The organism is Ralstonia sp. GX3-BWBA, from assembly GCF_003290055.1.
In the GTDB taxonomy this organism is placed as follows: Bacteria; Pseudomonadota; Gammaproteobacteria; order Burkholderiales; family Burkholderiaceae; genus Ralstonia; species Ralstonia holmesii.
The window spans coordinates 169634-393754 of the sequence record NZ_QMKS01000012.1; the positions used below are offsets into that span (position 1 = coordinate 169634).

A 224121-nucleotide genomic window follows, 5' to 3' on the forward strand; every position below is an offset into this window, starting at 1 on the left:
CGGGCGATGCGACCCAGTAGGCGGTCAGCGTTTGCGGTGCATCCTCGGCGTCCTTCATCGACGCGCGCGGAATCTCCACCGTCTGCACGCCCAATTCTGCTGATGATGGCGCACGCGCAGCCGGCATGTCAGGCAAGGCGCCTTCGGCGTCCGGCGTCGGTTGTGCAGCGGCGTGCAGCGCCAGGGCGCTTGCTAGCGCCGCCAGCACACGGAGCGATGTACGCATCACCGGGCATTCCGGGCGCATTGGCCCGTTTGCGGATCGAACATCACCGGCCAGGCTTCGTCATAGATGCCGGGCGTGCAATGCGCTTCGCAGTTGGCGTGTGCCAGCGTGACGCGGCGTGGGTCCTGCCAAACCATCAGCGTGCACTTGCCGTAGCGCTCGCGCAGCTCGATGCTGGGGCGGCGCTTGGTCTGCTGGAACGTCGACAGGTCGAACTGACACGAACCGCGCCGGCCGACCCACAACTGCCATTGCATGGCGCTGACGTTGTTGTCGGCCACGGTGAGCGTCGCCTGCTCGCGGAAGCCGTCTTCCTCGGTCTGGTTGCAGTAGCCGTTGATGTCGATGCGGCGGTCGGAGATCGGCGGCGGCTTCGACGGGCGGCTGATGCCCGGAATGGACGGCAGCGGAATCGGCACGCACGCCGCCAGCAGGCCGGCAGCAAGCGCCAGCCCGAGTGCAGTGCGGATGCGGTGGTTCATGCGTGCCTCCTGCGCGGAGCGGGTACGTCGGAACGGGCCTCAGGCCGCCGGCTGGCGGTTGTGCCAGTCGGTCGCCTGCTGGAACGCATGCGCAATCTGCAGCATGCGTGCCTCTTCAAAATAGTTGCCGATGATCTGCAAGCCAACCGGCAAACCGTTGGCGCCGAAACCGGCCGGCACGCTCATGCCCGGCAGGCCAGCCAGGCTGGTCGACAGCGTGAAGATGTCGGCCAGGTACATCTGCACGGGGTCGCTCGTCTTCTCGCCCAGTTTCCAGGCGACAGTCGGGGCAACCGGCCCCATGATCACGTCGCATTGGCGATTGGCACCGGCCAGCACGTTCTGGAAATCCTGCGCGATGATGCGGCGGATCTTCTGCGCCTGGAGGTAATAGGCGTCGTAATACCCGTGGGACAGCACATAGGCGCCCACCAGGATGCGGCGCTTGACCTCCCAGCCAAACCCTTCGGCGCGGGACTTGCGATACATGTCGGCCAGATCGCGGTATTCCGCCGCGCGGTGGCCGTAACGCACACCGTCAAAGCGCGACAAGTTGGACGACGCCTCGGCCGGGGCGATCACGTAGTACGTCGGGATCGACAGTTCGGTCTTCGGCAGGCTGATGTCGACCAGCGTGGCGCCGAGCTTTTCCAGCTCGGCCAGCGCGGCGCGCACCGTGGTGCGCACGTCCTCGGCCAAGCCTTCGCCAAAATACTCCTTGGGCAGACCAATGCGCAGGCCGGCCAGCGGGCGCGCAGCATCGGCGCCTTGCAGCGGCTGGCCGAGCAGGCGGCCGAAGTCTTCCACGTCGCCACCGCGGCCGGGTTCCAGACTGGTGGAATCGCGCGGGTCGAAGCCAGCCATGGCAGACAGCAGCAGCGCACAATCTTCGGCCGTGCGCGCCATCGGGCCTCCCTGATCCAGCGACGAGGCAAAGGCGATCATGCCGTAGCGCGACACACGGCCGTACGTCGGCTTGATGCCCGTGATGCCCGAGAACGATGCCGGCTGGCGGATCGAGCCGCCCGTGTCCGTTCCCGTTGCAGCGGGCGCCAGATCGGCCGCCACCGCCGCCGCCGAGCCACCCGACGAGCCGCCCGGCACGTGCTCGACGTTCCAGGGGTTTTTGACCGCGCCGAAGGCCGAGTTCTCATTGGACGAGCCCATCGCAAACTCGTCCATGTTGGTCTTGCCCAACGTCACCATGCCGGCCGCGCCCAGGCGCTCGACGACGGTGGCGTCAAACGGGCTGGTGTAATTGCCGAGCATCTTGGAGCCCGCCGTGGCGCGCCAGCCGCGCGTGACGAACACGTCCTTGTGCGCAATCGGCACGCCGGTCAGCGGCGCCCCGTTACCGGCTGCGATGCGCGCGTCGGCGGCCCGGGCCTGGGCAAGCGTTGCCTCGGCGTCGACGTGGGTAAAGGCGTTGAGGTGCGCCCCGGCCTCGATGCGCGACAGGTAATGGCGCGCCAGTTCCTCCGCCGAAACCTCCTTGGCGGCGAGTTGGGCGGACAGGGCTTTGATCGTGGATGCGGTCATCGAATACGTTCGGATGGGCTGCCGGCAAGCGCCGGCGACGTCGAATGGAGTGGGTTCAAGGCAGGCGCGGGAGCGCCGTTTACGCGGATTACTCGATCACCTTGGGCACGAGGTACAGGCCTGCTTCGGTGGCCGGCGCGCATTGCTGGTAGTCCGCGCGGCGGTCGGCCTCGGTGACGGCATCGTCGCGCAAGCGCTGTGCTTGCGCCTGAACTTGCTCGATCGGGTGGGCCATCGGCTCAATGCCGGTGGTGTCCACGGCCTGCATCTGCTCGACCAGCGAGAAAAACTGGTTGAGCTGGGTGAGGGTCTGCGCGGCCTCGCCTTCGGAGACTTCGATACGGGCGAGGTGGGCGATGCGTTTGACGTCGGAGAGTTCGAGTGCCATCGGAATGGGTCAGTGAGTGCAGCGGCGGGCGGGCAACGTACGACAAGCGACGGCTACTGCGCGCAAGGGGCGCCCAGGTTGGGCCCTGGCAGCGCCGATTTGCCGCAATTTTGGCGCCAAACGCCCGCCGAATACCCGCAGAGTGCCCGAATTATAAGGTATGATTGCCGACTAAATTTCTAAGTCAGCAGGCGACTTCGTGCAGTCACGGACCCTCTGATTAAGTACCCCGGGAACCTCCCGGCAGTCGCACCGTCAGCATCAGGCGACACTTAATCAAAGGTTCCTTGGGGGCCCCCTCTCCGGGCAGCCCAGCCTCGGCAGGATGGCCAGTGCCACGGCACCCCACCGTCGATCACCACGGAGCCCGCGACATTCCCGGGAGCGCAGTAGCAGGATCGGACCGCATGGCATGCCCGTGCGAGGTCTGCGCGTTGGTGCAGCCGTTGCGCCGCAGTCCTGCTGCTGGGCCGCCCATGACTCGAAAAACAGGATTCATTCGATGTTCGGCTTTTTGCGCAGCTATTTCTCCAACGATCTCGCGATCGACCTCGGCACCGCCAACACCCTGATCTACGTCCGCGACAAGGGCATCGTCCTTGACGAGCCGTCGGTGGTGGCCATTCGCCAGGAAGGTGGCCCGAACGCCAAGAAAACCATCCAGGCCGTCGGTAAGGAAGCCAAGCAGATGCTGGGCAAGGTGCCGGGCAATATCGAGGCGATCCGCCCGATGAAAGACGGCGTGATCGCCGACTTCACCGTCACCGAGCAGATGCTCAAGCAGTTCATCAAGATGGTGCACGACACCAAGCTGCTGCGCCCGAGCCCGCGCATCATCATCTGCGTGCCGTGCGGGTCGACCCAGGTCGAGCGCCGCGCCATCCGTGAATCGGCGCTCGGCGCCGGGGCGTCGCAGGTGTACCTGATTGAAGAGCCGATGGCCGCTGCCATTGGCGCCGGCCTGCCGGTGTCGGAGCCGTCGGGTTCGATGGTGGTGGACATTGGCGGCGGCACCACCGAGGTGGGCATCATCTCGCTGGGCGGCATGGTCTACAAGGGCAGCGTGCGCGTGGGCGGCGACAAGTTCGACGAGGCCATCGTCAACTACATCCGCCGCAACTACGGCATGCTGATCGGCGAACAGACCGCCGAAGCCATCAAGAAGGAAATCGGCTCGGCCTTCCCGGGTTCGGAAGTGCGCGAAATGGAAGTGAAGGGCCGCAACCTGTCGGAAGGCATTCCGCGCGCCTTCACGGTGTCGTCCAACGAAATCCTGGAAGCACTGACAGACCCGCTGAACCAGATCGTCTCCTCGGTGAAGATCGCCCTGGAACAAACCCCGCCTGAACTGGGCGCCGACATTGCCGAGCGCGGCATGATGCTCACCGGCGGCGGCGCGCTGCTGCGCGACCTCGACCGCCTTCTGGCCGAAGAAACCGGCCTGCCCGTGCTCGTGGCCGAAGACCCGCTGACCTGCGTGGTGCGTGGCTCGGGCATGGCGCTCGAACGCATGGACAAGCTCGGCAGCATCTTCTCGTACGAATAACGGGACCATGCGCCGCGCCGATCCGCGTTCCGCTGTTGTGACCGATTTCGTGACTACGATTGTGGTCACGCCAGCCGCCTTCGCGGACCGCTGAGATGCGTCTTGCGCCGGTGCGCCGTGCTCCGCCCGCCAAGGGCTTGGGCACCGCACCAGCGCCACACCCAATCTGTTGCCGGCAGGCCGTTGACCTTGACGTTGACCGTCACGCGTCTGCCGTGCCCATTTGAAGCGTCCGGGTCATGGATTACTCCCCGCCGCCCCTCTTCAAGCAGGGCCCGTCCGCCACCGCGCGGCTGGTCGCTTTGCTCGCGCTCGCGCTTGCGCTGCTGGTGATCGATGCCCGCATGTCCGTGCTGGGCGTGGTCCGGCAAGTCGTGTCGGTCATCCTGTACCCCGTCGAGCGCCTGGTTCTGATCCCGCGCGATACGGCACGCGCCGCACTCGAATACACGCAATCGTCCACCAAGCTGGCTGTTGATAACCGCAGCCTGCGCGAATCGGCCGTTGCCCAGGCGCAGCAATCGCTGCGCGCCTCGCAGCTCGAAGCCGAAAACCGCAATCTGCGTACGCTGCTCAATCTGAAACAGCACGCGGCGGTGCCCACGGTGGCGGCGGAAGTCCTCTACGAGGCGCGTGACCCTTATACGCAGCGCATCGTGATCGATCGCGGCTCCAAGGACGGTGTGCGCGCGGGCTACCCGGTCATCGATGATCGCGGCGTGGTTGGTCAGGTGACGCGCGTGTCGCTGTTTGAATCGCAAGTCACGCTGCTGACCGACAAGGACCAGGCGATTCCCGTGGAGGTCGTGCGCAACGGCCTGCGCAGCGTAGCCTTTGGCGGTGCCCGACCGGGTGCGCTGGACCTGCGCTTCATGGCTGCCTCGGCCGATCTGCAGCAGGGCGACCTGCTGGTCACGTCCGGGCTGGATGGCGTCTATCCTGCGGGCCTGCCGGTGGCTCGTATTTCGCAAATCGAGCGCAAGGCCGACACCGCTTTCTCGCGGGTGGTCTGCGAACCGGTGGCCGGCATCCGCAGCAACCGGCACCTGCTGATCGTGAAGTACGAATCGGGCTTCCCGCCGCCGACGGATCTGTCGCCGGCGCCAGTGCCCAAGGGCAAGAACGCTGCACGCAACGCGCGCGAAGAGAAGGACCGCGCTGCACGCGCCGCCGCCGAGGCCAATGTCCCGGGCCCCGCGCCCGCAGCTGAAGAAAACGCTCCGCCGCCGCGCCCGACCGACGCCGACGGCAATCCGCTGGACACCGATTCAGCGCAAAAACGCTGAAGCGAGGCCATCGATCATGAACTCGCCCCAATATCTGCTGCGCCCGGTCAACCCGGGCTTCATCGCTTTCAGCTTCGTGCTGGCGTTCCTGTTCAACCTGATGCCGTGGGGCCACATGCAGTGGATTCCCGATCTGGTGGCACTCGTGCTGGTGTTCTGGAACATCCATCAGCCGCGCCGCGTGGGCATGGTGGTGGCCTTCCTGCTGGGTCTGTTGATGGACGTGCACGAAGCGCGCCTGCTTGGCGAACACGCGATGGCGTACACGATGCTGTCGTACTTCGCGATCACGATTCACCGGCGCGTGCTGTGGTTCTCGGTGCTGTCGCAGGCGCTGCATGTGCTGCCGCTGCTGGTGCTGGCGCACGCCGTACCGATCGTCATCCGCCTGCTGATGGGCGCGCACCTGCCGGACTGGCAGGTCATCCTGCCACCGCTGATCGAAGCCGCCTTGTGGCCGTTCGCAAACGCGTTCCTGCTGGCGCCGCAGCGGCGCCCGGAGAGCGTCGATGAAACTCGGCCCATCTAAGGCGGCCGATCTGATGCACCCCGCTATTCGCCCTCACCTGGCATGACCGAAATCCGCAACGTCGAGCAGGAGCTGTCGCGCTTCCGCCTGCGGCTGGCGGCAGCCGCCCTGTTCGTGCTCGTCTGCTTCGGGCTGCTGCTGGCGCGTTTCTTCTGGCTGCAGGAGGTCAAGCACGAGCAGTATTCGGCCAAGGCGGAGGACAACCGCATCTCGGTGGCGCCGATCGAGCCCAATCGCGGCATCATCATGGACCGCAACGGCGTGGTGCTGGCGCGCAACTATTCGGCGTACACGCTGGAGATCACGCCGTCCAAGCTGCAGGACACGCTGGACAACACCATCGACCAGCTTGCCCAGGTGGTCGATATCCAGCCGCGCGACCGCCGCCGCTTCAAGCGCCTGATGGAAGATGCGCGCAGCTTCGAAAGCCTGCCGATCCGCAGTCAGCTGACCGATCAGGAAGTGGCACGCTTCTCTGCGCAGCGCTTCCGCTTTCCGGGCGTGGACGTGCATGCGCGGCTATTCCGCCAATACCCGCTGGGCGACTCGGCATCGCACGTGATCGGCTACATCGGCCGGATTTCCGAGCGCGACCTGGACCGCATCGACAACATGAGCGATGCCAACAGCCAGCCCGGCGTGGCGTATGACCCGCGCAAGGATTCCAACAACTACAGCGGCACGGAATACATCGGCAAAGTCGGCATCGAACAGAGCTACGAGACCGAGCTGCACGGCCTGACTGGCTACGAAGAGGTGGAAGTGAGCGCGGGCGGCCGGCCGATCCGCACGCTATCGACCTCGCAGGCAACGCCGGGCAACAACCTGATCCTGTCGCTCGATATCAACCTGCAGCGGCTGGCCGAGCAGCTCTTCGGCAACCGCCGCGGCGCACTGGTGGCGATCGAACCCGAAACGGGTGACATCCTCGCCTTCGTCTCCAAGCCGACATTCGATCCGAACCTGTTCATTGAAGGCATCGACAGCGCGACCTGGGGCGAGCTGAACAACTCGCCGGACAAGCCGCTGCTGAACCGCCCGCTGCGCGGCACGTATCCGCCCGGCTCGACGTACAAGCCGTTCATGGCGCTGGGCGCGCTCGAGCTTGGCAAGCGCACGCCGCAGTGGGGCATGGCCGATCCCGGCTCGTTCACGCTGGGTAACCACACGTTCCGCGACGACGTTCCGGGCGGCCACGGCTGGGTCGACATGTACCGGTCCATCGTGATGTCGTGCGACACGTATTACTACCGGCTCGCCAACGACATGGGCGTCAATGCCATCCACGATTTCATGAAGCCCTTCGGCTTCGGGCAGGTCACGGGCATCGACATCGAGGGCGAGCGCACCGGCATCCTGCCGTCCACCGACTGGAAGCGCAAAGCCTACAAGCGGCCCGAACAGCAGAAGTGGTACGACGGCGAAACCATCTCGCTGGGCATTGGCCAGGGCTACAACAACTTCACCATCCTGCAGCTCGCGCATGCGATATCGACGCTGGCAAACAACGGCGTGGTGATGAAGCCTCACCTGGTGAAGGCGGTCGAAGATTCGCTGTCCAAGTCGCGCGCGCTGACGGTGCCGACAGAGAGCTACCGGATCCCGCTCAAGCAGGCGAACATCGACGTGATCAAGCGAGCCATGGTGGGCGTGAACCAGGCCGGTACGGCAGCCAAGGCGTTCATCGGTGCGCAATACGTGTCGGCGGGCAAGACGGGGACGGCGCAGGTGTACTCGCTGGGCAAGAACGAGAAGTACAACCACCACGCCATTCCCGAAAACAAGCGCGACCACGCGCTGTTCGAGGCGTTCGCGCCGGCGGACCATCCGAAGATCGCGCTGGCACTCATCGTGGAAAACGCCGGCTTTGGTGCCGCGTCGGCCGCGCCAATTGCACGTGCGGTCATGGACTATTACCTGACCGGCAAGTGGCCTGCAGAACTGGCTGCCACCGCGCCGAAGCCCCAGCAGCAACCGCCGGTGGATACGCCCAGCGTGTTCTCGACCGGCAAGACGGCCACCATTGCCAGCGCGACGGCTGCGCCCCAAGTGGCTGCAGAGGCGGCGTCCGGGGTGGCTGCCGCTTCAGGCGTGTCAGCCCCCGCCGCCAGTGCCGTGGTCGCCGCTTCGGCGCCGGCCGCATCGTCGGTGGCATCAGGCGCCACCCGCAGCGCGCCGCCGCTGTCGCCCGACCTGGTGGCACCGGCCCTGCGCGAAGCCGGCACCAGCACCGAAGCTATCGCCCCGGCCACGCTGGACGCCCAGGTGCTGCAAGCGCTGTCGCATGCACAACCGGCACCCGAACTGCCACCGCGCGGACGTGGCAACGCTGCCGCACCGGCGGCGGCCCCGGCGACCACGCCAAAGGGCGCGAAGGACGCCAAGCCGGGTAACAAGCCGGCGCCGAAGCCCGCGCAGAAACCGGCCTCCAAGCCGGCCGCACCCTGATATTTGCGCTTGAGGATCTCGCCATGGACAAACTGGACAAGCGCCGCATATTCAACATCATCAAGTCGCTCTTCACCGGCTTCGATGGCCCGCTGGCGCTGATCGTCTTCCTGCTGCTCGGCACGGGATTGGTCGCGCTGTATTCGGCCGCCATCGACATGCCGGGCCGGGTGGAAGACCAGGTCCGCAACATCCTGCTGTCGTTCGTGCTGATGTGGATCATCGCCAACCTGCCGCAGCAAACGCTGATGCGCTTTGCGGTGCCGCTCTACACCGTCGGCGTGGCGCTGTTGATCGGCGTGGCGGCGTTCGGGCTGATCCGCAAGGGCGCGCGGCGGTGGCTCAATATCGGCGTGGTGGTACAGCCTTCCGAGATCATGAAGATCGCCATGCCGCTCATGCTGGCGTGGTACTTCCAGAAGCGCGAGGGCGTGATCCACTGGTATGACTATCTGGCGGCAGCCTTGCTGCTTCTGATTCCCGTGGGACTGATCGCCAAGCAGCCGGACCTGGGCACCGCGCTTCTGGTGCTGGCGGCAGGCATCTACGTGATCTACTTTGCCGGGCTGTCGTGGCGGCTGATCGTGCCGGTACTGGTGATTGCTGTCACGGCGATCACGCTGGTGGTGTCGTTCGAATCGCGCATCTGCGCTCCTGGCGTGAACTGGCCGATCCTGCACGACTACCAGCAACACCGCGTGTGTACGCTGCTCGACCCGACCACCGACCCGCTCGGCAAGGGCTTCCACACCATCCAGTCGATCATTGCCATCGGCTCGGGCGGCGTGACAGGCAAGGGATGGCTGAAGGGTACGCAAACCCACCTGGAGTTCATCCCCGAGAAGCACACCGACTTCATCTTCGCGGTGTATTCGGAGGAGTTCGGGCTGGTGGGCAACGGCGTGCTGCTGTTCCTGTATCTGCTGCTGATCTTGCGTGGGCTCTTTATTGCAGCCAATGCCGGGACGCTGTTCGGGCGCCTGCTGGCTGGGTCGATCACGCTGATCTTCTTTACTTACGCCTTCGTCAACATGGGCATGGTGAGCGGCATCCTGCCTGTCGTGGGTGTGCCGCTGCCGCTCATCAGTTACGGGGGGACGGCGCTTGTCACGCTGGGCATGGGCATCGGCATCCTGATGAGCATCGCCCGGCAGAAACGCTTCGTGCAGACCTGACAAAACGGCCGCCAGAATTTGGCGGCCGTTTCGTTTTCAGGCGGCGATGGCTTCTTCGCGCAGCAACCTTCGCAGCACCTTGCCCGTTGCGGTAGCGGGCAGCGCATCATGGAACTTCACGCGCCGCGGCACCTTGTACGGCGCCATGTTGTCGCGCGACCAGGCAATCAGCTCGGCTTCCGAGAGCGTCACGCCGTTCATCGGCACCACGTGCGCGCAGACGACTTCACCTTTGTCCGGATCGGGGATGGGCGTCACGGCCACTTGGCGGATGCCCGGGTGGCGCGAGAGGAGCGCCTCGACCTCTTCCGGAAACACGCTGTAGCCCGACACCTTGATCATCTCCTTGATGCGGCCCTGCCATTGCAGGTAACCGTCGGGCGAGACCTGGCCGATATCCCCAGTGCGCAGAAAGCCGTTGTGCAGGACGGCGCGCGTGGCCTCGTCGCGCTGCCAGTAGCCACGGAACACGCCCGGGCTGCGGATGGTGATTTCGCCCGCCTGGCCGGGGGGCAGTTCGGCGCCGGTATGCGGGTCGACGATGCGTACCTCGGTCTGCGGGACGATCTTGCCGTGCCACCCCCAGCGTGGCGCATCGGCAGGCGTGATGGCATCGCAGGTGTGGGTTTCCGACAGGCCATAGGCGGCTTCATAGATGCGGCACTGCGGGCCGGCAAAAGCACGCCACTGCTCGGCAATGGCTTCGGTCAGCGTGACGCCGAAGCTGGTGCATGGGTTGGCCACCAAGGATTCCATGCGGTACTGCGCGGCGTCCGGATGCGCCATGACGGCCAGGTTCATTGGCGTCATGCTGTACCAGCGTGTCACGCGGTAGCGGTCGATGGCCTGCAGCACGGCCAGGGGATCGAACCGATAGAGCAGGATGGTCGTCGCACCGGAATACAGCATCACGTTCATGCCCATCAGCATGCCGGCGATATGGGACAGCGGCGCCACCGCCAGCATCACGTCCGAAGCATGGATGCCGCTGACCTGCACCGTGACAGCGGTCTTGTACAGCGCGTTGCGGTGCGTAAGCATGGCGCCCTTCGGGCGGCCTGTGGTGCCCGAGGTGTAGACCATCAGCGCCACTTCGTCGAGGTCAACGGTGATGGCAGCCACGGCATCGCGCTCGGCCACATCCACGGGTTCAGCCATGAGTTGCATCAGGTCGAGCTGCGCGGCGCCCGGCTTGTTCCTGAGCGGCGGAGCAGACGAGGCATCGGCGGCAATCAACTCGGGCGGCACGGCCAGCGCCTTGCGGCACGCGGGCTGCGAAGGCTGCAGATCGGCATAGCGCGTGGTAATGACAGTCGTGACAGACGTACCCGGTCGCGCGGCCTCGACAATCGGCATCAGGTCGGCCGCCGCCACCAGAATCTTGGCGCCGCAATCGGCCAGTTGGTCGCGCAGTTCGTGCTGACGCGACAGCGGCCCGCAGGGCACGACGATGCCGCCCAGCTTGGCCGTGGCCAGATGGGCCACGATGGCTTGCGGACAGTTGTGCAGAAACAGCGCAACGCGATCGCCGCGTGTCACGCCCAACCGCTGCAACTGCACCGCCAGCCGCGTCGAGGCCTGGTCCAGCTCCCGCCAGCAGATCGTGCGGCCGTACCACAGCAGCGCGATGCGCTCGGGCGTCTGCTGCGCATGATGGGCGCAATACCGGTGCAGGGGCATCTCGCCCGCCAGATAATTGACCGGTTCGCGGTTCTGGATGGTCATGTGGTGTCTCCTCGGCCGCCGGCATCGCGGGGCGACACATCGGCCGTGATGGCTGCCCTCGTTGCGGGGCGCTCATGCGGGTCAGGGTTCGCGGCATCCATTGGTCGAGTATGGCGAAGCCATATGGCCACCGCCGCACCGATTTGCGCAAGACCGCGTTCCACCCACGATTCGGGTCAAACATGACCTCGCGCAAGACGAATCCCAAAAAATCTACCGCTCGGTATAGAGTCTCTGCGCAAATCTGCTGTTGCGTCAATCGGTGAGAAGTCGGATACGCAGCCCTGGCAACAAAACATCGCAAACGTAACTGGGGCGGCATTCTCACATGAGCGTGCACTCACATTCAAGGAACGTCCCTAGGCAGTGAATTGCTTGTGTCAATATTAAACATTTGCTGTCACGACAGATTTGTTCTATTTTTGACAACAAATTATGTGAGAGGCTGGAATGGATCGTTTGCAGTCGATGCGGGTGTTTTCCAAGGTGGTGGAGCTTGGCAGCTTCGCCCGGGCGGCCCAGCATCTGTCGATGAGCAATGCCGTGGTCACACGTTACGTGGCCGACCTTGAGGCGCATCTCGGCACGCGCCTGCTCAACCGCACCACGCGCAGCCTGTCGCTGACCGACGTGGGCGAAACCTACCTGCAGCGCTGTGCGCAGATCCTGCTCGACATTGACGAGGCGGAATCGCTCGCCACGTCGCGCAGCCAGGCACTGGTCGGTGGCCTGCGCATCGTTGCCCCTGTCATGTTCGGGCTGCATGTGCTCCCGATGTTGCTCGCGCGCTTCCAACAGCTTTATCCCGAGGTGACGTTTGACGTGGCGCTGTCCGACCGCCCGATCGACATCGTCGAGGACGGCCGCGACGTCGGCATCATGGTCTCGGAACTCGGCCTCGGCTCGCACCTGGTGGCGCGCCGCATGATTTCCGCCGAGATGGTCATGGCAGCCACTCCCGCTTATCTCCGCCAGCATTCCACGCCGCAGCGCGCCGAAGACATTGCCGAGCACCGAGTCATTGCGATGTGGCACCCGCAATTGCGCCACGAGTGGGAGATGAGCACCGCCGACGGCCAGTCGATTTCGGTGCCGGTGCAGCCCTCGCTCGTCACCAGCAACGCCGAACTCATGCACCGCGCGGTGCTCGCCGACATGGGCATCGCGATTCTGTCGTCGTACATGGCCCGGCCGGACCTGGAGTCTGGACGCCTGGTGCGCGTGCTGCCGCAATACAAGCTGCCGCATCGGTCGCTGTCGCTGGTGTATCCGAGCCGCAAGTTCCTGCCGACAAAGGTACGCACGTTCATCGATTACATGCTGGCCCAGGCGATGGAGGTCAAGCACAGCGAGGCGCGCGCCGGCCGAGGCCTGAGCGAAGCCGCATAAGCCACGCCCTATCGCCAAAGCAAAACGGGAGGACAGCGTCCTCCCGTTTGCGTTGGTCCCTGCGAAACCGCGTTCAGGTCTCGCTGGTGCTTTCCTCGTCGGCCTCGGTTTCAGCGGCTTTCTTGCGTGCCGGCGCCTTCTTGGCTGCCGTCTTGCCTGCGGTCTTGGCCGGCGCCTTCTTGGCGGCAGGCGTTTTAGCCGCAGCGGTCGTCTTCTTCGCCGCGGTCTTGGCGCCGGGCTTGCCCTTGCCTTCGCCGCGCGGCTCGAATTCGAAGCCGATCTTGCCGTCCGGTTGCTTGACCAGGAACGCCTTGAAGTTGCGGCCCGTGCGCGCCGACTTGAAGCCGGTCAGCAAGTCGGTCTTGCCCTCGGCCAGCAGCTTGGCCAGCTGCTCGCGGCTGATCTCCTGCTGCAGGATGATCTTGCCGGTGGTGAAGTCGCAGGTCTTGGGCTGCGCCACAGCGTTTTCGCACACGTACTTCAGGCCGTGCTCGTAGACGTTGCCGTTGCACTTGGGGCAGTGGCCGACGCTTTCCTGACCCGAGAAATCGACCGGCTCGCCATCGTCTTCGTCGTTCTGGCCGAAGTCGAACTCCATCTTCCAATGACCATCTTCCTGCGCCAGCTTGAGGATGGCCGCAAACGGACGGCCCATCTTGCTGCGGAAGCCCTGCAGCGGGCCGATGGTCTTGTTGGTCAGCAACTCCTCCACCTCGTCCAGCTCGAACTGGCGGCCACCCGGAATCTTGCTGATCGAGAAGTCGCAGTGGCTGCAGGCGAAGCGGCGGTAGTTTTCCTTGACCACGTGGCCGCATTGCGGGCACGGCGTGGAAAGCGTTGCGTAGTCGCCGGGGATGGTGTCGCTGTCGTATTCCTTGGCGCGTTTGACGATCTGCTGCGTCATCTGCGCGATCTCGCGCATGAATTCGTCGCGCTCCAGCTGACCACGCTCGATGAGGGAAAGCTTGTGCTCCCAGCCGCCGGTCAACTCCGCTTGCGTCAGTTCCTCCACGCCCAGGCCACGCAGCAGCGTCATCAGCTGGAACGCCTTGGCGGTCGGGATCAGTTCGCGGCCTTCGCGCACAAGGTACTTTTCCGTCAGCAATCCTTCGATGATGGCCGCGCGGGTGGCTGGCGTGCCCAGGCCCTTGCCTGCCATGGCTTCGCGCAACGCATCGTCGTCGACGAGCTTGCCGGCGCCTTCCATGGCGGAGAGCAGCGTCGCTTCGTTATAGCGTGCGGGCGGCTTGGTGGTGAGGCCAACCGGCTCGATCTTGTCCGTCTTGACCTTCTCGTCCTTGGCGACCGGCACGAGGTTCGCATCTTCGCCCTGCGCCTCGCGGCCGTACACGACCAGCCAACCCGGGTTCACCAGCACCTTGCCTTCGGTCTTGAAGTGATGCCCGGCCACCTCGGTCACGCGCGTGGTGACCTGGTATTCGGCCGCCGGGAAGAACACCGCCAGGAAGCGGCGCACCACCAGGTCGTACAGCTTCTGCTCCGGCTCCGACAAATTCTTCGGTGCCTGCAGCGTCGGGATGATGGCGAAGTGATCGCTGATCTTGCTGTTGTCGAAGATCCGCTTGTTCGGCTTGACCCACTGGTTGGCGAGGATCTTCTTCGCGTGCGTCAGATAGTTGGGCGAGCTTTCGCCCAGCATGTCCAGCGTCTGCTTGACCGTGCCCAAGTAGTCTTCGGGCAGCGCGCGCGAATCGGTACGCGGATAGGTCAGCACCTTGTGCTTTTCGTACAGCGCCTGCGCCAGGCCCAGCGTGTTTTTGGCCGAGAAGCCGAAGCGGCCGTTGGCCTCGCGCTGCAGGCTCGTCAGGTCGAACAGCGCCGGCGACATCTGCGTCGACGGCTTCGATTCTTCCGTCACGGTGCCCGGCTTGTCGCGGCACGCAGCCACGATGCTTTTGGCCTCGGCCTCGCTCCAGAGGCGCGAATCGCGCTGCTCGGGGTCGAACTCGTTCCTCTTGAACTTCGGGTCGAACCAACGGCCTTCGTACAAGCCGGCCGCGGCGATGAATTCAGCGCGCACTTCCCAGTAATCGCGCGGGACGAAGCGTTTGATCTTCTCTTCGCGCTCTACCACGATCGACAGCGTGGGCGTTTGCACGCGGCCCACGGTGGTCAGGAAGAAGCCGCCACCCTTGCTGTTGAACGCAGTCATGGCGCGCGTGCCGTTGATACCGACCAGCCAGTCGGCCTCGGAACGGCAGCGGGCAGCATCGGCCAGCGGCATCATGTCTTCGTTGCTGCGCAGCTTGCCAAAGCCATCACGGATGGATTGCGGCGTCATCGACTGCAGCCACAGCCGTTTCACCGGCAGCTTGGTGTTCGCGTGTTGCGCGATCAGGCGGAAGATCAACTCACCTTCGCGCCCCGCGTCACAGGCATTGATCAGGCCGGTCACGTCCTTGCGCTTGATCAGCCGCGTCAGCACCTTCAGGCGCGATTCCGACTTGGCGATCGGGCGCAGGTCAAAGTGCGGCGGGATCACCGGCAGATGGGCGAAGCTCCATTTCCCGCGCTTGACTTCGTATTCGTCGGGGGCAGCAATCTCGACCAGGTGGCCAACCGCCGAGGAGAGGACGTAGTCGTCGCTCTCAAAGTACTCGTCGTGCTTGGTGAAGCCACCCAGCGCGCGCGCGATATCAGCGGCGACCGACGGTTTTTCGGCAATGATGAGAGCCTTGGACATGTGAGCGGATCCTGGCGATCGCAAGTAATCGGGTAAAGAAGAAGTCGCTTTTCTATAGCGACCGTTCGCGTGTTTTTTTTAGAGTCTTATGGCAACGCCTGCCGACTTCAAGTGCCCCGGGCGCTTGTCAGCGCGCTCGGTGGGACGCCATCAATCACCGGTCGGTCGCAAATTTGGCCGCCAATCATAAGCGCGGTTCCTTTTCAGGCGCAATAGAGTGGCGCATGCATCGCTTAGTGTTGTCAAGACCGGCGATCACGCCGATTCCAGCAGCCAGCCTCGCAAGTCCGGGGCCGATGGCACTACGGGAGCAACGCCCAGATCACGCGAAAGCAATCCCTCAACAACTCCCGGGTGAGGCAAGACTGGGCCGAAAAACAACACATCGCTCCCACGCTGCACTAGCAGGGTTGGGAAGTTTTCAACGTCGTAATCGCCCAGCGCGTCGGCATGGTCTTCGACATCGACCCAGACGAAGCAGTACTCCGGATGCCGTTCCGCCATCTCGGTGAAGGTCTTGCGATAGCTGCGGCACGTGCCGCACCACTCGGCGCACAGGCACGCCACCAGCAGTTGCCCCGAGCGAATGCGCGCGTGTAGCGTGGCGGCGTCGGTGTCAGGCGAGAGCAGTGGCATGAAAAAAGGCGCTAGGCGACCAGCGGAGTGACGGTGGGGTCGCGCTTATTGTAGGCACGCTTTCACGGAAGCCGCAGGAAGCGCCCGCCGGGCTGACGCTCCACGCGGCCATCCAGCTCCAGCGCCAGAAGCTGTGCAGAGAGCGCAGCAGCAGCTTGGCCGGTGCGCTCACACAAGGTATCCAGATCGACGGGATCAAAACCGAGCGCGTCGAGCAATGCAGTTTCGAAAGCACTTGGCGCCGGGCGCGCGGCTGCGCCCGGCGCGGCCGGGGACGCCTCGGCCGAGGCCGCGCGCGTCGCACGTTTGGCCGGCGCAGCAGCACGCCCCCAGCCAAGTTCATCGAGGATATCGGCAGCGGTTTCCACAAGCTTGGCACCTTGCTTGATCAGCAGGTGGCAGCCCTTGGCCAGCGGCGAATGGATCGACCCCGGAATCGCAAACACATCGCGCCCCTGCTCGGCCGCCAGCCGCGCGGTGATGAGCGAGCCAGACTGCGCCGCGGCTTCTACAACCAGAAGCCCCCGCGCCAAACCCGAGATCAGGCGATTGCGGCGCGGGAAGTTCTCGGCACGTGCGCCCATCCCCAGCGGGTATTCAGAGATGATCACGCCAGCCTCGGCAATGCGATGCGCCAGCGCCCGGTTACGGGCCGGGTAAACAATATCGAGCCCCGTACCCACGACTGCGATGGTGCTCCCTGGGCCTGCGAGCGCGCCCTCATGCGCTGCCGCATCGATGCCGAGCGCCAGGCCTGACACAACCGTCACGCTCGCCATCGACAGCGCCTGGGAAAACGCGCGCGCGTTGTCGATGCCGGCTGCCGTGGCGCTGCGCGCGCCCACCACGCCCACCGCCGCTGCACGCAGCAGCGAGGCATCGCCCTTGGTGTAAAGCAAGGTCGGCGGGTCCGGCAGTTCGAGCAAGCGGGGCGGATAGCCGCGATCGGCCAGCGTGTAGATGGCATTGCCGGGCTCATTCACCCAGGCGACGGTGCGCTCGATCAGCGCCGCAAGCGTGTCGTCGGGCTCGGCGAGCACCGCGCGCGCTTGCCGCTCGGGCAGCACCTTGGCGAGCGTGGCATACGGCTGGGCAAAGATGTCTTGCGGCAACCCGAAGGCCGCCAGCAACTGCCGCGCGGCGACGGGCCCAACGCCGGGGGTTTCAGTCAGACGCAGCCACGCGGCCAGTTCAGCCGGATCGCGCGTACAGGAAAGGGAAGCTGTGGAATCGGCCGCGGCGGGCGCCGCGACCTGGGATGCATCGGTCAAATCAAGGACTGCGTTAGCGCGTAGTTCAAGGTTGCGGCGACATCGGGTTGCTGACGCTGTCGCCCACTTCCACGGCGTTCGATGCGTCCGTCACCAGCGCATAGGCTACGTGCGGGAACACGCGGAACACGAAGGCCAGGCCGTAGCGCTCTGCGGGCAATTGCACGGCCTCATTGCCGGCCGTCGCGTCCTTCACGACGGCGCCAGCGCGCGCCAGCGACAGCACGTGGCCCGGCTCAAGCCCCTGCTGGCTGCCGATGTTCAGCACAACCACCTGGTCGGTGCCGCCAAAGCGCACACCACCCGTTACCTTGGCGACCGCGCCGTGCACGTCGCCTTCCGGCGCATGCGGCACATAGCGCACCGGCACGCGCGGCGGCAGTGGCATCAGTTGCGAGCCGACGCCCATTTCTTCCTTGGACGACAGCACCTCCATCTTGGTCACGGCCTGCGGGCCGGTCGCCGCACGCACCACGCGCAGCGTACCGAGGAAGTCGGCTTCGTAGCCGAGCACGTTGCCCGTCACGGGGTCCTTGAGCGGCCGGACCGGGCGATACGCCTGCCATTCGGCGCCGGCCTGGCCGCCTTCACCTGTGGGCAAACCGCGGGCGTAGGCGTTTTCGCCCTTGCCCAGATAAACGCGGCCCTCGGGCAGCGAGAAGATGCGCGCCGGCGTGGCCAGCGTTTCTTCATCCACCACGATCGGCTGGGTCAGGAAGGGCTCGATGGCGGCGGAGGGAATGCTGGAGATGGCGTCGCCATCTTGTCCCGACACGCGGGTATGCGGCGACAGGCGCACCGTGCTGCCATCCGCCGATGCCGGCGAACTCGACAGCCAAGCACGGCCATTGGCGTGATGCAGATACAGGATCTGGCCCGGATAGATCAGATGCGGATTGCGGATCTGCTCGCGGTTCATGCCCCACAGCTCGGGCCAGCGATAGGGCCGCTTGAGGTATTTACCCGAGATTGCCCACAGCGTGTCGCCACGGCGCACGGTGTACTGCGCGGGCGCGGTGGCGGACAGTTCGGATTCCGGGATGCCCGCTTGGGCAGCCGTCGCGGCCTGCGCCTGTTGCGCCGGCGTCACAGTGCGCTCGGCGGCGTGGGCGGCGCCCATGCAGAAAAGCGCTGCCGCGGCAACCGCCGAGAGGGCGCAAACGTAAGGCTGGCGCGCTTTCGTGGCGGTTTGCATGGCGGGCTGAGAGAGCATCGGTGTGTTACGATGGCGCATTATTCTATGAAGAATCGGCGAGTGGTCCGCGTGCCTGTTCGACGCCTCACCGCCGCAGCTGTACGCAGTTCTGCGTCGCAGCAAGAGGGGTATGGCATCCAACATTCGTCAGGCTTTTTCCTAAGCCATGTGGCGGATAGCGCCCCCGATTCTGCATGACATTCCAAGCGATCGCAATTGAAGGCAACCCCTCGTTAGCGTGGCCTTCTGCAACCGTTGTTGCCAAGCATCATGGCCCTACTGAATATCCTGCAATACCCTGATCCGCGGCTGCACAAAGTCGCCAAGCCGGTTGCCGTTGTCGATGACCGCATCCGCAAACTCGTGGCGGACATGGCCGAGACCATGTACGAGGCGCCCGGCGTTGGCCTGGCCGCCACGCAGGTCGACGTGCATGAGCGCGTGATCACCATCGACGTGTCGGAATCGCGCGACGAACTGCGCGTGTTCATCAACCCCGAGATCATCTGGGTAAGTGATGAGCACAAGGTCTGGGACGAAGGCTGCCTGTCGGTGCCCGATATCTATGACAAGGTCGACCGCCCGGCCCGCGTGCGCGTGCGCGCACTGAACGAGAAGGGCGAAACCTTCGAGCTGGAGGCAGACGACCTGCTGGCGGTGTGCATTCAGCACGAGATGGATCACCTGATGGGCAAGGTATTCGTCGAATACCTCTCGCCGCTCAAGCAGACGCGCATCCGCTCCAAGCTCAAGAAGCATCAACGCGACGCGGTACCGCAGCGTTGAACGCCTTCCCATGCCTGCCGACGTCGGCGCGCACCCTCCCTCCCGCTGATGCCGATCGCTCCCGCTGACGCAGGCACGCACGCCAGCCCGCGCCGCCTGTCGGCACTGCTGGTGCGGCATTGGCGTGCTGTCGTCCTGCTGATGTTGTGCGCGTATTTCGTTGCGGGCACGTTCTGGCGCGCACCCTGGAAGGCCGACGAGCCGTATTCCTTCGGCATCGTCATCAACATCATCGAGCGTGGCGACTGGGTCGTTCCCAACGTCGCCTTCGAGCCGTTCGTCGAGAAGCCCCCGCTGATGTACTGGACGGGCGCGCTGGCCGCGCTGGCGCTGCCCGACATGCCGCCGCACGAAGCGGTGCGCGTGGCGGTGCTGTTCTGGATGGCGCTGACATGCTGGGCGGTCTGGCGCACGGCGCGCCTGCTGCGAAGCGAAGCGCGCGACTGGCGCTTGCGCGTCGGCGCAGACCTCGCACGCGGACGGCCGGGGCTGACCCTGGCCGCACGCCGCGAAGCCGGGCTCGACGCCGGCGGCGCTGCGCTGCGCGACTATGCGTTGGGCGCGCTGCTGCTATTTGCCGGCTGCGTCGGGTTGGTTGAGCACGTCCACAAGTTCATTGCCGATGTCCCGCAACTGGCCGGCACCGCGATCGCCCTGTATGGCCTCGTGCGCTTCGTCAAAGAGAGCGAAGCCGGGGGCGCAAAGGGCGTCGACGTGCTGCATCCGGCATTGTGGTTCGGCACGGGCATCGGTGTGGCGTTCCTGGGCAAGGGCGTGCTCGTGCCTGGGCTGTTCGCCATCACCCTGCTGGCGGCGATCGCACTGCTGCCGGATTTCCGCAACCGCCAGGCATGGCGCTTCTATGGCCTCTCGCTGCTGGTGGCGTTGCCGTGGCTGGTGATCTGGCCGGCCATCTTCTGGCGCGAATCGCCGGACTTGTTCATTGAATGGTTCTGGGTCAACAACCTCGGCCGCTTCTTCGGCTTCTCGCATCTGGGTGGCGAGAAAGGGTCGCTAGCGACGACCGTCCGATCGATCTTCCTGACCGGCACGCCCGCGGTGTGGCCAGCGGTGGCCGTGTTGGGCGTGTCGCTGTACAAGCTCGTGCGGCAACGTGGGCACGGCGCGCGCACGGCGTGGCTACTGCCGTACCAGGGGCACTTGGTCGTTGCGTTGTTCGTGCTGGCCACGATTGCCGTGGTGCTGCGCTCGGCCGTACTGCGCGATGTGTACCTGATGCCGCTGCAACCCGCCTTGGCTTTGTTAGGTGCGCCGATGCTTCTCCTGATTGCGCCCGCGTGGCGCGCGCGTGCATGGGGTGCGGCGGTGACGTTGTTTGGCGCGCTCGGGCTGGTAGTCTGGGCCGTGTGGGGCGCCCTCGTGACCAGCGGCGGGCAACTGTTGCCGAGCTGGCTGGCCAAAATGCTGGGCCGCGTGCTGCCGTTGCCGTATGACATGCTGATCCATCCGGTCGCCGTATTGGCGGCGGGGGGCATTACGGCGCTGTGGGCTGCCTGCGTGTGGCTGCGGCCGGCGCGCTCCGGCGTGGTGGCGTGGGCGGCGGGCCTGGGCATGGTGTGGGGCCTGCTCGGCACCCTGCTGATGCCGTGGGTGGACGATGCCCGCAGCTACCGCCCGCTGTTCCAGGCGATCAAACCGGTGCTCGAATCTGCGCAGATCTGCGTGGCCACGCGCGGCATGGGCGAAAGCGAACGCGCCCTGATGCACTACGAAACCGGCGTGCGACCCGTCAAATGGCTCCTGGGTCACAGCGGTGCCGGCGACGCTCACCACCCCAACCCGACCGCACGCACCTGCGACCTGATCCTCGTGCTCGAAAAACGCCCGGAACATGCCCGCCGCCGCCCCCACGGCAATAACTGGGAAATGGTGTGGCGCGGCAGCCGCCCGGGCGACACCAACGAAACCTTCTCGCTGTTCCAGCGGCGCAGTAATGGCGTGTCCGAGGCGCTGCCGTCGCCCGAGCCCATCGTGCCGCTGACCGACACGCCGCATCGCGGCCGTCGCTAAGCCCAATGCGCTACGCTGTCGTGTAGCGCGCTTCCCTCTCGTTTTCGGTTTTCCATCCATGACGTCCACCCTTCGTGTAGCGTTTGCCGGCACGCCTGAATTTGCGCAGATTGCCCTGGCGGCGATCCATCAGGCCGGCTTTCCCGTCGTTGCCGTGCTGAGCCAGCCGGATCGCCCGGCCGGGCGCGGCATGCAATTGCAGGCAAGTCCCGTCAAGCAGTACGCCGTGACGCATGGGTTCGCGCCGATCCTCCAGCCGCCGTCGCTGCGTCGCACGGGCAAGTATCCACAGGAAGCCACCGAAGCCATCGACGCCCTGGCCGCCCAGCGTCCTGACGTGATGGTCGTTGCCGCTTACGGGCTGATCCTGCCGCAGGAAGTGCTCGACCTGCCGCGCTTTGGCTGCATCAATATCCATGCGTCGCTGCTGCCGCGCTGGCGTGGCGCCGCGCCCATCCATCGCGCGATCGAAGCGGGCGACGCCGAATCGGGCATCACCCTCATGCAGATGGATGCGGGCCTGGACACCGGTGACATGATCGCCATGGAACGCGTGCCCATCGGCCTGACCGACACGACGGCCACGCTGCACGACACGCTGGCCGCGCTCGGCGGACGCATGGTGGTGGAGGCGCTCGCCAGACTGGCGCAAGACGGCAAGCTGGACGCCACGCCGCAGCCCGCCGAAGGCATCACCTACGCGGAAAAAATCGCCAAGGACGAAGCCACGCTGGACTGGTCGCGCCATGCCGCCGCGCTGCTGCGCCAGGTGCATGCGTTCAATCCGTTTCCCGGCGCATCGGCCGCGCTCGATGGCGTGACGATCAAGTTCTGGCAAGCGCAAGCGCTGGCCGACCGACCGGCTGATGCCGAACCCGGCACGGTCCTGGCCGCCAACGCCGAGGGCATCACCATCGCCTGCGGCGCCGGCGCGCTCCGCGTGACCCAGTTGCAGAAGCCTGGCGGCAAACGCCTGCCCACACGCGAATTCCTGCAAGGCCTGGCAATCGAGCCTGGCCAACGCTTCGCATCGCGCGGTTAACCGACCCATCTATGTATATAGAGAAGAGGATTTCGCCATGACCGCGCTGGGCATCGTCAATCTGCCGCTCTTCATGCTGGCCGTGTTTCTGCTGAATGTGACGCCTGGGCCCGACACGGCCTACATCGTCGGGCGCAGCGTTTCGCAAGGACGGGCAGCGGGGCTGCTGTCGGCGCTAGGCGTATCGGCGGGCTGCTGCGTGCACGTGCTGGCAGTGGCGTTCGGGCTGACGGCGCTGCTGGCGGCATCCACCGTGGCCTTCACGGTCATCAAGGTGGTGGGCGCGGCGTACCTGATCTACCTGGGCGGCCGCATGCTGCTGGCGCCGCCCGAGCGCGACGACGCCCCCGTCGAAGAAGGGGAAGCTTCCGCCGCCAAGCGCCCGCGTCCGCTCAAGTCTCTGTTCATGCAGGGTTTTCTCACCAATGTGCTGAATCCGAAGGTCGTGCTGTTCTTCCTGTCGTTCTTCCCACAATTCGTCGACCCACACGCCGCGCACAAGGCGCTGGCGTTCCTGGCGTTGGGTGCGGTGTTTATTGTCATGTCGACGATCTGGAATAGCCTGGTGGCGTGGGTGGCCGCCAGCGTCACGCGCCGCGTGGCGGGCAAGCCGGGCATCAAGCGCTGGCTCGATCGCGTTGTCGGCACGGCATTCATTGGGCTTGGCGCACGGCTGGCGTTCACCACCCGTTGATGGGTCAAGCGTCATCTGCGGCGAAATATCGCGCAAATATCGCGCAAATCCCGCGCAAACCCTTGAATTTTCAGCGATTATCGCGATCTAACAAAGTCGTAAAATCCGAGACCCACAGGAGCCACGCCCCCATGTTCAACTGGATCAAGACCTTCATGCTGATGGCAGCGATCACCGCGCTGTTCATCGTCATCGGCGGCATGATCGGCGGACGCAGCGGGATGATGCTGGCGCTGCTGTTCGCGCTGGGCATGAATTTCTTCTCGTACTGGTTCTCCGACAAGATGGTCCTGCGCATGTACAACGCGCAGGAAGTCAACGAGACCAGCGCGCCGCAGTTCTATCGGCTGGTGCAGGAGCTTGCCGGCCGCGCCGGCCTGCCCATGCCGCGCGTCTATCTCATCGACGAGGCCCAGCCCAACGCCTTCGCCACCGGCCGCAACCCGGAGCACGCCGCCGTGGCCGCGACCACCGGCATCCTCAATATCCTGTCGGAACGGGAGCTGCGCGGCGTGATGGCGCACGAGTTGGCGCACGTGCAGCACCGCGACATCCTGATCTCGACCATCTCGGCCACGATGGCCGGTGCGATCTCGGCGCTGGCCAACTTTGCCATGTTCTTCGGCGGCCGCGACAGCGAAGGCCGCCCGACCAACCCGATCGCCGGGATTGCGGTGGCGATCCTGGCGCCGCTGGCGGCAGCGATGATCCAGATGGCGATTTCCCGCGCCCGTGAGTTCGAAGCCGACCGTGGGGGCGCCACCATCAGCGGCGACCCGCAGGCGCTGGCTTCGGCGCTGGACAAGATCCACCGCTATGCCGCCGGCATTCCGTTTGCCGCCGCTCAAGCCCACCCCGCCACCGCGCAGATGATGATCATGAACCCCCTGCACGGCGGCGGCCTGGCCAACCTGTTCAGCACGCACCCGGCCACGGAAGAGCGCATCGCGCGCCTAATGCAGATGGCGCAGACGGGGCAATATCCGGCGTAAAAGCGGCTGCCCGGCCGGGCGCTTCCTTTATACTTCCGCAGTCCGCACGAGCCCGCCCATCGCGGGCTCGTTGCATTTTTGTTCGCCTGATTTCCTGCTGCCCGATGCGCCTGCCGCCCGATTCCCTCGCCCACGCCTTGTCGCTTGCCGCTGTTGCACTGGGCAAGCTGCGGCAGGGCATGGCATTGCCCCAGGCCATTGACGCCGTGTGCCAGGGCCAGCCCGCACCGGTGCGGGGTGCCGTCCAGGATCTCGCATACCGCGCCACGCGCTGGCTCGGCAGCACCGACTGGCTGATCCGCACGCTGATCCCGCGCCCACCTGCCGAAGGCGCCGCCAACCTGCTGCACGTGGCGCTCGCGCAATTACTGGACGATCCGCTGCCGTACGCGCCGTTCACTGTGGTGGACCAGACCGTCACGGCCGCATCGGCCGACCCGAAGCTTTCGCACGGCAAGGGCATGGTCAACGGCGTGCTGCGCCGCTTTTTGCGCGAGCAAAATACGCTGGTCGCAGACATGCAGGCAGACCCGTCGGCCGCCACCAACTACCCGATGTGGTGGATCGACGCCGTGCGCAGCGCGTATCCCGACGCGTGGCGAGCCATCCTGGCCGCCGGCAATCGCCGGCCGCCGATGGTGCTGCGCGTGAACCCGCGCCGCGTTGCCATCGACGCGTATCTCGCACGCCTGGCCGAAGCTGGCATCGAGGCCGAGCGCATCGGCGAACAGGCCGTACGCCTTGCGCGCGCCGTCCCCGTTTCCGAACTGCCGGGTTTCGCAGACGGCGATGTCTCCGTGCAGGACGCCGGTGCGCAACTGGCGGCAACGCTGCTCGACGTGGCACCCGGCCAGCGCGTGCTCGATGCCTGCGCCGCACCCGGTGGCAAGACGGGCCATCTGCTTGAGCTGGCTGACCGCCTGGACGTGACGGCGCTTGAGTCGGATGCCGCGCGCGCCGTGCGCATCAGCGAAAACCTCGCGCGCTTGGACCAGACCGCCACCCTCTGCATCGGCGATGCGGCCAAGCCCTCCACTTGGTGGGACGGCCGACCATTCGACCGTATCCTGGCCGATGTGCCGTGCTCGGCCGCCGGCATCGTGCGGCGCCATCCGGACATCCGCTGGCTGCGTCGTCCGGCCGACCTCAAGGCGCTGGCCGGCCTGCAGCGAGACATCGTGCGCGCCCTCTGGGCATGCCTGAAGCCGGGTGGCAAGTTGGTTTATGTCACGTGTTCGATTTTTCCGACGGAAGGCGAAGACCAGGCCCAATGGTTTGAACGCCATCTGGAAGATGCGATACGATTGCACGCGCCCGGCCAGTTGCTGCCGGTCTCGTCCGATGCGGCGCAGGCCAGCAGGTTCGCCCCCGGCGCGGCGCCCTTGCCGCTCGATCACGACGGCTTCTTTTACGCGGTTTTCCAGAAACGGCCCTGATGCACCGACCGTTGTGACTGTCATCCTTCGCCCATCGATCCGGCTGCTGCAATCCCGGTTCCGGCAGATTCTGCAACGACTGGTCACGCTAGTCGCATTGGGCATGCTGTTCCTGTGGTGCCCGGTCACGGCATCCGCACAATCCATCGAAATCAACCGGGCCCAGCTCGAATACGCCGACGGCGGCTGGAACCTCTCCGCCGATTTCGATTTCGATCTGCCCAGCAACCTCGAAGATGCGGTGAACAAGGGCATCGCGCTCTACTTCCTCGTCGAATTCGAGCTGATCCGCCCGCGCTGGTATTGGTTCGATGACCACGCCATCAGCGCCACGCGCGTGGTGCGGCTGTCGTATCACCCGCTTACGCGCCAGTACCGCGTGTCGACCGGCGGCCTGCAGGTGCCGTTCTCGCGTCTGAAAGACGCCGTCGACTTCATGCAGCACGTGCGCGGCTGGCGCGTGTTCGAGCAACGCGCCGTCAAGTCCGGCGAGACCGTGCAGGCCGAAGTGCGCATGCGCCTGGACGTGACGCAGTTGCCCAAGCCGTTCCAGATCAACGCCGTCAACACGCGCGACTGGAATCTCAGCTCCGAATGGAAGCGCTTCAGCCTGCTGGTGCCGAATGAGCCGCCGCCAGCCCCCGCGCCCGCACCTGCGGCGCCACCGGCCAGCGCACCGGCATCTTCCCCGCCGGCTTCCGGCTCGGCGGGCCTGTCGCCCAATCCGGGCTGGGGCATGAGCGCCGGCCCGTCCAGCGCAGGCCCGCTGCTGGCGCCCGCCAAATGATCTTCGATCGCAGCTACAAGCGGCTGCTCTATCAGGTGGTGGCGGGCACCATCGTCTTCCTTGCGATCGTGTTGGTGGGCCTGCTGGCTGCCGCATCGGCCAACACCGAGTTCTTCGACCGGTATTTCACGCTGCTCTACAAGGTCAACCTCGTCATCGGGGTGCTGCTGGTGGTGATTATCGGCGGGCTGATGCTGGCGCTGGCACTGCGCGCGCGGCGCGGCAAGTTCGGCACGCGGCTGATGACCAAGCTGGCGGTGTTCTTCGGCGTGGTGGGCGTGCTGCCGGGGGTGCTGATCTATCTGGTGTCGCTGCAGTTCGTGTCGCGCAGTATCGAGTCGTGGTTCGACGTGAAGGTCGAATCGGCGCTGGAGGCGGGCCTCAACCTCGGCCGCTCGACCATGGACACGGCGCTGGCCGATCTGCAGAACAAGGGGCGCCTGATCGCGGAGCAAGTGGGCGATGGGTCCGCCTCGGCCACGGCCATCACGCTCAATCGATTGCGCGAGCAGTTCGGCGTGCAGGAGGCGACCATCTTCACCGCCAGTGGTCGCGTGATCGCCACCGCGTCGAACACCTACGACACGCTCGTCCCGAACCTGCCCGATCAGGCGGTGCTCGAACAGGCTCGCGCGCCGGGCGGCTATGCCAGCCTGGAAGGCGGCAGCGATAGCGAAACCGATAGCGCCTCCGCGCAGGCCGCCTCGGCACCTGCGGCACGCAACAACAGCCGCCGCAGCGATCTGTATCAGTTGCATGTGGTGGTGGCACTGGGCACGTCGTCCCGCGACGAGCCCGCCCTGGGGCTGAACACGCCGGCGCGCAAATGGGCCGGCACCGGTTTGCTGGCAGATCGCCGGCCGGAAGATGGCAGCAGCACGTCGCGCGGCTTCGGCCTCATCGGCGAAAGCGGCCGCGACGAACGCTTCCTGCAGCTCGTGCAGCCGGTGCCGCAGGCGCTCGCCCGCAATGCTGACGCCGTCCAGCGCGCCTATCAGGAATACCAGGAGAAAGCGCTCGGCCGCACGGGTCTGCGCAAGATGTACATCGGCACGCTCACGCTCACGCTGTTCCTGGCGGTGTTCATCGCGGTGATGTTGGCGCTGCTGCTGGGCGCGCAGTTGGCACGACCGCTGCTAATGCTGCTCCAGGGCACGCGCGAAGTGGCCGAAGGCGATCTCTCGCCCAAGCGGGAACTGCATACGCGTGACGAACTGGGTGTACTCACCCAACAGTTCAACCAGATGACCCGGCAGCTTGCCGACGCGCGCCGCGCCGTGGAGCAGAATCGCGCGGCACTCGAGCAGTCGAAAGCCTATCTTGAGAGCGTACTGACCAACCTGACCGCGGGCGTCTTCGTGTTCGACCATCGCTTTGTACTGCTGACTGCCAACCCGGGTGCCGAACGCATCTTCAAACAGCCCTTCGGCGCGTGGGTCGGCCAGGCGCTGACCAGCATCACGCCGGTGGCAGCCTTCGCGCCGGTCGTCGAACAGGCCTTCGCTGAACAAGACGCAAGCACAGCCGCCGGCGGCGCAGTGGCCCACTGGCAGAAGCAGGTCGAAATTCCGCTCGAAGACGAAGACGAACCCCTCACACTGCTGGTGCGTGGCACGCGCCTGCCCGGCCCGTCGGTGGGCTCGCACGGCACCGAACGCGGCTATGTGGTGGTGTTCGACGATATTTCCGACGTGATCTCGGCGCAGCGCTCGGTGGCGTGGGGCGAGGTTGCGCGGCGCCTCGCACACGAAATCAAGAATCCGCTCACGCCCATCCAGCTCTCGGCCGAGCGCCTGGAGATGAAGCTCTCACCCAAGCTGTCGGATGCCGACGCCGAGGTGTTGCGACGCGGCGCCACCACCATCGTCAACCAAGTGTCGGCGATGAAGCGCATGGTCGATGACTTCCGAGACTACGCCCGCACGCCGCCGGCCATGCTGCAGGAGTTGGACCTCAACGCGCTTGCCGCCGAAGTGCTGCACCTGTACGGCATCGATCACCCTGACCGCCGCGATCATCCCATCATCGAGGCCAAGCTGGGCGCCAATCTGCCGCTCATCAAAGGTGACCCGACGCAACTGCGCCAGGTCATCCACAACCTGCTGCAGAATGCGCAGGACGCCGTGGCCGAGAATGAAGCGGCCGGGCGACCCGCTCCGCATGTCATGTTGCAAACTGACACGGTAGAATACGACGACGCCTCGGGCGCGCGGCGGCAAGCCGTGCGGCTTGCGATCGCGGACAATGGCGGCGGGTTCTCTTCCCGCATCCTCAACCGCGCCTTCGAGCCGTACGTCACGACCAAAGCCAAGGGCACAGGATTGGGCTTGGCCATGGTGAAGAAAATCATGGACGAGCACGGAGCGCGTATCGAATTGCGCAACCGCCAATCCAGCACAACATCGGGCACATCGGGTACCGACATCGTCGGCGCCCAGGTTTCCATACTGTTCGTAAAACTCGCGTAGCGCGGACGGCAATCCCGCCGCACATAGAGGAAAAGCATGGCCACCATCCTCGTTGTCGACGACGAAATGGGTATCCGGGAGTTGCTCTCCGAAATCCTCGGAGACGAAGGGCACGTTGTTGAAGTCGCCGAGAACGCTCAGCGCGCGCGCGAATACCGCGCGAACGCAACGCCCGACCTCGTCCTGCTCGATATCTGGATGCCGGATACCGACGGCGTGACGTTGCTCAAGGAATGGGCGTCACAAGGTCTGCTGACCATGCCCGTCATCATGATGTCGGGCCACGCCACCATCGACACCGCCGTCGAGGCGACCAAGATCGGCGCGCTGAATTTCCTGGAGAAGCCCATCGCACTGCAGAAGCTGCTGACGGCGGTGGAGCAGGGCTTGTCGCGCAGCAAGGAAAAGCCGCGCTCGGCAACGCCGGCTGCCACACCCGCGGCGGGACTCGCAGGTGCCATGCCCAACGCCGCAGCAGGAGGTACGCCTGCCGCGCTCGATCGCACCGATATCAATGGCGTACCGACCCGCGCAGCCGAGGGCGGCGGCATGCAGTTCTCGTTCGACATGCCGCTGCGCGAAGCGCGCGACCTGTTTGAGCGCGCCTACTTCGAATACCACCTGCAGCGCGAAGGCGGCAGCATGACCCGCGTGGCCGAAAAAACCGGCCTGGAGCGGACCCACCTGTACCGCAAGCTCAAACAACTGGGCGTCGAACTCTCTCGCAGCAAGGGCGAGCCCGCCGCCTGATCATCAAAGTGCCCAGAGATGCTTGACGACTGGGCACCAACCCTGTCATACTTGCCTTTCTTTGCTTGGCCCGGTAGCTCAGTTGGTAGAGCAGCGGATTGAAAATCCGCGTGTCGGTGGTTCGATTCCGCCCCAGGCCACCAAAATTCTTCGCACTTCAAGATCGATCGATTTTGCAGGGCAACAAAAAAGACCTCCTCGCGAGGTCTTTTTTCATTTCTGCGGTGCAATTCGCCCGCACCCGCCATCTCCCGATTTGCCGCGCCAGTCGCCGATCTGCGGCGCAGTGTCGCACCCACAAAAAATGTACCCGCACCTCTTGACGCAGCGCAGCTCAGGGTATACCTAGCAGCGTAAACTGCGCCAAACTGTCGCAGGTCTCGGTATAGTGACTCAACGCTATCAAACGGCAAGCACAAGGAGATTCTCCATGGCACTCGTTGGCACCGGTCACCACCACTTCCATTTCCACGCTTTCGACGGCATCAGCCGCAAGACGCGGTTGACGTGGTTGCGCAATGCCGCAGCGCTGACGTGTTTGATGGCCCTCGTCGCGGCCATGTGGGTTGGCGGCAATCTGTCGGCGTTGATGCATACGCCGCTCATGAGCGGGGTTTCGTCGCTGGGCGCGGTAATGATTCTGGCCTGCACGTGCATGGCGCTGAGCTTGCTTGGACTGATCGGCGCAGGCTTCTTCCAGTTCCGCATGGAACAGCTCGACGCCCCGGCAACCTGAGCCGCGCGCATCACACATCCCTGACGGAGGCTTCGGCCTCCGTTTTTGTTTGCCCATTACGGCCGCACGCCTTGAGGTGCGGCCGTTTTGTTTTCGTGCGCGGCCCCAAGGGTGAATCCGATATTGACTCAACTGTTTCAGTTGCGTAGTTTACGAAACAATTGAATCAATGCGATCACCTTATGACGTTCGATGGGCTCATGCAAACGCTGCGCGACCGCGCCGGCGATCTCTCTCCGCAACTGCAGCGTGCCGCCATGTTGCTTGAGACGCACCAGCACGACATCGCCCTGCTTTCGATGCGGGACCTGGCGCGCCGCTGCGACCTGCCGCCGGCCACGTTCTCGCGTCTGGCGCGCGCGCTGGGCTTTGATGACTTTGCCGCGCTGCGCGATATCTGCGTGAACCACCTGCGCCAGCAGGCCGACGGCTTTGCCGGCCGCGCCAACGCGCTGCAGGGCGACGATGCGGCAGGCGCTTCGGAGGCCGAACGCATCGGCATGGCCATCGGCGCGCATGTGCAGTCGGCGTTTTCACCAGCCAACCTGGCGGCGCTGGATACCGTGGCCGCTGCTCTCTGCAAGGCGCGCCGGGTCTATCTGCTGGGCGCGCGCAGTTGCCTGGCGCTAACGCATGCGTTCGGTTACGCCGCTCAACTGTTCGACGACAAGGTCACGCTGTGCGCCGGCAGCGGCAACACGCTGGCCGACCCGCTGCGCTTTTGCGGCGACGGCGACATCGTCGTGGCCGTCACCTTTGATCCGTACACGCGCGAAGTCATCGAGGCGATGCAGTACGCGCATGCGCGCGGTGCGCGCCTCGTGTATGTGACCGACAGCGCCATTGCCCCCGGTGCCGAGTTGGCGTGGCAACAGCTCGTCGCGCCCGTCGCCATTCCGTCGTTCTTCCATTCGCTGGCCGCGCCCATGGCGCTGCTCGATGCGCTGCTGATGACGTGGTTCCGCCACGCCGGCCCAACCGCGCTCACGCACCTTGCCGACAGCGACGCCCAGCTCAAGCAACAAGCCGCCTACGTGCGCAGCGCCCGCCGCAGTGAAGCGGCAGTCGCCGTGCCGCCCACCCAACGTTGAACCATCCCGACCGTCCATGACACCGTCCACCACCTCCGTCTTCCACCGCGACCCGCGCAAGACGCTGCCCATCGCTGTCGGCGGCGAGGGCATGACCCTCATCGACTCCGACGGCAAGCGCTACCTCGACGCCTGCGGCGGTGCCGCCGTCTCGTGTCTGGGCCACGGCCATCCGCGCGTGGTGGACGCCATCTGCAAGCAGGTGCGCGCGCTGGCCTATGCGCACACTTCGTTCTTCACGACAGACGTGGCCGAAGAACTGGCTGCGCGCCTGACCGCGGCTGCGCCGGGTGATCTGGATCACGTGTACTTCGTCTCTGGCGGTTCCGAAGCGATCGAGGCGGCGCTCAAGCTGGCACGCCAGTACTTTGTCGAGATTGGACAACCGCAGCGCCAGTACTTCATCGCGCGGCGTCAGAGCTATCACGGCAACACGCTGGGCGCGCTGGCGATCGGCGGCAACGCGTGGCGCCGCGAACCGTTCCTGCCCCTGCTGGTGCCGGCACACCATGTCTCGCCGTGCTATGCGTATCGCGAGCGCCTGGATGGCGAAAGCGACGCGCAATACGTGCAGCGTCTAGCCGATGAACTGGACGCGAAGATCGTCGAACTCGGCACGGAAAATGTCGCGGCCTTCGTCGCCGAGACGGTGGTGGGCGCCACGGCCGGCGCGGTGCCGCCCGTGGCCGACTACTTCCGCAAGATCCGCACGGTGTGCGACCGTCACGGTGTGCTGCTGTTGCTCGATGAAGTGATGTCCGGTATGGGCCGCACGGGCTATCTGTTCGCATACGAGGAAGATGGCGTGGTGCCAGACATGGTCGCCATTGCCAAGGGGCTGGGCGGCGGGTATCAGCCGATCGGCGCGACGCTGGTGAATCGCCGCATTTACGACGCGATCACGAACGGCAGCGGCTTCTTCCAGCACGGCCACACTTACATTGGCCACGCCACGGCGTGCGCGGCGGCACTGGAAGTGCAGAAGGTGATCGAGGAAGACAACCTCCTCGCCAACGTGCAGGCGCGTGGCGAACAACTGCGTGCGGCGCTGCGCGCGCGCTTTGCCGACCACGCACATGTGGGCGACATACGCGGGCGAGGGCTGTTCGTCGGCGTGGAGCTGGTGGCGGATCGCGCGACCAAGGCGCCGCTGGCGCCAGCATGCAAGACGCACGCACGCGTGAAGGCTGAAGCCATGCAGCGCGGCCTGATGGTGTATCCGATGGGCGGGACGATTGACGGCCGGCGCGGCGACCACATCCTGCTGGCACCGCCGTTCATTGCCAGCGCGCAGGACATCGACGCCATCGTCGAGCGGCTGGGCGATGCGGTTGACGCCGCCACCGTCAAGGCGCAGGAGGCCGCATGGTGACCAAACCCATCGCCATCGCCGTGGCGCCCAACGGGGCGCGCAAGACGCACGCCGATCACCCCGCGCTGCCGATCACGCCCGACGAACTGGCCGCCTGCGCGCGCCAATGTGTGGATGCCGGCGCCGCGATGCTGCATCTGCATGTGCGCCGCCCAGACGGCACGCATAGCCTGGCGCCTGACGACTACCGCCCGGCCATCGCCGCCGTGCAACGCGCCGTGGGCGATGCGCTGGTGATTCAGATCACCACCGAGGCCGTTGGCATCTACACGCCCGAACAGCAAATGGCCTCGGTACGTGCGCTGCAGCCGGAGGCGATATCCGCCGCGCTGCGCGAGCTGGCGCCCGATGCGGCGCACGAGGCGGAAGCGGCGCGCTTCTTTGGTGAGCTTGCTGCCACGCGCACGGCCATCCAGTACATCCTCTATTCCGCCGACGACGTGGTGCGCTACCGCGACCTGCGTGCGCGCGGCGTGCTGCCCGACACACCGCATTGGGTGCTGTTCGTACTCGGCCGCTACAGCGCAGGCCAGCGCTCCGATCCGTCGGATCTGCTGCCCTTCCTGCAGGCGTGGGCTGACGGCGGTGACATCACCGCCAACGTACCGTGGGCGATGTGTGCATTCGGCCCGCGCGAAGCCGAATGCGCGCTCAGCGCGGCGCTGCTCGGCGGCCACGCGCGCCTGGGGTTCGAAAACAACATGGCGCTGCCCGACGGCAGCACGGCGCCCGACAACGCGGCACTCGTCACCAACCTGCGACGGCATCTCGACGCGCTGCATCGGCCGGTGGCCAGCGCCGCAGAGCTGCGCAGCTGGTTCGGCCGCTAGACGCTCCGCACTCATCACCACGAAGCCAAAGCACAGACGGCCGCAACACAACAGGCCGCGCACCACAACCATTGGAGGAAGTATGCGTTTGACCACCCGCTGTATCCGATCCATCCCGCTAGCGCTGGCCAGCCTGCTCGCGATCAGCGCGCACGCGCAGGCCCTGGACGGCACGCTCAAGAAGATCCAGGACAGCAACACGATCCTGATCGGCGTGCGCGAGTCGTCGATTCCGTTCTCCTACCGCGACAGCAAGAACGAGATCGTCGGTTTCTCGGCTGACCTCTGCTCGCGCGTGATCGACGCCGTCAAGAAGAAGACGGGCAAGCCCAATCTGGACATCAAGCAGATTCCGGTGACGTCGCAGAACCGGACATCGCTGGTGCAGAACGGCTCGGTGGATCTGGAGTGCGGCGTGACTACGCACCTGAAATCGCGCGAGCAGCAGACGGCGTTCTCGACCACCTTTTTCATCGCCGGCACGCGCCTGCTGACCAACGTGAAATCGGGCGTGAAGGACTTCCCTGACCTGGCGGGCAAGTCGGTCATCACCAACGCGGGCACGACGTCGGAACGCATCCTGCGCAAGATGAACGACGAGAAGAAGATGAACATGAACGTGATCAGCGGCAAGGATTACGGTGAATCGTTCCTCACGCTGCAAAGCGGCCGCGTGGCGGCGTTCATGATGGATGACGTGCTGCTGGCCGGCGCACGCACGCTGGCACAAAAGCCTGACGACTGGGTCGTGACCGGCACGCCGCAATCGTTCGAGGCCTACGGCTTCATGCTGCGCAAGGACGATCCGCAGTTCAAAAAACTCGTGGACGACACGATGATCGGCGTGATGAAGAGCGGCGAGATCAAGACGCTCTACGCCAAGTGGTTCGAAAAGCCGGTGCCGCCCAAGAACCTGAACTTCAACTTCCCGATGAACGATCAGTTGAAGGCGCTGTACGCCAATCCGAGCGACACGCCGTTCGAGTAAGCGGCCGCACGGCCGGCTCTGGGTGGCAGCTCAGACGCCGGCCTGCGCAACGGCCTCGATGCGGGCCTGATGCACGGCTTGTTTGATGTGCGCCGGGTTGTCGGCATAGCGCTTGGCGACGGCGCCCGCGTCGATGGATGCCGCGGCTTGGAGCGCGCGCAGCAGACGCGCTGTCTGCGGATAGCTGCGGCCTTCAAACCCGAGACGGCCGCGTGCATCTGCCTCGCACGCCTGCAGGGCCTGACGGAAACGATCGGGCTTGCGCAGCGCATCGCAGCGTTCCAGCAGGCGTACCAGCGCCGCTGCATCAAAGCCGTCACAACGATGGATGTTGCCGTGCTCGCGCGCAACCACCAGCGCCAGTTCGCGGCACTCGGTGGGCACGCGCAGGCGCTGGCACACCGCGTCGATAAGGGGCACGCTGCGCTCTTCGTGGCCGATGTGGCGCGGCAGGATGTCCTCAGGCGTCGTGCCCTTGCCGAGGTCGTGCACCAGCGCGGCAAAGCGTACCGGCAGCGACGTCGCCATCGCTGCGGCCGTTTCGATCACCATCATGGTGTGCACGCCGGTATCGACTTCGGGGTGATAGTCGGCGCGCTGCGGCACGCCCCACAGCCGGTCAAGCTCTGGCAGCAGGCGCACCAGCGCACCGCAATCCCGCAGCACGGCAAACATGCGCTGCGGATGAGCCTCCATCAGGCCGCGGGCAATTTCCTGCCACACACGCTCAGGCACCAGCGCATCGACTTCGCCGGCCTGCACCATGCGCTGCATGAGCGCGTTGGTTTCGGGCGCGACATGAAAGTCGGCAAAGCGCGCAGCAAACCGCGCCAGGCGCAGGATGCGCACCGGGTCTTCCATGAACGCATCGGATACATGCCGGAACGTGCGCGAGGCCAGGTCAGCCTGTCCTCCATACGGATCGACGACGGGGCCGACCAGCGCGCCGTCTTCCGCCACGCGCTGCGCCATCGCGTTGATGGTCAGGTCGCGGCGGATGAGGTCGTCTTCGAGCGTGACGTCCGGCGCGTAGTAGACCGAGAAACCTTTGTAGCCGGCAGCCGTCTTGCGCTCGGTGCGGGCGAGCGCATATTCGGCATGCGTGGCCGGGTGCAGGAACACCGGGAAATCCTTGCCGACGGCACGAAAGCCACGCGCTTCCATGTCTTCGGGCGTGGCCCCGACCACAACGTAGTCCCGGTCCTGCACCGGCAGCCCGAGCAGCGCGTCACGAATGGCGCCGCCCACGGCATAGACATCCAGTCCGTGCGTGGCCGGATCGACGATGGCCTCGGTCTGTGCTGCGCGTTCCGTCATTGATTGGCGGCAACCAGCGTGTCTTCGTCCGGTGCGGTGCGATACGGCTCGTCGTCGGCGAGGAAGTCATGCTCGGCGCGTGCGCCATCAATCCACTCCTGCATGGCGGGCAGGTTGAGGATGTAATCGGCGTAGGTCTTTGCGGCCTCCGGCAGACGCACGCCGTACGTGGCGAAGCGGCTGACCACCGGCGCGTAGAACGCATCGGCCACCGTGAAGTGTCCGAACAGGAACGGACCTTCCGCTGCGTACTTCTGGCGCAGCTCGGTCCACATGGCTGCAATGCGGTCGATGTCGCGCTGCACGGCCACGTTCCAGCCCATGCCGGGCAGCACGGCCGTCACGTTCATCGGCATGTTGTTGCGCAGGTTGGTGAAGCCGCTGTGCATTTCAGCGCAGATCGAGCGGGCGTGCGCGCGGGCTTTCGGGTCTTGCGGCCACAGTTGCGCGCGCGGAAAGCGCTCGGCCAGCGTCTCGCAGATGGCGAGCGAATCCCACACGTTCATGTCGCCGTCCACCAGCACCGGCACGCGGCCGGCCGGCGAATGACGTGCCACGTCGGCGGCAAAGGTCTCGCTCAGCAGGCGCACGCGGATCTCTTCGAACGGAATGCCGGCCTGCTTGGCGAGCAGCCACGGGCGTAGCGACCACGACGAATAGTTCTTGTTGCCGATGACCAGTTTCATGATTCCCGTCCTTGGAGAGTGCACAGCAATTGTTGTGGGAGCCCGCCAGCATCGCGCGGGAATGCCGGGGCGCTCTAGTCTTGTTGTATCGGAAGCGGCGAGCGGCAGCGCGAAGGCGAACAAACCATTCTAGCCTTGCGCTGCACCGCCACAAAATGAAACGGATTGGCCACGGTTGTGAAGCGGATTCACAAACGCGCCAATACTCCGGGTTTCCGTAGCGCCTAGCGATGGACCCTTGTGCGTGCCGCACGCAATCCGCGGTCCGGCCCAAAACCGGCCAGCGCAGGCAGCATTACCGCTTCCATGCCGAGCGGGTGGATGCCGAGTTCCGGGGCGACCGGTTCCATGCTGACATTGTCCACGCGCATGGAGTCGAGGTTGTCCCGCGAGATGGGCGCGCCTGGCAGATGCTCAAGCAACGCGGCCTGCATACGGCCCAAGCCTTCGGGAAGTGGCACGATCCAGCGCGGGTGGCCGCTGGCACGTCCGGCAAAGCGCATCAGCTCCGCCAGGGTGTAGACGCGCGGCCCGACCAGCGGATAAGCATGCCGGATCGTCGCGGGCTTCTTGAGCGCATTGATGAACGCGGCGGCCACGTCATCCACGTATACAGGCTGGAAGCGCGCGTCGGCACAAGCCAGCGGCACAAACGGCGCCATGCGCTGCATGCTCGCGAACAGATTCAGGAAATGATCTCGCGGGCCGAACACCACCGACGGACGGAACACCGTCCAGTCAAGCTCGCTGTTCATGACCACGCGTTCGCCGTCGCCCTTGCTGCGCAGGTACATCGACGGGCCGGCGGGGTCGGCGCCCAGCGCGCTCATGTGCAGCAGCCGGTTCACGCCATGGCGTCGGCATGCGGCGACGATGCGGCGAGGCAGATCGACATGCACGCGCTGGAAATTCGGCCCGTACGGCATCTCGCGCGCATCCTGCAGCACCCCGACGAGGTTGATGACGGCACAGTGCTCGCCGCCGCGCTCGGTCAGCGCCAGAAACAGCGCGTCGAGGGCATCGTCGGCGTAGATGTCGGCGTCCATCACGTCCACACGCGGCAGCAGCGTGAGGTTGTGTGCGCGGGCAGACTCAGGATCGCGCGTGGGCACGATGATCCGGCCCTCGGGTAGGCCGGGCGCGGAAAACGTCTCCGTCACCAGCCGTGAGAGCAACTGCGAACCGATAAAACCGGTACCGCCAAAGACGAGCAGATTGGAGGGCTGCATGGAGGCGTCTCCAAGACGGGAGGGGGCAACACCACAATACATCCCGAAGGCGATCGCCTCCAAGATATGTCGATGCGGCGTGCTGCGAGCCACACTTCTGTGCGCCAGCCAGCGCACACACCCAAGAAAAAACGCCCGCGTTGCGGCGGGCGTTTGATGTGACGGCGGGATGACGATCGGGGCGCTTATGGCAGGTCGTCCGGCGTCACGGATTCGGGCGCCACCTTGCCAAGGCGATCCTTCAGCGACTGCGGGCGGCCCGTCAGCAACGCGCCGTAGTACGTCGCGTTCGACAGCACGTTTTTCACATACGTGCGGGTCTCGTTGAATGGAATCGTCTCGGCGAAGATCGCACCTTCCACCGGCCGCGCGAGCGTCGAGCGCCAGCGTTTCGGGCGGCCGGGGCCCGCGTTGTAGCCGGCGGTAGCCAGGGTGATCGAACTGTCCAGGTTGGTCAGGATCATCGACAGGTAGGCCGTACCCAGCAGCACGTTGGTATCGATGTCGCTCATCTGCGAAACGCGGAACCCCGGCAGGCCGATCTTCTTGGCGATGTGCTTGGCGGTTTCCGGCATCACCTGCATCAGGCCCGAGGCGCCCACCGACGACCGCGCATCCATGATGAAGCGCGACTCCTGGCGGATCAGGCCGTAGGCCCAGGCAATGTCCAAGCCCACGGCATCGGCGTTGCGCTGCACCACGCTGAGGTACGGCGTCGGGAAGCGCAGCGAGAAGTCGTGCTCGGTCTTGGTCTTGTCCGCCGAGTTGACGGTGCGATCGAGCAAGCCCAGCTTGCGGCCATATTCGGCTGCGGCGAGCAACTCGCGGTCGCTCATGTTGCGCAGCTCCCAGTTCCACTCACGGTTGCCCTCGAAGCGCAGATTCAGGTCGTACAGCTTCTTGGCCCGCCCAAAGCCCGGGTGGTTGCGGCCCATCACGTCGATCTCGGCGTCGGTCACGGTCGTGCGCGGCGGCACGGTGATGCGCTGGCCGAGTTCTTCCTGCGCCAGCTGGCCATAGAAATTGAACTGGCCTGCGATCGCCTGGAACTGCTGGCGGGCCTCATCGTTGCGGTTGTCGGCCTTGAGTGCACGGCCGTACCAATACGTCCAGGCGGGATCACGATCGCGCAGGCTGGGGCGCATTTTTTCAATGGCCTGGCGCACCATCTTCCAGTCACCCGCGCGCAGGGCAGTGCGCACACGCCACTCCTGCGAATCGTCCGACAGGTAGGCATCGCCGCCGAGCGTCATCTGGCGGCGGTAGGCATCCAGCGCATCGGGTGTCTGCTTCTTGGCGGCGTACTGGCCGATCACGCCCCAGCCCGCGCCTTGCTCTTCACGCGACAGGCCGCCGCTTTGCGCCAGCAGATACGCCGTCGCCTGGGACGGATCATTGCGTGCCATGCGCGTCACGTTGGCCAGCGTGTCGTTGTCCACGCGATCGCCCTCGGCCAGCACCGCCGCAATGCGCGATGCCTGCGTGACGAGGTTCTGCTCCAGCGACAGCCGCGCCGCAAACGCCACATCTGCACGGGTGAACTGCTTGGACTGCGCCAGATAGCCGATCAGGTCGACACAGCCTTCGCCATAGCCTTTGGGATCCGACAGCGTGCTGCGCGCATCGGCGGCCACGTTCTGGCCCTTCATGGCGCGCGAGAGCAGCGCATAGCACTCGACCTGCGTATCGTCCTTCAGCACGAAATTGGGGTACTCGGCATCGAAGGTCGCCCAGTCGCGCTTCTTGCCGAGCACGAGCAGCCAGTCGTTGCGCAGCCGGTCGGCAATCGCCTCGCCCTTGTAGCGCTGCAGGAACGAACGGATTTCGTCTTCCGGCGCATCGGTGCGGGCATAGCCGCTGGCATCGAACAATTGCGGCTTGATGCGGAAATACTGCACGTACGACTGGATCGGGTAATCGGAGAGGCTGTCGGCCAGCTCCCAGCTGCGCGACACATCGTTGCGACGCGCAGCGTTGCGCAACTCGACAAACGCATCGTCCGGATTGGCCGGAATGCCTTGCGGCGCCTGGCGCTTGGCGGCCATCGCCAGCGGCGTCGTGCCGACCACGCTCATGCCGACCATGCCTGCAAAAGCCAGCGCTACCGCGCGATATACTGCCTTGGCCTTCAATGTCATCTCCTGCCCCATCCAATCACTGTTAGGTCCGCCGAATTATCCCATGTCAGCCTTAGCGCCAATTCACGATCCGACTGCGCGGCCCGATCTTGGCACTGCGATGCTCGCCGTACACGTGTACGACTGCGCTTCTCGCACCAACCTCGGGCCGCTCGCTACGGATCGTGAACCGGCGAGAGGCCACATCCAATGAGTACGCACGATCCGGCCAATCCCACCACGCCAATCGAATCGCGCCGCACGCTGCGCACCATGTTGCTCGATGCACGCGCTGCACTGCCAGACCACGTCGCACACGATGCCGCGCTGGCGCATCACCTGGCTGGGTTGCTAAACGCACTGCCCGTCAAACGCCTGGCCGCCTACTGGCCAACGCAGGGAGAGTTCGATGCGTTGACCGTGCTGGGCCATTGGCTGGCGGCCGACGCTACGCGCCATGCACTGCTGCCTGTGGTGACTGACAAGTTTTCTCCCCTGCAGTTTCGGCGATGGACGCCCGATTGTGAAATGATCCCGGGCGCTTACAACATCCCCATCCCCCGCTCGGGCGAGATGGAAACGCCCGATGCCTTGCTGATTCCGTGCGTGGGCTTTGATGGGCAACGCTATCGCATCGGCTACGGCGGCGGCTTCTATGACCGCACACTGGCTGCGCTGCATGCCGCCGGGCACCGTCCGCGCACGATTGGCGTGGCGTATGAGGTCAACCGCGTGGATTCCATCGCACCGCAACCGCACGACATCGCGCTGGACTGCATCGTCACCGAGCGCGGCGCGTTTTAACCCTGCACAGGAAGCCCATGTCCCACACGCTGAAAACCGTTGCCGACCTTGAAGCCGTGTATGGCGCCCCGAACCCACGCTCGCTGCTCAAGGAGATCGACCACCTGAACGCCGACTACCGCGCGTTCGTAGAGGCGTCGCCGTTCATCGTGCTGTCGTCGGTGGGCGCGCAAGGCACGGATGCTTCGCCGAAGGGCGATGCGCCGGGCTTCGTGCGCATCCTCAACGAACGCCTGCTGGCGATTCCCGATCGGCCCGGCAACAACCGCATCGACAACCTGCGCAACATCGTCGAAGACGGGCGCGTGTCGGTGCTCTTTATCGTGCCGGGCGTGGGTGAAACGTTGCGCGTCAATGGCACGGCCACTATTTCGGCTGACCCGGAATTGCTTGCATTATTTGTCGTGCAGGGCAAGCTGCCGCGCAGCGTAATCCTCGTGCAGGTGCAGACGGTGTATTTCCACTGTTCGAAGGCGCTGGTGCGCTCAAAGCTTTGGGAGCGCGGCGCGCGCGACACCAAGCTCGCCGTGCCCACCGCAGGCAAGATCCTGCAGCACATCAGCGGTGGCGCATTTGATGGCGACGCCTACGATCGGGAATTGCCCGAGCGCCTGAAGACAACGCTGTACTGAGCGTTCAGCGCTTGGCTGTCTTTTTTGCGGCAACCTTTTTGGCAGGCACTTTCTTGACTGCGACCTTTTTGGCCGCCGTTGTCTTTGTGATCTTCTGGGCCTTGGCAGTCTTTGCTGCGGCGCGCTTCGGCTTCGCCGCCTTCGCATTCGCGTCACGCAACGCGGCTTCAATCGCCAGCCGTGCCCAGTCGCGCAACGGCTGCCCGCCGTCGAGCGCCTCTGCCGGCGTGCTCAGATAGCCGGTCATGCTGATGGCGCGGCCGTTGCGCTCGTAACTGAACGGTGTGCATTTTTCAGCGAGAAAACGTTCGCGCGTGAGATCGTCCACGCGCAGGTAAGACGTGCCGCGCAGCACCAGCGCAAAGACGATGTCGTCGTAATACAGCGCCGCACCGCTGAACATCCGGCGCGCGCGGATCTCGCCGATTTGCGCGGCGAGCGGCCGGAGTTCGTCAAGCAACCAGGCGATCAGCGGATCGGGTGCGGCTGCCATGACGATCTCCTTTGCTTTGCTGCTTTCTGCTTACAGGCCCAGACGCTGCCAGATGGCGCGCGTGGAACCGGCGGCGTTGAGCGTGTAGAAGTGCAGGCCCGGCGCGCCGCCTTGCAGCAGGCGGTCGCACATGGCCGTCACCACGTCCAGGCCGAAGGCGCGGATCGATTCACGGTCGTCGCCGAAGCCCTCGAGGCGCTTGGCGATCCAGCGCGGCACTTCCGCGCCGCACATCTCGGAAAAACGCATGAGCTGCGACGAGTTCGTGATCGGCATGATGCCGGGCACGATGGGCACTTCTACGCCGAGCTTGCGTGCGTCGTCCACGAACTGGAAGTACGCGTCCGCGTTGAAGAAGTACTGCGTGATGGCGGAGTCGGCACCGGCCTTCACCTTGCGGGCGAAGTTCTCCAGATCGTGCCGCGCCGAGCGCGACTGCGGGTGGTATTCCGGATAGGCCGCCACTTCGATGTGGAATGCCGCGCCGGTTTCCTGGCGGATGAATTCGACCAGCTCGTTGGCGAAGCGGAATTCACCGATCTCGCCCATGCCCGAGGGCATGTCACCGCGCAGCGCAACGATGCGGCGGATGCCGTGCTCGCGATACGTGTTGAGGATGCCGCGAATGCTCTCGCGTGACGAGCCGACACACGACAGGTGCGGCGCCGCTTCGATGCCTTCGCGCTGGATTTCCACCACGGCGTCGAGCGTGCCCTGCTGCGTGGTGCCACCCGCACCGAACGTCACGGAGATGAAGCGGGGCTTGAGCGGCGAAAGCTGCGCGCGTGTGTTGCGCAGCTTCTCGGCGCCTTCCGCCGTCTTGGGCGGGAAGAATTCGAAACTGAATTGACGATCTTGCATGACAGAAACCTTAAGCCTCGCGCAGCAGCAGGCTCGAGAGCAGCCACGAGATCACGCTGTACAGGATGGAGCCCAGCAGCGCCGCGCCAAAGCTTGCCACCTGGAAGCCTGCCAGCAGGTTGCCGACAAACAGGAACAGCAGCGCGTTGATGATGAAGATGAACAGCCCGAGCGTGAGCAGCGTCACCGGCAGGGTGAGGATCACCAGGATCGGGCGGATCAGCGTGTTGACCAGACCCAGCACGAGCGCCGCGATCAGCGCGGAGCCGAAGCCGTTGACATGGATGCCTTTGAGCAGATAGGCGACAAGAAGCAACGCCAGCGCGTTGATGACCCAGACAGCGAGCAGTCTCATGGAGGAGTCCTCGGTTGGAGAGCCGGCGGCTGGGAATGCCGCCGGCAGGTACGGCTTAGTAGCGGTAGTGGTCAGCCTTGTACGGGCCTTCCTTGCTCACGCCAATGTATGCGGCTTGCTGGTCGGTCAGTTGGGTCAGTTGCGCATTCAGCTTCTTGAGCTGCAGGCGCGCGACCTTCTCGTCCAGATGCTTGGGCAACGTGTAGACGCCCACCGGATACTTGTTCGAGCCCTTCTGCGCTTCCGTCCACAGCTCGATCTGCGCGATGGTCTGGTTGGCGAACGAGCTGCTCATCACGTACGACGGGTGGCCCGTGGCGCAGCCCAGGTTCACCAGGCGGCCCTTGGCCAGGATGATGATCTTCTTGCCGTCGGGGAAGATCACGTGATCGACCTGCGGCTTGATCTCTTCCCACTGGTACTTCTCAACGGAGGCGATGTCGATCTCGTTGTCGAAGTGGCCGATGTTGCAGACGATGGCCTGGTCCTTCATCTTGGCCATGTGGTCGTGCGTGATGACGTGGTAGTTGCCCGTGCAGGTGACGAAAATGTCGCCGTGCTCGGCGGCGTAGGCCATCGTGACCACGCGATAGCCTTCCATGGCGGCCTGCAGTGCGCAGATCGGGTCGATCTCGGTCACCCACACCTGCGCCGACAGCGCGCGCAGTGCCTGTGCCGAGCCCTTGCCCACGTCGCCGTAGCCGGCCACGATCGCCACCTTGCCGGCGATCATCACGTCGGTCGCGCGCTTGATGCCGTCGACCAACGACTCACGGCAGCCGTACAGGTTGTCGAACTTGCTCTTGGTGACCGAGTCGTTCACGTTGATGGCCGGGAAGCGCAGTTCGCCGCGCTGGGCCATCTGGTACAGGCGGTGCACGCCCGTGGTGGTTTCTTCGGTCACGCCCTTGATGGCGTCGAGGTTGCGGCTGTAGAAGGTCGCGTCCTTGGCCAGCTTTTCCTTGATGGCCGCGAACAGGAAGGTTTCTTCTTCGCTGGTGGGCTTCGAAATGACGGAAGCGTCCTTTTCAGCCTTGGCGCCCAGGTGCAGCAGGATCGTTGCGTCGCCGCCGTCGTCCAGAATCATGTTCGGCGTGCCGCCGTCGGCCCATTCGAAGATGCGGTGGGTGAAGTCCCAGTATTCCTTGAGCGACTCGCCCTTGAACGCAAACACCGGCGTGCCCGATACGGCGATCGCCGCGGCAGCGTGGTCCTGCGTGGAGAAGATGTTGCAAGAGGCCCAGCGCACGTCGGCGCCCAGCGCCTTGAGCGTCTCGATCAGCACGGCGGTCTGGATGGTCATGTGCAGCGAGCCGGCAATGCGCGCGCCCTTAAGCGGCTGGCTCGCGGCAAACTCGTCGCGAATCGCCATCAGACCGGGCATTTCGGTCTCGGCGATGGCGATTTCCTTGCGGCCCCAGTCAGCCAGCTTGATGTCGGCGACGAGGTAATCGTGTTTCAGTTCGGTGACAGCGTTCATTGGATCACTCCGGAAAAGATGGGTGACCGCACGCAGGGAGATAACCACTGAGACGAGGCCCGCGCGGGGGCCCCGGATAGATGCGTTCTCGCCATCGTGTCAGCCACGATACTGCGAGCGCCGTTTGAACTTCCGAGCCTGGCGGCCGCCCCGTCTGAACTTGGGCCGGTCGTTGCAACGCTCCTCGGAATGGGCTGGATTGTAGCGGATTCGGCCGTCCGCCACCACGGCCGTTCATTGCTCCAGCAGCACGTTCAGCATCCGCTGCGGATTGGCCAGAAAGTCACGCGTGACCTGAAAGTGCTCGGTCTCTTCATAGGCGACGCGCCGAATGCCGTCTCCGTCACACTGGTAGATCCACGCGTCCGGATACGCCATCAGGATGGGCGAGTGCGTGGCGATCACGAACTGGCTTTCCGCTTGCACCAGATCGTGCAGGCGCGTGAGCACGGCCAGTTGCCGTTGGGGCGACAGCGCCGCCTCTGGTTCATCGAGCAGATACAGGCCATTCGGGCCGAACCGGTTCATCAGCAGCGCGAGAAACGATTCCCCATGCGATTGCGCATGCAGCGATCGGCCGCCGTAGGAATCGATCACGCGCCCGCCAAGGCCCGGCTCCCCATCCATCTGCTGGATATTCGTGGCCACGTTGAAGAAACTCTCGGCGCGCAGGAAGAACTCGGTGCGCGGCTTGCGAAAGCCCCTGGCAATACGCAGATGCGCGTGCAACTCGGAGTGCGACGCGTGGGTGCTGAAATTGAAGTTGCGCGACCCACCCTCGGCGTTGAAGCCAAGCGCCACGGCAATCGCCTCCATGAGCGTGGATTTGCCTGAACCGTTCTCTCCGACGAGGAACGTGACCTTGGGATGCAGCTCCAGCGTATCGAGCGCGCGCACGGCGGGCAGGCTGAACGGATACGCGTCGAACGCGGCAACGGTGTCGCGCCGCAGCGTGACGTGGCTGACGAATTGGCGGGTGAGCATGGGGGGCGTGGAGCAAATCGCAGATGCCGCATCGTATCGCGCCGCATGCTGGCTCGGGACCCGTTGCCTGCTCAGGCAACCGAGCCTCCGTAGCGCGCATCACGCCGCAGTGTCAATGCGCTGTCACAGGCAAACCTTGCGATCCGGTTAGGAAGTGGCGCACCCGAATCACGGACATGCAACACGCGGCCACCAAAGTGCCGGGCATCGTTCAGGGAGCCAACGATGCACAACCATAAATTCACGAAGTACGCCGCCGCTGCGGCCGCTGCACTGGCCATGGCTGCGTGCGGCAGCGACGGCACGTCCAGCAACGCCGGCAGCGCCGCACCGGACGCCAACACACCGTCAACCGGACCAACCAAGAACGTCGTGTTCTTCCTCGGCGACGGCATGGGCATGACCACCATGACCGCCGCGCGCATCTACAAGGTGGGCGAAGACGGCGAACTGACCATGGACACGCTGCCGGAAACCGGCTTCGTGCGCACCTTCTCGAACAACGCGCAGGTGACCGACTCGGCGCCGTCGATGTCGGCCTACATGACCGGCGTAAAGATGAACAACGAGGTCATCTCCATGTCTGCGGACACGATGGCCTATGACGCGGGCGGCAAGGATTACCTCTCGGGCGCCGACAGCACCTGCCCGAGCGGCAACGGCAAGCCCGTCACGACGCTGCTCGAACTGATGAAGGCGGCAGGCTATGGCACGGGCGTGGTCACCACCACGCGCATCACGCACGCCACGCCGGCCGCCACGTATTCGCACATCTGCCACCGCGACGGCGAGAACACCATCGCCGCGCAACTCACGCCGGCCGGCAAGGGTTTCAACGCCACGCTGGGCGATGGCGTGGACGTCGTCTTCGGCGGCGGCCGCAAGCACTTCCTGCCGAGCACCGCTGGCGGCGCGCGCACCGACGGCCGCGACCTGATCGCCGAACTCAAGGCAGGCGGCTATCGCTATGCCAGCAACAAGGCCGAGTTCGACACGCTGCAAGCCACCGACAAGAAGGTCGTGGGCCTGTTCACCAGCAGCCACATGTCCTACGACCTGGATCGTGATCCGAGCAAGGAACCGAGCCTGGGCGAGATGACCAACAAGGCCATCGACGTACTCGCCGCCAAGAAGAAGGGCTTCTTCCTGATGGTGGAAGGCGGCCGTATCGACCACGCGCTGCACGAGACCACCGCCCGCAAGGCACTGCAGGACACGGTGGCGTTCGACTCCGCCATTCGCGGTGCGATCGACAAACTCAACACGATCGACCCGGGCCTGAAGAACACGCTGATTGTCGTGACGGCCGACCACGACCACACGCTGGTGCTCAACGGCTACGCCAAGCGCACGGGCCCGACCAGCGACAGCAACCCCGGCGTGCTGGGCCTGCTGAAGAACTACGTGACGGGCGCCAACGCTACCGACACGGGCGGCAACCCTTTCACCATCATCGGCTTCGGCACCGGCGAGAACCGCCCGGCCACGCGCGGTGCGCTGACGGATGCGGCCGTGTACGACAAGACGTATCACCAGGAAGCCGTGATTCCGGTTGCGCCGGGCGGCGAAACGCACGGCGGCACCGATGTCTTCATCGGCGCACGCGGCCTGGGTGCCGAGCGCTTTACCGGCACGATGGACAACACCGAGGTCTTCGGCCTCATCAAGCAGGCCGTGGGTCTGTAAGAGGGAGAGGGCAATCATGAACAAACAATCGAACCGCATCCCGAATCGCGTCATTCAAGCCGGCCTGCTGGCGCTGGCAGCCGGTGCCTGTGTCCAAGCACACGCCGCCGGTGAAGCCAAGAACGTGATCTTCTTCCTGGGCGACGGCATGGGCCCGACCACCGTCACCGCCACGCGCATCTACAAGGTGGGCGAGGCCGGCCGCCTGACGATGGAATCGCTCAAGCGCACGGCGCGCATCAAGACGTACTCGAACGATGCGCAGACCACCGACAGCGCACCGTCGATGTCGGCGTACATGACCGGCGTGAAGATGAACAACGAGGTCATCTCCATGTCGGCCGACACCAAGGCCAGCGATGCCACGGGCAAGGGCTACGTGAGCGGTGCAGACAGCACGTGCCCCGCCAACAACGGCACGCCGGCCGTGACGCTGCTGGAACTTGCCAAGGCTGCCGGCAAGTCGGTGGGCGCGGTCACGACCACGCGCGTGACGCATGCCACGCCGGCCGCCACGTACTCGCACATCTGCCACCGCGACGGCGAAAACCAGATCGCCGCGCAAGGTGCACCGGGCAACACGCTCTACAACGCCGCGCTCAAGGATGGCCTGGACGTGCTGCTGGGCGGCGGCCGCCGCCACTACCTGCCGCAAGGCACGACTGGCAGCAAGCGCACCGACACGACCGACCTGACCGCGCAGTTCCAGACCGCCGGCTACACCTATGTGACCACCGGCACGGCACTCACCGCCGTCAACCCGGCCACGACGACCAAGCTGCTCGGCCTGTTCAACCTGGACCACATGAACTACGAGCTGGACCGCAAGAAGAACAATGTGGACGAGCCCAGCCTGGCCGACATGACCGAGAAGGCCATGCGCGTGCTGCAGAAGAACGGCAAGGGCTATTTCCTGATGGTGGAAGGCGGCCGCATCGACCACGCGCTGCACGGCACCAACGCCAAGCGCGCATTGGAAGACGCCGGTGCATTTGACGAAGCCATCAAGCGCGCGCTGTCGATTGCGGATCTGTCCAACACGCTGATCGTCGTCACGGCCGACCACGACCACACGATGACGATCAACGGCTACCCCCGCAAGGGCAACCCGATCCTGGGCGTGTCGAACGACATCAAGACCGGCCAGCCGCAATTGGCTGCGGACGGCCTGCCGTACACCACGCTGGTGTTCGGCAACGGCGGCACGACGCGCAAGGCGACACGCGACAACGTGGCCTCGGTCGACACGGCTGCAGACGATTACCTGCAGGAAGTGGGCGTGCAGCTCGGCACGCCTGGTTCGGAAACGCACGGCGGCGGGGATGTGATGCTGTTCTCCTCTGGTCCGGGCAGCACACCGCTGAAGGGCACGCTGGACAACACGAAAGTGTTCGGCGTGGTCAAGACGGCCATGGGCCTCTGATTCCTGCGTTTCCATTGATGCGCATGCCGAGGCAATCGGCATGCGCTTTTTTCGTTTCCGCTTTCCCGCTTTTCCGATCCCGAATCCGCATGAACCGATCCGCTCGTTTCCTACTTTCGTTCGCGCTCGCCGCGCTTGCCGGCACGGCACAGGCTGCCGGCCCCGCTTCGTCCAACTCGCTCACCGCCCTGCGCGTCGAACACCAGATGTCGTCGCTCGGCACCGACGGCATCCAGCGCGACGTCCGCTTTGCCGAGCGCGTCTATCGTCAGGGCGACCGCGTCTGGATCGCGCGAGAACTGCCGCCCGCATCGGCGCACGCCGAACATGACCACGCCAACACCCACGCCGGCCACAAACACGCCGACACCGACACCGCCCCGCGCTGGATCGAACGCGACGCCAAGGGCGCGTTGACCGTGCGCGTGGTAAGCGAATCGCAGCAGAAGAACTACGCCGTGGAACCGGCCGAATATTCCAACATCGGCTTCGACGGCTCATGGGCGACGGCCTATCACCTGCTCGACCCCGCCGCGCTCAAAGGCATGCGCGCCGACGGCCCCGCGCGCAATGGCGTGCAGACTTACCGCTCAACGCAGGGTGAGCGCACTGTCACCGTCGATTGGGACGTGGCCGGCCAATATCCGCGCCGCGTGGAATCGCGCAACGCCACCGGCACGCAACGCAAGCTCACACGCGTGACGGCATTACCGGCGCCGGCCGCAGCGCCGTGGGAACGCGCCCAGCGCTACGCTGCCGCCGATTACACCGACCTGATGGACTGACACCCGGCACTCGCCACGCGGCGTGCATGTGCCAGCGGCATCGGACTGATGACCCACCGGGCCCGGCAGCCCGAAATGCCGGCCCGGCCTCCCCACGTCGGTCCGGTCTCGATAGCGCTATAGTGCGAAACACCCCCCAAACATTCGCACGACATGACGATCACCGACCCGACCCTCGCTGCGTTTGCCGCTCCCGCCTCGCACGTGCCGCGCGTGCTCACCATCGCCGGTTCGGACAGTGGCGGCGGTGCGGGCATCCAGGCTGACCTGAAGACATTTGCCGCGCTCGGTTGCTACGGCATGTCGGCCATCACGGCCATCACCGCGCAGAACACGCTGGGTGTGACGGCGGTGGAATCGCTCACACCCGACATCGTCGCCGCACAGATCGATGCCGTGACAACCGACATCGGCGTGGACGCCGCCAAGACCGGCATGCTGGGCACGCCACAGGTGGTGGAGGCCATCCTCTCCGCGTTGGACCGTCACCCGATCGCCAACCTCGTCGTCGATCCGGTCATGGTCAGCACCAGCGGCGCGCAGCTCGGCAGCGATGCCACGGCGCAGGCGATGGCGAAATGGCTGTTCCCCCGCGCGCTGCTCGTCACGCCGAACCTGCCCGAGGCCAGCGCACTGCTCGGCCGCGAGGTGCGCACCGCCGACGACATGCTGCCCGCCGCGCGCGATCTGCTGGCGCTTGGGCCCCGCGCCGTGCTGCTCAAGGGCGGGCATCTGGCCGGCGCATCAACCGCCGGCGAAGACGGCGTGCTGCAAGACGTGCTCGTTACCGCCGACGGCACCGAGCGCATCTACGCCCACACCTACATCGACACGCCGCACACGCACGGCACGGGCTGCACGCTGTCCGCCGCCATTGCCGCGCACCTGGCGCGCGGCGACGCGCTGGAAGTGGCCATCGAAGCGTCACTCGACTACCTGCTGCATGCCATCGGCGCGGGCCGGCATCTGGCGCTCGGGCGCGGCGCGGGTCCGTTGAACCACGGGTTCGCGCCGCGGCCGCTCGCCGCACCGCGTTCGCTTGAAGTGGATGTCGAGGAAGACTGATCAGGGGAGCTGCCATGAAACGCCTGCCGATCATGCTGGTTCGCCACCTTCCGGTGGCTGCACTGTGCGCACTGCTTGGTGCCTGCAATGGCTACATCAGCCTGGGCTCGGGCATCGGCAGCGCCTTCTCGATCGGCGGCACGTTGAGCGGGTTGCCCGGTGGCCAGTCGATCGTATTGCTCAACAACGGCCGCGATTCGCTCACGCTGGCCGCCAACGGCCCGTTCGTGTTTGGCGGACTGATACCGTTCGACGGCAGCTACGTGGTGACGATCAGTGTGCAGCCCGCATCGGCCAACTGCGTGGTGACCAATGGCAGCGGCACGGTCAATGGCGATGTGAACAACGTTCAGGTGACGTGCCAGCCGCGTTGAACCCGTCTGATAACGGCCTCATGGAACGTTAGCCTTGTTGCCGTCAGTCCGCTCCCCAAACCAAGCCCAGTACGCCCGGTTCTCGCCTCGTGCGCGGGGCCAGTACGTCACCGGCGGCTTGGGCTGCCAGCCCGGCGGCGGACCGATCAGCACTGCCCAGCTATCGGTCGCGTCGGCCACGCTGGTGACGACGGCACTCTTGCCGCTCTGGTTGGCATACGCCGCCGCAAATCCAGCATTGACGGCAAAGCTTGCAGCCCGGGCCGGGCCCTCCATGTGTTCAGCGACGCTGTACACGTTGGCGATCTGGTCCAGGTCAGGCCATTGCTGGTGGATAGCGGCGCGCAATGGCCCCATCAAGGATGTGACATTGCCGGCATGCTTGGGCACGTCGTAGTAGACGCGTTCGACCGGGTGCTGTTCTGAGGCCTGTGCTTGCACGGCTTGCATGAGCCCCGTCCACGCCCCACCGGGGTTGGCCGCCTTGTTGCCAATGGCGCCTTGGTGCCGATGCGGGGTGTAGATCGAAGCCAGCGCTGTGTAGCCCCAATCCGCACTCGGGTGGCCGAGGATCAGCAGGGCGGTGTTTTCGTTGGTCTGCTCGCCCATGGGGTAGTTCGGGGCGTCTACGTTCCACACCCACACCAGCTTGTCGGGGTGTTGTGCCAGGAACTTCAGGGCGTCTTGCAGGTTGTAGAAACCCACGTTGGTATCGCCCGCCGACACCGTTACGTTAGGCAACCTGCCGTCAGGGTTGAGCAGCATGCTCCTGGCTTGTGAGTCCCGTGCAATTTCATGAAACACAAGCCGCCGCACGGCCAGCAGTGACAAGGTGCGTTCGCCGATGATCATTGAGGGAAGGACGCGCGTACCACGCACAGTCTTGCCCTCCCGGTCTTTGTGCAGGGTGACCCAGTAGTCGCGCATGCGCTCTTCAGCGTGGGCGGCATCGTAGGCAAGGTAGCTTGGCGCCGGAACCCCCATCTCCCGTTGCTCGCGGAGCATGGCATCCAAGCCGGTGTCCTTCGCATTGCCGTTGATGTACGTGGGTGTGTTCAACCACTCGCGCGGCAACCCAAAGAACACGTTCGGGTCGAAGTAATTGGGGCGGCCGGTGCCCCGCTTGAGGGAATAGAAGTAGTTCGGGTTCTCAAGGTAGTCGTTAAAGGTGTTCAGCGGAGCAGTAATCAAATCGCTTAACGCCGTCGCGAATTCATCTCGCTCCACGTGCGGCAAGTCTTCTAGCCGCAGGCGGCGAGGCACGCCACTGGTCACCTGGCCCACCGCGTCGCCCAGCTTGAAGCGCTTCGCTTGCAAATCGTCGTCATTGGGCTGTGCGAGCCCTTGTGCCCACAGCAGATTCCATTGAGTGGGGTAGCTTCGGCGCATCAGCGGGTTGAGCCATTGCACCCCAAGCAGGACGGCGGCGGGGGCCTGGCCCGAATCAACCTGTTGCGCTTGCGTTTGCATGCGAGGCCAGGCGATGGGTTGGCGGTAGTAGGTTTTATTGGTCGGCATCTGGACTCCGGATTGACAGGCGGTAAGCAACAGGCAGGCGACGGCTAGCGCATGGGTGGCAGCACGCCTGTAAGCGATGAGATGAAATGAATCGCGCATGTGGGTTCCTCAGGCGTAGCGTGGTCCGCCTGGCGGCATGTGGAGGGCATCAAAGCGCCCCGGGTTGCGCGCGTCAGCAATGCCGATGGCCTTAACTGCCCCTTGATTGGCATCCAGCAGCTCGTGTTTGGCCAGTGCGCTCCCCCGATAGATCGCCTCTTTGGTGTTGTAGTAAGTGAATTCATCGTCCAGGTCGATGTTTCGCCCCTTCGGGCATTCATCCGTTTTCTCTGGCTTGCACCACCGCCAATCCGCCATCCGCCGTAACTGGTTCATCAACAGTTCATCGAAGTGGCACAGGCCCACGTCCACGTCATAGGCGAGCACATGTTCGGCATGCATGGCGTTGGTGAGGATGGTGGAGTGGTTGGTAGCCTGTGCGTCTTCGCCGTCCTTCATCAAGGTCGTGCGCTCTTGCTGTTCGAAAGCGCCAAACTTCGTGCCACGCAAGGTGTGGTGTTGTGCAGCGTTCATCTTCTCGACATCGCCTTCCGCAAAGGGCACGCCCTTCCTGACGGTGCCGTCGTCGTTGTAGAGTTCGCGCCGCGCGCGCTGGCGCACCCCGGCGTTCTGGTCGTAGCGCATGGCGGCTTCGGTGGCGGCATTGCCGTAGCCGGTCTTGCGTTGCTCGGCGTAGGGGTCGAACTGCCCTGCGGGGATGCTCCGCTTGCGGTTCAGCGCATCGCTGGCGGATTCCTTGTACTGGTTGAAGGGGCCGATGGTGCGAACGCCATCCGGATGTGAGGTCTCGCCGGGTCGGGGCTTGCCGTGCGGCAAGTAGACGGCCCGGGGAACGATGCCACCACTGGGCACCTTGGGGGCATTGACGAGCACGGTCCAGCCATCCGCTGGGTCGGCATTGACGTTGGTGGCGCCCTTGACTGCTTGGCCACCCCACATGAGGGCTTGGATCGGAACACCTGCAGCGCTGGCGAAAAGCTTGCCGAAAATGCTCTTGCGCGAATCTCCCCAGATTCGGGCGAAGGAAACACCCGCGGTGTCGGGGGGCGGCGTCCAGAAGGTGGGCTTGGTGTTCTGCGGTTTGAAGGTGCCGGCGGCGTCATCCCAGCCGCTGCCCACATCGGCGGGCGTGGCGCCGATGGTGTCGTGCCAATAGCGGTAACGGTAGCCCGGTTCTGCGCCCACCTCGTACGGGGTGCCCGGCTTGGTTTGCGCCCAGACGCGTTGGAACAGAATGTCCTGAGCCCCGGTGGCTCGCACATCCTCGTCGTTCAAGCCAAGCCAGCCCATGCCTTGGACGGGTGAGACGGAGATGACGCGGTCGTGCGGACAGCAATAGAGGAAGACGCGCCCGCGGGTCTGGTGGTCTGCGCTGTCCTGGGCGGCAGTACGCGGGGCGTCGCCATTTTTGGGGCAGACGTTGAATCCGAGCTGATCCACGGCGTGGTGGCTGTAGTGCTGGGCTCGGTCCTGGAAGTGGCGCGCGATGTCAAAGAAGCCCTTGAGGCCGGCAACGCGCGCGTCGTAGGTGACGCGGCCTGCGCCGTCAAATTGGCTGAAGTTATCCAGGCGACTACCCCGCAGGCTGTAAGGCGGGTTGGCCAGAACGTAGGTGTCGGCTACGCCCAATGATTGGAACTCGCGGTGGTTGGCGCCGAAGTAGGCGGAGGCCAAGCCCACCATGTTGCCTTGGCTGTGGCAGACGACTGTGATGGGGCAATCGCGCTCGAAGATGTCGCGGTGCAGCTCTCGGATGCGGGAGATAAGCTTGGCCAGCCGCCAGGCGGCAAAGGCCTGGTAGTGGCGCGTGGGAGCGCTGTAGATTTGGCGGTCGCTGGTTTGCAGGTGCTGGAGTTCAAACAGACCGCCCAACACTTCGCTGTCGGTGCCCTTACCGAACAGATCCGGCAGAGCGGAGGCGCCATTGACGAACGGACCGCCGCCCCAAGCGTTTTTCTCGTCGAGCAGAATACTGCCGCCCACACTGGCAAGCTCGTTGCGGATGGTGCCGTCTTCCTGGACCACGTCTTCGCTGCTGGCTTTGTAGCCCCAGCGAAAACGGATGACGGGGCTGGTGCCGGTGCCAGGTTGAACGAAGGTATTTGCTTTGAGGTCGTCCGATATATAGCCGTCTTCAGTTAGTTCGGCTGTATAGCGCATGGGGCGCAGCTTGCCGCTCTCCTTAGGGTAGGCGACCTGTTCGTCGTTGCGTTGCAGGCGGGCATTGAGCCCCTTGCAAAGGCCTTCCTCTGCGGCGTCGAACCATTCGCCGGTGGAATTGACGCCATGCACGAAGATGATGACGCCGGGCAGCGGGGCGGGGTAGACGACCTTGCGGCATGGGCCGCCGGGTAGGGTGATGTCCGTCACCTTGATGCCGTAGAAAGAGCGGCGGCGGGCGGTGACGGTAGTTTCGGGCAGAGCCTGTTCAGGGATAGTCATCGTGCAGGACCTCAGGGTGGAAGATGCAAACGCACACAGATCCACCAGTGTCGGAGCGTCGCGCACGAGATCGACGAGACTCAACACTCTTTGACTTCATCGCCTCCGAGGCCTGCCCGCAATGAACAACGACGGGATATGTCCAACGCGGTAATTAGTCGAGAACGCAGGAGAAAAAAAGCGCGGCTCTCGTCCGCGCTTTTTTCTTGGCCACACCGATGTCACGCCGATGCCGCTGCCTGCTCCTTCGTCCACTTCTCCATGCGCTTGGCCATCTCATCGGGCGCCACGTCTTCCACATGCGTTGAGACCGTCCACACGTGGCCGAACGGGTCTTTGAGCGTGCCGGAGCGGTCGCCGTAGAACTGGTCCACCACCGGGCGCACTTCCGTGCCGCCGGCCTTCAGGGCATTGGCAAATACGGCGTCGACGTTGGGCACGTAGATCATCATTCCGACCGACGTGCTCTGCAGCGTGTCGGGGCTGGCGCAGGCCATGTTGGGGAATTCATCGGCCATCATGATGGGGGAATTGCCGATGCGAATCTCAGCGTGCGCGATGGTGCCGTTGGGGCCGTTCATACGCATGATTTCGGTGGCGCCGAAGGCCTGCTTGTAGAAATCGATCGCCTTTGCGGCGCCTTTGATGCTCAGGTACGGGGTGACGCTGTGGTAACCCTCGGGGATGGGCTGGACCGCCATGTCTTGTCTCCTGCAGCGTGTTTTGGAAAGCCGCTGCGGCAACGACCGCAGCGGCGCACGAACAGGATAGGTCAGCGGAAAAGCGCTTGCGTGTCGAAACCCGTAGGACGTGCTGCCCGCGATGCTCAGGGGCGCACGTGCGCCGCGAACGTCGCTTGCAGCGCGTCGACCGCAGCCGGCACATCGGCCGCCTGGGTGATGGCACGTACCACCGCCACGCTGCCCACGCCGGATTCCAGCACGCGCGGCATCGCTGACAGATCGATGCCGCCGATGGCCACCAGCGGCGGGGCCGGCACGCACGTGCGCATGGCGGCCGCGTACGCGAACAAGCGGCCGAGGCCCTGCGGCACGGTCGGCATGCTCTTGGTGGGCGTGGCAAACACGGCACCGAGCGCAAGGTAGCTGGGGTTCAGCGGTGCGACGCGTAGCATCTCGGCAAAGCCGTGCGTGCTGATGCCAAGACGCAAACCGGCCGAGCGGATCGTCACCAGGTCAGCATCGTCGATGTCTTCCTGGCCGAGGTGGATGCCGTAGATGCCACTGTTGGGCACCTCAGCGTGAACATCCAGCGAGACTTGCCAGTGGTCGTTGATGAACAAGCGCGTGGCGCTGCCGCGCGCCGCTGCTTCCGCGCGGCGCACTTGGTCAACCACCGCCTGCGCATCGTCCGACTTGAAGCGCAGTTGCACCGTCGGCACCTTGAGCGCGACGAGGCGCTCGACCCACTCAGCGTCCGGCACGACAACGTAGACGCCGAGCTGTGTAGGACATGGCGCAAACGCGAGGTCCGCCGCAGTCGGGCATGGCAACGCCGGTTCGAGCACGCGGGGCAGGGCGTTGAAGCGAGTCGGCCAAGCCAGCGCGTCGGCGTTGCCTTCGGCGATCCACGCGCGCGCCACGCACAGCGCATCGCGCGGCTCGAATGCCAGCGCGAGTGCCGCGCCGAAGATGGCGGCAAAGCGCGTATCGAATGCATCGCCTTGTGCCGCCGATGCGAAGCGGTACATACCGAGGCGGTCGTGCACGGTGTCGATGCGCTCCGCGCCGTCCGTCTCGCTGAGTACGACAGCTGCGCCGGCAGCGCGGGCGCGTTCGGCCTGTGCGGCGTTGGTGGTCAGCAGAACCGTTGCGGCGGTCGTCGCCTCTTCAGCACGGTCGGTCACGCTCCAGGCATGCGGCGCGCGACCAAAGGCTTCCACATGGCGATCGATGATCTGCGCAGCCAGTGCGGCCGCCTCCGGCCACGCGGCCGAAAAACGCAAAGCGGATGCACTCATGCCTGCTTCTCTTCCGCATGCCAGAACGGCAACCCGACAACCGGCGTGCTGGCCTGCGCAACATCACGCTCAGGCATCGGGCCAGACAGGCGCGCGAGCCGACCGGCCTGCGTGGCCATCGCAAACGCCTGCGCCATCGCCACGGGGTCGCCCGCTTGCGCGACAGCGGTGTTCAGCAGCACGGCGTCATAGCCCCATTCCATGACTTGCGTGGCGTGCGACGGTACACCCAGGCCCGCATCGACGATGAGCGGCACGTTGGTCAGGCGCTCGCGCAGCAGGCGCAAGCCGTACGGGTTGGTGGGCCCGCGGCCGGTGCCGATGGGCGCGGCCCACGGCATCAGTGCTTGGCAGCCAACGTCGAGCAGGCGGCGGCACAGCACGAGGTCTTCGGTGCAATACGGCAGCACCTTGAAGCCATCGCGGATGAGGCGTTCGGCCGCGGCGGGCAGGGCGAGCGTATCGGGCTGCAGCGTGTAGTCATCCCCGATGACTTCGAGCTTGATCCAGTCGGTCTCGAACACTTCGCGCGACATCTGCGCGAGCGTGTAAGCCTCGTCGGCGGAATAGCAGCCGGCGGTGTTCGGCAGCACGGGCACGCCGAGTTCACGCAACATCTTCCAGAAGCCGGCGCCCCCTTCGGGCGAGCCGGCGCTCTGGCGGCGCAGCGCCACCGTCAGCATGGCCGGGTTGGACACGCGCACCGCGTCTTCCAGCGCTTGCGGCGAGGGATACCGCGCCGTGCCGAGCAGCAGGCGCGAGGCGAAGGTTTCGTCGTACAGGCGCAGCGGGTCAGCCACGGTGGAAAGATTCGTAGTGGTCATCAAAGACTCCTAGCCGCCCACGACGGGCTGCACGAGCGCAATGCGGTCGCCCGAGTTGAGCGCGTGCTGCGCATGGCGCGCCTTGGGCACGAAGTCGCCATTCACCGATGCGGCAAACGGCGGGGCGATCTGCAATTGCGGCGTGGCCGCACCAATGGCGTCGGCCAGCGTGCTGCCCGCAGGCAGCGCGAGCGACAGATCGTTGAGGGTGACGTTCAGCGTCATGACAAAACAGGTTCGGGGGATGCGGCGCCAGCGAACAGCGCAGGCCATTCGCAGTCGTCCGTATCGAAGGCACAGCCGTCCAGCACGTCGCACGCCGCTGCCACCGCGGCTTGGGTGACGGCGGGCGCGATCATGTAGCCGTGCCGGTACAGGCCGTTGACCGAGAGCGTGCCAGCGCCGTCCCAGCGCAGCGCGGGGCGGTGGTCCGGCAGCGTCGGACGGCACTGCGTGTTCAGTTCCAGCACGCGCGCCTCGCCAAACGCGGGGTGCACGGCGTAGGCCGCAGACAGCAATTCCAGCGTAGAGCGCACGCTTGCCGGCGACATGTCGTCGGATTCAAGCTCGGTCGCACCGATCACGTAGACATTCCCCGGCTTGGGCGCGATGTACAGCGGATAGCGCGGATGCAGCATGCGCACCGGCCGCGTGAGCGACACGTCGGGCGCATGGATGCGCGCCACCTCGCCGCGCAGGCCACGCAAACGCGGCCATTGCGGCTTGGCACCCAGGCCACGGCAATCGAGCACGAGGCGCGCGCCAAGCCCTGCAGCGGCCAGCGCGTCGGGGCTCGGATCAGCAACTTCCGTGTTCCAGCGCAGTTGCACGCCCAGCGCTTCGAGCTCGGTCGCCAGCGCATCCAACACGCCGCGCGGGTCAAGCTGACCTTCGCCCGCGAGATACAGCCCTTGCGTAAAGCGTTGCGCAAGAAGCGGCTCGAGCTGGGCAATGCCTGCTGCGTCTACGGCACGCAGATCGGCGGCCACGCGCTCGGGCGGCGCGGCATTGCGCACGTGGTTGGCAAACAGCGATGCCTCTCCACGGTCTGCCGCATGCCAAACCACCAGCGTGCCCGCCTCCTGGAAGAAGACCGGCGTGCGCAGCTTGGGCAACCAATCGCGCCACAGCGCCAGGCTCGCCAACCCCAAATCGACGACAAAACGATCGGCCACGGCGGCCTCGGCCAGTGGCGCCAGCATGGCGGCAGCAACATACGCCGCGGCACCGCTGCCGTCACGCGGGCCGCGCTCCACCACGGCAATGCGCGCGGGGGGCACCCCCGTTTGCGCGAGTTGCCAGGCACACAGGCGGCCAGCGAGGCCGCCACCGAGGATCGTTACGTCGAATGAAGTCGAGGTTGGCATTGCACCGGTTGGTTAGCTGTAGATCTTGCTGCCGCTCTTGCGGAACTCGATCGACTTCTCTTCCATGCCCGCAGTTGGGTTAACTGCTGCGGCAGTGGCGTTGGCGTCGAGCGTTGCCGCGTAGTCGCGCACTTCCTGCGTGATCTTCATCGAGCAGAACTTCGGACCGCACATCGAACAGAAATGCGCGATCTTGGCGCCCTCGGCCGGCAGCGTTTCATCGTGGAAGGCGCGTGCCTTCTCCGGATCGAGGCCGAGGTTGAACTGGTCTTCCCAGCGGAATTCGAAGCGTGCCTTTGACAGCGCGTTGTCACGCAGCTGCGCGCCCGGCCAGCCCTTGGCAAGGTCAGCCGCGTGCGCGGCGATCTTGTAGGTGATGATGCCTTCGCGCACGTCTTCCTTGTCCGGCAGGCCCAGGTGCTCCTTGGGCGTGACGTAGCAGAGCATGGCGGTGCCGTACCAGCCGATGTTGGCTGCGCCGATGCCGCTGGTGATGTGGTCATAGCCCGGGGCGATGTCGGTCACCAACGGGCCCAGCGTGTAGAACGGGGCTTCGAAGCAGTGCTTCAGCTCTTCGTCCATGTTGGCCTGCACGCGTTGCAGCGGCACGTGGCCCGGGCCCTCGATCATGACTTGCACGTCGTGCTCCCACGCCTTCTTGGTGAGTTCGCCCAGCGTGTGCAGCTCGCCGAACTGCGCGGCGTCGTTCGAGTCAGCAATGCAACCGGGGCGCAGACCATCGCCCAGGCTGAACGACACGTCGTACGCCTTCATGATTTCGCAGATCTCGTCGAAGTGCGTGTACAGGAAGTTTTCCTTGTGATGCGCCAGGCACCACTTGGCCATGATCGAACCGCCACGCGAGACGATGCCCGTGATGCGGTCGGCCGTCAGCGGCACATAGCGCAGCAGCACGCCCGCGTGGATGGTGAAGTAGTCCACGCCTTGCTCGGCCTGTTCGATCAACGTGTCGCGGAACATCTCCCACGTCAGGTCTTCAGCCACGCCGCCGGTCTTGTCCAGCGCCTGGTAGATCGGCACCGTGCCGATGGGCACCGGCGAGTTGCGCAGGATCCATTCGCGCGTCTCATGAATGTGCTTGCCGGTGGACAAGTCCATGATCGTGTCGGCACCCCAGCGGATCGCCCACACCATCTTTTCCACTTCCTCGGCCAGCGACGACGTCACTGCCGAGTTGCCGAGGTTGCCGTTGATCTTCACGCGGAAGTTGCGGCCAATGGCCATCGGCTCCAGCTCGGTGTGGTTGATGTTGGCGGGGATGATCGCGCGGCCTGCAGCGATTTCTGCGCGCACGAATTCCGGCGTGATGTCTTCCGGGCGCTGCGGCAGGTTGGCGCCGTACGAGAAGCCCGGATGTTGCTTGAGCAGTTGGCGGTACTCGGGCTTGTCTTGCAGCGCTTGCAGGTTCAGCGACTCACGCAGCGCGACGTATTCCATCTCGGGCGTGATGATGCCGCGACGCGCATAGTGCATCTGGCTCACGTTGGCGCCGGCCTTGGCGCGGCGCGGCTTGGAGATGTGCGAGAAGCGCAGGTGCGCCGTGGTCGGGTCGTTGGCACGCGTCTGACCGTATTCGGACGACAGCCCCGAGAGGATTTCCGTATCACCGCGCTCCTCGATCCACTTGGCACGCAGCGGGGCCAGACCGGCCTTCAGATCAATGTGCACGTCCGGATCGGAGTACGGGCCCGAGGTGTCGTACACCGGCACCGGCGGGTTCAGCATCTCGCCCTTGTCGGTGCGCGTGGCGGTCTGCTTGATGGTGCGCATCGGCACGCGGACATCCGGGCGGCTGCCGACGATGTAGGTCTTGCTGGAGGCCGGATAGGCGAACTTCTGATCGAGCTCGGACTGCAGCGAGTCGAACGATGCGGCGGGGGCGTTTTTGGCTTGGGGCATGGTCTCGTCCTAGATTCTGTGGCCTGGTGGAGCAGGCAGTGGACGAAACCGGGAGAGGTGGCGTGACCCGAAGAACTGAGGGGGTGGCTGCCAGAGACTACGCGGTGTTCTGAAACTTCCCACGCCGGTACGAACCGGATCGGGTGCGAAGGGACTCTCTCAGCCGCACGGCCCATCCGTACGGCACCCCTGTTTCATCCAACGAGGCTGAATTTAAGCACAGGGCTGCCGGCGTTGCCAGCACGAAAACCAATGAGGTGACAGTCGACGGGTCATTTCAGTCCAAACCGCCACGCAATGTGCGGCGGCGCGCACCGGCGCATCCCGCCTTGATCTTGCGCAACCCCGCTGCGTTTCACCTATGCGACGCTCAATCCCTTTTCTATTGCATTGCGGCACTGCCGCTGGGAGTTGTCATGCTGGAGCGTCGGTTCACACTCGCGGGGCGCAGCCTCGTACCCATCGTGCAGGGCGGGATGGGCGTGGGTATTTCGGCGCACCGGCTGGCCGGCGCCGTGGCGCGCGAAGGCGGCGTCGGCACCATCGCCAGCATCGACTTGCGGCATCACCATCCGGACCTCATCGCCGCGACCGAGAAATCGCGCGACAAGGACGCCATCAACGCCGCCAACCTCGTCGCGCTGGACCGCGAAATTCGCGCCGCGCGTGAAGGCAGCCAGGGCAACGGCATGATCGCCGTGAATGTGATGAAGGCGGTGGAATCGCATCAGGCGCTCGTGCGCCAGGCGTGCGAGAGCGGCGCGGATGCCATCGTCATGGGCGCGGGGCTTCCGCTCGACCTGCCCGAGATGACCGCCGAGCACCCGAAGGTCGCGCTGATCCCGATTCTTTCCGACTCGCGCGGCGTGGGCGTGGTGCTCAAGCGGTGGATGAAGAAGTCGCGCTTGCCCGATGCGGTGGTCATCGAGCATCCGACGCACGCCGGTGGCCACTTGGGTGCGGCCCGCATCGAAGACCTGCGCGACGAGCGCTTTTCGTTTGCGCGCGTGCTGGACGAATGCCGCGAACTGTTCATCAAGCTGGGGCTGGCTGCGGAACAGATTCCGATCATCCTCGCGGGCGGTATTGATTCACACGTCAAGGTAAAGCACTGGCTCGACAAGGGTGCCGCTGCGGTGCAGTTGGGCACTGCGTTTGCCGTGACGGAAGAGGGCGATGCGCACGTGCGCTTCAAGCGGGTGCTGACGGGCGCGGAGCAAGGCGATATCGGCGAGTTTGTCAGCGTGGCTGGGTTGCCGGCGCGGGCAGTGATGACGCCGTGGTTGTCTCGTTATCTGTCGCGTGAAAGCGCGCTGCAAGCCAAAGCCAAGGTGCGCGATTGCCTGCAAGGGTTCGATTGTTTGCAGACATGCGGGCTGCGGGACGGGATTGGGAAGGTCGGGCAGTTCTGCATTGACCTGAAGCTTGCGCAGGCGCTGCGTGGGGATGTGGAGCGCGGGCTGTTTTTCCGCGGTGCGGGCAAGCTCCCGTTTGGGCAAGCGATTCGACCGGTGCGGGAGTTGATGCATTACCTGCTGACTGGGGAAAAGCCGGTGGAATCTTCGACGGCTACCTGATGCGCTGACATCTCGTCCGAAAAAAAAGCCAGCCCGAAGGCTGGCTTTTTGTTGGGCGCTTACTACCGATTGGCTCAGAACGGCGCAGCAAACGTCAACCGAATCCCCTGCTGCAAACCGCCCATCCCCGCCATCACGCTGTAGTCCAGCCCAAACGTGAGCGGCCCGGTGCGGAACTTCGTTCCCAACCCGATCTGCATGCGATCGCGCCCAAACGGCGTACCCGGCACGTAGTAAGCCGGGCCCGCCGATGCCAGATCGGCATACGCCAACCCTGCATTGCTCTGCCCGTTGAAGTCGTGCTGGTATTCCACCCGTGCGAACGGCAGGAACGTGCCCCACTTGGTCTTCTGCGTGTATTCCGCACGCAGGCCGAGCGTGCCGGATACCGTTGTCACCGTCTGGTCGAAATACGTCAGCGCATTGATGCCGGCGCCCGATTCGGTGAACTGATCCAGCGTCGATTGCGAGACCGACAGGCGCCCGTAAGGCGAGATCAGCCAGGTGCGATCGCGATGCTCATAGCCGGCCGACACGGAGGCGAACACTTGCTTGCCGTTGCGCTTGCCGGTGGCGAAGTCGTTGGAGTCCGTCACCCAGCGGCGCGAGTCGAAACTGAGCGTGCCAAAGCCGGCCACACCATCGACGAACAACGAAGGCAGCGGGCGATAGCTGCCGTAGAGCGCAAGGCTATAGCTGTCGCCCGTGCTCTTGGTGCCCGCGTTGCCGATGTCGGTGGAGTCACGCCCATAGCCGAAGCCGCCCCCGATCGAGAGCTGATCGGACACACGGTAATCCGCGCCGGCCGTCACGCCGCCTGTGGTGAAGCGGAAACCGGAGCGTTGCGTGCCCGCGTTGGCGAAACCAAAGTCCAGCGTACCGGCGCTCCAGAATGCGAGATTCGGATCGGTGTTGTCCGGGCCCGCGCCGGCTGCATCAGCACCGGGCAGATCGGGACCCGCATCGGCGTTCGACTTATCGGTGTTGCCGTTCGTCGCATCGGTGTTGCGCTTGCCGCGCGCGAATGGCCGCACGCCCTGACCGTCACCGCGCATGCAGGCATCGTGCGCGGCAATGCCGGCCACATCCTGGCAACGCGCTTGCATGTCCACGCGCTGGCCCGGCATGGCGACAGTCAAACCGTTGCCTGACGGTGCCCGGCCAGTGCCATGCAGCGCTTCCAGGCGACGGTTGTAGTTGTCGATCTGCGTGGTGGCAAAGCGACGCGCGGCCTGCACTTGCGCGTTGATCAGACCTGCCACATCCGGGTCGGCCGAGGGGTCCTTGCGCGGCGCCACGCTCACCTGCACCGTTGCCGGCGTCGAGGTGGCAAACGCATTGGACAGCGTGTACGTCAGCACGGCCTGGCCGCTGTAGGTGCCCGACGGGGTGAAGTTCAGCACATAGGTCGATGCCGCCGCAGCCGGGCTCCTCACGCCCGCCGGCGTCTGCACAGCCTTCTGCACGATAGTGGCCGTGCCGGCGTTGGCCGGCACTACCGACACCAGCGTCGCCGCCGTGAAGGGGCCACCCGTGGCGCCTTCGGTCAAATCCACACTCACCGCCTGGCCCGACGACGTGGTGGCCTGCTTCTGCGCCACGGCAATCGGCACCGCGTTCACGTTGACCGTCACGGGAATCGGCGCCGACGTGCCGGCCGTGTTGATCAGCGCATAAGTGAAATTGACTGCGCCGGAGGTGGTCGGGGTCGGCGTGTAGACGATGTCCAGACCGTTGACGACGGCAGTGCCGCTGGCAGGCGGACTGACAATCGCGATGGACGAGAACGGACCACCCGTTGCATTGGCCGTTGCATGCAGCGTAATCGGTGCCGTTGACATGGTGGTGGCCGTGATTGCCGGCGCGGTGCCAATCACCTGGCCCACCGTGATCGTATAGCTGCGTGTACCGCTGTACGGAGCGCCGGTGCCGGTACTGCTGTCAGTTGCCCTCACAGTGAATGTGCTGCTGCCCAGCGTAGTGGGCGTGCCTGACAGAACGCCTGTGCTGGCGTTCAGACTCAGGCCCGCAGGCAACGTACCCGTGGTGACGGCGTACGTGTAGGGCGCGGTGCCGCCGGTAGCGCTGAAGGTCTGGCTGTAGGCCGTGGTGACCTGGGCCGACGTGGCGGCCGCCGGATTCACTGTTACCGTGGGCGCACCGATGGTGACGCTGTATGCACGGCTGGCCGTGAAGCTATTGGCATCCGTCGCCGTGACGGTGAAGTTGAACGTTCCGCCAGCGGTGGGCGTACCCGACAGGACGCCGGTGGTGCTCAGGCTCAGGCCAGCCGGTAAGGCGCCTGCCGTCACAGCATAGGTGTACGGCGCGGTGCCGTTGGCTGCCGTGATGGTTTGGCTGTACGCCGATGCAATCGCCGGGTTGGGCAGCGTGGCCGGCGATACCGTCACGCTAGGCGCGGCGATGGTGAGCGTATAGACACCGCCTACCGCAAACGGAGCGCCCGTCCCCGTCGAACTGTCGGTAGCGGTGACGGTGAAGCTGACCGTGCCGGCCGTTGTTGGGGTCCCTGCCAGCGTGCCGGTGGCGCCGTTCCACGTCAGGCCCGCGGGCATGGTGCCGCTGTTGACTACGAGGCCATAGGTGTATGGGCTCGTACCACCACTTGCCGTGAAGTTGCGGCTGTACGCAGTGCCTGCCACACCGCTGAGAGAACCCGAGGCCGGCGTGATGGTCAAGGTGGGCGACCCAATCGTCAGCGAGTAGGCACGGCTACCCGTGTAGGGGCCGGTTCCGGTACTGCTGTCAGTCGCGGTGACGGTGAAGTTGAACACCCCGCCCGACGTGGACGTACCCGACAGCGTGCCGTTACTGGACAGCGTCAGCCCCGCCGGCAGCGAACCCGCCGTGACGGCATATGTGTAGGAACCTGTGCCGCCGCTGGCCAAGATGGTCTGGCTGTAAGCCGTAGCGACGGTAGCGCCCGGCAACGTGCTCGGGCTCACCGTGACGGTGGCAGCGTTGACCGTCAGGCTGTACGCACGCGAGCCGGTATAGCTGTTGGCATCGGTGGCCGTGACGGTGAAGTTGAAGGTGCCGCCCGCCGTGGGCGTACCAATGATCGCCCCGGTGCTGCTGTTCATGCTCAGGCCCGCTGGCAGGGCACCGGCCGTCAGCGCGTAGCTATAAGGCGCGGCACCCCCGCTGGCCGTGGCAGTCTGGCTGTAGGCGGCGCCGACAGTTGCCGCACTCAGTGTGGTGGGCGACACAGTAATGGTGGGTGCCGAGGTAGTCAGCGTGTAGGTGCCAGACGTGCTGTACGGCCCCGTGCCCGTTGCGTGGTCGGTGGCAGTCACCGTGAAATTGACCACGCCCGTGGTGGTGGGCGTACCGGACAACACGCCGGTGCCGGTGTTGAACGAGAGACCGGTCGGCATCGTGCCGCTATTGACGGCAAGGCTATACGTGTATGGCGCCAGGCCGCCACTGCCTGTGAAGGTCTGGCTGTAGGCCACGCCGGCCGAAGCGCTGAGACTGCCCGATGCCGGTGTGATCGCCAACGTGGGCGCATTGACGAGCAGCGAATAGGCACGGCTGCCGGTATACGGGCCGCTGCCGGTACTGCTGTCGGTGGTGGTCACGGTGAAGTTGAACGTGCCGCCCGCCGTGGGCGTCCCCGACAGCACGCCGCCAGAACTGAGCGTGAGGCCAGTCGGCAATGCTCCGGAAGTGATGGCGTAGGTGTAGGCCGCCGTACCGCCGCTGGCCGTTATCGTCTGGCTATATGCCGTGGCAACGGTGGCATTGGTCAGCGCGGACGGCGAAAGCGTAATCGTCGGTGCGGCGACGGTCAGCGTGAGCGTGCCGCTGGTCGCGGTAAACGGACCGGTGCCTGTGCTGCTGTCGGTGGCCGTGACGGTGAAGTTGAACGTACCGCCCGCCGTGGGCGTGCCCGACAGCGTGCCGTCGCTGGCCAGCGAGATGCCGGTGGGCAGCGCGCCCGACGCGATCGTGTAGGTATAGGGCGCCGTACCGCCGCTGGCGGAAGCCAGTGTTTGGCTATAAGCCGTACCCACCGTGCCGGCTGCAGGCGAGGAGGGCCCATACGTGACGGTCGGATTCGACACGGTGACAGTCACGGTGGCCGGCGCGGACGTGCCACCCGCGTTGGTCGCCGTGTACGTGAATGAGTCCGAGCCTGAGTAGGACGCGCTGGGCGTGTAGGTGATCGACGTGCCCGACGCGGTGGCTGTGCCGTGCGCTGCCTGCGTTGCAACGGCCACGCCGGTCGGCGCGCCGCCGGTAATGTTCAGCGTGACGGGGTTGCTTGTACTGCCGTGCGCAACGGTGGTGCTGACCGCGTTCGCAACAGGAGGCGCCACAAAGGTGTATTGGTCGGCGGCGCTGATCGCGCTGGTTCCATTAGCGTTGGTTACGGTGACGTCAACAATGCCGGCCGCCCCTGCGGGCGAGGTGGCCGTGATCTGCGTGGCGCTATCAACAGTGAAGCCGGTTGCGTTGGTTGCACCAAATTTGACGGCCGTAGCGCCGGTGAAATTGGTGCCGGTAATGGTGACGGAGGTGCCGCCGGCTGTTGTGCCTGCGGTGGGGGAAATGCTGGTTACCGTGGGCGAGGTCGGGATGACGGTAATCGTCAAGAAACCTGTCGCAGTCCAAGCCCCACCGTTATCCGTGATGAAGAACGTCGCCGTATCAGTGCCGCTGAAAGAGGGGCTTGGTGGCGTGTAGACAAAACCGTTGGCGGCACCGCCGCCGCCGGGAACGTTCGCGAAGATATAGAACGTGCCGCCTTGCGTGGTCGGCGTAGTAACGGCACCCGAGGTGGAGTTGAAGTTCTGGCCAGAGCAACTTCGGCTTGCCGGACCTGCAAGGGAAGCTTCCCGTGGGACAAGGGCAGGGCCCAGGGCTCACCAACCGCCTGATCGGTCAGCAGTTCGGCGTCGACAGCGTGACGTTGACGACTGATCAGATTCCGGGCCACAACCACGCCATCAACTGCACCAGTGCGGCGGCCACCACCATTACGCCCGGCCCCAGCACACTGCTGGCGACCGTACCGAACGCACAGGGCTTCTACGACGCCGGCACGGCAAATCCGCCGGGCAAGGCCGCACTGGCCCCCCAGACGATCGGGCAGACCGGTGGCAATCAGCCACATACCAATCAAATGCCGACGGCCTCCATCAACTACATCATTGCCACCGCGGGCATCTACCCGTCGCAAGGCTGAGTCGAAAAAGGGAACCCCATGTCTGATCAATTCCTCGGAGAGATCCGGGTCTTCGGCTTCAACTTTGCCCCGGTGGATTGGGCAGCCTGCGACGGCGCGATCATGCCGATCTCACAGAACACCCCGCTGTTCTCGATCCTGGGCACCATGTATGGCGGCAACGGCACCAGCACGTTCGGCTTGCCCGACCTGCGGGGGCGCGCAGTAATGGGCACGGAGCAGAACGGCGTGCCGAACGAGTTGCAAGGCTCGTCGACGGTCACGCTGTTGAGCGCGGAGATGCCCGCTCACACCCACACCGCATACGGTGACAACAGCCGTGCAGCTTCACAAACTGCAGCAGGCCGTCTGCCGTCGCGCTTCCAGGTGACATTCAACCAGGCGTTCATCGCGACGGATTCGTCCCCGGCCCTCACGACCCTGTCCCCGCAGGCGGTCGGCATAGCCGGCGGCAGTCAGCCGCACGAAAACATGCAGCCATACCTGGTGATGAACTACTGCATCGCCCTGCAGGGTGCTTGGCCGACGCGTCCGTAAGCCGAGCCCTCGTGGCGGACCGGTCGCGCATGTCGCACCGGTCCGCCTTTCGGCTCCTCGATTTCCGCATCCGTCTTTTCGTTGCCCCCATGACCCTTTCCGCCGAACTGTTCCAGCCGCATGTCGGCACCGCCTTCTCTGTGCTCCAGGAGCCTGGCCAGATCCCCAATCCGCAGTTCACTCTGCGACTGAACGAAGTGACCACACCCGCGGCACGCCCGGGCCAGCAGGCGTTCTCGCTGTTCTTTACAGGCGATACCTCGTTCACGCTGCGGCAGGGCACGTACTTCCTGCAGCACGACACGCTGCCCGAACAGGCGATCTTTCTGGTACCGGTCGAACGCAGTGCCGACGGCTTCCGGTACCAAGCCTGCTTCAACCTCAGCTGAGGCACCGCATGCCCGTCTTCCGCATTGACCGGCCCGGCACCACGCTGCGCCCCCTGACCGACGCAGACCAGCCCTTCCTCCTGCACCTCTACGGCACCACCCGCGAGGCCGAACTTCAGGCGACCGGCTGGACCGATGAACAGAAAGCGCAGTTCGTCCGGATGCAGTTCGATGCGCAGCAACGGGCGTACTTTGCCTATCCCGACGCGGAGTTCTTCGTGATCGAGCAGGACGGCATACCCGCCGGGCGGATCTATCTGCAGCACCGCCGGGAAGCCCTGCTGATCATCGATATCTCGCTGGTGCCGGAGCAGTGCGGTTCGGGCATCGGCAGCGCGGTGATCTCTGCTGTGTTTGCGCAGGCCTGCGCTTCAGGAAAACGCGTGCAGATTCATGTGGAGCGCTTCAACCCCGCTCAGCGTTTGTATCAGCGAATGGGGTTTCGGCTGGTGGAGAACAAGGGCGTGTATCTGTTTCTCGAGTGGGATGGCGCCGCCAGGCAAGCGGCAACCGTATAGAAATCACCCTCCACCCACCCCCAGCACCAGTGGTCTACCATGGCCCACACAACCAAAAGCACCACGCCAGGAGACTCCCAATGCCCACCGAGGCCACCCACCGCGTCTTCAACCAGGTCACGGACCTGACCGGCTTCAACCCCTTGACGTCCGACACCACGTTGCAAAGCGCACTCGAACGCCTGGGCGGCGGCTGGAACGCCAGCGCGCTGCAAGCCTTCGGTGATCAGCTCGGCGCCCCCGAGACGCTGCGGTGGGCTGCCGAGGCCAACACATACCACCCCGAACTCCACACCCACAGCCGCACCGGCGAGCGCATCGACGCCATCCGCTTCGACCCCGCCTGGCATGCGCTGCTCGGTTTGATGCGCAGCCAGGGGCTGCAGGCGTTGCCCTTTGCCGAGCCGCGCGCGGGCGCATGGGCCGCCCGCACGGCGGGCTATTACATGCAGGCGCAGATCGAATCCGGCACGCTGTGCCCGGCGACGATGACGTTCGCGAGCATTCCCGTGCTGCAGAAAGAGACCGCGCTGTTTGCCGAACTGGGCCCCCGCCTCTACGCCCGCGAACACGATGCACGCGATCTGCCGTGGCGCCAGAAGACCGCCATCCTCGTCGGCATGGGGATGACCGAAAAGCAGGGCGGCTCCGATGTGCGCAGCAACACCACGGTGGCAACGCCCCTGCGCGGCGAGGGCCGTGGCGCCACATACGCGATCACGGGGCACAAGTGGTTCTTCTCTGCGCCGATGTGCGATGCACACCTGGTGGTCGCGCGCATGGGCGCGGAAGACGGGCCGCTGTCGTGCTTCTTCGTGCCGCGCTTTCGCGACGATGGCAGCAAGAACCCAATCCAGATCCAGCGCCTGAAAGACAAGCTCGGCAACCGTTCCAACGCCAGCTGCGAAGTGGAGTTCCGCGGCGCAGAGGGCATCCTCATTGGCGAGGAAGGGCGCGGCATTCCAACCATCATCGAGATGGCCACGCATACGCGGCTGGATTGCGTGATCGGCAGCGCGGCCATCCTGCGCCACGCGCTGATGCAGGCGCTGCACCACGCAGGGCATCGCATGGCCTTCGGCCGCCTGCTGGCTGATCAACCGCTCATGCGCAACGTGCTGGCCGACCTCGCGCTCGAATCGCAAGCCGCGACCTTGCTGATGATGGAACTGGGCAGCGCGTTCGAGCGCGCAGACGTCGATCCGCTGGCCGCGGCATGGAAGCGCATCGTCACGCCCGCCGCCAAGTTCTGGGTCTGCAAGCGCGCCATTGAGGCGACCGGCGAGGCGATGGAAGTCTGGGGCGGCAACGGCTATGTGGAAGAAGGCCCGATGGCGCGCCTGTACCGTGAAGCGCCGGTCAATTCCATCTGGGAGGGCTCGGGCAACGTGATGTGCCTGGACGTGCTGCGCGCCATCGCCCGCACGCCGGACGACGCACTGCGCCTGATGCACGACATTGGCGAGCGCGCGCAGGGCCACCGTGCCGTGCGCGCGGAGCTGGCGGCGCTGCAGGCGATGCTGCACCAGCCCGGCGACATTCAGGAGACGTCTGCCCGCCGCATCGCGCAGGGGCTGGCGCTCACCGCACAGGCCGCGCTGATGCTGGCCCATGCCCACCCCGACGACGCCGAGCGCTTCATCGCCAGCCGCTTCCATCATCAGCATGGCCGCGTGTTCGGCACGCTCGACGGACATGCGCAGGAGTTGGGTGCGGTGCTGCAACGCGCGTGGCCCGTATGAAGATTCTGTGAAGAGAAACGCGGGAAGTCCGGCGTGAAAGCGGGATGAAAGACCACATCGCCTAGGGTAGGGGAGCCGCGCGAGCGCGCCGGCACCAGAAAAATAACCAGACAGGAGACATTCCGTGCCGCACCCGACCCGCGCATTGCTCGCGGCCGGCCTGGCGTTGTGCACTTTCCAGGCGTTGGCTGCATCCCCCGTGCTTGACCGCATCCGCGATACCGGCGCCGTCCGGCTGGCGTATCGCGAGAACTCCGTACCGTTCTCCTATGTCGATGGCGGCAAGCCGGTGGGGTATTCGATCGACCTCTGCGCGCGGCTGGTCGACGCGATCAAGGTGGCGGTCAAGCGGCCGGACCTGAAGGTGCAGTACGTGCCCGTGACGCCAGCCACGCGCATCGCCGCCATCACCGAGGGCCGCGCAGACCTCGAATGCGGTTCGACCAACAACACGCGCGAGCGCCGCGAGAAGGTAGCGTTCACTATCCCGCATTACATTGCCAGCAGCCGCATGCTGGTGAAGACCAGTTCGGGCATCCACCGCTGGGAAGATCTCAACAACAAAACGGTGGTCTCCACGCGCGGCAGCACGAACGGCGGGCAGATCCGCGCGATGGCCGACGCGCGCGTGCTCAAGGTCAACGTGGTGGAGGCCCGCGACCACGCTGAAGCCTTCGGCATGGTGGCGGCCGGCAAGGCCGATGCGTTTGCGATGGACGATGTGCTGCTCTATGGCTTCCGGGCGACGTCGCCCAACCCGGCGGACTACGCGGTCGTCGGCAGCAACCTGGCTGTGGCGCCGTACGCGATCATGCTCGGCAAGGACGACGCCGAGTTCAAGAAGGTGATCGACCTGGCGATGTCACGCACGATCCTCGATGGCGAGGCGGAAAAGCTCTACAAGAAGTGGTTCCAGCAGCCCATTCCGCCAAATGGCGTGAAGCTGGAGATCCCGATGAGCTTCCTGCTGCGCGACTCGTTCAAGTTCCCCACCGACAAGGTGGCGGACTAGCGCAACGCTTATCAACCATGCACCGAGAAGGTGCTTGAGGGTATACCCGTATTCAGCGCATAATGCGCGCCCATGGCGGCGCGTGACATTGCTTCACGTTTTGGCATTCCCGGGGGGAGTGACGGCGCGCCCCAGCCAATGCTGCGCAGCCGGGCGGATATCGCCCGGCAATCGATTGCGCGCACGGCCGCGTCGATAGGGCCCCGATGCGGTCGGCTGGCCACTAGAAGCCCGAACCTCTCCTAGGACCTTTGACGATGCCGTTCGCTGCGCGCACGTGGCTGCTGGCCGCGCTTGCCATTCCTGCTGCTGTTTCCACCGCTGTCTTCCCGTCCAACGCCGTTGCCGCCACCCCGACGCTCGATCGCATCCGCGATTCGGGCACGGTGCACGTGGCGTATCGGGAAGACTCGATTCCGTTTTCGTACCTCGATGGCACCAAGCCTGTCGGCTACACGATCGATATCTGCTCGCGCCTGATCGATACGATCAAGACCTCGCTCAAGCGCCCGGACCTGAAGGTGCAATACGTGCCGGTGACCGCCGCCACGCGTATGGACGTGGTCGCTTCGGGCAAGGCCGACCTGGAATGCGGCTCGACCAACAACTCGCGCGAGCGCCGTGAGAAGGTCGCCTTCACCATTCCGCACTACATCACCAAGGGCCGCATGCTGGTAAAGGCTGGCTCGCCGATCCAGCAATGGGAAGATCTGAACGGCAAGACGGTGGTGGCCGCGCGCGGATCGACCAATGCCGACCTCGCACGCAAGCTCAACGAGACGGGCATGACGATGCACGTGGTGGACGCCAACGACCTGCGCAGCGCCTTCGCCATGCTGGCCGATGGCCGCGCCAATGCATTTGCCGGTGACGACATCCTGCTCTCGGGCATGCGCGCCACCGCGAAGAACCCGGCTGACTACCGCCTGACGGGCAAGACGCAGCTTGTGTCGTCGTACGCGATCATGCTGAGCAAGCAGGACCCGGAGTTCAAGAAGCTGATCGACCAGTCGATGACGCGGCTGATTGTCGATGGCGAGGTGCCGAAGCTCTACAAGAAGTGGTTTCAGCAGCCGATTCCGCCGAATGGGGTGAATCTGGAGGTGCCGATGAGTTATTTGCTGCGGGATTCGTTTAATACGCCTACGGATAGTGCGGGGAACTAATGTCTTGCTTACGCGGGGTGGCTATGGATGGTGTTGGTGCATCCCTTGTTTCATCCCCTGCCGGGGCTGACTCACTTTCTTTGTCTTGCCAAAGAAAGTAAGCATAGAAAGGCGCGCCCGAGATGGCGACTTCCCCTTGAATTTATGTCGCAGAGAGGGGAAGGGAAAAACTCGCTTCGCTCAGACAGTTTCCCTTCCTTTTCCTCTCTGCAACAGAAATTCAAGGCGCCATCTAGGGCTCCAACGGCCACACCGTCGGTGTGCGGAGGGCGACGCTACGGTTCATCGCCCTGGTCGTTTTTAGTGCACCTCGGCCGGTGCTGCTTGCGCCGGGATGCTGCTCACCACATTCAGCGTCGGGCGTCCGCCTTGGCGCATGAGGTCGGCAGCGCGCTCGGCGATCATGATGATGGGGGCGTTGGTGTTGCCGCCGATCAGCGTGGGCATGACCGAGCCGTCGATCACGCGCAGGCCCGTGAGGCCGCGCACGCGCAGTTCCGGGTCGACCACGGCCATGGCGTCGTCCGCACTGCCCATCTTGCAGGTGCCGACGGGGTGGTAAATGGTGTCGGCGTGCTGGCGGATCAGCGCACGCACGGCTTCGTCGTCGGAGCCATCGCCGCGGATGTTCCCGGAATACAACTCACGCCCGCCTAGATCGGCCAGCGGCCGTTGCGCGAAGATGCTCTTCACGGCGCGGAAGCCGGCAAGCATGCCGTTCATGTCGTCGGGGTCGGATAGGAAACGCGGATCGATCAGCGGTGCGTCGCGCGTGTCGGCGGTGGCCAGGCGCACTTCACCACGGCTCTTTGGGCGCAGCACGCACACGTGGCATGAATAGCCGTGGCCGTAGTTGAACGTGCGGTTATGGTTGTCGGCCATGGCCACCACGAAGTGCAGTTGCAGATCGGGATCGGCCAGATCGGGCCGGCTCTTGATGAAGCCGCCGGCTTCGGCAAAGTTGGTCGTCAGCATGCCGCGACGCTCGCGCCGGTAGCGCAGGATCTGGCCCAGCATGTGGGCGCTGCCGCGCGCGGAATAGCCGATCAAATCCAGGTTGAAGACTTTCTTGTGCAGGATGATGTCGAGGTGATCCTGCAGGTTCTGGCCGACGCCGGGCAGGTCGTGCACGACAGGAATGCCAAGCGAGCGCAGATGCTCCGCTGGGCCCACGCCCGAGGCCATCAGCAACTGCGGCGACCCGAACGCCCCTGATGAGACGATCACCTCGCGACGTGCGCGCAGCGTTTCAGTGCGCCCGCCGCGCTCCACCGTCACGCCTGCCGCGCGCTTGCCCTCAAAGACGATGCGCAGTGCCTGTGTGTCGGGCATCACCGTGAGTTGGCGGCGGTTGCGGCTGAAGGTGGCGTCTGTCTTGTCCCCGCCATGCAGATAGGCGCGCGCGGCGTTCCAGCGCTCGCCGTTGTATTGCGTGACCTGGTATGAGCCGACGCCTTCCTGGTCGGGACCGTTGAAATCGTTGTTGCGGCGGTAGCCTGCTGCCACGCCGGCATCGACAAAGCGTTGTGCGATGGGGTTGCCGGTGCGCAGGTCGCTTACGTGCAGCGGGCCGGTGCCGCCGTGCAGCGCGTCGTCATCGCGGCCAGCAAAGCGTTCGTTGCCTTCGGAGCGCTTGAAGTAGGGCAGCACATCGCTCCAACTCCAGCCGGTGCAGCCAAGCGTCGCCCAGTGGTTGTAGTCGCTGGGCGTGCCACGGATGTAGATCATCGCGTTGAGCGACGAGCTGCCGCCCAGCCCCCGCCCGCGCGGCTGATAGCCCTGACGCCCGCCCAGCCCCGCTTGCGGCACGGTCTGAAATCCATAGTTGCGTTTGTTCTTGAACGGCAGCGACGCCGCGCATCCGGCTGGCACCCATACCGAGAGGTGATGGTCGTGCGGCCCGGCCTCCAGCAGCGCGACGGTCACGTCGGGGTCTTCGGTCAGCCGGCTGGCAAGCGCGCAACCGGCTGAGCCTGCGCCGACGATGACGTAGTCGAAAGTGAGCGCGGATGTCTGCGATTCGGTGGCCATGGGTGTCTCCGGATGGTTTTCTAATGGGCGAGCGACGCCGCCGGCTTATTGCCGGTCACGAGTTCACATCCTAGGCGCGCCGGGTTGTTTCAAACGACCGGGCTTACCCGCATTAGAGGCATCGTTCGATGTCATGCAACAAAGCGACGGGAGGCAGCACCCAAACCCTTGAGCTGACGCCAACGGCAGGATATTGCATTGCAGCAATTCAGGGCTGGCACACGGTTGCGCGCGCTCACGCGGGCCGGGCATGCCGCACACCGGGCGGCTGTATCAGACCGTCGCCAAGGCGTCTGCCGACCATACTGCTTTGCAATTGCGCCGATCCGCCAACCTTGCCAGGAGCCCCCCATGCAACCTGCCGATCTGCCCGCCCCGCACCTGCTTCGCGTGCAGCAGACCTTTGAAGCCATGCGCGCTGCCCACCAGGCCGACATGCTGCCTGCCTGGCCTGTGCGCCGCGACCGCCTGATGCGTCTGAAGCGCGTCGTCATGGACAACCGCGACGCCATCGCGCAGGCCGTCAGCGCAGACTTCGGCAACCGCTCGCGGCAGGAGACGGACCTGCTGGAGATCTTCCCGAGCGTGGACGGCATCAAGCATGCGCTCTCGCACGGCAAGCGCTGGATGCGCGTGCAGCGCCGGGGCGTGAGCCTGTGGTTCCGGCCCGCCAGCACGCGGCTGATTCCGCAACCGCTGGGCGTGGCCGGCATCGTCGTGCCGTGGAACTACCCGATCTACCTGACCATCGGGCCGCTGGTGTCTGCGCTGGCGGCGGGCAACCGCGCCATGGTCAAGCTGTCGGAATACACGCCGCGCTTTTCCGCCCTGTTTGCCGATCTGGTCGAGCGCACCTTTGCCGCTGATGAAGTGGGCGTCGTCAATGGCGATGCCACCGTGGCCGAGGCGTTCTCGCGACTGCCGTTCGACCACCTGTTGTTCACGGGCTCGACCAACGTCGGCCACCACGTCATGCGCGCCGCGGCAGACAACCTCACGCCGGTCACGCTGGAGCTGAGCGGCAAATCACCCACGATCATCGGGCCCGATGCGGATTTCGACCGCGCGGTAGAGCGCACGCTGGTGGGCAAGCTGCTCAACGCCGGGCAGACCTGCGTGGCGCCCGACTACGTATTGCTGCCCGCCGGCACCGAGCAGCGTTTTATCGATGCGGCACGCAAGCTGGTCGGCAAGATGTACCCCGACATGGCGCGCAACCGCGACTACACCACGCTCATCAGCCCACGCCACTTCCAGCGCATGGCCAGCCTGGCCGACGAGGCTCGCGAGCAGGGCGCGCAGATCCTGCCGCTGACCAACGCCATGCCCGACGAAGGCACGCGCCAGTTTCCGCCCGCGCTCATCACGGGCGGCACCGAGGCAATGCGTGTGATGCAGGAAGAAATCTTCGGCCCGCTGCTGCCGCTGGTGCCGTATCGCACGCTGGACGAAGCGCTGGACTACATCAACGCCCGCCCACGGCCCCTCGCGCTGTACCTCTTCGAGCGCAACGGCGCCACGGTCGACCGCGTGATGGCCGGCACGATTGCCGGCGGCGTGTGCATCAACGAGACGCTGCTGCACGTGGCGCAGGACGACCTGCCCTTTGGCGGCGTGGGCGCCAGCGGCATGGGCGCGTACCACGGCATCCACGGGTTCGAGCGGTTCTCGAAGATGAAGCCGGTGTTCCGGCAATCGGCCATCAACGGGCTCGGTCTTTTCCGTGCGCCGTACGGCAGGACGTTCGAGGCGATGATGAAGCTCTTGGTGCGCTGATCGACGGGCACCCGATCACGGCTGCCACATCGGCACGATCGAGACGGCCAGCAGCATGCCCAGCACCGCATTGAGCACACGCCACTGGCGCGGCGTCTTCAACAGCCGCGCCAGCACGATCCCGGCCGCGCACCACAGCGACAGCGACGCCAGCGCGGCCAACCCAAAGGTCGCGCCCAGCAGCGCCGCCAGCTGCAGCGGGCCGCTGACCAGCATCGCAAACGAAGCCGCCGCGCCCAGCGCCATCGCCCAGCCCTTGGGGTTCAGCCACAGCAGGCAGGCGCCGCCAAACAGCGTGGTCGGCACCGTGGCGGCGGCATTGAGATTGGGCGGACCGCTGCGCGCCACTTTCCACGCCAGCCACAGCAGATAGGCCGAACCCGTCCCCTTCATCACCAGCAGCAGCCCCGGCGCAGCCATCAGTAACCCGGCCAAGCCCGCTGCCGCACCCGCGGCCAACGAAGCCAGCCCGACGGCAATGCCCACCATGAGCGGAATCGAGCGCCGAAACCGGAATTGCGACCCGGAGGCTGTCGCCAGCGTCGTGGCCCCGCCCGGCGACACGGTAGACACCACGGCAAACAACACCAGCGGCGCGATGGAGGAAAACGCTTCGACGGCCATAGTCGGCACTCTTGGGTGGTGACGGATGGCCCACTGTAGAGCGCGCAAAACCATTAGCAAATCGAAGGTTTTTGATGCAGCCCATTAGCATCTAGAATGCTTCGATGGCCAAGAACCTCGACATCACCCTCGTGCGCACCTTCATTGCCGTGGCCGAAAACGCCAGCATGACGGTGGCCGCCAACGCGCTGCACCTCACGCAGGGCGCCGTCAGCCAACAGATCAAGCGCCTCGAAGACGCCTTCGAATGCCGCCTGTTCGAGCGCGACGGCCGGCGGCTGGAACTCACCCACGCGGGTGAGCGCTTCCTCGGCCGCGCCAAACGCCTGCTCGCGCTCAACGACGAGATCTGGGCCGACATGGCCGCCCGCCCGCTGCAGGGCCCGGTGCGCCTGGGCGTGCCTTACGACCTCGTGGGCACCATCTTCCCGCCGATCTTCAAGGCGTTTACCGAGGCGTGGCCGTCGGTGGAGTTGACCATCGTGTGCGGCACCTCGCCGGAGCTTGCGGAAGGCATTGCGCGCGGCGAGCTGGACGTCGCCGTGGTCGAGGCCCCGGTGGACGAAGCCACGGGCGAATGCCTGTGCGTGGAACGCCTGGTGTGGGTTGGCCCGCGCGGCGGCAACGTGCATGCGAAACGGCCGCTGCCCCTGTCGATGGTGGATGAGAGCTGCGCCTTCCGCGCCCGCGTGCTGAAAGCCCTGGGCGAGCACGGCATCGAATGGCGCACGGTGTTCGAGAGCGGCAACATTGAAGCGACCACCGCCACGGTGCGCACCGGGCTGGCCGTCACGGCATGGCTGACGCCGACGGTGCCGGCGGACCTGGACATCCTCGGGCCTGAAGCTGGCCTGCCTGAACTGCCGATGTTTGCGATCAGCCTGCTGTTGCCCGCGCAAGGTGCGAGCGCGGCTGCGCTGGCGTTGGCCCAGTGCGTGCGCGACGGGTTCTCTACGCGGCAGCGGGTGGGGGAGCGGCGCGCCGCCTGACCCGTGGCCGGCAGTTACAGCCCGCCGCCTTCGATCTGCACGCGCCCATTCGGCGTATCGAGCACAAGCGTCAATGCCGGTCGCGCCGCCTCGGTCAATTCGACGTATCGGTTCTCCGGTTCGGAAGCATTCCAACCCAGCCCCTGAAGCTTTGCGCGGATGGCCGGCATCTCCGGATGTGCGAGTTGGAATTGGTTCAGGCGCAGCCCAACGTCCTGCATCCGGTCGACCGGGCTTTGGCCACCTGACCAGTCGATCAGCGCGGGCCAGCAACCGCCCGCTTCCGCTTCACCGTCCTTGCGGTGGAAGAAATGCCAGCGCAAATCGCCACGCGTCACTTCTAGCAATTCGTGCTGCGGTAATTCGCTTACGTTGCGCGCCAGATCCGGAACGCTCGCGACCCATCCGAACAGCCGGGGCGCCTCTTCCAACGTGCCTTCCCGCGTCAGGCGGTCGAGCGCAAACCAGCGCGTCCTGTTGGGCGGCGGCGCCTCGGGGTCGATGGCGATGAACTCCAGAAAGACGCCGGGCGCGACGCGTGTGACCAAGTTGTGCGTGCCCATCAAGGGATGCTTGCCGCCTGCAGGCAGCGCGACGCCAAACAACTGCGAGGCATACGCCTGCGCCTGGTCGAGGGATTGCGCGACGAACGCAATGTGATCGAGCTTCAAAATGGCTCCCGCTGTATCGGTCTGAAACCGGAGAGCCCAGCATGCCACAGCGCCTTTCAGGGCGTTGCAGCCTCGTGCCGGCATCCCCGCCCGTCTCGGGGACGTGTCTATCTGTTCTTATGCGGCGGAGACCCGCCGGCGCTCAATGGCGGCCAACACCTCCCACGTGTGCGGGTCCACGTCGCTCCCCCCGAGCGACATCGACAGATACGCGTCGATGGCATCGATAAAGCCTTTCACGAATGCCTGCGGATACGCGTGTTCCGAGAAGTACGTGAGCTGCTCGCGCAGCCTGCCGGGCCGGCAATGACCGGGGTCGCGCATGACGCTGTGCGTGCGGCACAGAAACGCGCGTGCCGAGACCGCACCGTCAAGGTAGATGCGGTTTTGGGTCAGAGACATGCGGCACCTCCCGGTTGCGTGGGGTGCACGCAGCGCCAAGGGGGAGGAGAGGGGTAAGACGCGGGGCGATGCCCGCTGAGTGCGGTAGCCATGGGGCCTCCTGTGGTGATTGCAGGAGACCCGCCATTCGCTGCGAAACGAGGGTGGCGGGCCTGACGACAGGGTTCGCAGACCGGCCTCCTATCCCAGCATTGCCGGCAGACCCGAAGGTCTCCCTGCCCGGCCCGCCATGAAAAGCATAGGCGTGCACAAGCACCGGACACGAAAACGCCGCGCGGAGGCGGCTGTCCGTCTGGGAAAAAAGGGAGGAAATGGGCTGCGAAACCCGGTCACCGTTGGTGCGGTGACGGTGGGGATTATAGCGATCGGATACATCCATCCTATTCGTAATATTTCGCCAAATCCCGCATGGCGCTTCGTTCGGCCAAGAGAATCCTTGAGGACTAACACCCACGAGGAGGCTGACTTGAGGCGCAACTTTCTGAAGAAGGGCGATGGATCAACCGCCGGAGCTGAAGTGCTTGAAGGCGAGGAAACCTGCACGCACAACGGTACCGCGCTGACATTCATTGGGGCCAAGGTCTATTGCTACGCATGCAAGACCGTTGGCTTGATCGCTGCACAAGGGCCGCGATGGCCCGATTTCATGATGGAGAAAGAGCAGGCACTTGAAGGGGATATCTGCATCTGCAAGTGCCAGCCCCCACCCGTCATGATTGCGTTTCAAAACGACAGCTTCCAGAGTTTTGAGCACCATGAGCTTGCTGCACTGGGATTCGGTGAAAGCAGCAACCCTTTGCGTACTGCGCTGTCGGCTACAAGGCACTTCAATGCCTGTTCTTCGTACGACGAACAGACGCATCTCGTGTCCCCGGGCGTTGAGGGCATCCCGTACTACATCGAAACCGCAGACGGCCGCGCTTTTTCTGGGTGCATACCCGCAAATGGATTGCTGCCGCGAATTGATACGCAAGGTGACGAGCCATACACAGTGCTCTGGGGCGACGAGGCACTGGCAATGCAAGCGGGGGAATCGGCATGACGGCAGCGCAACGCAAACCGCTCAAACAAAAGGCGCAGGTTCGGACCAATACAACGCGGGGCTCAGTGTGCCGAATAGACGCGCCGGCGGTGACGTTTGCGGACTTATGGGACAACTACGTCACGGGCGATCCCTATGCTGACCCCACTGGAGCCTACAAAAATCAGTGCGCAATCCGCATGAGCGCAACCTTGCATCGCATTGGTATAGAGATGAAATCGTTCTCAGAGAAGGTGATAAAACCCCCACCCGGCAAAGACACCATCGGGCGTATCTTGCTAAAAGGAAAAGCCACGGCAACGCGGGCTGATGAAATGGCCATATGGCTGAATCTGCAACCGTTCTGTGGCTTGCCTAAAAGACCGCAGGACGTGACGAGCAAGGACTGGGAGATGAAGGTGAAGGGACGTACCGGCATCATCTTCTTCGGGGAATATTGGACTCGCGATGGCGAATCATCGGATCGCGCTAGTGGTGGTCACATCGATCTCTGGAATAAAGACACGTTGACGCCTTCCTCGACGTCCTTTTTTCGATTCAGGCTTGGCTTCAATAGTCTTTGGTATTCGGACTTGCGGAACTCCAAGAAAATTCTCTTCTGGGAGATCAAGTGAAGGCTCTCATAACTGCAGTACTTGGTTCTTTTTTTGGGGCCGCAATTGGCATCGTCTTATCGCTGCCCTTCATGCACTTCATTCCCGTGTGCGGAGAGGACTGCGCCGAAAGGCGGCTAGGGTTGCTACTTTCCTGTGCGTTAGTGGGTGCCATCTTGCTGTGCGCGACTTGCCTTACGTTGCGACTCAAGCGAAGCCGTACTGCCATCTGGACCTTCGTCCTTGGCGCTGAACTCATCATCACTCTCGTGGTGGCGATGAGCGCTTACATCTATCAGTTGCGAGAAGAGAACGCATACCTCTACAGCATCCGTGAGATACAACCGGAGTCGGATTTCTACCTAACTGTCGTCGCCAAAGAAGATGTGCAGGCATATGCGTTCCATGCCCCCGCGAATCGGGAGCAGTCGATTCTCATTAAGCAATGGGAACGCTGTACAGCCGGAGGACCAACGGTCGGACGAACCCAAATCCACTGCAGATCGGGGTATGGCTGGGTGGATCGTGCTGTGATGCTCAAAAAATTCGCCTTCGTTCGTGATCCTCGCTTGCGCTATGACCAAAGTGAGGAAGGCTTAAAGTGAGGCGCGTTGGTTTCGCGTTGCTGTTTCTTGCCGTTGGACTGCTCACAACGTGGATGGCGCTAAAGGTCAGCAGCCAGATGTCATACAGGCTGCCTTTCAAACTTGTACCTCGCGCAGGAAGAGGTTGCTATGAAATTGGCCCTTGCTGGCTGCCGTGGTGGGCGATTGTTCCCCTGCTTGGTTACTTGCTTGGCCCCACGCTGCTATTTGCCATAACGGGTTGGATTAGCGCCCGTCCCGGCACCAGTGCGCTGCGAGTATGGCTCCGACTATTGGGGCTGGTCATTGCGACAGGCGTGTTCTTCGTGGCTGGATATGCGCTCCAACCCTGAAGATATGCGCTCCAGACAATTGGGTTGAACCATAAGGCTGCAGCGGACTCATCGGTTCGATAAAACAAAAACCCCGCCAACCGGCGGGGTCCCCCAAATCCTTTTGAGCCTGCAAGCAAATCAGGCTTGCGGCGCGGCCCCATCTTCCGGAGCTGCCTCAGCGCCTTCGGCCTTGGCTTCGTCCTTCTTTTCGATCATCTCTTCCAGCGCGCCCGCGCCCTTGAAACCGGCGACGGCGGCGACCGCCTTGGTCAGCAGGCCGGCATCCGGATCGACTTTCTCGGCGGCTTCAACGGCGGCGACGGCGCCGGCGATCTTGCCCACTTCATCCAACAGTCCCATGGTCACCTCCGCGTGATTGAACGGGAGAGCCATCTTCCCACCGGCAAGCGGCGGAAGTGCAAGCAAAGTTAAAAATTTTCGGCGGGCGTTCGTTTGCGTACAGCGCGCGTCACTCCGCTTCTGCGCCGGCAGGGGTAGCGGTGAGCGCGGCAAGGCGCTGACGGGCGCTATCGGTAATCGGGCTCGATTGGCGCGTGGCAACGTCGATCTGCACAATCACCGATTGCGAGGTGGCGGCGCAGCGGCCATTCTGAAAGATGGCCTGTTCCAGCTTGACCGAGCTGCGGCCGACGCTTGCCACGCGCGTGCCGATCTGCACGGAGCCGGGCCAGAGAATTTCACTACGGAAATCGAGCACGAGCTGCGCGATGACGAACTCGCAGCCGGGCGCGGCCAGCGGGTTGTCGGGCGAGAAGAGCATCTCAACGCGACCCGTCTCCAGGTACGTGGCGAAGACGGCATTGTTGACGTGGCCCTGGCGGTCGGTGTCGCCGTAGCGGAGCTTGTCGGTCGAATGCAGCGGGTAATCGGAAAGGGATGGCGTGGTCGTCATGTGGGGGGGGGCGCGAAGTCTGGGGCAACCTGCTCATTCTGCCTGCCTTCCTGTGCAAACGCTGACCGGGTGACTGCACCGCAGCGCTTCCGTTGACTCGTATCAACGCGTTGCTTTCAGCAGCGCTTAAGTTGGAAGCAGACACCGACCGCGCACGGGCGCGGCCGCGGACATGGCAAGGAGGCCACATGAAAACCCTGGTACTGGCGACGGACGGATCGGCCTATTCCGATGCGGCAGCGCGCTGCATTGCCGACAAGACCCTCTTCGGCAGCGATGTGACGGTGCACGTCGTGCACTGCATGCCGGACCTTTCTGGCGATATCAAGTCGCTCGTCGGCAAGGCAGAGGTCGACGCTTGGTACGCGGAGGAAAGCACCGGCGCCATGGCATCGGTCTGCGCGGTCCTGGGTGCGGCTGGCGTGCCGTTCGAGCAGCATGCACTGGTGGGTTTTCCGCCCGACCGCATCGTGCATCACGCGCAAAGCGCGGGGGCCGCGGCCATCGTCATGGGCTCACATGGGCGCGGCGTGTTCGTCGAAGCCCTGATGGGCTCGGTGGCAGGCCGGGTGCTTGCCCATGCCGAATGCCCGGTGGTGCTGGTGAAGGCGCCCAAGGCTTGAAGGGGGCGGGGAGCGCGGAGCAGCTCAACTCCGCTGCGCGCCGCGCTACCCCAGCGGCGGTCCGTTGCTGCCGACGATGGGCGCGGCTGAGCGCGCATTGGCACCGCAGGCCGATGCGGTATGGTTTAGGATGAAGGCACCTTTTCGTCACATCCTGGGGGACCCCATGTCGCATCGCCGCCGTCTTGCGCTCGCCTTCGCGGGCGCCGCGCTGTTTGCTGCCGCCACGCCTTCGTTCGCCTATTTCCGTAACGTGCTGGCCAGCACCATCATCGGCTCGATGAGCCCGACGGAGCAGAAGTCGTTCACCAAGGCCATCGGCGATGTGCTGAAGAGCACCGCCGACAACACGCCCGCGCAATGGACCGCGCCGGCCAGAGGCAAGCAACCCGCCATCGACGCGACCATCACGCCGCTGGAATCCAAGACAGACGCAGGGCAATCGTGCCGCCGCCTGCAGAGCGAGCTGGCACGCGGCAGCAGCAAGGAACAGTGGACGGCATGGCTGTGCAAGCAGCCAAGCGGGGAATGGAAGTTGCGGCCGCTGGCGCAGTAAGGCATCGGCCACCGCGCGGCGATGGTTGAGCGAGCCACCAAGACCGGATGGCTCGCCCCCGGCTTCAATCAGCGGGCCGCCCGAAACGCCACCGCCAACCCCAGCAGAATCATCGCCATGCCCGCCATTGCAACCGGCGCAAGGCGATGCCCCAGCACCAAATCATCCAGCAGCGCCGTGACCACCGGCACAAGGTAGAACAGGCTCGTCACGTTGACGAGGTTGCCGCGCTGCATGAGCCGGTAGAAGAGCAACTGCGCCCCCACCGACATCACCACGCCCATCCACAGCAAGGCGGTGATGCCGGGCAGGCTGAGCGTGAAAGTCGGTGTTTGCGCGGGCAGCGCCAATGCAAACCCCGCACACAGAACGAGGCTCACCGCGTTCTGCAGCGGCAGCGTATCGATGGGCGACTGGTTCAGCCGCTTCTGGCAGATGGCGCCCACCGTCATGCTGAGGAGGGCGGCCAGCGCATAGCCGAGACCGGCCATCGGCACCTGGTGCGCATCGGCTCCGCCCACCACGAGCGATAGGCCGCCCAGTGCCAGCACGAGCCCGGCCATCCGCCGCGCAGACCACGTGCGCTCGGTCACCAGCAGCGTGAGCAGCGGCTGCACGCCGAGCACCGTTGCCAGCAGCCCGGGCGTGAGGCCGCGGTCCAGCGCGAGCAGATAGCAGATCGAATAGCCGCCGGTGAGCAACGCACCGGTGGCGGCCACCTTCAGGCGTGACCCCCGTGCCGGCCACCATTGCCCCCGCCGGAACCTGAGCCCCGCCAGCACCAAAGACGCGAGCGCAAAGCGCCCAACCAGAAACGCGAACGCCGGGACATGCTGCACCCCGATCTCCGCAAAGATTGCGCCGCTGCTCCACAGCAGCACGAATAGAACCGTCGCGCCGGACCCTGCCAGCGCGGCTTGCATGGAACGCATACCACTCACCTGTCGAAAAAGGATGTCGGGTTCCGGCGCGCAGGCGAGCGCCTGCCTCGGGCGTGTGCCCGAGCCTGGTTCAGATCAACCGGAAACGAAGCGGCTGAGAGTCAGCCGAGTGCGGGCAGATGTGGCGGCGGCGGCGCGCCGACGTCGTAGCCCGAACAGACGACAGGAGGAGGGAAGGGGCCGGGCCGCACGCACACGTCATCCACGCGGGCGCGAGGGCCGGCGGCGAGGAGGGTGGCGTGAAGTCGGGACATGAAGACGAAGATTCGGAGAATCGAAGAATCAGAATTGGCCGATGGCGTTGGAGCAGCCTATCGGGGTCGCGCGCATAGCGCAAGGTTGGCGCTACTTCAGGTACGACTTGATCACTTGCATCACCGTGTCGAGATCTTCCTGGCGCTGCGCCTCGGCGGGTTCCTTCACGACGTGATCCGTCAGGTGGCCCTCGATGACCGCCGCCATCAGCCCGTTGACCGCGCCGCGAATGGCCGCAATCTGCTGCAGGATGGCCGTGCAATCGCCCTCTTCAGCGAGTTGTTTTTCCAACGCTGCGGCTTGCCCCTGGATACGCCGCACGCGCGCCAGCAGCTTGGCTTTATCGCGGATGGTATGGGCCATGGATCAGGTATCGAGGTGGTGTAAATGATGCGGGAGGGTAGCATCACTATACTAGGGGGGAGTATATTTCGCCTACCCGAATTTATTGACTGCCATCCATGACCGCCTTCACCACCCTGCTGCAGCAAGGCAACGCCTGGCTGTTCGTTCCCAGTGCGATCCTGCTGGGTGCGCTTCATGGCCTGGAGCCTGGGCATTCCAAGACGATGATGGCGGCGTTCATTGTTGCTATCCGCGGCACGCTCACGCAGGCGGTGTTGCTGGGGCTGTCGGCCACGGTGTCGCACACGGCGGTGGTGTGGGCAGTAGCCATGGCAGGCCTGTACTTCGGCCGCAACTGGAACGCCGAAACCACCGAACCGTATTTTCAGGTGGTGTCTGCCGTGCTGATCGTGGCCGTGGCAGCGTGGATGATGTGGCGCACCTGGCGCAGTACCCACGCGGCGCACGACCACGACCACGACCATCATCACCATGATCACGATCACGGCCATGACGAGGTTCAGCGCATCGACACCGGCCATGGCGTCGTGCAGTTGGCGATCTTTGAAGACGGCGTTCCGCCGCGCTTCCGGCTGACGCGCGAGGGCACGCGCGGCACCGCTTGGTCGGCCGAGCAGGTGCAGGTTGTGACCGAGCGGCCCGACGGAAGCCGGCAGACCTTCCGCTTCGTCCAGCGCGATGGCTTTCTGGAATCGGAGCAATCCATTCCCGAGCCGCACGCGTTTGCGGCGCGCCTGTCGCTCGGGCACGAACACCATCGGCATGACTATGACGTCACGTTCACCGAGCATGACCACAACCATGACCATGGCGGGCTCGATGTGTCCTCTGCCGAATACCAGGACGCCCACGAACGCGCGCACGCCAACGACATCCGCCACCGCTTTGCCAACCGTGAAGTGACCACGGGCCAGATCATCGTGTTCGGGCTCACCGGCGGGCTGATTCCGTGCCCGGCGTCGATCACCGTGCTGCTGTTGTGCCTGCAACTCAAGAAGATCACCTTGGGCGCAGCGCTGGTGCTGTGCTTCAGCATCGGGCTGGCGCTCACGCTGGTGGCGTCTGGCGCGCTGGCGGCACTGAGCGTGAAACACGTCTCCCGCCGCTGGGGTGGCTTTGGTGAGTTTGCGCGCAAGGCGCCGTACCTCTCGGGCGCGCTGATTGCCCTGGTGGGGCTGTACGTGGGCTGGCAGGGCGTGCACGGGCTGATGCAACTGCCGTAGCAACGTCCACGTTTTTTTCTGCAAGGCTGCATCCATTGCCGCGCGGCCTGCGTATCTGCAGGTACAGGTTGGTGCGGCATGTTTTTCGTCGATGCAGTGTCAGGTTTGCATGCGCACCGCGACCAACCTGTGGGATCCGGGCGGCCACGCTCCGCCAGCGATCCGATGGGATGCCGCCTCCGGCGGCACGTTCACCGCTCGAGGAGTTCACCATGCATACCCGCCGCATTACCCTGGCCTTGCTTGCCACGCTTTCCGCTTCTGCCGCACTGTTCATCGCGCAACCGGCTTCGGCCGCGCAGGCCAAGTACGATCCGTACACGCAAGGCGCCGTCGACAAGACGGACCCGTTCACGCAAGGTGCAGACCGTCAGGCTGATACCTACGGCTATCTGTCGTGGAAGTACGATCGCTTCGATCCGTATGCGCAAGGCGCGGATCGGCAAGCCAGCGCACATGATGCGCTCGCATGGCGCGGCGATACGCGCTACCCCGGCGGCACGGACGGCGCAAGCGCATGATCGGCTGCGTATGGCATGAGAGGGGCCGCTAAGAGACACGGCCCCCTCTACGCCGGCATCACGTCGACGGCGTTGCCCCCTCGACGATCCGGTCGTACAGGGCACGTGCCGCTGGCGACAACTGCGCCGCCTTGCGCGTGACGAGCACCAGCGTGCGCGACACCTCCGGCTCGACCAGTTCCACCGTGCGGATCATCGGATACGCATTCTTCTGAATGGCGAGCCGCGGCACCACCGCCGCGCCCAACCCTTCCGCCACCAAGCCGAGTGCTGTTGAACTGCGCTGCACTTCGTAGAACGAATGCAGCATCACGCCACTCGCCTTGAGCGCGCCGTCGAGCAGGCTGCGGTTGCCGCTGACCTCGCCGGCAAAGATGAGCGGGTGGGGCTGCAAGGCTTGCCACCGGATGCGGCGGCGCTTGGCCAACGGATGATCGTCGCGGCAGATAAGGACATACGGATCGCTCGTCAGCGGCACGCTCACCAACTCCGGATGCTGGTCGCCCGCAATGCTGATGCCGAACTCGGCCTCACGCCGCAGCACCGCTTGCAGCACAGACGCCGATGCATGGTCGAGAATCTTCACGCGATCGTGCGGGCGGTGCTCGGAGAACGCGCGCAAGATGCGCGGCAGATATTGCACACCCACCGTCGGCACGCAGGCGATCGTGATGTCGCCGCGCTGGCTCAGGCCGGTCTCGCGAATCTCCGTGAGCGCATCGGACAGCTCGTTGAGCAGACGCCGCGCCTGCGGCAGGAAGCGTTCACCGATTTCCGTCAGCTCGGTCCGGCGCGTGGTGCGCTCCACCAGCGCGACGCCCAGGAACGCCTCCAACTTGCGCAGGCGCTGCGTGATCGCAGTCTGCGTCACGTGCAGCGTGTCAGCAGCTTGCGTGAAGCTGCCGCACTCCGCAATCGCCACAAATGCCTGCACGCCCAGCGTATCGATTTTCATCAGCTTCGTGAATCAATCCAGAAATTGAATTCATTTTACTGATCGATCAGGAAACCGGACACTTCGCGCATCGGCAAACGAAGGAGCGCATCGTGACGACCCCACACGATTGGTACGCGAAACAGTACGTGCAATTTGAGGACGAGCGCACGCGACCCGTCCGGGACCTGCTGGCCGCAGTGCCACCTACGCCCATCCATGTCGCCATCGACATCGGCTGCGGTCCGGGCAATTCAACGGAAGCGCTGATGGCGCGTGCGCCCGCCGCAGCCATTCGCGGCACCGACGCCTCGCCCGACATGATCCAGGCCGCACGCAAGCGCCTGCCCGACGTGCGCTTCGATGTCGCCGACATTGCCGCGTGGAATGAGCCCGGCGCGTACGACCTGATCCTCGCCAATGCGGTGCTGCAATGGCTGCCGTCGCATGAAACGCTGTTTCCGAAGCTCATCGGCAAGCTGGCGGCGGGTGGACACCTGGCCGTGCAGATGCCGGACAACCTCGATGAGCCGGCGCACCGCCTGATGCGCGAAGTGGCCGCCACGGGGCCGTGGGCCGGCAAGCTCAAGGGGGTGGAGCGCACGGAGCGCTTCGATGCGCGCCGCTATTACGCGCTGCTGTCGCCGCTGTGCGCGCGCGTCGACGTATGGCGCACCACGTACATGCACCCGCTGCAAGGCGGCGCGGATGCGGTGGTCGAATGGTTCAAGGGCAGCGCGTTGCGGCCGTTCCTGGCAGCGTTGAGCGAGGACGAGCGCCCCGCGTTCCTCGCGCGCTATCGAGACGCGATCGCCCAGGCCTATCCGGCATTCGATGATGGCACGGTGCTGCTGCCGTTCCCGCGCCTGTTCATCGTGGCCACACGCAAGTAGCTGGAGTTTCAGAAACAGAAACGCCAGCCACGAAAAAAGCCCGCTGATGCTGCCGCGGGCTTTTTTTGTCCGACCGCTGCGACGCTTAGCGCGCCGGGTTCAGGGTCAGGTTCATGTGACGGTTCACATCCTTGTACAGCAGGTAACGGAAGCGGCCCGGGCCACCCGAATAGCAGGCCTGCGGGCAGAACGCGCGCAGCCACATGAAGTCGCCAGCCTCCACCTCGACCCAGTCCTGGTTCAGGCGATAGACAGCCTTGCCTTCGAGCACATACAGGCCGTGCTCCATCACGTGCGTTTCGGCAAACGGAATCACGCCGCCCGGCTCGAACGTCACGATGTTCACGTGCATGTCGTGGCGCATGTCGCTCATGTCGACAAAGCGCGTCGTCACCCAGGCGCCGTTGGTGCCCGGCATCGGGATCGGCTCGATGTCCTGTTCGTTGGTGACGAAGGCTTCCGGCAAGGGAATGCCATCCACGACCTGGTAGTGCTTGCGGATCCAGTGGAAGCGCACCGCGGCATCGCTGAGGTTGTGCAGCGTCCAATCGGCGCCCGGGGGAATGAACGCGTAGCCGCCCGGCGTGAGCGTGTGCTTCTTGCCCTGCAGCGTCAGCTCGGCCTCGCCTTCAACAACGAACAGCACGGCTTCGGCGTTCTTGTCCTGCTCGGGCTTGTCGCTGCCGCCGCCCGGGTTCACTTCAACGATGTACTGCGAGAAGGTCTCGGCAAAGCCCGAGAGCGGGCGGGCGATCACCCACAGGCGCGTGTTGGTCCAGAACGGCAGCCAGCTCGTGACGATGTCGCGCATCACCCCTTTGGGGATCACCGCGTACGCCTCGGTGAACATCGCGCGATCGGTCAGCAGATCCGTCTGCGGCGGATGGCCGCCATGCGGCGCGTAATACGTGGTCTTAGACATATTGCATTCAGGCAATGGGTTGGTCCGGCCCCGGGCGCAAACAGCATCGGGCGGTTCGTACACGGGCGGCGTTGACGATAGCGAAGTCACTCACAATCGACCAATTAAATGTTGCGATGACTTCCATTCGATTTGCCACTACCCACTGGCCCCTGCGGTGCGCAGATCAGCGCGCCAGCATCAGATCGAGGTTCTGTACCGCCGCGCCTGAGGCGCCCTTGCCGAGGTTGTCGAACACCGCCGTGAGCAAGACCTGACCGTGGCCATTGGCGAACACACCCAGACGCATGTCGTTGGTGCCGTTGAGCGCCTGGGGATCCAGATGCGGCAAGGCGGACGACACCTGCTGCGGCATCACCTCCACATGCCGCGCACCAGCGTAGTGGTCGGTCAGACACGCGTGCAGCGCGGCCGCATCAACGCCGGTGTTGAGCAGGCGCAGTTCCAGCGGCACCGTCAACACGATGCCCTGGCGATATGCGCCGTAGGCCGGGACGAACATCGGCCGCTGCGTGAGCCCCGCATGCAACTGGATCTCCGGCGTGTGCTTGTGTGCCAGGCCCAGCCCATACACCTGGAACGGCAATGCATGCGCTGCTTCCGGCCCTTCGTAGGTTTCCACCGCGGCGCGGCCACCACCCGAATAGCCGGACACGGCATGAATGCTGATCGGGTAATCCGCCGGCACGAGGCCCGCCTGCACGAGCGGGCGCAACAGCCCAATCGCGCCGGTCGGATAGCAGCCCGGGTTGGTCACGCGCGACGCTGCGGCAACGCGATCGGCTTGCGCTTCGTTCATCTCCGGAAAGCCATACACCCAGCCCGGCGTGGTGCGATGCGCGGAGCTGGCGTCGATCACACGCACGCCCGGGTTGACGATGGTCGCCACCGCCTCGCGCGCAGCCGCATCGGGCAGGCACAGGATGGCGATATCGCAGGCGTTGATGGCCTCGGCGCGGCGTTGCGCATCTTTGCGCGCGGCGGCGGGTAGCGTCAGCAGTTTCAGGTCTTGCCGCTCCACACGGCCGCGCAGCCGCTCGTGAATCTGCAGGCCGGTGGTGCCTTGGTCGCCATCAATGAAGACGAGGGGAGTGGACATGACGGGGCGCTCCAGTGGAAAGAGAGTAGTGGCAAATGCGAACCCCCATCTTCGAGCGGCACCTAGAATATGAAAAGTTGAATTTCCCAACCATCACATTCAGCTTTTCTGAATCATGCGAGAAATCAGTCTGGACCGCCTGCGCACCCTCGTGGAAGTGGCCGGCCGCGGCTCGTTTGCCGACGCGGCTCGGGCCCTGCATCTCGCGGCGCCCACGGTCAGCCTGCACATCGCCGAGCTGGAAGACCGCGTGGGCGCGCAACTTCTCTCACGCAAGCGCGGGCAGGTGCAGCCCACCGCCATTGGCGAGGTGATGGTGGACCGCGCCCGCAAGCTGCTCGCCGATGCCGAACAGGCGCTGGACGATATCCAACGGCAAGTGCAGGGCCTGAGCGGGCGCGTGCGGCTGGGCGCTTCCACCGGGGCGATCGCACATCTGCTGCCACAGGCGTTGGAGGTGCTGCGGCAAGACCACCCCGCCATCGACGTGCAGGTGGCGGTGCTCACCTCGCAGGAAACGCTGGTGGGGCTCGCCGATGGGGCCTTGGATATTGGCCTGGTGGCGCTGCCGCAATCGCAGGTGGCCGGCCTCGCCATCAAACCGTGGCGGCGCGACCCAGTCATGGCGTTCCTGCCGGCGCACTGGACGAGCCCGGCGCGCATCACGCCCGCGTGGCTGTCTGCACAATCGCTGATTCTGAACGACGCCACCACACGACTCTCGCGCCAGACGACCGAATGGTTCGCGGCGGGCGGCCATCATCCCGTACCGCGCATCCAGCTCAACTACAACGACGCCATCAAGAGCCTGGTCGCGGCCGGTTATGGTGCAACGCTGCTGCCGCATGAGGCATCGGACGCGCCATCGGATACGCGCATCACCATGCGCCCGCTGCGGCCGGCCTTGTGGCGAGAGCTTGGTATCGCCCACCGGGCCGGTCATGTAGAGCGATCGACACAGCACGTGCTCGACGTGCTTTGGATGCTCCGGGCGAAATAGCGCATTGCACGCCTCGAAATCGTGACGAGGCGCAGAATCCCGCTTGAATAAAGTTTGACTTCTTGTGTCGCGACAACTATCGTAAGATATGTTTTTTGACACACTGCGGTGTGCCAGCCGGCCGGTTCCGGCTCCAGCCTGCGCGCGCCGCCTCCTCCCTTTCTTCGCTCGCCCTCATGCCCTTACTTGATTCTTCGCGCGAGCGCTGGTTGCTCTGGCTGCTCGCGCTCACGCAGTTCACCGTCATCATGGATTTCATGGTGATGATGCCGCTTGGTCCGCAGATCATGCATACGTTTGGCATCGGTCCGGCGGCGTTCGCCACGGCGGTGTCGGTGTATTCGCTGTGCTCGGGTGCTTCCGGCCTGCTGGCCGCCACCTATGTCGACCGCTTTGACCGGCGCCGCCTGCTGCTGACCGTCTACGGCCTCTTCACGCTGGCCAACCTGGCCTGCGCGCTGTCGGGCAGCTACGGCATGCTGCTGTTTGCCCGCGCCTTTGCGGGCGTCACGGGCGGCGTGCTCGGGTCGATCATCATGGCCGTGCTGTCAGACGTGGTGCCACCCGCACGGCGCGGCGCCGCCACTGGTGTGGTGATGTCGTCGTTTGCGCTGGCGGCCATGGCGGGCGTGCCCGTGGGCATTGCCATTGGCGCGCACTTCGGCTGGTCGGCGCCGTTCTTCCTGCTGACAGCGCTCACGGTGCTGATCTGGCTGGGCGCACGGCAGACCATTCCGCCGCTGGCCGAACATCTGGCAGGCAAGCGCAGCCAGACGCTGGGCGAGATCCTTTCCGGCCTGTGGCAATTGCTCACCAACCCGCGCCACCTGCGCGCCTTTGTGCTGACTTTCGTGATGATGGGCTCGCACATGATGGTGATTCCGTTCATCTCGCCGGTGCTGGTGGCCAACCACGGGGTGTCGCCAGAAAACCTGTCATGGCTGTACGTGGCCGGCGGCGCGGCGTCGTTCTTCAGCTCGCGCGCCGTGGGCAAGCTGGCCGACCGTTACGGCCGCCGCCGCGTGTTCGTGGGCGCCGCACTGCTGGCGTTCATCCCGGTGCTGGTGATGACGCATCTGCCCGACTGGCCCTTCATCGGCATGCTGCTGTTCTTCCCGTTCTTCATGGTGATCCTCTCCAGCCGTATGGTGCCGATGCAAGCGCTGATGACGACGGTGCCCGCCCCGCAGGTGCGCGGTGCGTTTCTGTCGGCCAACAGCGCTGTGATGTCGGTGGGTACCGGCGTAGGTGCGTGGCTGGGCGGGCTACTGCTGTCCAGTGGCGCGGGTGGACGCATCGAAGGCTATGGCCTCAACGGCTGGCTGGCCGTGGCGGCGGGGTTGTTCTGCGTGTTCTGGGTGAGCCAGGTGAAGGGATCCGATACACACGGCGACCCGTCGCTGGGTGCCTCTCCGGCATCCGCCGGAGCGTCCGGTCCGCAAACGGCGCCGCAAGCGCCGCGAGCCGAAAAGGCCTGAGGGGTTATTCGGCTTCCAGCACCATCTTCAGCTTCACCAGGTCACGCTGCACCCATTCGGCATCGGCGTTGAATTGTGCGTCGTCCATGTTCGGTTGCTGAAACAGCGTGAGCGAGACGGTAGTGCCCGCGCCGTTGCGCACCACGCGCAGCGGCACGTAGACGATCGATCCGTCCGGCAGGCGGACCCAGTGATCGGCAATGCCAAATTCATTGGGCGGGCTGAAGCGGATGAACACGCTGCCTTCGTCGCTGTTGGGTGCGGCCTTGGCGATCCACTCGTCGGGTGCCGCGCCCGAACCCTGTGTGCCGGGCGCAAGCCCTTCCGACAGGCCTGTCGCCCAGATCGGGAAGTTCAGCGGCTCGGCCAGGAACATGGCCACATCATCGAAGTGACGCTCGACATTCACGCTTAGGGTGCGGACGTTGTGCAGCATGTGGCCTCCGTGGGCGGTGCGCGCCGTGCGAGGCAGTATATGCGGCGCTCAGGCGGGCAGCTTGCGAAAGCTGATGGCCAGGCGGTTCCACGTGTTGATGGTGCTGACCAGCAGCGTGAGATCGACCAGCTCGGCATCGGAGAACTGCGCCCGCACGGACTGCCAGACGTCATCCGGCACGCGCGTTTGTGCGACGAGGGTGACGGCTTCCGTCCACGCCAGCGCGGCGCGCTCGCGGTCGGTAAAGAACGGCGTTTCATGCCAGACGGACACGGTAGCCAGGCGGCGGTTGTCTTCACCGCCCTTGCGGGCATCGGCGGTGTGCAGGTCGACGCAATAGGCGCAGCCGTTGATTTGCGAGGCGCGCAGACGCACGAGTTCAGTCAGCGGTTTTTCCAGCGTGCTTTTGGTCAGCGCTTTTTCGAGGCCCATGACCGCCTGGATAGCGGCGGGATTGCTTTGATAGAAGTCGAGGCGGGGTTCCATGAGATGGCTCCTGTGCTTGAGAACTGGAGCCAGTCTAGGCGCCGCAGTGGCACCTTGAAATTGCCAATCCCAGCGAATATCAGGTAGCCACTGTAGCCAACACTTCCGCCAGCTTGCCGAGGCCCGCGTCGATCTCCGCAACGTTCACATGGCCATAGCCGATCAGCAGCCCAGGCTGCGGCGGCCGCGCCACATGCATCCTGGCTGTGCCGTATAGCCCGACGCCCACGCTCTCCGCCAACTTGACCAGCTCGGCTTCCGCCAACGGCGTTTGCAACTGCGCTGCCATGTGAATGCCCGCCGCCGACGGCACGGGCGCCAGCCACGGTGCCAGCGGGCCACGCAGATGCTGCAGCAGCGCATTGCGGCGTGCCGCGTACTCCTTGTGCATGCGGCGCAGGTACTTGCCGAAATCGCCGTCGAGCATGAACTTGGCCAGCACCGCCTGCATGAGCGATTCACTGTGCCAGTCGGCCACCTGCTTGGCGTGCCGCAGCGGCGCCACCAACGAAGCGGGTGGCACCACGTAGCCGATGCGCAGCTCCGGAAAGATCGTTTTGGAGAACGTGCCCACGTAAGCCACGCAACCGGCGGCGTCCAGGCTCTTGAGCGATTCCATGGGGCGGCCGTCGAAGCGGAATTCACTGTCGTAATCGTCTTCGATGACCAGCGCGTCATGGCGCTGCGCCCAATCGAGCAGTTGCGCTCGGCGCGCCAAGCTCATCGGCATGCCCAACGGAAACTGGTGCGACGGTGTTACGTAGACGAGCTTCGCGTGCTTCGGCAGCGCATCGACGACCAGGCCTTCAGCGTCTACCGGCACCGGCACGACCTTGGCACCCAGCGCCTGCAGCGCAATGCGTGCGGGCGGGTAACCGGGGTCTTCGATCGCCACCGTATCGCCGGGGCGCACGAGCACACGGGCGATCAGGTCGATGGCCTGCTGCGCGCCCTGCGTGACGACAATATCGCCCCACGCACACACCACCGCGCGGCTGAATGCGAGATAGCGCGAAATGGCCAGGCGCAGCGCCTGGTCGCCCGCCGGGTCGTGATAGCCGCCGCGCCCGCGGGCCTGCTGGCGCAGCGCATGCGCAACACAACGCCGCCACACGTCGAACGGGAAGAGGCGCTTCTCCGTCACGCCGCCCACAAAGTCGTAGACGAGGTTCGCGCGCGGGACGGGCAGCACCGCAGGCATGTTGTTCCAGGGCGTGTCGAAGGTGCGTACGGCCGGCGTGGGCGACGCAAGTTGTACCGCAGGCGAAGCGGCCGGCGTGCGGGCGCGCAACCCTTCGGTGGCTTCGGCCACGAAGGTGCCGGAGCCGGCGCGCGGCTGCAGATAGCCCTCGGCGATGAGGCGTTCGAATACGTCGAGCGTGGTCTTGCGCGACACACCAATCTGCAGCGCAAGGTCGCGCGTGGAGGGCAGACGCTCACCCGGCACGAGCCGGCCATCGAGGATGGCGGTGCGGAGTTGTCGATAGAGCTGGCCGGCAAGGTCGTGCCGGCCGTGGATCGTCAAATGGACATCCATCGTGGGCGCAGTGTGCTAAGGGGCTGCGCCATTCTACGGAAGCCGCCGGAGGCGGGAAGGGCAGGGGTGAAGCTCAGCCTTCCCGGCCGTCAGCGCGCGGCGCCATCAGCCACGGCGTATAGCGCCACAGGTACGCCACGAACGCCGCCACCCACAGCACGCTCGCCCCGCCGATCCACACTTCGCGCGGCAAGAAGGCGGGCCCCGCCACGCGCACGACTGCAGCCAGCGCGACGGCTGCGTAGGCGAAATTCTCTGCCCGGCCCGTGCGCAGCATCCGGCCGGTGTGGCCCAGCGCGGTGCGCGTGATCATGGCGATGATGGCACCTCCGATTGCCCCCGCCGTGAGCGCATGCAGCGCGGTGGAACGATCGCCCCAACCGAGCGCTGCGGCGGCCAACATGGCAAAGCCGATGGGCAGAAAGGCATACGCCACATGCAAGATGGAGACGATGGGCGTGCGCAGCGTGCGGCGCGTGTCCCAGCCGGCCCAGCGGACGGCCTGCACGACTGCCGCCGCCGCAAACACGATGGCCGGAACAATGCCTTGAAGCGGCGTCGCCAGCATGACAACGGCCAGCGCCGTCGCCGGCACGATGGCGCGCTCGGCCCACACCACGCGGCGCACGTGTGCACCAGGAACGGCGTTGGACGTGAACATCGGGATGACGCGCCCGCCAATGACCGTGACGAACAGGCAGACCAGCCCGGCGGCCGCATCGAGGCAGCGCAATGCGGCCAGCGGCGCCTCCAGTGCCAGCGCCGCATGGAACGCGGCGTTGATGGCACCGAGCACCAGCAACGCGATCGCCAAGCCGTAGTTGCGTGCGCTTTTTGCGCGCCTCAGGACGCGCAGGAACGCCACGCCGCACGCCGGCAGGAACGCCACATCCGCCGCCACGGCCAGCGGCACGGGACCCGTCCACATCAGCACACGCGCCGCCAGCCACAGCGCAGCCAGCGCAGCGAGTTGCGCGCCTTGTGGCGTCTGCAGGCCCGTCCAGTTCTTGCCCGCGGTGAAGAGGAAACCCACCACCACCGCTGCCGCAAAGCCGAACACCATCTCGTGGGCATGCCAGAACAGCGGCGCCATGGTGGCCGGACCCTGCGCCGACGGCAGCACCCCCAGCAGCAACGCTGCCCACAACGCCATGCCCAGCGCGGCAAACGCGGCTGCGAGCAGGTAGAACGGCCGGAAGCCGAGCGCGAAGACCGCTCGCCCCGTGTAAGGCACGCGGCTTGCCGGGTCGGGCTTGCCGATGGTGAGCAACGGGGCTTGGCGGGGCATGGTGATTTCCGTGGTTCAGGTCAGAGGATGTCGTCCAGCAGATCGGGGCCGAACACTTCGCGGTGGATGCGCTCCGACGGCACGCCGCTGGCGAGCAGCGCCGCGCGCTGTGCCTGCATGAACGGCAGCGGGCCGCAGAGATAGAAGTCCGCTTCCGTGCCGTTGTCGCGCACGAACGTGTCGACCGTCATGCGGCCGGGCTGGGCCGGGCGCTGTGCGAACTCCGCGTCTTCGCCGGACTCCAGGAACACGTGCGCTTCAAACGCCGGCAGCGCTTGTGCGGCACGCTCCAGATCATCGGCGTGGGCGACATGCGAGGCCGCACGACCGGCGTGGCTGAAGACGATCTTGCGCGCGCTGTTCTGCTGCGCGAGCGTGTTGAGCGCCGAGATCATGGGTGTGATGCCAACACCGGCCGACATCAGCACGATCGGGTTGTCGGTTGCCAGTTGCGGCACGAAGTCGCCGTAGGGTTGGCTGACCAGCAGGACATCGCCCTCGCGCGCATTGGCGTGCAGCCAGCTCGACACGGTGCCCGCCGGGCGATCGGCATCACCCGCATCGCGCTTGACCGAAATACGCCACGTGCGTCCATTCGGCGCATCCGACAGGCTGTACTGGCGCTGCTGCAGCGCGCCCGGCGCCAGCTCCACTTGCACCGAGATGTATTGACCCGGCAGGAAATCGGCCAGCGGCGCATCACCCACGGCTTCGAGCGTGAGCGAGACCACGTCTTCGGCCTGCTGACGGCGCTCGACAATGCGCACCGGCTGACGATGGTCGGGGCCGCTGCCGGTGTGCTGGTACAGGCGTGCTTCAGCCGCAATCAGCTCGGCCGCGAGCAGCCAATAGGCCTCGTCCCAGGCGGCAAGCAGGTCGGGCGTGGCGGCATCGCCCAGCACTTCGGCAATCGCACCCAGCAGGTGGCGCGCGACGATGGGGTAGTGGCTCGGCTTGATGCCCACAGCGGCATGCTTGTGCACGATGCGGTTGACCACGGGCGCCAGCGCCGCGTTGTTGCCATGGTTGGCGGCGTACGCAAACACTGCCGACGCCAGCGACTGCTGCTGCGACCCATTGGCCTGGTTGCCCATGTTGAACACGTTGGTCAGCTCGGGGTGGCTGGCGAACATGTTGCGATAGAAGGTCTGGGTGATGGTCAAGCCGTGCTCGCGCAGCACAGGAACGCTGGCATCGATATAGGGCTTGGACTTGTCGGACAGCATGCTGGACTCCAAATATGCGTGAAATATGCAACAAATAAGACGGGGGGCGCCGTCACGCTTTGTTCTGGTTGGCCTGGTGCTCAGGCAACCGCTTGCATTGGATTCTATTAAACATATATTTGTGATGCAACAAATTGACCTGCGGCAAACCGGCGCATCTTGGAGGCAACTTCCCGATAAGATGTGCCTCTCATGAATGTTTTTATCTGCGGCAAACCCGCACGCCCGCCATGCGACTGACCGACTACACCGACTACGCCCTGCGCACGCTGATCTACGTGGCCGTGCACCCGGACGAACTCGTCACGATCCAGCGCATTGCGGATGCCTTCGACATTCCCAAGAACCACCTCATCAAGATCGTCCAGCAGCTCGGGCAGGACGGCTTCCTGCACACCGTGCGCGGGCGCGCGGGCGGCATCACGCTCGGCCGCCCAGCGGCCGAAATCAACCTTGGCGATGTGGTGCGCGCCACCGAGCCCGACTTCCGCATGGTCGAGTGCTTCCATGGCGACGACAACCACTGCGTCATCACGCGCGTGTGCGGCTTGCGGGGCGTGCTGCACGCGGCGTTGCGGGCGTACTTTGAGGTCCTCAATGGCTACACGCTGGAGGATCTGGTCGACAAGCCGAACGCGGTCAGCCGGGCGTTGGGAGAGGCGCCGCTACCGATGCCGCGTGCGACCAAGCGCAAGGTGGGCTGATCGGCGCGCACCGGAACGCTCTTCCGGTGGCTACCGGGCGCATCTTCAATGCCTTGACCTTGGCGTCCTTCCAGTCCGTCGTCCGTTCGAACTTCGGGCACCACCGGAGCGGCGGCTGATGGGCTGGAGAAACTGTAGTCGTGCAGATCCACCCACCGCGCTGCACTGGCGCAACTCGACGCGCTGTTTGCCTCGCTGCAGCACCGTCCGTTTGCAGGACTGCTCTGACGCACCGCGCCCACTCCGGCGCAAGTTGACAACGTTTGACAACAACCGTGCCTGACGCCGCCTAGATTGTCTGCTCCGCAAACAATCGGCACCCAGGCTTCACGCCGCCCGCACACGCGCGGCGGCGCCGTGCCCGACACGCTGTCGGCCCGCAGCCCAGGTGCCCGCCATCTGGGGCAGGCAATGAGCGACAAACGTGTCGACACCAAACATGCACGAACATTTGAGAGTATCCGGCAACTGAACGAGGACGATTCCGAGTTCTGGTTTGCGCGGGACTTGGCGCCGGTGCTGGAATACCAAGCTTGGCGCAACTTTGTGCAAGTCATTGAAAAGGCCAAGCTGGCCTGCGAGCGCTCCGGCCAGGCCACCGACCACCATTTTGTCGAGTTCGACAAAATGGTCGAGCTCGGCTCCGGTGCCGCCCGTCGGGTGACGGACTACCGGCTCACCCGATACGCCTGCTACCTCATCGTTCAGAACGGCGACCCTTCCAAGCCCGTCATCGCCAACGGGCAGACGTACTTTGCCGTGCAGACACGCCGGCAGGAACTGGCGGATGAGGGGCGTCTAGGCCAGCTATCCGAAGACGCCCGCCGCCTCATGCTTCGCGGCGAGCTGACCGAGCACAACAAAGCGCTCACGAGTGCCGCCAAGAAGGCTGGCGTGGAGTCCGGGCTGGACTACGCCATCTTCCAGGACCACGGCTACAAAGGCCTCTACGGCGGTCTGGGCGCCAAAGACATCCACACGACGAAAAGCCTGAAGAAGAGCCAGAAGATCCTGGACCACATGGGCAGCACGGAACTGGCCGCCAACCTGTTCCGCGCCACGCAGACGGAAGACAAGCTGCGGCGCGACAACGTGCGTGGCAAGCGCCAGGCCAATGAGACGCATCGAGAGGTAGGCGCCAAGGTGCGCCAGACCATTGCCGAGATCGGCGGCACCATGCCCGAGAAACTGCCTACGCCAGCCAAGAGCATCAAGCAGATCGAGAAAGAACTTCGGCAGCTGAAGAGTGACGCCGAGCCCTCTGAGCCGGAAAATACTTGAATGCCGGCTGCCGTGGCACGGCCTGATTCCCGCGGCCAGCCAGGCACTTCGCTCGCGCTCTGGCTACGCCTCTGGCCAGAGCTATGGCAAGTGCTGGCGACGCACCCAACCGCGCCACCAGACCTGTTTTGCGTTTTGGCACGCAATCTTGCGAGCGCAATGTCTAACGGGTCTGCAGGGGCAGTGCAGGCGGCTCTAGTCAACGAACCGCATGCCCGCCGCACGTTGTTCGCCATATCACAGCAGGCAGCATTGCCGACGAAGCGGCGCTGCCGGCGTTCGCGCATGAGGCGCACGACGCCACCATGGCTGACGTAGCCCGCGCGCCGCTTCTACCTAGCGTGTCTCTTCCGCGCTCACCGCATCACCGCGCAGGCATGTTCGCTGCTGCAAGACGGTTGTTGGCCGCGCCATTTCCGGTGAGGGCCTAATCAACCGACCAGCGGAGGTCTCATGAAACCGAATCGCGACAAGAGCAAGCACGCATCGCACTCGAAATCGACGTCCCAGAGCCAGCGCAGCAGCGCATCCGGCAACGAGCGTGGCGGACACGCCAGCCACGGCAGCGCCGGCAAATCGTCTGAACGTGCGGGTGCCAAGTCGCACGAGCGCGGCACACAGGGCGGCAGCGGGCGTGAACACGCAACGCATTCGCCGATCGGCATTCAGAAGGCCCTGAAGGGCGCGTCCTACCGGCGAAGAAGCAGGAGCTGGTGAAGACCGCGCAGGCCAACGGCGCAGACGACAGCACGCTCAGGACGCTCAGGACGCTGCGCGATATGCCCGGCGACGAGTACGACACGCCGGCCGCCGTTTCCAAGGCCATCGGCCACGAAATGTGATGCGCACCCGCGCAGGAGGACGATTCATGAACCGATCGACACAGCATATTGGCGCGCGCCGTGTTGCCGCGTCGGCTGTTGGGGCGCGCTGGGCTGTGGCGGGGCGCTTGGTATAGCGCAGGCAGCGGCGGGCAAGTCCGACAGATGGCGGAGCAGTTAAAACCCGCCGTGAAATAATTCCTCGCTACGTCCGCCAAGGCCTTGCCCTGACGCCGGGACAAATCGCGATGCACGCGGCCCCCTTTTGGGGCCGTTTTCTTTGCGCGCTGTTTGCGTGTCCAACCGCTTCGTTTTGGGCCACGCCGCTTCCTGTTTTCATGCCGCTTCGTCACTAAATTTTCATGGTTTCCCGCCAAGATTCGGCCGCGCAAACGTTTTAGTCGTGCAAGAGCCGCCCACACGCATGGGTGGTCGGAAGCGTTTGCCCGACCTCATCGAATCGACAGGAAACCACAATGCTTTCGACCAAGAAAACGCTGCTCGCGATTGCGGTGCCGGCGTGCATGACCCTCGGCCTGTACGCGTGCGGCGGCAGCGACGACCCCGCGCCCACGAGCACTGCAGGCACCTCGCCGGCACCGACGACGCCCACCACGCCGACACAGCCCGCCAAGCCGCAGGGTATGTGGACGATGGGCGACCTGCACGTGCACACGGCGGAGTCCGTCGATGCCGTCACGCCGCTGTCCACGGTGCTCGACCACGCGTTCGACCTCAACGGCTTGGACTGGATGGCCGTATCGAACCACCTGCGCCCGTCGCCGCGCGATGCCACGGGCGCCGCGCTTGCGGGCGGCTCCATTGCCGCGTCCGCCGGGATCGCCAAGTACGAGATGCCCGCCATTGCGCAGGCGCAGGCGGCAGGCAAGTACGCCGGCAAGCTGATCTTCTCGGCTGCCGAGTGGGACATGCCCACGCACGACCACCTGAACGTCGGCATCTTTGATGGCTCCGACAAGCTGCAGACGTCGGCCAAGGGCCTGAACAAGTTCGAATACTTCTTCACGCAGCAGTCCGCATCGCTGTTCGACCCGAACGATGTGACCGCGTGGCAGCAGGAAGGCCCGCGCGCCGGCACCACGCATGCCGATGTGGTCAATGCCTTCAAGTGGCTCAAGACGAATTACCCGAACTCGAGCTACGGCCTGATCAACCATCCGTCGCGCAACCCGGGCAAGTACACGGTGGCGGACTTCCGCGAGTTCAACGACACCGCACCCGACATCATGTTCGGCATCGAAGGCATGGTCGGCAACCAGATGGAACCCGACCGCGGCGGCTATACCAGCGCCTACACCGACGCCAACCTGAAGAACCGCACCTACGGCGGCGTCGATTACGTGGTCGCGCAAGTCGGCGGCATCTGGGATGCGCTGCTCGGCGAGGGCCGCCGCGTCTGGAACTTTGCCGATTCCGACCACCACTTTGAAGTGGACGCCACGCAGCAGTTCAGCAGCGGCTATTACCCCGGCGAATACGCCAAGACCTACATCTGGCTGCCGGGCACCAGCACCGACCTGAAGACACTGCTGACGGCCATGCGCTCGGGCAAATCGTTCGCCGTGTTTGGCGACCTCATCAACGCGCTGGACTTCAGTGCGGGTACCACGACCACGTCAACCGACATGGGCGGCACGCTCTCGGCCAAGGCCGGTGATAAGGTGACGATCACCATCCGCTTCAAGAGCCCCGACCATAACAACTACGAGTACCCGCTGGGCAGCGGCTTCAAGGTCAACATGCGTCCGGTGGTGGATCACGTTGATCTGATTGCGGGCGACGTGACGGGCAAGGCTGCATCGGGCACGCCAGCCTATGCGAAAGACACCAATGACTCCACCAAAGTCATCGCCACGTTCACGAAGGCAGACTGGAAGGTCGACGCCGACGGCTACAACAGCATCACGTACACCTACACAGCGGCCAAGAACCAGTACTTCCGCCTGCGCGGCACCAACCTCGGCATGAACGTGTCGGGCGAAACCAGTAACGGCAACCCGCTGCCGGATCAGAAGACTGTGGTGACGGAAAACGCCGCGCGCTTCAACGCCATCAACGATCGCAACTACAACGATCTGTGGTTCTACTCGAACCCAGTGTTTGTGTCGGTGCAATAAACGCCGAAGCAGTAAGGCAGCGGCGGTGACTTACGCGGCGGCGGGCCCACTCGTCCGCCGCAGCCAAACCGTCACCGCCAGCCCGGCGCCACCCGGCCCGGGCGCCAGCGCAATCTGGCCGCCCATGCGATCCACGATCTGACGCACGATCGCCAGACCCAGGCCGCTACCCTGGGTCTGCGTGCCTTCCAGACGCGTGAAGCGCTCGAACACGCGTGTGTACGCCTCGGGCGGAATGCCGGGGCCGTCGTCGGTCACGGACAGGATGGCCCAACCGTAGTCCGCCGACACCTGCACCGTCACGTGGCCGCCTTCCTGCGTGTAACGCACGGCGTTGTCGACCAGGTTGAACAGCAGGGCAGCGATCAGCGTGCGATTGCCTGACGTCCACACGGGCAGCTCGGCAGGCTCGATGCCCAGATCGATCCGGCGGCCGTCGGCCAGCAGCGCAAGGTCTTCGAGCACGGTGCGCGCCACTTGCGAGAGGTCGACCACCTCGCTCGTCGCGGCCGATGCTTCGGCCTGAGACAGCAGCAGCAAATCGTTGATGAGATCCGCCAGGTTGCGCGTGCTGGTTCGCGCGGCCTTCAGGACTTCGTGCAGCGCGGCATCTGCGTTGGTTTGCGCTGCCACCTGCATCTGCGTATCGAGAATCGCGAGCGGCGTGCGCATCTGGTGCGCAGCGTCGGCAATGAAGCGCTTCTGCGTGATCGCGTTGTCGGCAATGCGCTGCAGGTATTGGTTGAACGCCCCCGCAATCGGCTGCAGCTCGTGCTGCAAGCCATCGGGGTCGAGCGGTGCAAGATCGGTAGGCGCGCGCGCCGACACATTGCCGGCCAATCGCAAGATCGGCCGCAGTTCGAGCGTCAGGCCGATGAGGATCATTGCCAGTGCCAGCCCCACCAGGGCGAGCTGGCGCACGGTGCCGGGCCACCACAACTGGCGGACCATCGCGTCACGACCGTTCATGGTTTGCGCGACGCGCGTGACGACGCGCTCGGTACGGCCCGCGTCGTACATGGTGCGCACCACGGCGGCCACATGCACGGGCTGGCCTTCCACGGTATCGGTGTAGGTGCCGGCGTCGGCCAGGCCGGCCGCGTCAAACGCCGGGCGCGTGCCAAAGTCGAGCCGTCCGGCCAGCAGGCGCCCGTGCTCGGTGCTGACCTGGTATGCCACCTGATCGCGCACCGGTGTTTCAGGCGCGGCAAATACGGCCAGCGCAGCCGGCGGCACCGACACACGCAGGCGGCCTTCGTCCCATTCGATCTGACCGCTGATCATCTGCGCGGCCGTGTCGAGCGCATGGAAGTGCACGAGATCGGCGTTGTGACGTGCGGCGGCCAGGTCGAGCCAGCCATCGGCCGCCACGTAGACGACCAGCGGCAATGCCAGCCACAACACCAGCCGCGCACGCAGGCTGCGCGCCCGCGTTGGGGCGGACTGCGCTGGTGCTTGATCAGGACTGCGCGGCGGAGGCATCGCGCAGCAGGTAACCGAGGCCGCGCAGCGTGACGATGGTGGCGGCGGAATGCTCCAGCTTCTTGCGCAGGCGGTGGATGTAGATCTCGATGGCCTCGGGGCTGGCTTCGTCATCCATCCCGAACACGCCGTTCACCAGCGCCGGTTTGGACACCGTGCGCCCCAGCTTGAGCATCAGGATTTCCAGCACGGTGTGCTCGCGCGCAGGCAGCACCAGTGGCTGACCGGCCAGGTTGAAGGTGCGGCTGCCGGTGTGGTAGGTCAGGTCGCCGCATTGCAGTTCGACGGACTGATCGGGGGCGCTGCGCCGCACCAGCACCTGGATGCGTGCAATCAGCTCGCGAATCTCGAACGGCTTGACGAGGTAGTCATCGGCGCCGGCACCCAGGCAGGCAACCTTGTCGTCGATCCCGCCGCTGGCCGTGAGGATCAGCACCGGCACCGGGTTGCGCCGGCCACGCAAACGTTGCAATACACCTTGCCCCGACAAGGTGGGCAATTGCAGATCAAGCAGCACCACATCGTAGTGTTGCGTAAGCAACAGCGTGTCGGCGGATTCGCCATCGGTGGCGTGATCCACGGTGAAATGGGCGCGGCGCAGGGCCTCAGAGAGCCAGTGCGCCAGCGGGGCGTTGTCTTCGATCAGGAGCAGCTTCATGCGAAAACAGCGCGTCCGAAAAATGAAAGCGATTTGTGGGTTGCCGCTTCCTAGAATGGTGGCGGCTGCCTACGCGCGCCGGAGGCATCACTCACCAGATCCGGACCGCGCGATACTGATATCTACAAAAGAGCCGGAGACAACTCAATGGGTGTTTTTACCTGCAGGACCGCCCGCGCACGCGGCGTCCGGGGCTGGGTCACGCCGTGGCTCGCTGCCTTTCTGGCCGTGGCAACTTCGCATGCCCTTGCACAAGACCCGGCGCGCCTGACGCTCATGGTCAGCGGCACCGCCAAGATGATCTACCTGCCCGCTACGTTAGCGCAGCGCCTGGGCTATTTCCATGACGAAGGGCTCGACGTGGAACTGCTCTCGCAGCCCGCCGGCGTCGATGCGGAAAGCGAACTGCTCACCGGCTTTGCGCAAGGCGTGGTCGGCTTTTATGACCACACCATCGACCTGCAGGCCAAGGGCAAGGAAGTGCGCGCCATTGTCGTATTCAGTCAGGTGCCGGGCGAGGCGGAAGTCGTGTCGACACGGTTGCCGGCGACGGTGCAGTCCATGCGTGACCTGCGCGGCCGCACGCTGGGCGTGACGGGGCTGGGCGCATCCACCAGCTTTCTCACGCGTTACCTGATGACGCAGCAGGGGCTGTCGGCCGGCGACTACACCATGCTGCCAGTCGGCGCCGAACGCAGCTTCGTCACCGCGCTGCGCAGCGGCCGCATCGATGCCGGCATGACCACCGACCCGACGGTCTCGCGCCTCGTGCACAGCGGCGAAGCACGCGTGCTGCTCGACTTGCGCACGCTGGAGAGCACGCGTGCCGCGCTGGGCGGTTCGTATCCGGCCGCGTGTCTGTACTTGCAGACCGAATGGCTGGAAGCACATCCGGACGTCGCCGCCAAACTGGCCCGCGCATTCGTGCGCACCCTGCGTTACATGCACACGCACGGTGCTGAAGACATTGCCGGACGCATGCCGCCTGAATTCCGGCGGGATCATCCCGAGCTGTACACAAAAGCGCTTGCCGCCGCGTTGCCCACCTTCAGCACCGACGGACGCATGCCGGACGACGGCCCACCCACCGTCCTGCGCGTCCTCGCCGCCAGCAATGCCAACGCGCGCGACAAGCACATCGACCTCTCGCGCACCTACACCAACAAGTTTGTCGATCAGGTGCGCGAGCGCCGCTAGCTCAAACCAAACACTCGCTTAGAAGCGCGTGCGCATACCGACGCCAAACTCCGTCTGGCTGTTGTGGCCGTTGGTGCCGCCCACGATGTACTGATCCTTGAGCTTCATGTAGTCCGCCGCCACGTAGAACTCCGTGCGCTTTGACACGTGGTAGAACACCGAGCCGTACAGCGTGTTCTTGCGACCGCTGCCTGCTGCGGTGGCACCCACCACGCTGGCATACGCATTGAGCGTGTTGCCATCTGCGTTGAAGGCGGCGTTGTCGGCCTTCATGATCTGGTAGCCGATTTCATAGTCGAACGCGCCTTGCGGAGCGATCTTCAGCGACAGCGTGTAGGCATCATCCTTGCGGTTGCCCAGCGCGGCCGGCTGCTCGCCGGTGTAGTGGAAGTAGCCCGCGTTGACACGGAACATGCCCAGGATCACGTTGCCGCCCACCGAGTACGAACGGTCCATGAAGCCGCCCACCTTAGCCTGTTGCGCGAAGCCTGCCAGATGGAAGTTGTCGCCGTTGTAGCCCAGTGCGAGCGACTCGGTGGTGCCTTGCGTGAACTGGCCCGGCACTTCGCCAAACTGATAGCCCAGTGCCGTCAGGAAGCGGCCGCCCCACATCTTCTTCCACACCACGCCGTTGTTCATGCGCGTGCCCGTGGCGCTGCCTGCGTAGAAAATCAGCTGCTTGAAGTTGTTGGTGTTGGTGTAGCCACCTTCTTCCAGACCGACTTTCTCACTGGTGTACGGGTCGCCGTAGATGGCAGAGATGTCGCGCGCAATCGCGTTCTGGCGGCCGAAGGTCAGCTTGCCCAGCGATTCGCTCGACAGGCCCACCCAAGCGTCGCGATTGAACAGCACGCCCGGAGTGTCCATGTTGCCGGTCGGCGTTTCGTATTCCGATTCCAGTTTGAAGATGGCCGACGTGCCGCCGCCCAGGTCTTCCTTGCCGGTCAGGCCCCAGCGGCTGCCCGAGAACCAGGGAATCTGGAAGCCGGTGGTGCGCGCGCCTGAAGCGTTGGTGTTGTTGACGGTGCTGATGGTGGTGTCGATCAGGCCGTAGAGCGTCACGTTCGACTGGGCATGAGCGGCGCCGGTGGCCAGCGTGGCCGCGGCGGCTGCAGTTGCCGCAAGGGCAAACTTGATGCGGGACATTGAAGTCTCCTTCCTTTGTGGGTGATGGTGTCCGGTCGTGATGCCGGCTTCGGGAAACGCGCAACGGCAGTGGGTCAGACCGCCCGATGCAATCGCTGGGCGAGCGTAGAAGGGGGCACCTTTCTGGAGCCTTTCGCGTCGGCGTGCGCGCAACGCTAGGGTCTACCCGCATTGGGACGTGCGCAGAGGCGGGCGTTGTTGCGTCGGCCAATGCAACGCATTGCAGCCCGGGCAATCGGGCTCGCGGTAGAGTGTCGAGTCACCTCATCTCAACTCCGCCAGACTCCTCCCATGCATCCGTCCCAAATGACCGGCCTGCAATTGCTGCAGGCAATGTCGCACGGCGATCTGCCACGCGCGTCCATCAGCGAGACCATCCCAATGACGATGGACCTCATCGAAGCGGGCACCGTGCACTTCGGTGCCCAGGCCGACAAACGCCACCTCAATCCGCTGGGCGGCGTGCATGGCGGCTTTGCGGCGACGGTGCTCGACTCCGTGACGGGCTGCGCCGTGCATTCGATGCTCGAAGCCGGCGTCGGCTACGGCACGGTCGACTTGAACGTGAAGATGGTGAAGGCAGTGCCGGTGGATACGCCACTGGTGGCGGTAGGACGCGTGCTGCATGTCTCGCGCACGATCGGCGTGTCGGAGGGCACGCTCAAAACGCAGGACGGCACATTGCTGGCGCACGCCACGGCAACGTGTGTCATCCGCCGTCCGTAACCCCGATTCACCTGGAGCACTTGATGTCTGAACCGCTGCAAACCCTGTCTGCCTTGTCTGCGAAAACCACCGCGCTGGTGTTGATCGACCTGCAACGCGGCATCCTGCCGTTTGCCCAGGGGCCGCACTCGGCCGAGCAGGTATTGGGCGCGTCCGCCAAGCTCGCCAAGCGCTTTCGCGAGCTGGGTGCGCCCGTGGTGCTGGTGCAGGTGGGGTGGGCGCCGGATTACGCCGATGCGCCGCGCCAGCCCGTCGACCGCCCCGCGCCCACACAGCCGGGTGGCCTGCCGCCGCAATGGTGGGAACAACCCGCCGAGCTGGAAGTAGCGCCTACCGACATCCAGATCACCAAGCGCCAGTGGGGCGCGTTCTACGGCACCGAACTCGATCTGCAACTGCGCCGTCGGGGCATCACCACCATCGTGCTGGGCGGCATCTCGACGCATGTGGGGGTGGAATCGACCGCGCGTGCCGCGTGGGAGCACGGCTACGCGCTGGTGCTGGCCGAAGATGCAATGAGTTCGAACGATGCGGCCATGCATCGATCGTCGGTGGAGAACGTGTTTCCGCGACTGGGCCGCGTGCGCGATACCGGCACCATCCTCGCGGCGCTGGCGGCCTGAACGTTCAGGCGCCGTCTTCGACCGGCACGTATAGCACCATGCGCAGGCGCGGGTCTTCCATCACCGGCAGGCCGATGTAGTCGTAGCGGACGACCTTACCGGCGGGCGTGCGGATCAGCTTGTGTTCCGCGCGCTGGGCGCGCACCTCGTGCTGCCGCCACCAGGTATCGAACTCGCGGCTGCTCGTGCGCAGCCGGTCGACCAACGCCACGAGCACCGGGTCATCTGCGTGCGGGTCGTACACCGCGCGAAACTTCGCCAGCATGCGTCGCGCCTCGTTCTCCCACTCGACAAAACGCTCGCGCGCATTGGTGTACAAAAACATGTACACCAGCGAGTTGCGGTCTTCCGGCGGCATCGTGCCGAAATCCATGAAGAGCTGCGAGGTCGCCTCGTTCCAGCACAGCAGCTCGGTGCGGTAGCTGCGCACGTGGGCGGGCAAGACCATGCCGGCGACGGCCCGGCGCAAGACATCGGGCACCGCTTCGGCCGCTGAACGCCCGGGGGTCCCAACTCCGGGCCCCGTGAAAACCGATTCGGCACGCGCCAGGCCACGCATGTGCGCGCGCTCATCCGAAGACAGCTTCAGTGCGCGCCCGATCGCCTCGATCGTCGCCACGGAAGGCCGCACGTCGCGCCCCTGCTCGATACGCACATACCAATCGATGCTGATGTTGGCCAACTGCGCGACTTCTTCCCGGCGCAGGCCGGCGGTGCGGCGGCGCCCGCTGCCCTCGGGCAGTCCCACGTCCTGCGGACGCAGGTGGCTGCGGCGGCTGCGCAGGAACTCGCCCAGCTCGTTGCGGGGCGCGGCAGGGAAGGAGGCAAGGTCGGCGGTGAAATCGTCCATGAGGGGCATTACACACGACAGCGCGTGAAGGTGGGAGGGACAGCTCAATCCTAGGTTAATCCTAGCTCTGCATCGAATCGGCTCGCGCACCTACGCTGCGTTCATCCCTCTTTCCGGAGCCGATCGTGACTCACATTTCTTCTGCTTCCTCAGTATCGGAACCTCGCCGCTGGCTCGCCTTCGGTGTGATGGTGACGGCGCAATTCATGTTCATCGTCGACGCGTTCATCGCCAATGTGGCGATCCCGAGCATCCGCACGAGCCTGCACGCCACGCCCGCGCAACTGGAGGCGGTGCTCGCGGTGTACCAGCTTGGCTACGCGATTCTGCTCATCACTGGTGGCCGTCTGGGTGATCTGTTCGGGCGCCGACGCGTGTTCCTGCTGGGCCTCGTCGCCTTTACCGCCACCTCGGCCGGTTGCGGGCTGGCGGGCAGTGCGGCAGCGCTCATTGCATGGCGTTTCGCGCAGGGCCTGTCGGCCGCGATGATGGTGCCGCAGGTGCTGGCGAGCGTGCAGGCGCTCTTTGCCGGCACCGAGCGTGACCGCGCGCTGTCGATCTTCGGCCTGGTGATGGGCACCGGCGGCGCGGCCGGGTTGTTGTTGGGCGGCGCACTCACCAGCGCGGACATCGCCGGGCTGGGCTGGCGCGCGGCCTTCCTGATCAACGTGCCGGTCGGTTTGATTGCCGCGCTGCTGGGCTGGCGCTGGATTCCGCACCCGAGTGCCAACGCAGCGAAGGTGCATCTCGATACAACTGGCGTGGTGTGGATGGCCGTGAGCGTGGCGGCCGTGCTGGTGCCGCTGCTGTTCGGCCGCGAACTGCACTGGCCGGTATGGACCCTTGTGCTGCTTGTCGTGGGCTTGCTCGGCATGGCCACGTTCCAGCAACTTGAAGCCCGGGTCGACCGCGCTGGCGGTACGCCGCTGCTGCCGCCCACCTTGCTGCAGCATCGCGCCTTCATGACGGGCCTGACGGCGTCGGCGCTGCACTACATCGGGATGATGGCGTTCTTCCTGGTGCTGACGTTGTATCTGCAAAACGGGCGGCAGCTTTCTGCGGTGCGCATGGGTGTCGCCATCCTGCCGCTGGCCATCACCTTTCTGATCACGTCGCGGGTGGCCAATCTGCTGGTGCGGCGCTATGGCGTTCGCGCGCTGCTGGCGGGCCTCGGCCTGATGGCGCTGGGCTTGCTGGCGCTGCTGTCGGGTTTCGGTACGGAGTGGGCGCACCCCGCCACGCCAAGCATGATGCGCATCGGCATTGCCGTGGCGCTGTACGGGGCAGGGCAGGGGCTGGTCGTCGTTCCGCTGATCGGCCTGGTGTTGACCGGCGTGGCGCGTACGCAAGCGGGGGCAGCAGCGGGGTTGCTGATTACCGCGCAGCAATTGGCAGGCGCGCTGGGCGTCGCTTGTATCGGCGGGCTGTATTTCACCTTTGCCGCTGCCGGCGGCGCCAACGGCATGGCGCACGGCACGATGGCGGGCTGCATCGCAATGCTGGCAGCGCTCGGTGCAGCGGCCGTCGGCTTTGCGCGGCTGGGTGCACAACAGCGCCAACTGGCCGCAGCCGGCGCGGCAAGCCCGGCCTGAGCCGCCCCGCCTCAATCCCACCATTCGATACTCGGGCGCGCGACACAAGCGCGCCCCTGTGCATTGATCGGCCCCAGCGGAGGTTCCAAACTCCCGCGCGATGCGCTTGGCATCGTTCGCCTCTTTCCCGCATGACCACTGTGTCCCACCTTCGTACCGCGGCTTCAGCCACGTCCGCTGCACCATCCCTGGCGCGCCGCATCGTCGCGGAGGGGCTCGGTACGGCCTTATTGATTGCAGTGGTGATCGGCACCGGCATCCACGCAACCCGGCTCTCCGGTGGCGATGCCACGTGGACGCTGCTGGCGCAATCGCTCGCTGGTGGCGCCGGTCTGCTGGCGCTGCTGACGGTGTTCGCGCCGGTGTCTGGAGCCCACCTGAACCCGGCGGTCACGCTGTCGACGTTGCTGCGGGGCGGCCTGCGTGGGCATGAAGCGCTGGCCTATCTGGCCGCACAGGCCGTGGGCGCCGCGCTGGGCGTGGCCGCCGTGCACGCCATGTTTGGCATGCCGGCATGGGCGCCGGGCACCCATGCCGCTACCGGCTCCGCGCTGTGGTGGAGCGAAGCTCTGGCAACGTTCGGGCTGATCGGCGTGGGCATCGCATGCGGGCGTCATGCGCCGAAGCAATTGCCGCTGGTGGTAGCCGCTTATATCGCGGCGGGCTATTGGTTCACGTCGTCGTCATCGCTGGCCAACCCGGCGTTGGCCTTTGCCTGCGCACTGACCGACGGCCCCTCCGGCATCCGCCCCGGCGATGTCCCAGGCTACATGCTGGCGCAGCTCGCCGGCGCGCTGCTGGCAACGCCGTTGTTCAGTTGGCTGATGGGCGTGGAAGCGCCGCCCGCGCAGGCATCCGGCACCGCCATCGCGTCGGCTCAAGCCGTGCCGATGCCCCGCCAGGCAAGCTGACGCTGGAGGCTCAGCGGAGCGCTGTCAGCCCGCTGGCGCGGGCGTACTGAAAGAGATCGATCTCGCGCGCCAGGCCAAGTTTGCGCAGCGCCACAGCCTTCTGCGTGCTGACGGTCTTCACGCTCGAACCGAGCATGAGCGCAATGTCCGACACAGCCGTGCCGGCGGCATACAGGCGCAGGACTTCTCGCTCGCGCGCACTCAGTCGCTCGGACACGTTCCGCTCATTGGAACCGAGGCCCGTCTCTTCCAGGACGCTGGGGCTGTCATACCGCACGCCGCGCGCGGCCGCCATGACGGCGTGCCCGACATGAACAAAGTCATCGTCCTTGCTGACGATGCCAGCCACACCAATCTGTCGCATGGCACGCAGGAGGGCTGGGTTGCGGACCATCGTGCAGACAACGATGGCGCGCTTCTGATGCTGATTGCGCAAGCGCGCCAGCAACTGCATGCCATCGAAGGCAGGCTCACCACCCAGGTTGTAATCGGTCACGATGACGTTGCAGTCGATTTGCGCAAGCACCTGCATCAGCTCGCGCCCGTCGTGTGCCTGTGCCACGACCTGCTGCTGTGGAAACTGCGCAATGGCTGCCGCCAGCCCCATAAGGATCACCGGATGATCGTCTGCCATCACGATCGAGTGGACAGCGCACATGTGCAAGCCGTCAGGTCAGGCGCGTCGCCGGGGATGACGCGGCCGGCGTGGCGAGCAGCAGGGTGAGAGAGATCGGAGCCGTCATGGGAGTCAGGAGCGCCGCTGAAAGGAGCCGGTACCTTACTCACCAGATATGCCGTGCGGGATCAGACTTTTCTTACTTTGGCTCTGCGTAACCTTTCGGGGCAGAAGCTGCTTCTATCTGGGTTGAGGAAAACTGAATGACGTTGAGGTCTTGCTGCTTACGCTGCCGCCTGCACGTGCGCAAGAAACGCGGTGACTGACAGCGGTGCCGCCCACAGATAGCCCTGCCCGGTCGCACAGCCCAGCGCGCGCAACGTCTGGCGCTGCGCTTCAGTTTCCACGCCCTCGGCAATGCACTCCAGATGCAGCGTGCGCGCCAGCTCGATCATCGTGCGGCAGATCACGCCACGCTGGCTGGTCTGGTCCACCGCAGCCGTAAACGAGCGATCGATCTTCAGGATGGTGAAGGGCAGGTCGGCCAGCAGCTTGAGCGTGGCAATGCCCACACCAAAATCGTCGATGGCCAGCGGATGGCCCAGCAGGCGCAGGCGGTTGAGCGCGATGGTGAGCTGCGTGGCATCGTGCACGGGCGAATCCTCCGTCAACTCGATGGCGATGGCCGCCGGCGCAATACGCGCCTCGCGCACGATGGCTTCGATATGGTCTACGGTGCCGGCCCGGCTCAGCGTCTGCGCAGACGCATTCACACCAATCGAAACGGGATACGCATGCGCGGCCAGCGCGTGCTGTACGCGCACACAATGCTCCAGCACATGGAAGAACAGGCCATCAGCCAGCCCGAGCGCCTCCAGGCGCGGCACGAACGCTGCGGGCGACACACGCCCGTGCACCGGATGCATCCAGCGGCAGAGCGCCTCGGCGCCGGCGATCTGGTTGGTGGCCAGATCGTGCTGGGGTTGGAATACGACCTCGATCTGTTCAGGCGTTTCTTGGATGAGCGCGGCCAGCTCGTCGTCGGAAAACTGCGGCAAGACAGCGGCTGCAGCCGGTGCCTCGTCCCGCTCCCGCGCGGCGGCTTGTTCGAGTAGCGGCAGCACGTGCGCCGGGCGCAACGGCTTCTGCACGCCGTGCGTGCGCGTCAACCCGATCGCATCGGCCAGGCTGATATGCGACTCGACAATCGGCGCATCCATCGCGCTGACCCACGCCCACACGGGCGCCTGTCGCGGAAAGACGCGACCGCCGCGCAAGTGCATCTGCTCCATCAGCTCTGGGCCGTTCATGCCGGGCATGTCGATGTCGCACAGCACAAGATCGACGTGACAGAGCTGGAGGAGGTAGAGCGCCTCGCGGCCGTCGCAGGCGGTCAGGATCTGCTGCACGCCCAGCGTATGGAGCAGTTGCCGGGCGGCGGCCCGTTGCACGGGATGGTCGTCCACCACCAGCACGGCGAGTTGCGCGAAACCTTCCATCGGCCAGTCCTTGTTGTTGTCAGTATCGGCGCGAGGCGCATCCCGTTTGCGCTGTGTGACGGCACCGTCAGCCGCCATTGAAGCACCGGCCGGGGGCCTTGTCAGGTGGAGTTAGCGTGCGGCGCCGGAAAAAACAAAGCCCGCGCAGCTTTTCAACTGCGCGGGCCTTGAGAGATTCCCCCAACCTTTTGAGCTTCCGACGCCGGTGTCGACAGCGTCGGGATGGAAGAAATCGTGCCCGAAAAAAATGAAGCCCGCAACAGGGGCGGGCTCAAAAGGGGGGGAGTGCTCTCTAAAGAGAGAGCAAGGTGAAGTTTAGTGGAGGGGGTGAAGTCAGACTGTCCGGGGTTGGCCGAAAGGCTTGTAGGACAAAAACTGACGATATTTCGCGATGTTAGCCGCACAAAGCAGGCGGTTGCGCCCACATTCGCCGCGTTGGCGTGATTCAAGCAGCGCTTTGACTCCTTCCCGCCGACATGCATGTCGGTGTTCGAAGGGTGGTTCGAAGCGCACGCTTGAAAAATCTTCGCTCGTTGCTATCGGGCAACGCCACCAAGGAAAACACGCAGAAAAGTTGAGAATTCAGGGTAGCCGGAACCGGCCGAGATGCAAGGCGGCCGGAAGAAAAGCAAAAGCCGCGCGCCAAAGAAAAAAGCCCGAGCACCAGGTGCTCGGGCCACAATCCACCAAGGAGGGTGGAGGAGACAGTTCCTACTATAGCGAATCGTTTGTTGCGTTGCAATAACGTAGAACTACTTAATGTAACGAGAGGCTACAAGCGTTGCCGCAGCGCCACGTGTGACGAAAACGATTGCACCTGTCACACGATGACGCATCGCAGCAAAACAACGCGGCGCGCTAAAAAGCCCCTCCGGCTCCAGGCTCGCGCGCATCACTCTCAGGCAATGCGCGAAAGTAACCGCTGACTTAGCACCCGCCGCTTAAAACGCGGGCAGGATCGCGCCCTTGAACTGCGTGTCGATGAACTTGCGCACGTCTTCCGATTGATAGGCGTGCACCAGCGTCTTCACCCACGGTTGGTTCTTGTCTTTTTCGCGCACGGCGATCAGGTTGGCGTACGGCCCCTGGCGATCTTCCAGTGCGATGGCGTCCTTGGCCGGCGTCAGGCCGTTCTTGACCGCGTAGTCGGTGTTGATCGAAGCGGCGTCCAGATCACCCAGCGAGCGCGGCAGTTGCGCCGAGTCCAGCTCGATCAGCTTGATCTTCTTCGGGTTCTCCACCACGTCACGCGGTGTCGCATTGTTGCCGTTCGTGCCGGCGCCCGCCTTGAGCTTGATCACGCCCGCCTTCTGCAGCAGAAGCAGCGCACGGTTGCCATTGGACGGATCGTTCTGAATACCGACCTTGGCACCTTCTTTGAGCTGCGCGAGCGACTTGATCTTCTTCGAGTAAAAGCCCATCGGCGCCACATAGGTCAGGCCCACGTTGACGATCTTGTAGCCGCGCGCCTTGATCTGGCTCTCGAGGAAGGGCTGGTGCTGGAAGCCGTTGGCGTCCAGGTCGCCCGAATCCAGCGCGGGGTTGGGCTGGGCGTAGTCGTTGAACTCGATGATCTTGACGTCCAGGCCATCCTTCTTGGCGACCTTCTGCACGACTTCCCAGATTTGCGCGTCGGGGCCGCTCATGGTGCCGAGCTTGATTTGCTTGGTGTCGGCGCTGGCGGCAGTGGCAACGGCAAAGGCGATGGCCGGTACGGCCACGCGCGCAAGGCGTGAGAACAGAGACATGGAGAAACCTCGTGGATCTTGTCGTGAATGAAATCGCCCGCGGGTAGCGGGCGGTGTGACGCAATCGTGTCACGCATGCGCTCACGGCAGAACGACATTTTCGGCATGTCCATATGCCCAAGAACGGTGCAGCTAGGCGATGGGCTCGCCGTCTTCCACGGGCGGGGGCTCGGCGGCGGGCAGGGCGACGACGAAGCACGCGCCGCCATCGGCCGGCGCCTCCACCCAGATACGGCCGTGATGCGCGCTCACGATGCCCTCACACACGGCCAGACCCAGGCCGACGCCGGTGGTGGCCGACTCCTTCTCACCGCGCGTGAACTTCTCGAAGATGGTCTGCACCGAGCCCGCCGGCACGCCGGGGCCGTGGTCGCGCACACGCAGGCGCAGTTCATCGCCGCGCGCGTCGTCGTGGACGATCTCGCCGGAGATGCGCACCTCGGTGCCGGCCGGCGCAAACTTGCCGGCGTTCTCCAGCAGGTTCGACAGCACGCGCTCCATCAGCGGCCCGTCGCAGCGGATGAGCGGCAAGGCAGCGAGGTTATCCACAACCACACGATGATCGGGCAGCGGAATCGCCTGGAGCGCTGCGCCGACGAGTTCTTCCATCGATTGCCACTCCAGCCGCAACTTGACGTCCTGGTTCTGCAGGCGCGCCATGTCGAGCAGGTTGGTGACCATCGTGCGCATGCGCTGCGCCTGCTGGCCGATGGCGCTGGCGGCCTCGGCCTGCAGCGCGGGCAGGGGCGGCTGCGCACGCAGCAGCGTCTCGGCCATCCCCACCAGGCCCGTGAGCGGTGTGCGCAAATCGTGCGACACGGCGGCCAGCAGTGAGTTGCGCAACCGCTCCGACTCCATGCGTACCAAGGCGTCGCGGGCAACCTCCACGTAATGCACGCGTTCAATGGCAATGGCGATGAGCGTGGCGCAGGCGTCGATCTGGCGGCGGTTGTCGGGCTGCGCGAGCACGTGGAAGGTTTCTGGCTCCACGGCCAGTACGCCGCGAATGGCCATCGGGGCTTTCAGGGGCAGATACAGCACCGAGCCCGACGGCAGCGTGTGCGTGCCCGTGCCGGCAGGCTGGCCGTGCTGGTATGTCCAATCGGCCAGCACGCGGTCCAAATTCGGCATGCCTGACGGTGCATCGGTGGAGCCTTGCGGCTTGGCGACCTGTGGCGCACCGAGCCGCCCATCGAGCCCGACGAAGAAGAACGCGCAGCGCCCGCCAAAGGTCGCGTTGACGAAGCGCCCGCCGATGCTGACGATCTGATCCAGCGTGAGCGCGGCGGACAGTTCACGCGCGGCCTCATACAGCGCATGCGCAGCGGCCTCGCGTTGCACCGCCACCTCGGCCTGTTCACGCAGGCCCGCCGTCAACTGGCCCACCAGCATGCCCACGGCCAGCATCACCGCAAAGGTCAGCAGGTACTGCACGTCGCTCACGGCAAAGGAATAACGTGGCGGCACGAAAAAGAAATCGAACAGCGCCACCGACAGCACCGACGCCAGCGCCGCCGGCCCCCGCCCATGGCGCATCGCCACCGCCACCACGGCGGCCAGGAACAGCATGACGATGTTGGCCAGATCGAAGACCGGGCGCACAAGGCTGGAGAGCGCCGTCGCAATCCCAACGTACACGCACGCGGCCACGTAAGCCGGCTTGAGCCAACCGGCCTGTGCATCGGCCGCGCGCTGGGCTTCGCTGCGCACATCAGCACGGCCGACCTCGGCTGCGCGCGGGGTGAGCTGGATATGCGCCGGGTCCGCCGCGGCGCGAATCACGTCAACCTCGGGGCAATGCCGCGCCAGTGCCTCGGCAAAGTCGCCGCTGGGCAACCGGCGCTCCAGCCCGATCGTCAGTCGCAACGCAACGACGATAGCCCGCGCCGATCGCCAGCGCTTCTCGGGCGGCCGCCCGATCACGGCCTTGGTGATGTTGTGGCGGCGGATATAACCGGTGATGGCCTCGACGGCATTGGTGCCGGCCAGCGTTTCCACGCGTGCGCCCGCATCTTCGGCCAGCTTGAGCAACGCATGCAGGCGTTCGGCGCGCGCATCGGCCGCACGCAGATGCGGCATCACCACGGCCACGGCGTGCCAATCGCATTCAAGCTGCGCGGCCAGGCGCGCGGCGCTGCGGATCACCTGTTCGCCATCGCCCTGCGGGTCCAGGCAGGCGACGACGGTCTCGCGCGTGCGCCAGACGTTTTCAATGCGGCGCGCGCGGCGGTAGGCCTGCACGTCGTCGTCCACGCGGTCGGCGGTGCGGCGCAGGGCGAGTTCGCGCAGGGCGATGAGGTTGCCCTTGCGGAAGAAATTGCGCGCCGCATGCTGCGCCTGCTCGGGCATGTAGACCTTGCCCTCGGCCAGGCGGCGCAGCAGTTCATCGGCCGGCAGGTCGACGAGGATGACTTCGTTGGCGGCATCGAACACCGCATCGGGCACGGTTTCCCACACGCGGATGCCGGTGATGCTGCCCACCGCCTCATTCAGGCTGTCGAGATGCTGGACGTTGACGGTGGTCCAGACGTCGATGCCGGCGGCAAGCAGGTCTTCAATGTCCTGCCAGCGCTTGGGGTGGCGCGAGCCTGCCACGTTCGAGTGCGCAAGTTCATCGACGAGGATGAGCGCGGGCTTTCGCGCCAGCGCAGCATCCAGGTCGAACTCGGGCAGCGTGCGGCCCTTGTATTCGATCTGGCGGGTGGGGAGGTGTTCGAGGTCGGCGACCAGCGCGGCGGTTTCAGCGCGGCCGTGGGTTTCGACCAGGCCGATGATGGCGTCAATGCCTGTTGCGCGAGCGGCCTTTGCTGCTGCCAGCATCGCGTAGGTCTTGCCTACACCGGCTGAGGCGCCGAAGTAGATGCGGAGTTTGCCGCGGGCGGACTGCTCCTTGCCGGAGTTGAGTTCGGCTAGGAGTTGGTCGGGGTTGGGGCGCGCGGCTTCTGGCATGTTGCGTATTTTGGGTGTTTTTTTGTTGTTGGTGCATCCCTGGTTTCACCCCCTGCCGGGGCTGACTCACTTTCTTTGTCTTGCCAAAGAAAAGTAAGCAAAGAAAGGCGCGCCCGAGATGGCGAAAGATTCCTTGAATTTGCGTAACCGTGCGGAGACGGGAAAAACTCGCTGCGCTCAGACAGTTTCCCGTCTTTTTTCCGCCCGCTTACGAAAATTCAAGGCGCCATCTAGGGCCGGGTACGGCCACACCATCGAAGAACAAACGCAGTAGGTGCGTGTGCGGCAAGCCGCGAAGCAAGGCAAACAAAACAAAATCATCGGTGGAGTGCGAGCGCAGCGAAGCAGCACACAGCAACAAACGAGACACCGACAGAACACGCAAACCAACGGTTTGGCCTTTGACGTTCCTGTCCTAGATGGCGCCTTGAATTTTTGTTGCGGGAAGGATAAAGAGGGGAGGCCTGTCTGAGCGCAGCGAGTTTGCCTCCCCTCCCTCCCCGCGACACAAATCCAAGGGGAAGTCGCCATCTCGGGCGCGCCTTTCTTTTGCTTACTTTTCTTTGGAAGACAAAGAAAAGTAAGTCGGTCCCGGCAGGGAACGAAGGGGGGATGGACCACCAACATCAAACCCAGCAGTCCACAAACCCCAACCCCTCACTTCAAATCATCCAACGCCAAATTCAGCTCCAACACATTCACAGTCGCCTCCCCAAACACACCAAAAATCGGCCCTTTGGTGTTCTCGCCAACCACCTTCCTCACCAAGTCCGGCGACATGTGCCGCGCACGCGCCACGCGCTCAACCTGGTACGCCGCAGCAGCCGGACTAATCTCCGGGTCCAGCCCGCTCGCAGAAGCCGTCACAAGATCAGCAGGAATCGGCGCACTGTTCGTCGGGTCCGCTTCCTTGAGGGCCGCAATCCGCGCCTTGGCCGCCTCCGTCAACGCGGGGTTGCTGGGTCCTAAGTTCGAGCCGCCAGAAGCCTGCGCGTTATACGCGTTCGGCGCAGTCGCCGAGATCCGCCCCCAGAAATACTCGGGCGTTTCAAAGTTCTGCCCGATCAGCGATGAACCGACTGCCTTGCCGCCACGCTCGATGATCGAGCCGCCGGCCTGCGCCGGAAACAGCGCCTTGCCTATGCCCGTCACCACCACCGGATACAGCACCCCGGTAATGAGCGACAGCCCAATGAAGACCGCCAGCGCCGCACGCAGCAGCCCACCTTGTTGCGGCACATCGGCCTGCGCGTTTTGTGTTGTGGTTGCCATGAATGCACTCCTTCCTTAGACCCAGCCCATTGCGGCCAGGAACATGTCGATGATCTTGATGCCAGGGAAGGGCAGCAGCAGGCCGCCCAGGCCGTAGACCAAGAGGTTCCGGCGCAGCAGCGCAGCCGCTCCCAGCGCGCGGTACTTCACGCCCTTGAGCGCCAGCGGGATCAGGAACACGATGATCAGCGCGTTGAAGATCACCGCGCTCATCACGGCCGATGCGGGCGTGGCCAGGTGCATCACGTTCAGCGCGGCAAGCTGCGGATACGTGGTCGCAAATGCAGCGGGGATGATGGCGAAGTACTTCGCCACGTCATTGGCGATCGAGAACGTGGTGAGCGAGCCGCGCGTCATCAGCATCTGCTTGCCGATCTCGACAATCTGGATCAGCTTGGTGGGGCTGGAATCCAGGTCGACCATGTTGCCGGCCTCCTTGGCGGCCTGCGTGCCGCTGTTCATGGCGACGGCCACGTCGGCCTGCGCCAGCGCGGGCGCATCGTTGGTGCCGTCACCGGTCATGGCAACGAGGCGGCCCTGGGCCTGCTGCTCGCGGATGAGCGCGAGCTTGGTCTCGGGCGTGGCTTCAGCAATGAAGTCGTCAACCCCCGCTTCTGCTGCGATGGAGGCGGCGGTCAGGCGGTTGTCGCCGGTGATCATCACCGTCTTGATGCCCATCTGGCGCAGCTCGGCAAATCGCTCACGAATGCCGGCCTTCACGATGTCTTTCAGCTCTACCACGCCGAGCACGCGGTCGTTGTCGGACACCACAAGCGGCGTGCCGCCTTGGCGCGCGACGTCGTCCACGGCAGTCGACACGGCATCGGGAAACTTGCCGGCCAGCAGCGTCACGTGCGTGCGAATGGCATCTGCCGCCCCCTTGCGGATCTGACGGGCGTCGCCTGCAAGCGAGACGTTGATACCGCTCATGCGCGTTTGCGCAGAGAAGGCGACGTACACGGGCTGCGTCTTCGCAAGGGCAGCTTCATCGATGGACGCCTCGCCCAGGTTGCGTGCCAGCGTGACGATGCTGCGGCCTTCCGGCGTTTCATCGGCCAGCGACGACAGCCATGCCGCCTCGGCCAACTGCTTGGCCGTCACGCCCGGCGCGGGAATGAAGCGCGACGCCTGACGGTTGCCGTGCGTGATCGTGCCGGTCTTGTCGAGCAGCAGCACATCCACATCACCGGCAGCCTCCACAGCGCGGCCCGACGTGGCGATCACGTTGGCTTGCATCATGCGGCTCATGCCGGCCACGCCAATCGCAGACAGCAACCCGCCGATGGTGGTCGGAATCAGACACACCAGCAGCGCGACCAGCACGGTAATGGTGATGGGCGAGCCGGCCTTCATCGCCTCCACCGAGAAGATCGAGTACGGCAGCAGCGTGACGGCGGCCAGCATCAGGATGATGGTCAGGCTCACCAGCAGAATCGTCAGCGCCAGCTCGTTGGGCGTCTTCTGGCGCTTGGCGCCTTCCACCATCGAGATCATCCGATCAAGGAAGCTCTCGCCGGGGTTGGCGGTGATGCGCACGATGATCCAGTCCGACAGCACGCGCGTGCCGCCCGTCACGGACGAGAAATCCCCGCCCGATTCGCGAATGACCGGCGCCGATTCGCCCGTGATGGCGCTTTCGTCCACCGACGCCACGCCTTCGATCACCTCGCCATCGCCGGGCACCATGTCGCCGGCTTCGATCAGCACGATGTCACCACGACGCAGGGCGGTGGCAGCGCGCGCTTCCGCGCGGTCTCTGCGATGCGGGTCTGCCAGCACCTTGGCCTGCACGGTGGTCTTGATGCCGCGCAGCGATGCCGCCTGCTGCTTGCTGCGGCCCTCGGCCAGCGCCTCGGCAAAGTTGGCAAACAACACCGTGAACCACAGCCACACCGACACAGCGAGGATGAAGCCCGCAGGCGCTTCCGCCTGGCCGCGCAGGGCCATCACCCACAGGATGGTGGTGAGAATGCTGCCGATATAGACGACAAACATCACCGGGTTCTTGGCTTGCGCGCGCGGCGACAGCTTGCGGAAGCTATCCACAATGGCGGGCTTGACCAGCGCCGACGAGAACATCGACAGCTTGCGCACATCCTTGGCAGATAGCGTCGTGTGCGTGCTGCGCGCCTGCGGCTCGGCGGCTGCGGCAGTACCAGTACCGGCGCTGGGCTCAAGCTTGTGCTTGACCGTACGCACGGCAGGTTCGGATTCGGGATAACGGATAGCCATAAGGCACCTGTTGATATTGGGTAGACGACTCGCCTTGCGCTTAGCGCGCAAGGTGTTCTGCGATGGGGCCGAGCGCGAGGGCCGGGATGTACGTGAGCGCGCCCACCAGCAGCACCGAGCCGATCAGCAGCACTACAAACAGCGGCCCATGCGTGGGCAGCGTGCCGGCCGTCACGGGCAGGCGCTTCTTGGCGGCAAACGTGCCTGCCATGGCCAGCACCGGCACGATGATCCAGAAGCGGCCCAGCCACATGCAGATGCCCAGCGCCACGTTGTAGAACGGCGTATTGGCAGACAGGCCCGCAAACGCGCTGCCGTTGTTGTTGGCGGCAGACGAGAAGGCGTACAGCACTTCAGAGAAGCCGTGCGTGCCGGGGTTGAAGATGCCCGCCTTGCCCTGCGTCACCACCACGGCCACGGCCGTGCCCACGAGCACCAGCAGCGGCGTAACGAGGATGGCGATGGAGGTCATCTTCATCTCGAACACCTCGATCTTCTTGCCGAGGTATTCCGGCGTGCGGCCGATCATCAGGCCTGCAATGAACACGGCCAGGATGGCGTACACCAGCATGCCGTACAGGCCCGAGCCCACACCGCCAAACACCACTTCGCCCAGTTGCATCAGGAACATCGGCACGAAGCCGCCCAGCGCGGTCAACGAGTCATGCATGGCATTGACGGCACCGCACGACGCCGCCGTGGTGATCGTGGCAAACAGCGACGAGGCCACGATGCCAAAGCGCGTTTCCTTGCCTTCCATGTTGCCCACCGCCTGATCGATGCCGAGGTTGGCGAGCATCGGATTGGCGTGCAGCTCAGCCCATGCCAGGAAGACGGCAAGCACCACAAAGAGCACCGTCATCGCCGCCAGCACAGCCCAGCCTTGCCGACCATCGCCCACCATGCCGCCAAACGTAAAGCACAGCGCCGCCGGGATGATGAAGATCGCCAGCATCTGCACGAAGTTGGTCAGCGCGTTGGGGTTCTCGTACGGGTGTGCGGAGTTGGCGTTGAAGAAGCCGCCGCCATTGGTGCCCAGCATCTTGATCGCCTCTTGCGACGCGACCGGGCCCATCGGCAGGGTCTGCGTTTGCGTGGTGGCTTTCTCGGTGACGGGGTTGCCTTGGGCATCCTTGAGGGGATTGCCCTGCGCGTCCATCTTCGGGTTGTCGTACGTGGTGGCGGTGACGGTGGTCACCTCCTTGTAGCCATCGAAGTTCTGGATCACGCCCTGGCTCACGAAGAACACCGACACCAGAATCGACAGCGGCAGCAGCACGTAGACCGTGGCGCGCGTGAAGTCGACCCAGAAGTTGCCGATGGTGTTGGCCGAGTGGCGCGCAAAGCCGCGAATGAGCGCGATCACCACCGCAATGCCAGTGGCGGCTGACAGGAAGTTCTGCACCGCCAGGCCGAGCATCTGCGTGAAATAGCTCATCGTGCTTTCGCCCGAATAGCCTTGCCAGTTGGTGTTGCTCACAAAGCTGATGGCCGTGTTGAACGACGAATCCGGCGTAATGGCAGCAAAGCCCTGCGGATTGAGCGGCAGCCACTGCTGCGCGCGCTGCAGCGCATACACCGCCAGCGCACCTAGCACGTTGACGACGATAACGGCCAGCGCATAGCGCTTCCAGCCCATCTCGGCCTGCGGGTTGACGCCGGCCACGCGATAGAACAGCCGCTCGATGGGGCCGAGCCAGTGCGCACGCGATGGCTTGTCACCAAACACGCCGGTCATATACGCGCCCAGCGGTTTGGCCAGAACCAGCAGCACGACCAGATAGATCGCCAGCTGGAGGAGGAACGCATTCATGGTGTGCCTCGCAGTGTTGTTAGAAGCGTTCGGGCCACAGCAGGGCCACGAACAGATAGATCAACAGGGCCACCGTGATGGCCCCGGACAGCACATAGAGCCATGTCATTGCTGTTTCTCCATCGCGTGCGTGGTGGGTTGGTCTTTGGCAGCAAGCCGGCCGGAGAGGGCGAGCAAGCCGCCCACTGCCAGGGCCAGCACCGCAAGGCCGGCGAGATAAACGAGGTCCATATGCGCTCCCCTTTCCTTCAGGTCGTGGTCGTTAGAACGTCTTGGTCACGGCCAGCAGCGCGGTGGCCTTGCCCATGTAATTGCCGCGCGCGTTGGTGTAGGCGGCGCGCGCAGCGTTGGTATCGATGTACGCAAGCGAGGCCGTCCAGCCGCTGCCGAAGTCTTTCGTCACGCCCACCTTCCAGTCGGCATACGAGGTGCGCACCACCTGATGCGGCACCTGCTGATAGCCCACGTGCAGGTTCAGCGTGAGGCCCCAGAAGCCGGTGTCGAAGTTGCCCGACAAGTCGAAGTACTGGCTGTGGTGGCTGTCGGCAAAGCCGAACAGGTTGGAGAACGCGTGCGAGTACTTGAACGAGACCGGCCCGTAGCCGATCTGTGCATAACCCTCGGTGGTGTGCGGGCGGGTGTAGCCGTCGGGGTAGCTACCCGGGTAGTAGTACTGCAGCACGCCCACATCAATGGGCACGTCCTTCATCAGCTCGGTCTTGTAGCCGCCGTAGAAATCCATCTCGATGGGAGCGGAGACGTTGGGGTTGGAATCCCCCAGCCAACTGATCGACGAGTTCCAGTTGCCCACATAGAAGCCGTTGGGCAGCGCGTAATCCACCCCGCCCTGAATGGCGGGCTTGTTGTTGGTCTGCATGAGACCGCGATAGCGGTACTGGCTGGCCAGCGTGACGTTGGCCGTGAGCGGGCTGGCGGGCGCGGCCGGTGTGGCAACGGGCGCCGGCGCAGCCTCAGTGGACTGCGCAAAAGCGGCCGCGCTGGACAGTGCTGCGGCACAGAAGACAACGCCACCGATGACGGTGGCGTGCAAAGAAACCTTGGCTTGCATGGACCTTTCCCTTGTTGTTTTGGGTGCCGCACGGCCCGGCGCAGGTGCGCGTCAACTGGGGCCGGATGCGGCGTGCAGGCAGGCTCCCGTCACAGGGCCTGCGTGCAGTGCAACAGTAGGGAAAGGGGGGTAAAAACGGGGTAAAGGTTGGGGGGAGGGGTGTAAACGCGGTGTAAAAACGCACCACTGCCGGATCAGCGATTGATGGCCAATGGCCTTCTAGCCGGTCGCCAACTTTGAGCCGCTGCAGCACATCCAACAGGCACAAACCTTTGCAGATATCCAGGCCCCTTCTGGCTAGGCTTGGTCGCGACTCTTTCGGCTTGCCGAGAACGGCAAGGTCAACGCGATACACAACGAGCTAGGAGATGCGCGCATGGATTCCAAGGAGCATTCGTGAAGCGATGGATTGCACTGTGCTCGGGATTGTTTTCGCTCAATGGGATTGCTCAGATTCCCGAATCGATCGTGAGAAGCTGCATGCTTCTGGAAAGTGCCGGGCCGGACGTCGACTACGCTGAGATTGAGAGCACTGGAACAGTCAGCGACGACGAAATTCACGGCTACTCGGTTTTTTCCTGTGTTCGCCATGGCGTAACGTTTGGCTATGCGACTGCGAACAAGGGTTCGCATGACCTGATCGTTGTCGGAGATCGGAGGATTCCGATTTCCCAGGCAAAGAGGCTAGGAAGGGATCGTCCACAACGCATTGATTCTTCGAAGGCCATTTATTCGATCCTAACCAAGGGGCATAAAAGCTATTTCTGCATTGCCTCGAATTTCGGTGGACTGGGTCGGAGCGGGTCGTTTCAAAATGTTCGACAAGCCTACATAGCACCGTTGAAAGTCGCTCATAGCGCTAGCAGCATGGAAGCGGTCTATTACGGTCTGCGGGACATTCGGAATTTCGCAAACGGAACCCTGCAGCGTTAAGCATTGAATAGATTAATTTCGTCTCATGGTAGTTTTGCCATGATCCGGTCGAGAGGGGAGGGCGGCAGCAGGATATATGCATCCTCTCTCGAGGCATCCATGCTGTAATAGACTCGATCGCGATCAAAAAACATCTTCGGCGCCAGATCGTAATACTCTCTTTTCGCCAAAATCGCCTTTGTATTTGCATCATAAAGTCTAAATAGCGTTCCATCCTCGTATGGAAGGAGGCAGATCTCACCAATATATTGATGATCTCTGCTTTTCTCTTGTTCGCAAGCACTCGCACCCATGCGATGGCGCGCTGCCAGCCCATATTGCGCACCAATTATCAAAATAGCAATAAGCAGCATCGTTTTGCATCTGCGCTTTAGGAAGCTTTCGGCCACGAGGCGCCCGGCATTTTCGACCTCTGCCTTACCGGCGTTGTTCCGCCACCAGATCTTCTGAAACAAGAAATAGAGAACGCATGTCGAGATCAAACCTATCGCAATCGCTGTAAACAGCCAGCGAATCAGGATAAACAAACTCGCACCCAAACCAGGCATCATATAAATCACCTTGCAACAGGGATCGCATACCAAGAAAAGAAAATTACCGTGGGCGCCCTACAAGGTTTCTCCCGTATTCAGATCAAATTTGATAACGAACGGGCGATTAAAATATATTTTTCTTACATCAGAATACAAAATTAAATCACCACCCTGCTTGTGCTTCAACTGCCAATCCCGGTAGCTGTCATTGTAGACGGGGTAGTATATTGTCCAATTTTCAATAGCTCCATTTTTGGAATAGGGCAGCCTCGCTCCACGCTTCTTTGTTGTCTCGCCAATCGCGATCGCGTCTACAAGGACAACAAATCCAGTATGGTTCCAATGGCCCAAATACTGACTCCCCGATTCGGTCGAGCGATCGTAGAACGTGAAAATGTCGCGCATATATGCGCAAACCTCACGGATTTCGATTCTACCGAAGACCTTATTATTGCGATCAACGTATGTTGTATAGCGATACTTACCAAGGGCGAGGTAGAACGCGAATGCCCCAAGCGAGCCGTACAGATCGTCCATGAATCGCCCATTTTCCCACTGAATTCCCCTGAACAGCATTGCGAATTTCTCGCCACCATTGCTGTCGACGGAAATAAATTGGTACTGCCAACTCTTGTGAAGATCATGGACACTCTCTCCGCAAAGCCCCCAGGCGTCTACGGTGTATTGAGAGGGTTGTGTTCCCCTGACCATATCAACAATAACGCTCCTAGCTTTCTTGGTGAATATCTTATTTCTTGTCAAATCCTCATACTTGATTTTTGCTCGATCAAATTTAAGAATCCAATCCAACTTAAACATGGTTGTATCAATCATGTCTGGCTGAAATGGCTTCCCATCCTGATTCACACTGAGCGCCTCCCCCTTGTCGCTTGTGATGTAGTTCAGTTCACCAGCAAACCATTTTCTTTGCAGCTTTGCTGACATCGACCAACCAATGCGGTCCATTGCGTCAGGAATTTGCTGAATGTCGAAAGGCTTCACTCTTGGCTTTTTGATTTCCGGTGTGACTGCAGGCTTTGGGCGCTTTGGTGGTGGTGGCGTATTGAGCCAGTCTTTGAAATCCAGAAACGCCTCGATCGCGCTCTTCGGCGGTCGCTTGGGTTCTGTTGGCTTCGAGGGTGGGGGTGAGGGGGGAGGCTGGTCGCGCAACGGTGGCGCCGGTCTCGCCATCGATAGGGAAAATTCTTCTGCATCGACTGCAGTACAGGCGCCCTTAGAGGGAACCCACCACGGCTGAAACAGGATGCTTCTCTCGAAAAACAACGGCTTCTCGTCTGGCTTATTCACTGCGTCTCCTACCTTTGAAGTTGCTTGTCCGGCTATCAAGCTGACGTGACCGCGTCATCCGCCCGCTTCTGCGGCCCCCGACTAAACCGCACCGCCAGCGCCTTCCGCGCCGCATCCAACCCTTCGCCCTGACCCGCCACCTTGAGAAACGCATACCCCTCCAACGTGGCGCTCATCACATCGCTGCCCAGCGCCAACTGCGAATCCGCCATGCGCTCGTGAATGCGGGCCACGCGCATGAGACGACTGCGTAGCTGATCGAAGCCCGCCAGATCGCGGCGCAGTTCGGCGAGGTCGAAATTGCCGGGCAGCAGGTTGGGGTTGTTGTTCAGCACCTCCACGGCCTTACGCGCGAAGGCTTCGGACTTGTCGCCCATCTTCACCAGCGTTCTGCGCTGAACCGGGGTGAGGTCGATCAGGCTGGCGAGCCGGTCTTCCAGTGTCTTCAGCGCGCCGTCCACAGCGGCCAGATCGGCCGAGGTGAGCTGATACGAAATCAAGTTCTGCGGCATTTCACTCCTCGCAAATCAATTGGCGGTGCAGTGCAGTCAAGGGCACGAGGGCGGGAGATTGGCCGCTGCGGCGCTGGTCCGCAATGCCAGGAGGGGGTTTCGGGCGAAGAATCAGAATGATCTGATGCGGCGCTCACAACTCGACACATCGAGAGGCGTTCTCGATGGCCAGAGCTCGGCGCTCGACGTGCGAGGCTTTTTGCTCGGCGGGTCGAGCTCAGAGCTCGGCGTGCGAGGCTTTTTGCTCGGCGGCCCGAGCTCGGAGCTCGACATGCGGGGCTTTTTGCTCGGCAGCCCGAGCTCGGTGCTTGGCGAGTCAAGCTGAGAAGTCGACATGCGAAAATCAGAATTCGGCGCGTACCCCCATCGCTATAATCCCTCCCGCTGCCGCACCAACGGCAGCACGGGTTTAGCGATCCGTAACTCTCCGAAGAGGCCGCCGTCACACGCGGCAGGCCTCAGTACACTCGCGCGCTTTCTATGGCGGGCCGGGTGGGGAGACCTTCGGGTCTACCGGTTTTCTCGGAGAGCCGGATCGCTAACCCCATCGTCGGGCCCGCCTCCCTCGTTTAGCGACGAAAGTCGGGCCTTTCACCATCTCCGAGAGGTCCTTATGTCTAGCAGCGAGCAGACGGCGCGGAGAATCGCGTCGTATCCATCCCCACCATCATCTCCACCCGCAGCGCCCACATCCTCCGACACAGGCAGGCTCACCAAGAACCGCACCTACCTGAACGGCGCCATCGCGGCACAGGCGTACCTCAAGCGCACGCGCACCGCCATGTGTACGCACGGCCAATGCCGGCCGGGCATGCTGCGCGAGCAGCTTCAACACCTCTCTGCACACGCATTCCCGCCAGCGTTCATCAAAGGCTTTGTGGATGCGATTGATGCTTACGTATCGATGTCGCTCGGGGGACGCGAAGTCGATCCGCAAACGTGGGACGTATTAGCTGCCATAGAGCGGCGGGGCTACAGCCAGTAAAACCAGATTGATGCATTCCCGTGACGGGCGGGAATGCCATGGTCTCTGCAAAACCTCAAACCTTCTCCACCGGCTTCAACTCCCACATCGGCAGGTAATTCATGATCGGCCGCTCGAACGTGCCGCCCTTGTCGATAAAGGGCTTGCCCGAATCCAGCATCGGGCGGAACGTATCCAGTTGCTTGGCCGCGTCCAGGTCAGCCCACAGGCTCACGTTCGACAGCGACGATGTCGACTCGTCCTCGCCCACATAGAACGCGACCAGCCCTCGCATGGCCTCGATGCCCGGCCGGAGCACCGCTTCGAGATCGTTCATCATCTGCCGCATCTCGGCAAACTTGTCTGGCGGGCACCGCAGAATTGAAACTCGGACGACTGGCTGCATTGGAGACTCCTCTCTCGTTGCGCTGCGTGAAACACCAATAAAGAAGACCGACGCTACTGCGCCAGAAATTTAACAACGGCATTCACCGTAGCCTGCGTCTGTTCCTCCATCAACCAATGCCCCGCATCGGGAATCACCAGCTCCTGCACGTTGGTGGCGGCATTGCGCATGACGATGGCCTCGTTCTCGCCGAAGGACTTTGCGCCGCCGATGGCCAGCACCGGCATGGGCAGCTTGGTGGCGATGGATTTCTGGTTGTCTTCCGCGTCTTGCGGGATCGACAGGAATTGCGCAAACGCTGAATGCATGGCGCCCGGCTTGGCGTAAAGGCGGGCGTAGTGGACCCGCGTGGCTTCGTCGATCTTGGAAGGGTCGCCGGCAAATTCATTCCAGAACCGGTCGAGGTAGATGCGCTCGCGGCCCTTGACCAGCCGCTCGGCATCGGGGCCGCCGAACGAGAAGTGCCAGAGCTTGGGCGAGCGGACGATCTGCTCCCACGGTGGCACTCCCGGCACGGGCGCATCCATTACGACCAGCCGCGTGGTCTTGTCCGGATAGCGTGCCGCATAGGCAAACGCCACCATGGTGCCGATGTCGTGGCCGACCACATCGGCCTGATCAATGTTCAGCTTCGTGAGCACGGCCCGGATGTCGGCGGCCTGGGTGCGCTTGTCATAGCCGCCCTCGGGGTGCGACGACAACCCCATGCCGCGCAGATCCGGCACCACCACGGTATGCGTGCGGGCCAGCTCGGCCGCCAGGGGCGCCCACATGTCGCCGGTGTCGCCAAAGCCGTGCAGCAACACCACGGCCGGGCCGCTGCCGCCGACGCGCACAAACAGCGTCGCCCCGTCGGTCTGGATGTTCTGGTGCCGAAAGCCCGGCGGATACGGCTTGACCTGCGCTTGCGCAAAGGGCGTCATGGCAAGCATGAGCGCGACGGCGGCAAACAGTTTTCGCATGGCTTTCTCTCCGGGGGCGGGTGGCTGGCCGGGCCGATGAGGAAGCAGCCTGCAGATCGAGCCACACACGCTGCGGGCAAACGCGCGACGCAGGGCCTCGTCAAGAGTAGTACGCGCCCGGCGCGACGCAAGCGAGAAGGAGGGGGGAGGGATGGCCGGTCGCGGCAATGCGAACTTTGGCGGTTCGCCGCGAACGACCGGGAGCGCGCTGAGCGCTAGATCGAAACGTGTACTGCTAGGTACGGCACTCGTACCAGCCCTTCGTCCGGTTAACAATGCGCACGACCAGAAGCATGACCGGCACTTCGATCAGCACGCCGACGACGGTGGCCAGCGCCGCACCGGAATGGAAACCGAATAGGCTGATCGCCGCCGCAACGGCCAGCTCGAAGAAGTTCGATGCGCCAATCAGGGCCGACGGGCACGCAATATTGTGCTTCTCGCCAACTGCCCGGTTAAGCCAGTACGCAAGCGCAGAGTTGAAGAACACCTGAATCAGGATCGGCACCGCCAGCAAGGCGATGACCAGCGGCTGTTTCAGGATCGCTTCACCCTGGAACGCGAACAGCAACACCAGCGTCGCCAACAGCGCAGCGATTGACCACGGGCCGATCTTCGCCATTGCCGCATCGAACGCCGATTGGCCTTTCGCGAGCAGCGCCTTGCGCCAGATCTGCGCAAGGATCACAGGGATGACGATGTAGAGGACGACCGAGGTCAGCAGCGTCGCCCACGGCACCGTGATGGCGGACATGCCCAGCAGCAGCCCAACCAACGGCGCAAATGCGATGACCATGATGCTGTCGTTCAACGCGACCTGCGACAGCGTGAACAGCGGATCACCGCCCGTCAGCCGGCTCCACACGAACACCATCGCCGTGCACGGCGCGGCGGCCAGCAGGATGAGGCCCGCGATGTAACTGTCGATCTGGTCTGCAGGCAGCATCGGCGCAAACAGGTGGCGGATGAAAAACCAGCCGAGAAACGCCATCGAGAACGGCTTGACGAGCCAGTTCACGACAAGCGTGACGCCAATACCTTTGACGTGCTGACGCACCTCATGCAACGCACCAAAATCCACCTTGACCAGCATCGGGATGATCATCACCCAGATCAACAGCCCGACCGGGAGGTTGACCTGTGCGTATTCCATCCGGCCGATCTGCTGGAACAGGCCAGGCAGCACTTGGCCGAGCACGATGCCGGCAACGATGCAGAGCGCCACCCAGACAGTCAGGTAGCGCTCGAAGAAGTTGATGGCGGGCCTTGTGGCGGCCTGTGCTGGCGGCGCTACGCTCGATGCAGTCATTGGACAGGCTTCAGATCAGTTTTGCGAAATGCGTTCAAGCGCGGCCTGAAGCTCGGCGTTGCTGAGCGTGTCGAGCGGCAGGGCCAGCAGTTGCAGCATGCGGTAGCCGATGGCCTGGCGTGTCAGCTCAAAGGCCTGGCGCTTGCTTTCGTCACCGCCCGGCGCATTGGATGGGTCGGCATAGCCCCAATGCACTTTCACGGGACTGCCGGGCCAATACGGGCAGGTCTCCGCTGCAGCGCTGTCGCACACGGTAATGACGATGCGCATCTGCGGTGCGCCGTCTGCAACGAACTCGTCCCAGCTCTTGCTGCGGTAGCCGGTGGTGTCGATGCCTGCGTTGGTGAGGGCTTCGAGTGCAAACGGGTTGAGGCGGCCGCTCGGTGCGCTGCCGGCGCTGTAGGCGCGCACGTCTTTGCCGAGTTGTTGGGCCCAATGGTTGAGCATGCCTTCGCTCAGCACGCTGCGTGCGGAGTTGTGGGTGCAGAGGATGAGGACGTTGGTGGTCATGGGTTCGCTGTCAGCAGCAGGATGAGCCGGAGCCGGACTTCACTGCGATACCGATCGGCTTGCCTTTCGGGGCGCGGGGTGCGCAGCAGGCAGAACTTTCCGTCGTGGCTTCTTCCTTCTTGTCTTCGCGAAACACCGGGATATTGCCCAGCGAATGGAAGTGCTCCCAGGCGATGCCCTGCGGGTCGGTAATCCAGTGCTTGTCGCTGCGGGCATAGCAGCAGGTGGTTTCGCCTTCGTCCAATAGGGCCACGTCTGCAGCTTCGGCGCGGGCTTTCAGCTCGGCCAGCTCGGCAGCGTCATCGACTTGGAAGCCAAGATGGTCCACGCCCGCGGCGCTGCCACGCGTCGAGATGGCGAAGTTGATGCGTGGGTCGTCCAGCATCCACTTGGCGTAATCGGTCTCCACACGCGTCGGCTCGGCTGCAAACAGCTTCGAGTAGAAGGCGATGCTCTTGCTCAGATCGTCAACGTGGAGATGGACGTGAAATCGTTTCATGGGATGCTCCTTCAGCACTTGCAGGCGGCGGCGTTTGCTTCCAGGCAGGTTTCGCCCTGGCAGCAGTTGGCGGTCAGGAAGCCCAGCAGGGCGTTCATGTGGTCATACGCCGCGCGATAGATCAGGTTGCGGCCGTCGCGCTCCTGCGTCACCAGGCGCGCGGCTGTCAGTTCCTTGAGGTGGAATGACAGCGTGGCACCCGGCACGTCGAGCTGTTCGGCAATCGCGCCTGGCGTGAGGCCCGTTGGCCCCGCAACCACCAGCATGCGGAACACTTGCAGGCGAATGCCATGGGCCAGCGCGGCGAGGGATCGGATAGCGTCGTTTTCTTCCATATTTCCAATATATTCGAAATGTTTGACGGCAGCAAGGCGATCAGCCTGCGATGTCGGGAACAACTTGGGGAGCACTTGACGCTATTGCGCGAGAGATTGGGCGGTGGCATTCGGTGGCTGCATCACCAATGGCCAACGCCTGCATGCTGCTTTGCCCACAACCCAGCCAGGGGCTCGATGCCCGACAGAGGGTTTATAGGTTTACTTCTTTATGTATACAGATAGTAGTAGTAGATAACGGTGGATAAGTCCTGTGGATAAGCACCAAAAGCGCTTTGACATCAAAGGCTTGCAGAACGGACAACCCATCGGACAGCGTGTGCTGTCGCGTGGATGAGTCCGGGGCATCGCGTCTGACCCTGTCGACCCAGTGGGAAGTTGTTCCTGTGCTATCTGCCCACTGACCCCGGAGAACCAACACGCTTGTCCCTGGAGTTATTCACAGGGGCAGGGTGCGTTATCCACAGCGGGGTTCTTCAAGTCCGACTAGTGCGGGTAATACTCCAGCTCGGCAATGCGCGCCCGGATCGCCTCGACGTTCAGCCCTTCAATATCGGGGCTCGCCATTGAGCCGCTGTCTGCGCGCCACGGTGCGTTGTCGGCGGCCCGCTGTGCGTTTCGATAGGCCAGCCATGCACGTTGGGCGTTGCGGATGGCCTGGCGGGAGGCAGGGTCCGTCTTGCTCATGACCGCCTGATACAGCGTATTCATCTGGCGGTCGTAGGCTTGGTAGGCGGTGTGCGTGCACTCGGTCATGCCGGCCGTCGTGGCGCCTCGCGGGCTCTTCAGGCATTGCTGGAGCGCGTCGTCGACCGGGTCGGCGGCCGATGCGGCCAAGGGCAGCAGCAGAGCCGCGAGTGATAACGCGCGCACGGCGCGACGCACAGCCTGGTTGGCAGAACGGCGTGTCGGGCGGGGATTGATGTGCATCGGAAGGGCCATTGCGTACCTCATGGTTTTCACAGCCGGGTGGTTGCCATGGTAGGAAAAGTCTTGCCGTGCCGCACGGGGCGAGCCATGAGTGCGGCCATGTGCGGAGAAAGCGCACCACACGGCCAAATTCCACAGCACAATCGCGCACACGCTCACCGCTGGTTCCCAAGGGTTCATCCAATGACGCCATTTCGCAGCATCTGCGCCATCGCATTTGCCATCATCTTGTTGCCCGCGGCCGCGCACGCTGCCAGCTTTGATTGCAACGCCGCACGCAGCCCGATCGAGCACGCCATCTGCAATGACGCGCAGCTCTCCGCTCTGGATAGCCAACTGGCCGATGTGTACCGCGCTGCGTTGAACAAGCGCGGCGCCGACACCGACGCATTGAAGGCCGAACAACGCGAATGGTTGAAACAGCGTGCGCCTTCCGGCCAGATCGACGTGGCAGCGTTGAAAGAGGCGTACCGCACGCGCATTGACGAGGTGAAATCGCAACCCGTGTTTCCCGATCCGGGCGAGCGAGTGGATGGCCCGGTTTACCACCTGAAGGCGATCGCCAAGCAGCACGACTTCGTGCTCCGCATGCTCGAAGCCTGTCCCGCGGAAAGCAGTAAAGAGGACACCACCTGCGAAGGGCCCGCCCAGTTGCTCATTCATGACAGGGGCCAACGCGCCGCGCGTCAGGTCATCAACCTGCCGAAGGTGTTTGTCACGCTGCCCAAGGGGGGCATGGGGCCGCTGGTCAATTCGACGCGTCTCTATGACTACCAGGGCGTGATCAACGTTGGCGATTTCAACTTCGACGGCAAGGAGGACTTCGGCATCCAGACCGGCAACGAGGGCAGTTACGGTGGCCCCAGCTATGACGTCTATCTGTTCAATGCGCAGACCCAGCGCTTTGTGCGCAACAGTGAGATGACGGGGCTCATTCTGGAAACACTCGGGTTCTTTGAAGTGGATGCCAAGAACAAGCGTCTGCGCACGTGGGCGAAGAGCGGTTGCTGCTATCACGAGCGCACGGTGTACGCCGTCGAACACGATGTACCGGTCGCCGTTGAACGCCGCATTGATGACGCGCAGGGCAGCGGCGACAAGATGAAAGTCACCGTGGAAACACTCGTCAACGGCAAATGGCGCAGCAAGGTGCATTACGAGCCGATGCCGAAGTGAACGCGCTCACAAACAACCTCAACAGACATGAAACACGCTCGCCTGACCCCTCTGCTGTGCGCTGCCGGCCTGCTGCTTGCCGCGCAAACCCTCCACGCTGCTGAAGACGCCTGCACCGCCCAGGTGGACATCGCAATCAAGCGGGCCTACCCCGCTGCAAAACGTGCAGGCCGTGGTTACAAGGTCGGCGACGCGCGCATCCAATTGCCGGAGGAGTCCGACCCGCATGCAGTGGTGTGCCGCACGTGGCCCGCGCATCCGGAACTCACGCTCATGGCCGTGCCGCTCATGCAGCAGGAGGACGCAGACGCGGGCACCAATGAAGGCGACCTTGAACTGTTCGTGCTCGACAGCGCCAACGGCAGCATCCGGCAACGTCTGCGCCTGCCAGCGCGTATGTCGGACGATGCGGTGCGCATCCGGTCCGTCACGTTCGATACCGCGCGCTACGTGGTCGCGCCAGGGCAGATGGCATTCGGGGTGCGCATCGTCAAAGAGGGCGACTCGCGGCCCAATCCGTTCAACGAGACCGGCCTATGGCTCTACACCGTCCAGGGCAATCAATTGAAACCGGTGTTGAACGGCGTTGTCGTGGAAAGCGGCGGCGGTGAATGGGATACCAACTGCGCCGGCGCGTTCGAGCAAACCAAGCGCACGCTGAACATGACATCGGACACCCACAACGGGTACGCCGATATCGCGGTGTCGGAAACCAAGTCCTCGTCCACCAACACGGTCGACAAGGCCGGCGAATGCCAGACGCACGACGCCAAGCCGCGGCGCACAACCTACCGGCTTGCGCATGACGGCAAGCAATACGTCGTGCCGAAGGCGCTGATGCCGTTGGATTGAGAGGCAAGCGTGGGCGGGATCGCTCCGCCCTCATCCTGGCGTCTACGCCATCTCGCCCAGCCAACGGCTGATAACGCAAACGCGGCGCCCGTCCTATACCTACGGTGTTCGGCCATGCATGGCCGTGGCGGCTTTGTCGCGGCGCTTGCCCTGGCCATCACCCAGGAGGCAAATCATGCGCATGCTCGTCAACGTGCGGATTCCGCACGAACCCTTCAACACCTACGTGCGCGACGGTTCCATCGCCGAGCTGATTCCGCGCGTGATGGCCGAGAGCAAGCCCGAGGTTGTCTACTTCACGGAGCAGAACGGCCATCGCGGCGCAGTGCTCATCGTCAATGTGGAATCAGCCTCGCACATTCCCGCGCTGGCGGAGCCGTGGTTTCTGCTGTTCAACGCAGACTGTGAGTTCCGCATCGTGATGAGTGCGGAGGATCTACAGAAAGCGGGGTTGGCGGAGATCGGCGCCAAGTGGAAGTGAGGTGACGCCTCGCGGCGCTCATCCCCTGCCCATCCCCTTGTGCGGTGCACCTGCGGTTGTCGTTACGTTTGGTTGCACTCAAACGCACATCCTCATCTGCGCGTCCCTACAATCGGTGGAACCAAAACCGAGAAGGAGGAAACAGATGACCCGAGCACAATGGATGGTGGCAGCCGCAATGGCTGCGCTGTGCACCGTTTCGCTGTCGGCGCAGGCCAAGGGCGGGAACGCCGGTGGCGGCTCTGCTGCACATATGAGCAGCCACGGCATGTCCAACACCAACGGCCCGGACAGCATGGACCGCGATAAAGGCAAGGCGCGTGCGGCAGACCGTGCGCATCAACATGGCAAATCCACGCAGCACAAGCGCGCGGGCAAGGGCAAGTAAGCGCCGCAACGCAGCAAAGAAAAAGCCGGTCACGCTGACCGGCTTTTTTGTTGCGCGAGTACGAAGTCAACGGCTCAGCAATTGCCCTTCTTCGCCTGTCCCGGCGGGCAGAAGCCATTGCCCGGGCCGCCTTGTGGGCGCATGACGGGGCCATCGTCGGGCAGATAGACACAACCGCCCAGCAGCGATGCGCCCAAAGACAGGATGAGGATGATGTTCTTCATTGTGTGATGAGGGGCGGGCTCCGCCCCCCTTTTTCCCTGGTTAGAAACTGAAGTTGACCCCGGTCTGGCTGCCGGCCGAAACGTTGACCGGATTGCTCAGCGTGGTGCCCGATGCACTGGTGGCCTGGACCGAATACTGGCCCGCCGATGCCGACACCGCCGACAGCGCGATCGGCAGCGTCGCGCTGTACGTGCCGACCAACGGTGCGGCCGCGGGCAACGCCAGCGAGTACGCGCCGGTATCGAGGTTGGCATTGGCCGAGGTGATCTCGTACGACACCGAGTTCACCGTCTGCAGCGCGCGCAGCGTGGCCTGCGCCGATGCGGTCGCCGTGCCGGAGGCGGTATTGGTGGTGGAGGCCGGCAGCGTGATCGGCGCGCCGGTGGTGGAAACCGTGGTCGTCGTGCTGGCCGTGACAGGCACGGTGCGGATGATGCCCGTGGCGTGGCCAGTCGGCTGTGCGTTGTCCACGATCACCACGTCATAAGCGCCATTGGTGCTGCTCTGCACCAGCGGCGACAGCACAAACTTGCCCGTGGAGTCCGCCACCGTGCCGCGGATGACCTGGCCGTTCTGCTCGGCATAGACCGTAGCGCCGGCCTGTGCGGCGGGCACGTAGCCGGTAATCGAACCGCTCACGACCGTAGGCGTTGCCGTAACGACAGGCTTGAGGCTGTAGCCGCCATTGCCCTGCTGCACGATCGATTTGCAGGCGTTGAAATCCAGCACCAGATCGACCAGCGTGTTGGGCTGCACCGTGAAGGGCTGGATGATCTTGTAGCCGCTCTGCGTGCCACTGGGAGTGGCCAGCGCCTGCTCGGTCGACGAGCCAGTGACCACCACGGAATTGGCCAGCGTGTTGCCCTGATTGGGAGACAGCACCAGGCGCAACTGCTGATATTGCCCGGCGGGCAGCGGGGCCGTACCGAGGTCAGTCAGCACGCCGTTGGTGAGCGATAGCAGATCGACCTTCTGCGGTGTGGCCAACGCGATGTCGGTCCAGCCGGCGTCGGTGTCGGCGGCCGACGCGCTGGCGTTCACGCGCACCTTGTTGACCGTGACGTAGACGTGATCAAAGCCGCAGGACGGTGCGTCCGTCATCGAGACATGGAGGGTGCCCGTGCCGGCATCCGTACCGCCATCCCCGCCGCCGCATGCTGCGATGAGGAACGGCAGAGGCAATGCAAGCAGGATGTTCCGATAAGTTGTTCTCATGGTTGTCTCCTCAGTTTGGGGGGGTGCCCGAAGCATAGTCCTGGCCATGGCACGCACTTTGGTCGATTTGAAACCAATCGTAACGCCGCAGGGGTGAGGGTGGTCTCACCCATTTGGGTTGCAAACGCTTGCGGTGCGCCGAAGATATTGCGGCGCGCGATCGGGCACCGCCGATCGTGTGTCAGCGATGCAGCAGCGGATACAGCCCCAAGCCAAGCAACGCAGCCCCCGCCACGATCACTGGCTCGGGCAGCTTCTTGAACTTCACCAGCAGCAACACTGTGGCCACGGCCAAGAGCGCCGTCGGCACATCCACGATCGAGCGCTTGGCCAGGACGATTACCGCGCCGGTAATGGCACCCACGGCCGCTGCTGTTACGCCATCAACAAAGGCCAGGATGGCGGGCAGCTTGCCGTACTTCTTGAAGTACGGCGCCGGCAGGATGGTGAACAGGTAGCACGGCAGAAACGTGCCAAGCGCGGCCACACACGCGCCGGGCAGGCCCGCCACCAGGTAGCCGATAAAGCCGACGGTGATGACCACCGGGCCGGGTGTGATCATGGCCACGGCCACCGCGTCGACGAACTGCTTGTCGTTGAGCCAGTGGTGCCCTGTGACCACGCCGCCGTAGAGAAACGGCACGATGGCGAGCCCCGAGCCAAATACGAACGCCCCGGCCTTGGCGAAGAACGCGCCAAGCTGCGCAAGCAAGGGCCAATCGATCGTGCCGAGCAAACCGCTGGCCGCTGCCACGGGTGTGACGGCAACCGCGTTCATGCGGCCCTGGCGCAGCCACTTGGGCGGCGCGCGCCAGAACCACACCAGAACGCCGGCCGCCAGGAAGAGCCACGCCACTTCGGATTCAGTCACCACCGTCACTGCCGCCAGCAGCAGGTAGACGGCCCACAGCAGCTTGTCTTTGCCGACGCTCTTGGTGGTGAGCTTGTGCGCGCTGATGGCGATGATGCCGATCACTGCCGCGCCCACGCCGTAGAACACCGACTGCATCCACGTCAGGCCGCCAAAGCGGACATAGGCCCAGCCCAGCGCCACCACCATCAAGAACGAGGGCAGCACGAAGGCAATGCCGACCAGCGTGGCGCCGACGATGCGGTAGTGAACGTAGCCGAGGTAGATGGCCAGTTGCGCGGCCAGCGGCCCCGGCGCGAGCTGGGCGAGCGCGAGGCCCTCCTTGTAGTCGGCGTCGGTGATCCAGTGGCGTGTTTCCACCAGGTCGCGGCGCATGTAGCCAGCCAGCGCAACGGGGCCACCAAAGCCCAATGCGCCAAGCCGGAGGAAATACAGGACCAGCTGCCGCAGCGTGTAGGTGGGGTGTTCGGGGGCAATGTTCATGGGCTACCTGCGATGGGTGACTGCGGTCATGTTTTCCGGCCGCTGGAAAAATGCACATACAACGAATCGAGCACGGTGCCGATCTCTGCGAGCAAGGCGTCGTCGTCCGTCAGCCGCTTGCGGGCGCCCGCCAGGATCGCCTCGAACCCGCCGGCTTCCGGCGTGGCCGCGCCGCCCACGTCGAGCGCATGCACCATGGCGCCCAGGCGCGCGAGCCCGGCGTCGTCATCGAGCCCAAAGCTGGCGATGAGCACCTCAAACGAGACGCGCTCGCCAACATGCGTGAATGCTGCGCCATCAAAGTCGAAGCCGAGCGCATCGGCAGGGCAATCGGACGGGCTGTCGAGCCACAGGAACCGCGCGTGCGGATCGATGAAGCGGTGGATGAGCCAGGCGCTGGCAACGCGGTCCACCCATAAGTGCCGGCGTGTTGCCCACAGGCGGCCCTGATATTGGGTGGGATCACGGCGCGGAATGCTGCCGGAAGCGGCGCGGGGTTCGCCCGCCGATTGCGTGGCTTCGGCCGCCGCAGCAAAGTCGCGCCATTGCGCATCGGCGCGCACGGTCGCTTCGTTGGAGAAGAAATCGATCTTGCGGATGGCCTCGTAGGCGCGGGCATGGCGGCGCAGAAGCCGGTTGCGCTCGGCGCTGGGCAGGTCAGGGAGCGTCTTGCGCGCTTCAGACAGCTCGGCCAGCCACTCGGCATAGTCGGGCGTGCGGTCGAACAGGGCGCGGTAGGCCGCGTCTTCCGCCGCATCGCTGGCCTGCACGCGCAGTACCCACGCCTGGCCGTCTTCCTGCAAGGTCTCGTCTGCCAGGTCATTGAGTTGCGCTGCGTGTTCGGCACGCGCAGGCAGCAGGTAAACGCCATCGCGCAAGGCCGCACAGCCGATGGCTTTGATGGCGCGCCAGATACGCATGCGCGCGGTTGCTCTGGCAGTGGGCAGGCTGACGATGAGCAGCAGCCACGAATCGGGGGAGGCAGTCATGACGGCAGCATAGGCGTGCGTCATAACCGCTGCAATGTTGTAGAGATGCCTACACAGAAGTGCCCGCCGCCCCACGCATCACGGCACAGACAGACCCATCGCTCTGGTCAGAAACGCCTTGACGTCGGCCTCTGCGCGCTGGGCTTGCTCCAGGTTGGCGCCCGTGGATACACCGCGGACAGTGCAGCGCTTGTAGTCAGCCTCCATCGCTTGGAGGCTGGCGTACTTCTCACCGGTCTGCAGGTGGTAGTACGCATCGTGCTGCACGTCGATCATGGTCTGCGGGCACTCGCGCGCCGTGGTCGCACCCGGGAAGTACTTGAAGTACGCCCGCGTGTTGTCGAAGTCGTGATACGCGCCGGGGTAGACGTGCACGTCAACGGCCTGCCCGTCACGCTGCATGATCTCCGCCGCATTGCGGCAGAGCTGCGCGGGCGTGTAGTCATCTTTCTCGCCCAGCGCGAGCATCAGCGGGGCGCCTGCCAGCGGTGGCGGCGGCACTTCCCACCAGAACGCGGAGCACCCCGGGTAGAAGCCGATGAGCGCCGCAAACCGCGTGTCGTCATCGATGACACCTTTGCGGAACGCATCGAGCGTCATGTCCAGTGCCACGCCGCCGCCGCGTGAAAAACCGATCTGCCCGATGCGCTTCGGGTCGATGCGCGGGTCGGTGCTCAGCAGCTTGAGCGCGAACAGCGCATCGGCGTCGTTGGCCGCCGGGTTCAGCTGCGACTGGTTGTCCATCGTATTGGTGATGCCGCGTGGGCCAAACGAGTCCACCACAAAGGCGGCCATGCCCATCCGGTTGAACAGCCGTACCCACCGGTCGACGTCTTTCTGCTGCGGCCCCGCCGAGCCGTGAGAGATCACCATCGCGGGCACCCGACCCTGCAGGGTCTCGGGCAGATACAACGTGCCCCAGATGGGCGTGGGCGTCTTGTCGAACTTGCGATGCACCAGCTCCCATTTGCTTTTGGGGGTGACGCTGTTGAAGTGGATCCGGCCCGTTGGTTTTGCAGAGAGATCGCTGACGATTTCCTGGGCTGAAGCAGGCACGGAGATCAGCGCGATGACGAGGATGCCGAGCATCAACGCGCCGATTGCATTCCACCGCCACGCGTATATGCACCAGGCGTCTTTTTCATCGCGCAAATCAGTGCAGCTTCTCATTTGTTCTTTCAATAGTAGAGAAAGGGTCATCGCTGGAATTCTAGGTTGGTAGCGGTTCTTCGCTTCTTTCTTTATTGAATGGAAATAAAACGCGGCTCATTCGATGTTGGGAAGAAACACATTCTCAAATACCGTTGATTTTTACATTCTTTGTACATCGCTATTGATCGGCATTCCTAGAATCACGCCGTCCGCACCACTTTAAAAATAAATGCAGTGGATCAAGTTGCGCGGACAGGGCTGATGCTCGCAGCGATGCGTTGTTCTGGCATGTCCACGGCAAAAGACGGGGCCGGGTCGGAGACAACCTCAGCGAGATGATTGGCCCACCGGGGAAGTTGGACTTCATCAAACCATCAAAAGATAAGAAGGGGAAGTCTGCGCAAATCGCGCTACGTCTGTCCGGGGGGACAGACGTAGCGGCTTCTTTTCGCGTGCGCGCGGACGCAAACGTATGTCTACGCCATTGTTCCAGCGCCGCCGCGGGCGGCTTCAGTTTGTCTCCATCGCGCTTGTTGCTTCGCCATTCGCCTTGTTTGGGGCGCTTGCGCATGCAGACTGCACCACCACCGGGCAGATCACCGTCTGCGATACGGCGGCACCCAACCCAACCACATCCACCGTCGGCACCGGCAACGTGGCGGCAGAAGACAATCGCACGGTGACGGTGCAGAACGGCAGCACGCTGGCGGTGGGTGACACCAGCGCCATTGCCGTGCGAGACAACGCCAACATCACGGTGCAAACCGGCGGCTCGGTCAGCGCAAACGCGGTGTCGAACTCCGGCTTTTACGGTACGGGCGGCAACGCGATCGACTTCCGCAACAACAGCACGCTGACGGTGCAGCAAGGCGCGCAGGTGCTGGCCAACGGCACACAGCTGAGCGGAGAGGCCGTCAACCCGGAAGGCACGGGCAATACCATCGTCAATGACGGCCTGATCAAATCGGCGCACGGCGCGGCGATCTGGTTCCAGAACACCTCCGGCGGCAACACGGTCATCAACAACGCCACGGGGACGATCCAGACGGACGTCGCCAACGGCAACGTGATGGGCGCGTCGGGCAACGGGTCGGTCGACTTCACCAATCGCGGCAAGGTGATCGGCAACCTGATCTTTGCGGGCGGCAATGATGCCTTGCACGTCTATACCGGCTCGTCGGTGAGCGGCAGCATCAGCGGCGGCGGCGGTGCCAACGTCATCACACTCAACGGCACCGACAGCGCGACGCTGGGCACCATCACCAACTTCCAGACCCTACAGAAGCAGGACAGCGGCACGTGGACGCTGTCCAAGACGCTCGCCAGCATGGGCGTGACCAATGCGGAGGTGCAGCAAGGCACGCTGATCCTGCAAGGCAACAACGGCACCTACACCGGCACGATGCAGGTGGACGCCGGCGGCACGCTGCAAGGCGATGCGCAGAGCGTGACGAAGGCCGTGACGAACAACGGCCTGGTGCGCTTCCAACAGGACGTGGATGGCAGCTATGCCGGTCAGATCGTCGGCGCAGGTGCGCTGGAGAAAACCGGCACGGGCACGCTCACGCTGGGTGCAGGCAATACGTACAGCGGCGGCACGACCATTACGCAGGGCACGCTTGCCATTGGTGCGGACAGCGCATTGGGCGGCACCGCGGGCGGCCTGACATTCAACGGCGGCACGCTGCAACTGACGGGCAATGTGGATGTGGCGGCCACACGCGCCATCGGCATCACCAATGCCAACGGCACGATCGATACGCAGGGCTTTACGTCGACCGTGAGCCAGGGCATTTCGGGCGTGGGGGCGCTCACCAAGGCCGGCAGCGGCACGCTGGTGCTCGCGGGCGACAACACGTACCAGGGCGGCACCACTGTCGCGGCGGGGACGTTGCAACTCGGTAACGGTGGTACGTCGGGCTCGATCCTGGGCAATGTGGTGGACAACGGCACGCTGACGTTCAACCGATCGGACGTGTTCACCTTCGGCGGCACCGTCTCCGGCACGGGCGGCATCACGCAGGCCGGCACGGGCACGACCGTGCTCACCGCCAACAACGCGATCCAGGGCGACACGTTGGTCGCCAGCGGGGCGCTGGCCATCGGCGACGCGACGCACGCCAGTGCCGCGCTCGGCGTGTCGGCCACCAATGCGCCGCAGAGCTTGCGACCGATGGCGGGCGGCAGCGGCAACAATGTTCAGATTGCAGCCGGCGCCACGCTGGGCGGCTACGGCACCGTGAACGGCGCCGTCACCAACAACGGTACGGTGGCCGTAGCCGATGCGCTGGCGGCGTTTGCCAATGCTGGCGGCGGCAGCCTGACGATCAATGGGGCGCTGAATAACGCCGGCACGGTGCAGGTTGGTGGCGCAGGCGTCGGTAACACGCTGGTGGTCAACGGCAACTACGTCGGCAATGGCGGCGTGCTGGCCATCAACACCAAGCTGGGCACCGACAATTCGCCGACCGACAAGCTCGTCATCTCGGGCGGCACGGCGAGCGGCAATACGGCGGTGCGCGTCACCAATGCTGGCGGCGCCGGTGCGCGAACCACGGGTGATGGCATCGAAGTCGTCAGCGCGATCAATGGCGCGACCACGCAGACCAATGCCTTCGCACTCGCCAACCGAGTCGTCGCCGGCCCGTATGAGTACACGCTGCAGCGCGGTGGCTCGGCCAGCGCAGACAGTTGGTATTTGCGCACCCTGCAGACCGCGACCCAAGGCACGGGCATCGGCACGGGCACGAGCGCCACGCAGCCTGCGCTGCGTCCGGAAGTCTCGCTCTACACCGCCATTCCGTCGCTGACCTTGCTATACGGCCGCGCGCTGCTCGATACGCTGCACGAACGCGTGGGCGAAGAGAGCAACCAGGCCACCGCACCGGCAGGCACGTCTCCCGTGCTGCGCACCGGCTGGGCACGCGTGATCGCCCAGAAGGGCAGCCGCATGTCGGATGGCAACGGTATCTACGGTAACCAGGGCCCCGCGTTCAGCTACGACTTCGGCGGCGTGCAGGTCGGTGCCGATGTCTACCAGCGCCAGCGCGAGGACGGCAGCCACGACCATGCCGGTGGTTACTTCGCCACCGGCCGCATCGCGGCAGACGTGACGCACGCCGATGGCGCAGACGCCGGCCGCGACACCGTCAACGCCAACACGGTCGGTCTGTATTGGACGCACTTCGGCCCGTCCGGCTGGTATCTGGATGGCGTGGTGCAGGGCACCCGTTACGACGCCGATGCCTCGCCGCACGGCGTGAACGGCCTGAAGACGCACGCGCTCGGTTACGCCGCATCGCTCGAGACGGGCTACCCGATCGCGCTGTCACCGCAATGGCGTGTCGAGCCGCAAGCGCAGCTCGTGGTTCAGCGTGCCGCGTTTGCCGATGCCAACGACGGTGCCGCTGACGTGCGCTTCAACTCGGTGAACTCGATGCTCGGTCGCCTGGGCGTGCGCGTGAGCAAGCGCTGGGGTGAATCGCCGGAACGTCAGCACACCGCGTGGGTGCGTGCGAATGTGTGGCACGAGTTCCGCGGTGAGACGGGAACGCAGATGTCGTCGCCGGATGGTGGCTTCGTGCCGTTCACGTCGCAACTGCCGAGCACGACGCTGGAGCTGACGGGCGGCCTTACGGCGCAGGTGGCGAAGAACGGCGTGTTCTATGCCAGCCTCGGCTACCAGGTCAGCGCGGACCGTCGCTTGCATGGGGTGAACGGCAAGGCAGGGGTGCGCTGGGGGTGGTAAGGCAACGCACGTAACCAGGCGCGCCCATACGGCGCGACGCTGCTCGGCCCATTCAGTGGCCGGGCAGCATCGCGCCCCATGCCGCCGTGACGTTGCCGCCGAGCCGCCATTCGGCAAACGGGCGGCGCGGTGCAATCAGGACAGGCAGGCGTGGGTCGCGCACGTGGGCGTAGTAAGGCTCCATCCAGCACAGCTCATCCTGGAAGGTCCACGGAAACAGTTCTTGCTTGATGGGCGTGATTTTTTCGAAGCTCGCCGGATCCATCACCGCCTCGATCACGAGGTTCGCCAAGCGGCCAATTGCATGGCCGTTCTCCCGGTACAGATCGATATTGCGTCGCTGCGCCAGTTCTGCGGCAAACACCAGCGGAATCAGCGCGAACGTGTGGTAGTGCAACGCACGATTACCTCGCTTGACCTCCCGTGCGAGCGCGCCGTCCGGGCCGATATCGCGGATGCCCTCGCGAACGCGCAGCAGCCCGGAGTTGATCAGGTCGCTGTTGTCCGTCGCGGTGCCGATGGCAATCAGATTGAGGCCGGCCCAATACACCAAGTTGTTATGCAGATGGTTGATCGCTTCGGCGTTGCGGGTGGCGATGGCAATGCGTTCGAGCCAAGGTGCGATGGCATCCAACTGCGGCTGGTTTTGCTTGCGGATGTCGTTCGGCATGCGCAGAAGCACCATGGCGAAATCCGTTCCCGCCCATGACCGCTCGTAGTACCCCTGGTAGCCGGAAATCTTGCCCATCAGTGCATCTGCCTCGGCCCACGTTCGAAGCTGGCTCAGTACGCAGGTCCAATCGCCCTTGTCGGCCGACGCGTTGAGGTGCGCGATGAAATTGCGCATCGGTTTCACGTCGCGCGCATAGCCTGCCGCGTCGTCGTAGAAGCCTGGTGGATCGATCGTCTTGACCGGTGCGGGGATCTCGCACGCGCGGGCTGCATGCACCAGACCGAAGCCGGTGCCAATGGCCAGCGAAATGGCGAACAGCGTTTGAACGGACGCACGGCGCATTGGAACCCCCGGGAGGATGCGGAGTGGCTCACATGAACGCGGCGTCCGCTCGTGCAAAACGCCGAGGTGTTCCGCAACGTTGACTGGGGGTTACAAACTGTAGCGACTATGAAAAAGAGCCGCATCAAGCGGCTCTTCTTACGTCAGCAGCAACGCGCTCTTACGCCGCGTTATCCCCACCTTCCTGCGCCTCACGCTCTTCGCGTTCCTCGCGCTCTTCACGGGGCAGGGTCAGCATGCCGGTGTTGTAGACGTACTCATACACCTCGCCGTAGCGGCCCCATTCGATGCCGATCTTGAGCACGCGTTCGGCTTCTTCGGGCTTGAGGTACGCCTCCAGTTCGCGCAGCACATGTTCTTCTCGGATCTCGCCGTCTTCGTTGGCGTCCAGCTCGGCGCGGATGTGCGCGGCCAGGGCCACGCGCTCCAGCAGCTTCTGGCCGAACAGCACCTTGCGCTCGGGCGGTTCGGTTTCCATGTAGGTCTTGCCGAACGGCGTGACGATGATGTCGCCGCGCTCGATGGTGGCCAGTTGCAGCAGGGCTAGCGCTTCGCACGCGGGCAGCAGGTCGTCGTCGGTCACGCCGGCTTCTTCTGCCAGATGCGGCAGGTCGGCACGGCCGTTGAACGGCGCTTCGACCAGCAGGTCGAGAATGGCCTCCATCTGGCCGATTTCGGCATCGGGCAGGCGGTAGGCAAGCTGCTCGGCCGCGGGCTCCACGCCCACATGCACGCCCACACGCTCGGGCGAGGTCATCAGACCGTACACCTCGTCGATGAGGTTGCGCACGGCGGCGGAATCACGATTGCGCGGGCGCGGGAACGGCACGCGCACCTCCGCACGGATGCGCCCCGGATCGCTCGACAGGATGACGATGCGGTCGGCCATCATCACTGCCTCTTCAATGTTGTGCGAGACGATGAGGATGCTCTTGATGTTGGTGCGGCGGCCTTCCCACAGGTCGAGCATTTCGTCGCGCAGGTTCTCGCCGGTCAGCACGTCGAGCGCGGAGAACGCTTCGTCCATCAGCAGCAGGTCGGGCTCGGTCACCAGTGCGCGCGCAATGCCTACACGCTGGCGCATGCCGCCGGACAGTTCGCGCGGCAGAGCGCTGTTGAAACCCGACAGGCCGATCAGGTCGATGGCCTGTTCAGCGCGCTCTTCACGCTCGGCCTTGGCCACGCCTTGCGCTTCCAGGCCCAGCTCCACGTTCTGCTGCACTGTCAGCCACGGAAACAGCGCAAACGACTGGAACACCATCGCGATGCCCTGTACTGGGCCGGCGTACTCGCGCCCACGGAACAGCACCTGGCCACGATCGGCGCGCACCAGGCCCGCCATGATGCGCAGCAACGTCGACTTGCCCGAGCCCGATTTGCCCAGCATGGCGACAATCTCGCCCTGGCGCAGATTGAGGTCCACGCCTTCGAGCACGGCGCGGTCGGTGTGGTCTGCGGTGCGGAAGATCTTCGAGACGCCGCGCAGCTCCATGACGCTTTCAGCGCTCTGGCTATGGGTGCTGGTGGTAACCATGTGTGTTCTCTGCTAAATAAGGTCGTCTTAGAACGTGCTCAAGATCCGTAGCGAGCGCCCAGAGGTTGGCCCGAGACGCGCAGCCGTACATGAGTACGGCGAGCATCGCAGGGTCAAGATCGGGGTGCGCAGCAGGATCACGAGCATGCTCTTACAGGCGGGTGCGCTCTTGCGCGATGTCGTACAGGCGGTTCCACAGCAGCCGGTTGAAGCCGACCACGAACAGGCTCATCACGGCAATCCCGAGTGCAATGCGCGGGAAGTCGCCCTTGGATGTCATCTCGGCGATGTAGCTGCCCAGGCCCGTTGCCACCAGCGTGCGGTCGCCCCAGGACACGTATTCGGAGACGATGCTGGCGTTCCACGAGCCGCCGGCGGCCGTCACCAGGCCGGTCAGCAGGTTGGGGAACACGGCGGGAATGAGGAAGCGCTTCCACAGCAGCCAGCCGCGCAGGCCGAAGTTGCGGGCGGCCAGTTTCAGCTCGGTCGGGATGGCCGACGCGCCGGCAATCACGTTGAACAGGATGTACCACTGCGTGCCGAAAATCATCAGCGGACTCAACCAGATTTCGGGGTTGAGCGCGAAGCGCGCAATGAGCATGACCGCCAGCGGGAACATCAGGTTGGCCGGGAACGCCGCCAGGAACTGCGCCACCGGCTGGGCGATGCGTGCCACGTTCGGGTTCAGGCCGATGCGAATGCCGATCGGCACCCACACCAGCGCGGCCAGGGCAATCAGCAGGATCACGCGCACCATGGTCAGGAAGCCGAGCCAGAAGACGTGGCCGACCTCGGCCCAGCCCACCTCGGAGCGCACGAATTGCAGCACGTGCGCCACCGCCACAAGCGCGGCCAGGATGATGACGACATCAGCGATGCGGTGCGACCACGGGAAGCGCGGCAGAAACCCGCTGCCGCCGGCAGCGGTGGGCCGCGTGCGCTCGGCACCCCAGGACAGCGTGCGCTCGGCCATCGCGGCGGTGCGCTCAAGCAGCGCCTTGACCCACTCGGAGCGGCGCAGCAGGTCAAGCAGCCACGATTGCGGTTCGCGTTCCGACGACATCGTGTCGAAGCGGAAGCGGTCTGCCCAGGCAATCAGCGGGCGGAACAGCAACTGGTCGTACAAAATGATGCCGATCAGCATGGCCAGGATGGCCCAGCCGATGGCCGGCAGGTTCTGCTGCTGGATCGCCAGCGAGATGTACGAACCGATGCCCGGCAGCTTGATGTCGTGGCCCGACACCGAGATGGCTTCCGATGCCACCACGAAGAACCAGCCGCCCGACATCGACATCATCATGTTCCACAGCAGGCCCGGCATGGCGAACGGCACTTCCAGGCGCCAGAAGCGCTGCCACTTGGACAGCCGGAACACCGTGGCGGCCTCTTCCAGATCGGTCGGGATGGTGCGAAACGATTGGTACAACGAGAACGCCATGTTCCACGCCTGCGACGTGAAGATGGCGAAGATGGCCGCGCATTCCACGCCCACCAGGTTGCCCGGAAACAGCGCAATGAAACCCGTGACCGTGATCGACAGGAAACCCAGCACCGGAATCGATTGCAGGATGTCCAGCGCCGGCACCATCACCTTCTCGGCCGTGCGGTTCTTGGAAGCGATAGCGGCAAACGCAAACGAGAACGCCAGCGACGCGCCCAGCGCCAGCAGCATGCGGATGCTGGTGCGCAGCAGGTAATACGGCAGCTCAATGACGTCCAGACTCACGTCCAGCTGTTCGCCAGGCGTGTAGGGCACGTTCATCTGCTTGGCTGCATAGGCCAAGAGCAGGATGGCGGCCAGGATGATCGGCAGCAGGGCCAGGTCAAACCGGTTGGGCGGCGCAGTCAGCAGGTGGCCGAAGTTGACGCCAAAGTTGGTACCGAAGGTGGTACCCAAGCGGCCCCGGATGGTGGTTTCGTTGTCGTTCTGCTGCATCTTGGATAACCGGGACGGAAACCGCGGACGAAATTCGGGCGCCTCAAGGCCTGGGGCCGAGGCGCGATACATGGCGTGCGGGGCGCAGCGCAGTGCTTTGCGCAAGCGTTGCTTGGCACCCGGCGGCAAGCCGCCTAGTTTACCTTGCGTAACGTCAGAGCCAGCTGCACGGTTGTCAGTCTGACGACGTCACATTCCAGAAATGTGACAGAGATACGACAGCGCCGGTTTGTCATGTTTTATCCAACACATCACCTGCGGGTTCGCTTCGGAGGTCGCCATGTCCGCCATTGCGCAAGTGATCGTTACCGTACAGGGCCGCGTGCAGGGCGTCGGCTACCGCGCGGCCTGTGCCGACCGTGCCCGCCTGCTCGGTCTGCGTGGCTGGGTACGCAATCGCCGGGATGGGGCGGTCGAGGCATTCCTGGCCGGTCCCGAGGCCAATGTGCTGAGCATGCGCGAATGGATGTGGGAGGGGCCCGACAGCGCCCAAGTCACGCAGCTGGACGTGGTCGCGGGCGAGCATGAGGCGCCCGTCCCCGGCTTTGAGATCCGCCCGACGGTGTAATTCTCGGCGATCAGCGGACACGGATTCGACACGAAACCGCTATGCGCAGCGCAGCGGTCTTCCAAGAAACTGATCGCGCGCATTGAAACAAAAAGGGCGACCGCGCAGGCCGCCCTTTCTTTTGCGGATGGCGTTGTCGGCCGATCAATACACGTTCGGTACGATCATGTCTTCCGGCACCGGGTGGCGGATGTACTCCTCGTGGTGCACCCGCTCCGGCAGCAACACCGGCGAATGCGGCACCGGGTGGTAAGGCACCTGGCCAAGCAAGTGGTGGATGCAATTCAAGCGCGCGCGCTTCTTGTCGTCCGCCAGCACCACCCACCAGGGCGATTCGGGAATGTGCGAGCGCTCGAGCATCGCTTCCTTGGCGCGCGTATAGGCTTCCCAGCGGCGGCGGCTTTCCAGGTCCATCGGGCTCAGCTTCCACTGCTTGAGCGGATCGTCGATACGGCTCTGGAATCGCACTTCCTGCTCTTCGTCCGTCACCGAGAACCAGTACTTGACGATCTGGATGCCCGAGCGCGCGAGCATCTTTTCGAACTCGGGCACGGAACGGAAGAATTCGTCGTATTCCTCGTCGGTGCAGAAACCCATCACGCGTTCAACGCCGGCACGGTTGTACCAGCTGCGGTCGAACAGGACGATCTCGCCAGCGGCCGGCAGGTGCGCCACGTAGCGCTGGAAGTACCACTGCGTGCGTTCGCGGTTGGTGGGAGCCGGCAGCGCGGCCACACGGCACACCCGCGGGTTCAGCCGCTGCGTGATGCGCTTGATGGCGCCACCCTTGCCGGCGGCATCACGCCCTTCGAAGATCACCACCAGCCGGTGGCCGGTCTCGATCACCCAGTCCTGCAGCTTGACGAGCTCGCCCTGCAGGCGGAATAGCTCGCGAAAGTACATGCGCCGCGTTTCGCGGGCTTCGTCGTCGATGCCTTCGCCGCCGCCGAGCAGGTGGTCGTCGATTTCCATCTCCAGCTCTTCGTCAAGCGTGTCGAGGAGGTCTTCCTGCAGGCGCGCCTGGCGGGCTGCGTCGCGTTCGCTCATGGTGTGTTGCTCCTGCCGATCTTGCGGATATTGCCGAGAGGGGGCGCTGCGCATGGGCAGCGCAGTGCAAGTCTAAGCCCGTCTAGGTAGCACGGGCATGTGGCAGGGGAGTGACATGGCATTGCTTCGCCCATTGCGCCAGGTTTTCGCCCGGCAGCGCCGTCGCGCGCCAAATCGACCGTAATCTGCCTGCGCCGCCGCGTATCTGGCGGGTCACAGGAGCGCCCATGCCGCGTCCGTTGCAATCGATCCTAAGCTGCTTCCGACCGACGCCCCCAGCAGAGGAGCGCGCTTCCACTTCAACCGGCCAGCCGGTGGATTCAGCGCCGCACCCGCCACGCCGCGCACCGGTGACGTTGCAGGGCTTGGCCAACTTTGACGCCCAACGCATTCGCCAACGGCAGGTCGAGATCCAGGCGCTGGTGCCTGATACGCGCAAGGCGTTGTCCGACGGCGAGTGCCAACTGGGCGGTTATGTACACGCCCGCCAGGTCGACGGCCGCCCAGTGGAAGGCACGGCGCTCGATCGGCTCAAGCGTGGAAATGAAACCGTCATGGAGACCCGCCAAGCGCTGGCGCATGGTCGCGGCAATGTAACTGCCGACATCAATGACAGCAACGGTCTCAGCACGATCAGAACAGAGGCTGGCCGTAACGCAAGGCCGAAGATTCCGCGCCACTACGGACAGAAACTCAGGGTAACAGCCAGCACCCTGGCGGCCCAGGCTGGCAACTGCGGTGAGCACGCCTATGTGGCCACCTTTCTACATGCCGGCAAATTGCAGAAAGGCGAGAGAGTCTATTGCGTGGGCAGCACAAAGAAAGACCACGGTTGGGCCGAGTTGCGGGGTAAGACATCGGACCGCGCGCATGACGTCGTCATGGACCCGTGGGCTAAAGGCCCCGCCATCTTCGCCATTGACGGTGCCTTGTCGAAAGACAAGCACGCGGTAGAAACCGAGCATCACTATGACCGCAGAAGCGGGGCGAAAGCGCACGCCAAGATGCAAAAGCTCCAGCGCAAGGAGCACAGTCAAATACAAGCCGACGTTCACGAAGAGATGGCGAAGCTTGGGCCGGATTTCCGATATCCATCGGATGAATCCTCGGTCTGGTCGGCCACCCCGGTCATCTCGAAAGAGTTTGCCGAGCGCGTGGTCGACAAGATGATTCAAGAACCCGACCCGGCCAAGCTGGCGCCGGAACACGAAGACCAAGTCCAGCAGGCCGCCGAACGGGTAGACATCGGTGAACGCCGGATGGCGCCGTTGCGTCAGGAGGTTCACGCAACCCAAATCGCTCGGACTTTGGGTGCCAGCGGCGTGAAAGAAGTCTCGAAGGCAGCTGCACGTATCGCCAACGTTGCGGTCGATTTGCAGCGCTACCCATTGGCATCGCACCCGGCCCAGACCGCTCGCAACGATGTTTAGGGGTATGGCTTAGATGAGGCCGCGGCCTCAGCTCGATTCGCCTTCCAGCATGAACTTGGCGCCGTCGTCCTGGCCGAGCAGGCGCACCAGCGTGGGCATGGCTTCCTGCAATTGCGCCTTCAGCGTCCACGGCGGGTTGACGATGAACATGCCGCTGCCGTGCAAGCCCAGGCCACCCTCGACCGGATGCCTGACGGTGAGCGTGACGTGCAGCCAATCCGCCGGTCGCAACTGCTTCAGGCGCGAGGGAAATTGCGCGGCTTCGCGCCGCTGCACCAACGGATACCAGACCGCATACATGCCGGTCGCAAAACGCTGCAGGCTGTCCTGCAGCGATTGCACGGTGCGGGCGTAATCATGCTTGTCTTCGAACGACGGATCGATCAGCACCAGCGCGCGGCGCGGCGGCGGAGGGAGGATCGCCTTGATGCCGGCAAAGCCATCGCCGTCGTACAGCATGACCTTGCGCCCCGCGCCGCGAAAGTTGTTCGACAGCACCTTGATCTCGGAGCTGTGCAGCTCGAACAGGCGCAGGCGATCGGCGTCGCGCAGCATTTGCCACGCCAGCCACGGCGAGCCCGGGTAGTGCCTCAGTTCACCGTTGGGATTCCGTTCGCGCACCTGGTCGAGGTAGGCGTCGAGCAGCGGCGGCAGTGTTTCGCCGGCTTGGGCCGCGCGCCACAGCGGGCCAATACCGGTGTCGAACTCGGCCTTCTTCTGCGCCCATTCGTGGTCCAGCGCGTAGAGGCCGGCGCCGGCGTGCGTGTCGATGTACCAGAACGGCTTGTCCTTCTGCGTGAGGTAATCGAGCATCTGCACAAGCACGGCGTGCTTGAGGACATCGGCGTGATTGCCGGCGTGGAAGGCGTGACGGTAACTGAGCATCGGCGGACCATGTGCGCCCGGAGTATCAGGCGCGGGCGGAGAAAACGGTAGGCGCGAATGCTACCACCGCGCGGGATGCGTCCCCAACGGCACGCTGGGCAGCGTCCAGTGCGGCAGCGTCTCCGATAGCTGCCCCGCATGGCGCAGCGCGGTGAGTGTGCCGAAGCCGGAGGGCGCCGTTTCCAGGTAAGCGCCGATGTCTTCATAGCGCGGGTCGGTCGCATCAAAGCCGTTGGCCATACGGCCGAAGCTGCGCAGCCATTGCGCCGTCTGCGCGAGCGACACACGCACGTGCCAGCTTCCGCCCTCGGTCATGCGGCGCGAAAGAGCGGTCATGGCGCCGGCGGCCATCAGGTAACCCGCGCCGTGGTCCAGCGCCTGTGCGGGTAGCGGGCGCGGCTTGGCATCACCGGCTGCCTGCGCTTCCGCCCAGTTGAAGCCGCTGGCGGTCTGCACAAGCGAATCGAAGCCTCGGCGATTGGCCCAGGGGCCGTCATAGCCGTATGCGCACAGGCTCACGTAGACGATGCCCGGGCGCAGTGCTGCCACCTGCTCGGGGCCAAACTGCAACGCCGCCAAGCCACCGGGCCGATAGCCCTGGACGAAGATATCGGCGTCGCGCAGCAGCGTGCGGAGTTGCTCGGCACTCGCCGCTTCGCGCAAGTCGAGCTGCGCGGAGCGCTTGCCGCGCCCGGTGTCGATCACCAGCGGCGGAACGGCGGGCAGATGCGGCGCCGTGACAAGCAGCACATCGGCCCCGTGCGCGGCCAGCGTGCGGCCACAGACAGGTCCGGCAATCACGCGCGTGAGATCGAGCACGCGCACGCCCGAGAGCGGACGGCCGTCGGCATGCGCGGGCAGGGGCTGCGGTGGCGCATCGCCAATGCGTTCGATCGTCATCAGCGGTTGGCGCGCCACGGCAATGCCTTGCGGGTGTGCGTCCCACTCTTCAAACGTGCGCGCGGCGGTCACGACCATGCCCGCCTGCGCTGCCGCTTCTTCAAACGCTTCGGCCTTCCATTGGTTCAGCGCAGCGGCCACGGCCGCCCGGTCATACGCGCAGCGGAGCAACTTCAGCACGCCGTCACGGTGATGCGCAAAGTTGGTGTGCAGACGCACCCAGCGGCCATCGCCGCAGCGGTAGAGCCCGGCGATCTTGTCCCACGGTTCGGGCGGCAACTGGCCATCGAGACGGAAGTAGCGCTCGGAGCGAAATTCCAGCGCGGCGTGATGCATGTCGACCGACACGGTCTGCTGCCGCCCGCTGCGCAACGTGTCGACCTGCGCTGCCGCGAGCGCAGCCGCAGCGATGGTGCTCTGCGCGAGCGTGCCCACGGCAAACGACGACGGCAGCGCCGGCTCCGCGCCCGTGAGCGTTGCACGCGACAGCGCATCCGCCGGCTGGCCGAGCACCGTCCACAACTGGCTGAGTGCGCCGGCGGGGCTGACAGTCTGCATGGAAGGATCGACCACATCAGCAACGGGTGACGGCATGGCGGGGCTCCGCAGGGAAGGTGCGCCCATTACAGTCCCGCACCGCCGATAGCGTCAACATTGACTAGACTGATCAACCTCGATTGCCGTCCACTTCATCCGGCCCGATGACGACCTACCTGAATGCCGCCGAAGCCGCCGCGCGCCTGCATATCTCGCGCCCGACGCTGTACGCCTATGTGAGCCGCGGGCTGCTGGCGGCGTACCCGTCGCCCGACGGACGCGGCAGCCGCTACCGCGAAGCCGATGTGGAACGGCTGGCCGATCAGCGTTCCGGCGGACGGCGCCCGCGCCAGGTGGTCCGCCACGCGCTGGACTGGGGCCTGCCGGTGATGGAATCGGCCATCACGCTGATCGATCACGGGCAGTTGTTCTATCGCGGTACGCCCGCTTTGGAATTGGCCGAACGCGCCACGCTAGAGACCGTTGCGGCGCGGCTGTGGCAATGCGAAGAAGCGCTGGCCTTCAACACGCCCGCGCCGGTGTTGCCGAAGCGCTGGTACGCAGCGCTCACGTCGTTGGCAGACGCGGACATCCGCCAACGCTGCATGGCGCTGTGCGCGCTTGCCTTGCCGGCGCTGGACGAGGCCGCGTGGCGACAGGATTCCGCACGCACCGCGCGCGATGCCGGCGCACTCTTGCGCGTGGTGTTTGCCGCCATGCTCGGCCGCAAGCCCGACACCGCGCCCGTGCATCTGCAATGCCAGCAGGCATGGAACGTTGACGCGCACGCTGCTGAGGCCATCCGCGTCGCATTGGTGCTCTGTGCAGATCACGAACTCAATGCCTCAAGCTTTGCGGCGCGCGTTGTTGCATCGACCGGCGCCAGCCTGGGCGCCGTGGTCAGCGCGGGCCTGGCTGCGCTCACCGGTGGCAGGCATGGCGGCACCACGGCGCGCGTGGAGGCATTGCTGAGCGAGCTGGAAGGGGAGCGCTCCGTGGCAACGGCATTGCGTCGTCGGCTTGATCGCGGCGATGCGCTGCCCGGCTTTGGCCACCCGCTGTATCGCAAGGCCGACCCGCGCGCCGACGCAATCCTGGCGCAGTTGCCGAAGGCCGGCAGGGTGCGCAAGCGGCTGCAATCGGTGATTGATGCCGTGGCCGGGCTGACCGGCGATGGGCCATCGGTGGATTTTGCGCTGGTGGCCACCCGGCGTGTGCTCGGGCTGCCGGAAGGTTCAGGCTTTGGCCTGTTTGCAGCGGGGCGTACGGCAGGCTGGATTGCGCACGCGCTGGAGCAGCGCGCGGCGGGGCAGTTGATCCGCCCGAGAGCCGCCTATGTGGGGCCGATGCCGGCCGCGCCGGGTGCACCGGCGGGCCGCATCATTCGTGTGCGCTGACGCGCGATCAGGCTTGCGGAATCTCGATCTTCACCTCAAGCACTTCCAGGTTGTCCTGGCGCTCGAGATTGACCTTGATGTCGTCGTTGCCGATCTTCACGTACTTCGAAATCACGGCCACCAGCTCGCGTTGCAGCGCGGGCAGGTAGTCGGCAGGCGCACCGCTGGCGGTACGTTCATGGGCGAGGATGATCTGCAGACGTTCCTTGGCGACGGTCGCAGTCTTCTTCTTCTCGCCCAGCAGGAAAGACAGAATCGACATGAATGTGCGTCTCCTTATTTACCGCTGCCGCCGAACAGGCGCTGCAGGAAGCCCGGCTTGTTGTATTCGACGTAGCGCAGTTCTTTCTCTTTGCCCAGGAAGCGGTCGATCACGTCGTGGTAGGCGTTCGCTACGTCGGAGCCTTCGATGTGGATGGCGGGCGTGCCCTGGTTGGACGCCTGCAGCACCGCTTCCGATTCCGGAATCACGCCGATCAGCTTGATGCGCAGGATTTCCTGAATGTCGGTGAGCGACAGCATTTCACCTTCGGACACGCGCTTCGGGTTGTAGCGCGTGAGCAGCAGGTGTTCCTTGATCGGTTCCTTGCCTTCCACCGCGCGGCGCGACTTGGACGACAAGATGCCCAGGATGCGATCCGAATCGCGCACCGAAGACACTTCCGGGTTCGTCACGACGATGGCCTCATCGGCAAAGTACATCGCCATCAGCGCGCCCGATTCGATACCGGCCGGCGAATCGCAGACGATGTATTCGAAGCCCATTTCCTTCAGGCCTTCGATCACCTTCTCGACGCCTTCACGCGTGAGTGCATCCTTGTCGCGCGTTTGCGAGGCGGGGAGGATGAACAGGTTCTCGCACTTCTTGTCCTTGATGAGGGCCTGGTTCAGGTTGGCCTCACCGTGGATCACGTTGATCAGGTCATACACAACGCGGCGCTCGCAGCCCATGATGAGGTCGAGGTTGCGCAGGCCGACGTCGAAGTCGATGACGGCGGTCTTGTGACCGCGCAGCGCAAGGCCGGCAGAGAACGCCGCACTGGTGGTCGTCTTGCCGACGCCGCCCTTGCCGGAGGTGACTACGATGATCTTGGTCATGGCTCGTATATCGAAAAGTTAAATCGCTCGGCGCACGGGGTGCGTCACTTCATCCGCAACGGTTCGAAAACCAGCGTGTTGTCCGCGAGCCGGACCTGCGCAGGCTTGCTGGCGTAGGCGTCGGGCCACGGGGTTTCGCCGGTGCGGTAGATGCCGGCGATGGAAATCAGTTGCGGCTCCAGACACGTGCAGAAGATGCGCGCATCCAGGTTGCCCTTCACGCCCGCCAGCGCGCGACCGCGCAGCGAGGCATAGACATAGATGTTGCCTTCGGCGATCACCTCGGCGCCGTCACTCACCAAGTCGAGCACGACGAGGTCGCCGCGCGCATAAATGCGCTGGCCGGAGCGCAAGGGGCGATCGACGATCATCGTGCCGGGCTGCATGGCCACGGCATCGACGGGGGGAACAGCAGGGGCGGGGGCCGGCGCTTCGGCAGCCTGGGCGTGCTCGGGGGCGTCCTGGCCTTCGCCGTTGTCCTTGGCGTCTTTCTCGCCGCGCGGACGGCGGCCATGGCTGTCGAGCAGCGGCAGGCCAAAGGCCTGCGCCCACTCGGCCTGCTCGGGACTGGCAACCACGCCGATCGCGCGGGCACGCAGCGCGGTCAGGGTCTCCACCAAACGGTCGATAGGCAGGCGCTCGTCTTCAGCCAGACGGCGCACGTCGATGGCGATCACGTCGTTTGAGAAAAACTCGGGCGTGTCGGCAAAGCGTCGCGTGAGTTCGGCGGCCAAGGCGTCCATGTCGGCGGTGCGCGGCGACAGCAGCAGGGCATCGACGGTGCCGCTGCGGATCTCGAACAGCGGCGCTTTCTTCTGGGACATAGAACGGCTACGCGGAAAAATGGGCTCATTCTAACGTTGTTGACGAAACGCCTTGGATTTTTTGGCCCCGCCGCTCCGCCATCCGGCTGAGACCCGCAACCGGCGCCGTTCTCAACACTGCCGGCGCCACGCGCAAATGTCATGCGATGGTCACAGCATCGTCATGCACGCTTTCGATACTTCTCCGCTTCTGAGCCCCCCGGTCCAGTCCGTTGTCCTATCGCGTTGCGCAAACGGTTCCCTCCGATTCTGCGTGCGCGCCCGCGCGTCATTCGCTTCATCAGCAGTTCGCAGTCCGTAGTTCGCATACCAAAAAATAAACTTCAGGGAGAAGTTCATGCGAGTCCGACCGTTGTGTTCTGCGGCGTTGCCGCTTGCTGTTTTCTTATCGATGTCGTTGGCTGCCTGTGGCGGCGGCGACGATACGCCTTCCAACGGCAACGCCACGCCTGCCGCCAGCACTGCCCCCGTAGGTACCAAAGCCACGCTGGCCGTGTTGGAAACCACCGACTTGCACACCAACGTGCTGTCGTATGACTATTTCAAGCTCGCGGCCGACAACTCGCTCGGCTTCGAGCGCGTGGCAACGCTCATCAACCAAGCGCGCACGCAATTCCCGAACACGCTGCTGCTGGACAACGGTGACACCATCCAGGGCACCGCGCTGTCGGACTACCAGGCCATGGTGAGCCCGGTCACGTGCGACCAGACGCTGGCGATCTACAAGGTGATGAACGCGGCCAAGTACGACGGCGGCGGTATCGGTAACCACGAGTTCAACTACGGCCTGCCGTATCTGTCGCAGGTGACGGGCAACACGTTCAACGTCGATGGTCTGCCCGATCCGGCCACGCAGAAGAAATGCGCTGGCCCGAACTTCCCGCAAGTGCTGGCCAACGTCGTGAGCGCGAAGACGAATGCGCCGCTGTTCCAGCCGTACACGATCATCACCAAGACGGTGACTGCCACGGCGCCCGACGGCAGCACCGTCAGCGCGCCGGTCAAGGTCGGCATCATCAGCTTTACGCCGCCCACGATCACGAGCTGGGACAAGCGCTGGCTCGACGGCAAGGTCTATACGGTCGGCATCAAGGAAACTGCTGCCAAGTACATCCCCGAGATGCGCGCGAAGGGTGCTGACCTGGTGGTCGCGATTTCGCACGGCGGGCTAGATAACTCGACGTATTCGCCGACGATGGAGAACGGCAGCTGGTGGCTGTCGACCGTGCCGGGCATCGATGCCATGCTGATCGGCCATTCGCACCAGCTGTTCCCCGATGCCAAGAGCACGGTCAGCCAGTTCAACCTGCCGGGTGTCGACAAGGTGGCCGGCACCGTGAACGGCGTACCGACGGTGATGGCGAACTACTGGGGCAAGCATCTGGGCGTGATCAAGCTTGGGCTGACGTTCAACGGCACGAACTGGGCCGTCGACAAGACGCAGACCACGGTGGAGGCGCGCTCGATCCAGAACGCGGACAAGACGTACGTGGCAGCCGACCCGACTGTTTCCGCAGCCATCGCCACCGAACACCAGGCGACGATCAACTACGTGAAGACGCCGGTGGGCAGCACCGACTTCAACATGAGCACGTACTTTGCCGATGTGGGTGACCCGGGCGCGATCGAGATCGTCAACCAGGCGCAGGCCGATTACGTGTCGGCGTACGTTCAGGCGAACCTGCCGCAATACGCGTCGCTGCCGGTGCTGTCGGTAAGCGCACCGTTCAAGAGCGGTTTCGGTGGCGGTACCGATTTCACTGACGTGGCGGCTGGCCCGCTGGCGATCAACAACGCGGCTGACCTGTACCTGTATCCGAACACGGTCTACGCAGTGAAGGTGGCAGGCTCCGACATCAAGAACTGGCTGGAGACGGCCGCCAAGCGCTTCAACACCATCGACCCGACGCAAGCGACGGTGCAGAAGCTGGTGAGCACGTTCCCTGGCTACAACTTCGACATGTTCACCACGCCGGACCTGACGTATGAGATTGATGTCACGCAGCCCGTGGGCAGCCGCATCAAGAACCTCATGTACAAGGGCGTGGCACTCGACCCGGCGGCGCAGTTCATCGTGGCGACCAACAACTACCGTGCAAGCGGTGGCGGCAACTTCCCGGGCCTGGACGGCAGCAAGACGATCTATGCCTCGCCAGATGCCAACCGCGACGTGCTGATCAGCTACATCAAGAAGATCGGCAGCGTGAAGCGTGCGACGAACGGTTCGCAGCGTAGCTGGCGCTTTACGAAGCTGGCCAGCTCGGTGGCGCAGGTGCAGTTCACGTCTGCGCCCAACAAGCTGGCCAGCGCTACGGCCGCCGGCATCACCAACGTCACGCAGGTGGCCGCGGATGACGGCTCGGGCAAGGGCCTCGCGGTGTACCAGATCGACCTGACGCAGTAAGAGGGCCACGCCATGCCATCTCTTCGTTCCGCATGGGCGGGTGCACCGGCGATGGAATCTCCGCGCCAGTCGGTGCCGATGCTCACGGTGGCTGCGGCCCTGGCGATCATCGTGATGGCTGGCGGTTGGCTGTCGCATGCGCGCCAGGCACCGGCCGTGGATGCTACGCAGCTGGAATCGTGGCGCGCGATGGTCGTGCAAGCGATGGAGCCCGAGGCGCTGCAGCAGTTGCGTCAGCTCGCACGCAGCGGCTCGGTGCCGGCGCAGTCGGCATTGGGCCAAGCGTTGCTCAGCGCGCACGACAGTGCCTTGCGTAACGAAGGGATGCGCTGGCTCGAAACCGCTGCACCGAGCGATGCGCGTGCGCAGTTATCACTGGGTAAGGCGCTGCTGCTCGGCACGAGCGGCGTTGAACGAGACTATCCGCGCGCGCTGCGCCTGCTGCGTCAATCCGCTGACAAGGGCGACGCGGCAGCCGCGTACTACTTGGGCGTGATGTATCGCAGCGGCTACGGCACGGCCATCGACACCGCACAGGCTGCGCACTGGTTTGATCGCGCTGCCCGCCACGAGATTCCGGCAGCAATGTTCATGTTGGCCAACGCCTACCGTGAAGGCGATGGCGTGCCGCGCGATGAAGCCCGCGCGCTGGCGTTGTACCAGGATGCCGCTGAGCACGAATTGCCAGAGGCCGTGCAAGCCTTGGCGATGGCGTATCAGAACGGCGAACTGGGTCTCAAGCGCGACGATGCGGCGTATCACCAGCAGTGGATCGAAACGGCACATGCGCTGAAGCATCCAGCGCTCGCGCCGTAATTCAGCAGTTCCTTTAGTAAAGCCCGCGGGTCTGAGCGTGCAGGCGCACCAGACCCAGCAGGGCGTCAATCTGCGGCGTCGGCACACCCACGTGCTGGCCGATCTCCCGCACCGATGCCACCAGCGCATCGATCTCCAGCGGGCCGCGTCCGGCTTCGGCATCCTGCAGCATCGACGTCTTGAACGCGCCGAGTTGACGCGTCACCGCGCTGCGTTCTTCGCCGCTCTGCTCAATCGGACAACCGATGCATGCGCCGATTGCTTTGGCCTCTTCCATGACGCCCAGGCAAAACGCACTGACCAGCGGATCATCAAGAATGCGGTCGCACGTCGCGCCCGTGAGCACCGACACCGGGTTCATCGTCATGTTGCCCCACAGCTTGAACCAGATGTCGCGTTGGATGGCTTCGCTGCGTTCGATCTGCAAGCCCGCGCACTCGAACAACTTGCTGACCGTGTCCAAACGCGGTGTGGCACCACCTGCGGGTTCGCCGAGAATCAATCGCTTGCCGAAACCATGACGCACGTGTCCTGGTGCCGACATTGAACACGTCAGATGCACCACGCAACCCAGCACGTTCTTCGTTGGAATCGCGTGCGCGATGCGACCGTGTGGATCCACCGATTGAAGTCGCAGACCTTCCAGCGGCCCGTGTCGATCAAAGAACCACCATGGCACCCCGTTCATCGCTACCACCACACAGGTCTCGGGGCCAATGAGCGGGGCAATGCCTTGTGCCACGCTTTCCATGGCAGGGGCTTTCACGGCAACGATCACGACGTCCTGCACACCGAACGCATGCGCGTCGTCACTCGCGTGCACGGACACAGATCGCGTGTTGCCTTCTTCGGTCAGGCGCAGTCCTTCAGCATGCAATGCCTGAAGCGTCGCCCCCCGTGCCAGTACATTGATCGGTTGATCTGCCAGCGCGAGCTTCGCGCCAAGATAGCCGCCGACAGCGCCGGCGCCCACGATGCAAATACGTGTCATGTGATCAGGTTCGGTAGGAAGGATCGATGCGGTCGATGGTACGGGTCAGTGCCGCGAACACGTCTTCACCTGCGCCAAAGTTCGGGTTGAACTGCAGCGAATCGCGCGTGCAGTTGCGCGCCACCGCTTCGGGAATCTCCAGCACCGGGCCCATCGATGTGGAAGCGAGCTGGATCTCGCATGCGCGGTTGAGCAGCCACAGCACCGCAAACGCCCGCGCAATCGAATCGCCCCAGGCCAGCAGCCCGTGGTTGCGCAAGATCACCGCAGGCTTGTCGCCGATGTTCCTCACCAGGCGCGGCCCTTCATCGGCATGCACGGTGATGCCTTCGAAGTCGTGATACGCCACCTTGCCGTGCAGTTGCGCCGCGTAGAAGTTGCTGATCGACAGACCATCGCGCGCGCATGCCACGGCCATGCCGGCAGTGGTGTGGGTGTGCATCACACAGTGCGCCCCCAGGATGCCGGCATGAATAGCGGCATGCACGGTAAAGCCCGCCGGGTTGACCGGCCAGTCCGGCTGACCCGCCGCGCGCCGCACGTTGCCCTGCAGGTCGATCTTCACGAGGTTCGACGCGCAAACCTCGGCATACGTTAGGCCAAACGGATTGATGAGAAAGTGCGGACCTTCATCGTCGTTCACACCGTCTTCCGGCTGCAGGCGCAGCGTGATGTGGTTATAGATGAGTTCGGTCCAGCCGAGCTGCGCAAAGATGCGATAGCACGCCGCCAGCTTCACGCGCGCGGCCCATTCGCGTGGGCCGCACCAGGCCGGACGATGGGCCTGGATGTCCGAACCGGAATCGGGTGAAAGCGAAAGCACCGTCATGACCTGTCTCCTGATCGCAGGGGCCATGCGCCGGTCGGGTTGCCGGCGCCAAATTTATTCACATGTTAATGAATTTGTGCCGGACGTCAAACCACGTTACATCCGCTGCCTGCTAGGGCAACTGGTTGCGCAGGATCACCAGCCACTGCATGACCGAATTGGTGTACGGATCGAGCTGGTTGGCGTCGTTCAACTCGGTGATGCTCATCGAGGCGGATTGCTGCACGTTGCCGCCAATCGATTTCACCTCATGGCGCACCGGGTCCACCTCGACGACGAGATCGCAGTGCATGGGGGTTCTGCCGGCCTGGATCTCCGCCGGATCCGTCATAAAGCGATCGGCGCCGCGCGCGGTGCAGATGAGGTCGCCCGGATGCGGCACGGCGGGTGTGCGTTCAAGGACGAAGGCGGGATGCTTGAGCAGATGATCGCGCGCGTCGGTCACGTATTCCGCATGCGTGGCGCCGGTCAGGAATTGATCGTTCTGCAAGCCAGCCTTGCGCATGATCCAAGAGAGGAACACCGCAGACCACGCCCAGCCGCCGGTGGTCAACTGCTGACAAGTCGGTGTCTTGCCGACGATGCCCCAATAGCGCTTGGCCAGCATGCAACCCCGTGCGGTGGCTTCACCGCCCGTGCCGTCCGGATAGCGCAGGCAAGGCGCAGGGGGCGGTACCGCAGACGTGGCAGCTGCGTTGGGCAACGGCATGTCGGTGCCGCTTTCTTCATCGGACGGGGCAGGGGTGGGGTCGTCGGCCGTCAGCCAGCGGCCCTGCGGCTGGTCGGGAAACCCACCGCCTGCCACGCAATACGTATCGTCACGCCCCACGCGCACCACCTGGCGCCCCCACCGATCCCATTCGGTCAGGGCAATCTCGATCATCTTTTCGCGTGGCGTGGCACCTGGCCGGGTCTGCACGACTTCGTTGTCAGGCAGCGGTTCGGCTTGCGGACGCGCAGGCGGTGTCGCGCAACCGGCAAACCAGAGGACCGGTGCGATCAGAACGATTGGCAGGGCTATGCGCAGAGTGAGCGAATTGCGCAGGAAAGGGCGGGACATGAAAGAGGGGGAAGGGATGGCCTGACGGGGAGACAGGCCTTCCGACGTGGTACGCCAATGCTGCGGTCGATTCACGCATGCAATGGCATGCCACGTCGTTGGCGCTAACCAGACCGGCTGGTCACGCCGAGGGTTGTCATTGCCTTAGGCGTTGACAGCGTCCTTGAACTTCTGGCCGGCCTTGAACTTGACCGTCTTGGCCGCTTCGACCTTGATTTCTTCGCCGGTGCGCGGGTTGCGGGCCATACGCTCGGCACGCTCGCCTTGGCTGAAGGTACCAAAGCCGATGAGGCTGACCGCATCGCCCTTGCCAACGGATTCCATGATGGCTTGCAGCGTCACGTTCAGTGCCTGCTCGGCCTTGGCCTTGGTCAGACCGTCTACGCCGCTGGCGATGGCGTCGATCAGTTCGGTTTTCGTCATTGCTTGACTCCCTTCAAGAGTAGATAAAACACACAACAGAGCGTCCGGGGGATGGCTCCACGGGCGACATGATACCGGCATGCGAACAGCGTCGGCACTTGAGCTTTGTAACGGCGCGTGGCATGTGGGTTCCGCAAAACCGCATGGGCTCTACGTTGCGAGGCGATCCAGTCACATGAATGCTAACGCGCGATGTTCTGATTTGCGGTTGGCTGTCTGCTCGCTGATAGGTTCGACGCAAGTCGATTGGTTGGTTTACCTTTTTTCTTATGTATACAGATAGTAGTAGTAGATAACGGTGGATAGTTTCTGTGGATAAGTGGAAAAAGCGCTTTATGTTCAAGCACTTGTTGCAAGCAAAACCGAGGGTACCGTGTGTGTCCTCGCGTGGATAGCTTGCTGATTTTTCCGACCCCCCGGCTGGGAACCCCATCAGTTGTGCCCACACCATCGACAGGGCAGCCACAGACAGCCAACAGGCTTTGCCGGTAGTTATCCACAGTTGCAGGCCGGGTTATCCACATTGGCAGGACGACATGAGGTTGCGGCACGTGTCGAGAAGCCATGCTTTTGGTGTAGGCTCACGGCTTCGTTGATCGACGTTCTTGTTTCGCTTTACTGCGCCATTTCCTCATGACACGCACGTCTCCTGATGCCACGCCGGCTCTGGCTGAGTCCTCGCCCACGCCGGAAGCTCCGGCCAAACTGCGCCGCCGCGATCGCATCGAGGTGCGCGAATCCGGCGTGCACGGGCGCGGTGTGTATGCCGTGGTGGCCATTGCACGCGGCAAGAAGATCATCGAATACAAGGGTGAGCACATCACGTGGAAGGAGGCACTGCACCGCCATCCGCATGACCCGTCCGACCCGAATCACACGTTCTACTTCAGCCTGGAAGACGGCAGCGTGATCGACGCCAAGTTTGGTGGCAACCGCGCGCGCTGGATCAACCACGCCTGCAAGCCGAACTGCGAGGCGCGAGAAAAGGATGGCCACGTGTTCATTCACGCGCTGCGCGACATCGAACCCGGCGAAGAACTGTTCTACGACTACGGCCTCGTCATCGAAGGCCGCCAGACCAAGGCACTGAAGGAACAGTTTGCGTGCCGCTGCGGCGCGAAGAAGTGCCGCGGCACGATGCTGGCACCGCCCGAGAAGCGCAAGAAGAAGTAAGCCGAAGGTCGGTCGTTCAGACGGATTCGCTTGCCAGCGGCAGGCGCAACACGAAGCGCATCACGCGGCTGCCATCACGTGCAGTCGCATCGTCAATGGCGACGGTGCCGCCATGCAGACGTACGATGTCGTGCACGATGGCCAGGCCCAGGCCGCTACCTTGCGGTTGTCCGGGGCGGTGGTCCGCATCCCCACGGAAGAAGCGCTGGAAAACTTCACCGCGCCGCTCGGGTGGAATGCCCGGGCCATTGTCTTCCACACTCACCACACCCCACCACTGGGATGCAGCGTCTGCCTCCATACCTGCGCGCAAGGTCACGCGTCCGCCGGCCGGCACGTATTTGATCGCGTTGTCGAGCAGGTTGTTGATGGCCTCGCGCAGCAGCACCGCGTTGGCCAGCACCGGCGCCTGCAAGGAACCCGGCGACGTGGCTTCTTGCGGCCAGGCCTCAAAGCCCAGATCCAGCCCCCGCGCGAGGGCGCGCGGCACCCACTCGGCGCCGGTATCGAACGCCAGCGCGACGAGATCGACCCGCATCGGCGGGCCCAGCTGATCGAGCGTCATGCCTGGCTCGGCACGCGCCAGCGTCAACAACTGGTTGGACAGGCGCACGGCGCGGTTGGCACCTGATTGCAGCTCCAGCAGTGCAGGGCGGGCATCGTCCAACGTCTTTGCATCGACTGCGCGATCGGCATGCAGCTTCAACGCGGTAAGCGGCGTGCGAAGTTGATGTGCAGCGTCTGCGATAAAGGTACGCTGCGCTTCCAGTGCGTCGCGCAGCCGGGCCAGCAGCGCGTTCATCGCATTGATGAGCGGTTGCAGTTCGGCGGGCACGTGTTCCGCCGATTCTGCGGGCAGCGGCGTCACCGATCGTGCGCTCTGCTTGTTGAGCGTGTCGGCCAGCGTCTGCAACGGCTGCAGTTCTTCCTTGAGCACGAGGGAGAGGATCAGCCCCCCGATTGCCAACAGCAAGATCAACGGAATCGATACCGACAGCAGCACTTCCTTGGCGGCCGTATCGCGATGGTCCAGCAGCTCCGCGACTTCCACGACGATGCCGTCTTCGGCCTTCATGGTGTCGGGCGGATTGGATGGGTTGAGTGCCGGTGCCGTCTGCGCCTGCGTTGGCGCAAGCGCTGGGCGCGTGACGTCGTCTTCAGGTTCGGGCGGCACAGGCTGGCGCGGCGAGCGAGGTCTGGGCACCTCAGCACTCACGCCCGGAACGAGCAGATGCACGGCGCGCACCTGTTTGCCGTCGATCCAGCTATAGAACACGCGTGCTTCGCCAATGCGGACCTGGCCCGAACCATAGCCCAGCGGCGTGTCGCGCCCGACCAGCGTGCCTGTGGGACCGGAAATGCGCCAGTAGATGCGGTCTTCGCCGCTGTTCTGTACGAGCGTCTGTGCTGTGAGGGCGATGTCGTAGAGTTTGGCCGCCGGCACGTTCGGGCCAGCGATGCGCAACTGTTCGGCCAGCGTGTTGGCCACGCCCACCAATGCGCGATCGAACACCTGGGCGGTGTAGTGAGCCGCCAGCCAATACGACAGCGCGCCGGTACCGACGATCAAACCAAACAGCGGTGTTGCCAGCGCACGCAACAGATGCAGGCGCAGGCTGATGGCACCGTTGCCAGCACCCTTGGCCGGAGCTGATGAAGCCGACGACGAGGCAGGGCGGTGGCGCTTGAACATGGGCCAGGACTACGCCGGGGCGCGTGCCTGCAACAGGTAACCGAAGCCGCGCACCGTGACGATCTCCGCCTCGGAATGCTCGATCTTGCGGCGTACGCGATGCACATAGACTTCGATGGCCGTATCGCCCACCACATCATGACTGGCCTCGCCGATGGCGTGCCCGAAGCTGGCAAGGTGGTCCTGCAACTGCACCTTGCTGACGACCCGCCCCTGGCGCAGCATCAGCAACTCCAGCACGGCAAATTCGCGCGGCGACAGTTCCAGCGGCGCGGCATCGACAAAGATGCGCCGTTCCACGCCGCTCATGCGAAGCCGTCCGACAAGGACGTCAGGGCGTGCGGCGGGTTCGGTTGAATCGTTGCGACGGCGCAGCAATGCGCCCACGCGGGCCACCAGTTCGAGCATCTCGAACGGCTTGAGCAGGTAATCGTCGGCACCGGCGTTCAGGCCGTTCACCTTGTCGAGCAGACCGTCGCGTGCCGTCAGGATCAGCACGGGCGTCACGCGATCGCGTGCCCGAAACTGCGACAGCAACGTCATGCCATCGATACCGGGCAGCCCAAGATCGAGGATCACCAGATCGTGTGTCTGCCTGGCGAGTTGTTCAGTGGCAAAGACGCCGTCGTGCACGACATGTACGCGATGCCCGGCTTGTGTGAGTCCGGCATGGATGCCGCTGGCGATGGCACGGTCATCTTCAATCAGCAGGATGCGCATTGACTCGATCCAGAGTGCGGGGCGGAAAAGGCAAAAAGGGGCGATCGGCGTGATTTGGCAGCGCTACAATGCGCGGATGACCGATGCCCTGCTCACCATCACCGATCTGGAGGCCGCCATCAATTTCTGGCGTGCCCGTTCGCCCGCCGAAGGCGAGGAACTGCGGCTGTGTGCCGAGGCGTCGGCGCTGGCCAAGCCGTATGCGCTGATGATTGTACAAGGCGCCACCCGCATCGCCCCTGAGCAATTGGGCGACAAGGCGCGGGCAGCTTATGAGGCGTGGCGCGCAGCCACACACGGCTGAACGCCAGCATTGCTGGCCGTTACTTTGCGCCGGTGGCGCTCGTGCCTTTCGCGGCCTGCTCGATAAAGCGCGCGAGATCTGCATCACGGTGCGTGAGCCCGTTCGCGTCATGTGTGGACAAGGTGATGTCCACCCGATTCCACACGTTGAACCACTCCGGATGGTGATTCATCTGCTCGGCCTTGATCGCCACGCGCGTCATGAAGCCGAACGCGGCGTTGAAGTCGACAAAGGTGAAGGTCTTCTGGATGGCGTCGCGCTCGCTCTGTAGCGTCCAGCCGGGCAGTTCGGCAAAGAGGGCCTTGCGTTGGTCTTCGTTCAGGGTCGGCATCATGATGGGGTGCGGAGTTCGGTCTTGAATGCGCGCAGTATAGTCAGCGCTCGACTATCTGCCATCAGATGTCCGCAGTGTCTGCCCAACCTTCGCGGTTGCCGACGTTCAGCACCACATCGCCATCCACCACATCACCCGCGCCAATGGTCGGCAGCGCAGCGAGTTCTTCATACAGCGGCGTGAAGTCCGGGCGCGTGGCATCGAACAACTGTTCGAAGCTGTCGATGGTGAAGTAGGTCTTCTGGAACGTGTCGATCCGGTAGCGCGTGCGCATGATGCGGCGCACGTCAAAGCCGATGCGGTTCGGGCTGGCCGAATCCAGTGCGTACACCGATTCACTCTTGCTCGACACGATGCCCGCACCATAGATGCGCAGACCAGCCGGTGTGCGGATCAGGCCGAACTCCACCGTGTACCAGTACAGGCGCGCGAGCATGTCGAGCTGGCCCAGGCGAGCGGCCTTCAGGCCACCCTTGCCGTAGGCTTCCATGTAGTCGGCAAAGACCGGGTTAATCAGCAGCGGCACGTGGCCGAAGATATCGTGAAAGCAATCCGGCTCTTGCAGGTAATCGAGCTGATCGGGGCGGCGCATCCACCAGCTTGCGGGGAAACGGCGGTTGGCCAGGTGATCGAAAAACACTTCGTCGGGCACCAGGCCCGGCACAGCAACGATCTGCCAGCCGGTGGCGCGCATCAGCGTCTCGTTGAGCTGGTCGAATGACGGCACGGCATCGCGGCTCATGCCCAGCGTCGACAGGCCTTGCAGGAATTCATCGCACACACGGCCCGGCAGCAGCGCTTCCTGGCGATCGTACAGCGTGCGCCACGTTGCATGATCGGCGGCGGTATAGCGGTGCACCGGTTGTTGCATGGTGAAGTCGGCGCGTAGCGTCTGGCCATCGAGGCCTTCTGCGAATTGCTCGCGCAGCTTGTCGGTCAGGGTGCCGTTGAAGCCGGCCGGGGCGGCGTTTTGGGCTGCGTCGGGGGCGGTGGTTGCGATGGCCATTTGTAATGTCGATCTTGTGCAATCAGAGTCCGGCCAGTGTATGGGCGCGCCCACGCGGGTTGGCCGCAAAACCACCACCCATTGCGTATTGTTTGCGGAAATCGTGCAGAATGCAGTCTATCAATGCAGGAGATGTGCATGATTTCGCTCGATACCTTCGATCTGGCCCTGCTGGCGGCCCTTCAGCGCGATGGGCGTGCGACGCATCAGCAGCTCTCGGAGCAGGTTCACCTGTCGGCCAGCCAGGTCGGGCGGCGCCTCGCGCGGCTTGAATCGGAAGGCGTGATCGAGGGCTACCGGGTGGTGCTTTCGCCGACGGGGCTGGGATTGGGCGTGACGGTGTTTGCCAGCGTCAAGCTCGCGCACCACGGCGACGCCATCGTCGAACGCTTTCACGAAGAGATCAGCCTGCTCGACGCGGTGCAGGAGTGCTATTCCGTGGCCGGCGACGCCGACTACATGCTGCGTGTGGTGGTGCCCGATCTGCCCGCGCTGTCGGAATTCGTCATGCGCAAGCTGATGCGCGTGCCGGGTGTGGACAACGTGCGTTCCAATATCGTTCTGACGGCCTTGAAGCGGGATGGCGCGTTGCCGCTATCCCACCTTGGTGGGTAGACTCGCGCCTTGCGCCAGGGTGCACGGCGTGTCACGCTGCAAGCCGACATCACTTTGCTGATATGAAACGCCTGTCTTGGGCGGGAGACCACGATGGTTGAGGGACACACCACGCATCCGGTGCACGCGCCGGCGCATCTGTCAGGCGGCTACGGCATGCCGGCACGGGTTCGCGCGTGGTGGGTGGCTGCTGCAGTGGCAGGCGTCACCTACGGCGGCATGCTGACCATGGTGGCCGTCGAAGTGCCACCCGGCACGCCGCTGGTGGGCCGCATCGTTGCGCAGCCGCTTTGGAAAATGCTGATGGCGCTGCTGCTGGCGCGCGCCGCCTCGCAGCACGAGATTCCGCGCGAGCGGCGCTGGCTGATCGGCGCGATGGTGTTCTCCGCACTCGGCGATCTATGGCTTGCGCTACCGTGGCTGGCGTTCTCGTTCATGGCGGGGCTGGGCTGTTTCCTGCTGGCGCACTTGTGTTACCTGCGGGTGCTGGTGGGGTTGCGTGGGGCGTCGTCGGCCATCCGCATGATTGGCGTCGGCGTGATGATCGGCGTGGCCATCGGCATGTTGCTGTGGTACTGGCCGGGCCTGGGCGAGTTGAAGGGGCCCGTGATCGTCTACATGCTGGTGCTCTCGGCGATGGTGTGCGCGGCATTGCTGGCGCGCCTGCCTGGGCCGCTGACGGCTTGGGGCGCACTCGCCTTTGCGGCTTCCGACGCCATGATCGGCATCAGCGTGTTCGTCTTCCCGTTTACTGATCACGAGCTGGCGATCTGGTGGAGCTACGCTGCCGCCCAGCTCCTTATCAGCGCCGGCTTGCTTACGCGCCGCACGCCCCCCGCGCGCCGCGCCGCGGCATAAGGTCCGTCCGACGTTTCCTCCGCTGCGGGAGCTCCATGCTGCAGACCCTCGACGCTGCCACCACGGCGGCCCGCTTGCCGTATGCCGCGTTGGCCGATGCCATCGCCCAAGTGTTGCGCGATGCGCGCGCGGGCCGTGCCCAGGCGCCCGCACGGCTTGTGATGCCGGTGGCTGATGGTGGCAGTTTGCTGCTGATGCCGGCGTCCAATGCCGACATCGCCGTCACCAAGATGATCACCGTGCACCCGCACAACCCCGCCCGGGGCTTGGCTGCCATTCACGGCGAGGTGGTGGTGATGGACGCCCGCACCGGCGAGCGCCGGCTCATGCTGGATGGCCCGACTGTCACCGCACACCGCACAGCCGCTGTGTCATTGCTGGCGGCGCGCTTGCTGGCGCCTGAGCCGGCCGGGGATTTGTTGCTGATCGGCGCCGGGGCCCAGGCACGCGCGCATCTGGAAGCCTTTCGCTTCGGGCTGGGCACACGGCGCGTCACGATCATCGCGCGCACGGCTGCCAGCGCGGATGGGCTGGCGGGGTACGCCCGCGCGCTCGGCATGGATGCCACCGCGCTGGCGGGTGGCGATGCGGCCGGCGTGGCAGATGCTGCCCGTGCGGTGTTGCCGCAGACGCCTCTGGTCATTACCGCCACGCCGTCATCGCAACCGGTGCTGCCGGATTTGGGCGACCCGAGCCACCCTGCCGGCTATGCGTGGGGCGCCCACCACTTCATCGCCGCCGTTGGCGCGTTCCGGCCCGACATGGCTGAGCTTCCGCCGCGCTTGTGCGTGCATGCCGCTGCGGTCGACCGGCTGTACGCCGATACCCTGGTCGACCTGGAAGCCGAAGCCGGCGACCTGCTGCAGGCCGGCGTGCCGTGGTCGCGTGTGCGGCCGTTACAACAGTGCGTGGATACGCCGCCGGACACGCTGGCGCAGCCCGCGCCGGTGTCGCCAGTGGTCTTCAAAAGCATTGGCAATGCCCTGTGGGATCTGGCCGCGTGCGTGCTCGCCCTGTCCAAGTCCAAGTCTGTTTAAAAACTGAGCATGTGCTGAAGACGCCCGCTGCAGGCTGATCTGGCGCGTTGCCTGTAACAGGAAACCTCTAGAAAAAGGGTTCTAGCCAAGGCAATCAGACGGGATAATGGCCATCCCTTCCGCCTGGGAGGAGACTTAGAACGCACCGCAAACGGTTCAACCGTCTGCATCGGATGCGTCTGACACAGGAGCACATACAGAGATGGCCTATAAAAAAGCACTGGCGGCCGCCGCCGGGATGATCCTCGCCACCGCCGCGCACGCACAGGCTGCCGGCAGCAACATCGTCAGCCTCGGCTGGTTCCGCGTGATGCCGAACAGCTCGAGCGACCCGCTATTGGTGAAGAGCATCGGCGGGATGCCGGTGAATCAATCGCAGTCCGGCACCGGCGCCAAGATCCAGGAAGCCGATACCGTTGGTCTCGCCTTCACGCACTTCTTTACCGACAACATCGCCGTTGAACTGGTCGGCGGCATTCCGCCCCGCCACAAGATCGAAGGCACCGGCGCGCTGTCGGGTTACGGCGAAATCGGCTCGGCCAAGCAATGGAGCCCGGCCGTGCTGGCGAAGTGGTACTTCTTCAACGCCGACACCAAGTTCCGCCCGTATGTCGGCCTGGGCCTGAACTACACGTGGTTCTCCGACGAGAAGATCACGAACAGCGCCTTCCAGACGAAGCTGGCGGGCCCGGGCAGCAAGAGCAACGTGTCGACCGACGGTTCGTTGAACCCGGTGCTGAACGTGGGTGCTACTTACGCCATCACCAAGGACTGGTTCGTTGGCCTGTCGGTGTCGTATCTGCCGCTGAAGACGACGGCAACGATCGACAGCACGACGGCCACCGGTGTCCACGTTGTGAGCGAAGCGAAGATCAAGATCAACCCGGTCGTGACCTTCCTGAACGTCGGCTACCGCTTCTGAGCGGTTTCCGCGCAAACAAAAAGGCGTGCCACAGCGGCACGCCTTTTTTGTTGCCCGCACAGGCTTCAGGCGGAGGCTTTGACCGGATAGCCGGCTTGCTCGATGGCGGCCTTGACCGCGTCGGTGCTGGCCCCGCTGGTGACGGCAACGGTCTGCTTATCCAGGTCCACCTTCACATTGGCACCGGCATCGACCTGCTGCACCGCACGCGTGACGGCTGACACACAATGGCCGCAGCTCATGCCACTCACGGAAAAGGTCGTGGAAGACGTCGTCATGGTTTGCTCCTGAAAGAGGGAAGAGAGAATCACGAGAGAAGTATGAACCTTCCCATCGTTGGAAACGCAAGCGTAAAATGCGGGCTTGACCTTACCAAGATGGGAAGGTCTAGGCTGATGCCATCTTCTTTAGAACGGACGCTTCCATGACCGCCGCCAGCCTTGCCGACGTGACCTCCACCGATCTCGATATCAGCGGGATGACGTGTGCCGCCTGTGCAGGCCGTGTCGAACGTGCCTTGCGCGCCGTGCCTGGCGTGAGCGACGCCAGCGTGAATCTCGCGACCGAGCGCGCTCGCGTGCAGGGCGGTGCCGCCAGCGATGCACTGATTGCCGCTGTGATGGGCGCCGGCTATGAGGCGCGCGTCGCTTCCGATGAAACCGCCGCTCCCTCTGCTGCGCAACCCGACTTTTGGGAAGGTGCCGGCCCCGTGTGGATTGCCGCCGCACTCTCCGTGCCGCTCGTATTGCCGATGATCGCGGGGTGGTTCGGCGGTGACTGGATGTTGCCCGCCTGGGCGCAATGGCTCTTGGCGACGCCGGTGCAGTTCGTGATTGGCGCGCGCTTCTATAAAGCGGGCTGGAAGGCGGTGCGCGCGGGTGCCGGCAATATGGATCTGCTGGTCGCGCTCGGCACGTCGGCGGCGTATGGGTTGTCGCTGTGGCTGTGGGCGCGCGCGGGAGCGGACGGGATGCACCATGAGCCGCACTTGTACTTCGAAAGCGCAGCCGTGGTCATTACGCTGGTACGGCTTGGCAAGTGGCTGGAAGTGCGTGCCAAGCGCCAGACCGCGCAGGCTATCCGGGCGCTGCAGGCACTGCGCCCCGATACCGCTCGCGTGCGTGGCGCCGATGGCACGCTGCGCGATATCGCCGTGGCCCAGGTGCGCGTGGGCGATGTGGTGTCTGTGCGTGCCGGGGAACGCATCCCCGTGGATGCCGTGGTGCTGGAAGGCGCAAGCCACGTCGATGAATCCATGCTGACCGGCGAAAGCCTGCCCGTGCCCAAGCGCGAAGGCGACCGCGTGACTGCCGGCGCCATCGCCACCGATGGCGTGCTGCTTGTGCGCACCACGGCGATCGGCGCAGACACCATGCTCTCGCGCATCATCCGCCTCGTGGAAGACGCGCAGGCCGCCAAGCCGCCGATCCAGCAACTGGTCGACCGCGTAAGCGCGATCTTTGTGCCGGCGGTGCTGGTGGCGGCGTTGCTCACGCTGGCCGCTTGGACCATCGCCGGTGCAGGGTGGGAGACGGCCATCGTCAACGCCGTGGCCGTACTGGTGATTGCCTGCCCATGTGCGCTGGGTCTTGCCACGCCGTCCGCCATCATGGCGGGCACCGGTGCTGGTGCGCGGCGCGGCATCCTGATTGCCGATGCGCAGGCGCTGGAGCGCGCACAGCAGGTGGATTTCGTCGTCTTCGACAAGACGGGCACGCTCACCGTCGGTAAGCCGCGCGTGACGGCGGTCGAAGCGGCATCCGGCATCGGCGCCGACACGCTGCTCGATCAGCTTGCCGCGCTGCAGGCCGAGAACACGCATCCGCTTGCGCAGGCCACGCGCGACTATGCCGAGGAGCAGGGCCGCACAATCACGCCCGCGCAATCGCCGGAAGTGTTGGCCGGACGCGGCACGCGCGGCATCGTGAATGGCGCATCGCTGCAACTCGGCAATGCGCGGTGGATGGATGAACTGGGGCTGGATCGCAGTGCATTGCAAGCGCGTGCCGATGCGCTGGAAGCACAAGGCAATACCGTCTCGTGGCTCGCGCAGCGTGATGAAGGCGGCGTGCAACTGCGTGGCCTGATCGCGTTTGGCGATGCACTCAAGCCCGGTGCCCGGGATGCCGTGGCCGCCTTGCAGGCGCGTGGTGTGCGTACCGCGCTCGTGACGGGCGACAATGCAGGCGCCGCGCGCAGCGTGGCCCAGGCATTGGGGATCGACGAAGTGGCTGCGCAAGTGCTGCCGCAAGACAAGGCCGCGCGCGTGACGGCGTGGCAGCAGAGCGGCCATGTGGTTGCGATGGTGGGCGATGGCATCAACGATGCGCCTGCGCTGGCGGCGGCCGATGTCGGCATCGCCATGGCCACGGGCACAGATGTGGCGATGCAAGCCGCCGGTATCACCCTCATGCGTGGTGAGCCGCGTCTGGTGGGCGACGCGCTGGACCTGTCGCGCCGCACCGTCGCCAAGATTCGGCAGAACCTGTTCTGGGCCTTCGTCTATAACGTGGTGGGCATTCCGCTGGCGGCATTCGGCTTGCTGAACCCCACCTTTGCCGGCGCGGCCATGGCGTTCTCCAGCGTGAGCGTGGTCACCAATGCGCTGATGCTGCGCCGCTGGCGCGCCACCGGAGACAACGCATGACGCGCACGGACCTCAACGAGACCCAAGGCCCCGTCAACATTGGCGAGGCCGCGAAGGCCAGTGGCGTGTCGGCCAAGATGATCCGCTACTACGAAAGCATTGGCCTGCTGCCGCCCAGCCCGCGCACCGAAGGCAACTACCGCATGTACGACGCGCGGGCGGTGCACGTGCTGCGCTTTATCCACAGGTCGCGCTCGCTGGGCTTCTCGCTGGAAGAGATTCGCACGCTGCTTTCGCTATGGAACGACCGCGAACGCGCCAGCGCCGATGTAAAGGCCGTCACCCTGCGCCACGTGGCGGATCTCGACGCGCGCATCAGCGAGCTGCAGAGCATGCGCGATACGCTCATGACGCTCGCCAATGCGTGCCACGGTGATGATCGCCCCGATTGCCCGATCCTCCAGGGCGTGGCCGGCGAGGATGGTCAAGGCGGCGACACCAACGCCTGCTGTCACTGACGGGCCGCTCTACTGACGCGGATTGCGACAGGCGGCGTCTATGCCACAATCTGGCAACCCAAGGAGGAGACGCCGATGACGCAAGCCCCCGCTCAGGCCATCGCCCATCAAGCACTGGAAACGCGCCAGCGCATGAAGGACGGCACTGAACTGCTGGTCCGCACCTGGTTGCCCGAGCCCGACATGGGCACACCGCGTGGCACCGTCATCCTCGTCCACGGCATGGCGGAACACAGCGGCCGCTATCCGCATGTGGCCAAGGTGCTCACCGACCTGGGCCTGCGCGTACGGGCTTTCGACCTGCGCGGCCACGGCAAGAGCGGCGGCCCGCGCATGGCGCTCGACGCGCAAGACAACTACCTCACCGATCTCGCAGAAATCATCGACGCGGCCGTCGCCGAATGGCACGAGATGCCGTTTGTGCTCGGGCACAGCATGGGCGGATTGATCGTCGCGCGCTTCACCACTGCGCGCATCCGGCCCGTGCGTGGCGTGCTGCTGTCATCGCCCGCGCTGCGCGTGAAACTGCCGCCCGGGGCGGGCATCGTGCGTGGCGTTCTTTCTGCGCTGGCGCCCAAGCTGGCGGTGCCCAATCCCGTGGACCCGGCCAAGCTCTCGCATGACCCGAGCGTCGCGCCGGCCTATCGAGCGGACCCGCTGGTGCAGGGCACAATCAGCGCATCATTGCTGGAGTTCATGCTCAATGCGATCACGCAGGCGCAGCAGGATGCGCCGCGCCTGGAAGCGCCGATGCTGCTGATGGCCGGTGGCGCGGATTCGATTGTCGATCCGTCAGGCAGCCGGGATTTCTATGCGAATGCGCCTGAGGATCTGCGGACCTTGGCGTGGTTCGACAAGGGCTATCACGAGATCTTCAACGAAGCAGAACCGCTGCGTAGTGAGGTGTTTGGGAAGATGACGGAGTGGTTGGCTTCGCGGATTTGATTTGAAGTGAGTTGGTTGCACCACAACAATAAAAACCAATAACACCAAGGAAAAGAAGCACGGAGACATGGAAACCTACGACTACATCATCATCGGCGCAGGGTCCGCAGGCTGCGTCCTCGCCAACCGTTTGACCCGCGACCCCGACGTCTCCGTGCTGCTGCTGGAAGCGGGCGGCAAGGACGATTACCACTGGATCCACATCCCCGTGGGCTATCTGTATTGCATCGGCAACCCGCGCACTGATTGGCTCTATCGCACGCGCGAAGAACCCGGCCTGAACGGCCGATCGCTCGGCTACCCGCGTGGCCGTGTGCTGGGTGGGTGCTCGTCGATCAACGGGATGATCTACATGCGCGGCCAGCGCGAGGATTACGACGGCTGGGCCGCCATCACCGGTGACGATTCATGGAAGTGGGATGCCGTGCTGCCACTGTTCAAGGCCAGCGAGAACCATCACGGCGGCGCGAACGCATGGCACGGCGCGAACGGCGAATGGCGGGTCGAGCCGCAACGCCTGCACTGGCAGGTGCTGGAGACTTTCATCGAGGCGGCCGTGCAGGCGGGCATTCCGCGCACGAGTGACTTCAACCGCGGCGACAACTTCGGCGTCGGCTACTTCGAGGTCAACCAGAAGCGCGGCATTCGTTGGAACACCGCCAAGGGTTTTCTGCGCCCGGCATCGCAGCGGCCGAACCTGACGATCGTCACGGGTGCGCAAGTGCGGGCGCTGACGTTTGACGGCAAGCGCTGCACCGGCGTGACGTATCGCGGGGCCGGGCAGGACTACACGGTGGCCGCGCGCGAAGAGGTGATTCTTTCGGCTGGCGCGATCAACTCGCCGCAGTTGCTGGAGCTGGCGGGCATCGGCCAGCCCGAGCGTCTGCAAGCGCTTGGCATTCCGGTGCGCCAGGCATTGCCGGGTGTGGGAGAAAACCTGCAGGACCATCTGCAATTGCGCAGCGTGGTCAAGGTGAACGGCGTGCCCACCCTCAACACGCGCGCTTCCAAATGGTGGGGCAAGGCGCTCATCGGCATGCAATACGCGTTCAACCAGAGCGGGCCGATGAGCATGGCGCCGTCGCAGCTGGGCGTGTTCGCGCGCTCGAATCCGCACGTGTCGCGGCCCGACGTGGAGTATCACGTGCAGCCGCTTTCGCTCGACAAGTTTGGCGATCCGCTGCACGCGTTCAATGCGTTTACCGCGAGCGTGTGCAACCTGCGACCGACCTCGCGCGGCACGGTGCATGTCACGTCTGCCGACCCGTTTGCTGCGCCGAGCATCGCCCCGAACTACTTGTCCACAGAGGAAGACCGCAAGGTCGCGGCCGATTCGCTGCGCCTCACGCGCCGCATCGTTGCACAGCCGGCCTTGGCGCAATACAAGCCCGAGGAGTACCTGCCCGGCGCGAGGTTTCAAACCGACGAGGATCTCGCCCGCGCCGCCGGCGAGATCGGCACGACCATCTTCCACCCGGTCGGCACGTGCCGCATGGGGCGCGCCGATGATGCAAACGCGGTGGTCGACGCCCAACTGCGGGTGCGCGGCATCGAAGGGCTGCGGGTGGTCGACGCGTCCGTCATGCCGACGATTACCTCGGGCAATACCAACTCACCGACGATCATGATTGCGGAGAAGGCGAGCGAGATGATCCGTGCCGCGCGCAAGGCCCGTGCCCGCGGCGAGGCCCTGCCAGCCTGACGCCGGTTCCGATACCGATGACACGGGCGTGACACACCGCCCGTGTCATATGAATACGCAATCCGCATTGCCCCGATAGGTAACTCTACGTAACTCCCTCCTGTGAGGCGGAAAGCCAATACCGGTGCGGGTTTCCGGGGCGTAAGCGGGGTGTAATCGTCTCGGTAAAAACCCCGATGTTTTGCAACGCAACAGCCGTTGACAATCATCCGCACCATAAAAAGGGCGGGAGACAAGAGGGAATCATGGCGCAGGACATCATTCTCGAAACGCGTGGACTGACCAAGGGCTTCAAAGGCTTTACCGCCGTGTCCGACGTCAACCTGCGCGTGCAGCGTGGGTCCATCCATGCGCTCATCGGCCCGAACGGCGCCGGCAAGACGACCTGTTTCAACCTGCTGACCAAATTCCTGGTGCCCACGCGCGGCACGATTCTGTTCAACGGCGTCGATATCACCTCGGAAAAGCCGGCGCAGATCGCGCGCCGCGGCGTGATCCGCTCGTTCCAGATCTCCGCCGTGTTTCCGCATCTGACGGTGATGGAAAACGTTCGCGTTGGTTTGCAGCGGCAGCTCGGTACGGCGTACGCATTCTGGCGCAGCGAGCAGTCGCTCAACACGTTGAATACGCGGGCGATGGAGCTGCTCGAACAGGTGGGCCTGACGCAGTTCGCGCACACCGTGACGGTGGAGCTGCCCTACGGCCGCAAGCGCGCGCTGGAAATTGCCACCACGCTGGCGATGGAGCCCGAGCTGATGCTGCTCGACGAGCCCACGCAGGGCATGGGCCACGAAGACGTGGACCGTGTAACGGAGCTGATCAAGCGCGTCGCGCAGGGCCGCACGATCCTGATGGTCGAACACAACATGAACGTGGTCTCGTCCATCGCCGACAAGATCACGGTGCTGCAGCGCGGCCAGATCCTGGCCGAAGGCCCGTACGAAGACGTCTCGAAGAACCCGCAGGTGATGGAAGCCTATATGGGCACCGCCGATGCGGCGCTGGAAGGCCATTGAGCCCATTGAGGCCACTGATCGACGCTGATCGATCACGCGACGCGGCTGCATGCCGCGTATCAAACGTAAGCGAACGCTAGACCCGAACACACGAGAACACTGCATGAGCACGCCCGCGCTCCAGATCAAGGACCTGCACGCCTGGTACGGCGAATCGCACATCCTGCATGGTGTCGACCTGACCGTGAACCGCGGCGAGGTCGTCACGCTGCTCGGCCGCAATGGCGCGGGCCGCACCACCACGCTGCGCGCCATCATGGGCCTGGTGGGCACGCGCAAGGGCTCCATCGTCGTGCATGACGCGAGCGGCCATGGGGTAGAAACGATCGACCTGCCCACGCACAAGATCGCCCATTGCGGCATCGGCTACTGCCCCGAAGAGCGCGGCATTTTCTCGAGCCTCTCGTGCGAAGAGAACCTGATGCTGCCGCCGGTATTGAAGGGCCAGGTGGCCAAGACCGGCAATGCCGGCATGAGCATCGACGAGATCTACGAGATGTTCCCGAACCTGGCCGAGCGCCGCCAGAGCCAGGGCACGCGCCTGTCGGGGGGCGAGCAACAGATGCTGGCGGTGGGGCGCATCTTGCGCACCGGCGCGAACCTGCTGCTGCTCGATGAGATTTCCGAAGGACTGGCCCCGGTGATCGTGCAGGCGCTGGCCCGCATGATCCTGATGCTCAAGAAGCGTGGCTACACGGTGGTGATGGTGGAGCAGAACTTCCGCTTTGCCGCGCCGCTGGCAGACCGCTTCTATGTGATGGAACACGGCCGCATCGTCGAGCGCTTCGAAGCGGCGCAGTTGCAGGACAAGATGCCGGTGCTGCACGAGCTGCTCGGCGTTTAAGGCGTTTTCCCGATCGATTTGCAAGACCCTTGCGCCAGCGTGATCCGCGGCGCGTACGACACAGGAGACAAGACCATGACACTCAAGAAGCTGGCTGGTGCATTGATGGCGGTGGGGCTGGGCGCGGCGGCATTCGGCGCGCACGCACAGGTGAGCGGCGACAAGGTGAAGATTGGCTACATCACCGATCTCTCGGGTCTGTATGCCGACATCGACGGGCAGGGTGGTGTCGAGGCGGTCAAGATGGCGATCGAGGATGCGGGCGGCAAGGTGCTCGGCAAGCCGATCGAACTGGTGACGGCGGACCATCAGAACAAGGCCGACATTGCCGCTTCGAAGGCGCGCGAATGGATGGATCAGCAAGGCCTGGACATGCTGCTGGGCGGCACGAACTCCGCCACGGGCCTGGCCATGAACAAGGTGGCTTCCGAGAAGAAGCGCGTGTTCATCGACATCGGTGCCGGCACGGCGCGCTTGACCAACGAAGAGTGCACGCCGTACACGATCCACTATGCGTATGACACGGTGGCCCTGGCCAAGGGCACGGGCAGCGCGGTGGTCAAGCAGGGCGGCAAGTCGTGGTTCTTCCTGACCGCCGATTACGCCTTCGGCCACTCGCTGGAAAACGACACGACGGCCGTGGTCAAGGCCAACGGCGGCACGGTGGTGGGTTCGGTCAAGCACCCGCTGTCGGCGTCGGACTTCTCGTCGTACCTTCTGCAGGCACAGGCATCCAAGGCGCAGATCCTGGGCCTGGCCAACGCTGGCGGCGACACGATCAACTCGATCAAGGCGGCCAAGGAATTCGGCATCACCAAGACGATGAAGATCGCCGGCCTGCTGATGTTCATCAACGACGTGCACAGCCTGGGCCTGCAGACGGCCGAAGGCCTGCTGATGACCGACAGCTGGTACTGGGACATGAACGACGCCACGCGCAAGTTCGCCAACCGCTACTTCATGAAGATGAAGAAGATGCCAAGCAGCTTGCAGGCCGCAGACTATTCGGCGGTGTCGAACTACATCAAGGCCGTGGCGGCTGCCGGCACGGATGATCCGGACAAGGTCATCGCGCAGCTCAAGAAGACCAAGATCGACGACTTCTACACGAAGGGCTACATCCGCCAGGACGGCCGCGGCATCCACGATATGTACCTGCTGCAGGTGAAGACGCCGGCCGAATCGAAGAAGCCGTGGGACTACCTGAAGGTCGTGGCCACGATCCCGGGCGAACAGGCCTTCACCACCCCGGCCGAATCGAAGTGTTCGCTGATGAAGAAGTAAAAGCGTAGGCAATCCGGCGCCGCTGTCCGTGTGGATGGCGGCGTCATCAACGTTGTTGGTGTGGTGTTCTCTTCCTGACCGCGATGGAAATCTTCGGCGTTCCGCTACCGGCCATGCTCAGCCAATTGCTGCTGGGTCTGGTCAACGGTTCCTTCTATGCGATGTTGAGCCTCGGCCTTGCGGTCATCTTCGGGCTGCTCAACGTCATCAATTTTGCGCACGGCGCGTTGTTCATGCTTGGCGCGGTGCTCACGTGGATGGGCTTCTCGTACCTGGGCGTGCCGTACTGGGCCATGCTGGTGCTCTCGCCGCTGGTGATCGGTCTGCTGGGCATGGTGATCGAACGTACGCTGCTGCGTTTCATCTACAAGCTGGACCATCTCTATGGCCTGCTGCTCACGCTGGGTGTGACGCTCGTCATCGAGGGCGTGTTTCGCGCCATTTACGGCGTGTCGGGCCTGCCGTACGACACCCCCGAATTGCTGCAGGGTGCCACCGACCTCGGCTTCATGATGCTGCCCAACTATCGCGCGTGGGTGGTGGTGGCGTCGCTGGCGGTGTGCTTCGCCACGTGGTTCATGATCGAAAAGACCAAGCTGGGCGCCTACCTGCGCGCCGGCACGGAGAACCCGAAGCTGGTCGAAGCCTTTGGCGTGAACGTGCCGCTGATGGTCACGCTCACCTACGGTTTTGGCGTGGCGCTGGCGGCGTTTGCTGGCGTGCTGGCTGCGCCCGTCATCCAGATCTCGCCGCTGATGGGGCAGAGCATGATCATCACCGTGTTTGCGGTGGTGGTGATTGGCGGCATGGGGTCGATTCTCGGTTCGATCATCACCGGCCTGGGCCTGGGCGTGATCGAGGGCCTGACCAAGGTGTTTTATCCACAGGCGTCGGCGACCGTGGTGTTCGTGATCATGGTGCTGGTGCTGCTGGTGCGTCCGGCGGGCCTGTTCGGTAAAGAGAAATGAGCGGCGCGGCCAACATGACCAACTCTTCTTCCCTCAAATACGTCCTGTACGGCCTGCTGCTGGTTGCGCTGATTGCCGCACCGCTGGTGGGCGCGTATCCGGTGTTCGTCGCCAAGCTGCTGTGCTTCGCGCTGTTTGCCTCCGCATTCAACCTGTTGCTGGGCTACACGGGGCTGCTGTCGTTCGGGCATGCGGCGTTCTTTGGCGGCGCGGGCTACGTGGCCGGCTACATGATGCGCGACCTGCATGTCACGCCTGAAGTGGGGCTGCTGGCCGGCACCGCGGCGGGTGCGTTCATTGGTTTGATCGTCGGCTTGCTGGCCATCCGTCGCCAGGGCATCTATTTCGCGATGATCACGCTGGCGCTGGCGCAGATGCTGTACTTCTTCTGTCTGCAGGTGCCGTTCACCGGCGGTGAAGATGGCCTGCAAGGCGTGCCGCGCGGCAAGCTGTTCGGCGTGTTGGATCTGTCGTCCGATCTGACGCTGTATTACGTTGTGCTCGTCATCGTGGCGTTGGCGTTTCTGCTGATCGTGCGCACGATCCACTCGCCGTTCGGGCAGATACTCAAGGCCATCAAGGAGAACGAGCCGCGCGCCACGTCCCTCGGCTACGACACCGATCGTTTCAAGCTGCTGGCCTTCGTGCTGTCGGCGGCGCTCACGGGCCTGGCCGGCTCGCTCAAGACGCTGGTGCTGGGCTTCGAGACGCTCACCGACGTGCACTGGTCGATGTCCGGCTCGGTCATCCTGATGACGCTGGTGGGCGGCCTGGGTATCCTGTCGGGCCCGCTGCTGGGCGCGGCGCTGGTGATTGCGCTGGAAAACAAGCTCGGCGACATCGGCAGCTTCCTGGCTGGCGCCACCGGCATCGACGGCTTCAATATCCTCGGGGAATCGGTCACCACGGTCACGGGCGCGATCTTCGTGATTTGCGTGCTGACCTTCCGCCGGGGCATCATGGGCGAAATCGCGGCTCGCGTGCCCTGGTTGCGACGTTGACGCCACAATGCGCGAAGATGCCGGCGAATTTCACCCAAGCGACTGAACTTGGTGCCTCATGCACCGTAAGGGTTTGCTCTAGTTGCTGCATTGCGGTGCATCTTTTACAGTCGCGTTACGGTTTTCGCACGAGATAAATGAGGCGGGAGCGAGGAGACGACAGCACACACCGCATGTACGGTGGAGATGCAAAATAAATGAAGGCCCTGCCAGGCGATCCCCGGCAGGGCCTTTTAGTTTGTGCGTTCAACCGGTGGCGCTTGCCGCCAATAGCGCCCGGCCCCGGGCGCTGACCGTCACGAGATGCAACTCAGGTGGAGATCCGGGCGCGCAGTCCACCAGCCCGTCGATGCACGCGTCTTCCCATATCGACAAACGCGGACACGACGTCCGCCACGTTTCCAGCACTTCGGCATAGGGCCGGGGCCGCTCGGCCAGCGACTGCAGCAATTGCAGGGTGAGGGCATGGGTCGGCTCGGCCATGGCGGGCTCCGCGTGGGGCGACCGATCCATTTTGGTTCGCGGGCGTTCACAAGAGAAATGCATTCGGTGTCGACGCCTATGCGCGCGCTGCATGACAATGGCGCCTTCGCCAGAGCCGCCCATGACCCTCTCCACTCGCCTTGCCACGCCCGAAGACCGGCTGCGCCTGCTGGGCGCCATTGCATCGACTGCCTCGCCGCTGCAGTTGGCGCATGCCGTTGATACGCTGCTCGCCCATCCGAGTGTGCATCCCTGTTTTCTGGTTGAAATGGGGGAGGTGTTGGCCGGCGTGGCGCCGATCACGCTCGTGCCGCATCTGGTGCTGGGCGGTTTGGTGGCGTGGTTGCCGGCGGGCGTGATGGTGTTTTCCGGTGACATGGCCACGCGCGATACCGCCTTGGCCGCCGTGAATGAGTACGCCAGAGCACATGGCATACTCCACGTCCTGCTGCCGCCCGCAGCGCTTTCTGCTGACGCCGCCGCAGCGCTCGGCTTTGCGCCCGATACATCCGGCTGCTGGCAGCGCAGCGCACGCCCGTCGCCCAAGTCGTTGGGCTAATCCTTCCCGTTTCGTTTCTCCTGATGGAATTCGCTTTGCTCGCCGTGGCTGGCTTTCTGGCCGGCCTCATCGATGCCGTGGCCGGTGGCGGCGGCCTGGTGCAGATTCCCGCGCTGTTCTCGGCGTATCCCAACATCGCGCCCGCTACGCTGATCGGCACGAACAAGGTCGCGTCGATGTCGGGCACCGCTACGGCGGCGGTGCGTTACGGCCGCACAGTGCGCATCTACTGGGGCGCGACGGCGCCGGCCGTGGTCACGGCGTTTGCCTTTTCGCTGCTGGGCGCGTGGGCGCTCATGCATATCCCGGCCGAGCCGCTGCGCCGCGCGCTGCCGTTCGTGCTGGCCGTGCTGCTCGTCTACACGGTCGCCAAGAAGAATCTCGGCGCCGATCATGCCCCGAGCCTAAAGGGCGGGCGCGAGCGTGCGGCAGCCCTGCTGGCCGGCGCCGCCATCGGCTTCTACGACGGCGTGTTCGGCCCGGGCACCGGCAGCTTTCTGATGATCGTGTTCGTGCGCGTGTTCGGTTACGACTTTCTGCACGCGTCGGCGTCCACCAAGATCGTCAACTTGGCGACCAACGTGGCCGCGCTGTTGCTGTTGGCCGCCAAGGGCCACGTTTGGTGGCAGCTCGGCGTGGTGATGGCTGTCGCCAACGTCGCCGGCAATCAGGTCGGCAGTCACCTCGCGCTGCGGCACGGCAGCCGCTTCGTGCGCAAGGTGTTCATCGTGGTGGTGTTGGCGCTGATTTTGAAGACGGCTTACGACGCGTTCATCCGTTGAGTTGCTTCTCAAGCGCCACGCTGCGCTCGGTGATGACGTCACCCGTGTGCTGCGTGGTGACGGTCTCAATCAGCATGATTCCGCATTCCTCGTCGGCGACGGGAAAGTGACGCACACCGCGCGGCACGACACAGAATTCACCCGGGCCGAGGTGCACGTCGGCGCGGTCTTCGAAAGCGATTTTCAGGTGGCCGTAGACCACAAAGAACAACTCGTCTTCATTCGGATGATCGTGCCAGACGAATTCGCCCTTGAGCTTGGCGACCTTGATGTATTGGTCGTTGACCTGGCCGACAATGCGCGGCGACCAATAGTCCGTGACCTGTTCCAGCGCGTGCGTGACCTGTACGGCGTGTCCTGCGAGCATGTTGCGCTCCGGTGTGTGGGAAGGCTCTGAAGATAAGGGCGGGCGCCGGGCATTCCCAACCAAACTTTCTAATCGCGCCGATCACGCGGGCTAATGCACCGTGCGTTGTCACTATGCTGCCGCATGGGCCGGCTAGGCTGCAAGGTTCAGCTTTCTCCTGCGCAGCAGCATGGCCCTGAGCCTCGACGACATCTGCACGCTATTCGACCGCCACGGCAACATTGCCTACAGCGGCGAGCCCGTCACCCAGCTCGAACATGCCTTGCAGACGGCGGCGCTGGCGGAGGCGGCCGGCGCGTCGGATGCGTTGGTTACCGCGGCGCTGCTGCACGACCTTGGCCATTTGCTGAACCTGCAGGGTGAAACGCCCACCGCCCACGGCATCGACGATCAGCACCAGTACTTTGCGCTGCCGTTTCTGCGTGCGACGTTTCCCGATGCCGTGCTGGAGCCGATCCGCCTGCATGTGGATGCCAAGCGCTGCCTGTGTGCGATGGATGCGCATTACTACGCGCGTCTGTCGGCGGATTCCATACGGAGCCTGGCATTGCAGGGCGGTGTGTTTTCGGCGCACGAGGCCGAGGCATTCATGCAGCGTCCGTACGCTGCCGATGCACTGCAACTGCGCCGCTGGGATGACCTCGCCAAGGTAGCCGGGCAGCGCACGCCTGATCTTGCCCACTTCTTGGCGACGGCCGCGCGGGTTTCAGTGGCAGCCTAGGCTGCGCAGCGTCGTGCCCACGGCTTCGTCCCACGGTGTGTGCGGTTCGGCGCCGAGCGCCTGCACGAGCTTGGCGTTGTCCATGCGCACTGGCTGCTGCCACAGATAACGCATCTCGCGCATCTCGCGCAGCATCTCCGAGAACGGCGCCAGCACGGGCATCAGCCACCACGGGAACGCGCGTGTCTTGACTGGGTGACCCACCGCACGACCGATCGATGCGGGCATCTGCGTGCCGTCGGCATCCCAGTGGCCGCGCATGTGATAAACGGCGAAGTCCGGCAGACGGTCGTCTTGCTCGACAAGGCGCAGCATGGTTTCTGCCACGTCCGGCAAATAAGCCCATTGGTGGCCGATGCCCGCCGCGCCCGGATACGTGACGGTGCGCACAGGCTTGCCCGGCTTGACCAGCGCGCCGGCGAACCACGTATTGCTTGTTTGCGGCCCGAAGAAGTCGCCCGCGCGCACGATCAGGCTGCGCACGCCTTCGGCGCTGGCGGCCTGCATGCGGCGCTCCAGTTCTGCGCGGATCTTGCCCTTGCGCGTGAGGGGCGCCTGCTTTGTCGTTTCGCGCAGCACAGGGAACGTGTCCGGCCCGAAGTTGTACACCGTGCCCGGCAGCACGATGCGCGCACCCGAAGCGCGGGCAGCGGCGATGGTGTTGTCGATCATCGGCAGCACCTGGCCAGCCCAGTTCTTGTAGCCCGGCGGGTTGACGGCGTGGATGATCAACTCCGCGCCTTGCGCCGCGCCAACCACGTCTTCGCGCACCATCGCGTCGCCGCGAATCCATTCGAATGCGGTGCTGCGGTTCGGCAGCGCATCCGGATTGCGCTGCAGCGCCCGCACATGCCAGCCGCGTGCCACCAGCCGACGTGCCACTTCGCCGCCGATGCCGCCGGTGGCGCCCAATACCAATGCGATGCGTTGTGCCTGTTCCATGACCGTGCTCCTGCTGTGTGTGAGAGCGTTGCGATGGAGGCATTCTGGGCGCAGCTGTGCTTCAATGGAATTGTTGATGATGATCGTGCAGTTATACGAATTTGTATGATCGGATCTGAACCGGGTTGGGAGCTGTATCGGACTTTTCTTGCTGTCGTGCGAGAAGGATCGCTGTCGGGCGCTGCGCGCGCGCTTGGGCTGACGCAGCCGACGGCGGGGCGGCATGTCGATGCTCTGGAACGGGCGCTGGGCATGTCGCTGTTCATCCGCACGCAGCAGGGATTGAGCCCCACAGAAGCGGCGCTATTGCTGCGGCCGTTTGCCGAATCGCTCGAAGCCACCAGCGCTGCCTTGCTGCGCGCCGCCTCCAGCCAGGGCGAGGGCGTACGCGGCACCGTGCGCATCACCGCCAGCGAGGTCGTGGCGGTGGAGGTGTTGCCGCCCATCCTCGCCGACCTGCATGCCGCCTATCCAGAACTGACGCTCGAACTTGTGCCGTCCAACCGCATGGAGGACCTGCTACGCCGCGAGGCCGACATCGCCGTGCGCATGCAGCCACCGAGCCAGGGCGTGCTCGTCGCGCGGCGTCTGGGCGAGATCGAATTGGGGCTGTTTGCGCACCGGCGCTATCTGGCAAAGCGCGGCACGCCAACCACGGTGGAAGAACTCGCTGGCCACACCCTGATCGGCTACGACAAGGAAAACGCATTCCTGCGCAGCGTGCGAGCGCAGTTCCCGTGGATCCAACGCAATCGCTTCGCGCTGCGTACCGACAGTGACCTGGCCGCGATTGCCGCGCTGCGTGCAGGCTTTGGTGTTGGCTTCTGCCAGGTCGGCTTGGTACGGCACAACGCGGATCTGGTTCGGCTGTTCAGCGATCAGATCACCATCACGCTCGACACCTGGCTCGCGATGCACGAAGACCTGCGTGACAGCCCGCGCTGCCGTGTCGTGTTTGATGCGCTGGCGAACGGACTGCTGCGGTACATCAACGGCGATTGATCGATCGCGTTGTTATCGCTTCTGGCGCAATGGGTCGAGCAGACTCTTCAACCCGTTGTGATCCAACTCCTGCATCAGCGCGAGCAACCGGCCGATCTGCCCCGGCGGAAAGCCTTCGCGCGCGAACCAGTTGAGGTAATGGCCCGGCAGGTCGGCAATCAGGCGGCCCTTGTATTTGCCGAAGGGCATTTGCGTGGTGACGAGGCGTTGGAGGTCTTCGGGTTGCATGGGCGCTATTGTGCCGTCGATGTGGGGACGAGCGTGGGCACCTGCTCCAGCAAATGCGCAACAAAACCAGAGAGCTTCGGCAAGGGCCGCCGATCCTGCCGATACACGACATGAATCGGCCGCGGCTCGGGCGCGTACGCTTGCAGCACGCGCACGAGGCGGCCATTGGCCAAGTCTTCAGCGACGAGCACTTCCGGCTGCAGCAGCAAGCCTGCGCCGGCAACCGCTGCTGCGCGCAGGCCGTGGCCGTCGTTGCAGGTGAAGGCTGGGTCGTCGCGCCACGGCGTGTCGCCTTTCCAGTCACGCAACTGCCACGCATTGCGGTTGTTCCACACCATGTGTGAGAGGCAGCGATGCTGCGATAGGTCCGCCGGTGTTTCCGGCCGCCCGTATCGCGCAAGGTAATCCGGCGACGCGCAGATGACCATGCGATACACGCACACCGGCTTGGCGACCAGATCAGCGTCGCCCAGCGGCCCGATGCGGATGGCAAGGTCGAACCCCTCGTCGACGAGATCGACCATGCTGTTGCTCAGATTCAGCTCGACGCGCACCTGCGGATGCACCTGCTGGAACGTCGCCGCCAACGGCGCGATCACGCACGCGCCAAACGTGGTGGGCGCGCTCACGCGCAGCGTGCCCGATGGCGACGCGCGCAGCCGTTCGACGGACGTTTCCGCCCAGCGCACCTGTTCCAGCACGCGTTTGGCGTCTTCATAGAACACGCGGCCGGCGTCGGTCAGGCTCTGGCGTCGTGTGCTGCGCTGGAGCAGGCGCGCACCCAGCTGCGTTTCCAACGCGCTCACATATTTGCCGACCATGACCGCGGACATTTCCAACCGCGCCGCCGCCTCGGTGAAGTTGCCGCCTTCCACCACGGCGACGAAGGTTTCCATGCTGCGCAGCTTGTCCATATTCCGAACCATTGATTTGGAATGATCGAAGGTATCACGGCTTTATCGGATGGGAGGTTCGGCCAAGAATGGGCGCCATTCCAACCGGATTTGCAAAGGAGCAGAGTATGAAAATCGTCGTGATTGGTGCCAGCGGCACGCTTGGCCGCGCCGTGGTGGCGGAACTGGAGCAGGGCGGTGCGCACGAGATCATCCGTGTCGGGCGCACGCAGGGCGAGCACCAGGTCGACATCACCAACGCTGACAGCGTGGCCGCGCTGTTCGACAGGCTTGGCCGTGTGGACGCGATCGTCTCCACCGCCGGCAACCTGTTCTTCGGGCCGCTTACCAAGATGACCGCAGCGGATTTCAACGTCGGCCTGCAGGACAAGCTGCTCGGGCAGGTGCGCCTGGCGCTGGTCGGCCAGCATTATCTGAACGATGGTGGATCGATCACGCTCACCACCGGCATCGTCGGGCAGGAGCCGATTGCACAGGGCGCCAACGCGACCGCCGTGAACTCTGCCGTCGAGGGTTTCGTGCGCGCCGCCGCGTGCGAGCTGCCGCGCGGTATCCGCATCAACGCAGTGAGCCCGACGGTGCTGACCGAATCGATGGGCGCATACGGCCCGTTCTTTCCCGGCTTCGAACCCGTGCCGGCAGCGCGTGCGGCGCTGGCGTACCGGCGCAGCGTGGAAGGTGTGCAGAGCGGGCGGGTGTACCGCGTAGGCTGAATCTGCCTAGGTCGTGAACACGTTAAGGTTCGGGGTATCTCCCCCTTGCCCGCGTGGCGTGACTCCTTCTAGACTCGTTCATCCCCGACCCAGCGGTCGGCCAATCGCAGATTCAGGGCGGGCGCAGACCCGCTCGGCATATCTCAGGAGACGGCATGAAGGTTTCGCGCGCATCCCGCATTGCACTCGCCGCAACGGCGCTGTTGGCAGGCACGGCATTCGCCCAGGTGAAGGTCGGCATCACGGTGTCCGCCACGGGGCCGGCCGCCTCGCTCGGCATTCCGGAAAAGAACACCGTGGCGCTGCTGCCCAAGGAAATCGCAGGGAAGAAGATCGAGTACATCGTGCTCGACGATGCGTCTGACACGACGACTGCCGTCAAGAACACGCGCAAGCTGATCACCGAAGACAAGGTCGACCTGGTGATCGGCTCGACCGTCACGCCGAACTCGCTGGCGATGGTGGATGTGGTGGCCGAGAGCGAAACGCCGATGATCACCCTGGCCGCCTCGGCGCGAATCATCGAGCCGATGGACGCCAAGCGGGCGTGGGTGTTCAAGACGCCGCAAAACGATTCGCACATGGCGACCGCCATTGCCGAACACATGGTCAACCATGGCGTGAAGACTGTCGCGCTGATCGGCTTTGCCGATGCCTATGGCGATTCATGGGCGCAGGAGTTCGATAAGGTGGCGGGGCTGCGCAAGCTGAAGGTTGTTGCCAATGAGCGCTTTGCGCGCACCGATACGTCGGTGACGGGGCAGGTGCTGAAGATCATGTCGGCCAATCCAGACGCAGTGCTGATCGCAGGCTCGGGTACGCCGGCCGCGCTGCCGGAGCGGGCACTCAAGGAGCGGGGCTACAAGGGCAAGCTGTATCAGACGCACGGCGTGGCGAACGCCGACTTCCTGCGAGTGTGCGGGAAGGACTGCGACGGCACGTTCCTGCCGGCAGGTCCGATCTTGGTTGCCGAGCAACTGCCCGACAGCAACCCGGTGAAGAAGCCGGCGCTGGCGTACAAGACGGCATATGAAAAGGCGTACGGCGGACAGGTCTCCACCTTCGGCGGACACATGTGGGATGCCGGGTTGTTGTTCACGCATGCGATGCCCGAGGCGCTGAAGAAGGGACAACCTGGCACGCCGGCGTTCCGCAAGGGGCTGCGCGATGCGATGGAGACGACGACCAATCTGGCGATCTCGCACGGCGTGATGAACATGAATGCGAAGGATCACCTCGGGCTGGATCAGCGGGCGCGGGTGATGGTGGAAATCAAGGACGGGAAGTGGAAACTGCAGAACTGACGGCGTAGCCAACGTCATCACCCCACGCAAAACGCACGGTTCGCGCCGTGCGTTTTGCTTTTTGCGGCTCAATCGTTGGCGAGGCTCTGCGGTACGGGGCGATGCCGTGGTCTTAGGCAACGCAGCCCGGATTTCGGCGAGGCCCGCGTCAGTCAGCTTCAGACCGGCCGCGCCGGCGATGTATCGCCTTCATCTCTATTTCCCCCGCACCGCCCCAGCTTGCCGGGCAGGCTTCGGGTCTTCATCGATTTTCTTCGTGCTCATTCGAGCAGCGAGGGCGGAACGTCAACCGATTGATGTGTTTCACGTGAAACACAAACGTGGCCAACAAGCGGTGCATGTTTCACGTGAAACACGAAAAGCGGGCGAATTTTGTCTCGATTGCCGCATGGTCGAACTGCGGTGTAGCTGCGCGACTTATAATTCCGCTTCTCCAAATTTTCGATGCCTCCATGCGAGGAGGAAGCCATGCTGTATCCAACTGAATTCGATGTGATCGTGGTGGGCGGCGGACACGCCGGCACCGAGGCCGCCTTGGCGGCGGCGCGCATGGGTTGCCAGACCCTGCTGCTGACGCACAACATCGAGACACTGGGCCAGATGAGCTGCAATCCGTCCATCGGAGGCATTGGCAAGGGCCATCTGGTCAAGGAAGTGGATGCGCTGGGCGGGGCCATGGCCATCGCAACGGATGAGGGCGGTATCCAATTCCGTATCCTCAATTCCAGCAAGGGGCCCGCTGTGCGTGCGACCCGTGCCCAGGCGGACCGCGTGCTATACAAGGCAGCCATCCGCCATCGGCTGGAAAACCAGCCGAACCTGATGCTGTTCCAGCAGGCTGTGGAAGATCTGCTGGTGGAAGGCGACCGTGTAGTCGGGGCGGTGACGCAGGTTGGCGTGCAATTCCGTGCACGTGCCGTGGTGCTGACGGCGGGGACGTTCCTCGATGGCAAGATCCATGTCGGGCTGAACAACTACACCGGCGGCCGCGCGGGGGACCCCGCCGCGGTGTCGCTGTCCGCGCGTCTGAAGGAATTGAAGCTCCCGCAAGGGCGCCTCAAGACTGGTACGCCGCCGCGCATTGACGGCCGCTCCATCAACTTTTCTGTGCTGGAAGAGCAACCGGGCGATCTCGACCCGGTGCCGGTGTTCTCGTTCATGGGCCGCGCGGACATGCATCCGCGCCAAGTGCCGTGCTGGGTGACGCATACCAACGAGCGCACGCACGACATCATCCGTGCCGGGCTGGACCGCTCTCCGATGTACACGGGCGTGATCGAAGGGGTGGGGCCGCGCTATTGTCCGAGCATCGAAGACAAGATCCACCGCTTCGCCAGCAAGGATAGCCATCAGATTTTTCTGGAGCCGGAGGGCCTGGCGACCAACGAGTTTTACCCGAACGGCGTGTCGACCAGCCTGCCGTTTGATGTTCAGCTCGACTTGATCCACTCGATGCGCGGGCTGGAGAACGCCCACATCCTGCGCCCCGGTTACGCCATCGAGTACGACTACTTTGACCCGCGCGGGCTGAAGGCTTCGCTGGAATCCAAGGCGATTTCCGGCCTGTTTTTCGCCGGCCAGATCAACGGCACGACCGGTTACGAAGAGGCAGCAGCGCAAGGTCTGCTGGCGGGTATCAACGCCGGCCTGCAGGTGCAGGGCAAGGACGCCTGGACGCCGCGCCGCGACCAGGCTTATCTGGGCGTGCTCGTCGACGACCTCATCACCCGGGGCGTGACCGAGCCGTACCGCATGTTCACCAGCCGCGCTGAGTTTCGCCTGAGCCTGCGCGAAGACAACGCCGACATGCGCCTGACCGAAGTCGGCCGCACCTTGGGTGTGGTCGACGATGCGCGCTGGGATGCCTTCAACCGCAAGCGTGACGCTGTTTCACGTGAAACAGAGCGCCTCAAGTCGACTTGGGTGAACCCGGCCACGCTTCCGTTGGAAGACGCTGAGCCGGTCCTTGGGAAGGGGATCGAGCGCGAGTACGCGCTGGCCGACTTGCTGCGCCGCCCGAACGTGACGCACGAAATGCTCATGGGCATGCAGGGCGGCAAGTACGCGCTTGAAGCCCCGTTGGCTGAAGATCCGTTGCTGGCCGAGCAGATCCGCGAGCAGGTCGAAATCGGCATCAAATACCATGGCTACATCGCCCGGCAAGCCGATGAAGTCGAGCGTCTGGGTGCGAACGAGAACACTCGTCTGCCTGCGGATTTCGACTATTCACAAGTGCGCGGTCTGTCGATCGAGGTGCAGCAGAAGCTGGCCAAACACAAGCCCGAGACCATCGGGCAGGCTTCGCGTATCTCCGGCGTTACGCCGGCCGCCGTGTCGCTGCTGCTCGTACACTTGAAGAAGGGCGTGTTGCGTGGCCAAGTGGGCCCTCGCACCGATTCCCAAGGCGAGGCAGCTTGATGGCGGATGCACTGACTGACGCCCGGGCAGAGCTGGAAGCCGGCGCCCGCGCGCTTGGCTTGTCGCTGGACAGCGCGCAAGTCGATCGCCTGCTGGCGTACCAAGGGCTGCTGGCCAAATGGAATCGCGTCTATAACCTGACCGCCATTCGCGACGCCGGCGACATGCTGACGCATCACTTGCTGGATTCGCTCTCGGCCGTGTCGCGCATTGCTGAGCTGGCTCGCCGTGCTCAACCTGACGCACCGCGCGTGCTGGACGTCGGTTCGGGTGGCGGCCTGCCCGGTATTCCGTTGGCCATCGCTTATCCAGATGTGAGCGTCACGATGGTCGACATCGTGCAAAAGAAGACCGCCTTCCTGACACAGTGCCGAGCTGAGCTTGGCCTGACCAATGCCCAGTCGCATTGGGGCCACGTGGAAAAACTGGCTGATGCCACCGGCTACGGCGTCATCACCTCGCGCGCCTTCGCCGAGCTGGTGGATTTCGTGAATCTGGCTGGCCATCTGCTGGCCCCGGGCGGCCGCATGGTCGCCATGAAGGGTGTGCGCCCGGATGCCGAAATCGAGCGCCTGCCCGCCGGCTGGACCGTCGAAGCCATCGAACGCCTGACCGTGCCGGGGCTGCCGGCCGAGCGTCACTTGGTCATCCTTGCGCCGTCGGCGTGAGCGAACGTTGTAGCGAGCCATTCACCGCAGAGGAGTCATGTCGAATATTTTCGTGATCGCCAACCAGAAGGGTGGGGTCGGCAAGACCACCACCACGGTGAATCTTGCGGCCGGTTTGGCCGCGCAAGGGCAGCGCGTGCTGCTGGTCGACCTCGACCCGCAGGGCAACGCCTCGATGGGCTCGGGCATTGACAAGCACACGCTCGAATTCAGCGTCTACCAAGTGCTTGTTGGGCTGGCGACGATTCCGCAGGCGCGCCAGCGCTCCGAGGCCGGGCGCTATGACGTGTTGCCCGCAAACCGCGACCTGGCCGGCGCCGAAGTCGAGCTGGTCGATCTAGAGCATCGCGAAAACCGCCTCAAGCTTGCGCTCACCGAGGTAGAAGCCGACTACGACTTCGTCCTTATCGATTGCCCGCCGTCGCTGTCGCTGCTCACGCTCAACGGCCTGTGTGCCGCGCACGGCGTCGTCGTGCCGATGCAGTGCGAGTACTTTGCGCTCGAAGGCCTGTCGGATCTGGTGAACACCATCAAGCAGGTGCACGCCAACCTGAACCGCGACCTCAAGGTGATCGGTCTGTTGCGTGTGATGTTCGACCCGCGCGTGACGTTGCAGCAGCAGGTATCGGCGCAGCTCGAATCGCATTTCGGCGACAAGGTGTTCAAGACGGTCATTCCGCGCAACGTGCGTCTGGCCGAAGCGCCGTCGTACGGCATGCCGGGCGTGGCGTTTGACGTGGCATCGAAAGGTGCCAGGGCCTATCTGGATTTCGGCGCCGAGATGATCGCGCGCGTGCGGCAGATGGCGGCCGAGATGCCGGCCTGAGCGGTAAGAGGAACAACATGAGCACGATGAAGAAAAAGGGACTGGGCCGAGGCCTCGAAGCGCTGCTCGGCAGTCCCGCCGAGATTGTCGAAGCTGCCAAGCAAGAGGGCGCGCCCACTGTGCTGAAGCTGGAGCAGATGCAGCCCGGCAAATATCAGCCGCGCACGCGCATGGATGAAGGCGCGCTGCAGGAACTCGCCGCGAGCATCCGCGCGCAGGGCCTGATGCAGCCGATTCTGGTGCGCAAGGTGGAGTCCGACGGCACCAAGCCCAAGTACGAAATCATCGCGGGTGAACGCCGCTTCCGCGCATCGCGCCTTGCGGGCCTGACCGAAGTGCCCGTGCTCGTGAAGGACGTGCCGGATGAATCGGCCGCCGCCATGGCGCTGATCGAAAACATCCAGCGCGAAGATCTGAACCCGCTGGAAGAGGCGCAAGGCATCGCGCGCCTGGTGCGTGAATTCCAGTTCACACATGAGCAAGCGGCGGAATCGGTGGGGCGTTCGCGCAGTGCGGTGTCGAACCTGCTGCGCCTACTGAATCTCGCCCAGCCCGTGCAGACCATGCTGATGGCCGGCGACCTGGATATGGGCCACGCCCGTGCGTTGCTCGCCGTCGATGGTGCTACGCAAATCACATTGGCCAACCAGATCGTCAACAAGCGCCTGTCGGTCCGAGAGACGGAAAAACTGGTGGCGTTGACGCTCAAGCCGTTTGAGCTGAAGTCACTGAAGCAGAAGGGCGGCCACCAAGGCGGCCGTGACGTCGCGCGCCTGGAAGAGGAATTGGCTGATCAACTGGGCCTGGGTGTACAGATCAAGCTGGCAGCGAAGGGCCGTGGTCAGTTGACCGTGCAGTTCAGCAGTCTCGACGAGTTCGACGGGTTGCTGGCGCGCCTGCGTCCCGATGGCGACGAAGAGGCTGCCTAAATTTCGCCTGCGGCAGTTTGACGCATGTACGTGGAGCTGGCGTCGTTGCGCCATTTGTGGGCAGCCATTTGGCACGGAATTGGTGCGATTACCTCGCGCGTCATCGACGCTGAGTGTCGCCAGCACCATCATGGAATCAACGGGGTGCCGCTCCATCAGGCGGATTCGGTGCCCCGGCAACAGCACCGCATTGCGCGCACCGCATGGAACGCGCCAGCGCGGAGTGCTGTCGAAGGCGCCCGCACGAGCGTTCGCTTGCGCGTTGACTGGCGAACGCCATGTCCCGTAAAATCGTGCGGTTTTAAATCCGCCTGACCCAAAGCGGTGCGGCATGATGAAAGCACATTCTTCCATGCAGCCAGCCGACCGGCAACGGCCCGATTCTTACGCTTCGTTGAACGCCGCCCGGCCTGCGTCGGTGCAGGATCCGAAGCTCGATAGTTGGGACGATGAGGAGAAGGCGGAGCCGCCGGTGCATGTGCTGTCCCATGACGAGGCGGTCGCCCTGTTCGGTGAGCAGGCGCTGCAGGCCTCGCGTATCACGCCCTTTTCCATCGTGCTCGGCCAGGTGGCCATCACACTGTTGTGTGCGCTCGCTTGGTATGTCGGCAGTTGGTTCACGGGCATGGGCGCTGCGTCAGCGGGCGAGGCTGCGCTTTCTGCTCTACTGGGTGGCGGCGTGTGCGTGGTGCCTTCGGCATGGTTCGCGATGCGGCTGTCGACGGCCAAGGGGTTCGAATCCATCGCCCGTCTTGTGGTGGGCGAAGCGATCAAGGTGCTTGGCACGGTCGCGCTGCTGGTGATCGTGGTGGTTGTCTTCAAGGGCCTGCATTGGCCGCCCTTGCTGATCACCCTGATCCTGGCACTCAAGATGTATTGGGTCGGTCTCGCGCTGCGATAGCGCGTTGAGTCGGCTCCAGCCCACCACGACACGGCGGGCACACTGGACGTGTTGGCATGTAGCGGGAACCTGAGGCAGGAGAAGCCCAGGTTCATTGCGCTGACACTCCGCAAGAATAAGGTGGCGCGTTCTGGCCGCGTGCAGTCCGCGATCTCCAGGAGGAACCTGGTTGAATCGGGCGCGAGTCGGAACGGGTCACGAAGAATGTTTCGCAATATTGGACTGAATCATCATGGCAACTGAAGTCGCAGAAGCCGCCGGCCACGCCGCCGAGCACGCTCTTACGCCTTCCGCGTATATCGCGGAGCATTTGCAGAATTTCAATAGCATCGGTGGCAAGCAGGCCTCCGTCGTCGACTTCTCTGTCATCAACTGGGACACGATGTTCTGGTCCGTGTTGATGGGCCTGATCGGCATCATCTTCCTGGGCATCGCCGCACGCCGCGTCACCTCCGGCGTCCCCGGCCGCTTCCAGGCTTTCGTTGAACTCGTCGTCGAGATGGTCGATGACCAGGCCAAGGGCATCATCCACGGCGATCGTTCCTGGATTGCTCCGTTGGCGCTGATGGTCTTCGTGTGGGTCACGCTGATGAACGCAGTCGACTTGATCCCCGTGGACTGGGTCACGGGCGTCAACCACCTCCTCGGTACCTTCGGTGTGCACGTGCCGCACCACCGCGCGGTGGCCACGGCTGACCTGAACGGTACGTTCGGCATGTCGTTCGCTGTGCTGATTCTGATGATCTACTACAGCTTCAAGATCAAGGGCGCTGGCGGCTTTGCGCACGAGCTGCTGTCAGCCCCGTTCGGCGCCAAGTGGTACCTCGCGCCGTTCAACCTGATCCTCAACATCATTGAATTCCTCGCCAAGGCTGTGTCGCTGGGCATGCGGTTGTTCGGCAACATGTACGCGGGCGAACTGGTGTTCCTGCTGATCGCGCTGCTTGGCTCGATCTGGACGTTCGGTGCTGACACGTCGGCACTGGGTTTCGTGGGTCACGTGGTGGCCGGTGCAGTGTGGGCGATCTTCCACATCCTGATCGTGCTGCTGCAAGCCTTCATCTTCATGATGCTGACGCTGGTGTATATCGGCCAGGCACATGAACACCACTAAGTAGTTGCGGTTCAGGTTCTCCGGTTCCGTTTGATTTTTCCAAGTTCTCAAGTTCTTAGTCTTTCACGTAAAAGGGAGTCATCATGCAAGCATTTCTCGCCAACATCCAAGGTCTGACCGCCATCGGTATCGGCATCATCATTGGCCTGGGTGCTATCGGCGCCTGCCTCGGCATCGCACTGATGGGCGGCAAGTACATCGAAGCCTGCGCACGTCAGCCTGAACTGATGAACCCGCTGCAAACCAAGATGTTCCTGCTGGCTGGCCTGATCGACGCGGCATTCCTGATCGGTGTTGGTGTGGCCATGCTGTTCGCGTTCGCCAACCCGCTGCTGTCGGTCATCAAGTAATTCTTTTCGGTCTGCATGATGCCGGAGGCGGCCTGGGTGAACGCTACGCGTGACCCTCGCCGCTTCGTGCATTGATCCGTAGTCTCAATACCGAAAGGAACACACCATGAACCTGAACGCCACACTCGTCGCGCAGATGGTCGTGTTCTTCATCCTGTGGTGGGTTGTTGCCAAATTCATTTGGCCGCCCCTGGTGAAGGCGCTCGACGAACGCGCGAAGAAAATCGCCGATGGCCTGGCCGCTGCCGATAAGGGCAAGGCTGAGCTGGAGCTGGCCAACAAGCGGGTCGACCAGGCACTGACCGAAGCGCGCAATGAAGGCGCGCAACGCATCGCGGACGCTGAAAAGCGCGCCCAGATGAGCGCCGACGAGATCAAGCAAAACGCCCAGGCCGAAGCCGCGCGCATCATCGCGCAAGCCAAGGCAGAAGCCGAGCAGCAAACCGTGCGCGCGCGTGAATCGCTGCGTGACCAGGTTGCTGTGCTGGCCGTCAAGGGTGCCGAGCAGATCCTCAAGCGTGAAGTCAATGCGCAGGTCCACACCGATCTGCTCAATCAACTCAAGGCTGAGCTGTAATCATGGCAGAACTCGCAACCGTTGCCCGTCCGTACGCAGAGGCGCTGTTCCGCGTGGCGAAGGCCGGCAATCTGGGTGCATGGTCTGAGCTCGTGTCGGAAATGGGGCAAATTGCCGCCGTGCCCGACATGAAGGCAGTCGCCGATGATCCGAAGCTCTCCAAAGCCGATGTGGCGGGGATCTTCCTGTCGGCGCTGAAATCTCCGGTTTCGCATGAGGCGAAGGAACTGGTTGGCCTGCTGGTGGCCAACAAGCGTCTGTCGCTGCTGCCGGAAATTGCCGCGCAATTCCATGTGCTGCGGAATGCCAGCGAAGGCGCCGCCGACGTCGAGATCACCAGTGCGTTCCCGCTTGAGGGCGCGCCCCTGACCGAACTGGTCGCCACGCTCGAACGCAAGTTCGGCAAGAAGCTGCAGGCTCACGTGAGCGTCGATCCTTCGTTGATCGGCGGCGTGCGTGTGCAGATTGGCGACGAAGTGCTCGACACCTCGGTGCGCGCGCGCCTGACGCAGATGCAGTCTGCGCTGACCGCCGCGTAATGCTGTTTCGCGAGGCGCCGATGCAATCGACGATATCGCGCCCGCAGACAGATTGAAGAATTAGGAGCATTCGATGCAACTGAACCCCTCCGAGATCAGCGACCTGATCAAGACCCGTATCGAGGGCTTGAAGGCTGGCGCTGACGCAAAGAACACCGGCACGGTCATTTCCGTGACGGACGGTATCTGCCGCATTCATGGCCTGTCGGGCGTGATGCAAGGCGAAATGCTGGAATTTCCGGGCAACACGTTCGGCCTCGCGCTGAACCTCGAGCGCGACTCTGTCGGCGCTGTGGTGCTGGGTGAATACGAGCACATTTCCGAAGGCGACGAAGTCAAGTGCACGGGCCGCATTCTGGAAGTGCCGGTTGGCCCGGAACTGCTGGGCCGCGTGGTCAACGCACTGGGTCAGCCGATCGACGGCAAGGGCCCGATCAACGCCAAGAAGACGGACGTGATCGAAAAGGTCGCTCCGGGCGTGATCGCACGTCAATCGGTGAGCCAGCCGGTGCAGACCGGTCTGAAGTCGATCGACGCAATGGTGCCGATCGGCCGTGGTCAGCGTGAGCTGATCATTGGCGACCGCCAGACCGGCAAGACCGCTGTGGCAGTCGACGCCATCATCAACCAGAAGGGCAAGGGCATCTTCTGCGTGTACGTGGCAATCGGCCAGAAGGCTTCGACGATCGCCAACGTGGTGCGCAAGCTCGAAGAGCACGGCGCGCTGGACTACACGATCGTGGTGGCTGCTGCCGCTTCCGACTCGGCTGCCATGCAGTACCTGTCGGCATACGCCGGCTGCACGATGGGCGAATACTTCCGCGACCGCGGCGAAGACGCCCTGATCGTGTATGACGATCTGACCAAGCAAGCTTGGGCGTACCGCCAGGTTTCGCTGCTGCTGCGCCGTCCGCCTGGCCGTGAAGCTTACCCGGGCGACGTGTTCTATCTGCACTCGCGTCTGCTGGAGCGTGCTGCACGTGTGAACGCCGAGCACATCGAGAAGATCACCAACGGTGAAGTCAAGGGCAAGACCGGTTCGCTGACCGCACTGCCCGTGATCGAAACGCAGGCCGGCGACGTGTCGGCATTCGTTCCGACCAACGTGATCTCGATTACCGACGGTCAGATCTTCCTGGAAACCGACCTGTTCAACGCAGGTGTGCGCCCCGCAATCAACGCCGGTATTTCGGTGTCGCGTGTGGGTGGTGCCGCTCAGACCAAGGTCATCAAGAAGCTGTCCGGCGGTATCCGTACCGACTTGGCCCAGTACCGTGAACTGGCTGCGTTCGCGCAGTTTGCTTCGGACTTGGACGAAGCGACCCGCAAGCAGCTCGAGCGCGGCCGCCGCGTGACCGAACTGCTCAAGCAGCCGCAATACCAGCCGCTGCAAGTGTGGCAGCTGGCCGCGTCGCTGTACGCAGCCAACAACGGCTTCCTCGACAACGTGGACGTGAAGGACATCCTGGCTTTCGAAAAGGGCCTGCACGACACGCTGAAGACGAAGTACGCCGACCTCATCAACCGCATCGAAGATACGAAAGATCTTTCGAAGGAAGATGAAGCTGCCCTGCGTGCCGCGATCGAGGATTTCAAGAAGTCCGCCGCGTTCTAACCGCGTCATTCCCGAAACTGGTCGCGCGTAGCCTGCGTGACCAGGTTTGAACGGAGAGGAAGAAATGGCCGGAACAAAAGAAATCCGCACCAAGATCAAGAGCGTGCAAAACACGCGCAAGATCACCAAGGCGATGGAAATGGTCGCCGCATCCAAGATGCGCAAGGCGCAGGAACGGATGCGCGCTGCCCGCCCGTACGCTGAGAAGATCCGCAACGTGGCTGCGCACATGGCACTGGCCAATCCGGAGTACAAGCACCCGTTCATGGTTGCGCGCGACGTCAAGCGTGCCGGCCTGATCGTGGTGACGACGGACAAGGGCCTGTGCGGTGGCTTGAACACCAACGTGCTGCGTGCCGTCACCACCCAACTGCGCGATCTGCAGAACAAGGGCGTTGAGACGCAAACCACCGCCATCGGTACCAAGGGTATGCAGTTCCTGGGCCGCGTCGGTGCGAAGGTGGTCTCGAACGTCGTGCATCTGGGCGACACGCCGCATCTGGAAAAGCTGATCGGCGCGATCAAGGTGCAACTGGACGCGTTCAACGCAGGCCAGATCGATGCCGTGTACCTCGCGTACACCCGCTTCATCAACACGATGAAGCAGGAACCGGTGGTCGAGCAGCTGCTGCCCCTGACCGCCGACAAGCTCGCACAGAGCGATGCCGAGAAGCAGGCCTACTCGTGGGATTACATCTACGAGCCGGACGCACAAACGGTGGTCGACGAGCTGCTGATCCGCTACGTCGAGGCGCTGGTGTACCAGGCGGTGGCCGAGAACATGGCGTCCGAGCAATCGGCCCGGATGGTTGCGATGAAGGCGGCTTCGGACAATGCGAAGAACGTGATCGGCGAACTGCAACTGGTCTACAACAAGACCCGTCAGGCAGCGATCACGAAGGAACTGTCCGAAATCGTCAGCGGCGCAGCGGCAGTCTGATAGCCACGGCAAAGAATCAAGTTATTGGAGATACAAATGAGTATCGCAAACGGAAATATCGTGCAGTGCATCGGCGCCGTGGTGGACATTCAGTTCCCGCGCGACGCGATGCCGAAGGTCTACGAGGCGCTGGTGCTGGATGACAGCAACGACGCTTCGTTCGCCGAGAAGGGCCTGACCTTCGAAGTGCAACAACAGCTGGGCGACGGCGTGGTGCGTACCATTGCGCTGGGTTCGTCCGACGGTCTGCGTCGCGGCATGCGTGTGGCGACCACTGGTGCGCCGATCTCGGTGCCGGTCGGTCACGGCACGCTGGGCCGCATCATGGATGTGCTGGGTCGTCCGATTGACGAAGCCGGCCCGATCGCCTGCGACGAAAAGCGCGCGATTCACCAGAAGGCCCCGAAGTTCGACGAGCTGTCGCCGTCGGTGGACCTGCTGGAAACCGGCATCAAGGTGATCGACCTGGTCTGCCCGTTCGCCAAGGGCGGTAAGGTGGGTCTGTTCGGTGGCGCCGGCGTCGGCAAGACCGTGAACATGATGGAGCTGATCAACAACATCGCCAAGCAGCACTCGGGCTTGTCGGTGTTTGCTGGCGTGGGCGAGCGTACCCGTGAGGGCAACGACTTCTACCACGAAATGAAGGACTCCAACGTGCTCGACAAGGTGGCCATGGTGTTCGGCCAGATGAACGAGCCGCCGGGCAACCGTCTGCGCGTGGCGCTGACCGGCCTGACGATGGCCGAGCGCTTCCGCGACGAAGGCCGTGACATCCTGTTCTTTGTCGACAACATCTACCGCTACACGCTGGCCGGTACTGAAGTGTCGGCACTGCTGGGCCGTATGCCTTCCGCCGTGGGCTATCAGCCGACGCTGGCTGAAGAAATGGGCAAGCTGCAGGAGCGTATTACGTCGACCAAGACTGGCTCGATCACGTCGATCCAGGCCGTGTACGTGCCTGCCGATGACTTGACCGACCCGTCGCCGGCAACGACCTTCCTGCACCTGGACTCGACCGTCGTGCTGTCGCGTGACATCGCTGCACTGGGTATCTACCCCGCAGTGGATCCGCTGGACTCGACCTCGCGCCAGCTCGACCCGCAAGTGGTTGGCCAGGAGCACTACGAAGTCGCCGACCGCGTGAAGAAGACGTTGCAGCGCTACAAGGAACTGCGCGACATCATCGCGATTCTGGGCATGGACGAACTGTCGCCGGAAGACAAGCTGGCCGTGGGCCGTGCTCGTAAGATCCAGCGTTTCCTGTCGCAGCCGTTCCACGTGGCCGAAGTGTTCACGGGCTCGCCGGGCAAGTACGTGCCGCTGAAGGAAACCATCCGCGGCTTCAAGATGCTGGTGGACGGCGAGTGCGATCACCTGCCGGAACAGGCGTTCTACATGGTCGGCTCGATCGACGAAGCCTTCGAGAAGGCCAAGAAGCTCCAGTAAGAGCAACGTCTGGCGCCGCGCGTAAGCCGGGGCCAGTACTGGCTTCCTGAGGCCCATTCAGGAAGCCGCTTTTCTGAGCAAAGGAATCGAGATGGCAACCATTCATGTAGACGTCGTCAGCGCTGAGCACGAGATCTTCTCCGGCAATGCCAAGTTTGTGGCGCTGCCCGGCGAAGCAGGCGAGCTGGGCATTCTGCCCGGTCACACGCCGCTGATCACGCGCATCAAGCCGGGCGCCGTGCGCATCGAGAAGGAAGATGGCGGCGAAGAGTTCGTGTTCGTTGCCGGTGGCATTCTCGAAGTGCAGCCGAAGAAGGTGACCGTGCTGGCCGATACCGCAATCCGCGGTCACGACCTGGACGAAGCCAAGGCGAACGAAGCCAAGCGTGCGGCCGAAGAGGCGCTCCAGAATCAAAGCAGCGATCTGGATCTGGCCCGTGCGCAAGGTGAACTGGCCGTGGCCGCTGCGCAGCTTGCAGCGATCGCGCGCCTGCGTCGCAAGCGCTAAGGCAAGTGTGTGCTGGCCGGTGTCATCGGCCGGCGCAGACGAAAAAGCAGCCCCGAAGGGCTGCTTTTTTTTGCCTGCGAACTGGCGCGGCACTTGGTCAGCGGTGCTCACCTTTCGCGCTTTTCTTCACCGCGATTGCCTTGCGGATGCGGTTGGGCTTCGTGGTGTTCCTGCCGAGGCGGTTGGGTCTGCGGTTGAGGTTGCGGCGGACGGGCCTCAGGCGGACGCGGCTGGGCCTGCGGTTGCGGCGGGCGCATCTCAACGTGCGGTTGCGGTGCGGGACGCGGGGCTTCCATGTGCGGTTCCGGCCGACGCTGTTCAGGCTCCGGGCGTGCGCGCATCTGCGGCGGCTCGTTGTGCGGACGCTCCTGCATGGCCGGTGCCGGGTTGCCGTTGAAGCGATTCGGCTCCTGGCCACCGCGTTGCGGTTGCGGTTGAGGACGCTGCGCTTGTGGTCCGGGCTGCGGCAGTTGCGGACGCGGCTCGAAGGCGCGGCGCTCGTCACGCGGTGTGCCGGGTGCGCCTTCGCGCTGCGGGGGACGTGTCGTCATGCCGGCCGGGCCTTGTGGAGCAGGTGCAGTCTGCGGTTGCCCCGGCCGCTCCTGCGGTGCGGCGGCACCCGGCAACGGGCGTGGACGGTTGATCGCGTCGGGGGCCATGAGGGCCCGCGGAGCCTGTCCAGGCTGGCCGCCATGCTGCGCCGGTGTGCCCTGCGGGTTCGGGGAGCCCATCAATCCTTGCGGACCATTCGGGCCGTGTTGTTCCGCCGGTCGGCCTGGCTCGTTACCGGCGCGTGCGGGCATATTCGGCCCGTTCGACCCACTCGGTGCGGCGCGAGTCAGCCGTAGACCCGCGGCCTGTGCAGCCGCGGGTGGGGTCGGAATTCCCATATTGGCGTGACCCCGCACCGGCGCAACGCGGGCTCCCACGTTGCCGCCCGTCCACGCCGGGCCAGCGCCCGGGACCGCACCACCTTGGGAGCGGAACCGTTCTGCCAACGCATCGTGCCCGCCTGCCGGCACGGCGGGTGCGCGCACCGCAATCGCCTGACGTGCAAACGCCTGCGGCGGCGGCAACTGATGCGGCCCGCCATTGGCCGCTGCGCCCACCAGGCTGGCACGCACTGGTGCCAACGCCGGCGTCGACACAAACTGCGCGTGCGCCATCTGCGCGCGCAGTTGTTCCGGCCGCAGATGCGTCATGGCGGGGCCGACCGGCTGGCCGCTCACGAACGTCTTGGCGGGCACGGCAGTCAGGGCGGCCGGGTTGTTCGCGTTGACGTACGTGACCCGGTTCACGTTTCGAACGTTGGTCACGTTGGTGTTGTTGATGATGGTCTTGTTGACCGTAACGTTGTTCACCACCACCGTGCGGTTGATGTTCGTCACGTACGTCGGGCTGGCCGCGTACACGGGGCGATATGCCTCGCCCGGCGCAAGCGGGAACCACGCCACACCCGGCGAGCCGATCGAGATGTTGATCCCCCAGCTCACGCCGCCGCCACCTCCGCCGCCCACGAAACCGACGAGTGCCGGCGCATAGACCGGACGCGGCACCACCGGCCCGGGCACCCAGCACCAGGTGGAGCCGACATACGCCCAACGGCCGTAGTGGAAAGGCGCGAAACCCCACGGCGCGTCATCGACCCACGTCCAGCCCCAGGGCGCTACCCACGCCCAATGGCCTGTGCGATACGGGGCCCAGCCGGCGGGCACGGCACGCGGTACCCACACGGCGCCATAGCCGTCTTCTTCACGCCATGTGCCGTTGTCGTCGAGGGCTTCGTAACCGGTCATTTCGCGGCCGACGTAGCGGGCGGACATGGAAGCGTCTTCGCGGGCATCGCGCGATTCCGCCCAGCGGTCGAAGGCGTCGCGGCCCGGGTTGTCGGTGCCGCCGGCCTCGGCGAGGTCGGTGCCGCCAAAGCGGATTTGCTGACCGGCGCCCAGCGGTGCGGAGCGGTCATCGCCGTAGGCTGTGCCCTGGCCATGCCACACGGTGACGGTCGTGCTGGAGCCATCGGGTGCGACGTCGAGACGGTATTCGCCCGGTGCCTGCGGTGTGAAGGCTAGGTTGGGCGTGTCGATCTCGATGGTTTGGTCGGCGGGCAGCGAACGCACGCGAACCGACAGGGCGCCTTGGGTGAGTTTCACCTGGGTGTTGCGGTCGTCCAGGTCGACGAGTGTGGCGCCGGTGTTCTGGCCCAGGCGCAGCGCCGTGGACCCGACGTGCAGCTCGCTGTGGCTGCCCTGGTCGGACCACAGGCGGTCGCCAGTGGTGAGCGGGCGGTTGAGCGAGGCGCCGGCCCAATCATCGGAGCCGGCGGGCGCGAAGCTCACCGTGCCGGAAAAATCCGACAGCCGCGCCACCCGCGAAGCCGGATCAGCGGCCATCGCAGCCTGCGCACCGCAGACGAGCAGCACGGCGGCAACACCTACCGCGCGCAACACATGCGGCAGCCGTACACCGGAGAGCGGAGAACGACGGGAAAGATTGGACATGATGAGCCCTCGTTTTTATGGCGGCCTGTGCCGCGTGGATGTCTCCATTTAACGCGGCAGGCGTCGAGGGGTCGACTTGCCTTTGTAAGAGCGTGTTTCGTAACGCGGGAAGCCGATAGACGGATCGGCCGCACCCAGAGCGCTGGGGAAAGGCGGGAAGCAGGCGGGCAGGCGCGCGAATTGCGCGCACAAAAAAAAAGCGCGCGGGCCGGGGAGCACCGCGCGGACGGGAAATCCCTTCGAGGGGTCAATTCGAAAGGAGGGGGTAACCTTGCACCCGGGGACTGTGTCGCCGCCGTCGCGGGCCTGATATAGCGCACAACAATTGGACACAAACGCTGGGGTGCGAAGGCATTGTGGGTGACGGGGTGGCCCCGAGGCGTAACAAAGTGTGTCGGATTGCAATCGAATGCAAGCGCGGTAAAAGCCGCTTCGTGTGAGCTCAAAAGCGCCTGGAGGGGCTGCTCAGGGAACGCCTGCTGCACCTGCACAGTCCCATCGCTTTGCCGCTTAGGCAGACGGGGCTTGGGAAAAGGCGAACCAGCGGGGGGTGTCCTAGTCTGGGGTGTCGGGTTCATAGGAGGGAGGCATGCACAGGCATGCGATGCACCATGTGTTGCAGAAGTCGAGAGCAGTGGGCGTTTTTGTTACCTTGATGGGGGCACTCAGCGCGGCGGGCGCCGCACAGGCCGGCATCGAAGGGGCTTCTGCTCCCCCTAGTGCGTCCGCGAGTGCGCCAGCCGCCTCCGCACCTGTTGCTTCTGTGCCAACCGTCCCTCTTGCAAAAACGAAAGAGCAGCCCGAGCGCCCGGCGGGCAGTTTCTGGCAGGGCGCAGTAAGAAAGGGCGCCGACAGCCCTGGCTGGAACGTCTGGTTGAACGTGTACGACCCGCCACCCAAAGAGCAGGACAAAGACAAGGACCCCGTGGCCGACACGCTGACCGGCGAAGCCTACGATGACCGACCCCAGGGCCGCGCCTTCTGGACTATCGAAGGGCGCAATGTGCCCGAGCGCCGCTTCGTGTGGCGCGAGCGCGCAGAAGCGCTTGATGCGGCCGGCCAGTCCGTCGTGCGCGAGGGCGGCACGCTCTCCGGTGCGCTGTCGGCCGACGGCACTACCGCCACCGGCACCTGGAGCGACGGTGGCCGCAGCCAGCCCTTCACGTTGAAGCGCGTGGCGCGCTATCAGGAGGCCACGGGCGCCTCCGGCCAAGCCAAGCTGACCGAGCGCTACCCGGTGACGGGCGATGCCGCCATCGACGCGCTGATCCAATCGCTGCGCGTGCGCAAGTGCGACCAGTACGACACCGAATGCGTCATCCGCATCAGCGCCGTCGGCCTGGGCGACACCGTGAGCCTCTTGCGCATGGTGTGGGCCTACAGCGGCGGCGCGCACGGCAACTACAGCTTCACAGCCGGCAACTGGCGACGCGGCGCGCAGGGCTTTCAGCCCATCGCCTTGGCCGATGTGCTGAACTCCACATCCGCCTGCCTGCAGAGCTTCAATACGCAGATTGTCGATGCGCTCAAGCGCGAAGGCGCACCCGATGCGCCGCGCGGCGCCCTCAAGGAGCGCGATCTGCGTAACGCCGCGTTTCCGTTTACGCTGCAAGGTGACCGCATCGTCGTGCACTACGGGCCGTATGAGGTCGGTCCGTATTCGTCGGGCGCCTTCCGTGCCGCCGTGCGCTTCGATGACCTGGGCTCCGCATGCAAGCGGCCCACAACCTGATTGCACCTGCATCGCCAACCATGTCCGCCAATCCTTCCTACGTCGACGAGCAAGACACCATGCGCCGGCTGCTGTCCGGCAAGACCATCGCCGTGGTCGGGCTGTCGCCGCGTCTCACGCGGCCCAGCTATGACGTGGCGCGCTATCTGCAGCAGGCCGGCTATCGCATCGTGCCCGTCAACCCGCAGCACGCAGGCGAAGACGTGCTCGGCGAGCCTTGCTACGCCACGCTCACCGAAGCGGCGACGACGCTTGCCGCCGCCGGCCAGCGCATCGATCTGGTCGATATCTTCCGGCGCTCAGAACAGGTTCTGCCCGTCGTACAGGAAGCCGTGACGCTCGGCGTGGGTGGGATCTGGGTGCAGCTCGGCATCGTGAATGACGAGGCGATGGCCGTGGCGCGCAACGCCGGCATTCCGGCCGTGCAAGACCGCTGCACGAAGATCGAACACTGGCGACTCGGTATCGGCGAGCAAAAATGAATGCCGCCCCAAGGCCTTGTGACAAACACGACGGCGCAGGGGGGGCAGACGTTTCGCTGACGATCGCTTCCTGACGTATCAAGGGAGTTCAGCCAACCTGGCGCGCTACACTCTGGCGGTCATTGCATCCTGCTTACATCATGGCCGTCGATCCGCAAATCCTGCAGTTCTACCAACGCCTTGCCGAACAGTTCGGCGTCTTGCCCCCGCCTGAAGACGCACCCGCGCAGCGCGCGCGCTTTGAGGCGATTGCTGCGGTATCCGAGCGGCCCGATCCCGAAGGCGTTGACGTTTCAGACCTCAGCCTGCCGCTCGTGGGGCGCACGCTTGACGCCATCGTCTTTCGTCCAAAAGGCGTGATCACGCCGCGCTTGCTGGTGTGGTTCCACGGTGGTGGCTGGGTGGTCGGCGCGCCGCGCACAACGCATCGCATGCTGGCCGCATTGGTCGCGCAAGACACGGGCTGCGCCGTTGTGAGTGTCGATTACCGCCTCGCGCCCGAGCATGCGTTTCCCACGCCGGCGGACGATGCACGCGACGCGCTCGCGTACCTAGCCGAGCAGCGCGCGTACCTCGACTTCGATCCAGAGTTTCTGGCCGTGGGTGGCGATAGCGCGGGCGGCCATCTTGCGGTGCAGGCCGCGCAGGGCATGCGTCCTGGCCTCGTCAACGCGCAGTTCCTGTTATACCCCGTTACCACGCCGGCTTTCGGTAGCGAGAGCTACAACGCGTTTGCACAAGGCCCCGGCCTCACGCGTGATGAAATGCGCTGGTACTGGGAGAAATACATCGGTGCAGAAGCCCTCGCCAAGCCACTCGCCGAGCACGACGCGCGCATCTTCCTGATGGCGCGCGCGCCGGCATATACGCCGCCAGACACCGTCGTCATCGTGGCAGCGCACGACGTGCTGCGCGACGACGGCCTGCAATACGCCGACTACCTCGTGCAGCACGGCGCGCAGGTCATCACCATCGAAGCCTCCGGCATGACGCACGCCTTTGCGCGCATCCAGTTCGAGGCCGAGCGCGCACGCGAATGGATGCGCCGCGCAGCGCATGCATTCGTCGGGATGATCAGCGAGGAATAAGCAGGGCGGGACTAACGCGTGGGCGTGCGGCGCGGGCGGAACGCGGCGAGCACCCGGCGTGTGACAAACAGCGAGAGATAGTCGTGCACGCTGGCGTCGGCCGCCAATGTGCGCATTGTCTGCATGTACTGCTCGCGGACGAGATCAGCCGGTGCGCCGGTGTCCTGTGCGATCTGGTGGATCTGCTCGTCCTGGTCTGCGATGGCGGTACCCATGTTTGCTTTCCGGTCGTTGCTCTGGCGGTGACGCGCTGGCTGACTTGCGCGGCGAGTGACCACTATAGGAAACGCGTCGGAACAATCCAGCCTTGTTGCAAAGCTTTCAACGGGTCACCTGCGCGGCATCAAAACGGTGCTGTTGCCGGTGCAGACACTGCGCCGGCAATGATCATTTGCCCCAGTTTGCGGGCATGCTCTGCAGGCCGATGGCGGCGCCCGACGCATCCGTCACGCGTGCCAGTTCACGATACGCAATGGCCTGCACGCGCTCGGGCAGCGGCACGAACTTCGCACGCGCGGCCAGCTCGTCGCCGTGGAAGTAACCCCACGTCAGGAACTTCAGCGCGGCCAGCGTGCGCGGGCCCGATGCGCTGACTGCCGGCACGACGATGAAGGTGCCCATGGTGATCGGCCACGTCTCCGCACCCGGCAGGTTGACCAGCGGAGCCGTGAAATCGCCTTTGCGGTTCCACGCGCTCTGCATCACCGCTTCGCGAAAGCCGCTCACCTGCGCGCTGACAAAGCGGCCCGCCGGGTTGCGTAGCTGCACGCCGCTCAGGTCGTTGTCGAGGATGTAGTTGTAGTCGACATAGCCGATGGCGCCGGACGTGGCCTGCACCGCTTTGACCACATCGCCACTGCCCTTTGCGGCTGTAAAGCCCGCCGGCCAGTTGATGGTCGACTTGGTGCCGTAAGCGCTTTTCCAGTCGGGGCTGACGGCGCTCAGATAGTCGGTGAAGTGGTACGTCGTGCCTGAGCCATCGGAGCGCACGACGGGATGGATCTTCAGCTTGGGCAGCGTCACGCCCGGGTTCAGCGCGCGCAGCTCAGGCGCATCCCAGCTCTCGATCTTGCCGAGGAAGATCTGCGCCAGCAGTTCGCCCGTCAGCTTGAGCTGACCGCGCGGCACGCCCGGCACGTTCACAAACGGCACCGCACCTGTCACCACCGACGGCACGCAGACGAGGCCCGCCTTGGCAGCCTCTGCGCTGGAGAGCGGCACGTCAGACGCACCAAAATCCACGGCGCCCGCGCGAATGCGCTTCAGGCCCTCTCCTGAACCTACCGCGTCATAGCTGAGCGCAACGCCCGACGACGCGGCATACCCCGCTGACCAGACGCGATAGACCGGCGCAGCGGCGGTCGAACCTGCGCCGCGCACATCAGCGCGCGCGACAACCGGCAAGCCCGCAGCCGCAACGGCCAGGGCGAGAACAACGTGCTTGAACATGGGGAGAGCTGCGGACTGCAGAAGACGCGAAGCGTGCGATTGTAGCGACGCGCCTGTGACAGCACGGTGTGCAGCCCTGATAGAGCCCATCTACAACATGGAGATGTGTTGTAAGACGTTCCGCAAACGTTGGGCGGAGTAGGGGGTGGGATCGGCGGTTTTGTTTAGCGCTCGCCGATCCCGGACTACCGGTCAGGCGACAGTGCTGGCCGCGTCGGCCTTGATCAAGCCCTCAGTCTTCAACGCTTCAACCACCTGCGGCCGCGCACCCACCCGCGCCATATACGCCTGCACGTTCGGATATGCGCCCATCGGCAGCGCCAGGAAGTTCGTCCAGTTCAGCACCGTAAAGGCATAGGCGTCGGCCACGCTGTAGGTGTCGGCCAAGTACGGCTGTTTGGCAAGGCGGGCATCGAGTTCGGCAAAGCGCTTGGCGAGCTTGTCCTTTGCGCCCTGGCGTGTGGCTTCCGGCGTGTCCTTGTACCAGAGCGGGCCGAAGCCTTTATGCAGCTCGGTGCTGACAAAGGTGAGCCATTCGATCACGGCAAGACGATGCGCACTGCCGGGCTTGCCGATGAGCGCCTGCGTCGGGTCGAGGTCGGCCACGTATTGCAGCAGCGCTGCGGCTTCGGTGTGGCGCGAACCATCCGCGAGCTCCAGCAGCGGCACGTAACCGCGCGGCGAGATCGTGTAGAAATCCGTGCCGTCGGCGGTGAGGTGCTTGGCAAGGTCGACGGCGGTCAGGTCAAACTGCGCACCCACTTCGCGCAGGGCGATGTGCACGGCCAGCGAGCAGGCGCCGGCGGAGTAGTAGAGCTTCATGGTTGTCATCTCGCAAATGGGTTGGGGATGCCGCCAACGGCGGCGGTGACGACACTGTAGGATTGCGCCGTTGCCAATGAAATAGGCAGGAAAGCAAATCATGCTTGCGCAGACGCAATACCGGCTGAGCGCGGCCGACCTTGAGATCGTACTGGCGATGGTGCGCACGGGCACGCTCGCGGCGGCCGGCGAGCGGCTTGGCGTGGATGCGTCCACCGTGTTCCGGTCATTGCAGCGCATCGAGCGCGGGCTGGGCGCCACGCTGTTTGCTCGCTCACGTACCGGCTATCTCGCGGGGGACTTGGCGCACGCGCTGGCGGAGCAGGCCGAGCAGGTGGAGTCGGCGCTCGAGGCGGCGCGATCGACGGCGCATGCGGTGCCCGATCAGGTGTCAGGCACGGTACGCATCACCACCACGGACACGATCCTCGTCGGCTTGGTCGCGCCTGCGTTGAAGGTGCTGCAAGCCGAGCATCCGAACCTCACCTACGACCTCCGTGTGAGCAACGAACTGGCCAGCCTGACCCGGCGCGATGCCGACATCGCCGTGCGGGCCACGCGGCGCCCGCCGCAGCATCTGGTGGGCAAGCACATCGGCTCGATTCGCGTGGGGCTGTATGCGGCGCGCACGAGCGGCACTACCTACGCCGATGTCGAAGCCGGCCGCACGCCGTGGCTCGCGATTGACGACGCGATTCCGGATCACCCATCGGTGAGTTGGCGCAAGCGGCATTTCCCCAAGGTCATGCCCACGTACTTCGTCAACAGCCTGCAGATCGCGGCCGAGATGGTGGGGATGGGCATGGGCGTTGGGATCCTGCCCGTGGTGATGGCACAAGACCGTCGCGATCTGGTGGTGCTGCGGGATCTGGAAGATGCCAATCAATCGGAACTATGGCTGCTGACGCATCCGGAATCGCGGCACTTGCGGCGGATTGCCGTGGTGTATGGGCACTTGGCGCAGACGTTGCGGTTGCCGTAGTTCAGTTGGCCGCAACGGCCCGGGCGATCGGCTGCTCTTCGGGAATGAGCGCGGCGCGGCGGCGCAACTCCTCGGTCGTGTCGCCATTGCCGTCGGCTCGCCAGCCTGGCGGGCGGAACAGGTAGCCAAGCACTTCCCCCGCCGAGCGGGCCGTCTTCAGGTCTTGCCACAGCGCGCGCCAGTGCGCGAATTCGATCACCAGCAGGTTGTACGTGCGCATCGGGTGCACGAGGCCGTAGCGGCAGGGCACGTCCTTTCGCTCAGGGATGTACGTGCCGAACAGCCGGTCGAACACGATCAGCACGCCGCCGTAGTTGCCGTCGAGGTATTCGAGGTTGGACGCGTGATGCACGCGGTGTGCCGAGGGCGTATTCAGTACCCATTCCAGGGGCCCGAGGCGGGGAATCCACGTGGCGTGAATCCAGAACTGGTACAGCAGATTGAGCGACAGCAGCATCAGCACGATGCGCGGCGGCATGCCCAGCAGCGGCGCCAGCGCAAAGAAGGCGAGCGTGCCCGTCAATCGGCCCGTCCAGCCGAAGCGGTAGGCCGCCGACAGGTTCAGATCATTTGGTGAGTGGTGGATGGCGTGCGTACACCAGAACCAGCGCACGCGGTGCGCGGCGCGGTGGTACCAGTAGTAGCAGAACTCCTGGCCGAGAAAGCACGCAACCCAGCCCGTCCAGTGGTCCATCGGCAGCGTCCAGAGACGATGCTGGTAGACCCATTCCAGGCCTTGCATCCAGAACGCCAGCGGCAGCAGCCAGCGCAGTGGGTACTCGCGTACCAGGAAATCCACCACCGACACGCCGGCGGCCTTCCAGTCGTAGTTGGCCCAGCCGTTTCTCAATGACAGCACGATCGCCTCGGCCAGTGACGACACCAGCACGAGCACGACGGCAATCTTCAGGATGGTGAACAGCACGGCCATGGCGCGGGGCTCCCGGCTCCGTAGGAATGCCAGCGACGGTACTGCAAACGATGCCGGGGCGGCAATTGGGGCCGACGCCGGGGCGTCTTACAACGTATTCAGCGCCCCCAGGTGTTGTTGCGGTTGTGCAGAAAGATGTGCACGCCGCCGCTCTTGTCTTGCGCCACGCCGGCGCTGCCCCAGGTATAGCGCGTCAGGCCGCCCGGGTCCTTGCCGAGTTTGCTGGCGATCCAGCGGCGGTGGCGTTGTTCTACGACGTCGATGTCGTCGTACGAAACCGGCTGTGCCAGCTCGACGAATACGCTGACGAGCGCCTCGGCTTCAAACCGCAGGCTGACGGTAATGGGCGTTGTGTCGTCCAGTGCAGCCACCGTCGCGAATTGGCAGGGGACGTCCATCCCTTCGACGCTTACAGGCCGCACAGGCCCGACCGTAAAGCGTGCCGGCAGGGCATCGGCTTTTGTCTGCGGCGTGATGCGGATGTCAGCGAACCGGAGGTCACCCGTGGCGGGGGTCGATGTGGAGAGCGTCGTGCATGGGCTTGGGTTTCAAGGGAATGAACTGCCTGGGCAATCATGCGGGGCGTTTCCTTTTATAGCAGCCATCCTTTCGTGGGGGCGGGTTTCGCCGCCTCAAGTTCGCCTGCGCGGTGCCGTAGCAGCTTGGAGTGGCCCCCGACAGCCGGCAGTCGGATCTGGAGGGCGCTACGGCAAATACCGTACGCAGTCAGATTCATGGAAAACGTTTGGCCTAGAAGAATCATGATCTCCTCTCTCCGCACCCGAATTCTCCTCATTTCATCGGCCACCGTGGTCGGTGCCCTGGCGCTGTCCGGCGCCGCCACCTATTCCATCGTGCGCTCCAACACGATGGAATCGATCGATCAGAACCTCGCTGCCATTGCCAGCGGCAACACGCTCGCCATCGACAAATGGGTCGCGGCGAAGGCGCAGGCCGTCAAGGCCACCGCCGGCGTGATCGAGCACGGAGACCCTCAAGGCTTCGGCAAGCACATGGGTGACGCCAACGGCTTTCCGATCATCACGATCGGCTGGACCGACAAGAGCTTCATCTCCACCAGCGCCACCACGCCCAAGGACTACGACCCGACCATCCGCCCCTGGTACAAGCAGGCCATTGCAGCAGGCCAACTGCTGGTGACGAAGCCTTACGGCGACGTGTCGACCGGCGTGCCCTACGTGTCATTTGCTGCGCCGCTCATCAAGAACGGCGAAACCACCGGTGCGCTGTCCGGCGCCGTCCCGCTGGACGGCGTGCGCGAGGTGGTGGCAGCGGTACACCCGACACCGTCGAGCCTCGCCTTCGTGGTCGCCAAGGATGGCCAGGTGATTGCCCACCCTGACGCAAAATTGATGCTCAAGCCGGCCACCGACGTGGCGGCATCGCTCACCGTCGATACGCTCACCAACCTGGCGAAGGCCACCGCGCCGCTGGAGGTCGAGCTGGCCGGCGCGCCTAAGCTGCTCAAGGCGCAGGCCGTGCAAGGCACCGATTGGTACCTGGTGATCGCGCTGGACAAGGCGGAAGCCACCGCCGGTTTGCGCAACGTCGTGCGTGCGCTGGCAGTGGCCATGGTGCTGCTGACGCTGGCTGCCGTGGGCATCGCCGCGTTCTTCACCTCGCAGTCGTTCCGCCGCCTGTCGCAGGTGCGTGATGCGATGGACACCATCGGCTCCGGCGGCGGTGACCTCACGCACCGCCTGCCCGTGGTCGGCAACGATGAAGTCGCGCAGATCAGCGCCTCGTTCAACACGTTCATCGACAAGATTGGCGAAGTGCTGCTGGAAGTGCGCGCCAGCGTCGACAGCATGAAGTCCGCCACCGGCGAGATCGAAGCGGGCAACCGTGACCTGTCCAATCGGACCGAAGTGTCGGCCAGCAACCTGCAGGAAACCTCTGCCGCGCTGACCGAACTGACGACCAGCGTGAAGAACTCCGCCGATGCCGCCGTGCAGGCCACGCGCCTGGCCAGCGACGCCAGCGATGCCGCCACGCGCGGCGGCGACGTGGTCTCGAGCGCGGTCAGCACGATGGACGAGATTGCCAAATCGTCGGCGCGCATTACCGAGATCATCGGCGTGATCGACAGCATTGCGTTCCAGACCAACATCCTCGCACTGAACGCCGCGGTGGAAGCCGCCCGTGCCGGCGAGAACGGCCGCGGCTTTGCCGTGGTGGCCGGCGAGGTGCGCACGCTGGCGCAACGCAGCGCCACGGCCGCCCGCGAGATCAAAGATCTGATCCAGGCATCCGAAGCCAGCGTGAAGACCGGCGCGCAACGCGTGCAGGCCGCCGGCACAACGATGCAGGAGATCGTGCAGGGCATCGAGCGTGTCGCGCGCATCATCGGCGAGATTGATGGTGCGATGCACGAACAGAGCACCGGTATCAGCCAGATCGATCGCAGCGTCGCCGAGATGGACCAGGCCACGCAGCAGAACGCTGCGCTGGTCGAGCAGTCGACGGCCGCATCGTCGATGCTCAACGAGCAGGCCCAGGGTCTGGCTCGCACGGTCGGGCTGTTCAAGCTGCGCAGCGCCTGAAGCGCTGCACCCCTCTTCACCGCGCCCGGGCCGGGTGCTCCTTTGCCTAGAATGGAGCCCCGGCAACTTTCCCCGCGCCTCTTGCCTTCGGCGGACGTTGCCTGACCTCAACGCTCCGCCTGCATGCCCAATGTGCTGATCCTCGGTGGCCGCGCGCCGGTGGCGCTCGACCACGCCCGCCGCTTTGCCCACCAGGGGTGGACGGTCTGCATTGCCGACAGTATTCCGTGCCAGATCAGCGGGGCCTCCAGGGCGGTCGCGGCCACCTTTCGCATTGCATCGCCGCGTCATGCGCCGGCGCAGTTCGCGGCGGACCTTGCACGCATCGTCCGGGAGCGCGCCATCGATCTGGTGGTGCCGACGTGCGAGGAAGTCTTTTTCGTATCGCGCTATCGGCATCACTTGCCTAGCCGCGTGCGGGTGCTGGCCGAGGATTTCGACAAGCTGCGCGCGGTGCACAGCAAATGGCAGTTCCTGGAACTCGCGCAGGATTGCGGCGCGGATGTGCCGGTCTCCGCGCGGGTGCGCACGCTGGATGAAGCGCGCGCCTGGGCAGGCGGGCGCCCCGTCGTGCTCAAGCCGGAGTTCTCGCGCTTTGGCGTGCATGTGCGCCTGTATCGCACCGGCATTCCCGACGATGCACCGCCGCTGGCCGATCTGGGCGCGTGGGTGGTGCAGCGCCTGGTGGCGGGGCAGGAATTCTGCTCGTACAGCGTGGCCGATCGCGGCCGACTCGTGGCCCATGCGCTGTATCGCCCAGACTGGCGCATGTCGACCAGCGCGAGCTTTTACTTCGCGCCCGCGCGCATCGACGCGGTCCGCAATTTCGTCGCCAACTTTGCGCGCAAGCTCGACTTCACGGGGCAGCTTTCGTTCGACTGGATCGAGCAGGCCGATGGCCGCGTGAGCCCGCTCGAATGCAACCCGCGCGCCACCAGCGGTTGCCACTTGTTCGGCCTTGACGATCCACTGCCCGCCGCGCTGGCCGGCACGCTCGACGGCTGCATCGAACCGTCGCCGGGTGTGCCGCGCATGGCGGCTGCGGTGATGGCATCAGCGGGGCTGTTCGATGCCGTGCGCCACGGCAGGCTGCGCCAATGGCGCCAGGACTGGCGCGCCGCCACCGACGTCATCGCCACGCCGGGCGACCGCGGCCCGCTGTGGGGCGGCGTGTGCGATCTCGCCGCCTATGCGCGCATGGCGATCGCGCAGCGTTGCAATATGCGCGAAGCGGCCACGCAAGACATCGAGTGGGATGGCCAGGAGCTGCCCGAGGTATGACGGCGCCCGGCGCCGTGCCGCATGCATGCTTTGCCGACAAGGCGGGCGCGTTCCTGCATGTGCATCGCGGGCAGGCGTCGCTGCCGTTCGTCGCCAATCTGGTGACGCAGGTCGACGTGATGGAGGCCGGCGGTTTGCCGCTGCCGGTGACGATCAACGGCAGTGACGATCGCGCCAATCATGCCGAGAATGCCTGGGTCTGCTCGCCCATCACCACGTATGGCCGCTATGCGGCGGAAGAGTCCGAGCGTCTGATGCCGCGCGTGCTGCGGCCGCTGCTGCGCGGTGCGATCGGCCTGGCCGATGCGTGGATGCGGCGTGCGCAGCTGGACCGGGCGGTGGCCGTCAACAACTGGCTCGTCAGCACGAACCTGTATCCATCGGCAGCGGCGTTCGATCTGGGCGCGCTGGCGCGTACGTGCCGCGACCGGTGGCCCGACCGCGCGATCTGGCTGCGTTCGCTCAACACGATCCAGCATGCCGACTGGCTGCGCGCTGCCACGGTCGCCGGCTTCGATTTGATCCCCACGCGGCAGGTCTATCTGTTCCAGCACCTGCAGCGTGCCTCGCGCGCATCGGAGGTGCGTCGCGACCTGCGGCGGGATCTCAAGCTGCTCAGCTCGACACCGCTGACGTTCGTGCCGCACGATGCCTTTACCAATGCCGATTTCGCGCAGGCCGAGCGGCTGTATGCGCAGCTCTATCTCGACAAATATTCCGCCTTGAACCCGCGCTATACCGCAGCGTTCCTTCGAGCGTGGCATGCGGCGGGGCTGCTCGAATGTGCGGGATTTCGCGATGCGCAGGGCGTGTTGCGAGCCGTTGTCGGCGTGTTTGGGCAAGGGCCGTTACTGACAGCGCCCATCGTCGGGTACGACACGACGTGGCCACAGCAGGCGGCGCTGTATCGCCTGCTGATGGCGCACGTGCTGCGCCTGACCATCACGCGCGATGCCGAACTGAACCTGAGCGCCGGTGCCGCCCACTTCAAGCGCCTGCGCGGCGGCATGCCCGCCATTGAGATGAGCGCCGTGTACTGCCGGCATCTGCCGCCCGCCACACGCCACGCCATCGCTGTGCTGCGCACCCTCACAACCCGGATCGGCGTGCCGATCATGCAACGCTTTCAGTTATGACTGCCTGGAACGCCACGCTGCTGCGCGGTTGGTATCCCGTCGCCGAAGCGCACCGCCTGCGCGACAAGCCGATGCGCGTGACCCTGTTCAACCGCGCGGTGGTGCTCGCGCGTTTGCCTTCGGGAAGCCTGCTTGCGCTTGATGACCGCTGCCCGCATCGGCATGTGCCGTTGTCCGATGGACAGCTCGTCGGTGAGACACTGCAATGCAAGTACCACGGCTGGACGTTCGGTGCCGACGGCCGCTGCACTGCCATGCCGGGCATGTGCCCGGGCGCCGCTGTGCCCGCCGTGCAAGTGAACGCGTGGCAGGCGTTCGAGCACGACGGGCTGATCTGGATGAGCGCACGGGCACCAGGTGAGGCCGCCCCTGCCGCATTGCCGGCGTTCCTGAATCGCTTGCCGGCCGGCAGCCGCCGCTTTCTGTGGAGCACGTTGTGGCAGGCCCGCCCGGCCGACGCGTTGGAGAATTTTCTCGACCCGCTGCACACGCATCTCGTCCACCCGGGCCTGGTGCGCAGCCATGGCGCGCGCCAGCCGATGACGGTGACCGTCACCCAGTCGGCAGATGGCTTGCAGGTGGACTACGCCGGTCAGGCGCAGCAAAGCGGCTTGCTGTACCGCCTGTTCGAATCACCCCGCACCACGGAGCGCGCGCATTTTGGTCTTGCCGCCCCGGCGACCGCCCAGCTCGAATACCGCTACGCCAACGGCAGCGCGCTGTATTTCACGCTGCACTTCACGCCCGAAGACGACATGCGCACGCGCCTGTTCGCCACGCTGCATGTGGAAAACCGCTGGGCGCCTGCCTGGGCCGTGCGCTGGTTCGTCTGGCCGTTCCTGTATCGCGTGGCTGAGCAAGACCGCCGCGTGGTTGAGGCGCAGGCTGCCAACAGCGCGCGCTTTAACCGCCAGGACGGCATTTCCACCGAACTCGATCTTGTGCGGCCCATGCTGGACGCCGTGTGGATGCCCAGCGGCAAGCCTGTGGAGCCGGGCGAGCGGGTGATGCAGATGTGGCTGTAGCGCACCACGCCGTTACATTGACCGTCCGTCGAAGTGGGTGACCGGCACGCTGGCCAGATCGATGTCTTCCAGGCAGCGGACGTTGACGGCAATCATCGGTGTGCCGTCGGGCATGACGCCTTCGGCATACGGATGGATGCCGCAAGTCGGGCAGAAGCGGTGCTTGATCACATGCTTGCGGAAGAGATAGGTGCTGGCGTTGTCTTCCGGCGTGAGCAGCCGCACCTTGTCGGGCGCCACAAACCACAGCAGCGAACCTTTGCGCTGGCAGATCGAGCAGTTGCACGCCATCGCGCTTTCCGGATGACCTTCAACTTCGAACGCGACGTTTCCGCAGTGGCAGCTTCCCTTGTGTGTCATGCCGGTCTCCTTGTGGCGTGTTTGTGATGGATGTGGCGCCGTCCACTATAGGCGAGCCGGTCCGCGCACGATGCCCGCTTTCTCGGGAATCGCCCTAGGTCTCTGCCTCCATGCAGCGGTGCGACAATCGCCGCGAGTCGACCACACGAACGCCCCACGGATCGCCGCGCCTTGACGGCGACCGCGTCATGAGGAGCCATCATGCATCGCCATCGTCCTGTTGCTGTGATCCGGGCGGTTTCTGCCGCCGCCATCTTTGCCGGCAGCGCCAGCGCGTTTGCGCAAGCGTCGGAACCGGCGGCTGCTCCAGTCTTAGCGCCACAGATCTCGGCACAGATCATCAACATGGGCGGCATGACCCCGGACGAGATCGGTCCCGTCATCGCCGAGATGGGTACGCTGCGCACGAAAACGCTGGTGACGGCCGCCAACGGCACGGTCGGCATCCAGGTGGGCACCGTGGCCAAGCACACGCATACGTACTCGGATGAGATCCAGTACGTGATGTCGGGCACGGCCACCGTCTGGCTCGACAACGCGCCGCGTGAGGTCCGGGCGGGCGATCTGATCGTGATTCCGCGCGGCGTGGTGCACGGAACGCTGACCACCAGCACGGATTTCAAATCGATGGCGATCAAGCTGCCGCCGCAGCGTGCGGGCGATACGCACAAGGTGCCGTGACATCTGCGCCGTGATCTGCGGCATGTTGGCCTGGGTCAGGGCGGGATGAAAACACCATCCCTTACAATGG

The 224121-nt window shown here is 64.4% G+C and carries 214 protein-coding genes, 1 tRNA gene and 2 riboswitches (1 of these 217 running past the window's edge); of the genes, 113 read left to right on the top strand and 102 right to left on the bottom strand.

Annotation, left to right across the window (positions count from 1 at the left end; all coding sequences use genetic code 11):
* From DOD19_RS15090 to gatC, 4 genes are all read right to left on the bottom strand, one after another.
* Window positions 1–226, bottom strand: the beginning of a protein-coding gene (locus DOD19_RS15090; RefSeq protein ID WP_112186597.1) for a dienelactone hydrolase family protein. It extends 737 nt beyond the left edge of the window; 226 of the gene's 963 nt are visible here — the first part of the coding sequence; it begins with the start codon at window positions 224–226; the stop codon falls past the left edge of the window.
* A complete protein-coding gene (locus DOD19_RS15095; RefSeq protein WP_024977055.1) occupies window positions 226–708 on the bottom strand; it encodes a hypothetical protein in 483 nt (160 codons plus the stop codon). The genes DOD19_RS15090 and DOD19_RS15095 overlap by 1 nt, the downstream gene beginning before the upstream one ends.
* 39 nt (window positions 709–747) lie before the next feature.
* Entirely contained in the window at window positions 748–2247 is a 1500-nt protein-coding gene (gatA, locus tag DOD19_RS15100) for an Asp-tRNA(Asn)/Glu-tRNA(Gln) amidotransferase subunit GatA (protein ID WP_024977056.1), read from the bottom strand.
* A gap of 88 nt (window positions 2248–2335) precedes the next feature.
* Window positions 2336–2635 (bottom strand): Asp-tRNA(Asn)/Glu-tRNA(Gln) amidotransferase subunit GatC, encoded by a 300-nt coding sequence (gene gatC, locus DOD19_RS15105; protein WP_004628291.1) that lies wholly within the window; start codon window positions 2633–2635, stop codon window positions 2336–2338.
* Between the two features lie 502 nt (window positions 2636–3137).
* Between gatC and DOD19_RS15110 the strand changes: the two genes are divergently transcribed.
* The 5 genes from DOD19_RS15110 (at window position 3138) to rodA (ending at window position 9619) form a co-directional block, all read left to right on the top strand.
* Window positions 3138–4181, top strand: coding sequence for a rod shape-determining protein (locus DOD19_RS15110; RefSeq protein ID WP_004628293.1), 1044 nt, complete (start codon window positions 3138–3140; stop codon window positions 4179–4181).
* Window positions 4182–4420: 239 nt separating this feature from the next.
* The gene (mreC, locus tag DOD19_RS15115) at window positions 4421–5467 is read left to right on the top strand and encodes a rod shape-determining protein MreC (RefSeq protein WP_024977058.1); all 1047 of its coding nucleotides are present in this window, start codon (window positions 4421–4423) and stop codon (window positions 5465–5467) included.
* Window positions 5468–5483: 16 nt separating this feature from the next.
* The gene (mreD, locus tag DOD19_RS15120) at window positions 5484–5996 is read left to right on the top strand and encodes a rod shape-determining protein MreD (protein WP_015856079.1); all 513 of its coding nucleotides are present in this window, start codon (window positions 5484–5486) and stop codon (window positions 5994–5996) included.
* Between the two features lie 42 nt (window positions 5997–6038).
* A complete protein-coding gene (mrdA, locus tag DOD19_RS15125) occupies window positions 6039–8444 on the top strand; it encodes a penicillin-binding protein 2 (RefSeq protein ID WP_112186323.1) in 2406 nt (801 codons plus the stop codon).
* 32 nt (window positions 8445–8476) lie between these two features.
* Entirely contained in the window at window positions 8477–9619 is a 1143-nt protein-coding gene (gene rodA, locus DOD19_RS15130) for a rod shape-determining protein RodA (protein WP_024977060.1), read from the top strand.
* Between the two features lie 36 nt (window positions 9620–9655).
* Here the strand turns inward: rodA and DOD19_RS15135 are convergent, their stop codons facing one another.
* Window positions 9656–11344 (bottom strand): AMP-binding protein, encoded by a 1689-nt coding sequence (locus DOD19_RS15135; protein WP_024977061.1) that lies wholly within the window; start codon window positions 11342–11344, stop codon window positions 9656–9658.
* Window positions 11345–11794: 450 nt separating this feature from the next.
* Between DOD19_RS15135 and DOD19_RS15140 the strand changes: the two genes are divergently transcribed.
* Window positions 11795–12733, top strand: coding sequence for a LysR family transcriptional regulator (locus DOD19_RS15140; RefSeq protein WP_024977062.1), 939 nt, complete (start codon window positions 11795–11797; stop codon window positions 12731–12733).
* 73 nt (window positions 12734–12806) lie between these two features.
* Here DOD19_RS15140 and DOD19_RS15145 read toward each other — a convergent pair whose 3' ends face one another.
* From DOD19_RS15145 to DOD19_RS15160, 4 genes are all read right to left on the bottom strand, one after another.
* Window positions 12807–15437 (bottom strand): DNA topoisomerase III, encoded by a 2631-nt coding sequence (locus DOD19_RS15145; RefSeq protein WP_024977063.1) that lies wholly within the window; start codon window positions 15435–15437, stop codon window positions 12807–12809.
* A 255-nt stretch (window positions 15438–15692) separates the two neighbouring features.
* Complete coding sequence (locus tag DOD19_RS15150) at window positions 15693–16073, bottom strand: thioredoxin family protein (protein ID WP_024977064.1); 381 nt, start codon at window positions 16071–16073, stop codon at window positions 15693–15695.
* Between the two features lie 62 nt (window positions 16074–16135).
* Window positions 16136–17344: a DNA-processing protein DprA gene (gene dprA / locus DOD19_RS15155; RefSeq protein WP_112186325.1), complete on the bottom strand. Its 1209-nt coding sequence runs from the start codon at window positions 17342–17344 to the stop codon at window positions 16136–16138.
* A gap of 25 nt (window positions 17345–17369) precedes the next feature.
* Window positions 17370–18557 carry a LysM peptidoglycan-binding domain-containing protein gene (locus DOD19_RS15160; protein WP_112186327.1) on the bottom strand — a complete coding sequence of 396 codons (1188 nt, stop codon included), beginning with the start codon at window positions 18555–18557 and terminating at the stop codon, window positions 17370–17372.
* A 252-nt stretch (window positions 18558–18809) separates the two neighbouring features.
* Here DOD19_RS15160 and def point away from each other — a divergent pair, with 252 nt between their 5' ends.
* The 15 genes from def to DOD19_RS15235 all read left to right on the top strand — a co-directional run bounded on the left by def (window position 18810) and on the right by DOD19_RS15235 (window position 34542).
* Window positions 18810–19325 carry a peptide deformylase gene (def, locus tag DOD19_RS15165; RefSeq protein ID WP_024977067.1) on the top strand — a complete coding sequence of 172 codons (516 nt, stop codon included), beginning with the start codon at window positions 18810–18812 and terminating at the stop codon, window positions 19323–19325.
* A gap of 48 nt (window positions 19326–19373) precedes the next feature.
* Window positions 19374–21356: a glycosyltransferase family 39 protein gene (locus DOD19_RS15170; protein WP_112186329.1), complete on the top strand. Its 1983-nt coding sequence runs from the start codon at window positions 19374–19376 to the stop codon at window positions 21354–21356.
* Window positions 21357–21414: 58 nt separating this feature from the next.
* Entirely contained in the window at window positions 21415–22398 is a 984-nt protein-coding gene (gene fmt / locus DOD19_RS15175) for a methionyl-tRNA formyltransferase (RefSeq protein ID WP_112186331.1), read from the top strand.
* Between the two features lie 37 nt (window positions 22399–22435).
* Complete coding sequence (locus tag DOD19_RS15180; protein WP_024977070.1) at window positions 22436–23092, top strand: LysE family translocator; 657 nt, start codon at window positions 22436–22438, stop codon at window positions 23090–23092.
* 131 nt (window positions 23093–23223) lie between these two features.
* Window positions 23224–24084 (top strand): zinc metalloprotease HtpX, encoded by an 861-nt coding sequence (gene htpX, locus DOD19_RS15185; protein ID WP_112186333.1) that lies wholly within the window; start codon window positions 23224–23226, stop codon window positions 24082–24084.
* A 104-nt stretch (window positions 24085–24188) separates the two neighbouring features.
* Window positions 24189–25520 (top strand): 16S rRNA (cytosine(967)-C(5))-methyltransferase RsmB, encoded by a 1332-nt coding sequence (gene rsmB / locus DOD19_RS15190; protein ID WP_112186335.1) that lies wholly within the window; start codon window positions 24189–24191, stop codon window positions 25518–25520.
* 13 nt (window positions 25521–25533) lie between these two features.
* Window positions 25534–26307, top strand: a complete 774-nt coding sequence (locus DOD19_RS15195; protein WP_112186337.1) for a DUF4390 domain-containing protein — start codon at window positions 25534–25536, stop codon at window positions 26305–26307.
* A complete protein-coding gene (locus tag DOD19_RS15200) occupies window positions 26304–28775 on the top strand; it encodes a PAS domain-containing sensor histidine kinase (RefSeq protein ID WP_112186339.1) in 2472 nt (823 codons plus the stop codon). The genes DOD19_RS15195 and DOD19_RS15200 overlap by 4 nt, the downstream gene beginning before the upstream one ends.
* Window positions 28776–28811: 36 nt before the next feature.
* Window positions 28812–29525 carry a response regulator gene (locus DOD19_RS15205; RefSeq protein WP_112186342.1) on the top strand — a complete coding sequence of 238 codons (714 nt, stop codon included), beginning with the start codon at window positions 28812–28814 and terminating at the stop codon, window positions 29523–29525.
* 67 nt (window positions 29526–29592) lie between these two features.
* Window positions 29593–29668 (top strand) — tRNA-Phe (locus DOD19_RS15210).
* A gap of 287 nt (window positions 29669–29955) precedes the next feature.
* Window positions 29956–30261, top strand: coding sequence for a hypothetical protein (locus DOD19_RS15215; RefSeq protein ID WP_024977076.1), 306 nt, complete (start codon window positions 29956–29958; stop codon window positions 30259–30261).
* A 182-nt stretch (window positions 30262–30443) separates the two neighbouring features.
* Entirely contained in the window at window positions 30444–31352 is a 909-nt protein-coding gene (locus tag DOD19_RS15220) for a MurR/RpiR family transcriptional regulator (RefSeq protein WP_024977077.1), read from the top strand.
* Window positions 31353–31368: 16 nt separating this feature from the next.
* On the top strand, window positions 31369–32724 hold the full coding sequence (locus DOD19_RS15225; protein ID WP_112186344.1) for an aspartate aminotransferase family protein: 1356 nt from the start codon (window positions 31369–31371) through the stop codon (window positions 32722–32724).
* Window positions 32718–33554 carry a 3-keto-5-aminohexanoate cleavage protein gene (locus tag DOD19_RS15230; RefSeq protein ID WP_112186346.1) on the top strand — a complete coding sequence of 279 codons (837 nt, stop codon included), beginning with the start codon at window positions 32718–32720 and terminating at the stop codon, window positions 33552–33554. The genes DOD19_RS15225 and DOD19_RS15230 overlap by 7 nt, the downstream gene beginning before the upstream one ends.
* 82 nt (window positions 33555–33636) lie before the next feature.
* Window positions 33637–34542, top strand: coding sequence for a glutamate/aspartate ABC transporter substrate-binding protein (locus DOD19_RS15235; protein WP_024977080.1), 906 nt, complete (start codon window positions 33637–33639; stop codon window positions 34540–34542).
* 30 nt (window positions 34543–34572) lie between these two features.
* Here DOD19_RS15235 and DOD19_RS15240 read toward each other — a convergent pair whose 3' ends face one another.
* The 4 genes from DOD19_RS15240 to DOD19_RS15255 all read right to left on the bottom strand — a co-directional run bounded on the left by DOD19_RS15240 (window position 34573) and on the right by DOD19_RS15255 (window position 39912).
* Complete coding sequence (locus tag DOD19_RS15240) at window positions 34573–35859, bottom strand: multifunctional CCA addition/repair protein (RefSeq protein WP_112186348.1); 1287 nt, start codon at window positions 35857–35859, stop codon at window positions 34573–34575.
* Window positions 35856–36545 (bottom strand): glutathione S-transferase family protein, encoded by a 690-nt coding sequence (locus DOD19_RS15245; RefSeq protein ID WP_024977082.1) that lies wholly within the window; start codon window positions 36543–36545, stop codon window positions 35856–35858. The genes DOD19_RS15240 and DOD19_RS15245 overlap by 4 nt, the downstream gene beginning before the upstream one ends.
* 224 nt (window positions 36546–36769) lie before the next feature.
* Window positions 36770–37774, bottom strand: coding sequence for a complex I NDUFA9 subunit family protein (locus DOD19_RS15250; RefSeq protein WP_024977083.1), 1005 nt, complete (start codon window positions 37772–37774; stop codon window positions 36770–36772).
* Window positions 37775–37959: 185 nt separating this feature from the next.
* Window positions 37960–39912 (bottom strand): lytic transglycosylase domain-containing protein, encoded by a 1953-nt coding sequence (locus DOD19_RS15255; RefSeq protein WP_112186598.1) that lies wholly within the window; start codon window positions 39910–39912, stop codon window positions 37960–37962.
* Window positions 39913–40101: 189 nt separating this feature from the next.
* Here DOD19_RS15255 and DOD19_RS15260 point away from each other — a divergent pair, with 189 nt between their 5' ends.
* Window positions 40102–40695 carry a 5-formyltetrahydrofolate cyclo-ligase gene (locus DOD19_RS15260; protein ID WP_112186350.1) on the top strand — a complete coding sequence of 198 codons (594 nt, stop codon included), beginning with the start codon at window positions 40102–40104 and terminating at the stop codon, window positions 40693–40695.
* A gap of 17 nt (window positions 40696–40712) precedes the next feature.
* The gene (locus DOD19_RS15265; protein WP_112186352.1) at window positions 40713–41327 is read left to right on the top strand and encodes a pyridoxamine 5'-phosphate oxidase family protein; all 615 of its coding nucleotides are present in this window, start codon (window positions 40713–40715) and stop codon (window positions 41325–41327) included.
* Between the two features lie 4 nt (window positions 41328–41331).
* Here the strand turns inward: DOD19_RS15265 and DOD19_RS15270 are convergent, their stop codons facing one another.
* The 5 genes from DOD19_RS15270 to DOD19_RS15290 all read right to left on the bottom strand — a co-directional run bounded on the left by DOD19_RS15270 (window position 41332) and on the right by DOD19_RS15290 (window position 45500).
* The gene (locus tag DOD19_RS15270; protein ID WP_112186354.1) at window positions 41332–41820 is read right to left on the bottom strand and encodes a TfoX/Sxy family protein; all 489 of its coding nucleotides are present in this window, start codon (window positions 41818–41820) and stop codon (window positions 41332–41334) included.
* 30 nt (window positions 41821–41850) lie between these two features.
* Window positions 41851–42681, bottom strand: a complete 831-nt coding sequence (gene metF / locus DOD19_RS15275; protein WP_112186356.1) for a methylenetetrahydrofolate reductase [NAD(P)H] — start codon at window positions 42679–42681, stop codon at window positions 41851–41853.
* Window positions 42682–42691: 10 nt separating this feature from the next.
* The gene (locus tag DOD19_RS15280) at window positions 42692–43036 is read right to left on the bottom strand and encodes a phage holin family protein (protein WP_004628357.1); all 345 of its coding nucleotides are present in this window, start codon (window positions 43034–43036) and stop codon (window positions 42692–42694) included.
* A gap of 55 nt (window positions 43037–43091) precedes the next feature.
* A complete protein-coding gene (ahcY, locus tag DOD19_RS15285; protein WP_112186358.1) occupies window positions 43092–44516 on the bottom strand; it encodes an adenosylhomocysteinase in 1425 nt (474 codons plus the stop codon).
* A 108-nt stretch (window positions 44517–44624) separates the two neighbouring features.
* A riboswitch (S-adenosyl-L-homocysteine riboswitch) is annotated at window positions 44625–44708 on the bottom strand.
* A 42-nt stretch (window positions 44709–44750) separates the two neighbouring features.
* Window positions 44751–45500: an AAA family ATPase gene (locus DOD19_RS15290; protein ID WP_112186359.1), complete on the bottom strand. Its 750-nt coding sequence runs from the start codon at window positions 45498–45500 to the stop codon at window positions 44751–44753.
* Window positions 45501–45725: 225 nt separating this feature from the next.
* Between DOD19_RS15290 and DOD19_RS15295 the strand changes: the two genes are divergently transcribed.
* The 5 genes from DOD19_RS15295 (at window position 45726) to DOD19_RS15315 (ending at window position 50833) form a co-directional block, all read left to right on the top strand.
* A complete protein-coding gene (locus DOD19_RS15295) occupies window positions 45726–47186 on the top strand; it encodes an alkaline phosphatase (protein ID WP_112186361.1) in 1461 nt (486 codons plus the stop codon).
* A gap of 16 nt (window positions 47187–47202) precedes the next feature.
* The gene (locus DOD19_RS15300) at window positions 47203–48609 is read left to right on the top strand and encodes an alkaline phosphatase (protein ID WP_024977092.1); all 1407 of its coding nucleotides are present in this window, start codon (window positions 47203–47205) and stop codon (window positions 48607–48609) included.
* Window positions 48610–48698: 89 nt separating this feature from the next.
* A complete protein-coding gene (locus tag DOD19_RS15305; protein WP_112186363.1) occupies window positions 48699–49394 on the top strand; it encodes a hypothetical protein in 696 nt (231 codons plus the stop codon).
* A 153-nt stretch (window positions 49395–49547) separates the two neighbouring features.
* Window positions 49548–50459 (top strand): bifunctional hydroxymethylpyrimidine kinase/phosphomethylpyrimidine kinase, encoded by a 912-nt coding sequence (thiD, locus tag DOD19_RS15310; protein WP_024977094.1) that lies wholly within the window; start codon window positions 49548–49550, stop codon window positions 50457–50459.
* A 14-nt stretch (window positions 50460–50473) separates the two neighbouring features.
* The gene (locus DOD19_RS15315; RefSeq protein ID WP_112186365.1) at window positions 50474–50833 is read left to right on the top strand and encodes a DUF4369 domain-containing protein; all 360 of its coding nucleotides are present in this window, start codon (window positions 50474–50476) and stop codon (window positions 50831–50833) included.
* A gap of 18 nt (window positions 50834–50851) precedes the next feature.
* Here the strand turns inward: DOD19_RS15315 and DOD19_RS15320 are convergent, their stop codons facing one another.
* The 8 genes from DOD19_RS15320 to thiC form a co-directional block, all read right to left on the bottom strand.
* Window positions 50852–52450 carry a hypothetical protein gene (locus DOD19_RS15320; protein WP_112186366.1) on the bottom strand — a complete coding sequence of 533 codons (1599 nt, stop codon included), beginning with the start codon at window positions 52448–52450 and terminating at the stop codon, window positions 50852–50854.
* Between the two features lie 9 nt (window positions 52451–52459).
* Window positions 52460–54853: a DUF3274 domain-containing protein gene (locus DOD19_RS15325; protein ID WP_112186368.1), complete on the bottom strand. Its 2394-nt coding sequence runs from the start codon at window positions 54851–54853 to the stop codon at window positions 52460–52462.
* A gap of 221 nt (window positions 54854–55074) precedes the next feature.
* The gene (locus tag DOD19_RS15330) at window positions 55075–55554 is read right to left on the bottom strand and encodes a VOC family protein (RefSeq protein ID WP_112186371.1); all 480 of its coding nucleotides are present in this window, start codon (window positions 55552–55554) and stop codon (window positions 55075–55077) included.
* Between the two features lie 125 nt (window positions 55555–55679).
* Window positions 55680–56834 (bottom strand): thiamine phosphate synthase, encoded by a 1155-nt coding sequence (locus tag DOD19_RS15335; RefSeq protein ID WP_112186373.1) that lies wholly within the window; start codon window positions 56832–56834, stop codon window positions 55680–55682.
* Window positions 56831–57658, bottom strand: a complete 828-nt coding sequence (locus DOD19_RS15340; protein WP_024977100.1) for a thiazole synthase — start codon at window positions 57656–57658, stop codon at window positions 56831–56833. Before DOD19_RS15340 ends, DOD19_RS15335 begins: the two co-directional genes overlap by 4 nt.
* A 9-nt stretch (window positions 57659–57667) precedes the next feature.
* Complete coding sequence (gene thiS, locus DOD19_RS15345) at window positions 57668–57883, bottom strand: sulfur carrier protein ThiS (protein ID WP_024977101.1); 216 nt, start codon at window positions 57881–57883, stop codon at window positions 57668–57670.
* Window positions 57880–59025 carry an FAD-dependent oxidoreductase gene (locus tag DOD19_RS15350; protein ID WP_024977102.1) on the bottom strand — a complete coding sequence of 382 codons (1146 nt, stop codon included), beginning with the start codon at window positions 59023–59025 and terminating at the stop codon, window positions 57880–57882. Before DOD19_RS15350 ends, thiS begins: the two co-directional genes overlap by 4 nt.
* Before the next feature lie 12 nt (window positions 59026–59037).
* The gene (gene thiC / locus DOD19_RS15355; RefSeq protein ID WP_112186375.1) at window positions 59038–60945 is read right to left on the bottom strand and encodes a phosphomethylpyrimidine synthase ThiC; all 1908 of its coding nucleotides are present in this window, start codon (window positions 60943–60945) and stop codon (window positions 59038–59040) included.
* Window positions 60946–61044: 99 nt separating this feature from the next.
* Window positions 61045–61146: riboswitch (TPP riboswitch) on the bottom strand.
* 215 nt (window positions 61147–61361) lie between these two features.
* On the opposite strand from thiC, the gene DOD19_RS15360 reads away from it, so the two are divergent.
* Complete coding sequence (locus tag DOD19_RS15360; protein WP_024977104.1) at window positions 61362–62522, top strand: nitronate monooxygenase family protein; 1161 nt, start codon at window positions 61362–61364, stop codon at window positions 62520–62522.
* A 74-nt stretch (window positions 62523–62596) separates the two neighbouring features.
* Here the strand turns inward: DOD19_RS15360 and DOD19_RS15365 are convergent, their stop codons facing one another.
* Window positions 62597–67279: a putative Ig domain-containing protein gene (locus DOD19_RS15365; RefSeq protein ID WP_239498019.1), complete on the bottom strand. Its 4683-nt coding sequence runs from the start codon at window positions 67277–67279 to the stop codon at window positions 62597–62599.
* A 107-nt stretch (window positions 67280–67386) separates the two neighbouring features.
* On the opposite strand from DOD19_RS15365, the gene DOD19_RS15370 reads away from it, so the two are divergent.
* The 7 genes from DOD19_RS15370 (at window position 67387) to DOD19_RS15400 (ending at window position 73098) form a co-directional block, all read left to right on the top strand.
* Complete coding sequence (locus DOD19_RS15370; RefSeq protein WP_204360067.1) at window positions 67387–67734, top strand: hypothetical protein; 348 nt, start codon at window positions 67387–67389, stop codon at window positions 67732–67734.
* 18 nt (window positions 67735–67752) lie between these two features.
* Window positions 67753–68271: a tail fiber protein gene (locus tag DOD19_RS15375; RefSeq protein WP_024977108.1), complete on the top strand. Its 519-nt coding sequence runs from the start codon at window positions 67753–67755 to the stop codon at window positions 68269–68271.
* A gap of 89 nt (window positions 68272–68360) precedes the next feature.
* On the top strand, window positions 68361–68660 hold the full coding sequence (locus tag DOD19_RS15380) for a hypothetical protein (protein WP_112186599.1): 300 nt from the start codon (window positions 68361–68363) through the stop codon (window positions 68658–68660).
* 8 nt (window positions 68661–68668) lie between these two features.
* Window positions 68669–69178: a GNAT family N-acetyltransferase gene (locus tag DOD19_RS15385; RefSeq protein ID WP_112186377.1), complete on the top strand. Its 510-nt coding sequence runs from the start codon at window positions 68669–68671 to the stop codon at window positions 69176–69178.
* An 80-nt stretch (window positions 69179–69258) separates the two neighbouring features.
* The gene (locus DOD19_RS15390) at window positions 69259–70920 is read left to right on the top strand and encodes an acyl-CoA dehydrogenase family protein (RefSeq protein ID WP_112186378.1); all 1662 of its coding nucleotides are present in this window, start codon (window positions 69259–69261) and stop codon (window positions 70918–70920) included.
* A 124-nt stretch (window positions 70921–71044) separates the two neighbouring features.
* Window positions 71045–71932 (top strand): amino acid ABC transporter substrate-binding protein, encoded by an 888-nt coding sequence (locus DOD19_RS15395; protein WP_112186381.1) that lies wholly within the window; start codon window positions 71045–71047, stop codon window positions 71930–71932.
* Window positions 71933–72189: 257 nt separating this feature from the next.
* Window positions 72190–73098, top strand: a complete 909-nt coding sequence (locus DOD19_RS15400) for an amino acid ABC transporter substrate-binding protein (RefSeq protein WP_024977113.1) — start codon at window positions 72190–72192, stop codon at window positions 73096–73098.
* Between the two features lie 300 nt (window positions 73099–73398).
* On the opposite strand, the gene DOD19_RS15405 is transcribed toward DOD19_RS15400, so the two are convergent.
* Window positions 73399–75129, bottom strand: a complete 1731-nt coding sequence (locus DOD19_RS15405; protein WP_112186383.1) for a GMC family oxidoreductase N-terminal domain-containing protein — start codon at window positions 75127–75129, stop codon at window positions 73399–73401.
* Window positions 75130–75480: 351 nt separating this feature from the next.
* Here DOD19_RS15405 and DOD19_RS15410 point away from each other — a divergent pair, with 351 nt between their 5' ends.
* The gene (locus DOD19_RS15410) at window positions 75481–76905 is read left to right on the top strand and encodes a coniferyl aldehyde dehydrogenase (RefSeq protein WP_112186385.1); all 1425 of its coding nucleotides are present in this window, start codon (window positions 75481–75483) and stop codon (window positions 76903–76905) included.
* Window positions 76906–76920: 15 nt separating this feature from the next.
* Here DOD19_RS15410 and DOD19_RS15415 read toward each other — a convergent pair whose 3' ends face one another.
* Complete coding sequence (locus tag DOD19_RS15415) at window positions 76921–77529, bottom strand: LysE family transporter (RefSeq protein ID WP_112186387.1); 609 nt, start codon at window positions 77527–77529, stop codon at window positions 76921–76923.
* Window positions 77530–77633: 104 nt separating this feature from the next.
* On the opposite strand from DOD19_RS15415, the gene DOD19_RS15420 reads away from it, so the two are divergent.
* On the top strand, window positions 77634–78518 hold the full coding sequence (locus DOD19_RS15420; RefSeq protein WP_112186389.1) for a LysR substrate-binding domain-containing protein: 885 nt from the start codon (window positions 77634–77636) through the stop codon (window positions 78516–78518).
* Between the two features lie 14 nt (window positions 78519–78532).
* On the opposite strand, the gene DOD19_RS15425 is transcribed toward DOD19_RS15420, so the two are convergent.
* Both DOD19_RS15425 and DOD19_RS15430 read right to left on the bottom strand, forming a co-directional pair.
* A complete protein-coding gene (locus DOD19_RS15425; protein ID WP_112186391.1) occupies window positions 78533–79189 on the bottom strand; it encodes a VOC family protein in 657 nt (218 codons plus the stop codon).
* Between the two features lie 117 nt (window positions 79190–79306).
* Window positions 79307–79591 carry a hypothetical protein gene (locus tag DOD19_RS15430; RefSeq protein WP_112186392.1) on the bottom strand — a complete coding sequence of 95 codons (285 nt, stop codon included), beginning with the start codon at window positions 79589–79591 and terminating at the stop codon, window positions 79307–79309.
* A 229-nt stretch (window positions 79592–79820) separates the two neighbouring features.
* Here DOD19_RS15430 and DOD19_RS15435 point away from each other — a divergent pair, with 229 nt between their 5' ends.
* From DOD19_RS15435 to DOD19_RS15445, 3 genes are read left to right on the top strand one after another with little or no spacing between them, the layout of a single operon-like run.
* Complete coding sequence (locus DOD19_RS15435; protein WP_239498016.1) at window positions 79821–80633, top strand: PAAR domain-containing protein; 813 nt, start codon at window positions 79821–79823, stop codon at window positions 80631–80633.
* Window positions 80630–81247 carry a type VI secretion system amidase effector protein Tae4 gene (locus DOD19_RS15440; RefSeq protein ID WP_024977121.1) on the top strand — a complete coding sequence of 206 codons (618 nt, stop codon included), beginning with the start codon at window positions 80630–80632 and terminating at the stop codon, window positions 81245–81247. Before DOD19_RS15435 ends, DOD19_RS15440 begins: the two co-directional genes overlap by 4 nt.
* Window positions 81244–81831 (top strand): hypothetical protein, encoded by a 588-nt coding sequence (locus DOD19_RS15445; protein ID WP_112186396.1) that lies wholly within the window; start codon window positions 81244–81246, stop codon window positions 81829–81831. The genes DOD19_RS15440 and DOD19_RS15445 overlap by 4 nt, the downstream gene beginning before the upstream one ends.
* A gap of 452 nt (window positions 81832–82283) precedes the next feature.
* Here the strand turns inward: DOD19_RS15445 and DOD19_RS15450 are convergent, their stop codons facing one another.
* Together DOD19_RS15450 and DOD19_RS15455 are read right to left on the bottom strand one after the other, a co-directional pair.
* A complete protein-coding gene (locus DOD19_RS15450) occupies window positions 82284–82505 on the bottom strand; it encodes a hypothetical protein (protein WP_009239453.1) in 222 nt (73 codons plus the stop codon).
* A 109-nt stretch (window positions 82506–82614) separates the two neighbouring features.
* The gene (locus DOD19_RS15455) at window positions 82615–83058 is read right to left on the bottom strand and encodes a thioesterase family protein (RefSeq protein ID WP_024977123.1); all 444 of its coding nucleotides are present in this window, start codon (window positions 83056–83058) and stop codon (window positions 82615–82617) included.
* 188 nt (window positions 83059–83246) lie between these two features.
* Here DOD19_RS15455 and DOD19_RS15460 point away from each other — a divergent pair, with 188 nt between their 5' ends.
* Both DOD19_RS15460 and DOD19_RS15465 read left to right on the top strand, forming a co-directional pair.
* The gene (locus DOD19_RS15460; RefSeq protein WP_024977124.1) at window positions 83247–83681 is read left to right on the top strand and encodes a universal stress protein; all 435 of its coding nucleotides are present in this window, start codon (window positions 83247–83249) and stop codon (window positions 83679–83681) included.
* A 166-nt stretch (window positions 83682–83847) separates the two neighbouring features.
* The gene (locus DOD19_RS15465) at window positions 83848–84237 is read left to right on the top strand and encodes a hypothetical protein (RefSeq protein ID WP_112186400.1); all 390 of its coding nucleotides are present in this window, start codon (window positions 83848–83850) and stop codon (window positions 84235–84237) included.
* Between the two features lie 68 nt (window positions 84238–84305).
* On the opposite strand, the gene DOD19_RS15470 is transcribed toward DOD19_RS15465, so the two are convergent.
* Window positions 84306–85169, bottom strand: coding sequence for a DMT family transporter (locus DOD19_RS15470; protein ID WP_112186402.1), 864 nt, complete (start codon window positions 85167–85169; stop codon window positions 84306–84308).
* Between the two features lie 354 nt (window positions 85170–85523).
* Window positions 85524–85796 carry a metal/formaldehyde-sensitive transcriptional repressor gene (locus DOD19_RS15475; protein WP_024977127.1) on the bottom strand — a complete coding sequence of 91 codons (273 nt, stop codon included), beginning with the start codon at window positions 85794–85796 and terminating at the stop codon, window positions 85524–85526.
* Window positions 85797–85894: 98 nt separating this feature from the next.
* Between DOD19_RS15475 and DOD19_RS15480 the strand changes: the two genes are divergently transcribed.
* A complete protein-coding gene (locus DOD19_RS15480; RefSeq protein ID WP_112186405.1) occupies window positions 85895–87022 on the top strand; it encodes a nickel/cobalt efflux protein RcnA in 1128 nt (375 codons plus the stop codon).
* A gap of 212 nt (window positions 87023–87234) precedes the next feature.
* On the top strand, window positions 87235–87543 hold the full coding sequence (locus DOD19_RS15485; RefSeq protein WP_112186600.1) for a hypothetical protein: 309 nt from the start codon (window positions 87235–87237) through the stop codon (window positions 87541–87543).
* 58 nt (window positions 87544–87601) lie between these two features.
* Here the strand turns inward: DOD19_RS15485 and DOD19_RS15490 are convergent, their stop codons facing one another.
* Window positions 87602–88498 (bottom strand): LysR family transcriptional regulator, encoded by an 897-nt coding sequence (locus DOD19_RS15490; protein WP_112186407.1) that lies wholly within the window; start codon window positions 88496–88498, stop codon window positions 87602–87604.
* A 92-nt stretch (window positions 88499–88590) separates the two neighbouring features.
* Here DOD19_RS15490 and tam point away from each other — a divergent pair, with 92 nt between their 5' ends.
* The gene (gene tam / locus DOD19_RS15495; RefSeq protein WP_112186409.1) at window positions 88591–89370 is read left to right on the top strand and encodes a trans-aconitate 2-methyltransferase; all 780 of its coding nucleotides are present in this window, start codon (window positions 88591–88593) and stop codon (window positions 89368–89370) included.
* An 85-nt stretch (window positions 89371–89455) separates the two neighbouring features.
* Here the strand turns inward: tam and DOD19_RS15500 are convergent, their stop codons facing one another.
* Both DOD19_RS15500 and argC read right to left on the bottom strand, forming a co-directional pair.
* The gene (locus tag DOD19_RS15500) at window positions 89456–90292 is read right to left on the bottom strand and encodes a bifunctional allantoicase/(S)-ureidoglycine aminohydrolase (RefSeq protein ID WP_112186411.1); all 837 of its coding nucleotides are present in this window, start codon (window positions 90290–90292) and stop codon (window positions 89456–89458) included.
* Window positions 90293–90458: 166 nt separating this feature from the next.
* Complete coding sequence (argC, locus tag DOD19_RS15505; RefSeq protein WP_112186413.1) at window positions 90459–91391, bottom strand: N-acetyl-gamma-glutamyl-phosphate reductase; 933 nt, start codon at window positions 91389–91391, stop codon at window positions 90459–90461.
* Between the two features lie 115 nt (window positions 91392–91506).
* Between argC and DOD19_RS15510 the strand changes: the two genes are divergently transcribed.
* Window positions 91507–92391 carry a LysR family transcriptional regulator gene (locus tag DOD19_RS15510; RefSeq protein WP_112186416.1) on the top strand — a complete coding sequence of 295 codons (885 nt, stop codon included), beginning with the start codon at window positions 91507–91509 and terminating at the stop codon, window positions 92389–92391.
* Window positions 92392–92567: 176 nt separating this feature from the next.
* Window positions 92568–93869 (top strand): MFS transporter, encoded by a 1302-nt coding sequence (locus DOD19_RS15515; protein ID WP_112186418.1) that lies wholly within the window; start codon window positions 92568–92570, stop codon window positions 93867–93869.
* Between the two features lie 4 nt (window positions 93870–93873).
* Here the strand turns inward: DOD19_RS15515 and DOD19_RS15520 are convergent, their stop codons facing one another.
* The 5 genes from DOD19_RS15520 to DOD19_RS15540 all read right to left on the bottom strand — a co-directional run bounded on the left by DOD19_RS15520 (window position 93874) and on the right by DOD19_RS15540 (window position 98842).
* Entirely contained in the window at window positions 93874–94305 is a 432-nt protein-coding gene (locus DOD19_RS15520) for an SRPBCC family protein (protein ID WP_112186420.1), read from the bottom strand.
* 48 nt (window positions 94306–94353) lie between these two features.
* Window positions 94354–94791, bottom strand: coding sequence for a carboxymuconolactone decarboxylase family protein (locus DOD19_RS15525; protein ID WP_024977137.1), 438 nt, complete (start codon window positions 94789–94791; stop codon window positions 94354–94356).
* A 79-nt stretch (window positions 94792–94870) separates the two neighbouring features.
* A complete protein-coding gene (locus DOD19_RS15530; protein ID WP_112186423.1) occupies window positions 94871–96328 on the bottom strand; it encodes a PLP-dependent aminotransferase family protein in 1458 nt (485 codons plus the stop codon).
* Between the two features lie 73 nt (window positions 96329–96401).
* Complete coding sequence (locus DOD19_RS15535) at window positions 96402–97616, bottom strand: NnrS family protein (RefSeq protein ID WP_024977139.1); 1215 nt, start codon at window positions 97614–97616, stop codon at window positions 96402–96404.
* Between the two features lie 20 nt (window positions 97617–97636).
* Complete coding sequence (locus DOD19_RS15540) at window positions 97637–98842, bottom strand: globin domain-containing protein (RefSeq protein WP_024977140.1); 1206 nt, start codon at window positions 98840–98842, stop codon at window positions 97637–97639.
* 230 nt (window positions 98843–99072) lie between these two features.
* On the opposite strand from DOD19_RS15540, the gene DOD19_RS15545 reads away from it, so the two are divergent.
* From DOD19_RS15545 to DOD19_RS15565, 5 genes are all read left to right on the top strand, one after another.
* Complete coding sequence (locus DOD19_RS15545; RefSeq protein ID WP_037031847.1) at window positions 99073–99546, top strand: Rrf2 family transcriptional regulator; 474 nt, start codon at window positions 99073–99075, stop codon at window positions 99544–99546.
* A 411-nt stretch (window positions 99547–99957) separates the two neighbouring features.
* Window positions 99958–100827, top strand: coding sequence for a DNA damage-inducible protein D (dinD, locus tag DOD19_RS15550; RefSeq protein WP_112186601.1), 870 nt, complete (start codon window positions 99958–99960; stop codon window positions 100825–100827).
* A 453-nt stretch (window positions 100828–101280) separates the two neighbouring features.
* Window positions 101281–101544, top strand: a complete 264-nt coding sequence (locus DOD19_RS28250) for a hypothetical protein (protein ID WP_343226188.1) — start codon at window positions 101281–101283, stop codon at window positions 101542–101544.
* A complete protein-coding gene (locus tag DOD19_RS27950) occupies window positions 101541–101669 on the top strand; it encodes a DUF2795 domain-containing protein (protein WP_343226189.1) in 129 nt (42 codons plus the stop codon). The genes DOD19_RS28250 and DOD19_RS27950 overlap by 4 nt, the downstream gene beginning before the upstream one ends.
* Before the next feature lie 455 nt (window positions 101670–102124).
* The gene (locus DOD19_RS15565) at window positions 102125–103786 is read left to right on the top strand and encodes an S-layer protein (RefSeq protein ID WP_112186425.1); all 1662 of its coding nucleotides are present in this window, start codon (window positions 102125–102127) and stop codon (window positions 103784–103786) included.
* A gap of 30 nt (window positions 103787–103816) precedes the next feature.
* On the opposite strand, the gene DOD19_RS15570 is transcribed toward DOD19_RS15565, so the two are convergent.
* Entirely contained in the window at window positions 103817–105268 is a 1452-nt protein-coding gene (locus DOD19_RS15570; RefSeq protein WP_112186428.1) for a sensor histidine kinase, read from the bottom strand.
* Complete coding sequence (locus DOD19_RS15575; protein ID WP_024977145.1) at window positions 105246–105926, bottom strand: response regulator; 681 nt, start codon at window positions 105924–105926, stop codon at window positions 105246–105248. The genes DOD19_RS15570 and DOD19_RS15575 overlap by 23 nt, the downstream gene beginning before the upstream one ends.
* A 147-nt stretch (window positions 105927–106073) precedes the next feature.
* On the opposite strand from DOD19_RS15575, the gene DOD19_RS15580 reads away from it, so the two are divergent.
* Complete coding sequence (locus DOD19_RS15580) at window positions 106074–107123, top strand: ABC transporter substrate-binding protein (protein ID WP_112186430.1); 1050 nt, start codon at window positions 106074–106076, stop codon at window positions 107121–107123.
* 18 nt (window positions 107124–107141) lie between these two features.
* Here DOD19_RS15580 and DOD19_RS15585 read toward each other — a convergent pair whose 3' ends face one another.
* The gene (locus tag DOD19_RS15585) at window positions 107142–108269 is read right to left on the bottom strand and encodes a porin (RefSeq protein ID WP_024977147.1); all 1128 of its coding nucleotides are present in this window, start codon (window positions 108267–108269) and stop codon (window positions 107142–107144) included.
* 291 nt (window positions 108270–108560) lie between these two features.
* Between DOD19_RS15585 and DOD19_RS15590 the strand changes: the two genes are divergently transcribed.
* The gene (locus DOD19_RS15590; protein ID WP_024977148.1) at window positions 108561–108995 is read left to right on the top strand and encodes a PaaI family thioesterase; all 435 of its coding nucleotides are present in this window, start codon (window positions 108561–108563) and stop codon (window positions 108993–108995) included.
* Window positions 108996–109018: 23 nt separating this feature from the next.
* Window positions 109019–109618, top strand: a complete 600-nt coding sequence (locus tag DOD19_RS15595; protein WP_112186432.1) for a hydrolase — start codon at window positions 109019–109021, stop codon at window positions 109616–109618.
* 4 nt (window positions 109619–109622) lie between these two features.
* On the opposite strand, the gene DOD19_RS15600 is transcribed toward DOD19_RS15595, so the two are convergent.
* Window positions 109623–110468, bottom strand: a complete 846-nt coding sequence (locus tag DOD19_RS15600; protein ID WP_024977150.1) for a helix-turn-helix transcriptional regulator — start codon at window positions 110466–110468, stop codon at window positions 109623–109625.
* A gap of 125 nt (window positions 110469–110593) precedes the next feature.
* On the opposite strand from DOD19_RS15600, the gene DOD19_RS15605 reads away from it, so the two are divergent.
* Both DOD19_RS15605 and DOD19_RS15610 read left to right on the top strand, forming a co-directional pair.
* Window positions 110594–112060 (top strand): MFS transporter, encoded by a 1467-nt coding sequence (locus DOD19_RS15605; protein ID WP_024977151.1) that lies wholly within the window; start codon window positions 110594–110596, stop codon window positions 112058–112060.
* Between the two features lie 131 nt (window positions 112061–112191).
* Window positions 112192–112971 (top strand): aquaporin, encoded by a 780-nt coding sequence (locus DOD19_RS15610; protein WP_024977152.1) that lies wholly within the window; start codon window positions 112192–112194, stop codon window positions 112969–112971.
* A gap of 10 nt (window positions 112972–112981) precedes the next feature.
* On the opposite strand, the gene DOD19_RS15615 is transcribed toward DOD19_RS15610, so the two are convergent.
* The 10 genes from DOD19_RS15615 to DOD19_RS15665 all read right to left on the bottom strand — a co-directional run bounded on the left by DOD19_RS15615 (window position 112982) and on the right by DOD19_RS15665 (window position 126169).
* Window positions 112982–113629 (bottom strand): response regulator transcription factor, encoded by a 648-nt coding sequence (locus tag DOD19_RS15615; protein ID WP_112186434.1) that lies wholly within the window; start codon window positions 113627–113629, stop codon window positions 112982–112984.
* 242 nt (window positions 113630–113871) lie between these two features.
* On the bottom strand, window positions 113872–115086 hold the full coding sequence (locus tag DOD19_RS15620; protein WP_112186603.1) for an EAL domain-containing protein: 1215 nt from the start codon (window positions 115084–115086) through the stop codon (window positions 113872–113874).
* 941 nt (window positions 115087–116027) lie between these two features.
* Window positions 116028–116834 (bottom strand): MetQ/NlpA family lipoprotein, encoded by an 807-nt coding sequence (locus DOD19_RS15625; protein ID WP_112186436.1) that lies wholly within the window; start codon window positions 116832–116834, stop codon window positions 116028–116030.
* 132 nt (window positions 116835–116966) lie between these two features.
* On the bottom strand, window positions 116967–119783 hold the full coding sequence (locus DOD19_RS15630) for a sensor histidine kinase KdpD (protein WP_112186438.1): 2817 nt from the start codon (window positions 119781–119783) through the stop codon (window positions 116967–116969).
* 657 nt (window positions 119784–120440) lie between these two features.
* Entirely contained in the window at window positions 120441–121055 is a 615-nt protein-coding gene (gene kdpC / locus DOD19_RS15645; RefSeq protein ID WP_112186440.1) for a potassium-transporting ATPase subunit KdpC, read from the bottom strand.
* Window positions 121056–121070: 15 nt separating this feature from the next.
* Complete coding sequence (gene kdpB, locus DOD19_RS15650) at window positions 121071–123287, bottom strand: potassium-transporting ATPase subunit KdpB (RefSeq protein ID WP_112186441.1); 2217 nt, start codon at window positions 123285–123287, stop codon at window positions 121071–121073.
* Window positions 123288–123327: 40 nt separating this feature from the next.
* Complete coding sequence (gene kdpA / locus DOD19_RS15655) at window positions 123328–125100, bottom strand: potassium-transporting ATPase subunit KdpA (RefSeq protein WP_112186443.1); 1773 nt, start codon at window positions 125098–125100, stop codon at window positions 123328–123330.
* A gap of 19 nt (window positions 125101–125119) precedes the next feature.
* A complete protein-coding gene (gene kdpF / locus DOD19_RS15660; RefSeq protein ID WP_102064073.1) occupies window positions 125120–125209 on the bottom strand; it encodes a K(+)-transporting ATPase subunit F in 90 nt (29 codons plus the stop codon).
* Entirely contained in the window at window positions 125206–125331 is a 126-nt protein-coding gene (locus DOD19_RS28165) for a hypothetical protein (RefSeq protein ID WP_024977160.1), read from the bottom strand. The genes kdpF and DOD19_RS28165 overlap by 4 nt, the downstream gene beginning before the upstream one ends.
* A gap of 31 nt (window positions 125332–125362) precedes the next feature.
* Complete coding sequence (locus tag DOD19_RS15665; protein WP_112186445.1) at window positions 125363–126169, bottom strand: TorF family putative porin; 807 nt, start codon at window positions 126167–126169, stop codon at window positions 125363–125365.
* A gap of 396 nt (window positions 126170–126565) precedes the next feature.
* On the opposite strand from DOD19_RS15665, the gene DOD19_RS15670 reads away from it, so the two are divergent.
* A complete protein-coding gene (locus DOD19_RS15670) occupies window positions 126566–127102 on the top strand; it encodes a hypothetical protein (RefSeq protein ID WP_162634374.1) in 537 nt (178 codons plus the stop codon).
* A gap of 23 nt (window positions 127103–127125) precedes the next feature.
* Here DOD19_RS15670 and DOD19_RS15675 read toward each other — a convergent pair whose 3' ends face one another.
* From DOD19_RS15675 to DOD19_RS15685, 3 genes are read right to left on the bottom strand one after another with little or no spacing between them, the layout of a single operon-like run.
* Entirely contained in the window at window positions 127126–127653 is a 528-nt protein-coding gene (locus DOD19_RS15675; RefSeq protein ID WP_112186449.1) for a hypothetical protein, read from the bottom strand.
* 57 nt (window positions 127654–127710) lie between these two features.
* Window positions 127711–128943: a DUF6402 family protein gene (locus tag DOD19_RS15680; RefSeq protein ID WP_162634375.1), complete on the bottom strand. Its 1233-nt coding sequence runs from the start codon at window positions 128941–128943 to the stop codon at window positions 127711–127713.
* Window positions 128944–128978: 35 nt separating this feature from the next.
* Window positions 128979–129455, bottom strand: coding sequence for a hypothetical protein (locus DOD19_RS15685; protein WP_112186453.1), 477 nt, complete (start codon window positions 129453–129455; stop codon window positions 128979–128981).
* A 613-nt stretch (window positions 129456–130068) separates the two neighbouring features.
* On the opposite strand from DOD19_RS15685, the gene DOD19_RS15695 reads away from it, so the two are divergent.
* The gene (locus DOD19_RS15695; RefSeq protein WP_112186457.1) at window positions 130069–130440 is read left to right on the top strand and encodes a hypothetical protein; all 372 of its coding nucleotides are present in this window, start codon (window positions 130069–130071) and stop codon (window positions 130438–130440) included.
* Window positions 130441–130495: 55 nt separating this feature from the next.
* Here DOD19_RS15695 and DOD19_RS15700 read toward each other — a convergent pair whose 3' ends face one another.
* The 7 genes from DOD19_RS15700 to DOD19_RS15730 form a co-directional block, all read right to left on the bottom strand.
* Window positions 130496–130759: a hypothetical protein gene (locus DOD19_RS15700; protein WP_239498017.1), complete on the bottom strand. Its 264-nt coding sequence runs from the start codon at window positions 130757–130759 to the stop codon at window positions 130496–130498.
* A 119-nt stretch (window positions 130760–130878) separates the two neighbouring features.
* Window positions 130879–131787, bottom strand: a complete 909-nt coding sequence (locus tag DOD19_RS15705) for an alpha/beta hydrolase (protein WP_112186461.1) — start codon at window positions 131785–131787, stop codon at window positions 130879–130881.
* Between the two features lie 235 nt (window positions 131788–132022).
* Complete coding sequence (gene arsB / locus DOD19_RS15710; RefSeq protein ID WP_112186463.1) at window positions 132023–133096, bottom strand: ACR3 family arsenite efflux transporter; 1074 nt, start codon at window positions 133094–133096, stop codon at window positions 132023–132025.
* 15 nt (window positions 133097–133111) lie between these two features.
* Window positions 133112–133606, bottom strand: coding sequence for an arsenate reductase ArsC (locus tag DOD19_RS15715; RefSeq protein ID WP_112186465.1), 495 nt, complete (start codon window positions 133604–133606; stop codon window positions 133112–133114).
* 10 nt (window positions 133607–133616) lie between these two features.
* Complete coding sequence (locus DOD19_RS15720; protein ID WP_112186467.1) at window positions 133617–134105, bottom strand: ArsI/CadI family heavy metal resistance metalloenzyme; 489 nt, start codon at window positions 134103–134105, stop codon at window positions 133617–133619.
* 11 nt (window positions 134106–134116) lie between these two features.
* Window positions 134117–134440, bottom strand: a complete 324-nt coding sequence (locus tag DOD19_RS15725) for a metalloregulator ArsR/SmtB family transcription factor (RefSeq protein ID WP_024977171.1) — start codon at window positions 134438–134440, stop codon at window positions 134117–134119.
* A 486-nt stretch (window positions 134441–134926) separates the two neighbouring features.
* A complete protein-coding gene (locus DOD19_RS15730; protein ID WP_112186469.1) occupies window positions 134927–135382 on the bottom strand; it encodes a lysozyme inhibitor LprI family protein in 456 nt (151 codons plus the stop codon).
* A gap of 171 nt (window positions 135383–135553) precedes the next feature.
* Here DOD19_RS15730 and DOD19_RS15735 point away from each other — a divergent pair, with 171 nt between their 5' ends.
* The 4 genes from DOD19_RS15735 to DOD19_RS15750 all read left to right on the top strand — a co-directional run bounded on the left by DOD19_RS15735 (window position 135554) and on the right by DOD19_RS15750 (window position 138267).
* Complete coding sequence (locus DOD19_RS15735; protein WP_112186471.1) at window positions 135554–136546, top strand: lysozyme inhibitor LprI family protein; 993 nt, start codon at window positions 135554–135556, stop codon at window positions 136544–136546.
* A 27-nt stretch (window positions 136547–136573) separates the two neighbouring features.
* Entirely contained in the window at window positions 136574–137398 is an 825-nt protein-coding gene (locus DOD19_RS15740; RefSeq protein WP_112186473.1) for a hypothetical protein, read from the top strand.
* Between the two features lie 175 nt (window positions 137399–137573).
* Window positions 137574–137879, top strand: coding sequence for a hypothetical protein (locus DOD19_RS15745; protein ID WP_024977174.1), 306 nt, complete (start codon window positions 137574–137576; stop codon window positions 137877–137879).
* A gap of 163 nt (window positions 137880–138042) precedes the next feature.
* A complete protein-coding gene (locus DOD19_RS15750) occupies window positions 138043–138267 on the top strand; it encodes a hypothetical protein (protein ID WP_235193199.1) in 225 nt (74 codons plus the stop codon).
* 74 nt (window positions 138268–138341) lie between these two features.
* Here DOD19_RS15750 and DOD19_RS27735 read toward each other — a convergent pair whose 3' ends face one another.
* The 5 genes from DOD19_RS27735 to DOD19_RS15770 form a co-directional block, all read right to left on the bottom strand.
* Complete coding sequence (locus DOD19_RS27735) at window positions 138342–138491, bottom strand: hypothetical protein (RefSeq protein ID WP_037031851.1); 150 nt, start codon at window positions 138489–138491, stop codon at window positions 138342–138344.
* A gap of 40 nt (window positions 138492–138531) precedes the next feature.
* A complete protein-coding gene (locus DOD19_RS15755; RefSeq protein WP_024977176.1) occupies window positions 138532–139707 on the bottom strand; it encodes a DUF4382 domain-containing protein in 1176 nt (391 codons plus the stop codon).
* A gap of 181 nt (window positions 139708–139888) precedes the next feature.
* Complete coding sequence (locus DOD19_RS15760) at window positions 139889–141061, bottom strand: chromate transporter (RefSeq protein WP_112186475.1); 1173 nt, start codon at window positions 141059–141061, stop codon at window positions 139889–139891.
* Between the two features lie 26 nt (window positions 141062–141087).
* Window positions 141088–142050 (bottom strand): chromate resistance protein ChrB domain-containing protein, encoded by a 963-nt coding sequence (locus DOD19_RS15765; protein WP_024977178.1) that lies wholly within the window; start codon window positions 142048–142050, stop codon window positions 141088–141090.
* A 78-nt stretch (window positions 142051–142128) separates the two neighbouring features.
* Entirely contained in the window at window positions 142129–143139 is a 1011-nt protein-coding gene (locus DOD19_RS15770; RefSeq protein ID WP_112186477.1) for a dienelactone hydrolase family protein, read from the bottom strand.
* 535 nt (window positions 143140–143674) lie between these two features.
* On the opposite strand from DOD19_RS15770, the gene DOD19_RS15775 reads away from it, so the two are divergent.
* Window positions 143675–146950 (top strand): autotransporter outer membrane beta-barrel domain-containing protein, encoded by a 3276-nt coding sequence (locus DOD19_RS15775; RefSeq protein ID WP_112186479.1) that lies wholly within the window; start codon window positions 143675–143677, stop codon window positions 146948–146950.
* Window positions 146951–147002: 52 nt separating this feature from the next.
* Here the strand turns inward: DOD19_RS15775 and DOD19_RS15780 are convergent, their stop codons facing one another.
* The 3 genes from DOD19_RS15780 to DOD19_RS15795 all read right to left on the bottom strand — a co-directional run bounded on the left by DOD19_RS15780 (window position 147003) and on the right by DOD19_RS15795 (window position 151435).
* Entirely contained in the window at window positions 147003–147965 is a 963-nt protein-coding gene (locus tag DOD19_RS15780) for a mannuronate-specific alginate lyase (RefSeq protein WP_024977181.1), read from the bottom strand.
* A 160-nt stretch (window positions 147966–148125) separates the two neighbouring features.
* Window positions 148126–149499 carry an AAA-associated domain-containing protein gene (locus tag DOD19_RS15785; protein ID WP_024977182.1) on the bottom strand — a complete coding sequence of 458 codons (1374 nt, stop codon included), beginning with the start codon at window positions 149497–149499 and terminating at the stop codon, window positions 148126–148128.
* A gap of 151 nt (window positions 149500–149650) precedes the next feature.
* On the bottom strand, window positions 149651–151435 hold the full coding sequence (locus DOD19_RS15795) for an ABC transporter permease subunit (protein WP_024977183.1): 1785 nt from the start codon (window positions 151433–151435) through the stop codon (window positions 149651–149653).
* Between the two features lie 280 nt (window positions 151436–151715).
* On the opposite strand from DOD19_RS15795, the gene DOD19_RS15800 reads away from it, so the two are divergent.
* The gene (locus tag DOD19_RS15800; protein WP_024977184.1) at window positions 151716–152003 is read left to right on the top strand and encodes an acylphosphatase; all 288 of its coding nucleotides are present in this window, start codon (window positions 151716–151718) and stop codon (window positions 152001–152003) included.
* Between the two features lie 144 nt (window positions 152004–152147).
* Here DOD19_RS15800 and ppk2 read toward each other — a convergent pair whose 3' ends face one another.
* Window positions 152148–153050 carry a polyphosphate kinase 2 gene (gene ppk2 / locus DOD19_RS15805; protein ID WP_112186481.1) on the bottom strand — a complete coding sequence of 301 codons (903 nt, stop codon included), beginning with the start codon at window positions 153048–153050 and terminating at the stop codon, window positions 152148–152150.
* 365 nt (window positions 153051–153415) lie between these two features.
* Here ppk2 and DOD19_RS15810 point away from each other — a divergent pair, with 365 nt between their 5' ends.
* The gene (locus tag DOD19_RS15810; protein ID WP_162634376.1) at window positions 153416–154480 is read left to right on the top strand and encodes an AVRPPHE avirulence protein; all 1065 of its coding nucleotides are present in this window, start codon (window positions 153416–153418) and stop codon (window positions 154478–154480) included.
* A gap of 27 nt (window positions 154481–154507) precedes the next feature.
* On the opposite strand, the gene DOD19_RS15815 is transcribed toward DOD19_RS15810, so the two are convergent.
* Together DOD19_RS15815 and DOD19_RS15820 are read right to left on the bottom strand one after the other, a co-directional pair.
* Window positions 154508–155365, bottom strand: a complete 858-nt coding sequence (locus DOD19_RS15815; RefSeq protein ID WP_024977186.1) for a 23S rRNA (adenine(2030)-N(6))-methyltransferase RlmJ — start codon at window positions 155363–155365, stop codon at window positions 154508–154510.
* A gap of 60 nt (window positions 155366–155425) precedes the next feature.
* Window positions 155426–156859, bottom strand: coding sequence for a CoA transferase (locus DOD19_RS15820; protein WP_112186485.1), 1434 nt, complete (start codon window positions 156857–156859; stop codon window positions 155426–155428).
* 107 nt (window positions 156860–156966) lie between these two features.
* Here DOD19_RS15820 and DOD19_RS15825 point away from each other — a divergent pair, with 107 nt between their 5' ends.
* Window positions 156967–158199, top strand: coding sequence for a citrate synthase family protein (locus DOD19_RS15825; RefSeq protein WP_112186487.1), 1233 nt, complete (start codon window positions 156967–156969; stop codon window positions 158197–158199).
* Between the two features lie 7 nt (window positions 158200–158206).
* Here the strand turns inward: DOD19_RS15825 and minE are convergent, their stop codons facing one another.
* From minE to minC, 3 genes are read right to left on the bottom strand one after another with little or no spacing between them, the layout of a single operon-like run.
* Complete coding sequence (gene minE / locus DOD19_RS15830) at window positions 158207–158461, bottom strand: cell division topological specificity factor MinE (RefSeq protein ID WP_024977189.1); 255 nt, start codon at window positions 158459–158461, stop codon at window positions 158207–158209.
* Window positions 158462–158475: 14 nt separating this feature from the next.
* Window positions 158476–159297: a septum site-determining protein MinD gene (gene minD, locus DOD19_RS15835; protein ID WP_012436754.1), complete on the bottom strand. Its 822-nt coding sequence runs from the start codon at window positions 159295–159297 to the stop codon at window positions 158476–158478.
* Between the two features lie 44 nt (window positions 159298–159341).
* Window positions 159342–160121, bottom strand: coding sequence for a septum site-determining protein MinC (minC, locus tag DOD19_RS15840; RefSeq protein WP_024977190.1), 780 nt, complete (start codon window positions 160119–160121; stop codon window positions 159342–159344).
* A 337-nt stretch (window positions 160122–160458) separates the two neighbouring features.
* Here minC and DOD19_RS15845 point away from each other — a divergent pair, with 337 nt between their 5' ends.
* Both DOD19_RS15845 and DOD19_RS15850 read left to right on the top strand, forming a co-directional pair.
* Window positions 160459–162525 (top strand): bifunctional 2',3'-cyclic-nucleotide 2'-phosphodiesterase/3'-nucleotidase, encoded by a 2067-nt coding sequence (locus tag DOD19_RS15845; RefSeq protein WP_112186489.1) that lies wholly within the window; start codon window positions 160459–160461, stop codon window positions 162523–162525.
* Between the two features lie 12 nt (window positions 162526–162537).
* Window positions 162538–163341, top strand: a complete 804-nt coding sequence (locus tag DOD19_RS15850) for a tetratricopeptide repeat protein (RefSeq protein ID WP_112186491.1) — start codon at window positions 162538–162540, stop codon at window positions 163339–163341.
* A 13-nt stretch (window positions 163342–163354) separates the two neighbouring features.
* On the opposite strand, the gene DOD19_RS15855 is transcribed toward DOD19_RS15850, so the two are convergent.
* From DOD19_RS15855 to DOD19_RS15870, 4 genes are all read right to left on the bottom strand, one after another.
* Window positions 163355–164332 (bottom strand): 2-dehydropantoate 2-reductase, encoded by a 978-nt coding sequence (locus DOD19_RS15855; RefSeq protein ID WP_112186494.1) that lies wholly within the window; start codon window positions 164330–164332, stop codon window positions 163355–163357.
* A gap of 4 nt (window positions 164333–164336) precedes the next feature.
* Window positions 164337–165161, bottom strand: coding sequence for a class II aldolase/adducin family protein (locus DOD19_RS15860; protein WP_112186496.1), 825 nt, complete (start codon window positions 165159–165161; stop codon window positions 164337–164339).
* A 112-nt stretch (window positions 165162–165273) separates the two neighbouring features.
* Entirely contained in the window at window positions 165274–166221 is a 948-nt protein-coding gene (locus tag DOD19_RS15865; protein ID WP_024977195.1) for a DUF2272 domain-containing protein, read from the bottom strand.
* Between the two features lie 144 nt (window positions 166222–166365).
* On the bottom strand, window positions 166366–166644 hold the full coding sequence (locus DOD19_RS15870; protein WP_004628548.1) for an HU family DNA-binding protein: 279 nt from the start codon (window positions 166642–166644) through the stop codon (window positions 166366–166368).
* A gap of 633 nt (window positions 166645–167277) precedes the next feature.
* Here DOD19_RS15870 and DOD19_RS15875 point away from each other — a divergent pair.
* The gene (locus tag DOD19_RS15875) at window positions 167278–167817 is read left to right on the top strand and encodes an SET domain-containing protein-lysine N-methyltransferase (protein ID WP_112186498.1); all 540 of its coding nucleotides are present in this window, start codon (window positions 167278–167280) and stop codon (window positions 167815–167817) included.
* A 16-nt stretch (window positions 167818–167833) separates the two neighbouring features.
* Here DOD19_RS15875 and DOD19_RS15880 read toward each other — a convergent pair whose 3' ends face one another.
* Together DOD19_RS15880 and DOD19_RS15885 are read right to left on the bottom strand one after the other, a co-directional pair.
* Complete coding sequence (locus DOD19_RS15880; protein ID WP_112186500.1) at window positions 167834–169510, bottom strand: sensor histidine kinase; 1677 nt, start codon at window positions 169508–169510, stop codon at window positions 167834–167836.
* Window positions 169511–169519: 9 nt separating this feature from the next.
* Window positions 169520–170230 (bottom strand): response regulator transcription factor, encoded by a 711-nt coding sequence (locus DOD19_RS15885; protein WP_024977198.1) that lies wholly within the window; start codon window positions 170228–170230, stop codon window positions 169520–169522.
* 76 nt (window positions 170231–170306) lie between these two features.
* On the opposite strand from DOD19_RS15885, the gene DOD19_RS15890 reads away from it, so the two are divergent.
* Entirely contained in the window at window positions 170307–170534 is a 228-nt protein-coding gene (locus tag DOD19_RS15890; RefSeq protein ID WP_112186605.1) for a DUF3717 domain-containing protein, read from the top strand.
* 19 nt (window positions 170535–170553) lie between these two features.
* Here DOD19_RS15890 and DOD19_RS15895 read toward each other — a convergent pair whose 3' ends face one another.
* Together DOD19_RS15895 and phhA are read right to left on the bottom strand one after the other, a co-directional pair.
* A complete protein-coding gene (locus DOD19_RS15895; protein WP_112186502.1) occupies window positions 170554–170868 on the bottom strand; it encodes a 4a-hydroxytetrahydrobiopterin dehydratase in 315 nt (104 codons plus the stop codon).
* 61 nt (window positions 170869–170929) lie between these two features.
* On the bottom strand, window positions 170930–171874 hold the full coding sequence (phhA, locus tag DOD19_RS15900) for a phenylalanine 4-monooxygenase (protein ID WP_112186504.1): 945 nt from the start codon (window positions 171872–171874) through the stop codon (window positions 170930–170932).
* 138 nt (window positions 171875–172012) lie between these two features.
* On the opposite strand from phhA, the gene DOD19_RS15905 reads away from it, so the two are divergent.
* The 4 genes from DOD19_RS15905 to DOD19_RS15920 all read left to right on the top strand — a co-directional run bounded on the left by DOD19_RS15905 (window position 172013) and on the right by DOD19_RS15920 (window position 175306).
* Window positions 172013–172489 carry an Lrp/AsnC family transcriptional regulator gene (locus DOD19_RS15905; protein WP_004628561.1) on the top strand — a complete coding sequence of 159 codons (477 nt, stop codon included), beginning with the start codon at window positions 172013–172015 and terminating at the stop codon, window positions 172487–172489.
* Between the two features lie 93 nt (window positions 172490–172582).
* Window positions 172583–173347, top strand: coding sequence for a lysoplasmalogenase (locus DOD19_RS15910; RefSeq protein ID WP_024977201.1), 765 nt, complete (start codon window positions 172583–172585; stop codon window positions 173345–173347).
* Window positions 173348–173382: 35 nt separating this feature from the next.
* Window positions 173383–174384, top strand: coding sequence for a delta(1)-pyrroline-2-carboxylate reductase family protein (locus tag DOD19_RS15915; protein WP_112186506.1), 1002 nt, complete (start codon window positions 173383–173385; stop codon window positions 174382–174384).
* A 202-nt stretch (window positions 174385–174586) separates the two neighbouring features.
* Window positions 174587–175306 carry an OmpW family protein gene (locus DOD19_RS15920; RefSeq protein WP_024977203.1) on the top strand — a complete coding sequence of 240 codons (720 nt, stop codon included), beginning with the start codon at window positions 174587–174589 and terminating at the stop codon, window positions 175304–175306.
* Window positions 175307–175371: 65 nt separating this feature from the next.
* Here the strand turns inward: DOD19_RS15920 and DOD19_RS15925 are convergent, their stop codons facing one another.
* Window positions 175372–175584, bottom strand: coding sequence for a cation transporter (locus DOD19_RS15925; RefSeq protein ID WP_024977204.1), 213 nt, complete (start codon window positions 175582–175584; stop codon window positions 175372–175374).
* A gap of 146 nt (window positions 175585–175730) precedes the next feature.
* On the opposite strand from DOD19_RS15925, the gene DOD19_RS15930 reads away from it, so the two are divergent.
* From DOD19_RS15930 to DOD19_RS15970, 9 genes are all read left to right on the top strand, one after another.
* Entirely contained in the window at window positions 175731–177953 is a 2223-nt protein-coding gene (locus tag DOD19_RS15930; RefSeq protein WP_112186508.1) for a heavy metal translocating P-type ATPase, read from the top strand.
* Complete coding sequence (gene cueR / locus DOD19_RS15935; protein WP_112186510.1) at window positions 177950–178411, top strand: Cu(I)-responsive transcriptional regulator; 462 nt, start codon at window positions 177950–177952, stop codon at window positions 178409–178411. The genes DOD19_RS15930 and cueR overlap by 4 nt, the downstream gene beginning before the upstream one ends.
* A 75-nt stretch (window positions 178412–178486) precedes the next feature.
* Complete coding sequence (locus DOD19_RS15940) at window positions 178487–179356, top strand: alpha/beta hydrolase (protein ID WP_024977207.1); 870 nt, start codon at window positions 178487–178489, stop codon at window positions 179354–179356.
* 67 nt (window positions 179357–179423) lie between these two features.
* On the top strand, window positions 179424–181058 hold the full coding sequence (locus DOD19_RS15945) for a choline dehydrogenase (RefSeq protein WP_024977208.1): 1635 nt from the start codon (window positions 179424–179426) through the stop codon (window positions 181056–181058).
* Window positions 181059–181303: 245 nt separating this feature from the next.
* The gene (locus DOD19_RS15950; protein ID WP_024977209.1) at window positions 181304–182074 is read left to right on the top strand and encodes an ABC transporter ATP-binding protein; all 771 of its coding nucleotides are present in this window, start codon (window positions 181304–181306) and stop codon (window positions 182072–182074) included.
* 103 nt (window positions 182075–182177) lie between these two features.
* Window positions 182178–182918: an ABC transporter ATP-binding protein gene (locus tag DOD19_RS15955; RefSeq protein ID WP_112186511.1), complete on the top strand. Its 741-nt coding sequence runs from the start codon at window positions 182178–182180 to the stop codon at window positions 182916–182918.
* A 75-nt stretch (window positions 182919–182993) separates the two neighbouring features.
* Window positions 182994–184202: an ABC transporter substrate-binding protein gene (locus tag DOD19_RS15960; protein WP_024977211.1), complete on the top strand. Its 1209-nt coding sequence runs from the start codon at window positions 182994–182996 to the stop codon at window positions 184200–184202.
* 83 nt (window positions 184203–184285) lie between these two features.
* Window positions 184286–185170, top strand: coding sequence for a branched-chain amino acid ABC transporter permease (locus DOD19_RS15965; protein WP_024977212.1), 885 nt, complete (start codon window positions 184286–184288; stop codon window positions 185168–185170).
* Window positions 185171–185184: 14 nt separating this feature from the next.
* Complete coding sequence (locus DOD19_RS15970) at window positions 185185–186171, top strand: branched-chain amino acid ABC transporter permease (RefSeq protein ID WP_024977213.1); 987 nt, start codon at window positions 185185–185187, stop codon at window positions 186169–186171.
* A gap of 246 nt (window positions 186172–186417) precedes the next feature.
* On the opposite strand, the gene DOD19_RS15975 is transcribed toward DOD19_RS15970, so the two are convergent.
* Entirely contained in the window at window positions 186418–186654 is a 237-nt protein-coding gene (locus tag DOD19_RS15975) for a hypothetical protein (RefSeq protein WP_112186513.1), read from the bottom strand.
* Window positions 186655–186775: 121 nt separating this feature from the next.
* Between DOD19_RS15975 and DOD19_RS15980 the strand changes: the two genes are divergently transcribed.
* Both DOD19_RS15980 and DOD19_RS15985 read left to right on the top strand, forming a co-directional pair.
* Window positions 186776–187213, top strand: a complete 438-nt coding sequence (locus DOD19_RS15980) for a hypothetical protein (RefSeq protein ID WP_112186515.1) — start codon at window positions 186776–186778, stop codon at window positions 187211–187213.
* A gap of 23 nt (window positions 187214–187236) precedes the next feature.
* On the top strand, window positions 187237–187995 hold the full coding sequence (locus tag DOD19_RS15985) for a TSUP family transporter (protein WP_112186517.1): 759 nt from the start codon (window positions 187237–187239) through the stop codon (window positions 187993–187995).
* Here DOD19_RS15985 and DOD19_RS15990 read toward each other — a convergent pair.
* Window positions 187985–188362, bottom strand: coding sequence for a cupin domain-containing protein (locus DOD19_RS15990; RefSeq protein ID WP_024977217.1), 378 nt, complete (start codon window positions 188360–188362; stop codon window positions 187985–187987). The genes DOD19_RS15985 and DOD19_RS15990 overlap by 11 nt on opposite strands.
* A gap of 169 nt (window positions 188363–188531) precedes the next feature.
* Between DOD19_RS15990 and DOD19_RS15995 the strand changes: the two genes are divergently transcribed.
* Window positions 188532–189083: a phosphonate degradation HD-domain oxygenase gene (locus tag DOD19_RS15995; protein WP_112186519.1), complete on the top strand. Its 552-nt coding sequence runs from the start codon at window positions 188532–188534 to the stop codon at window positions 189081–189083.
* Here the strand turns inward: DOD19_RS15995 and DOD19_RS16000 are convergent.
* On the bottom strand, window positions 189069–190025 hold the full coding sequence (locus DOD19_RS16000; protein WP_112186521.1) for an SDR family oxidoreductase: 957 nt from the start codon (window positions 190023–190025) through the stop codon (window positions 189069–189071). The genes DOD19_RS15995 and DOD19_RS16000 overlap by 15 nt on opposite strands.
* Before the next feature lie 105 nt (window positions 190026–190130).
* Between DOD19_RS16000 and DOD19_RS16005 the strand changes: the two genes are divergently transcribed.
* A complete protein-coding gene (locus DOD19_RS16005) occupies window positions 190131–191027 on the top strand; it encodes a LysR family transcriptional regulator (protein ID WP_112186523.1) in 897 nt (298 codons plus the stop codon).
* A 12-nt stretch (window positions 191028–191039) separates the two neighbouring features.
* On the opposite strand, the gene DOD19_RS16010 is transcribed toward DOD19_RS16005, so the two are convergent.
* Both DOD19_RS16010 and crgA read right to left on the bottom strand, forming a co-directional pair.
* Window positions 191040–191255, bottom strand: a complete 216-nt coding sequence (locus DOD19_RS16010) for a DUF3820 family protein (RefSeq protein ID WP_112186525.1) — start codon at window positions 191253–191255, stop codon at window positions 191040–191042.
* 5 nt (window positions 191256–191260) lie between these two features.
* The gene (crgA, locus tag DOD19_RS16015) at window positions 191261–192169 is read right to left on the bottom strand and encodes a LysR family transcriptional regulator CrgA (protein ID WP_112186527.1); all 909 of its coding nucleotides are present in this window, start codon (window positions 192167–192169) and stop codon (window positions 191261–191263) included.
* Window positions 192170–192276: 107 nt separating this feature from the next.
* On the opposite strand from crgA, the gene DOD19_RS16020 reads away from it, so the two are divergent.
* The 15 genes from DOD19_RS16020 to DOD19_RS16090 all read left to right on the top strand — a co-directional run bounded on the left by DOD19_RS16020 (window position 192277) and on the right by DOD19_RS16090 (window position 207017).
* The gene (locus DOD19_RS16020; protein WP_112186529.1) at window positions 192277–192882 is read left to right on the top strand and encodes a short chain dehydrogenase; all 606 of its coding nucleotides are present in this window, start codon (window positions 192277–192279) and stop codon (window positions 192880–192882) included.
* Between the two features lie 155 nt (window positions 192883–193037).
* A complete protein-coding gene (locus DOD19_RS16025; protein ID WP_112186531.1) occupies window positions 193038–194186 on the top strand; it encodes an ABC transporter substrate-binding protein in 1149 nt (382 codons plus the stop codon).
* Between the two features lie 468 nt (window positions 194187–194654).
* Complete coding sequence (mnmG, locus tag DOD19_RS16030; protein WP_112186534.1) at window positions 194655–196604, top strand: tRNA uridine-5-carboxymethylaminomethyl(34) synthesis enzyme MnmG; 1950 nt, start codon at window positions 194655–194657, stop codon at window positions 196602–196604.
* The gene (gene rsmG / locus DOD19_RS16035) at window positions 196604–197272 is read left to right on the top strand and encodes a 16S rRNA (guanine(527)-N(7))-methyltransferase RsmG (RefSeq protein WP_024977226.1); all 669 of its coding nucleotides are present in this window, start codon (window positions 196604–196606) and stop codon (window positions 197270–197272) included. Before mnmG ends, rsmG begins: the two co-directional genes overlap by 1 nt.
* Before the next feature lie 37 nt (window positions 197273–197309).
* Complete coding sequence (locus DOD19_RS16040; protein ID WP_112186536.1) at window positions 197310–198098, top strand: ParA family protein; 789 nt, start codon at window positions 197310–197312, stop codon at window positions 198096–198098.
* Window positions 198099–198115: 17 nt separating this feature from the next.
* On the top strand, window positions 198116–199027 hold the full coding sequence (locus DOD19_RS16045) for a ParB/RepB/Spo0J family partition protein (protein WP_024977228.1): 912 nt from the start codon (window positions 198116–198118) through the stop codon (window positions 199025–199027).
* A 352-nt stretch (window positions 199028–199379) separates the two neighbouring features.
* The gene (locus DOD19_RS16050; RefSeq protein ID WP_024977229.1) at window positions 199380–199928 is read left to right on the top strand and encodes an ATP synthase subunit I; all 549 of its coding nucleotides are present in this window, start codon (window positions 199380–199382) and stop codon (window positions 199926–199928) included.
* A 232-nt stretch (window positions 199929–200160) separates the two neighbouring features.
* On the top strand, window positions 200161–201042 hold the full coding sequence (atpB, locus tag DOD19_RS16055) for a F0F1 ATP synthase subunit A (protein ID WP_024977230.1): 882 nt from the start codon (window positions 200161–200163) through the stop codon (window positions 201040–201042).
* Between the two features lie 83 nt (window positions 201043–201125).
* A complete protein-coding gene (gene atpE / locus DOD19_RS16060; RefSeq protein ID WP_003262709.1) occupies window positions 201126–201392 on the top strand; it encodes a F0F1 ATP synthase subunit C in 267 nt (88 codons plus the stop codon).
* Between the two features lie 106 nt (window positions 201393–201498).
* Window positions 201499–201969, top strand: a complete 471-nt coding sequence (locus DOD19_RS16065) for a F0F1 ATP synthase subunit B (protein ID WP_024977231.1) — start codon at window positions 201499–201501, stop codon at window positions 201967–201969.
* A gap of 2 nt (window positions 201970–201971) precedes the next feature.
* On the top strand, window positions 201972–202508 hold the full coding sequence (locus tag DOD19_RS16070; protein ID WP_009239555.1) for a F0F1 ATP synthase subunit delta: 537 nt from the start codon (window positions 201972–201974) through the stop codon (window positions 202506–202508).
* A gap of 73 nt (window positions 202509–202581) precedes the next feature.
* A complete protein-coding gene (gene atpA / locus DOD19_RS16075; protein WP_024977232.1) occupies window positions 202582–204123 on the top strand; it encodes a F0F1 ATP synthase subunit alpha in 1542 nt (513 codons plus the stop codon).
* Window positions 204124–204187: 64 nt separating this feature from the next.
* Window positions 204188–205063 carry a F0F1 ATP synthase subunit gamma gene (gene atpG / locus DOD19_RS16080; RefSeq protein WP_024977233.1) on the top strand — a complete coding sequence of 292 codons (876 nt, stop codon included), beginning with the start codon at window positions 204188–204190 and terminating at the stop codon, window positions 205061–205063.
* A 36-nt stretch (window positions 205064–205099) separates the two neighbouring features.
* The gene (gene atpD, locus DOD19_RS16085) at window positions 205100–206509 is read left to right on the top strand and encodes a F0F1 ATP synthase subunit beta (protein WP_197032032.1); all 1410 of its coding nucleotides are present in this window, start codon (window positions 205100–205102) and stop codon (window positions 206507–206509) included.
* A gap of 91 nt (window positions 206510–206600) precedes the next feature.
* On the top strand, window positions 206601–207017 hold the full coding sequence (locus DOD19_RS16090) for a F0F1 ATP synthase subunit epsilon (RefSeq protein WP_009239559.1): 417 nt from the start codon (window positions 206601–206603) through the stop codon (window positions 207015–207017).
* A 107-nt stretch (window positions 207018–207124) separates the two neighbouring features.
* On the opposite strand, the gene DOD19_RS16095 is transcribed toward DOD19_RS16090, so the two are convergent.
* Window positions 207125–209518, bottom strand: coding sequence for a DUF6600 domain-containing protein (locus tag DOD19_RS16095; RefSeq protein ID WP_112186538.1), 2394 nt, complete (start codon window positions 209516–209518; stop codon window positions 207125–207127).
* A gap of 589 nt (window positions 209519–210107) precedes the next feature.
* Between DOD19_RS16095 and DOD19_RS16100 the strand changes: the two genes are divergently transcribed.
* From DOD19_RS16100 to DOD19_RS16110, 3 genes are all read left to right on the top strand, one after another.
* Window positions 210108–211250, top strand: coding sequence for an RsiV family protein (locus DOD19_RS16100; protein WP_112186540.1), 1143 nt, complete (start codon window positions 210108–210110; stop codon window positions 211248–211250).
* A 20-nt stretch (window positions 211251–211270) separates the two neighbouring features.
* On the top strand, window positions 211271–211732 hold the full coding sequence (locus DOD19_RS16105; RefSeq protein ID WP_112186607.1) for a CoA-binding protein: 462 nt from the start codon (window positions 211271–211273) through the stop codon (window positions 211730–211732).
* Window positions 211733–211872: 140 nt separating this feature from the next.
* Window positions 211873–212820 (top strand): alpha/beta hydrolase, encoded by a 948-nt coding sequence (locus tag DOD19_RS16110; RefSeq protein ID WP_112186542.1) that lies wholly within the window; start codon window positions 211873–211875, stop codon window positions 212818–212820.
* Window positions 212821–212831: 11 nt separating this feature from the next.
* Here DOD19_RS16110 and DOD19_RS16115 read toward each other — a convergent pair whose 3' ends face one another.
* The 3 genes from DOD19_RS16115 to gstA form a co-directional block, all read right to left on the bottom strand.
* Window positions 212832–213035: a DUF3562 domain-containing protein gene (locus DOD19_RS16115; protein ID WP_024977239.1), complete on the bottom strand. Its 204-nt coding sequence runs from the start codon at window positions 213033–213035 to the stop codon at window positions 212832–212834.
* Between the two features lie 172 nt (window positions 213036–213207).
* Window positions 213208–214269 (bottom strand): phosphate ABC transporter substrate-binding protein PstS, encoded by a 1062-nt coding sequence (pstS, locus tag DOD19_RS16120; RefSeq protein ID WP_024977240.1) that lies wholly within the window; start codon window positions 214267–214269, stop codon window positions 213208–213210.
* Between the two features lie 192 nt (window positions 214270–214461).
* Complete coding sequence (gstA, locus tag DOD19_RS16125) at window positions 214462–215091, bottom strand: glutathione transferase GstA (protein WP_024977241.1); 630 nt, start codon at window positions 215089–215091, stop codon at window positions 214462–214464.
* A gap of 100 nt (window positions 215092–215191) precedes the next feature.
* On the opposite strand from gstA, the gene DOD19_RS16130 reads away from it, so the two are divergent.
* Window positions 215192–216073 carry a LysR family transcriptional regulator gene (locus tag DOD19_RS16130; protein ID WP_112186544.1) on the top strand — a complete coding sequence of 294 codons (882 nt, stop codon included), beginning with the start codon at window positions 215192–215194 and terminating at the stop codon, window positions 216071–216073.
* A 1-nt stretch (window position 216074) separates the two neighbouring features.
* Here the strand turns inward: DOD19_RS16130 and DOD19_RS16135 are convergent, their stop codons facing one another.
* Together DOD19_RS16135 and DOD19_RS16140 are read right to left on the bottom strand one after the other, a co-directional pair.
* A complete protein-coding gene (locus DOD19_RS16135; protein ID WP_112186546.1) occupies window positions 216075–217004 on the bottom strand; it encodes a sterol desaturase family protein in 930 nt (309 codons plus the stop codon).
* A gap of 98 nt (window positions 217005–217102) precedes the next feature.
* Entirely contained in the window at window positions 217103–217402 is a 300-nt protein-coding gene (locus DOD19_RS16140; protein ID WP_112186548.1) for a hypothetical protein, read from the bottom strand.
* A 363-nt stretch (window positions 217403–217765) separates the two neighbouring features.
* On the opposite strand from DOD19_RS16140, the gene DOD19_RS16145 reads away from it, so the two are divergent.
* The 4 genes from DOD19_RS16145 to DOD19_RS16160 all read left to right on the top strand — a co-directional run bounded on the left by DOD19_RS16145 (window position 217766) and on the right by DOD19_RS16160 (window position 223010).
* Entirely contained in the window at window positions 217766–219568 is a 1803-nt protein-coding gene (locus tag DOD19_RS16145; protein ID WP_037031857.1) for a methyl-accepting chemotaxis protein, read from the top strand.
* A gap of 123 nt (window positions 219569–219691) precedes the next feature.
* A complete protein-coding gene (locus DOD19_RS16150) occupies window positions 219692–220849 on the top strand; it encodes an ATP-grasp domain-containing protein (protein WP_112186551.1) in 1158 nt (385 codons plus the stop codon).
* Window positions 220846–221985 (top strand): GNAT family N-acetyltransferase, encoded by a 1140-nt coding sequence (locus tag DOD19_RS16155; RefSeq protein WP_112186553.1) that lies wholly within the window; start codon window positions 220846–220848, stop codon window positions 221983–221985. Before DOD19_RS16150 ends, DOD19_RS16155 begins: the two co-directional genes overlap by 4 nt.
* Window positions 221982–223010: a Rieske 2Fe-2S domain-containing protein gene (locus tag DOD19_RS16160; RefSeq protein WP_112186555.1), complete on the top strand. Its 1029-nt coding sequence runs from the start codon at window positions 221982–221984 to the stop codon at window positions 223008–223010. The genes DOD19_RS16155 and DOD19_RS16160 overlap by 4 nt, the downstream gene beginning before the upstream one ends.
* A 12-nt stretch (window positions 223011–223022) precedes the next feature.
* Here the strand turns inward: DOD19_RS16160 and DOD19_RS16165 are convergent, their stop codons facing one another.
* Complete coding sequence (locus DOD19_RS16165; protein WP_045205317.1) at window positions 223023–223370, bottom strand: GFA family protein; 348 nt, start codon at window positions 223368–223370, stop codon at window positions 223023–223025.
* Between the two features lie 201 nt (window positions 223371–223571).
* Between DOD19_RS16165 and DOD19_RS16170 the strand changes: the two genes are divergently transcribed.
* Window positions 223572–224051, top strand: coding sequence for a cupin domain-containing protein (locus tag DOD19_RS16170; protein WP_112186557.1), 480 nt, complete (start codon window positions 223572–223574; stop codon window positions 224049–224051).
* The last annotated feature ends 70 nt before the right edge of the window (window positions 224052–224121 follow it).

What these genes read in the sequence shown, in the direction of transcription:
- DOD19_RS15850 (WP_112186491.1), top strand. Translation starts at nt 162,538, where the DNA reads ATGCCATCTCTTCGTTCCGCATGGGCGGGTGCACCGGCGATGGAATCT.
- DOD19_RS15200 (WP_112186339.1), top strand. Translation starts at nt 26,304, where the DNA reads ATGATCTTCGATCGCAGCTACAAGCGGCTGCTCTATCAGGTGGTGGCG.
- DOD19_RS15325 (WP_112186368.1), bottom strand. Translation starts at nt 54,853, where the DNA reads ATGACTATCCCTGAACAGGCTCTGCCCGAAACTACCGTCACCGCCCGC.
- DOD19_RS16095 (WP_112186538.1), bottom strand. Translation starts at nt 209,518, where the DNA reads ATGTCCAATCTTTCCCGTCGTTCTCCGCTCTCCGGTGTACGGCTGCCG.
- DOD19_RS15305 (WP_112186363.1), top strand. Translation starts at nt 48,699, where the DNA reads ATGAACCGATCCGCTCGTTTCCTACTTTCGTTCGCGCTCGCCGCGCTT.
- DOD19_RS15385 (WP_112186377.1), top strand. Translation starts at nt 68,669, where the DNA reads ATGCCCGTCTTCCGCATTGACCGGCCCGGCACCACGCTGCGCCCCCTG.
- DOD19_RS15420 (WP_112186389.1), top strand. Translation starts at nt 77,634, where the DNA reads ATGGCCAAGAACCTCGACATCACCCTCGTGCGCACCTTCATTGCCGTG.
- mreC (WP_024977058.1), top strand. Translation starts at nt 4,421, where the DNA reads ATGGATTACTCCCCGCCGCCCCTCTTCAAGCAGGGCCCGTCCGCCACC.
- DOD19_RS16020 (WP_112186529.1), top strand. Translation starts at nt 192,277, where the DNA reads ATGAAAATCGTCGTGATTGGTGCCAGCGGCACGCTTGGCCGCGCCGTG.
- DOD19_RS15250 (WP_024977083.1), bottom strand. Translation starts at nt 37,774, where the DNA reads ATGCAGCCCTCCAATCTGCTCGTCTTTGGCGGTACCGGTTTTATCGGT.
- DOD19_RS15590 (WP_024977148.1), top strand. Translation starts at nt 108,561, where the DNA reads ATGCATCCGTCCCAAATGACCGGCCTGCAATTGCTGCAGGCAATGTCG.
- DOD19_RS15885 (WP_024977198.1), bottom strand. Translation starts at nt 170,230, where the DNA reads ATGCGCATCCTGCTGATTGAAGATGACCGTGCCATCGCCAGCGGCATC.
- DOD19_RS15455 (WP_024977123.1), bottom strand. Translation starts at nt 83,058, where the DNA reads ATGACGACCACGCCATCCCTTTCCGATTACCCGCTGCATTCGACCGAC.
- DOD19_RS16110 (WP_112186542.1), top strand. Translation starts at nt 211,873, where the DNA reads ATGGCCGTCGATCCGCAAATCCTGCAGTTCTACCAACGCCTTGCCGAA.
- DOD19_RS15925 (WP_024977204.1), bottom strand. Translation starts at nt 175,584, where the DNA reads ATGACGACGTCTTCCACGACCTTTTCCGTGAGTGGCATGAGCTGCGGC.
- DOD19_RS15915 (WP_112186506.1), top strand. Translation starts at nt 173,383, where the DNA reads ATGCTGCAGACCCTCGACGCTGCCACCACGGCGGCCCGCTTGCCGTAT.
- DOD19_RS15865 (WP_024977195.1), bottom strand. Translation starts at nt 166,221, where the DNA reads ATGTCCCGCCCTTTCCTGCGCAATTCGCTCACTCTGCGCATAGCCCTG.
- DOD19_RS15665 (WP_112186445.1), bottom strand. Translation starts at nt 126,169, where the DNA reads ATGCAAGCCAAGGTTTCTTTGCACGCCACCGTCATCGGTGGCGTTGTC.
- DOD19_RS28250 (WP_343226188.1), top strand. Translation starts at nt 101,281, where the DNA reads ATGAAACCGAATCGCGACAAGAGCAAGCACGCATCGCACTCGAAATCG.
- DOD19_RS15595 (WP_112186432.1), top strand. Translation starts at nt 109,019, where the DNA reads ATGTCTGAACCGCTGCAAACCCTGTCTGCCTTGTCTGCGAAAACCACC.
- DOD19_RS15910 (WP_024977201.1), top strand. Translation starts at nt 172,583, where the DNA reads ATGGTTGAGGGACACACCACGCATCCGGTGCACGCGCCGGCGCATCTG.
- ppk2 (WP_112186481.1), bottom strand. Translation starts at nt 153,050, where the DNA reads ATGAGCGAACGCGACGCAGCCCGCCAGGCGCGCCTGCAGGAAGACCTC.
- DOD19_RS16025 (WP_112186531.1), top strand. Translation starts at nt 193,038, where the DNA reads ATGAAGGTTTCGCGCGCATCCCGCATTGCACTCGCCGCAACGGCGCTG.
- DOD19_RS15410 (WP_112186385.1), top strand. Translation starts at nt 75,481, where the DNA reads ATGCAACCTGCCGATCTGCCCGCCCCGCACCTGCTTCGCGTGCAGCAG.
- DOD19_RS15870 (WP_004628548.1), bottom strand. Translation starts at nt 166,644, where the DNA reads ATGACGAAAACCGAACTGATCGACGCCATCGCCAGCGGCGTAGACGGT.
- DOD19_RS15330 (WP_112186371.1), bottom strand. Translation starts at nt 55,554, where the DNA reads ATGGCGGTCCAGCCCATCCCCGAGGGTTACCACAGCGTCACCCCGTAC.
- DOD19_RS27735 (WP_037031851.1), bottom strand. Translation starts at nt 138,491, where the DNA reads ATGAAGAACATCATCCTCATCCTGTCTTTGGGCGCATCGCTGCTGGGC.
- atpB (WP_024977230.1), top strand. Translation starts at nt 200,161, where the DNA reads ATGGCAACTGAAGTCGCAGAAGCCGCCGGCCACGCCGCCGAGCACGCT.
- DOD19_RS15235 (WP_024977080.1), top strand. Translation starts at nt 33,637, where the DNA reads ATGCGTTTGACCACCCGCTGTATCCGATCCATCCCGCTAGCGCTGGCC.
- DOD19_RS15435 (WP_239498016.1), top strand. Translation starts at nt 79,821, where the DNA reads ATGAAAAGCATAGGCGTGCACAAGCACCGGACACGAAAACGCCGCGCG.
- DOD19_RS16090 (WP_009239559.1), top strand. Translation starts at nt 206,601, where the DNA reads ATGGCAACCATTCATGTAGACGTCGTCAGCGCTGAGCACGAGATCTTC.
- DOD19_RS15545 (WP_037031847.1), top strand. Translation starts at nt 99,073, where the DNA reads ATGCGACTGACCGACTACACCGACTACGCCCTGCGCACGCTGATCTAC.
- DOD19_RS15150 (WP_024977064.1), bottom strand. Translation starts at nt 16,073, where the DNA reads ATGCCACTGCTCTCGCCTGACACCGACGCCGCCACGCTACACGCGCGC.
- DOD19_RS15095 (WP_024977055.1), bottom strand. Translation starts at nt 708, where the DNA reads ATGAACCACCGCATCCGCACTGCACTCGGGCTGGCGCTTGCTGCCGGC.
- DOD19_RS15750 (WP_235193199.1), top strand. Translation starts at nt 138,043, where the DNA reads ATGGTGGCAGCCGCAATGGCTGCGCTGTGCACCGTTTCGCTGTCGGCG.
- DOD19_RS15450 (WP_009239453.1), bottom strand. Translation starts at nt 82,505, where the DNA reads ATGGGACTGTTGGATGAAGTGGGCAAGATCGCCGGCGCCGTCGCCGCC.
- DOD19_RS15955 (WP_112186511.1), top strand. Translation starts at nt 182,178, where the DNA reads ATGAGCACGCCCGCGCTCCAGATCAAGGACCTGCACGCCTGGTACGGC.
- DOD19_RS15995 (WP_112186519.1), top strand. Translation starts at nt 188,532, where the DNA reads ATGGCCCTGAGCCTCGACGACATCTGCACGCTATTCGACCGCCACGGC.
- atpE (WP_003262709.1), top strand. Translation starts at nt 201,126, where the DNA reads ATGCAAGCATTTCTCGCCAACATCCAAGGTCTGACCGCCATCGGTATC.
- DOD19_RS16045 (WP_024977228.1), top strand. Translation starts at nt 198,116, where the DNA reads ATGAGCACGATGAAGAAAAAGGGACTGGGCCGAGGCCTCGAAGCGCTG.
- metF (WP_112186356.1), bottom strand. Translation starts at nt 42,681, where the DNA reads ATGCAAGATCGTCAATTCAGTTTCGAATTCTTCCCGCCCAAGACGGCG.
- DOD19_RS15630 (WP_112186438.1), bottom strand. Translation starts at nt 119,783, where the DNA reads ATGCCAGAAGCCGCGCGCCCCAACCCCGACCAACTCCTAGCCGAACTC.
- arsB (WP_112186463.1), bottom strand. Translation starts at nt 133,096, where the DNA reads ATGACTGCATCGAGCGTAGCGCCGCCAGCACAGGCCGCCACAAGGCCC.
- fmt (WP_112186331.1), top strand. Translation starts at nt 21,415, where the DNA reads ATGACGTCCACCCTTCGTGTAGCGTTTGCCGGCACGCCTGAATTTGCG.
- DOD19_RS15575 (WP_024977145.1), bottom strand. Translation starts at nt 105,926, where the DNA reads ATGAAGCTGCTCCTGATCGAAGACAACGCCCCGCTGGCGCACTGGCTC.
- DOD19_RS15855 (WP_112186494.1), bottom strand. Translation starts at nt 164,332, where the DNA reads ATGACACGTATTTGCATCGTGGGCGCCGGCGCTGTCGGCGGCTATCTT.
- DOD19_RS15615 (WP_112186434.1), bottom strand. Translation starts at nt 113,629, where the DNA reads ATGTGCGCTGTCCACTCGATCGTGATGGCAGACGATCATCCGGTGATC.
- thiC (WP_112186375.1), bottom strand. Translation starts at nt 60,945, where the DNA reads ATGCCCCAAGCCAAAAACGCCCCCGCCGCATCGTTCGACTCGCTGCAG.
- DOD19_RS15225 (WP_112186344.1), top strand. Translation starts at nt 31,369, where the DNA reads ATGACACCGTCCACCACCTCCGTCTTCCACCGCGACCCGCGCAAGACG.
- thiD (WP_024977094.1), top strand. Translation starts at nt 49,548, where the DNA reads ATGACGATCACCGACCCGACCCTCGCTGCGTTTGCCGCTCCCGCCTCG.
- DOD19_RS16135 (WP_112186546.1), bottom strand. Translation starts at nt 217,004, where the DNA reads ATGGCCGTGCTGTTCACCATCCTGAAGATTGCCGTCGTGCTCGTGCTG.
- DOD19_RS15360 (WP_024977104.1), top strand. Translation starts at nt 61,362, where the DNA reads ATGCTGGAGCGTCGGTTCACACTCGCGGGGCGCAGCCTCGTACCCATC.
- atpG (WP_024977233.1), top strand. Translation starts at nt 204,188, where the DNA reads ATGGCCGGAACAAAAGAAATCCGCACCAAGATCAAGAGCGTGCAAAAC.
- DOD19_RS15770 (WP_112186477.1), bottom strand. Translation starts at nt 143,139, where the DNA reads ATGCTCGGCATCCTCGTCATCGCGCTGATCTCCGTGCCTGCTTCAGCC.
- DOD19_RS15695 (WP_112186457.1), top strand. Translation starts at nt 130,069, where the DNA reads ATGTCTAGCAGCGAGCAGACGGCGCGGAGAATCGCGTCGTATCCATCC.
- DOD19_RS16150 (WP_112186551.1), top strand. Translation starts at nt 219,692, where the DNA reads ATGCCCAATGTGCTGATCCTCGGTGGCCGCGCGCCGGTGGCGCTCGAC.
- DOD19_RS15880 (WP_112186500.1), bottom strand. Translation starts at nt 169,510, where the DNA reads ATGTTCAAGCGCCACCGCCCTGCCTCGTCGTCGGCTTCATCAGCTCCG.
- DOD19_RS15740 (WP_112186473.1), top strand. Translation starts at nt 136,574, where the DNA reads ATGAAACACGCTCGCCTGACCCCTCTGCTGTGCGCTGCCGGCCTGCTG.
- cueR (WP_112186510.1), top strand. Translation starts at nt 177,950, where the DNA reads ATGACGCGCACGGACCTCAACGAGACCCAAGGCCCCGTCAACATTGGC.
- DOD19_RS15610 (WP_024977152.1), top strand. Translation starts at nt 112,192, where the DNA reads ATGACCACTGTGTCCCACCTTCGTACCGCGGCTTCAGCCACGTCCGCT.
- thiS (WP_024977101.1), bottom strand. Translation starts at nt 57,883, where the DNA reads ATGACGCTGAACGTCACCCTCAACGATCTGTCGCTCGCGCTGCCTGCG.
- mnmG (WP_112186534.1), top strand. Translation starts at nt 194,655, where the DNA reads ATGCTGTATCCAACTGAATTCGATGTGATCGTGGTGGGCGGCGGACAC.
- DOD19_RS15390 (WP_112186378.1), top strand. Translation starts at nt 69,259, where the DNA reads ATGCCCACCGAGGCCACCCACCGCGTCTTCAACCAGGTCACGGACCTG.
- DOD19_RS15975 (WP_112186513.1), bottom strand. Translation starts at nt 186,654, where the DNA reads ATGGCCGAGCCGACCCATGCCCTCACCCTGCAATTGCTGCAGTCGCTG.
- DOD19_RS15290 (WP_112186359.1), bottom strand. Translation starts at nt 45,500, where the DNA reads ATGCTCACCCGCCAATTCGTCAGCCACGTCACGCTGCGGCGCGACACC.
- DOD19_RS15775 (WP_112186479.1), top strand. Translation starts at nt 143,675, where the DNA reads ATGTCTACGCCATTGTTCCAGCGCCGCCGCGGGCGGCTTCAGTTTGTC.
- DOD19_RS15795 (WP_024977183.1), bottom strand. Translation starts at nt 151,435, where the DNA reads ATGCAGCAGAACGACAACGAAACCACCATCCGGGGCCGCTTGGGTACC.
- gatC (WP_004628291.1), bottom strand. Translation starts at nt 2,635, where the DNA reads ATGGCACTCGAACTCTCCGACGTCAAACGCATCGCCCACCTCGCCCGT.
- DOD19_RS15625 (WP_112186436.1), bottom strand. Translation starts at nt 116,834, where the DNA reads ATGTCTCTGTTCTCACGCCTTGCGCGCGTGGCCGTACCGGCCATCGCC.
- DOD19_RS15510 (WP_112186416.1), top strand. Translation starts at nt 91,507, where the DNA reads ATGCGAGAAATCAGTCTGGACCGCCTGCGCACCCTCGTGGAAGTGGCC.
- DOD19_RS15515 (WP_112186418.1), top strand. Translation starts at nt 92,568, where the DNA reads ATGCCCTTACTTGATTCTTCGCGCGAGCGCTGGTTGCTCTGGCTGCTC.
- DOD19_RS15475 (WP_024977127.1), bottom strand. Translation starts at nt 85,796, where the DNA reads ATGGCCCATACCATCCGCGATAAAGCCAAGCTGCTGGCGCGCGTGCGG.
- DOD19_RS15220 (WP_024977077.1), top strand. Translation starts at nt 30,444, where the DNA reads ATGACGTTCGATGGGCTCATGCAAACGCTGCGCGACCGCGCCGGCGAT.
- rsmG (WP_024977226.1), top strand. Translation starts at nt 196,604, where the DNA reads ATGGCGGATGCACTGACTGACGCCCGGGCAGAGCTGGAAGCCGGCGCC.
- DOD19_RS15170 (WP_112186329.1), top strand. Translation starts at nt 19,374, where the DNA reads ATGCCGATCGCTCCCGCTGACGCAGGCACGCACGCCAGCCCGCGCCGC.
- DOD19_RS15940 (WP_024977207.1), top strand. Translation starts at nt 178,487, where the DNA reads ATGACGCAAGCCCCCGCTCAGGCCATCGCCCATCAAGCACTGGAAACG.
- DOD19_RS15765 (WP_024977178.1), bottom strand. Translation starts at nt 142,050, where the DNA reads ATGACTGCCTCCCCCGATTCGTGGCTGCTGCTCATCGTCAGCCTGCCC.
- DOD19_RS15375 (WP_024977108.1), top strand. Translation starts at nt 67,753, where the DNA reads ATGTCTGATCAATTCCTCGGAGAGATCCGGGTCTTCGGCTTCAACTTT.
- DOD19_RS15270 (WP_112186354.1), bottom strand. Translation starts at nt 41,820, where the DNA reads ATGGCAGCCGCACCCGATCCGCTGATCGCCTGGTTGCTTGACGAACTC.
- DOD19_RS15280 (WP_004628357.1), bottom strand. Translation starts at nt 43,036, where the DNA reads ATGAGACTGCTCGCTGTCTGGGTCATCAACGCGCTGGCGTTGCTTCTT.
- DOD19_RS15340 (WP_024977100.1), bottom strand. Translation starts at nt 57,658, where the DNA reads ATGACCACTACGAATCTTTCCACCGTGGCTGACCCGCTGCGCCTGTAC.
- minE (WP_024977189.1), bottom strand. Translation starts at nt 158,461, where the DNA reads ATGTCGATTCTGTCTTTCCTGCTGGGCGAGAAGAAGAAGACTGCGACC.
- atpD (WP_197032032.1), top strand. Translation starts at nt 205,100, where the DNA reads ATGAGTATCGCAAACGGAAATATCGTGCAGTGCATCGGCGCCGTGGTG.
- DOD19_RS15735 (WP_112186471.1), top strand. Translation starts at nt 135,554, where the DNA reads ATGACGCCATTTCGCAGCATCTGCGCCATCGCATTTGCCATCATCTTG.
- kdpA (WP_112186443.1), bottom strand. Translation starts at nt 125,100, where the DNA reads ATGAATGCGTTCCTCCTCCAGCTGGCGATCTATCTGGTCGTGCTGCTG.
- def (WP_024977067.1), top strand. Translation starts at nt 18,810, where the DNA reads ATGGCCCTACTGAATATCCTGCAATACCCTGATCCGCGGCTGCACAAA.
- DOD19_RS15335 (WP_112186373.1), bottom strand. Translation starts at nt 56,834, where the DNA reads ATGAGTGCATCCGCTTTGCGTTTTTCGGCCGCGTGGCCGGAGGCGGCC.
- DOD19_RS15980 (WP_112186515.1), top strand. Translation starts at nt 186,776, where the DNA reads ATGACCCTCTCCACTCGCCTTGCCACGCCCGAAGACCGGCTGCGCCTG.
- DOD19_RS16115 (WP_024977239.1), bottom strand. Translation starts at nt 213,035, where the DNA reads ATGGGTACCGCCATCGCAGACCAGGACGAGCAGATCCACCAGATCGCA.
- DOD19_RS15470 (WP_112186402.1), bottom strand. Translation starts at nt 85,169, where the DNA reads ATGCGTTCCATGCAAGCCGCGCTGGCAGGGTCCGGCGCGACGGTTCTA.
- DOD19_RS15465 (WP_112186400.1), top strand. Translation starts at nt 83,848, where the DNA reads ATGTCGCATCGCCGCCGTCTTGCGCTCGCCTTCGCGGGCGCCGCGCTG.
- DOD19_RS15950 (WP_024977209.1), top strand. Translation starts at nt 181,304, where the DNA reads ATGGCGCAGGACATCATTCTCGAAACGCGTGGACTGACCAAGGGCTTC.
- DOD19_RS15460 (WP_024977124.1), top strand. Translation starts at nt 83,247, where the DNA reads ATGAAAACCCTGGTACTGGCGACGGACGGATCGGCCTATTCCGATGCG.
- DOD19_RS15485 (WP_112186600.1), top strand. Translation starts at nt 87,235, where the DNA reads ATGCATACCCGCCGCATTACCCTGGCCTTGCTTGCCACGCTTTCCGCT.
- DOD19_RS15500 (WP_112186411.1), bottom strand. Translation starts at nt 90,292, where the DNA reads ATGTCTAAGACCACGTATTACGCGCCGCATGGCGGCCATCCGCCGCAG.
- DOD19_RS16145 (WP_037031857.1), top strand. Translation starts at nt 217,766, where the DNA reads ATGATCTCCTCTCTCCGCACCCGAATTCTCCTCATTTCATCGGCCACC.
- kdpC (WP_112186440.1), bottom strand. Translation starts at nt 121,055, where the DNA reads ATGGCAACCACAACACAAAACGCGCAGGCCGATGTGCCGCAACAAGGT.
- DOD19_RS15965 (WP_024977212.1), top strand. Translation starts at nt 184,286, where the DNA reads ATGGAAATCTTCGGCGTTCCGCTACCGGCCATGCTCAGCCAATTGCTG.
- DOD19_RS15215 (WP_024977076.1), top strand. Translation starts at nt 29,956, where the DNA reads ATGGCACTCGTTGGCACCGGTCACCACCACTTCCATTTCCACGCTTTC.
- DOD19_RS15600 (WP_024977150.1), bottom strand. Translation starts at nt 110,468, where the DNA reads ATGGACGATTTCACCGCCGACCTTGCCTCCTTCCCTGCCGCGCCCCGC.
- DOD19_RS15785 (WP_024977182.1), bottom strand. Translation starts at nt 149,499, where the DNA reads ATGGTTACCACCAGCACCCATAGCCAGAGCGCTGAAAGCGTCATGGAG.
- ahcY (WP_112186358.1), bottom strand. Translation starts at nt 44,516, where the DNA reads ATGAACGCTGTCACCGAACTGAAACACGATTACCTCGTCGCCGACATC.
- DOD19_RS15895 (WP_112186502.1), bottom strand. Translation starts at nt 170,868, where the DNA reads ATGATGCCGACCCTGAACGAAGACCAACGCAAGGCCCTCTTTGCCGAA.
- DOD19_RS15875 (WP_112186498.1), top strand. Translation starts at nt 167,278, where the DNA reads ATGACACGCACGTCTCCTGATGCCACGCCGGCTCTGGCTGAGTCCTCG.
- DOD19_RS15745 (WP_024977174.1), top strand. Translation starts at nt 137,574, where the DNA reads ATGCGCATGCTCGTCAACGTGCGGATTCCGCACGAACCCTTCAACACC.
- DOD19_RS16155 (WP_112186553.1), top strand. Translation starts at nt 220,846, where the DNA reads ATGACGGCGCCCGGCGCCGTGCCGCATGCATGCTTTGCCGACAAGGCG.
- phhA (WP_112186504.1), bottom strand. Translation starts at nt 171,874, where the DNA reads ATGGCCATCGCAACCACCGCCCCCGACGCAGCCCAAAACGCCGCCCCG.
- DOD19_RS15380 (WP_112186599.1), top strand. Translation starts at nt 68,361, where the DNA reads ATGACCCTTTCCGCCGAACTGTTCCAGCCGCATGTCGGCACCGCCTTC.
- DOD19_RS15970 (WP_024977213.1), top strand. Translation starts at nt 185,185, where the DNA reads ATGACCAACTCTTCTTCCCTCAAATACGTCCTGTACGGCCTGCTGCTG.
- DOD19_RS15350 (WP_024977102.1), bottom strand. Translation starts at nt 59,025, where the DNA reads ATGCCAACCTCGACTTCATTCGACGTAACGATCCTCGGTGGCGGCCTC.
- DOD19_RS16005 (WP_112186523.1), top strand. Translation starts at nt 190,131, where the DNA reads ATGATCGGATCTGAACCGGGTTGGGAGCTGTATCGGACTTTTCTTGCT.
- DOD19_RS15180 (WP_024977070.1), top strand. Translation starts at nt 22,436, where the DNA reads ATGACCGCGCTGGGCATCGTCAATCTGCCGCTCTTCATGCTGGCCGTG.
- DOD19_RS15565 (WP_112186425.1), top strand. Translation starts at nt 102,125, where the DNA reads ATGCTTTCGACCAAGAAAACGCTGCTCGCGATTGCGGTGCCGGCGTGC.
- mrdA (WP_112186323.1), top strand. Translation starts at nt 6,039, where the DNA reads ATGACCGAAATCCGCAACGTCGAGCAGGAGCTGTCGCGCTTCCGCCTG.
- DOD19_RS15760 (WP_112186475.1), bottom strand. Translation starts at nt 141,061, where the DNA reads ATGAACATTGCCCCCGAACACCCCACCTACACGCTGCGGCAGCTGGTC.
- pstS (WP_024977240.1), bottom strand. Translation starts at nt 214,269, where the DNA reads ATGTTCAAGCACGTTGTTCTCGCCCTGGCCGTTGCGGCTGCGGGCTTG.
- DOD19_RS15945 (WP_024977208.1), top strand. Translation starts at nt 179,424, where the DNA reads ATGGAAACCTACGACTACATCATCATCGGCGCAGGGTCCGCAGGCTGC.
- DOD19_RS15230 (WP_112186346.1), top strand. Translation starts at nt 32,718, where the DNA reads ATGGTGACCAAACCCATCGCCATCGCCGTGGCGCCCAACGGGGCGCGC.
- DOD19_RS15585 (WP_024977147.1), bottom strand. Translation starts at nt 108,269, where the DNA reads ATGTCCCGCATCAAGTTTGCCCTTGCGGCAACTGCAGCCGCCGCGGCC.
- DOD19_RS15240 (WP_112186348.1), bottom strand. Translation starts at nt 35,859, where the DNA reads ATGACGGAACGCGCAGCACAGACCGAGGCCATCGTCGATCCGGCCACG.
- DOD19_RS16070 (WP_009239555.1), top strand. Translation starts at nt 201,972, where the DNA reads ATGGCAGAACTCGCAACCGTTGCCCGTCCGTACGCAGAGGCGCTGTTC.
- kdpF (WP_102064073.1), bottom strand. Translation starts at nt 125,209, where the DNA reads ATGACATGGCTCTATGTGCTGTCCGGGGCCATCACGGTGGCCCTGTTG.
- DOD19_RS15705 (WP_112186461.1), bottom strand. Translation starts at nt 131,787, where the DNA reads ATGCGAAAACTGTTTGCCGCCGTCGCGCTCATGCTTGCCATGACGCCC.
- DOD19_RS15675 (WP_112186449.1), bottom strand. Translation starts at nt 127,653, where the DNA reads ATGATGCCTGGTTTGGGTGCGAGTTTGTTTATCCTGATTCGCTGGCTG.
- DOD19_RS15730 (WP_112186469.1), bottom strand. Translation starts at nt 135,382, where the DNA reads ATGGCCCTTCCGATGCACATCAATCCCCGCCCGACACGCCGTTCTGCC.
- kdpB (WP_112186441.1), bottom strand. Translation starts at nt 123,287, where the DNA reads ATGGCTATCCGTTATCCCGAATCCGAACCTGCCGTGCGTACGGTCAAG.
- DOD19_RS15845 (WP_112186489.1), top strand. Translation starts at nt 160,459, where the DNA reads ATGCGAGTCCGACCGTTGTGTTCTGCGGCGTTGCCGCTTGCTGTTTTC.
- DOD19_RS16010 (WP_112186525.1), bottom strand. Translation starts at nt 191,255, where the DNA reads ATGCAACCCGAAGACCTCCAACGCCTCGTCACCACGCAAATGCCCTTC.
- DOD19_RS15535 (WP_024977139.1), bottom strand. Translation starts at nt 97,616, where the DNA reads ATGCCCCGCCAAGCCCCGTTGCTCACCATCGGCAAGCCCGACCCGGCA.
- DOD19_RS15490 (WP_112186407.1), bottom strand. Translation starts at nt 88,498, where the DNA reads ATGAAAATCGATACGCTGGGCGTGCAGGCATTTGTGGCGATTGCGGAG.
- DOD19_RS15265 (WP_112186352.1), top strand. Translation starts at nt 40,713, where the DNA reads ATGTCCCACACGCTGAAAACCGTTGCCGACCTTGAAGCCGTGTATGGC.
- DOD19_RS15715 (WP_112186465.1), bottom strand. Translation starts at nt 133,606, where the DNA reads ATGACCACCAACGTCCTCATCCTCTGCACCCACAACTCCGCACGCAGC.
- DOD19_RS15820 (WP_112186485.1), bottom strand. Translation starts at nt 156,859, where the DNA reads ATGCCGTCACCCGTTGCTGATGTGGTCGATCCTTCCATGCAGACTGTC.
- DOD19_RS15530 (WP_112186423.1), bottom strand. Translation starts at nt 96,328, where the DNA reads ATGGATGTCCATTTGACGATCCACGGCCGGCACGACCTTGCCGGCCAG.
- DOD19_RS16160 (WP_112186555.1), top strand. Translation starts at nt 221,982, where the DNA reads ATGACTGCCTGGAACGCCACGCTGCTGCGCGGTTGGTATCCCGTCGCC.
- DOD19_RS15520 (WP_112186420.1), bottom strand. Translation starts at nt 94,305, where the DNA reads ATGCTGCACAACGTCCGCACCCTAAGCGTGAATGTCGAGCGTCACTTC.
- DOD19_RS15960 (WP_024977211.1), top strand. Translation starts at nt 182,994, where the DNA reads ATGACACTCAAGAAGCTGGCTGGTGCATTGATGGCGGTGGGGCTGGGC.
- DOD19_RS15245 (WP_024977082.1), bottom strand. Translation starts at nt 36,545, where the DNA reads ATGAAACTGGTCATCGGCAACAAGAACTATTCGTCGTGGTCGCTACGC.
- atpA (WP_024977232.1), top strand. Translation starts at nt 202,582, where the DNA reads ATGCAACTGAACCCCTCCGAGATCAGCGACCTGATCAAGACCCGTATC.
- DOD19_RS16130 (WP_112186544.1), top strand. Translation starts at nt 215,192, where the DNA reads ATGCTTGCGCAGACGCAATACCGGCTGAGCGCGGCCGACCTTGAGATC.
- DOD19_RS15825 (WP_112186487.1), top strand. Translation starts at nt 156,967, where the DNA reads ATGACGACCTACCTGAATGCCGCCGAAGCCGCCGCGCGCCTGCATATC.
- crgA (WP_112186527.1), bottom strand. Translation starts at nt 192,169, where the DNA reads ATGGACAAGCTGCGCAGCATGGAAACCTTCGTCGCCGTGGTGGAAGGC.
- gatA (WP_024977056.1), bottom strand. Translation starts at nt 2,247, where the DNA reads ATGACCGCATCCACGATCAAAGCCCTGTCCGCCCAACTCGCCGCCAAG.
- DOD19_RS15320 (WP_112186366.1), bottom strand. Translation starts at nt 52,450, where the DNA reads ATGCGCGATTCATTTCATCTCATCGCTTACAGGCGTGCTGCCACCCAT.
- argC (WP_112186413.1), bottom strand. Translation starts at nt 91,391, where the DNA reads ATGTCCACTCCCCTCGTCTTCATTGATGGCGACCAAGGCACCACCGGC.
- DOD19_RS15140 (WP_024977062.1), top strand. Translation starts at nt 11,795, where the DNA reads ATGGATCGTTTGCAGTCGATGCGGGTGTTTTCCAAGGTGGTGGAGCTT.
- DOD19_RS15570 (WP_112186428.1), bottom strand. Translation starts at nt 105,268, where the DNA reads ATGCCTCCGCCGCGCAGTCCTGATCAAGCACCAGCGCAGTCCGCCCCA.
- DOD19_RS15255 (WP_112186598.1), bottom strand. Translation starts at nt 39,912, where the DNA reads ATGACATTGAAGGCCAAGGCAGTATATCGCGCGGTAGCGCTGGCTTTT.
- DOD19_RS15205 (WP_112186342.1), top strand. Translation starts at nt 28,812, where the DNA reads ATGGCCACCATCCTCGTTGTCGACGACGAAATGGGTATCCGGGAGTTG.
- DOD19_RS15930 (WP_112186508.1), top strand. Translation starts at nt 175,731, where the DNA reads ATGACCGCCGCCAGCCTTGCCGACGTGACCTCCACCGATCTCGATATC.
- DOD19_RS15890 (WP_112186605.1), top strand. Translation starts at nt 170,307, where the DNA reads ATGACCGATGCCCTGCTCACCATCACCGATCTGGAGGCCGCCATCAAT.
- DOD19_RS15905 (WP_004628561.1), top strand. Translation starts at nt 172,013, where the DNA reads ATGATTTCGCTCGATACCTTCGATCTGGCCCTGCTGGCGGCCCTTCAG.
- DOD19_RS15145 (WP_024977063.1), bottom strand. Translation starts at nt 15,437, where the DNA reads ATGTCCAAGGCTCTCATCATTGCCGAAAAACCGTCGGTCGCCGCTGAT.
- minC (WP_024977190.1), bottom strand. Translation starts at nt 160,121, where the DNA reads ATGTCCCAGAAGAAAGCGCCGCTGTTCGAGATCCGCAGCGGCACCGTC.
- DOD19_RS15160 (WP_112186327.1), bottom strand. Translation starts at nt 18,557, where the DNA reads ATGCTCTCTCAGCCCGCCATGCAAACCGCCACGAAAGCGCGCCAGCCT.
- DOD19_RS15540 (WP_024977140.1), bottom strand. Translation starts at nt 98,842, where the DNA reads ATGCTGTCCGACAAGTCCAAGCCCTATATCGATGCCAGCGTTCCTGTG.
- DOD19_RS16165 (WP_045205317.1), bottom strand. Translation starts at nt 223,370, where the DNA reads ATGACACACAAGGGAAGCTGCCACTGCGGAAACGTCGCGTTCGAAGTT.
- DOD19_RS15430 (WP_112186392.1), bottom strand. Translation starts at nt 79,591, where the DNA reads ATGTCTCTGACCCAAAACCGCATCTACCTTGACGGTGCGGTCTCGGCA.
- DOD19_RS16170 (WP_112186557.1), top strand. Translation starts at nt 223,572, where the DNA reads ATGCATCGCCATCGTCCTGTTGCTGTGATCCGGGCGGTTTCTGCCGCC.
- minD (WP_012436754.1), bottom strand. Translation starts at nt 159,297, where the DNA reads ATGACCAAGATCATCGTAGTCACCTCCGGCAAGGGCGGCGTCGGCAAG.
- dinD (WP_112186601.1), top strand. Translation starts at nt 99,958, where the DNA reads ATGAGCGACAAACGTGTCGACACCAAACATGCACGAACATTTGAGAGT.
- DOD19_RS16000 (WP_112186521.1), bottom strand. Translation starts at nt 190,025, where the DNA reads ATGGAACAGGCACAACGCATCGCATTGGTATTGGGCGCCACCGGCGGC.
- DOD19_RS16105 (WP_112186607.1), top strand. Translation starts at nt 211,271, where the DNA reads ATGTCCGCCAATCCTTCCTACGTCGACGAGCAAGACACCATGCGCCGG.
- DOD19_RS15480 (WP_112186405.1), top strand. Translation starts at nt 85,895, where the DNA reads ATGACCGCCTTCACCACCCTGCTGCAGCAAGGCAACGCCTGGCTGTTC.
- DOD19_RS15405 (WP_112186383.1), bottom strand. Translation starts at nt 75,129, where the DNA reads ATGGCCACCGAATCGCAGACATCCGCGCTCACTTTCGACTACGTCATC.
- DOD19_RS15525 (WP_024977137.1), bottom strand. Translation starts at nt 94,791, where the DNA reads ATGGAACCCCGCCTCGACTTCTATCAAAGCAATCCCGCCGCTATCCAG.
- DOD19_RS15990 (WP_024977217.1), bottom strand. Translation starts at nt 188,362, where the DNA reads ATGCTCGCAGGACACGCCGTACAGGTCACGCACGCGCTGGAACAGGTC.
- DOD19_RS15300 (WP_024977092.1), top strand. Translation starts at nt 47,203, where the DNA reads ATGAACAAACAATCGAACCGCATCCCGAATCGCGTCATTCAAGCCGGC.
- DOD19_RS28165 (WP_024977160.1), bottom strand. Translation starts at nt 125,331, where the DNA reads ATGGACCTCGTTTATCTCGCCGGCCTTGCGGTGCTGGCCCTGGCAGTG.
- DOD19_RS15920 (WP_024977203.1), top strand. Translation starts at nt 174,587, where the DNA reads ATGGCCTATAAAAAAGCACTGGCGGCCGCCGCCGGGATGATCCTCGCC.
- mreD (WP_015856079.1), top strand. Translation starts at nt 5,484, where the DNA reads ATGAACTCGCCCCAATATCTGCTGCGCCCGGTCAACCCGGGCTTCATC.
- DOD19_RS16040 (WP_112186536.1), top strand. Translation starts at nt 197,310, where the DNA reads ATGTCGAATATTTTCGTGATCGCCAACCAGAAGGGTGGGGTCGGCAAG.
- DOD19_RS15985 (WP_112186517.1), top strand. Translation starts at nt 187,237, where the DNA reads ATGGAATTCGCTTTGCTCGCCGTGGCTGGCTTTCTGGCCGGCCTCATC.
- DOD19_RS16100 (WP_112186540.1), top strand. Translation starts at nt 210,108, where the DNA reads ATGCACAGGCATGCGATGCACCATGTGTTGCAGAAGTCGAGAGCAGTG.
- DOD19_RS15860 (WP_112186496.1), bottom strand. Translation starts at nt 165,161, where the DNA reads ATGACGGTGCTTTCGCTTTCACCCGATTCCGGTTCGGACATCCAGGCC.
- DOD19_RS16050 (WP_024977229.1), top strand. Translation starts at nt 199,380, where the DNA reads ATGCAGCCAGCCGACCGGCAACGGCCCGATTCTTACGCTTCGTTGAAC.
- htpX (WP_112186333.1), top strand. Translation starts at nt 23,224, where the DNA reads ATGTTCAACTGGATCAAGACCTTCATGCTGATGGCAGCGATCACCGCG.
- DOD19_RS15110 (WP_004628293.1), top strand. Translation starts at nt 3,138, where the DNA reads ATGTTCGGCTTTTTGCGCAGCTATTTCTCCAACGATCTCGCGATCGAC.
- DOD19_RS15315 (WP_112186365.1), top strand. Translation starts at nt 50,474, where the DNA reads ATGAAACGCCTGCCGATCATGCTGGTTCGCCACCTTCCGGTGGCTGCA.
- DOD19_RS15755 (WP_024977176.1), bottom strand. Translation starts at nt 139,707, where the DNA reads ATGAGAACAACTTATCGGAACATCCTGCTTGCATTGCCTCTGCCGTTC.
- DOD19_RS15720 (WP_112186467.1), bottom strand. Translation starts at nt 134,105, where the DNA reads ATGAAACGATTTCACGTCCATCTCCACGTTGACGATCTGAGCAAGAGC.
- DOD19_RS15415 (WP_112186387.1), bottom strand. Translation starts at nt 77,529, where the DNA reads ATGGCCGTCGAAGCGTTTTCCTCCATCGCGCCGCTGGTGTTGTTTGCC.
- DOD19_RS16065 (WP_024977231.1), top strand. Translation starts at nt 201,499, where the DNA reads ATGAACCTGAACGCCACACTCGTCGCGCAGATGGTCGTGTTCTTCATC.
- DOD19_RS15135 (WP_024977061.1), bottom strand. Translation starts at nt 11,344, where the DNA reads ATGACCATCCAGAACCGCGAACCGGTCAATTATCTGGCGGGCGAGATG.
- gstA (WP_024977241.1), bottom strand. Translation starts at nt 215,091, where the DNA reads ATGAAGCTCTACTACTCCGCCGGCGCCTGCTCGCTGGCCGTGCACATC.
- DOD19_RS15780 (WP_024977181.1), bottom strand. Translation starts at nt 147,965, where the DNA reads ATGCGCCGTGCGTCCGTTCAAACGCTGTTCGCCATTTCGCTGGCCATT.
- DOD19_RS16140 (WP_112186548.1), bottom strand. Translation starts at nt 217,402, where the DNA reads ATGGACGTCCCCTGCCAATTCGCGACGGTGGCTGCACTGGACGACACA.
- DOD19_RS15580 (WP_112186430.1), top strand. Translation starts at nt 106,074, where the DNA reads ATGGGTGTTTTTACCTGCAGGACCGCCCGCGCACGCGGCGTCCGGGGC.
- DOD19_RS15700 (WP_239498017.1), bottom strand. Translation starts at nt 130,759, where the DNA reads ATGATGAACGATCTCGAAGCGGTGCTCCGGCCGGGCATCGAGGCCATG.
- DOD19_RS15815 (WP_024977186.1), bottom strand. Translation starts at nt 155,365, where the DNA reads ATGCTCAGTTACCGTCACGCCTTCCACGCCGGCAATCACGCCGATGTC.
- DOD19_RS15295 (WP_112186361.1), top strand. Translation starts at nt 45,726, where the DNA reads ATGCACAACCATAAATTCACGAAGTACGCCGCCGCTGCGGCCGCTGCA.
- DOD19_RS15685 (WP_112186453.1), bottom strand. Translation starts at nt 129,455, where the DNA reads ATGCCGCAGAACTTGATTTCGTATCAGCTCACCTCGGCCGATCTGGCC.
- DOD19_RS15440 (WP_024977121.1), top strand. Translation starts at nt 80,630, where the DNA reads ATGACGGCAGCGCAACGCAAACCGCTCAAACAAAAGGCGCAGGTTCGG.
- rsmB (WP_112186335.1), top strand. Translation starts at nt 24,189, where the DNA reads ATGCGCCTGCCGCCCGATTCCCTCGCCCACGCCTTGTCGCTTGCCGCT.
- DOD19_RS15800 (WP_024977184.1), top strand. Translation starts at nt 151,716, where the DNA reads ATGTCCGCCATTGCGCAAGTGATCGTTACCGTACAGGGCCGCGTGCAG.
- DOD19_RS15620 (WP_112186603.1), bottom strand. Translation starts at nt 115,086, where the DNA reads ATGGAAGGTTTCGCGCAACTCGCCGTGCTGGTGGTGGACGACCATCCC.
- DOD19_RS15725 (WP_024977171.1), bottom strand. Translation starts at nt 134,440, where the DNA reads ATGGAAGAAAACGACGCTATCCGATCCCTCGCCGCGCTGGCCCATGGC.
- DOD19_RS15260 (WP_112186350.1), top strand. Translation starts at nt 40,102, where the DNA reads ATGAGTACGCACGATCCGGCCAATCCCACCACGCCAATCGAATCGCGC.
- DOD19_RS15400 (WP_024977113.1), top strand. Translation starts at nt 72,190, where the DNA reads ATGCCGTTCGCTGCGCGCACGTGGCTGCTGGCCGCGCTTGCCATTCCT.